Raw genomic sequence first — 207961 nt, 5'->3', positions numbered from 1 at the left:
CGCCGGAACGAAGAGCATCCACACGTGGCGTGGATCATGATCGGATCCGTGTGCATACCGCCCGAACAATGACCCGCGACGTAAAAAATCCCGTAGATCCACGCCATGCGTGGATACCGCGCGCAGCGCGGCAATGCCCGCCGAAGCCGGGGCGACCACGGCGCAACCGCACCGCCCGACGTTCAATCCCGGCCGAAGAAGGACGTTCAATCCCGGCCGAAGAAGACCGTCCGGAGGCTCATGACGCCGGAACGAAGAGCATCCACGCATGGCGTGGATCTACTTCAGGTTGGCGAGCATCCAGTCGACGGTGGCGTGGATCTGCGCCTCGGTGAGCGCGGGGTTGCCGCCCTTGGGCGGCATGATCCCGCCGTCCGGCCCGGTGTAGCCCTCCACGGCATGCTTGTAGAGGGTGTCCTTGCCTTGGGCGATGCGCGCGTCCCAATGGCCGTGGTCCAACGTCGGCGCATTGCCCACGCCGTTGGTGTGGCAGGCGGTGCAGAGGTTGTCGAAGATGACCTTGCCGTCGGTGGTGCCGCCATAGGCCACCTGCGAGGCGGCCTTGGCCAGCGCGGCGGCCTTGGCAGCCGCCTGGGCGGCGGCACCGGTGCCACCGGCATACACCGCGCCCGCCGGGGCGATGCGCTGTTCAGTGCGCTTGGCGGCCAACGGGGAGACTTCCGGGGGAATGCTGGTGTGCAGGTAGGCAGCGAACAGGATCAGGCCGAGCGTGATGGCCATCAGCAGCGCGATGACCATGGAGAAGCGTTTCAGGAACTCGAGGTCGTAATTCCGCACTCTCTATACCCCTGGCTGGTAGTCGTTGGACCACGGCTTGTCGCCCGAGTATGACCAGCGTCAGCGGGGCTCTGCAAGCCGCCACGTTCTATCGCATTGCAGCATGACCGGCGCTCAGGCGCCGGCGGCCCGCAGGCAGAAAACGCAGATCGACTCCACCAGCTGGTCTTCGTCGCCGTGCGCGTCGCGGCTGGGGGCGGTCGGGCCGACCAGCGCCTCGGTGAAGGCACCGACGATGCAGGCCGCCGCCACGTGGGTGTCCTGCGGCGGGAAGGTGCCGGCCTCGATGCCGTCGGCGACGATCCGCCGGAACACCTCGCCGAACAGCCGGCGGCAGCGGATGCGCTCGGCTTCCACTTCCGGGTCGACCGGCTCGGCGATGAAGGCGTAGGCCAGGCCGGGGCCGGCCAGCGCGCGCCGGACGAATGCGGTGATCGCCCGGCGCAGGCGCTCGGGCGCCGGCAGCGGCTCGGCCGCGATCGCCTCGAAGATGCGCAGTTCGTGCTCCACCGCGGCGGTGAGCACCTCCACGAACAACTCGGCCTTGGACGGGAAGTGGCGGTAGATCAGCCCGGTGGAGACCCCCGCCTCGGCCGCCACGGCGGTCACCGGGGCGTTGCGGTAGCCGCCGGCGGCCACCAGCGCGCGGGTCGCCAGCAGGATCCGTTCGCGGGCGCCGGCGAGGCGTTCTTCCATCAGTGCGGAGCGTTTGTAGGCCATTTGTTGATTCTATGTTCAATTTTTGAATTTGTGTTCACTTCTTCTGCGAACCCCGCTACGCTGGGCCAAATCGCCCGTGGGACGGCCCTGACCGTCCACCCCAACCGGCGCGTCCCTTCCAGCTGTCGCGGAGCCGCCCCATGCACGTCCCCACCATGAACTTCCACCTCGGCGAGGAAATCGACCTGCTCCGCGAGAGCGTGGCCCATTTTGCCTCCGCGCAGATCGCCCCGCTGGCCGCCCAGGCCGATGAGGAGAACCTGTTCCCGAATGCACTGTGGCGCAAGCTCGGCGAGCAGGGCCTGCTCGGCCTGACCGTGGAGGAAGCGTACGGCGGCAGCGGCATGGGCTACCTGGCCCACGTGGTGGCGATGGAAGAGATTTCGCGCGCCTCCGGCGGCATCGGCCTGTCCTACGGCGCGCACTCCAACCTGTGCGTGAACCAGCTGCGCAAGAACGGCACCGAAGACCAGAAGCAGCGCTTCCTGCCCGGCCTGTGCAGCGGCGAGAAGGTCGGCGCGCTGGCGATGAGCGAACCCGGCGCCGGCTCGGACGTGGTCTCGATGAAGCTGCGGGCGGACAAGCGCGGCGACCGCTACGTGCTCAACGGCAACAAGATGTGGATCACCAACGGCCCCGACGCGGACGTGCTGGTGGTCTACGCCAAGACCGACCTGGACGCGGGCGCCAAGGGCATCACCGCGTTCCTGGTCGAGAAGGGCATGAAGGGCTTCTCCACCGCGCAGAAGCTGGACAAGCTGGGCATGCGCGGCTCCAACACCTGCGAGCTGGTGTTCGAGGACTGCGAGGTGCCCGAAGAGAACGTGCTGGGCGCGGTCGGCGGTGGCGTCAACGTGCTGATGTCCGGGCTGGATTTCGAACGCGTGGTGCTGTCCGGCGGTCCGCTGGGGCTGATGGCCGCGGCCATGGACGTGGTGATGCCCTACGTGCACGAGCGCAAGCAGTTCGGCCAGGCCATCGGCACCTTCCAGCTGATGCAGGCCAAGCTGGCCGACATGTACGTGGGCCTCAACGCGTGCCGCGCGTATGTGTATGCGGTGGCGCGCGCCTGCGACCATGGCCGCACCACCCGCCAGGATGCCGCCGGTGCGATCCTGTACTCGGCCGAGAAGGCCACCTGGCTGACCGGCCAGGCGATCCAGGTGCTGGGCGGCAACGGCTACATCAACGACTACCCCACCGGGCGTCTGTGGCGCGATGCCAAGCTGTACGAGATCGGCGCGGGCACCTCGGAGATCCGCCGCATGCTGATCGGCCGCGAACTGTTCCAGCGCACCAAGTAAGGGACGGCCATGAGCGTATTGAGCACCCAGCTGCAACCGGGCAGCGATCTTTTCGAAGCCAACCGCGCTGCGCTGCAGGCGGTGGTCGATGACCTGCGCAGCACCTTGGCGCAGACCGCGCTGGGTGGCAGCGAGGCGGCCCGCGCCAAGCACACCGCACGCGGCAAGCTGCTGGTGCGCGACCGCATCGATGCCCTGCTCGACCCGGGCAGCGCCTTCCTGGAGATCGCGCCGCTGGCCGCGCACGGCATGTATGGCGATCCCATCCCCAGTGCCGGCGTGGTGGCCGGCATCGGCCGGGTCTCCGGCGTTGAATGCGTGATCGTGGCCAACGATGCCACCGTCAAGGGCGGTACCTACTACCCGATGACGGTGAAGAAGCACCTGCGTGCGCAGGAAGTGGCCGAGCAGAACCGCCTGCCGTGCATCTACCTGGTCGACTCGGGCGGCGCGTTCCTGCCGCTGCAGGACGAAGTCTTCCCGGACCGCGATCATTTCGGCCGGATCTTCTACAACCAGGCCAACCTGTCCGCGCAGGGCATCCCGCAGATCGCCTGCGTGATGGGCAGCTGCACCGCCGGCGGCGCCTACGTGCCGGCGATGAGCGATGAAACGGTGATCGTGCGCGAGCAGGGCACCATCTTCCTCGGCGGCCCGCCGCTGGTGAAGGCGGCCACCGGTGAAGTGGTCAGCGCCGAAGAACTCGGTGGTGCCGACGTGCACACGCGCATTTCCGGCGTGGCCGACCACATGGCCGACAACGACCTGCAGGCGCTGGCGCGGGTCCGCGCGATCATCGCCCAGCTCAACTGGCGCAAGCCCGAGCCCGCGCTGGCCGTGCAGGCGCCGGTCGAGCCGCGCTACCCGGCCAGTGAGCTGTATGGCGTGATCCCCGCCGACACCCGCAAGCCCTACGACGTACGCGAAGTAATCATGCGCATCGTCGACGACTCGCGTTTCGACGAGTTCAAGCCGCGCTATGGCGCCACCCTGGTCACCGGCTTCGCCCACCTGCACGGTTATCCGGTGGGCATCATCGCCAACAACGGCATCCTGTTCTCCGAGTCCGCGCTCAAGGGCGCGCACTTCATCGAACTGTGCACCCAGCGCGGCATCCCGCTGGTGTTCCTGCAGAACATCACCGGCTTCATGGTCGGCCGCAAGTACGAACACGGCGGCATCGCCAAGGACGGCGCGAAGCTGGTGATGGCCGTGGCCTGCGCCAAGGTGCCCAAGTTCACCGTGGTGATCGGCGGCTCCTTCGGCGCCGGCAATTACGGCATGTGCGGCCGCGCCTATTCGCCCAACTTCCTGTGGATGTGGCCGAACGCGCGTATCGGCGTGATGGGCGGCGAACAGGCCGCCAGCGTGCTGGCCACGGTCAAGCGCGACGGCATCGAGGCCAAGGGCGGGCAGTGGTCGGCGGAGGAAGAGGACGGCTTCAAGTCGCCGATCCGCGACCAGTTCGAAACCCAGGGCCATCCCTACTACGCCAGCGCGCGCCTGTGGGATGACGGGGTGATCGACCCGGCCGACACGCGCCGCGTGCTGGCCCTGGCCTTGTCGGCCAGCCTCAACGCGCCGGCGAAGAAGACCGGGTTCGGTGTGTTCCGCATGTAAGGCACGCGCGGCACCGCGAGGTGCCGCCCCCTGCTCCGCCATTGGCCCGCGCCACGAGACCTCCATGTTCACCAAGATCCTGATTGCCAACCGCGGCGAAATCGCCTGCCGTGTCATCGCCACCTGCCAGCGCCTGGGCATCGCCACCGTGGCGGTGTATTCCGACGCCGACCGCAACGCGCGTCACGTGCGCCTGGCCGACGAGGCCATCGCGATCGGCCCGGCGCCGGCACGCGAGAGCTACCTGCGCGGCGACGCCATCCTGGACGCGGCCCGCCGCACCGGCGCGCAGGCGATCCACCCCGGCTACGGCTTCCTGTCCGAGAACGCCGGCTTCGCCCAGGCCTGCGCCGAGGCCGGCATCGTGTTCATCGGCCCCTCCGCCGCGGCGATCCGCGCGATGGGCGACAAGAGCGCGGCCAAGGCACTGATGCAGCAGGCCGGCGTGCCGCTCACGCCCGGCTACCACGGCGACGAGCAGGCGCCGGAGTTCCTGCGCGCCCAGGCCGATGCGATCGGCTACCCGGTCCTGATCAAGGCCAGCGCCGGTGGCGGTGGCAAGGGCATGCGCTGCGTGGACGCCAGTGCCGACTTCATCGACGCGCTGGCCAGTTGCCAGCGCGAAGCGCAGTCGGCCTTCGCCAATGCCCACGTGCTGGTGGAAAAGTACGTCGAGCGCCCGCGCCACATCGAGATCCAGGTGTTCGGCGACAGCCACGGCAACGTGGTGTACCTGTTCGAGCGCGACTGCTCGGTGCAGCGCCGCCACCAGAAAGTGCTGGAAGAAGCCCCGGCGCCAGGCATGACCGCCGAGCGCCGCGCCGCGATGGGCAAGGCTGCCGTGGATGCGGCGCGCGCGGTCGATTACGTTGGTGCGGGCACGGTGGAGTTCATCGCCGCGCCGAACGGCGATTTCTTCTTCATGGAAATGAACACCCGCCTGCAGGTCGAACACCCGGTCACCGAGTGCATCACCGGTACCGACCTGGTCGAATGGCAGCTGCGCGTGGCCAGCGGTGAACCGCTGCCGCTGCAGCAGGACCAGTTGCAGATCCGCGGCCATGCGCTGGAAGCGCGCCTGTACGCCGAAGACGCCGACCGCGGCTTCCTGCCGTCCACCGGCACGCTGCAGCACCTGCGCCTGCCGTCGGGCAGCGCGCATGTGCGCGTGGACGCCGGCGTGGAGCAGGGCGATGCGATCACCCCGTTCTACGACCCGATGATCGCCAAGCTGATCGTCTGGGACGTGGACCGCGATGCCGCGCTGCGCCGCATGCAGCAGGCCCTGGCCGAGTGCGAAGTGGTCGGCGTGACCACCAATGCCGCGTTCCTGCGCCGACTGGTGATGACCGAGTCGTTCGCCACCGCCAACCTGGATACCGCGCTGATCGAGCGCGAGCAGGCCGCGCTCGCGCCGAACGCGGACGACAGCGATCCTGCCCTGTGGGCGATGGCCGCCATGGCCGCCATCGGCAGCCAGGATGCAGCCCGCATCGACGCACGCGACCCGCACTCGCCCTGGCAGCAGCAGGACGGCTGGCGGCTGGGCGCGCGCGCACCGCGCACGCTGACGCTGGAGCACCGCGGCACCCAGCAGCCGGTGACGGTGCAGCAGCAGGACGGGGCATGGTCGGTGACTGTCGGCGATGCCCGCGTGGTCGCCCACGGCGGCCTCGACGGCGATGCGCTGCGCATGCAGAGCGGCGATGCGCTGCACCGCGCCCGCGTGGTGCGTGAGGGCGATGCGCTGTATCTGTTCGGCAGCGAAGGCGCGCAACGTTTCACGCTGCACGATCCGGTCAGCGAAGCGGACCAGGGCGTGGCCGACGCCGGCAGCCTGCTCGCGCCGATGCCCGGCCGCATCGTCGCCACCTCGGTGGCGCCGGGCACCGCCGTCAAGCGCGGCGCGCCGCTGCTGGTGCTGGAAGCGATGAAGATGGAGCACACCCTGCAGGCCCCGGCCGATGGCGTGGTGCAGGGGTACCGGGTCAAGGCCGGCGACCAGGTGGGCGATGGCGCCGTGCTGGTGGACTTCGAGGCGGACGGGGCCTGAGCCCCGCCCCCATCGCAACGCCGGTTACACCGCCGCCGGGTGCCAGATCATCCCGGCGGGATCCAGTTCGGTCGTGGTCATCTGCGCAGCGCGCCAGCCAAAGCCGCAGACCGCCAGCACCCCCTCGGCGATGGTGTCGAGCTGCAACGCGCGCTCGATGTGCTTTTCATTGATGGCACCGGTGATGAACGCGCCCAGCCCGGCATCGGTGGCGGCCAGGTAGAGCGTCTGCGACAGGTGCCCCGCCTCCATCGCCACCACGCGATAGCTCTTGGCATGCTGTCGGTACTTCCAGAACGTGCGCTCGAACCGCGGGGCCAGCACGACCAGGACGTGGGCATCGGCGAACCAGTGCTGCTGGCCCACCATCTCCATGACGAACGCGCGATCCACCGTGACCTCGGTGGCCACGCGCTCCAGCTCATGGGAGTCGCCGCGATAGTGGTATAGCCCCGGCGCGAGCCCGGCCACGTTCTGGACCACCAGGTAGGCCTCGATCGGATGCAGGCCACCGCCGGAGGGCACGCTTTTCTTGAGGAACACCAGGTCCTGCCCGACCTGGAAACGGCAGCGGCTGCCGAAGGTGCGTTGCAGCAGCTGGGCGAACACCGCCAGCGGCAAGGGCCGGTCGGGATCGAAGTTGCGGCAGGTGACGCGGCGCGCGAGCAGCTGGTCGAACGCGTTGCCGTCCACGTCCGGCAGCGCCAGGCGGGGGCCGGCGCCGGCCAGCTGCGGTGCTTCGCGCGGCGGCTCGCCCAGGGTCTGGCGCATCTGCTCGGCGGTCTCGGTCTCCGAGGCCTGCATGTTGTACACGGCATCCACGCCGTCCCAGCGCGAGAACGCATGCATCACGGCAGCCAGCGGATGCCAGTGCACCCCGCGCAGGCGCGCATCGCGCGCGGCCGCTACGCCGTCCCCGTCCTCGGCGATCAACAGGCCGGCCGCCAGCAGCGCCTGCGCCATCGGCATCTCGGCGGCGTCGGCGGCCAGCTCGGTCCAGGCGCTCGGGCTGAGCGTGCCGAGCCAGGCCTGCGCCTGCGCGGACAGCGCCACGGGCTGCTCCAGGTGCGGGGCCAGCGCCACCCAGCCGAGCGACCGCACGCGGCCGTCGCCGCCGTCCAGCAGCGCTTCGAACTGGAATGCCACCGTTTCCCGCGGCTCAAGCAGCAACATTGCACATCGCCTCAGGCGCACAACCCCTCCACCGCGTCTATGAGCACAAGAAAGGATATCGTTCCGGATGCCGACAACTTGACCCTGTTATGGCCCGGACCCTCAAGAACCCTGCGCCCGGGCCGACACCAGCTCATTGCGTCCATCCACAGAGAGCCCCGCCATGCCCACCCTGAAGCTTGAAGCTGCCTCCGCCAAACGCCTTGTCGAGCTGCTGTCCACCGACGATGCCTTCCGCGAGCGGTTCGTCACCGACACCGCGCAGGCCATCCTGGATACCGGCCACGTGCCGGAAAGCGACGCGGCCCTGCACGACTTCGTCAAGCAGTGCTGCAGCAACATCAGGCTGGCCGACAAGGACAGCATCGCCAAGGCGCAGAAGGAAATCTTCGCCATGCTCACCTCCGGTACCGGCTACAACGTGCCGATGCTGGAGCACGGCAAGGGCGCGCCGCGCACGCTGCGCTGAGGGCAGGCGCTACGGGGCCGACACCCGCGTCGGCCCCGCACCCGTGGGGCGCTGGCCGGTGACCGCGCGCACATCCAGGATGTTGAGCGCCTGCAGGCAGAAGCTGCACTCGATTTCCGCGTAGGCCATGCCGGCGCGCTGCTGCAGCCAGCCGGCATGCTGGGCCGCGATCTTCTCCATGCCGGCATCCCGCGCGGCATGCATGGCCGCCACGCGCGTCTGCACGCGCGATTCGGGACTGATGAACGGCGCCAGCGTCTGCAGCGCTTCGCGCGGCTTGCCCTGGACGCGCTGCTGCTCGGCCTGCAACACCGCGCTGAACTCGTCCACCACCCGGCTCTTGGGCAGGTTCTTCAGTGCGGCGATCCGCTCCGGCAGTGTCTTGGCCAGGCTGCCATCGCCCAGCCGCCTGGCCACGATGCCGGCAGCCAGCGCCGACACCACCCGATCGATCGCATCCACGCTCGGCGCGCTGTCGATGCCGGCGAAGGCACGCGTGACCGCGTCATGGGTGAGCGCCAGCGCGCGTTGGCGCTGGCCGGACTGCATGTAGGCCACGGCCAGCGGTACGTGGTAGTTGAGCTGGTCGGCACCGGGCTTGTCGCGACTGCCGGCCAGGCCACGCTCGGCATGCCGGAGCGCGCCGGCCACGTCGCCACGGTCCAGGGCGACGGTGGTCTTGACCAGGTCTCCGTGGTAGTTGGCCGCATCCAGCGCGTCGAGCAATGTGCCGGCGCGGCTGAAATCGCGGCGGGCGGCGGCCACGCTGGCCTGCCGCATCAGCGCCCCGTTCCAGCCGATCGACACCGCTTTGCCCAGGGCCGCGTCGGCGTCGTCGTAACGGCCCAGCGCGAGCAGGATGCGTCCGTACTGGTCCAGGCCGATGCTGTGCAGGTCCACGGTGCTTTCGGCCACGCGCTTGGCCAGTGGCAGCGCGTCGAGGAAGCGGTTTTCGTTGTACAGGTTCATCGCCGCGTTGTTCGCGGCCGGCACGTAGTCCGGATACAACTCGGACATGCGCAGCCAGCCGTCGCCGGCACGGTCCGGGTCGAACACCTGCAGGGTCCAGTTCTTGACGTACATCGCTTCGCGCGTGGGCAGGTGCGCGGTGAGTGCCTGGGCGCGCCGCAGCGCGTCGGCCGCCGAGCCGAAGTCGACCTGCGCGAAATGGCAGCGCGCCTGCCCCAGCCACGCCAGCGCGAAGTCGCCGTCGATCTCCGTGGCCTGCTGGTAGAAGCCCAGCGCGGCGCGGTAGTCGCCCTTGAGGTAGCGCTTCTGGCCCAGCGCGAAGGCGCGCAGTGCATCCATGTTGGCGGTGGTGACCTCCGGCAGCGGCATGGCATCGCGCTGGATCATGGCGGCCTCTTCGCCCAGCTCGTCGCGCAGCTCCAGCGAGACCTTGTCCACCGCCGCCAGTACGGCGCCCCGGTCGGCGAAGGAGGTACTCACCGCCAGCGTGTGCTGGGTGCGCGGGTCCATCACCTCCACCGAGAACCGCACCCGTCCACCCACATCGGTCACCGCCGGCATCAGCACCAGGTTGGCGCCGGTGCGAAGCGCGACCACGGCGGCATTGCTGCGGTCCAGCGCGCCACCGCCCACGTCCTTGCGCATCATCTTCAGGGTGCGTTCGATGCGGTCCTGGCTGACCACGTTGACGTGCCGGGACTGTTCCAGGCTGATCCGGAAGGCCTGGTCCAGCGTGTCGTCCAGGATGGGGTTGTCGGTGAGGTTGCGCAGGTCGCCGATGACCACCCAGTCGCGCTCGGCGAAGGCGATCGCCGGCGCCGGCCGCAACAGCATCCAGCCGCCGGCCATCAGCATCGCCATCACCGCCAGCTCCGCGACCAGGGCCGCCGGTTGCCGCCACAGCGGGATATCGCGCCGGGCCTTGGCGTTGCCGCTCGGCATGCGCAGTGGGGCGAAGCCGATCTCGCCCACCTCGAACACTTCCTGGCGGGTGGGCACGCCCTTGAAGCGCCAACGGCCATGCGATTTCCACAGCAGGCGCGTGGCGCGGTCGCCGAGCTCGCCGCTGGCGCGATGGGTCAGCGATTCGGCCACCGCCGACATCAGGATCTGGCCCGGCCGGGCCAGGGCCATCAGCCGGGCGGCCATCGGCTTGGCCAGGCCCTCGACCTCCAGCGACTTGGCACCCACCCTGATCGCTTCGGGGCTGTTCTCCCAGGTCAGCACTTCACCCACGTGCAGGCCGGCGCGGGCGCGCAGCACGATGCCGCGCTCCTCGCCCAGCCGCTTCAGCCCGCGCTGGTAATCCAGTGCGAAACCCAGCGCGTCGATCGCGCGTTCGAACAGCAGGAACAGGCCATCGGAGCGGTCGATCTGGTGCCCGTTCCATTGCTGCTGCAGCGTCAACACCAGTCGATCGTGCTGCTGGAACAGCTCGGCCGCAGCCGTATCACCGATGCGTTCGACCAGGATCAACGAATCGCACAGATCGGTGAACAACAACGCCCGCATCTGTGGGGCCTGGGTCGACGTTCCGATGTCGCCGTACATGCCGATCTTCCCCCGCTCAGGGTGTGGCGGTCGCGGCACGCGACCAGTGCAGCCGGTTGCCGCCCAGGCGCTTGGCCTGGTACAGCGCGTTGTCGGCGCGAGCGTACCACTCGCTCCAGTCGGTGTGGGGCTCGAGCAGGCGCACGCCGATGCTGACCGGGCAGACGTGGGGCACGCCGTGGGCGCGGTCCATCAGGCCGTGCACGGCGCTGAGGATGAATTCGGCGGCATGCTGCAGGCTGTCGGCGGTAGCCGTGCGCAGCAGGAGGCAGAACTCGTCACCGCCGAGCCGGCAGGCCAGGTCGGTCTCGGTCGCGACCGAGCGCAGGATGTTGGCCATGCTCTGCAGCACGCGGTCGCCGGCCTGGTGGCCGTGCTCGTCGTTGACCTTCTTGAAGTGGTCGCAGTCGATCAGCAGCAGGCCCTGCGGCGGGCCTTCGGGCTGGGTGCGGCAGTCCTGCAGGTACAGGGCCAGGCCGCGCCGGTTGTGCAGGCCGGTCAGCTCGTCGGTCCGCACCAGCTCGCGGGTGTGGGTGAGCTGGTGGGTGGTGATGTACAGGTTGTCGAGCGCGGTCTCCAGGTCGTGGTTGCGCCGGCGCAGCTGGCGGATCAGGACCTGTTCGTTGCTCACCACGCGCATGATCGTGCGGCGCAGGAAATAGGCGATCAGCCCCGGATCGTGGTCGACCAGGCGCTGGAAGTCGGCGTTGCCCAGTTCCAGCACGACGCTGTCGGTGATCGCGCGCGCCTCCGCGCTGCGCGGATGGTCGCCGATCAGCAGGCCGAGCTCGCCGAAGAATTCATTGGGCCCCAGCGACTTGACCAGCAGGTCTTCGCCAAAATCCAGCTCGATGCCGCCGCTGACGACCACGTACATCGTGTCGCCGGCTTGACCGCGGTGGAACAGCTGGTCACCCTTGGCCAGGTGCTGCTGCCGGCCGAACTGGGCGAACAGCGCGAACTCGCTGCTGCTCAATACGGCATGCACGATCTCAGCCATCGCAGTCTGGGCGATGCCTGGTTCCTGTTCGCACACAATCGCCGCAACCTTGCCGGTCATCCCGTGCACCCGCTTCCCAGCGTTCCCCCGGTGAGCCGAGGAGAATAGCACCCCTAAAAAGTGTGCGCCTCATCCCATTTCAGCGCCCGGGCGCCCCATTTTCGGGCGGCCGCGGCACATCCCCCTTTCATACGCAGCCCGGGTCCGCCAGCGGCCACCCGGCCGACGGGACGGACCGGCCGCCGAGCGGCCCCATGCAGCGACGGGCGGTCCCCCGACCGCCCGTCGCCCCGGCCTTCCCTGGCCGCCCTTGGGGATCGGTCAGGCCGCGCGTTCGGCGTTGAACTGCTCCTCCTCGGTCGACCCGCTCAGGGCCGTGGTCGAGGACTGGCCCTGCTGGATGGCCTGGGTGACCGCGTCGAAGTAGCCGGTGCCGACCTCGCGCTGGTGCTTGACCGCGGTGAAGCCCCGGTCGGCCGCGGCGAACTCGGCCTCCTGCAGCTCCACGAAGGCGCTCATCTGGCGGCGCGCGTAGCCGTGGGCCAGGTTGAACATGGAGTAGTTCAGGGCGTGGAAGCCGGCCAGGGTGATGAACTGGAACTTGTACCCGTATTTGGCGATTTCCTTCTGGAAGCTGGCGATGGTGGCGTCGTCCAGGTTCTTCTTCCAGTTGAAGCTGGGCGAGCAGTTGTAGGCCAGCAGCTTGCCCGGGAACCTGGCGTGGATCGCCTCGGCGAACTTGCGGGCGAACTCCAGGTCCGGCTTGCCGGTCTCGCACCAGATCAGGTCGGCATAGGGCGCATAGGCCAGGCCGCGGCTGATCGCCTGGTCGAGGCCGTTGCGGGTCTTGTAGAAGCCTTCCACGGTGCGCTCGCCGGTGGTGAACGGCTGGTCGTTGCCATCCACGTCGCTGGTCAGCAGGTCGGCGGCCTCGGCATCGGTGCGCGCCACCAGCAGGGTCGGCACGCCCATCACATCGGCCGCCAGGCGCGCGGCGTTGAGCTTTTCGATGGCCTCGCGGGTGGGCACCAGCACCTTGCCGCCCATGTGCCCGCACTTCTTCACCGAGGCCAGCTGGTCCTCGAAGTGCACGCCGGCGGCGCCGGCCTCGATCATCGCCTTCATCAGCTCGAAGGCGTTGAGCACGCCCCCGAACCCGGCCTCGGCATCGGCCACGATCGGCTGCAGGAAGTCGATCTCATCCTTGCCTTCGGCATGGTGCAGCTGGTCGGCGCGCAGCAGGGTGTTGTTGATCCGCTTGACCACCGCCGGCACCGAGTCGGCCGGATACAGCGACTGGTCCGGATACATCTGGCCGGCCAGGTTGGCGTCGGCGGCCACCTGCCAGCCGGACAGGTAGATGGCGTTCAAGCCCGCCTTCACCTGCTGCATGGCCTGGTTGCCGGTCAGCGCGCCGAGCGCGTTGACGAAGTCCTTTTCCTGCAGGTAGGTCCACAGCTTCTGCGCACCCAGCCGGGCCAGCGAATGCTCCACGTGCACGGTGCCGCGCAGGCGCACCACGTCGGCGGCAGTGTAGTTGCGCTGGATGCCCGCCCAACGCGGGTCGGTGTTCCATTCGTGCTGGATCTGTTCGGCGGTCGGCAGCGTGCTCATGGTGTTTCTCCAGGGGGGAAGACGGTGAATGGATGAAGCGGTGCGGAAGGCGGGCGGTACAGGTCAGTCGAGGCGGTCGTAAGCGGGCAGGGTCAGGAAGTCGGTGAGTGCGTCGCGGCGGCTCAGCTCGCCCAGCAGCGCGATGGCCTCGTCGATGCGGGCGCCGCCGGGCAGCGCGGCGCGGTCGCCCAGGCGCGCCGGCAGCTGCGCCAGGGTGGCGTCGAGCAGGGCCAGGTCGATGGCGGTGCCGTCGTCCAGGTACTGGCCAGGGGTGTGCAGCCACTGCCACAGCTGGCTGCGGCTGATCTCGGCGGTGGCCGCGTCCTCCATCAGGTGGTGGATGGGCACGCAGCCGTTGCCGTCCAGCCAGGCGGCCAGGTAGCGCACGCAGACCTCGACATTGCCCTCGAAACCGCCGCGGGTGATGGTGCCGGTGGGTGCGGCGATCAGATCGTCGCGGCCCACCTGCACGTCGTTGCGCAGCACGCCGTGCTGGTTTGGCCCGGGCATGTGCGCGTCGAAGATCGCCTGCGCCACCGGGATCAACGCCGGATGCGCCACCCAGGTGCCGTCATGGCCGGCGGTCACTTCGCGCAGCTTGTCCGCGCGCACCCGCGCCATCGCCTGCTCGTTGGCGGCGGCATCGTGGTTGATCGGGATCTGCGCGGCCATGCCCCCCATCGCGTGCGCACCGCGGCGATGGCAGGTGCGGATCAGCAGTTCCGAATAGGCCTTCAGGAACGGCTGGGTCATGGTCACCTGGCCACGCTCGGGCAGCACCTTGTCGGCGTGGCGGCGGAAGGTCTTGATGTAGGAAAAAATGTAATCCCACCGCCCGCAGTTCAGGCCGACGATGCGGTCGCGCAGCGCATGCAGGATCTCGTCCATCTCGAACACCGCCGGCAGCGTTTCGATCAGCACCGTGACCTTGATCTGCCCATGCGGCAGGCCAAGCATGCCCTCGATGTGCGACAGCGCGGTCTCCCACAGCGCCGCCTCTTCCATGCTCTGCAGCTTGGGCAGGTAGAAGTACGGGCCACGCTGCTTGCACATCAGGGTGCGCGCGTTGTGGAAGGCGAACACCGCCGCGTCGAACAGGCCGCCGGCGATCGGCTGGCCATCGATGCGCACGTGCTTTTCATCCAGGTGCCAGCCGCGCGGGCGCACGATCAGCACCGCCTGTTCGTTGAACGGGCGCAGGGTGTATTGCTTGCCCGGCTTCCCATCGACGGATGGCCCGGTGTGGGTCAGATCGCCACGCACCGCGCCGATCAGCGCCTGCTGGCCGGCCAGCAGGTTGCGCCAGGCCGGGGCGGTGGAATCCTCGAAGTCGGCCATGAACACCTTGGCCCCGGAGTTCAGCGCGTTGATGACCATCTTCGGGTCGGTCGGGCCGGTGATCTCCACGCGGCGATCCTGCAGTGCGTCCGGCAGCGGGGCCACGCGCCAGTCGCCGTCCCGGATCTCGGCGGTGTCCGCGCGGAAGTCCGGCAGGCCGCCGCCGTCGAAGAACGCCTGGCGCGCCACCCGGGCCTGCAGCCGGCGCTGGCGCTCGGGCTCCACCGCACGGTGCAGCGACACCAGCAGCGCCAATACCCCCGCCGGCAGCAGCGCGGACTGGCCGGCGAACTGGGTGGTGAGGGCGATGCCGGGCGTGGCCGGGGCATCGGCGGGGGTGGGCTGGGCAGTGGCGAAAGCGGCGACGGCGGACATGGCGGGCTCCTGCAGTGCGGTAGGGCCCCACCGTGCGCTGCCGTACCGTATTTGACAAAACAGTTATCGCAATGCTCACCATAAGGTGTGCTTATACTCGTAACGCCATGCCCACACCGCGCCCGCCAAGCCCCCGTTTTTCCTACAAATCCGACCGGCTCAAGCCGCTTCGGGCGTTCTGTCAGACGGTCCGCCTGGGCTCAGTCTCACGGGCAGCTGAGGCGCTTTTCGTCAGCCAGCCGGCCATCAGCCAGCAGTTGCAGGCGCTGGAACGCGAGCTGGGGGTGAGCCTGTTCGAGCGCAGCGGGCGCCGGCTGGTGCCCAGCCGCGAGGGCCAGCTGCTGTTCGAGATGGCCCAGCCGCTGGTGGAGAACCTGGACGGGCTGGAAGCCAGCTTCCGCGACAAGGTGAAGGGGCTGGACGCCGGCGAGCTCAACATCGCCGCCAACAGCTCGACCATCCTGTACCTGCTGCCGCGCATCGTGGAGCGCTTCCGCCAGCGCCACCCGGACGTGCGCCTGACCCTGCACAACGCGATCAGCGCCGATGGCACCGACCTGCTGCGCAGCGACGCGGCCGACCTGGCCGTGGGCTCGATGACCGACGTACCGGCCGACCTCAGCTACGCGCCCGCCTATCGCTTCGAGCAGGTCCTGATCGCGCCGCCGGGGCATCCGCTGGCGCGCGGCGAGCTCAGCCTGGAGGCGATCTCGCAGCATCCGCTGGTGCTGCCACCCAAGCGCCAGATCACCTACCGGCTGGTCGACCAGGTGTTCCAGCGGCACCGCTTGCCCTACACCGTGGCGCTGGAAGTGGGCGGCTGGGAGGTGATCAAGCAGTACGTGGCCATGGGCATGGGCATCTCGATCGTGCCGGCGCTGTGCCTCAACGATGGCGACCGCGAGAAGCTGGTGACGCGCTCGATGAGCGCATGGTTCCCCGAGCGCAGCTACGGGGTGATCGTGCGCCGCGGCCGGTTCCTGTCGCCGCAGGCGCGCGCCTTCATCGAGCTGATCCAGCCGGACCTGTTCAGTCCGCGCAGCTATGATGAAAGCGGGCATTCCGAGCGCTGACCCGGGCATCTTCCATGTCGATCGAACTACGCCACCTGCGTTACTTCCTGGCCGTCGCCGATACCCTGCACTTCGGCCGCGCCGCCGAACGCATGGGCATGTCCCAGCCCCCGCTCAGCCAACAGATCCGCCAGCTGGAAACCCTGCTCGGCGCGCGCCTGTTCGTGCGCGCCAACCGCCGGGTGGAACTCACCGATGCCGGGCGCGTGCTGCAGGAGCAGGCGCGCGAGGTGCTGGCGCGGGTGGATACCGCAGTCGACCTGACCCAGCGCGCGCAGCGCGGCGAAACCGGCGAACTGCGCATCGGGCTGACCCGGGCCACGCCGCTGTCCACGCAGATTCCACGCGCGATCTTTGCCTACCGGCAGCAGTTCCCGCACGTGCAGTTGAAGCTGCGCGAGATGAACACCCTGCAGCAGATCGATGCGCTGATGGCCGGCGAGCTGGACGTCGGCCTGATCCGCAAACGTGCGCTCCCGGCGCCGCTGGTGTCACGCAAATTGTTCAGTGATCCGCTGGCGCTGGTGGTGCACGACCAGCACCCCCTGGTGCGGGGCCTGCCCGCCGATGCGCCGCTGGCGCTGCGGCAGTTCGCGCATGAGCCGTTCGTGGGCTTCCTGCGCGAGGTGGGCGCAGGCATCCACGATCATTTCATCGCGCTGTGCCGCAGCGCGGGCTTCACCCCGCGCATCGTGCAGGAGGCGGGCGAAGCCTCGACGCTGATCAGCCTCGCCGCCTCGGGCCTGGGCGTCACCGTGCTGCCGGCTTCGTGCAGCCATATCCAGGTCGATGGGGCGCGCTTCGTCGCACTCAGCGACCGCGCCGCCAGTTCGGAAGTGCACGTGGCCTGCCGGCGCGGCGCGGCGTCGCCCCTGATCGGGCACTTCACCCGGCTGCTGCAGGGCGTCAGCGGCTGAGCGCGAGCGCCGCGGCGGCGGCCGGTTGCACGCGTCGCCGCAGCCGCCAGGCAATGCCGGCGCCGGCCACGGTCAGCACGCCGACGAAGCCGCACACGCCCAGCCAGTCCCAGTGCGTGTAGAACACCCCACCGATCACTCCGGCCACGCTGGAGCCCAGGTAGTAGGCGAACAGGTACAGGGCCGACGCTTCGGCGCGCATGCTGCCGGCGCGGCTGCCGACCCAGCTGCTGGCCACCGAATGGCCGCCGAAGAAACCAAAGGTGACCAGCGCGATGCCCGCCGCCATGCAGCCCAGCCACGGTAGCGCCAGCAGCACGATGCCCAGCGCGATCAGCCCGTAGCAGATCGCCAGCACGCGGCTGCGGCCGTGGCGGTTGGCCTGCTGCCCCATCCACGCCGAACTGAAGGTGCCGACCAGGTAGACGCTGAAGATCAACCCGACCACGGTCTGGCTCAGGCCATAGGGCGGGGCCAGCAGGTGGTAGCCGAGGTAGTTGTACAGCGTGACGAACACGCCCATCAGCACGAAGGCGGTGGCAAACAACCAGGGCAGGCCGGGGTCGGCGAACAGGCTGCGCCAACGTGCGGGCAGTTCTCGCAGGCCGCCGCGGCGGCTCTGGAAGTGGCGTGAGGGCGGCAGCTGGAACCACAGCAGCACGGTGCTCAGCAGCGCGATCACCGAGACCACGCCAATACCCCAGCGCCAGCCCCAGTGGTCGGCCACGATGCCGGCGATGAGGCGGCCACTCATGCCCCCGATCGCGTTGCCGCCGATGTACAGGCCCATCGCCAGGCCCAGCGCGCGGCTGTCCATCTCTTCGGCCAGGTAGGTCATGCCCACCGCCGGCACCCCGCTCAGCGCGATGCCCAGCAGCGTGCGCAGCACCAGCAGGGTGGACCAGTCGTCGACCAGCGCGGTGGCCACCGACAAGACGCTGGAGGCCAGCAGCGCAGCGACCATCACCCCGCGCCGGCCGATGCGGTCGGAGATCAGCCCGGCGATCAGCATCGAGACCGCCAGCAGGCCGGTGCTCAGCGACAGGGTCAGCGCGCTGTTGGCGGCCGATACGCCGAAGTGGCGGCTGAACTCGGGCAGCAGCGGCTGCACCGTGTAGAGCAGGCCGAAGGTGGAGAAGCCGGCCAGGAACAGCGCCGCCGCCGTGCGCCGGAATGCCGGGGTGCCCTGCTGGATGTGGTCTGTGGCCCCCGCAGCCGTGGGGGGTGCGGAGCTGCGGGCCGGGCCCGCTGCGGTGTCGCCATTCATGCCGGTAGGGCCCGCGTGGACGGGCCGGAGCGAAGAGTCAGCGCTCAGGATAGGCAGCGCCGACAAGTCGATCCATAACCTCCAATGTCTGAATCGAGACGCCGTGGATATCGATTCAGATCGGGCCCGGGGTTACAGCGCCTGCCAGGTCAGGCCCTCGCCGCGCCGGTAGTAGACGTGCGACGCCTTGCCGTACAGCGAACTGGCCTGGACCAGGCCGAAGAAACGCCCATCGGCGCTGTTGCCGCGATGATCGCCGAGCATCAGCACTTCGCCCGCCGGCACGGTGAGGCCGCTGATGTCCGGGCCGCCGCCCTGGCCGAGGTCGAGCCGGGCCAGGTGCTGGCCAAAGTCCTCGATCTCGCCCGCGCCGGCTTCTGCCAGGGGCTGGCCGTTGATGCTCAGGTGGCCCTGGTGCAGCTCCACCCGGTCACCGCCCACGGCGGCGATGCGCTTGATCAGGCGGATGCCGTCCACCGGTGAATCGAACACCGCCACGTCGCCGCGCTGCGGCTGGCCGGTGTGCAGTAGTTGCACCGAGGTGAACGGCAGGCGCAGGCCATAGGCGCGCATGTCCACCACCACCCGGTCGCCCGGCATCAGGGTGTGCTGCATCGAACCGCTGGGCACCTGGTAGTGGTTGGCCAGCGAATCACGCGCGGCCAGCAGCAGGCCCAGCATCACCGCCACCGGGAGGGCTTCCTTCTTCAGCCAGTGCAGCATCCGGTTGGGGGCGGCGGTGGCGGCGGGACGGTCCATGGCGGGGCTCTCTCAAGGGGTGACGGTGTGACCCGGCGGCGCAGGCCGAGTTCCCGGCGGCGCAGACAGAAGCTACGCGATGTTTACGCGCCACGGCAGGCGCCGGCATGGCGGTTTTACGGGCCGCGGTCGCATCGTGGCGTCACCGCGCCGCAGGGCGCTTGTTCGAGGTGTTCCATGACCATCCTGATGATCCGGCACACGCCGCCTGGCGCGGCGCCGGATGCCGCCCCGCTGCCGGCCCGGGTTGCCGGGCACCGCCTGGCCTGTCGCGACTGCGACTCGCTGCCGGCCCTGCTGCGCTGCCTGCAGCGCGCCCAGCGCAGCCGGCCGGCGCTGGTGCTGATCGCCACCGCCGCGGTCGACGCACCGCAGTGGGCGCGTTACGGCCAGGCACTGCGCAGCGCGCTGGAGGCGCTGCCGGCGCCGTACATCGAGATGGCCAGCAACGATGACGACGCGCTGGACGCGCACCTGCACCCGCAGCACGGGCCGACGGCGCGGGTGGTGTGCAGCAGCGGCCGCGCCGATGCCTGCCGGCTGTCGCTGGCGATCGCCGCGCGTCGCCTGCAGGCCGTGCCGGAGGGGGCCTGAGCCATGTCGATCTTCATCATCCGCGGGCCGGAAGCCAGCGGCGCGCTGATCCGTACCGCCGCGCCGCTGCCGCCTCTCCTGCTGAAGGCGCTGGTGCATCGCGCGATCGACGCCGGCACCACGCTGGCGATCCGCGCCTGCGGCTCGGAACAGGAACTGCTGGATGCGCTGCGCGTGGCCGACCACAGTCGCGGCGAGGTAACGTTGCTGGACCCGGGCGCCTGCGTGGACAGCGTGCGCCTGCAGCGGTTGCTGCCGCATCTGCACAATGTCTACGTGGAGGTGCACGACGACGATACCCGTGCCCCGGAGGCATGCCTGCCGGCGGATGTGGGCCAGCGTATCGGGGTCGCGCATGGCTACTGCGCGCAGAGTTACATGCATGCACTGGAGATCGCGCTGGACCATCTTGGGTGCAGCGAGATCGTGGAAGGCGTGCACGTGGGGACGTGAGGGACGCTGCCGCCGCGGAGCGTGTCTGCGCGCGGCGGGCGGTGGGTTTGGCGCTGGGCCCACTACCCTTTCCGGCGATGCCTCCGGTGTCCGCCTGCGGCCGCTCCCCTCTTCTATTTCGCCTCAAGCGGGAGTCGGTGGGTTCGGCGCTGGGCCCCCATGCCCTTTCCGGCGAATGTCCTCCGGCCGCGGAGCGGCCTCCCCCTTTATTTCGCCTCCAAGGGCATGGGGGCCCAGCGCCCAACCCACCGACCCGCCTGGCTTTTACCTGCTTACCGCAGCCGAGCCCCGTAGCGGCCGGTAGGCTCCTGGGCAAAATAAAGGAGGAGGCCGCCCCGCGGCCGGGGGACATTTGCACCAGGGGCCTACCGACCGCTACGGGGCCCTCGCGCTCGCGCAAGGCCCCAGCGGAACCGCCACCACCCTAAAGAAAACGGCAGGGTTTCCCCTCCTGTTTTCGTTCTCAGCCTGCCGCCGCCCCCTCCCCCTTTATTTCGCCTCCAAGGGCATGAGGGCCCAGCGCCAAACCCACCGACCCGCCTGGCTTTTACCTGCTTACCGCAGCCGAGCCCCGTAGCGGCCGGTAGGCTCCTGGGCAAAATAAAGGAGGAGGCCGCCCCGCGGCCGGGGGACATTTGCACCAGGGGCCTACCGGCCGCTACGGGGCCCTCGAGCTCGCGCAAGGCCCCAGCGGAACCGCCACCCCAAAGAAAACGGCAGGATTTCCCCTCCTGTTTTCGTTCTCAGCCTGCCGCCGCCCCCTTCCCCTTTATTTCGCCTCCAAGGCGATGAGTGCCCCAGCGCCCGACCCACCGACCAGCGCCAGGAGCCTGGCTTCCACCTTCCCGCAAGCCGAGCCCCGTAGCGGCCGGTAGGCTCCTGGGCAAAATAAAGGAGGAGGCCGCTCTGCGGCCGGGGGACATTTGCACCAGGGGCCTACCGGCCGCTACGGGGCCCTCGAGCTCGCAGAAGACCCCGGCGAAGCCGCCACCCCCCAAAAAAACGGCAGGGTTTCCCCTGCCGTTTTCGTTTTCGGCGTGCACCGGTGGAGGCTCCGACTCACGGTCGGCCCCCCAAGGTTCGCGCGGTTACTTCAGCCCGCGATTGACCAGCAGCGGTTCCACCGACGGATCCTTGCCGCGGAACTCGCGGTACAGATCCGCCAGCTCCACGCTGTTGCCGCGCGAGAGGATCTTGTCGCGGAACACCTGACCGTTCTCCGGCGTCAGGCCGCCATGTTCCTTGAACCACTCGAAGGCATCATGGTCGAGCACTTCGGCCCAGAAGTAGGCGTAGTAACCGGCCGAATAGCCGCCGCCCCAGATGTGGTCGAAGTACGTGGTGCGGTAACGCGGCGGCACCTGCGCCAGGTCCACCTTGAACTTCTTCAACGCAGCCGCCTCAAACGGTGCCACGTCCTGCAGCGGCGCATCGGCCGGCTGGGTGTGCCAGGCCAGGTCCAGCAGCGCCGCCGACAGGTACTCGGTGGTCGCATACCCCTGGTTGAAAGTGCGTGCCTTGAGGATCTTGTCGACCAGTGCCTGCGGCATCGGTTCGCCGGTCTTGTAGTTCTTGGCGTAGTTGGCGAAGACCTTCGGGTCCAGCGCCCAATGTTCGTTGAACTGCGACGGGAACTCCACGAAATCGCGCGAGGTGCTCGTGCCCGCGATCGACGGGTACTTCACCTTCGAGAACATGCCGTGCAGCGCGTGGCCGAACTCATGGAACATCGTGGTCACGTCATCGAAGCTGAGCAGCGCGGGCTGGCCGGCGGCGGGCTTGGTGAAGTTGCACACGTTGTAGACCACCGGCTTGGCACCGGTCAGGCCGTCCTGCTCGACGAACACGTCCATCCAGGCGCCACCGGACTTGCTGTCACGCTTGAAGTAGTCGGTGTAGAACAGCGCCAGCGAGGTGCCGTCCTTGTCGAACACTTCGTAGACCTTCATGTCCGGGTGGTAGGTCGGGATGTCGGTGCGCGGCTTGAACGTGATCCCGTACAGCTGGGTGGCGGCGTAGAAGACGCCGTTCTGCAGCACGTTGTCCATCTCGAAGTACGGCTTGATCTGCGACTCGTCCAGGTCGTACTGCGCCTTGCGCACCTGCTCGGCGTAGAAGTCCCAGTCGGACGCGGCGAGCTTGAAACCGCCCTTCTGTGCGTCGATCACCTTCTGCATTTCGCCGATCTCGCCACGCGCCTTCGCGGTGGCCGCCGGCACGGTGTCGGTCAGCAGCTTGAGCGCGGCGGCCGGGGTCTTGGCCATCTGGTCGGCCAGGCTGTAGGCGGCGTAGTTGTCGAAGCCAAGCAGCTTGGCCTTCTGCGCACGCAGCTGGGCCAGGCGCTGCACGGTCTGCCGGGTGTCGTTGGCATCGCCCTTCTCGGCGCGGGTTTCCGACGCCTTGAGCACCGCGGCGCGCTGGTCGCGGTCGCTCAGCGAAGCCAGCACCGGCTGCTGGGTGGTGTTCTGCAGCGGCAGCACGTACTTGCCGTCCAGCTTGCGGTCCTTGGCGTCGGCGGCGGCGGTGTTGATCGCATCCTCGTCCAGGCCGGCCAGCTTGGCCTTGTCGTCGACCACCACCGCACCGGCGGCCGTGGCGGCGACCAGTCGGGTGTGGAACTGGGTGGCCAGCGTGGTTTCTTCCACGTTGAGCTTGCGCAGCGCGGCCTTGTCGGCATCGTTGAGCTGCGCGCCGGCGCGCACGAATTCCTGGTAGTCACGCTCGACCAGGCGCAGCTGCACCGGGTCCAGGCCCAGCGACTGGCGCTGGTCGTACACACTCTTGATGCGGGCAAACAGCTTCGGGTCGAGGTTGATCTCGTCCTGGTGGTCGGCCAGCTTCGGCGCGACCTCTTCCTGGATCTTCTGGCGCGCATCGTTGGTATCGGCCTGGACCAGGCCGAAGAAGATGCGCGACACGCGGGTCAGGGTCTCGCCGCTGCGCTCGAGCGCTTCAATGGTGTTGTCGAAGGTGGCCGGCTCGGGGTTGTCGGCGATCTTGCGGACTTCGGCCAGGTGCTGCTTCATGCCTTCATTGAAGGCCGGCAGGTAGTCACTGTCCTTGATCTTGTCGAACGGCGGCGCCTGGAACGGCAGCGTGCTGGCGCTCAACAGGGGGTTGGTGGAGGCATCGGCCGGCTGCTGCGCGGCGGGGGTCTGGGTGTCGGACACGGGGGTGGACTCCTTGCCGGAACAGGCCGCCAGCGCCAGGCTGATGGCAGCGGCCAAAACTACGGTACGCGACATGAAACAGGCTCCTTGGAATGGGATGCGGCTGCGGAAAACCGCAGCCGATCACCCTACTCCGATTGCCCGCAGGCGGCATGTGCCGGACGTGGCGCATGGCTGTGCGGGCCCCGGCGCCAGCGCGGGCGGGGCCTGGCCCGGCTCACACGGTGCCGCGGTTCTTGCCCTGCCAAGGCCGGTAGTAGGCGCGGATGGCGGCCATGTCGGCGGCATCATCGCCACTGGAGTGGAACAGCGGGCCGATCCCGATGGTCTTCTCCGGGTAGTGGAAGTACGCCGCCAGCACCGGCACGTCGGCCATCCGCGCGATCTTCAGGAAGCCGGCCTTCCAGTGGGTGACCGCCTTGCGGGTGCCCTCGGGGGTGATGGCGTACCACATGCGCTCGGAATTGCGGATCAGGCTGACCGCCTGTTCCACGGTGCCCTGCGGCGAACTGCGGTCCAGCGGGATCACCCCCAGCGCGCGCAGCAACGGCGACAGCGGCCACCAGAACAGCGAGGCCTTGCCCAGCACCTTGACCTGCATGCCCAGCGCGATCTTGGCCGCCATGCCCCAGAACCCGTCCCAGTTGGACGAATGCGGGGCAACGATGAACACCAGCTTGGGCACGTCCGGGAAGGTGCCCACCACCTTCCAGCCGCCCAGGCGCAGGGTGCAGCGGGCCAGCCAGCGCAGGAAACGGTTGGGTTTGACCTGCGGCATGTTGGGCGGCACGGCCGGCAGCAGCGGACTTCGGTTGTTCAAGCAATCACTCCCAATTGCGTGTGGTGCGTCCGCGCTTGATCTGCGCGCGGCCCTTTTTCTCGTCCAGGCGGCGCAGCTTGGCCCCGTACGAGGGCTTGGTGGCCACGCGTGGCTTGGGCACGCTCAGGCTCTCCTGGATGAACGCGGCCAGGCGCTCGCGGGCGTCGTCGCGGTTGCGGTCCTGGGTGCGGAACCGCTGGGCGTCGATGACCAGCACGCCGTCGCCGGTCATGCGCCGGTCGCGCCGGGCCAGCAGGCGCGAGCGCAGCGGCTCGGGCAGCGACGGCGAGCCGGCCACGTCGAACCGCAGCTCCACGGCGGTGGACACCTTGTTCACGTTCTGGCCACCGGCACCGCTGGCGCGCACGAAGCGTTCGACCAGTTCCGCATCGGGAATGGACAGGTGTGCGCTGATGGTGACGGGTCCGAGAGCCATGGGCGGCATTGTAAAGGCAGGACCGCTGTCGAGGGTGAGCGCAAGATCCCCGATGACGCCGATAACGTCCGTCATATGCGGTCCGATGACGTCTTCGCGGGTATCCTCGTGCTTCCATGCAACGCAGGATGCCCCGCACATGCTTTCGATTCGTCCCCTGGCCCGGCTCGGCCTGATCCTCGCCCTCGGCCTGGCCGCCGCCGCGCCCGCACTGGCCACGCCGCCCTCCGATGCCGACGTCAACCGGTTGCTGGCCGCCTCGCGTGCGCAGAGCCTGCTGGACGGCATGCTGCCGCAGCTGGAAGCGATGCAGCGCCAGCAGTTCGAACAGATTGCCCAGCGCCGACCGCTGGATGCCGGCCAGATCGAGCAGCTCAAGCGGATGGAGCAACGCACCAACGCCACCATCCGCAAGGCGCTGTCGTGGCAGGAGCTGCGGCCGATGTATGTGGACCTCTACAAGAAGAGCTTCAGCAAGGAAGACGTGCTGGCGATGGCCGAGTTCTACGAGAGTGCGGCCGGGCAGAGCCTGCTCGACAAGACCCCGGTGCTGATGCAGAACGTCATGGTGGCCATCCGCCAACGGATGGACCCGCTGTTGGCTGATCTGGAAAAGGACATGCAGGCGATCGTGAATGAACGGTCGCTCCCGGCCAACAACGGGAACCCGCCGGTGGTCGACGTGCCCGAACCGCGCAGGTAAGGCCACTCTCGGCGGGCCGCGCAGCTTTTCAGCCGACCAACGGTCGGCTCTACGGGGTCGGCGCGGTCACACCACGTCCCAGCCGAACAGATCCATCGCCTTGCGGAACTCGCCGTCCACCGGCGCGCTGACGTCCATCGCGGTGCCGTCCGGGTGCGGAAAGCGCAGCCGCTCGGCGTGCAGCAGCATGCGGTGGATGCCCTGCATGCGGAAACTGCGGTTGTGGCGGCCATCGCCGTGGCTGGTGTCGCCGATGAGGTGGTGGGACAGGTGCTTGAGGTGGCGGCGGATCTGGCGGAAGCGGCCGGTCTGCGGCTGGCAGCGCAGCAGCGCGTAGCGCGAGGTTTCGAACTCGCCCACCGGGACGGCGATCTCGCCCACCGCCACGCGCTGGAAATGGGTGATGGCCTGCTTCTTCACCGGCTTGCCGGGGCCGCCATCGAGGTCATGGTCGACGGTGAAGATTTCTTCGGCGGGCCAGCCACGGCAGATCGCCAGGTAGTCCTTGGTCACGTCGCCGCCCATCAGCGCCTTGCCCAGCACGCTGGCGCTGTCGCGATCGAAGGCCAGCAGCAGGCAGCCGCTGGTGGCGCGGTCGAGCCGGTGTACCAGGAAGATCGGCTTGCCGAGCTGGTCGCGCAGGCGATCGGCGAGGAAGTCGTCTTCGCCACGCGCCAGCTTGCTGTCATGGACCATCAGCCCGGCGGGCTTGTTGACCACGGCCAGGCGGTCGTCCAGGTGCAGCAACTGCAGGGGGGCCACGGCGGGCGCGGGAAGGGTTGCGGTGTCGGTATCGATGTCGTTCACCGACCGATTATCCCCGCCCGCCGCAGGCAGCGCCATCAAGCGCGATTCAGGCGACGTCGCGCACCGCGATCAGTTCGCCGTTGCCGATCGGCACCCGCACGCAATGGAATTGCGGATCGCCGCGCACCTGCGCCTCGAAGGCAGCCATCTGGTCGGCATGCGAGACAGCGTTGTCGACCACCAGCAGGCCACCGGGACGCAGCACGCGACGCAGGTCCGGCCACCAGCCCAGGTACTGGCTGCGTTCGGAATCCAGGAACAGCAGGTCGATACTGGCCTCGGCCGCTGCGCGCAGCCACGCGCCGGCATCGATGTGGACCAGCTCGATCTGCGCAGCCAGGCCGCTGCGCGCGAAGGTGTCCCTCGCCAGGGCGATCTTGTCGGCGGCGTACTCCAGCGTGGTGACCTGCCCGCCGATGGCAGCGCATGCTTCGGCCAGCCACAGCGTGGAATAGCCGTTGGAGGTGCCGATCTCCAGCACCCGCCGCGCGTCGGTGGCTCGCACCAGCACACCCAGCAACTCGCCGGTGTCCGGGGTGATGTTGAGCATGCGCTGGGCGCGCTCGGGATGGGTGGCGTCGTTGTCGGCGCCGAAGCGGGCCAGTTCGTCCTTGAGCGCCTGCAGCGTCATCTCAGCGGCGCCACCAGGCGCTGGCCAGCGAGAACAGGCCGGCCACGCCGCTCACCCAGCTCCACACCGGCGCATCACCGAAATACCAGCCGCCCGGCTGCATGCCGTACAGCACCGCCGCGACAATCAGCAGGCCGACGCCGGCGATCGCCGCCACCGCGCGCTTCTGCAGTTTCTGCAGGTTGGTATTGAGCGCGACCAGGTCCTGCGAGCGCATCGACAGCTCGTGCCCGCCATCCACCTGCTGCTTCAGCCAGGCGTGCACCAGGCGCGGCATGTCCGGGGTGTGGGTCATGATTTCCGGCAGCCGCTTGCGCAGCTCCTTCAGCACCCGGCGCGGGCTGTAGCGCTCGCGCAGGATGCGCTCGAGGACCGGCCGCGCCACCGCCCAGATGTCCAGTTCCGGATCGAGCTGGCGGCCCACGCCTTCGATGTTGAGCAGGGTCTTCTGCAGCAGGATCAGCTGCGGCTGCAGGGTCAGCTCGTAGCGCTGGGCCACGCGGAACAGCTTGATCAGCACTTCGGCCAGCGAAATCTGCGACAGCGGCCGGGTGAAGTAGGGCTCGCACACCGAACGCGCCGCCGCTTCCAGCTCGTCGATGCGCACGTTGTTGGGCATCCAGCCGGCCTCGACATGGAGCTCGGCCATGCGCCGGTAGTCCTTGTTGAAGATGGCCATGAAATTCTCGGCCAGGTAGTACTGATCTTCCTGCGAGAGCTGGCCCATGATGCCGAAGTCCAGCGCGATGAAGCGCGGGTTGTCGCGGCGCGCCGGATCGATATCGACCCAGATGTTGCCGGCGTGCGCATCGGCGTGGAAGAAGTTGTCGCGGAACACCTGGGTGTAGAACACCCGCACGCCCTTGGCGGCCAGCGCCTTGCGATCGATGCCGGCCTTGTCCAGCGCAGCGATGTCGTCGGACGGAATGCCCCACACCCGCTCCAGGGTCAGCGCGCGTTCGGCGGTGTGGCTCCAGATCACTTCCGGCACGTACAGATCGTCAGAATCGACCCAGTTGCGGCGCAGTACGCTGGCATTGGCGCCTTCGCGCTGCAGGTCCAGCTCGGCGGCGAGGGTGTTCTCGACCTCGGCCACCACTTCGCGCGGGCGGATCTTGTCGGCGCGCGGATGGGCGCGCTCGACCAGCGCGGCGGCCGAGGTGAGCAGCGCGATGTCGGCGTCGATCTGCCGTTCGATGTCCGGGCGCAGCACCTTGACCACCACCTGGCGGCCGTCGGCCAGCGTGGCCGCATGCACCTGGGCGATCGAGGCCGAGGCCAGCGGCTGCAGGTCGAAGCTGGCGAACGCCTCGCTGACCGGGCGGCCGAGCGCCTGCTCGACGATGCGCTGGGCGGTCGCGCCGTCGAACGGCTTGACCCGGTCCTGCAGCAGGGTGAGTTCATTGGCCACGTCGGCCGGGATCAGGTCGCGGCGGGTGGACAGGATCTGCCCGAACTTGACGAAGATCGGGCCGAGGTCCTGCAGCGCCAGACGCAGCCGGGCGCCGCGCGACTGCGCGGCGATATCGGCCGAGGCGCGTGGCACGAACGGCTTGGCCAGGCGCAGCCAGCGCTCGAGCGGGGTGCCCTGCAGCAGGTCGTCCAGGCGGTAGCGCAGGATCACGCGGCCGATGCGGGTGGCGCGGAACATCGCCTTCATGCGCGCACCTGGCGCAGGCGCTGCACGCGCGCGGCGATGCGTTCCACATCGTCGCGCATCACGTCCACGTCGTCGTGGAAGGCTTCCAGTTCTGCTCGCGGTACCACGTCGCGCGACTCCTCGGTGACATATTCGGCGGCGCTGTGCGCCAGGTCGGACGCGCCGCGGCGCGCATGCTGCAGGGCCGAGCGCAGGCTGTTGGCGACCTGCACCCCCAGCACCTCGCCGAACACGCGCACGAACGGCTGCTGCCAGTCCGGATCGAACCGGGTGGCCAACTGCTGCAGGCGCCGGGCCAGCTCGGCATCGCCGGAGACCTTGACCCGCCCGGCCGGCGCATCGCCGCCGCGGCGGGCGTTGGCCAGGAACGGCAACTGCGCCAGTACCCCGCCCAGCGTGCTGCGTACGGCCAGGTCCGGCTCCTGCTGCGGGTCGACCGGGCCCACGGTCAGCCGCTCGCCGTCCACCCCGATCCGCATCGCCAGCGCTGGCGATTCCAGGGTCAGGGCGATGTGGCGGCCATCCAGCGCGCCCAGCGCGGCACGGGTGTCCGGGTCCAGTGCCAGCGCGCGGTTGAGCGCCAGTTGCAGCGCATTGCCGGCCAGCGGCTTGAGGGAACTGAGGAGGGAACGGGCCATCGCTGCATTCTACTCGGCCCATGGCAGCGGCGGACCCCGCGCGCGCGTCGAGGCTGACGCGATCATGAAGGCCGGTTGCGCCGCCGGCCGCTGACCGGTTCATGCTATGCGGCCCACATCAGGCACAGGAGCGGCAACAGCATGGGCAAGACCCGGGTAGGCATCATCTTCGGTGGCCGTTCGGCCGAGCATGAGGTTTCGCTGCAGTCGGCGAAGAACATCGTGGACGCCTTGGACACGACACGCTTCGACGTGACCCTGATCGGCATCGACAAGCAGGGCCAATGGCATGTCAGCGACCCGCAGGCGTTCCTGCTGCACGCCGAGGATCCGGCCCGGATCGCGCTGAACCCATCGGGCAACGCCTTGGCTGTGCGCCCCGGGCTGGAGCACCAGCAACTGGTGCCCACCGACCCGGCCACGGCACTGGAACAGATCGACGTGGTGTTCCCGATCGTGCACGGCACGCTGGGCGAGGACGGTTCCCTGCAGGGCCTGCTGCGCATGGCCAACCTGCCCTTCGTCGGCTCCGGCGTGCTCGGCTCGGCGGTGGCGATGGACAAGGACGTGGCCAAGCGCCTGCTGCGCGACGCCGGCCTGGCCGTGGCGCCGTTCGCCTGCTTCAACCGGGCCAGCGCGGCCGACGCCGACTACGCCGCGCTGGTGGCGCAACTGGGCTCGCCGCTGTTCGTCAAACCGGCCAACCAGGGCTCATCGGTGGGCGTGAGCAAGGTGCACGACGCGCGGGAATTCCACGAGGCCCTCGCGCTGGCACTGTCCTACGACCACAAGGCGCTGGTGGAAACGGCGATCGAGGGACGCGAGATCGAATGCGCCGTCCTCGGCAACGAGCACCCCGAAGCCAGCGTGTGCGGCGAGGTGGTGGTGCACGACGCGTTCTATTCCTACGCCACCAAGTACATCAGCGAGACCGGCGCCGACGTGGTGGTGCCGGCGGCCATCAGCGACGCCGACCAGCAGCGCATCCGCGACATCGCCGTGCGGGCCTACCAGGCGCTGGACTGCGCCGGGCTGGCGCGGGTGGATGTGTTCCTCGGCCGCGACGGTGAGGTGGTGATCAACGAGATCAACACCCTGCCCGGCTTCACCCGGATCAGCATGTACCCCAAGTTGTGGGCCGCCAGCGGCCTGGGCTACACCGCGCTGATCACCCGGCTGCTGGAACTGGCCCTGCAGCGGCATGCGCGCGAACGCGCATTGCGCAGCTCGATCATGGCCTGATACGACGACGGCCCGACGCGCTTTCGCACGCCAGGCCGTCGCAAGGCACTGCCTGGGCAACCCGCGCTGGAGAGAGGTAGCGCGGGTTGCCCGGCAGACTAACCTCGCTTGCGGAACATCGACACCACCGCCAGGATCAGGAAGACCACGAACAGGATCCAGGCGATGTTGCTGGCGGCACCGGCGATGCCGGAGAAACCAAGCACCGCCGCGATGATGGCGATGACGAAAAAGATAACGGCGTAATGCAGCATGTCGATCCTCGCGTAATGCGTGCCGGATTGGCGTGCTGCCATGGTGGCCAGAAGCCGGTGTTCAGGAAGTGACGGCATCCTGTGCATGCGATGAAGACTTCAGCCTCGTGAGGCCTTCGTCAATGCTGACCTGCGGCACGTAGCCGAAGTCCCGACGCGCCGGCTCCATGCTGTACCAGTGCGGGGTGCACAGCTGTTCGGCGAGGAAGCGGGTCATCGGCGGCTCGCCACGCAGGCGCAGCAGCGGCCATAGGCGCTCGGCCACCGCACCGATGCGGTAGGCGGTCTTGAAGCTGATCGACCGGTGCACCGCCGGTGCGCCCACCGCGGCCAGCAGCTTGTTGAGCAGCTCGCGCATCGGCAGCGGTTCGCCGTTGGAGATGAAGTACGCCTTGCCCGCGCATGCCGCGCCCGGGGCGAGGTGCTCGAAGGCCAGGAAATGCGCCAGCGCGGCGTTGTCGATGTAGGTGGTGTCGACCAGGTTGCTGCCGTCGCCGACGAAGCGCAGCCGGCCGGCACGCGCGCGCTCGGCCAGGCGCGGGACCAGTTGCTGGTCGCCCGGCCCCCAGATCAACCGCGGGCGCAGCGCCACGGTGGCGAGGCGGGCGTCGTTGGCGGCCAGCACGCGCTGCTCTGCGATGGTCTTGGTGGCCGCATACGGGGCCTGGAAGTTTTCGCCATACGGAACCTCGTCCGCGCCGAGGCCTTCCACCGGATGGGTGGCGCGATGGGTCACGCTGGGCGTGGAGGTATAGACCAGCCTGCCCACGCCATGCGCGCGGCAGGCGGCGATGACGTTGTCGGTGCCGACCACGTTGGCCTGGTGATAGCTCTCGTAGCTGCCCCACGCACCGGCCTTGGCCCCGTTGTGGAACACCGCATCGACGCCGGCCACCGCGTGGCGCACGGCATCGGCGTCGGCCAGGTCGCCACGGATCTGGCCCACGCCGAGCGTGGCCAGCGGCGGGTAGTCGCCGCGGTTGAAGCTGAGCACCTGGTGGCCACGCTGCACCAGCCCACGGCACAGCGCCTGCCCGAGGAAGCCACCACCGCCAGTCACCAGGATCTTCATGCGCGCGTGTCCACTTGGGTTGCGGCCCAGACGGTCAGCTTTTCGCGGCCGATCTTGGCGTTGTGGCGGATATCCACCGGGAAGGAGGGATGCCTCAGGAACTGCGTGATGCGGGAGGTGTGCGGGTGGGTGTCGGCTTCGCGGCGCAGGCGTTCGCGCAGTGCCGGGGTATCGCTGCAGCCGGGCTGCAGCTCCACGCACAGCACCGGTCGCTGCTGGCCGGCCGCGCCGACGCCCACCAGCGCGGTGCGGGCGATGCCGTCGAGCGCATTGAACACCGGCTCCACCTGCTCGGTGTACATCGGCCCATGCGCCGTTTGCAGGCGCTGGGTCTTGCGCCCGCAGAACCACAACCGGCCCTGCGCGTCGAAGTAGCCCACATCGCCCATGCGGTGCACCACGCGCGTGCTGCCGTCGGCCAGCACCTCGTGGACCTTGGCCGCGGCGGTGGCCTGTGGGCGGTTGAAGTAGCTGTCGGTGGCGGTCGGCCCGGCCACGGTGATTTCCCCGACCTCGCCGGTGGCCAGTTCGCGCACCTGCGACCAGTCGGCCAGCGGCGCGTCATCGATGGCGATGATGCGCACCTGGTTGGGCGCGACCACGCGGCCCACGCAGGTCCCGGCGCCGGCCTCGGTGGCCTGGCGGGTGCTCTCCAGCTCGCGGCCCTCGATCACCGCCACCGGCAGGCACTCGGTGGCCCCGTAGGGCGTCCAGAACTCGGCATCGGCCGGCAACAGGCGGCGGATCCGGGCGACCACGTCCGGCGGCACCGGCGCACCGGCCGAGGTCACCCGGCGCACGCCGGCCAGCGGCTGGCCATGGTCGGCCAGCACCCGCATCAGCGCCGGCGAGCCGAACAGCTGGGTGACGCCGAAGCGGGCGATCGCATCGTGCAGCTTGCGCGGATCGGCCTTGGCCGGGCGCGTGGGGTCCATGTCCGGGATCACCGAGGTCAGCCCCAGCGCCGGGTCGAACAGCGCGAACGGCGGGAAGGTGGGCAGATCCACGCCACCGGGTTCCATGCCGAAGGCCGCACGCAGCAGCTCGACCTGGCCCACGAAGTGGCGGTGGCGGTAGACCACGCCCTTGGGCACGCCGGTGGAGCCGCTGGTGAACAGGATCGCGGCGACGTCCTCGCCATCGGTGGCGGCCATCGGCTGCGGCGCGCGCGCGCCCTCGGCCTCGACCCGGGCCAGCGTGGTGCCGCCCCAACCCCAGCGCCGGCCCACCGTGACCAGGGTCTTCACCCCCGGGCACCAGCGCAGCACCAGCCGCGCCACGTGGGCCAGGCCGATGCCGATGAAGGCCTGCGGCTGCGCCTCGTCCAAGCACTGTTTGAGCGCGCGCTTGTCGATGCCGGGGTCGACAAGCACCGGCACCGCGCCGTTCTTGAACAGCGCGAACATCAGCAGAAAGAACTCCGGCGAGGGCCGCACCATCACCACCGCGCGCACGCCGCGGCCGATGCCGTGGGTGGCCAGGCCGGCGGCCATGGCGTCGCTGCGCGCGTTGAGGGTGCGGTAGTCCAGGGTGACGTCATAGGCGGCCATCCCGCCCGCACCGGGCTTTCCGGGGCAGCGGATGGCGATCTGGTCGGGGCGTTCACGGGCCAGCTCGGGCAGGCGCGCGGCAATGTTGGTGGCGGCGTTCATCCGTTCATTGTCGCCGCTGCAGAAAAATCTTGCGCGGGCGGCCACGGCATGGAAAATTCGCGGCCTTCCCTCCTGCTCGATTGCCGCCCAAGGCCGGTCCCCCATGTCCCATCCCTGCCTCACCTGCGGCGCCTGCTGCACCCAGTACCGTGTGGCGTTCCACTGGATGGAATCGGACGAGGTCACCCCCGGCGGCGTGCCGCACGAACTGACCCAGGTGCTGGACCCGCACCGCCTGTGCATGCGCGGCACCCTGTCCAAGCCGGTCTACTGCGTGGCGCTGGATGCCGAGATCGGAGTGTATTCGCGCTGCAGCATCCATCCCAACCGGCCGAGCGTGTGCCGCGAGGTCGATGCCTCGTGGGAATACGGCAAGGCCAGCCCGCAGTGCGACAAGGCGCGCGTGGCGCACGGCATGCCGGCGCTGACCCTGGCCGATTGGGGCTGGCGGGACGAGGCGGGCAATGACGACGACCATCCCGATGACAACGGCAATTCGCCAGCCCCGCAGGCGCCGATCGCGGCGTGAAGGTGCGGGTCCGGGGGTTGATGGCCCGGCGCGAAGAGCAGCCGACCAACGGTCGGCTCTACGGGTGGGGGTCCCGACCCGATCAAATGTCAGTGCCCTGTGACCGGTTTCGATCCGACCCAACGTCCTACCCACCGGTTGCCGGGTAGGTGACGACCGTTGGTCGGCACCCCGGTCAAATCGGGTTTGCGTCCAAAAACGCGCGGATCTTCGGCACCAGCACCTCGTGCTTGTCTTCCAGCACGTAGTGCCCGGCATCCTCGAAGGCATGCACCTCGGCCTGCGGCAGCGCGGCCTGGAAGCCGGCCAGGAAGTGATGGTCGAACACGAAGTCGCGCAGGCCCCAGCCAATGAAGGCCGGGCGGTCGGCGTAGGTGGGCAGCGTCTGGCCCGAACGCTCCAGCAGCGACCACGCCTTGTCGGCCGGCGACAGCGGGATGTCCTGCATGAAGCGGATGGTGCTGATGCGGTTGGCGTAGCTGTTGTACGGCGACACGTAGGCGCGGCGTACATCCGCCGGCATCTTCCGTTCCACGCCCAGCCACGAGGCACCGGCGGAGAAGGCGTTGAAGGTGCGGATGATCCACTCGCCGATCTTCCAGTGACGGCCCAGCGCGATCTGCCACGGCATTTTCTTCGCGGCCGGCATCGGGAATGCCGCCGTATTGAGCACCACCAGGCGCTTGACCTGCGCGTGGTGCGACAGCGCCCAGCCAAAGCCGATCATGCCGCCCCAGTCGTGCACGGCCAGGGTCACCGGGCCGGTGATGCCCAGGTGCGCGAGCAGCGCGTCCAGGTCGTCCACGCGCGACTGCAGCGTGTAGTCGTAGTGCGCGTCATCGGGCTTGTCCGACAGGCCCATGCCGATGTGGTCGGGCACGATGCAGCGGTATTTGTCCGACAGCCCGGCCACCAGCGTGCGCCAGTAATAGCTCCACGACGGGTTGCCGTGGACCATCACCACCACCTCGCCCTCGCGCGGGCCTTCGTCGAGATAGTTCATCGACAGGCCGGGGCGCACCTCGAAGCGGTGCGGATGAGCGGGGTAACCGGGAAGCTGGGGCATGCAATCGCACCTGTAAAAAGGGCCGGTAGTACCGGCCCTTGGATTCAACGTACTGGTCTGCTTACCAGACCACTTCAGCCATCGAGCAGTTCAGGCCCGAGCCGATGCCGAGCAGCGCGATGCGATCGCCCTTCTTCAGGCGGCCCAGCTCCTTGAGCTTGCTCAGCACGATCGGCACCGAGGCCGGGCCGATGTTGCCGTGCTCGCCGAAGATGGTCATGACCTTCTTCGGGTCGATGCCGAAGTTCTTGATGAACGCGGCGGTGTGCGGCTGGCTGACCTGGTGGATGACGAACTGGTCCAGCTCGTCCACCGCCCAGCCCAGCGCTTCGCGCGCGGCGACGAAGGTCTTCTGGGCCAGCTTGATGCCTTCGATCAGCAGCATGCGGGTATCGGTGACCATGCGGTCCAGGTTGCCCCGGCACAGCTGGTTCCACTCGGTGGCCGAACGGGTCACGCCACCGCGGTAACGCGGCGCGTCGGGCACCAGTTCGGTCCGCGCCATGACCATGGCGGCGGCACCGCAGCCCAGGGTCAGCGCGGCCATCTCGTTGCGGAAGTCATCGGCGGTCACGCCCGGCAGGGCCATGCGCTCGAGGGTCTTCTCGTAGACCAGGTTGGCGGTTTCGCCATCGACGATCAGCGCGTAGTCGATCTCACCGCGCTCGAGCATGCGCGCGGCGATGTCCATGCCGTTGATGAAGGCCAGGCAGGCATTGGCGACGTCGAAGGTCATGCACTCATCGCCCACGCCCAGGTTGCCCGAGACGATACTGGCGGTGGACGGTTCCAGGTAGTCGCGGCTGACCGAGGTATTGACCAGCAGGCCGATCTTGTCGGCGCCGATGCCGGCGTCTTCCAGTGCCTTGCGCCCGGCCAGGGTGGCGGCGTCGGAGGCCAGCATGTCCGCATCCCACAGGCGGCGGGCATGGATGCCGGCGATATCGCCGAGCACGTCGGTACGGATGCCCAGACGATCCAGCGTCGGCTGCAGACGTTCGTTGATTTCCTTGGACGTCAGCGTGTGCGGCGCGTCGATGTGCGCCAGGCCGGCGATAGAGACATTCTTGAAGAGCATCAGTTAGCGCCAAGGCTCAGGCAAAGGGGGCGCTATTGTAAGCCGGCGCTGCCTTCACCGCACCTTTACGAATTCACGCCCGGGCGTATGGTCGGTCCGGGCGCCTGAAGGGTTCAGCGCGGCGGGCACTGGAAGGCCAGGAAACGCTGGCTGCCATCGGCCGGCTGGCCTGCGGCCTGGACCGCATTGGCCCCGGCGCTGGGCGCTTCGTTGCGCGCCAGGGTTTCCAGCTCTTCCTGCACGCGCAGGGGGTTGCGGTTGTAGAAGGCGACCTTGCTCTTGACCGTCACCACCACCTCGCCCTTGGTCTGGCAGCCGCTCGGCACCTGGCCGGCGGGCAACACGCGTACGGTCTTGCCGGTCGGTTCGATCGGCACCCAGGTGCAGGCAGTGGCGCTGAGGGTAAGCAGGGAAAGCAGGAGAAGGCGCATGCGTTGGACCTGGCTGGGTAACAGAGGGGGAGTGTGCGGACAACAGCTGAATCGCGGGTGATGGGTGCCGGGCAGTGTGCCCGGCACCGTTCCATCGACGGCTCGGCGCCGATGCGGGGCTGCGGCCGGCACCCTCCCGGGATCGGGTGGCGCCGGCCAGCAGCGGGCCTTACCGGGCGGCGGGGGACGGCGCCACCGGCTTGCCATCGGCATCGATCACGTGGACCTCGCCCAGGTTCAGCGCGCGGACTTCCTTCTCGGTCTGCTTCAGGTCACCCACCACCACCCAGGTAAGGGTCTTCGGGTCCAGCGTGGCCGCGGCCTGCTGCACCTGCTCCGGGGTCATCGCCTCGATCTCGGCCTTGCGCTTGAACACGTAGTCGTCCGGGCGCTGGTAACGCACGATGCCGCTGATGGTGCCCAGCACGGCGCTGGCGGTTTCATAGGCGCCGGGCAGGCTCAGCGTCTGGATGTTGCGGATGCGCGCCACTTCGGCCGCGGTCGCCGGCTTGACCCCGCTGGCGAACTCGCTGATCTCCTTCTGCATTTCCTGCATCGACTCGGCGGTCTTGTCGATCTGCACCGGCGCGCGGGCGCCCCACGGGCGCTGGCCCAGGGTGTTGCTGGCACTGCTGCCGGCACCGTAGGACCAGTGCTTCTGCTCACGCAGGTTCATGTTCAGGCGCGAGGTGAAGTCGCCGCCGAGCACGCCGTTGGCGATATCGAAGCGGGTGCTGCCCGGGTCCATCGCCGAGGGCACCACCTGGCTGGCGAACAGGTTGGCCTGCACCGCACCCGGCTGGTCGATCAGGTACACGCGGGTGTGGGTCGGGCGGGCCACGTCGACCGGGGCCTTGACCTGCGGTGCGGTGCCCTGGCCATTCCAGTCACCGAACTGGCGCTCCAGCAGCGGCACGATGTCCTTCAGGGTGGTGTCGCCGACCACGATCAGGGTGCCCTGTTCGGGGCGCAGCGCATCGCGGTGGAAGGCCACCAGGTCCTCGCGGGTGAGCGACTGGATATCCGCTTCGTTGCCGCTGCCGGTGAACGGAATGGCATACGGATGGCCGGCGCCGTACAGCAGGGTCGGCATGACCCGCATCGCCGCGGCGCTGGGGTTGACCTTTTCCTGCTGGATGCCGGCGATCCAGGTCGCCTTGACCCGGTCGATCTCGGCCTGGTCGAAGCGCGGCTGGCGCAGCATGTCGGCATACAGGGCCAGCGACGGGGCCAGGTTTTCCTTCAGGGCGGACAGGTAGACGCTGGCGCTGTCCAGCGAGGCCGAGGCGCCCAGGGTGGCGCCGAGCGCGTCGGCGGCATTGGCGAACGGCAGCGCGCCGAGCTTGCCGGCGCCCTCGCCCATCAGGTCCATGGTGAAGTTGGCGGTGCCCTGCTTGCGGCCCTGGTCGGCGGTGAAGCCGCCCGGGAACTCATAGCTGAACTGCACCACCGGGATGTCGTGGCGCTCGGCCAGGATCACCTTGGTGCCGTTCTTCAGCGTGGCGCGGTGCAGCTGCGGGAACTTCAGTTCGGGGAAGCTCTTGGTCTGCGGCACCCCGGTGCTGCGATCCACCTGGCTGGGCAGGGTGGTGTACCTGGCATCCACGGCCGGCACGGTGAACGGCTTGGGCGAGGCCGACGGCAGCTCGGGCAGCGCCACGCGGGCGCCCGGCTCGACCACGATGGTGTGGTCGCCCACGCCCAGCCACTTGGCCCCCACCGCACGCACGTCGGCGGCGCTGGCCGCATCGATGGTGGCCAGCGATTTGCGGAAGCAGCCCGGGTCGCCTTCGAAGACGGTGCACTCGGCCAGCGCGTCGGCCTTGCCGCCGAAGCCGCCGATGCGCTCGATGCCGCGGATGAAGCCGGCGCGGAAGGCGGTCTTGCCACGGCTCAGTTCGTCGGCGGTCGGGCCGTCCTTGGCCAGGCGCTTGATCTCTTCATCGATGATCGCCTCGACCTTGGCCGGGTCCACGCCCTGCTTCACCGTGGCCATCACCACGAAGTTGGAGCCCAGCTGCGAGCTGTAGGCGCCGGCGCTGATGTTGTCCACCAGCTTGTCCTGGTGCAGCAGGCGCTGGTCCAGGCGCGAGGACTTGGCGCCGCCGAGGACCTGGGCGAACAGCTGCAGCTGGTCGATGTCGGTGGTGCCGACCTCGGCCACGTTCCAGGCGCGGTAGATGCGCGCCTGCGGCACCTTGTCGGTCATCACTTCACGCGTGCTCTTCTCACGCTTGGCCACGTCCACCTTGGGCTGGGCCATGCTCGGGCCGGCCGGGATATCGCCGAAGTAGCGGGCGACCTTCTCCTTGGCCGTGGCCACGTCGATGTCGCCGGCCAGCACCAGCACCGCGTTGTTGGGGCCGTACCAGGTGCGGAACCAGGTCTTGACGTCCTCCAGCGAGGCGGCGTTGAGATCGTTCATCGAGCCGATCACGCCGTGGTGGTACGGGTGGCCTTCCGGGTACATCGCGCGGGTCAGCTTGTCCCACACCTGGCCATAGGGCTGGTTCTCGCCCTGGCGCTTTTCGTTCTGGACCACGCCGCGCTGCTCGTCGAGTGCGGCCTGGTCGATCGCGCCGACCAGGTGGCCCATGCGGTCGGACTCCATCCACAGCGCCATGTCCAGCGCGGTGGTGGGCACGTTCTCGAAGTAGTTGGTGCGGTCGGTATTGGTGGTGCCGTTCTGGCCGGTCACGCCGACCTGCTTGAAGGGCTCGAAATACTCGCCGTTGTGGTTTTCGCTGCCCTGGAACATCAGGTGTTCGAACAGGTGCGCGAACCCGGTGCGGCCAGCGGGCTCGTCCTTGCTGCCGACGTGGTACCAGACGTTGACCGCCACGATCGGCGCCTTGCGATCGGTATGCACGACCACGCGCAGCCCGTTGGGAAGGGTGAACTGCTCGAACGGAATGTCGACCTTGGCCGGCGTGGCGGGCTTGGCCAGCACCGGGGACGGCACCACGCTGCCCAGGGCGGCGGAAAGCGCTACAGCCAGCAGCGCGGCACGCGGTCGAAGATGAACGGTCATTCCGGTTCCTTGGTCATGAAAGTGAAGGCCGATGCTATCGCGTGGCGAGGGCCTGCGGCATCCGCCAACAGTCACTGCCTGGATCGGGGAACTTCCAGCGTCCGGCCCTTTGTGATGGGCCCCCCCAGGCCCGCCAGAAGACCAGCACCCGGACACCCTGACGGTCTGCGCGGACACGTGTCCGGACAGCGGACACCGCCCTATCCATTGAAAACCCTTTCAAATCAACGCATTAAAGTTGGCACGGCACCTGCTTGGTACTGGCCGGGGCACGTTCGCAAACAGAATGAAACTGACTGGACGCTGAACAAAAGCAAGAAAAGGCAAATTGTTCTTGCAAGCCCCGAATCGGTGTACTACCTTACTACCACACCACTGCCCACCAACACTAAACAGGCCCCGTCATGAACACCAAGACCCTCGCCATTGCCATTGCCCTCGCCGCCGGCACCGCGTTTGCTTCGAACGTGCAGGCCGCCTCCATCGTCACCCTGGACACCGTGCAGGTTCGCCCCTCGGCCGACCAGATCGCCCAGGCCGAGGTCGAGCGCAGCAGCGCCATCCCGACCCTGGCCCTGGTCGAAGTCCGGCCGACTGCCGGCCTGATCGCCGACTACCGCGCCGAACTGGCCGGCAGCCGCCGCGTCACCACGCTGGCCGCCGTCGAAGTGCGCCCGACCGCCGAGCAGTACCAGGCCCTGGCCGCCGAGCAGGTGACCCACCGCGATTACGTGGCCACCCTGACCGCCGCCGCCACCGCCGTCGCCCGCGACGTGATCGTCAACCTGCCGGCCCTGCAGGTGCGTCCGTCGGCTGCCGACCTGCAGGCCCTGGCGCTCGACACCGCTGCCCAGGTGCTGGTCCGCCCGTAACCGGTTGCTGCGGTAACGCGCAGCAGCCGCGTAAACTGCGGCGATGACCGCGCCCACGTTCCACGTCATCCTGTTCCAACCCGAGATCCCGCCGAACACCGGCAATGTGATCCGCCTCTGCGCCAACACCGGCGCGCGGCTGCATTTGATCGAGCCGCTCGGTTTCGACCTGAGCGACAAGCAGCTCAAGCGCGCCGGCCTGGACTATCACGAATACGCTCGACTGCAGGTGCATCCTGACCTGGATACTGCCCTGCAGGCCATCGCACCCAAGCGTCTGTTCGCCCTCAGTACCCGCGGTAGCGTGCGTTACGACACCCAGCAGTTCGACGACGGCGATGCCTTCCTGTTCGGCCCGGAAACCCGCGGCCTGCCCCAGGACCTGCTCGACGCCTTGCCCGACGGCCGACGCCTGCGCCTGCCGATGCAGCCGGACAACCGCAGCCTCAACCTGTCCAACACGGTGGCCGTGGTGATGTACGAGGCATGGCGCCAGAACGGTTTCGCCGGCGGGGCCTGAGCACGCGTACCGACCCGCGGTCGGTACCTGCCGGAGTGCGTAGCCCCTGGCCGTTGCTCAGGAGGCCTTCAAAACGCGTTGATCCCGGTCAGCTCGCGCCCGATCACCAACTGGTGCACGGTCTCGGTGCCTTCATAGGTGATCACCGATTCCAGGTTCAGGGCGTGCCGGATCGCCATGTGCTCGGTGGTGATGCCGGCGCCACCGAGCAGGTCGCGGCATTCGCGCGCGATGTCGATGGCCATGCGGCAGTTGTTCCACTTGGCCAGACTGACCTGCTGCGGCTGCAACTGCCCGGCGTCCTTCAACCGGCCCAGCTGCAGCGCCAGCAACTGCGCGGTGGTGATCCGCCGCGCCATGTCGGCCAGCTTGATCTGCGCGCTCTGCGTGGCCGCCACCGGGCGACCGAACAGCACCCGTTCCTTGGTGTAGTTCAACGCTTCGTCCAGGCAGGCCACCGCCGCACCGATCGGGCCCCAGCTGATGCCATAGCGGGCCTGGTTCAAGCAGCCCAGCGGCCCCTTCAGGCCCTGCACGTTGGGCAGGCGGTTGCGCTCGGGCACGCGCACGTTGTCGAAGAACAGCGCGCCGGTCAGCGACGCGCGCAGGCTCATCTTGTGCTTGATTTCCTGGGTGGTGAAGCCGGGCATGCCTTTTTCCAGCACGAACCCCTGGATGCCGTCCTCGGTGTGCGCCCAGACGATGGCGATGTCGGCCACCGGGCCGCTGGTGATCCACATCTTGCTGCCGTTGACCACCCAGTCGCCGCCGTCGCGCACCGCGCGGGTCTTCATCGCCGCGGGGTCCGAGCCACCATGCGCTTCGGTCAGGCCGAAGCAGCCGATCACCTTGCCGGCGGCCATGTCCGGCAGCCAGCGCGTGCGCTGCTCCTCGCTGCCGTAGGCGAAGATCGGGTACATGCACAGCGAGCTCTGCACCGACACGAAACTGCGCAGGCCTGAATCGCCGCGTTCCAGCTCCTGGCAGATCAGGCCGTAGCTGACCGCGTTGAGCCCGCCACCGCCGTACTGCTCGGGCAGGCTGGAGCCGAGCAGACCGAGGGCGGCGATTTCCGGGATCAACTCGTCGGGAAAGCGGCCCTGGTCGAACGCATCGCCGATGATCGGCAGCACGCGTGCGTCGGTGAAGCGCGCCACCGTGTCCTGCACGGCACGCTCCTCATCGGTGAGCAGGGAGCGGACATCAAACAGGTCGTACGGATTCAGTGACATGGCTACCCGGGCGTGAAGGCGATCAAACAGGCCGCCATTGTGGGCGCTGCACCGTGTCCGGCCAAGGCACGCCGCAGCACGGTCGAGGTGGCGACGCGACCGCAGATGCCACCGGCCCGCACAGGTAGCGCCACGCCATGCGTGGCTGGCGGACACCAGCAACGCCAGACGCCGCAGCAGCCACGCATGGCGTGGCGCTACCCGCGCTCGGGTCACGGGCGCATTGGATTGCTGCGTCGCACCATCGCCGCGCGTGAAGCATGCACTCACGTGACGTCAACGTCGGCGATCTAGGCGGAAACGCCGCGTCCGGCTACCCTGCATACCTGATCCAGTAGTTGCGCCGTCTGCCGCGCGCGCGATTCCCAGGCAACCGCCATCGGCTTGACCGACGGCACTACCCAAGAGTTACGCATCCCCATGAGCGAAGAGACCCCCGCCCTGCCCCCGCGTGAAGCCATGGAGTTCGACGTGGTGATCGTCGGTGCCGGCCCCGCCGGCCTGGCAACCGCCATCCGTCTGCGCCAGCGCGCGATCGAGGCCGGCCGCGAGCTGTCCGTGTGCATCCTGGAGAAGGGCTCCGAACCCGGCGCGCACATCCTGTCCGGCGCGATCATGGACCCGCGCGCGCTGACCGAGCTGTTCCCGGACTGGGCCGAACGCGGCGCACCGCTGAAGCAGAAGGTCACCCGCGACGAGTTCCTGTTCCTCAGCGAGACCGGCGCGCGCGGCACCCCGCATGCGCTGCTGCCGGAGTGCTTCCACAACGACGGCAACTACATCGTTAGCCTCGGCGAGGTCACCCGCTGGCTGGCCCAGCAGGCCGAGGCGCTGGAAGTCTCGATCTTCCCCGGCTTCCCCGCCGCCGAAGTCCTGTACAGCGCCGACGGCGCGGTGATGGGCGTGGCTACCGGCGACATGGGCATCGAGAAGAATGGCCAGCCCGGCCCGAATTTCGAACGCGGCATGGAACTGCATGCCAAGTACACGATCTTCGCCGAAGGCTCGCGCGGCCACCTCGGCCGCCAGTTGATCGCGCGCTACCAGCTCGATGCCGGCAAGGACCCGCAGGCCTACGGCATCGGCATCAAGGAGCTGTGGCAGATCGACCCGGCCAAGCACGAGCCCGGCCTGGTGGTGCATGCCGCCGGCTGGCCGCTGGACAACGCCACCTACGGCGGCGCGTTCCTGTACCACGCCGACGGCGGCAAGGTGTCGATCGGCTATGTGGTCGGCCTGGATTACAAGAACCCGTGGCTGAGCCCGTTCGAGGAGTTCCAGCGCTTCAAGACCCATCCGTCCATCCGCAAGCACCTGGAAGGCGGCAAGCGCATCGGCTACGGCGCCCGCGCGATCACCGCCGGCGGCCTGATGTCGCTGCCCAAGACCGTGTTCCCCGGTGGCGCGCTGGTCGGCTGCGAAGCCGGCTTCCTCAACGTCAGCCGCATCAAGGGCAGCCACGCGGCGATCAAGACCGGCATGCTGGCCGCCGATGCCGCGTTCGATGCGCTCGCCGCCGATCGTCAGCACGACGAGCTGAGCGCCTACCCGGCCGCGTTCGAGGCGAGCTGGCTGCATGACGAACTCAAGCAGTCCCGGAATTTCAAGCAGTGGTTCAAGAAGGGCCAGACCGTGGCCACGCTGATGACCGGCATCGAGCAGTGGCTGCTGCCCAAGCTGGGCATCCGCAACCCGCCGTGGACCCTGCGCCACAGCACGCCGGACCATGCCTGCCTGGAGCCGGCGGACAAGCACGCCAGGATCGTCTATCCCAAGCCCGATGGCGTGCTCACCTTCGACCGGCTCAGCTCGGTGTTCCTGAGCAGCACCAACCACGCCGAGGACCAGCCCAGCCACCTCACGCTCAAGGATGCCAGCGTGCCGGTGCGGATCAACCTGGCCGAATACGCCGGCCCGGAAGCGCGCTACTGCCCGGCCGGGGTCTACGAATTCGTCGGTGCCCAGGGCAGCGAGCAGCTGCAGATCAACGCGCAGAACTGCGTGCACTGCAAGACCTGCGACATCAAGGATCCCACCCAGAACATCGTCTGGGTAACCCCGCAGGGCGGTGGCGGCCCCAACTACACGGGCATGTGAAACACGCGCCTGCGGCCGATGGTCGCAGGCCGATCCCGGCGGCAGTCGGCGCGGCTGGCTATCATCTGCGCCTGTACCGCCGCTACCGGAATGCCCATGTCGTTGCGCCTGATTTGCCTGGTGTCGGCCTGCCTCTGGCTGGCGGCGTGCGCACGTACGCCGCAGACGCCGGCGCAACGGCACGAGCAGCAACTGCAGCGCGCGTTCGCGATCTGTGCCGGTTGCCACACACGCCACGCCGGTGGCGTGCACCGCTTCGGCCCGAACCTGCACGGCGTGATCGGGCGCCGCGCCGGCAGCCTCGCCGACTACCCGTATTCGCCGGCGATGCGCCAGGCGCAGATCACCTGGGATGCACAGACGCTGGACGCCTTCCTGCGCTCGCCCGACAGCGTGGTGCCCGGCTCGCGCATGCGCAATGCCACGGCCGATCCGGAACGGCGGCGGCAGGTGATCGAGTACCTGCAGCAGTCGCGCTGAGCCGCGGCCCGCCTGCTCAGCCGGCCTGCAACGATGCCAGGTAGGCGCGCAGCGCCTGCTCGAAGCCCTCGATGGCGTCGCGGCACGCAGGCACGCCCTCGCGTTCGACCTGCTCCATCAACGTGCGTGCCTGCACGGCCAGCGTGCCGGCCCCGAGCGCGCCCAGCCCCCCTGCCATGCGGTGCAGCGCCTCCGCCGCGGCATGGCTGTCGTCGGCGTCCAGGGCGCTCCGGCTGTGGCGCAGGTCGTCCTCGGTGGCACTGCGCATGCTGTCGATCATGACGTTGGCGACATGCTCGGACCCGAAGCGTTGCACGATCGCGCTGCGGCTTGGCGCCCCGGCCGCAGGCGTGGCGACGGCGGCATCGGCCGCGTGGCGCGGGTCGTGCGCTGCCGCGTCGGCATCCAACCAGCGCAGCAGCGCCTGGCGCAACGTGGCCAGCGCCACCGGTTTGGCCAGCAGGTCATCCATGCCGGCCTCGCGGCAGCGCTGCAGGTCTTCGGCCAGCGCACTGGCCGACAGCGCGATCACCGGCATGCGCGGCCGCCCCTGCGCGCGCTCGTCCTCGCGCATGCGCTTGGTCATCGCGTAGCCATCGAGCACCGGCATGCGGCAATCGGTGATGACCAGGTCGTACGTTCCCTGCTTGAGTAGTTCCAACGCCTCCTGGCCATCGGCGGCCAGCGCGTAGGACAGTCCCAACTGCTGCAGCCGCCAGCGCATCAGCGCCTGGTTGGTGGGATGGTCTTCCACCACCAGCACGCGACGTCGCTGCAGTGCCTCCGGCAACGTCGGCACGCCATCGCCGCCGGTCAGCGCCGCCTCCCCGGGCTCCATCGCCGGCACCACCGGCAACACCAGCCGCACCACCACCTCGGTGCCTTCGCCGGGGACGCTGTGCAGGTCCAGGGCACCGCCCATCAGCGCCACCAGGCGCTGGCAGATGCTCAAGCCCAGGCCGGTGCCGCCGTACTGGCGCGAGGTGGCCACATCGGCCTGGGCGAACGGCATGAACAGGCGCTCGCGTTGTTCCGGGGAAATGCCGATGCCGGTGTCGGCCACGCTCAGGCGCAGCCGTTGCGCGCCCTCGTCGTCCTGTTCCAGCGCCAGCGCGATGGAGACCCTGCCGTGCGCGGTGAACTTGATTGCATTGCTGAGCAGGTTGAACACGATCTGGCGCAGGCGCAGGCCGTCACCCAGGTGCCACGGCGCCACGTCCGCGTCGACCTGCAACTGCAGCTGCAGGCCCTTGGCGGCCGCCTGCGGCGCCAGCAGCTGCTGTACGTTGTCGAGCAGGCTGCGCAGCGCCAGTGGCTGCAGTTCCAGCTGCAGCGCGCCGGCGTCGATGCGCGAGTAGTCCAGGATGTCATCGAGGATGTGCCGCAGCATCTGCGCGGAATCTTCGATCACCGCGATGATGCGCCGCTGCTCGTCGTCCAGCGGCGTATGCGCCAGCACCTCGACCATGCCCAGCACGCCACTCATGGGCGTGCGGATCTCATGGCTCATCGTGGCCAGGAACGCGGACTTGGCCTGCGCGGCCTGCTCGGCGGCGGCCTTGGCCGCGACCAGGGCGTCCGCCTGGGCACGCGCTTCGGTGACATCCACCCAGTAGCCGCTCCACAGCATCTGGCCCTCCTCGGCCGCATAGGGCGTGGCGCGCGACCGCACCCAGCGCGTGCTGCCGTGCGGACGGGTGCGGAACTCCATGTCGAGCACGTCGAAGTCGCGTGCGGCCTGGTCCAGTGCCGCGCGCACGCGCGCGCGGTCCTGGGCCTCGACCCGCTCCATGACCTGCCCCCCATCGGCCATCGCCTCGGCCGCGCTGAGGCCGAACAGCGCCTCCATGTCGCCGGCGATGTAGGGGAAGGAGAACTGCCCGCTGGCATCGCGGCGCGCCTGGTAGACCGTGGCCGGCAGGTTGTCGGTGACCTCGGCGAGGCGCTGCTCCAACCGTCGTCGCATCGACACTTCATTGCGCAGCCGCCAATAGCCCCAGCCGTGCACCAGGAAGGCGGTCAGCAGCACCAGCGCCAGCGGCACGGCCCACCGCGCGATCGAGCGCCAGTCCAGCCCGCTGCGGTATTCGGCGGAGAGCCAGTCGCCGCGGATGGCTTCGTGCTCGCGCGTGCCGAGATTGACCAGCACGCGGTCGAAGGTGGTCGCCAGCGGGGCGTACTCGCGCTTGACGGCCAGCGACAGCCGATCGTTGAGGCCGGCGGGCGCGGTCACGTGCAACTGCGTGGGGTAGGACTCGCGCACGATGCGATCGGCCGTGGCCAGGTTGCCGACGTAGGCGTCGGCATCGCCGCGCGCGAGCCGTGCCAGCGCCTGCTCGCCGCTGCGCGCCGGCACGATGCGTGCGTTGGGCGCGTGCTGCAGGATGAAACCGCGCAGGCGATCGGGATCGGAGACCAGGATGCTGTGCCCGTTGAGGTCGGCCAGGCTCAGTACCGGCGGGCTCTGGCTGCCGACCACGATCACGTTGGGAACGGTGATGAAGGGTTGGCTGAACACCCAGCCCGGCCCCAGGTACGTGGAGTCGTTGGGGATGCCCATGATCGCGTCGACCTCGCCCTTGCGCAGCTGCTCGCGCACCTCGAACCAGTCGTGTGCGGGCACCCGTGTCAGGTGCGCCCCAGCCAGGCTCAACTGGCGCAGGTAGTCGCCGGCCACGCCGCTGGGCTGGCCATCGGCGTCGATGAACGCCAGCGGGGCGGCCTGCGGCGCGAAGCCGAGGCGAAGCGGTTGCGCGAGCACGCGCTTTTCCGCGTTGCCCAGGATCAGCTGCGACCTGCGCGACCACTGCAACGGCTGCAGCCAGCGATCGGCGATCGCCTCACGCTCGGCGCTGGTGAGCCGGGCCAGTGCGCCGTCCAGGGCCTCGGCCAGCGGCTGGCTCGCGTTGGTCACGCCGAAGTGCAGGCGCTCCTGCGGCAGGTCGCTGGGCCGCAGCAGGGAGACCCGCTGCAGCGCCTTGGCGCCGATCAACGTACTGGCCACGTAGGCATTGCCGATATACACATCGGCCTCGTCGCGGCCGACCATGCCCAGCGCTGCCAGGGTATCGGCGGCGTTGATCCGCACCGCCCGCGGAAACCGCGCGCGCACCTGGTCGCTGGTGACGAACTCCCCCTCGGTCACCACGCGCAGGCCCTGCAGGTCCGGGTCGGTCGAGGTGCGGGTGTCGTCCGGGCGCCCGACCACCGCCAACGGTGCCTCGATGTAGGGCTGGGTGTAGACCATGCAGCGGGTACGGTCGGCGGTCAGGGTGACGTTCATCACCACGTCCACCTCGCCCCGGCAGGCCGCGTCGAGCACGGCGGTCCAGCTGGGGTAGGTGCGGACCTCCACGCGCAGCCCCAACCGCGTCGCCAGCAGGCTCAGGTAGTCGTAGCCCAGGCCTTGGGGACGGCCGTTCTGGATGGATTCAAAGGGCGGCCAACCGCTGTCGTAAATGCCCAGGATGATGGTAGGGTGCCGTCCAAGCCATTCACTTTGGCGGGGCGAAAGCGACGCGGTGGTCGCGGGCACATCGGCGCCCATCGCCCACATCGGCATGAATGCAAGGATCAGCAGAACCAGCCAGCGGACAACCGGGGTACGCATGCGGTCTGATCTCCGTAGAATGATGTTTCCACCACGGCACGACCCATGCGGCGTCCGCCTCGGCGACCATACTAATCCATGACCTTGCGCATCATCATCGCCGACGATCATCCGGTGGTCCGTATCGGCACCAAGGCCGTGATCGAATCCAGCGGGGTCGGCACGGTGGTGGCCGAAGCCAGCAGCGCCGACGAACTGTTCGCCGCGCTCGCCCAGCACCCGTGCGACGTACTGGTGACCGACTACTCGATGCCCGGCAGCCAGCAGGCCGACGGGTTCACCATGATCGGCATGATCCGGCGGCGTTTCCCGGACCTGCCGGTCCTGATGCTGAGCGTCTCCAACAACCTGGCGATCCTGCGCATGGTGGTCTCCACCGGCGTGCTGGGCCTGGTCGACAAGACCTCCTCGATGGAAGAGCTGCCCCTGGCCATCCAGACCGTGCAGCACGGCGTGCCGTATATGAGCCGCACCCTGAAGGAACGCATCAATGCCATTGGCACCCACAACGTGGGTGACGTGGGCACCAAGCCGCTGTCACCGCGCGAAGTGGAAGTGCTGCGCCTGCTCGGCAGTGGGCAGACGGTGAAGGAGATCGCCCTGCAGCTGCACAAGAGCGTGAGCACGATCAGCCGCCAGAAGGGCGATGCGATGCTGAAGCTTGGGCTGAAGGGCGATGCCGAGTTGTTCGACTACCTGCGCGACGGCGAAATCTGACGCCCGTCAGCGCATGTACCGGCGCCGGATTCATGCGCAGGTCAGGCTTTTTTCAGCGCCGCTTCATGCGTCCTGCCGCTAGATGAATACGCACGCTGAGCGGTCCACCGGGGTAATGTTCCGGCAATGTCCGGCCCCCAGCGTGGTAGCCAAGGCCGGTGGGCAGGCAGTCGCCACACCTCCCGACCGTGGCAAGCACCTGACAGGAGAACCGAACATGCTCAACATTTCCGCACTCAGCCTTCGTGGACTGGCCATGGCCCTGGCCCTGACCGCCGGCCTGGCCACCATCAGCGACGCCAGCGCCATGTCCCGCAAGGACAAGCGCACCGTGGTGGGCGCGGTGGTGGGCGGCGTGGCCGGCCACCTGATTTCCAACGGCGACCCGACCGCCACCGTGGGCGGTGCCGTCGCCGGCGGCGCGATCGGCAACCTGACCACCCGCGATCGCCATGACAACCGGTATGACCGTCGCTACGACAACCGTCGTTACGATGACCGCCGCCATGACCGTCGCTATGGCTACGACCGCGACCGTCGCCATGACCGCGGCCACCGCGACTGGGATCGCCGACACGGCCGCGGCTGGTAATACCGCCAGCGGTGCCGATGCAGCCGTAGCAGCAGCGGGCGGGTCGATGATCCGCCCGTTCTGCGTTCCGGGCCCCGGCGGTATCGCGCTACCCTAGGCGCCCGGCAGCAGCACCGCCCCCGTCGCACGTCCCGATGAACAACGCTCCCCACCTCGTCCAGGGCCTCAACAACGATGCCGTGGACGCCGACTGGCCGGCGCTCGACGAGGCCGAGATCGGTTGGCTGGCCGGGCAGTACCCGCAGTGGCACGGCCAGGCGCGCCTGCGCTGGCACAGCCCGCGACCGCTGTCGGCGGCCGCCCTGGTGGACACCGGCGCGGGGCAGGTGTTCGTCAAGCGCCACCACGGCAGCGTGCGCAGCGCGGCGACGCTGGCCGAGGAACACCGCTTCATCGCCCACCTCGGTGCAGCGGGCCTGCCGGTGGTGCAGGTGCTGCGCGCGGCCGACGGCAGCACCGCGCTGGCGCACGACGGCTGGACCTACGAAGTGCATACCCTGGGCCGGGGCGAGGACGTGTACCGCGATGCGCCGTCGTGGACGCCGTTGACCGCGATCGCCCAGGCCCACGAGGCCGGCCGCATGCTCGCACGCCTGCACCAGGCGGCCGCCGATTATCACGCGCCCCAACGCGACACCCACCTTCTCGTCGCGCGCGACGACCTGATACGTGCCCGCGACCCGCTGGCCATGATCGCCCACGACCTCGACCAGCGTCCCGGCCTGGCAGCGTATCTCGGCCGGCGCGATTGGCGCGCGGACCTGCAGCGCGCGGTGCTGCCCTGGCATGCCGGCCTGGCCGGCCACCTGCAGGCCGAACCGCGCCTGTGGGCGCACAACGACTGGCACGTCTCCAACCTGCTGTGGCGCGCCGACGGCGAGACGATGGCCGTGGCGAGCGTGCTCGACTTCGGGCTGGCCTCGCCCACCAGTGCCCTGTTCGACCTGGCCACCGCGATCGAGCGCAATGCCATTGCCTGGCTGGAGATCGACCGGCCGGCCCCGGCCGCGCGGCCGGGGATCGCGCTGGCCCTGCTGGCCGGCTATCGCGAGGTGCTGCCCCTGTCGGCCGCGCGCGTGCACCTGCTGGCCGACCTGCTGCCGATCGTGCACCTGGATTTTGCCCTGTCCGAAGTGGAGTACTTCGAGGGCGTCACCGGGTCGCCGGCCAACGCGGACGTGGCCTACCACACCTTCCTGCTCGGCCATGCGGCCTGGTTCCAGGGCCACGACGGGCAGGCCCTTCTCGCGGCGCTGCACGCGGCCGCCTGAACGCCGGCGGGCAGCGCCGCGGCGTTTGTGGTGAAATAGCCCTTGAAGCGGGGGTGCCTGGCGAAGCCAGGCTGAGAGAGTCCCTTGGAACCTGATCCGGTTGATACCGGCGTAGGGAGCTTTGTGCAGTGGGCGCAACGACCGGATGGGTCGGTGCGTGCGCGCCGTCGCTTCGTCTCTTCTGGCTGATGACGAATCGAATGAACCGCTGCTACCGCCCTGCCCTGCTGACCGTCGCCCTGTGTGCCGCCCTGCCGCTGCACGCCCGCGATGCCGCCCCCGACGCCGCCGAACGCTCCCCGACCGACCTTGCCGCCGTGCGCGTGCAGGCCCGGCAACCGGTGGCCGATACCGTCCAGACCAGCAGCTTCGGCAGCGGCGACTGGAAGGACACGCCGGCGTCGCTGACGGTGCTGGACCGCATGCTGCTGGACAGCCGCCAGGTGCGCACGCTGTCCGAACTGGCCAGCAACGATGCTTCGCTGGGCGACAGCTACGCGCCGGTGGGCTACTACCAGAACATCGCGATCCGCGGCTTCCCGCTGGATACCGGCACCGGCTACCGCTTCAACGGCCTGAGCACCACCGGCGAGCAGCGCCTGGCGTTGGAGAACATCCAGCAGGTGGAGATTCTCAAGGGCGAGGCCGGCCTTGCCGCCGGCGTGATGGCGCCCGGCGGCATCATCAACTACGTGGGCAAGCGTCCGGCCGAGGTGCGCACGGTCACCCTGGGCACCGACTCGGAAGGCTCGCGCTATGCGGCGCTGGATGCCGGGCATTGGCTGACCCCGCGCGTCGGCGTGCGCGTGAATGCGGCCTGGGATGGCAGCGAATCGTATATCGAGCACGCCGAGGGCCGTCGCAATTTCTACTCGCTGGCCACCGACTGGCTGATCAGCGACCGCAGCAAGCTCGAGGTGGATGCCAACTACCAGACCAGCGCGCAGCGCTCGGCCTCCGGCTACCAGCTGCTCGGCGCCCGCACCTTGCCGCGCGGCGTGGACCGCGAGCACATGCTGGGCTACCAGCCCTGGCAGCGGCCGGTAGGCATCGACAGCACCAACATCACCGCACTGCATACCTACCAGTTCAATGCGCAGTGGCAGTCGCGGGTGTCGGCCGGCTACAGCCGGTCGGTGATCGATGACAGCGTGGCCTTCGCCTATGGCTGCTACTACGCCGCGCAGTGCGCCGATGGCAGCGTGCCGGGCAACTACTTCGCGCCCGATGGCGACTACGACGTCTACGACTACCGCAGCCCCGACGACACCCGTCGCAACCTGGAAGCACGCGCCGAACTGCGCGGGCGCATCGACACCGGGCGCGTGGGCCACGACCTCAGCATCGGCGCCGATCGTTTCGAGCGCACCATCGACAAGCGCCGCAACGTCAACGAGTACGTCGGCACCGCCAACATCGGCGATGCGCAGATGCCGGTGTTCGCGCCGTCGCCGCTGCAGCCGGGCCCGTCGGTGCGGCGCCTGGACAGCGCACAGACCGCGCTGTTCGCCATGGACCGCATGCAGTTCGGCGAGGACTGGCAATGGCTGGCCGGTGGCCGCTTCGTGCGCCTGGACGAGCGCGCCTTCGACAAGCGCGGCGCGCCGGAACGCCGCAGCCGGCTGTCGCGCTTCCTGCCGCAGACCGCGCTGATCTGGAACGCCACCGACGAAGTGAATGTGTACGCCAGCTACGTGCGCGGCATTTCGCTCGGCCAGGAAGCCCCGTTCTGGACCTCCAACGACGGCGCGTTCCTGGCCCCGGTGCTGTCGCGCCAGACCGAAGTGGGCGTCAAGTACGCCGCGGCCGACGCACTCACCCTGGGCGCGGCCGTGTTCCGCACCTCGCAGCCGTTCCAGTACGCCAGGCCCGACGCCAGCGACGCCGGCTATACCTTCGTCGCCGAAGGCCAGCAGACCCACACCGGCCTGGAGCTGACCGCCAATGGCCGGCTCGCCGAGGGCCTGGTGCTCACTGCCAGCGTCAGCGCGCTGCAGGCGCGCGCGCGCAGCACCGGCACCGCGCTGTATGAGGGCCACCAGCTGGTCAACGTACCCAAGCTGCGCGCCAGCGTGCATGCCGACTACGCGCTGCCCTTCGCCTCCGGTCTGGCGATCACCGGCGGCTGGCGCTACGCGTCTGCGAACGCGGCCACGGTGGACGGCAGCGTGCGCGCGCCGGCCTACCACGTGGTCGACCTCGGCCTGCGCTTCAAGCACGCGCTGGGCGAGCATCCGGTCACCTGGAACCTGTCGGTGGACAACGTGTTCGACCGCTTCTACTGGCGGGATACCGGCAGCAGCGCCGGTGACTATTACCTGTTCGCCGGTGCGCCGCGCCAGGCACGGCTGTCGGTCACGTTCGGGCTATGAACGCCGCGGCGATCCTGGAATGGTCGGCGGTCGTGGCCAGCCTGCTGGGCGTGTGGCTGATGGCACGCCGGCGCATGCTGGCGTGGCCGGTCGGGCTGGTGGCGGTGGCCCTGTACGGGGGCGTGTTCGCCGAGGCCCGGTTGTACTCGGACACCCTGCTGCAGGTCGTGTTCGGCGGCTTCCTGGTGTACGGCTGGCTCAGCTGGCACCGGCACGCGCAGGAGGACGGTGCGATCGTGATCGCACCACTGGCACGGCGCACGCTGCTGCGTGACCTGGCCATCGGCATCGCGTTCGGGCTCGTGCTCGGCGCGGCGATGCATAGCTGGACCGACGCCGCGCTCCCGTGGCTGGATGCGATGCTGGCCGCGCTGAGCCTGGTGGCGCAGTGGTGGCAGGCACGCCGGCACATCGCCACGTGGTGGTTGTGGATCATCGTCGACGTGATCTACGTGGGCATGTACCTGGTCAAGTCGCTGGACGTCACCGCCGGGCTGTACCTGGTGTTCGTCGGGCTGGCGGTGATGGGGCTGCGGGCGTGGACGGCGGCAGGCGCGGGCCAGGCGATGCCCGCCGGTAGCCACCACGGCTGAGGCCGGCCTTTCGGGCGCGCCTGCCCCGCGTTGCTCAGTCGGCCAGCCAGCGCATCGGCTCGGCGCCCATCGCCGGGTCGGTGCTGCCCGGCTGGCCATCTTCCACCCGCCCGGCCAGACGCTGGGACGCACCCGGCTGCTCGACGTGCAGGTCGTACCAGCCGCCGCTGGGCGTGGCATCCCAGGCGATGTCGACGGTGGCGCCCGGGTCGATCCGCAGCTGCCGGTGCGGGGCGGCCTCGACGTAGGCACCGGCGCGCACGGCGACCGCCAGCGGCATCGCGCCGGGGTTGTGCAGCCACAGGCGCAGGCGGCCAGCGTCGCGGTCGATGCGGGACTGCAGCGGTGCCTGGGTGCCTGGCTGGCCGCGATAGTGCCGATGGAAACCGTTCGGGCCGAGCAGCCACAGGTCGTAGCCGCGTGCGTCATCGATGGCCCAGCGCGCCTGCTGCGGCAGGCCCGGGGCAAGCGTGTAGCGGCGCGGGATCGCGCCCAGATGCAGACGGTCGTAGACATGCAGCACCGCCGCCGCGCCATCGCAGGCCAGGTCCAGCCGCACGTGGTCGTCAGCCAGCACGATGCTCGCCTGCGGCCGATACGGCAGCGCGCGCGCCGGGCGCACCCCGGGCGCCTGCCGCGCCGGCGCGAGGCCCTCGGGCACGACCGGCACGGTACGGCCCGGCAACGCGGCCGCACGCGCGGCGGTGGCGGCGGTGGCTGGCAGCGACGCGACGAAGGGCCGCGCGTCGCCACGCGAAAAGTCGAATGCGCCGGTCAGGTCGCCGCAGACCGCGCGACGCCATGGCGACAGCGCCGGTGCAGCCACGCCGAAGCGGCGCTCGATCAGCCGGATCACCGAGGTATGGTCGTAGACCTGCGAATCGACCCAGCCACCGCGGCTCCACGGCGAGATGACATACAGCGGCACGCGCGGGCCGAGGCCATAGGGGCGGCCACGCAGGTCGAGAGGATCGGCCTTCTCGTTGCCCGGTGACGGATGCCGGTGATACTCGCCCTCGGTCGAGACCGACGACGCGCCTGCCCAGCCGCCGGCCACGCTGGGGTCGGGCGACGGCGGTGCGGGCGGCGGCATGTGGTCGAAGAAACCATCGTTCTCATCGAACATCAGCAGCAGCGCGGTACGGGCCCACACCTGGGGATCGGCGGTGAGCGCATCCAGCACGCGCGCGGTGTACGCCGCGCCCTGGGCGGGGCTGGAGGGGCCGGGATGTTCGCTGCCGGCGGCATCGGCGATGATGAAACTGACCTGCGGCAGCTGCCCCTTCAGCACGTCTTCGCGCAGCTGGGCCAACCCGCGCGTGCTGACCCCGCGTTCGCGCAGGGCCGCATCGTGGCCGGGCGCGCCGCGCCAGGCCTGGCGGAACGTCTCGAAGCCGGCCAGCGGGTTGTCGGTGAAGTTGTCGGCCATGTCCTGGTAGATGCGCCAGTCCACGCCTGCGTTCTGCAGGTGCTCCACGTAGGTGGTCCACGTGTAGGCCTGCGGGTTGCCGCCCAGCTCGGGGAAGTTGTCGTGCGAGTTGGCCACGGCCGGGCCACCGCCGCGTGCATGCGGATCGTTGTGGCCGGTCCACAGGAACAGGCGATTCGGATTGGTGCCGGCCTGCATTGCGCAGTGGTAGGCATCGCACACGGTGAACGCCTCGGCCAGCGCGAACTGGAACGGCATGTCGGCGCGCTGGAAGTAGCTCATCGCATGGTCCTGCTTGGCCGCCGGCCACTGCGCCATGCGCCCGTGGTCCCATGCACGCTGTGCGTCGGGCCAGGTATGCGGGGTACCTTCCACGCGCATCACCCCGAACTGCGCGGCGGTATCCAGCGGAAACGGTGCGATGGCCCGCGTACCGGCCGCATTGGGCTGCAGCCATACAGTGCGCGGCGGCTGGCCCGCGGCCAGCGGCGCGGCCGGGATGACAAAACGATCGCCGAACCCGCGCACCCCCGGAAGGGTGCCGAAGTAATGGTCGAACGAACGGTTCTCCTGCATGAACACCACGATGTGCTGCACATCCTCCAGGCTGCCGCTGCGCGCATGCGGGGCGATCGCCGCCGCACGGGCGATGCTGGGCAACAGGGCCGCCAGCCCGGCGCCGACGCCGCCCTGCAGCAGGCGGCGGCGACCGATGTCCGGCGCGGGGGTGTCGCGTCGGGTCACAGGTCGACCCGGACCGAGACGCCGACCGTGCGCGGGGCACCGATGAAGGCGGAATCGCTGCCATCCACGCCGGCCAGGTAGCGGCGGTCGGTGAGGTTGCTCACCACCAGGCTGGCACCCACGCCCTTCAGCTTCGGCGACAGGCCCTGCAGGTCGAACCCGATGTTGGCGTTGAACACGGTGGCCGACGGCAGCTTGTTGATGTTGGAGGCATCCAGGTAACGCTCGCCGAGGTAGCGACCGGAGATGCCGGCATTCCAGCGCTCGCCCTGCCAGTCGGCCGAGACCACCAGCACGTGCTTGGGCTGGCCGATCACCTGCGCACCATCGACGATGCCCAGTTCGGTGTCGCGCGCCAGGTTGCCGCTGCCCAGGTATTTGGACCGGTTATAGGTGTAGGCCCCGTTGACCCGCCAGCCACTGTCCCAGCCGTAGCCGAGCGCGGCTTCCAGACCGGTGCTTTCCACGCCACCAAAGTTCTCGTAGACGCCATCGGTCTCGTCCAGGTAGTCGATGCCATCGGCCAACCGCGCCGGCAGGTAGACGATGCGGTTGTCGAACCTGATGGTGTACAGGGTCAGCGAACCGGTCAAGGGCCAACGGCTCACGCGCAGGCCAAGCTCGATGTTGTCGGCGGTTTCCGGCTCGACCCGGGCGAAGCGCTGCGCATCGGTTTCGCCGAGCACGCCGGAGGGGATCGCCGCGAAGTTCTGCGAGTAGCCACCGAACAGCTCCAGCCCTTCCACGGGCAGGGTCCAGGTGCCACCGGCGGAGAGCAGCGGATCGGACCTGGAGTCCGACCGCACGTTCTCGGCGTTGCCGATCACCCGGTTGCGCTTCTGGTCGACGAAGAACTGCTTGACGCCCACGCGCGCACTGAACGGGCCGACGCGGGCCACGTCTTCCACGTAGTACATATGCTCGCTGGTTTTGTAGCGGTCTTCGAACTGCACCCAGTACGGCTGGTGATCAAAACCGATGTCGGTGCCGACGTTGAGCAGGCGGTGCCAGTCGCGGCGCACGCTGCGATCGTACTGCTCCACCCACACACCGCCACGCACGGTGTTGTCCACGCTGCCCAGGGTCTGCTTCCACTCCACGTCGGCGGTGGCACCGGCGCGGTCGTTGTCGTAGTGCGAGTGGCGGTAGGACTGCACGCCCTGCACGCCAGCGGCGTAACAGTTGGGGTCGTATTCCGCGCTGAAACCGGCGCGCGGTACGCAGCCGGCGCGCATCTGCGCGGCGCTTCCATCCGGGTTGACGAAGTAGAACTGGCCCAGCGCGCTGCCGCCATACACCGTGCCGCCACCGAGGTATTCCGATTCCGGCTGGCCGACGCCATCGTTGCGCGCCTGCACCAGGTACGGCGGCAACCAGTCCCCGCGGCCCTCCATCCTGTGCGCGTAGCCGGTCAACGTGGCCTTGACGCCATTGCCGCCGTCGAACGCACCGCGCAGGTAGCCGAAGGTGTTCTCGCGCAGCGCGCGCGATCCTGACCGGTAGTTCTGGTCCAGGTAGGGAATACCGGTGAGTGTGCCGGTCAGGCCATCGCGGTCCGGGTGGGTGGCGAACGCGGCCGGGCTCACGCTGGTGTATTCGGGCTCGTCGGCATCGTTGTAGGAGGCGTAGCCGCTGAGGGTCCAGCGCTCCAGCTCGGTGACGAACCGGGCCGCGATGTGGTCGTTGCTGACATGGCCGCTGCCGTCGATCCAGTCGTTGACGCGCGAAGACGACGCACTGACCCAGGCGCGGGTGTGACCTCCGAGCAGGCCGGTGTCGTAGCGCACGTAGTACTTGCGTGCATCGTTGTCGCCGCCGCCCACCACCATGCGCAGGCGCTGCTCGGCCAGCGGATCGCTGGTGAGGAAGTTGAGCGTGCCGCCCAGGGCCTCGTTGGAGCGCGAGGAGATGTCGGCGGTGCCCTGGCTGACTTCGATGGTCTCCAGGTCGAGCGTGTCGATGTAGCGGTTGGCCAGCGAGCCGCCGCCATAGCCCGAGCCACCGTTGGGCAGGCCATCGATGGTGGTACCGATCTGCTGCGTGTCGCGGTTGGTGACGAAGCCGCGCATGCTGATCTGCGTGCCCCACACCGACGAGCCGGTGGCATCGGCTTCGCTGACCACCACGCCCGGCAGCTCGTTGAGCGCAGTGTTGACGCTGCTCAGGATCTGCTGGCGGTTGAGGGTTTCCTGGCTGACGGTGGTCTTGGCGTAGCTGGTGGCCTGGCCGATGACCTGCACCTGGTCGAGCGTGCGGGCCTCATCGGCGGGCGCGGGCTCGGCCGCCATGGTCTGCACGGCGGAAGAAAGCAACAGGGCGAGCAGCGAGATTCGAGGGCAGTGGCCAGAGGCGCGCATCGGGTCGGTGGGGGTAGTGGGCGACCGGCGGAGTATTGGCAGCGCCGGTGACTTCCCCATGACATTGCGCTTGCATTACGCGCACGTGGTGCTGCGTTTGACGTGGCTGGCCAGCTGCGCGACCGCCACCGCATCCCCAGCCAGCGGCGCGACGCCGAGCAGTGTTTCCTCTGCTGCCGATGCGCTGGAACACGCGGTCGACAGGGCATACCGGCACATCAGGACGACGCTACGGTCGAGCATGGCGGCGCTTCGCGGGACGAGTGCCGAGTGTATCGGGGTGGTCGTGGCAGGCGCCCTGTGCCTGCCACGGGATTTCATGCCTGGCCCAGGACTGCCTTGTCGCTGGCGTGCGCGCCTACTCCGCGCCTCCAGCCACCGGGTGCGACGGGCGCCGATGGAACTTGCGCGACAGCCAGTTGCCCAGGTCATCCATCACGGTGAACGCCGCCGGGATCACGATCAGGCTCAGCAGCGTGGAGGTGATCAGGCCACCGATCACCGCGATCGCCATCGGTGCGCGGAAGCTGGAATCGCCGGCGAAGCCCAGCGCGATCGGCATCATGCCCGCGCCCATCGCCAGGGTGGTCATGATGATCGGCTGGGCGCGCTTGCGGCACGCATCGATCAGCGCGTCGTGCTGGCTCATGCCGTGCTCGTCCTCGGCCATCACCGCGTAATCCACCAACAGAATGGAGTTCTTGGTGGCGATGCCGATCAGCATCAACAGGCCGATCAGCGCCGGCAGCGAGAGCATGTTCTGGGTGATCAGCAGCGCACCGAATGCACCGCCGGCACACAACGGCACCGCCGCGAGGATGGTCACCGGCATCAGCGCGTGGTTGAACAGCAGCAACAGCACCATGTAGATGCAGATCAGGCCGGCGGCCATCGCCAACAGGAAGCCGATGAACAGCTCGACGAACACTTCGGCATCACCGGTGTTGAGGAAGGTCACCCCGGGTGGCAGCTGTTTGACGCTGGGCAATGCCTGCACTTCGGTCATCACATCGCCGAGCGGGCGGCCGTTGAGCTCGGCGGTGAGCGTGACGTTGCGCTGGCGCTGGTAGCGCGAGATCTGCGAGGGCCCGCTGCCCTGCTGGATATCGGCCACCGCGGCCAGCGGCACCGGACCGTTGCGGCCGGGCACGCGCAACTGGCCGATCAGGGCCGGGTTGGCCAGCGTAGCCTCGGCGAAGCCAACCCGGATCGGCACCTGGCGATCGGGCAGGTTGAGCTTGGCGAGGCGCTGCTCGTAGTCGCCGGCGGTGGCGATGCGCGCCGCCTCGGCGATGTCCGCGGTGGCCACGCCCATGTCGGCCGCGCGTGCGGCGTTGGGCACGATCTGCACTTCCGGGCGCAGCAGCGAGGCGGTCGACGTCACGCTGCCCAGGCCCTGGATGCCGCGCAGGTCGCGCTCCAGCGCCGTGGAGGCGTCCTGCAGGCGTTGCGGATCGTCGCCGGACAGCACCAGCTGCAGCAGGTTGCCGGGCTCGGAGCTGACATAGCTCACGCGCACGCCGGGCAGGTTGGCCAGCTTCTGCCGGGCCTCGCGTTCCAGCGCGCGCTGGTCGCGGTCACGCGTGTTGGCGGTGCCCCAGTCCAGTACCAGCGTGGCTTTGCGTGCCTCGCCCACACCGGTGGCACTGGGGTCGCCCAGGTCCAGCACGCTGCCCACGGCGGTGTACACCTGCTTCAGTTCGGGCATGTCCTTGAGCAGCGCGCGCGCCTGCTCGGCCACGCCCACCGTCTCCTGCAGCCGGGTGCCTGGCGGCAGTTCCAGGCTGAGGTTGCTGCGGCCCAGGTCGGATTGCGGGATGAAGGTGGCCGGGATGAACGGCACCAGCGCCAGCGAGGCCACGAACAACCCGGTGGCCAGCCACAGCGTGCGCCCGCGGTGGCGCAGCGCGGCGTCCACCCAGCCCAGGTACCAGACCATCAGCCTCGAATCGGGCTTCTCCTCGCCATGCGGCTTGAGCAGGTAGGCGGCCATCATCGGCGTGAGCAGGCGTGCCACCAGCAGCGAGAACAGCACCGCGGTGGCCGCGGTCCAGCCGAACTCGCGGAAGAACTTGCCGGCGATGCCGGGCATGAAGGCGACCGGCACGAACACCGCCGCCAGGGTCAGCGAGGTGGCGATCACCGCGTTGCCGATCTCGCCGGCCGCCTCGCGCGCGGCCTCCAGCGGCGGCTTGCCCATGCGCAGGTGGCGCACGATGTTCTCGATCTCCACGATCGCATCGTCGACCAGGATGCCGACCACCACCGACAGCGCCAGCAGGGTGATCATGTTCAGCGTGAAGCCGAAGAAGTACATCACCGCGAAGGTGGGGATGATCGACAACGGCAGGGCCAGCGCCGCCACCCAGGTCGCGCGCCAGTCGCGCAGGAACAGCCACACCACCAGCAACGCCAGCAGCGCGCCCTCGTACAGCATCGTCATCGACGAGTCGTAGGAGCGGTGGGTTTCGTCGATGGCGGTGGTGACCAGGCGGAAATCGATGCCCGGATGTTCGGCCTTGATCGTGTCCAGCGCGGCGTGCACGCCGGCTTCCACCTTGACCTCGCTGGAACCACGCGTGCGCGACATCGAGAACGCCACCACGTCGCCGCCGTCCAGCAACGCCGCTTCGGTCGGGTCGGCGGCGGCATCGGTGACCGTGGCCAGGGTGGACAACCGCACCGCGCGCCCGTCCGGCAGGGCGATGGAGTAGTCGCGCAACGATTGGGCATCGCCCACCGTGCCCAGCGTGCGGATGGTCTGCTGCGCGCCCTCGATCTCGGCCTTGCCACCGGCACGCTCGACCTGGATCCGCGCCAGCTGCTGGGACACGTCCCCGGCGGTGATGCCCATGGCGATCAGCGCGTTGGGGTCCAGGTCCACGCGGACCTGGCGTTGCACGCCCCCCACCCGGGTGACCCGGGCCACGCCGGGCACGCCGTACATGGCGCGCGCGATGTCGCGGTCGACGAACCAGCTGGCTTCGTCGGGCGTCATGTGCGGGGCGACCAACGCGTAGGTCATCAGCGAGCCGCCGATATCCACCTTGGAGATCACCGGCTCCTGGATGTCCTGCGGCAGGTCGGTGCGGATGCGGGTGACCGCATCGCGGGTGTCGTCCAGCGCGGTGGCCAGGTCGGCCTCCAGCTGGAACTCGATGGTGGTGGTGCTCACGCCTTCGCTGACCGAGGAGATCACGCGCTTGACGTTGTTGACCGTGGCCACCGAGTCCTCGACCTTGCGGGTGACCTCGGCTTCGAGCTGGCTCGGCGACGCGCCGGGCTGGGTCACCGTGACCGTGGTCATCGGGAAGGCAATGTCCGGGAAGCGCGCCACCGGCAGCTGATGGAAGCCCCACAGACCGGCCACGCACAGCACGAAGAAGATCAGCAGCGCAGGCAGCGGGCGTTTGATCGCCCAGGCGGAGATGTTCATCGCGCGGCAGCCCTGGTCGCGGCCACCACGCGCACGCGGTCGCCCTCACCGAGGAAGCCGGCGCCGTCCACCACCACCTTGTCGCCGGCCTTGAGTCCTTCCAGGATCGCGGTCTGGCCGTTGACGGCCTGGCCGGTACGCACGCGGTGGCGGGCGGCCTGCTGCTTGTCGTTGACGCTGAACACATAGCTGTGGCCATCGCGCTGCACGATCGCCGCCGTGGGGATGGTCAGCGCCTGGCCGTCGCCGGTGACGATGCGGCCTTCCACGTACATGCCCGGCTTGAGCGGGTCGGGCGTGGGCAGGTCGGCGTAGATCGTGCCGGTCCGGGTCTGCGCATCCACCCCGGGGGTGACCGCACGGATACGTCCGCTGACCACCTGGCCGGCGTAGGGCAGTTCGACGGGGTTGCCCACGGCCACGTCGGCCAACTGGTTCTCCGGCAACTCCGCGCGCCATTCCAGGCGGCCGTCGCGGATCAGGCGCAGCAGCTCGGTGCCGGCCGACACCACCTGGCCCGGCTGCACCAGCCGCTTGGAGATCAAGCCATCGGCCGGCGCGCGCAGGTCGGCAAAATCACGGCGCAGCTTGGCCGCGTCACGTGCCGCACGGGCGGTGGAGGTCTGCGCTTCCGCATTGATGCGCGCTGCGCGCAGTTCGTCCAGGCTGCTGGCGCTGATCAGTTGCTGGGCCTCCAGCTTGGCGCTGCGTTCGTAGTTCATCCGCGCCAGCTCCTGCGAGGCCTGCGCCTGGCGCAGCGACGCGTCGGCCTGGGCCAGCTCGCTGTCCAGGGTGCGGTGGTCCAACTGCAGCAGCACCTGGCCCTGCTTCACCCACTGGCCCACGTCCACCGGCAACGCGGTCACGCGCTGGCCGGTGATCTCCACGCCGAGCTGCATTTCCTCATAGGCGGTGACCGGCCCGGACACCAGCACCGTGCGCGCCATCGGCTGCAACTGCGCGGTGGCCAGCGAGACCGGCAACGCCGCGCTTGCGCTGGCGGCCTCGGCCGAGGCCGCCTCGTCTTTGCCGCCACAGGCCGACAACAGCGCGGCGATCAGGATCAGGGAAGAACAGCGGAGGAGTCGGTCACGCATCGGTGGGGCTTCCGTGTCGGAGCAGCGGTAACGGGAGGGGAACATCAGGGGGTGGCGGCCAGACGCCGTTCGATGCCATCGAGCATCAGGCCCAGCCCCTGCTCGAAGCGCGTGTCGAAGTCGACCTCGCTCCAGACATCACGGGCCTGCCAGCAGTGCGGGAAACGCTCCTCGGCCAGGGCCATGAACGTTTCACCGAGCGCCTCCATGCTGCCGTCGCCCGGCCACGATTGTTCTTCGATCACAAAGCCCATCGTGTAGTACACCAGGTCCATCGAGGCGGTCGCGGCGAAGCGGATCGGGGCGCCGGCGCCGGCCAGCGCGGCCATGCTCGCCTCGCCTACCCGCAACACGTTCTCGGTGGCCAGGAACGTACCGGCGTAGACGCGCGCACCGTCACGCCGGGCCTTGAACGCCAGCCGGAATTCACGGGCGATCTGCAGCAGCGTCTGCCGCCACGGCTGGCCGGCCGGGATCGCGCGGGCGACGTCGCAGATCATCGCGTCGGCCATGGCGTCGATCAGCGCCTGCTTGCTCTTGAAATGCCAGTACAGCGAGGGCGCACGGATGCCCAGCGAACAGGCCACCTTGCGCAGGGTCACCCCTTCCAGCCCCGCCTCATCCAGGATCCGGAAGGCCGCCTCGACGATGTTTTCCCGCCCGATCGGCTGACGCACCTGCTGGCCCTTGCCTAACGATGTTAGGGGCGCGAATCTAACAGCGTTAGGCAGGTGCGCGCAAGGAGGCGACCGCGGCCAGCGCTGGCGACCGGGTGGACGGGGCAATACCATGCCGGTCAGGGCCTGGCGCCCAAGGGAGAGAGCAGGATGCGCTGGAAGAACGGGACGATCGCGCTGGCAGTGTGGTTCGCCAGCGTGGGCGCAGGTGCGCACGCCGGACCCATGGACGGCGAGGGCGCCGCGATTCCCTACGCGTCCCCGGACGCCGCGCTCGTCGCGCTGCGCGCGTCCCCCCACGTCAGCGAGCGACTGGAGAACGACTGGTTCGCGCTCCAGGATCACCAAGGGCACGTGCTGTGGTCGATTACCGCACCGGGCAACGCAATGCACCCCTCGATGGTCAAGCGCACCCTGGTCCAGCGCGATGGCGGGGTCGAGATCGGGATGTCGATCAAGTGCGGCGCATCCAGACAGGCCTGTGACACGCTGGTGCAGACATTCCAGGCCAGCAACGATCGCCTTCGCCAACGCCTGCGTGACACGACCACCGCGGCGCCGCCGTCCGCGACGGCTCAGCCCACGCCGACCGGTGCAGCCGACCCGCAACGCTAGCCGAGGCCGCCATGTTCCCGAGAAAACCCCTTGCCTGGGTGTGCGCCACCCTGCTGCTGATGCCTTCCATCGGCCACGCCCTGCAGCTGTCGCTCTACGACATCCGTGGGTACGCCGTTGCCTACCTGGACACCGACCAGCAGATGACCGTCTACCTGTGGGATGGGCAGCCGGTGGCCTACGTGGATGGGCAGTCCCTCTATGGCTTCAACGGCAGGCACCTGGGGTGGCTCAAGAACCGCGTCGTCGTGGACCATGACGGTTACGCGGTTGGATTCACTGAAAGCGTGATCAGGCGGCGCACGCGCGTGGAGCGCATCAAGGGCCTTCAACAGCTCACCCCGCTGAAAGCACTGCCGCAGCTGGAACCGATGGAACCACTGCAGGCCGGCGGTTGGTCGGATGTCCCGCTGGATGTGTTCCTGTCGATGGGACGGAACTAGACCGCATCGCGTGGCGGAGGGTGTGCCAGGCATCCACGTCCACGTGGATCAACACGCTTCGTCAGGGTCACGTGCCGCGCTCCGCGCGGGAGCATGTGGCGGCTGAGCGCCTGGCGCGCCTTCCACCGCCGCGAGCATGGCGTACCCATTCGGAACAGGCCCCCACGGTGGCAACCAGCATCGTCGACCTCTCACTTACCGGTTTGCCCCCTTATTGCGCACCGCGTCCCCGGCGAAGTCGTCAGGACTGACCACCACGGAGCCATCAGCTTCCAACCAGACGTCCTTGTAAACATCGGGAGGTGGAATAGTGTTGATGTCCGCCCCCAGGGGGAGAAGTTGCCAGCCAACCACATCACCACAGACCGTCCTGCCAATGAGCCTGCGACTATCCAATCCGCGCGCGCGCAGCCCATCCACCACTACCGCGGGAGGATGGCGATCAAACCCCTTGTAGAAAGGGCATTGCGCTCCATTCCTGCCCAACGGATAGCTCACGCCGACAGGATCTTCGCTGCACCCCGGCAGCAGGGCCAGGAGCACACTGCTCACCAGAACACGCGACAGTCCCATTGATGACGCTCCTCTGCTTGCGTTGGTATTCCCGCGCCCAAGGGCGAGGTTGCATGCGCCGTGTGGAAGACCTTGCCGCACCCATGCGTTGCAGCCATCCAAACGGCGAGGACGGGCGACCTCAGTGGCATGCCTGACCAGTTGTTTGGGCATTTCGGGCCCTCGCACACTGCTGGCGAGGCCGTTCTGAATGTAGCGCTCTTGCGGTTCGGAGGTGCGTGAAGAATCCCTGGCGTTACAGCTGGCGGTAACGTGCAAACGTGGTCGGCAACGTCCTGCAGCTCTGTGCGCGGCGACTGGTTCTATACCCCAGAACTCCGCTGGATCACCTCCATAGCGTCGCGATGTTCTTGTGCCACCGAACAGTGGCTTGGGATGGTCAAATCAACGAACCTTGAGAACCGCTCCATTTCGGCCTTGGCATCTTCATAGTTCCGCAATCGCATAAGCGCCCAAACGAGACCAGACGAAGCAAGAGCGTCACTTGGACGCAGACCTGCCAGGGCGCGGAAGGCTTTAGCGCCCAGCTCAGCGTCATCCGTGCGCGTAGATATACCCGATAGAAGCAGCCAGCCAGCTTCGCTGGCCGGCTCATTCGATAGAAGCTCAAGCAAACAGGCACGCGCAGAGGCGATATCCCCTGCGGTAAGTAGCTCTGTGATCGCGTCAATGTCCATTCATATCCTTCGGCCCTACATTGTCCATACAACGCCAAGAGACACAGCCAAGCAGGCACTGCGCGTAATCCATAGCGCACCTTTACTCGCGTTCTACCACCTGACTGAATCAATTGTCGGAGAACCATCTGTGGAGGTCGGACGCACAATGATGCTCCGACCATCCTCCAAGGTACCGACCCTGACTCCGCCGCCCTTATCCGAAACATTTCCCGGCCAAAGAGCATCAAAGTCGCCATTAGCGACATCGAACCCACCAACCTTATTCTCTATTCGAGTATTTCCCTTCGTTTTTCTATCCGGTGTTGTTCAGGATATTGGACAGCTATCTTTTCCATTAGAGAATTGCCCGATAATTCCGCTCCACCCGTCCGGCGATGCAACCAAGCTCATCATGCCCGCCATTGCCACAGTTGTCAGTATGCCTGGGCCCGGGACAAACGAAGGTCTACTCCAGGGAGAAAACCCAGGATAGTGGGTTGCGTATCTACCTTCGTGGATTTGAAATCCGTCGGCGGCATTAGTCGGGGCAACATTCGCAAACGATCTAGCTGCTTGCGTCGCAGCCCGCTGCTGCATGCCTTCCGGATCAAGGCTAGAGAGGGGATCTCCGCTGACATATCCGAAGGCGCTAATGCCACCCAGCAACCCAATCGGATCACTCTGCGAATACCTGCCCACCGCCGGATCGTAATCCCGCTGGTAGTTGTAAAACATCCCACTAGCGTACGTCGCCTGCTGGCCCGGGAAGCGCAACACCAACTCGAAGCCAACACCGTCCCCATCTGCATCCGCGTTCGGCACCTGGTTACCAAACACCTCGCTCTTGCTGCTCCACTCCCAGATCGCCACATCACGGACGGGATCGATCACCACCCGCGGGGTGCCCAGGTGGTCCGGCTGCACGTAGGCCACTTCCGGCACGCCAGCCCTCGGTGCATTGATCAACGCAACCGGATAGTTGTCGAGCCAGATGGCCTGCTGCAGCGGCTGACCCGCCGCACCATAGTTGCCGATCCATTGCCCCGCCTCGTCATACACCGTGACCTGTGCGTCAGCCGAGACAGGCGCGCGCAACACACGCTCACCCCGATGGTTGTAGGTGTAGCTCTCGACGACGACTGAGGCGGGTTTGGGGATGAAACTGGCCGCACCAAGCTACGTTGGGCGCCAGGTGCGGTAGCGGGGCGAAGCGGGGCGCAAATATAACCCGGCGAGCACCAAAGCCTGATGGCGACCTCGACGGATTTTATTTTACAGCCCCCATAGGCTGCGCCGGAGTTGAATGTCTGCGCTAACGCGGCATGGAGATAGAAACCAGTCGACCTGACTCGTCAAAGCCAAACCTCGCCACCAATTCCTTCTGACCTGTATTGGGACCAGTACGGACTCTAATTGACAAAACGTCGTCATCTTCGTAGACGCCCACAGAATTTACCATCGTCTGCATCCACTTGACATCCTCCGCTACCGGTCGCCGCCCGGAGATCCCTGAATACCCCATGATCTCGACACCTAAAATCTCATCATCACTCAGGTCAACGACTACCGCGCCATCCACCATCGTCGCACAGACGGAGGAGCTATCACTGAAGCTCAGTACTTTCATCATTCCACCCTATATGCGGTAACAACCCCATTGACTCCCATCACAACCTTCACCTTATTTACCGGATCATAGTAAACCGCGGTGCCAGCCCTAGACGGCCTTCCAGGAAGAGTGTTGATAATCGAATCTATCAGCGAGACCGGAATATTCCTATCCACTCTTTCGGTTGAATAATGACGAGATAACGGAATACCACCCGGGGTACGGCCATAATTTATATTGGCCGGACAACTTTGCCATCTGCGCGCCTCATGCTGCCTTACTATCCCGTTTAGAAATTCAACGTCCTGTCGATTATACCTGTACCCGGAAGGACCTACGGTCTGGTATTGGAAAGATGGCTCGTAGCGCTGAATCTCCCTGATCAGCTGTGGAACCTGGGATCTCGCCAGGACTTCTGAGATTGTTGGGGGTGCACTGAGAGTACCTCGACGTCGCTGCAGACCCTCTGCATCGGACGAGGCAGCTGGATCACTCTCGACGTAGGAATACGTACTAATGCCAGCAGTTAGACCAATAGGATCACTTTGAGAATAGCGCCCCGTCACGGAATCGTAGTCTCGATTATAGTTATAGAACATTCCGCTCGCATCCGTTGCCTGCTGCCCGGGGAAGCGCAGCGCCAACTCGAAGCCAACACCGTCCCCGTCTGCATCGACGTTCGGCACCTGATTACCAAATACCTCGCCCTTGTTGCTCCACTCCCAGATGGCCACATCGCGCACAGGGTCAATTACTACCCGCGGTGTGCCCAAGTGGTCCGGCTGAATGTAGGCAACTTCTGGCACGCCAGCACTCGGTGCGCTGATGAGAGCAACCGGATAGTTGTCCAACCAGATGGCCTGCTGCTGCGGCTGCCCTGTCGCACCGTAGTTGCCGATCCATTGCCCCGCTTCGTCATACACCGTGACCTGTGCGTCAGCCGAGACAGGCGCGCGCAACACACGCTCACCCCGATGGTTGTAGGTGTAGCTCTCGACGACAGCCCCTGCCTGCTTCACCGCGCTCATGCGGTTGGCATCGCTGTAGCTGAACGCCTTGCCGCCAATGCTGATGGTGTTGCCTGCCGCGTCGTGATCGCGCGCCTCGCCATCGACGGCGAGCAGGCGGTGGCTGTCCATCGGATAGGTGTAGCTGGCGGTGCCTGCCGCCGTGGTCAGCGCGGTGCGATTGCCGGTGGCGTCGTAGGCATACGCCTCGATCGCCACGTCGGTGGCGCCGTCCTTGGTCTGGGTCAGTCGACCCAGTGTGTCGTAGCCGTACTTGGCCAGGACACTGGTGCCTGCGCCGCTCCTCAGTTCGGTGATCGCACCGACCGGGTCGTAGCCGTAGCTCAGCGAAAGTCCGCCTGACGCCGGGTCATGCACGGCCTGCGGTCGATAGTCGAGATCGAGTGGGCGCTGCAGCTGGCGACCGTTACCGTAGGTCCAGCCGGTGGGCGGCCCGAACGCAGCATGGGTCACCTGGCTGATCACCACCTCACGCTCCAGCCCGGAACGAGTGAGGCCGATCTGGCTGGTGCGGCCTTGGCCGTCACGCACGTAGTCGGCGACGCTGCCATCCGGGTAGGTCAGCGACGCCAGTCGCCCCGCCTTGGTGTAAGAATAACGCAGCGTCGTGGTCACACCGTTGACGGTCTGCACCTTGCGGGTGAGCTGGCCAAAGCGGTCGTGGCAGTAGGCGGTGCTACCGCCTGCGTGAAGGACGGTGCCGATACGCCCCTTTGCAAAGCGCTCGTCGGCGGCACAGACACTCGGCGCGATGTCGTAGCTGTAGCCAACGTCCAGGTTGGGGTCGGGATAGGCAACGCCAGTGAGACGATTGAGCGCATCGTAGTGATAGGTGGCAGTCACGCCACGCGCATCCGTGCGCGTCTTGCGGTTACCGGCAGCGTCCACGGTAAAGACGGTGGTCCCGGTATCCGGACTCACCAGCGTGGTCTGATCACCAAAGCCGTTATAGGCGTAGGTGGTGTGCAGCCCCTTGGGATCGGTGACCTGGGTGACCTGGTCGAACGCGTTGTAGCGGGTGCGTATCTCGGCCTCGATACCGCCGACATCCTGCAGGGTGCGCGCCAGGCGATTGAGCGGGTCGTGCTCCCGGGCCGTCACCCGCTGCAGCGCGTCATCATTGAGCGACGCGTTTGAGTCGTGACATCGAGCTCCAGCTTGGAACTCCACGCCGCGCTGAAGCGAGCGCACCTCGGAAGCATAGTGATTGCTGAAATGATTGATAAAGCGAGCATGCTTCGGGCGTTAACACAGAAGGATCGTTTCTCGTCTTGTGGAGTTCCGGACAGACCGGCGCTATAGATAGAGGCGCCGTGAAGCAACCGGACTACGCATCATGCACACCTGCCGGTGGCTCATTTGATCCGCCATCTACGTGAAAAGGCATCATCGCCTCCCAGCCAAACTCCCTCTCCATCGCCTGCCTTACCAAGCCGACGATTGCATACCATGATGTATTGGAATGCGCATCGATACCTCTACGGTCGAATTGACTCAATAAATGTAACGTCTCGACACGCGACATTTTCGTTCGCTCCTCGTCAAGAATGGATCGCCTGTGTTTCTTCAGCAGACGCCTGAATCGCTTGACCGTTGTTATTCCGAACGCCTCGAGCTCTGGCATCAGTTCACCGAGGTCGAAATTGCCGTAATCATGCTTTCGCCGAAACAGAGACAGCACCAACCTCCTGATTCTCTCAGGATTAATCTTCTCATTGTCCAGCCTCGCCCGCGCGCGCTGCGGCCTCATGTCAAGTTACCTCGCAATACTGTTGATTATAAATAACCAAGGAAATTTATATTTCTTGCCAAGATCCAATGACGCACACAAAACACAAGACGCATCAGAAGCACACTGAAAATTCATTTCAAAATACCCGAGTACCGGCCATTTGGGCCGGGCACGCAGCAAAGTTTGGATCTGTTAACGCATCATCTTGACACACCCCGGGGAACAGCGAGCACAGCTCCCTGCAAGAATTCGCATCTCCATTCTCGCAGGCGATTTGGAGCGCGACGCGAAGGGCCAGTAGCGGGCCAATCGCCCTTGGCGGGCTCAAGCTTGGCGGCCTTTTTTTGTACGTGGATTTTCCTGTATTTGAATCCTTTTCCCAGCCCCAACCAAAGCGCTTTGGATCATCTTTCCATTTCTTACCTGGGTTGTTGGTTCCGGCCGCTGAGCGCGCCTGATTTCGCTCACCCCTGCGCCCTGACATCAGGCCGAACTGATCAACCTCGGATAGCGGATCACTCTCCACATAGGAATAGGTCGTGATCCCACCCTCTAACCCGACCGGGTCACTTTGAGTGTATCTACCTACGGTGGGCTCGTACTCTCGCTGATGGTTGTAGAACATCTCGCTCGCATCCGTTGCCTGCTGCCCGGGGAAGCGGAGTGCAAGATCGAACGTCACGCCATCGCCATCCGGATCGCTGGCCGGTGCTTGATACCCGAACGTCTCACCCTTGTTGCTCCACTCCCAGATGGCCACATCGCGCACAGGGTCAATTACTACCCGCGGTGTGCCCAGGTGGTCCGGCTGAATGTAGGCAACTTCTGGCACGCCAGCACTCGGTGCGCTGATTAGAGCAATCGGATAGTCATCCAGCCAGATAGCCTGCTGTTGCCGCAGTCCTGCAGCGCTGTAGTTGCCGATCCACTGCCCGGCTTCATCGTAAATCGTTAGCTGTGCCTCGCCTGATACCGGCGCGCGTCGGACGCGCTCACCTAGATGGTTGTAACTGTAGCGTTCCACCACTGCACCCACCTGCTTCACCGCGCTCATGCGGTTCGCATCGCTATAGGCAAAGTCCTTGTCCGCGACGCTGACCGTGTTGCCCGCCGCATCGTAGCTTCGCGCTTGGCCGTCAACTGCAGCGAGGTGGTGGCTATCCATCGGATAGGTGTAAATGGAAGTGCCGGCCGCGGTCGTCAGCCCGGTGCGATTGCCGGTGGCGTCGTAGGCATAAGTCTCGATTGGCGTTCCGGTGAGGCCATCCTGGGTCTGGGTCAAACGGCCGAGCGGGTCATAGGCGTACTTGGCCAGGACTGAAGTACCTGCGCCGTTCTCGAGCTCGGTGATTGACCCCGCAGGGTCGTAGCCGTAGCTCAGCGAGAGACCGCCCACTGCCGGGTCATGCACGGCCTGCGGACGATAGTCGAGGTCGAGTGGGCGCTGCAGCTGGCGACCGTTACCGTAGGTCCAGCCGGTGGGCGGCCCGAACGCAGCATGGGTCACCTGGCTGATCACCACCTCACGCTCCAGCCCGGAACGAGTGAGGCCGATCTGGCTGATGCGGCCTTGGCTGTCGCGAACGTAGTCGGCGACGCTGCCATCCGGGTAGGTCAGCGACGCCAGTCGCCCCGCCTTGGTGTACGCATAGCGCAGCGTGCTGGCCACTCCGTTGACGGTCTGAACCTTGCGGGTGACCTGGCCAAAGCGGTCGTGGCAGTAGGCGGTGCTGCCTCCTGCGTGTGCGACCGTGCCGATGCGCCCCTTTGCGAAGCGCTCGTCGGCTGCACAGACACTCGGCGCGATGTCGTAGCTGTAGCCAACGTCCAGGTTGGGGTCGGGATAGGCGATGCCAGTGAGACGATTGAGCGCATCGTAGTGATAGTTAGCAGTCACGCCGCGCGCGTCTGTGCGGGTCGTGCGGTTACCGGCAGCGTCCACGGTAAAGACGGTGGTCCCGGTATCCGGGCTCACCAGCGTGGTCAGATCACCAAAACCGTTATATGCGTAGGTAGTGTGCAGCCCTTTGGGATCGGTAACCTCAGTGACCTGATCCAGCGCGTTGTAGCGGGTGCGGATCTCGGCTTCGATACCGCCGACATCCTGCAGGGTGCGCGCCAGGCGATTGAGCGGGTCGTGCTCCCGGGCCGTCACCCGCTGCAGCGCGTCGGTGATCGATTGTGCATTGCCATTGACGTCGTAGACGAAGCCGGTGGCGTGGTTGCCCGCATCCTTGAGCGTGATCAACTGGCCCAGCGTGTTGTACACCCTGGCGAGCGTGCGGCGCAGCGTACCGCCTGCGTCCACGGTGTGTTCCTTGAGGCGATTACCCGCGTTGTCGAGCGTGTAATGGATGGTATTGCCCGCATCATCGGCGATGTCGGTCAGGCGCTGGGCGGCGTCATAGACATAGCTCACGCTGCTGCCGTCCGGTGCGGTGACCTGCTGGACCAGGCCGGTGGGCCAGTAGCTCATCTGGGTGCTGCGGTCATCGGCTGCGGTCGCACCACGCACGGTAGCCGTCGCCAGCCAGCCGCGTGGGTGATAGGTGTAGTCGGTGACCACGCCGTTGGCGTCCTTGACCGAAACCGGGCGACCTGCGCTGTCGTAGGCCAGCGTCTCGACGCTGTGTCCCAGGGCATTGGTGATGCTGCGCAGATCTCCCTTGCGGTAAGCACATGTCGCGGGCGAAGCCGCGCATGCGGCGTCATCCACCGCAAAGTAGGTGTAGGTGGTTACATCGGCGGCGTCCAGGCGCGGCCCGTCGACGGCCTTCGGTAGTCCTTCGATGGGACACGCGCCACCCGACAGCGCGGCGTCTGCCGCCTCGCAGTAGGTGAAGGTGGTGGTGCGTGTGTCGCCGGCGGCCAGGTCCTTGATGACCATGCTCGCCGGCTGCAGCCGCGTGTTGTACGCGTAGCGCGTCTCACGGTTGCCCACGGTAGTGGCCAGCAGCACGTTGGTCGCCTGATCGCGTACTGTCTGCGTGATGCGCTGCTCCGGCAGACCCACCGCCTCTGTCACCGTGTGACGGCTGGCCGGCTGGCCCGTCACCACATCGGTGATGTCCGCGTACGCGTGGCTGGTCTGGACGTCGTCACGGTCGGTCAGCGTGGCAAGGCGCTGACGGAAATCCGCGGCGACCGCGTAATAGGTGCGCGCAACCACGCCACGGGTATCGGCCAGCGCGGTCACCTTGCGCGGCGGCGCCGTTTGCCCACCGGGAGTAAGGGCGTAGTTGGTCTGATGGCCCAATGCATCGGTAACCAGGGCGCCACCGCTGCTGCTGCTGTAATCGAGGGTCACACCATCGGCACCGCCCGCATGCTGGCTGGAAATGACCCGTCCGAGCGCGTCATAGGTGAAGATGCTGTAGCGCCGGCCGTCTTCGGCCGTGATGCCGGTGAGGTGATGTGGGAAACGCGCATCCTCGTAGTGGTAGGTCCGGATACTGCCATCAGCATAGGTGACGTTGGCTACCTGCCCTGCGGCGGTATAGGCGTAGGTTGCCATGGGCACACCCTCCACCTGCACCGACGCGATATGGGCCTCGTAGGCATCGCTGGCATAGGTGAACTCCAGCACCCTGCCACTGCTGTGCCCCACTGCAACCAGTCGATCCCTGTCGTCATACAAATAGGTAAGCGAAGTGCCGTCCAGGCTGCGGATGGCGAGGACGCGACCAGCCGCGTCGAAGGTTGTGGTCTGGTGCCCGGTGTAGAGCGTCCAGTTGCCGTTTTGGACCAGTCGATCGCCGCTGCCGTCGGTGGCCTCGAAGGCGGTGCCGACCTTCTTGAACGGTCGCTGGTAACCCTTTCCCTCGATGAGGCCCGCGCTTTCTGCACCATCAGTTACCAGCCGGATGCCGAGCGAGTGTGTCCAACCATGCCCGAACCCACCCAGCGTGGTGGACACGCCGGAATGGTAGAAGCGCGTCAGCGCGATCCAGCCGAGGTCGAAGTCTGGCGCGATCTCGTACTTCTCGCCGGTCTTGACGTTGCACGGGTTGCCGACGTTGCCATCACACGCGCCGTCGATTTTTTGCGCGGGTGAAGACGCGAAGCAGCTTCCCGCGCCACCGTTGCCCTCGCACACGTCGGAGGTGGATGTGATGGTGGCGAGGAAGTCTTCGTTTACACAGGCCTCTTCTTTGTTCGACCACTGTGCGTAGCGGACGGGACAATCGAGCCTGCGCGTGCGCGTGAATGTGTATTCGATCGTGAAGTACTCGCACGGATAGTCGATGGAATTGTCACCCTCGGCGACAACCCTCTCGTAAGTGCGATTCTCAAAACCTTCAAAGCCGGGGAATGCCGGGGTCCATGCGCCGGATGGTGCGACTGTTTCACCCGCGCAGAACGGATTCGGCTGCCAGGTGGCGTTGTATGCCGTAACCATCTGGTCTTCCGAGGCGTACTTCTGGGTCCCGTAGCTGACCATGTAGCCCCACTCGGGATCCGACGGCTGCGCTTTGCCCATCCAATACGTAATGTCGGTCTTGCCATCGAAGGTGATGCGCTGGCTCTTGATCTTGTCCACGGCGTTCCAGCCATCCCGCGCCTCAGGCGGAACACCAGGAGGTGCCGGCAGGCCCTTGATAGCGGCGACCGCCTCCTGCTGCGTGCTGTAGGCCGTGGACTGCCCACCAGGACTGGAGATTCGCCACTCTTTGCGGCTTTCCTGGGCCGATGCCGGCGCGATGACGCAGCAACCGATAACCAACGTGCAGACCAGGGAGCACGGGGCACGCATACCAGCATGTCCATTTGCCATGGATAAGTTCATCCTGAACCTCTTAGTGAATTTTGGTCGGCAAGGCCGAAAATTCCCCGTGTTGCCACGTGTGGAATCACAGCATCGCAGAAGACGTTGCGTGGCAATTTTTTGCTTGAATCAAGTACGCGTCAATTGACTGCGATCACATTCACGCCATAGGAATATCGTCAAGCCCTCCCGACAGCGGGCGGTCTTATAGGCCCCCCACCGGGGGCGTCCTCAGGTGAAGCCACGTCAAAGCGCATTCAAAGCGCCTCCGCTAGACTCCGGCTTTCCATCCATGAAGGTGCGTTCATGCCAAGCCGCATTCGTCTTTCCCTTCTTTCCGTGGCCACTGCGCTGGTCCTTGCCGGCTGCGGCGCAGGCACTGAGTCGGCACCGGCCGCCGCCACGCCGGCAGCGCCTGCACCCGCCGCGGCAGCAGCCCCCACCGCTGCCACGGAGCAGCCCGCAGCGCAGCCCACTACCGCACCGGCCCCCAGCGCTGAAAGCGTGTTGACCGCGATCAGCGATATCGACGGCGGTGGCGCATTGAGTTACGACGTGGAAAACGGAAGCAAGATCCATTATTGGCATGGCCTGGAATTCCAGGCCGATGGCAAGCGCTACTACACCGGCTTTGCCTGGTTCACCCCCACTCGGTACGGCGCCGACCGCCAGAGTGGCCGCGTCGATCCCGCCGCCAAGGTGACCCTCGCCCATGCCACCTTCGTGGCCGATGGCAACAACGCCTGGACGCTGCAGGGCAGCGAGCCGTACATCGGCGAGTTCGGCCAGGCCGAGCAGGGCAACGCGATCGACACGGCACGCAAGCCGCAGACCTTCACCACAGCCTCCGGGCGCGTGTTGCTGGCACTGCCCACCCGTGCAGGCGCAGGCGATGCCGCCGGCCCCGCGTTCGAGATGCTGGTGTTCAAGCCGCACGAACTGCAGGGCACCAAGGAGCGCAAGTGGACCTACCTCGGCACCGTCCCGGCCGCCGCGGCAGCGCCGTTGGAGCTGGTGCCGGTCGACGGCTCGGACCTGCCGGCCCTGCGCGTGAAGACGGCGGGGGGTGACAACGCGACCGAGTACCGTTACGATCCCGGCCATAACACCTACCGGCCGATCTCCCGGTAGCGGACCCAAGGATGTGGTCCGGATCGGCCAATACGTGGCAGCGCTTGCGCTGCCGCGTGGCACGCATGGAGATCGCGATGCATACGGACACTACCCGGGTCGGTCCGCGGAAGACATTTCTTCACTCCGCACTCACCCTTTTCGATCGTCTGGCCGTCCCCGGCCAGCACCGCCCAGCGAACGTCAGTCATGACGGCGCCGTTTTGTCGTTTCCGTTGTCCTGCGCGCCCATCGTGCGCGGACCGGACGTGGCAGGCAGGCACGGCGCCGGGCGCTTCTTTTCCTCATCGGCCGCGGCCGATTTTCCCTGAGACGACACCATGCATACCGCCCTTGAACAGCAGGCTGTGATTTCCGTTGCGCGTTCCACCCGCGCCCTTCCCGCGCGCCACGCCCTGTGGCTGGGCGTTTGCCTGGTGGCCGGCCTGACCGCCTGCAAGGCGCAGGCGCCTGCAGGCGAACCGTCGACCGCGCCCGCGGCGGCGGCGGCCACCGCACCGGCTACTGCCGCCGCGGCCACGCCCACCGCCGCCGCACCGGTCGCGCTCAGCGCCGAGCAGCTGCAGGCCGTGGTCGATGGGATGCTGCGCAAGGCGTACGGCGAAAAGGCCTTCAACGCCGCCACCGGCTGCTGGTCGCACAGCTTCGAAGGCGCCAACGACACGCTGGACTACTGCATGAAGCCGGACACGCCCAAGGTCGTGGCCGCCGCCTCCGGTACCCAGGTGTACTTCCAGACCTACAGCGATCCCAACGCGGACACCTACTCGCTGGTGGATCCGGGGCTGCGCGGCGCGTTCGCCGCCACCGTCACCGCCGATGGCAAGTGGACGCCGCTGGCCGCCACCGCGGCCATCGACCAGGGCCAGGCCGGCGACTGTGGCTGCCGCGACGCGCAGCTGGTGCAGGTCGGCCCGGATCGGCATGGCTGGCTGGGCACCGCCGGCGGTACCTGGCAGGGCGTGACCGTCACCCAGTACACGTTGCTGGTGCCGGTCGCCGGTGTGTTCCGCGATGTCTCGCGCATCGCGCAGAGCAGCGAAGACTCGCCGAGCGAAGTCGTGCAGATCCAGATCGACCCGACCGGCACGCCGGTCGATGGTTTCTATCCCATCAAGGCGACCCGCCAGGGGGATGGTGCAGCGGCGGCGACGTCGGTGATTGCCTTCGACCCCAAGCAGCAGGTCTACCCCGGGGCGCCGTAACGCCTCATTTCGATGTTCAGCTGAATCACTAAAAGGAACCTTACTATGTCAAATCGGGACGAACGCTGGGCAGCGCACCGGCAGGAACTGGAAGCGGCGGCCAAGACGGCCGGGATCGACGTGGACGTGATGGTGAAGATCGCCGGCTTCGAGTCGGGCTTCAATCCGAATGCGCGGCCGATCTCCACCTCCAAGCCGGAGCTCAACACGGTCACGCAGTACGACGGCACCAAGGCCATTTCCTCGGCGCATGGCTACGGCCAGTTCCTCAATGGCACCTGGCACGACATGGTGCAGAAGTACGGCGAGAAGTACGGCGTGGCCAATGCCGCCGACATGACCAAGGAGCAGACCAACTCGCCCAAGCTGCGCGAGAACACCAAGCTGCAGGCGGGCATGCTGGCCGAGTTCACCCGCGAGAACATCGAGCGCGCCTCGCAGTACGGCGGCAAGGACGTGGACGCCAATGTCTACGCCATGCACAACCTGGGCTCGACCGATGCGGTCAGCTTCCTGTCCAAGCTGCGCGACAACCCCAATGCGCGCGTGGACAGCGTGCTGAGCAGCAAAGTGATCTCCGGCAACCCGGCGCTGTACGGCGATGGCAGCATCTCGCTGCAGAGCGCCTACGCCAAGATGGGCGACCACATGGATCGCTACCAGGGGTATGCCGACGAGGCCACGCGCGGCCTGCCGAGCGGCACGCTCAGCCACACCGCCGCTGCGCCGTCGCGCGCCGCGCGTGATCCGATGGCCGACGGCATGCTCTCGCCGAACGAACGCGGTGCACCGGTCGAGCAGCTGCAGCAGCAGCTCAACGCGCTCGGCTACACCGACCGCAACGGCAAGGCGCTGGGCACCGACGGGTCCTACGGCGACAACACCCGCCACGCAGTGGAGAACTTCCAGCGCGACCACGGTCTGACCGTGGACGGCGTGGCCGGTCGTGACACCCTGCAGGCGCTGCGTTCGCAGGCGCCCGGCCATGCGCAGGCCGCTCCGGCGCAGGCACCGGCGGCAGCCGCCGTGGCTGCAGGCGCTGCTGCCGTGGCGGGCACCGCCGCTGTTGCGGCCACCGCTGCACCGGCCAAGGCTGCGGCCGAGCCCGTCGCGCCCGCGCAGCCGGCCGCACCGGCCACCGGTGGTGAAGGCATCGAGCTCAACCGTGCCTACGAACTGACCAAGCAGTTCGACCACGTCAAGTACGGTTTCGGCGACAAGAAGCCCGAGTCCGGTGCAGTGGACTGCTCCGGCTGGGTGGTGCGCCTGGCCAACCAGAGCATGGCCGAGATCAACGAAAAGGCCGGTCGCGATGTGTTCACCAAGGCCGACCAGTTCAGCCCGGGCTTCGACCATGCGGCCGGGATCATCCAGAAGGCCTCCGAGCGTTCGGGCACCCTGATGTCCGGCAAGGAGATCACCGCCAACTCGCTGCGCGAGGGCATGATCATCGGCGAGGACAACGGCGCCAAGGGCTGGGATCGGGGCCGCTTCAACGGCATCGACCACATCACCATGGTCGTGCGTGATCCCACCGACGGCCAGCTCAAGGTGAGCCAGTCGCGCAGTGGCGAAGGCGTGGAGATGATCCCGCTGCAGGGCTACCTGGACCGCAAGCACGCGCGCGGCGTGGAGCTGTTCGCCACCGATCCGCTGGCCAATGGCCGCGACCTGATCAAGGACGGCGGCGGCCGCGCCACTGCGGGCGAACGCGCGCCTGCGGCGAACGCTGCACCGGGCAAGGCCGAGTCGACCGCGCAGTCGCACCCGACCCTGCGCGAAGACAGCCGCGGCAGCAGCGTGCATGCCCTGCAGGAATCGCTCAACAAGCTCGGCTACACCGACCGCAACGGCAAGCCGCTGGACGTGGACAGCAAGTTCGGCGCGCACACCGAAGAAGCGGTCAAGGCGTTCCAGCGCGACAAGGGCCTGAGCGCCGATGGCGTGGTGGGTCCCAAGACCCATGCCGCGCTGGACCAGGCACGTGAGCAGACCAAGGCGCCGCAGGCCGAGAAGGAAGGCAACAGCGTGCTCTCTTCGCTGTTCAATGCCGCGCGCGAAGGCAACGCCGACGGCATGCGCAACGCGCTGGCCGGGCTGGCCGAGACCCCGGCGGGTCGCGCCTTCACTGAAATGCGCGACAACCTGCAGCAGCAGTTGAACGCACGCCAGGCCGAACCGGCGGCGCAGGCACCGGCTGCACAGAGCCAGCCGCCCGCCGAGCGCTGAGGCCGCCGCAACACGCGTAGGGGCGCCATCGCCGAGGACCAGGATGTCCTCGGCGGTGGCTTTTTTGCATTCAGGGGCGCGCGCGCCGCATCGATCGCGCCGCTGCTGGCAAGGGGCTCACCTGTGCACCGCTCTGCGTCATGACGCCGCGTTCGGTGCCATGCCCGCGCACTGGCGCACCTGCGCTTCTTCCTCGCTGCCCTGGAAGCTGTCCGGGTAACGAATCTTGCTGCCGCCATTGCCGTCATTGAAGATGTACCAGCCCATGTCACCACCCCCCGGGGTCTGCGGTCGGAAGATCTGGTACAGCCAAGGCGCAGTGCGGCGCATGCGGTAGTCGCCGCCCAGGGCGTTCAACGCACACGCCGACACCCGGTCGGCGTGCACGCCGCTGTCGAACCCCACGCGCGTGATCGGCGGTGGCGGGGGTGTGCGGGGGCTCGTGGCGCAGCCGGCCACCATCAGGATGGCCAGGGCCGCAATCCGTACTCGCATGCTCGCGTCCTTTTGAGATGCCGTGTTGGCGGATGAAGTTTACCCACGTCCAATCGCGGTCGCCGAGGCTGCCCGCGGAGATCCGCTAGGGGGCGGCGTCCGCCCCAAGCTTGGTGGACGGCGACAGTGTCGGCGCCACGATGGCGAAGTCGTAGCCGCGGATGAGCTCGCGCCATTCGGGGGTGAGGGCGTCCATATCCTTGCTGCGCAAACGGCGCAGATCCACCAGGATCCAGTCGCCCGGTGCCGTGTCCGCGGGACGCGCCGACATCACATCCTTGCGCCAGTCGCTGCCCTTGCCCGTGGTCGCGTCGAAGTCGTACACCTTCATCGGGCGACTGACCCCGTTGTACCCGGCCTCCACGCCTTTCGCGCCGACCACGATCATGTTCACGGCCTGCACGCCCTCGCCGTCGGCATGTTCAGCGACAAAGTTACCCACGTCGCGCTGGCCGAGGGGGTTGTAGCCCTTGTAGAGGTGATAGGCACCGAACTTCATCAGCACGCGCGCCTGCGGCGCCTCGGCGAGATGGGCCGCCAGCGTTCGCTTCATCAGCCGCGCCCGGCGTCCGTTCGGATCGCCACGGCCAGATTGCGAGGCCTGGTAGATGGCGCGTGTTTCGCGCAAGGCTGCAAACAGCGCTTTTGCCCGCTCGCCACCGTCCTTGTCGATGGCCGTCCCCGCCGCGTCCAGCGTCGCATCGGTGGCCGTCAACAGGAACAGGTCCATGGGCGAACCGGAGGCGAGCGCGGCCTGCACGGCCGTCCTTTCCTGTCTGGCCAACGCCTCGATCTGGGCGCGGGCGTGCGGCCCTGGATTGGCGGCCAGCATCTGTTCGAACAGATAGCCACTGACGCCCAGGAACTCCTGATCCAGTCCCCACAGCCTGAAGTCCTGCCCGGCGACGGCGGCGCAATCGGCCGCCGTCTGGCCTTCGGCGCGGCTGTTGAGAAACGCCATGACGTCCGGATGGGCGGTGAGGAAGTCCGCAATCTGCTGTTCCCGGTCCGGCGCTCTCAGCCGTGCATTGACCGCTACCGCGGCCTCCGGCCCGGTCTCGACGGCCATGGCGGTCAGGCCGCCGGGCGCCATCAACCGACAGACGTTGGTGGTGAAGGCCGGGATCTCCCGCGAGAAATGGCTCTCGCCGATGAGCACGTACCGGCTGGCGTTGACCGCGTCCGCCAGGATCGCAGCGCCCGGACCCGAGAAGCCCTCCGGCCGGACGGTCAGCGACGACCGCGCTTGCGCCAGGCGATCCGCGAAGGCGAGCGGCGCAGCGTTTTCTGCATGGGCGGACACCGCGCACATGGTGGTGAGCGACAGTGCCGCCGCAATCGACTTCAGACTCATATCGCTTATCCCCGTTGGATGAATCGGCTTTGCGGATATCGCTGGAAAACGCGGGTAGATCGCGGTCACGGTCGCCTTCGCTGCCGCGCCCCCATTCAATGGGGCAAGGACGCGAGGAGGACGGACGGCGGGCCAGTGTAGAGCAGGCGCTCGCGGCTTTTCCACAGGCGTTGATGCATTCCCGGCGAGGTCGAACGACGCTGGACGGTCCGGCGTCTGGGCATGGGCTTACGCGCTTCTGTCCCTCATCCGGCAGGGCGAATCATGCAGCCGCGGTCCAGTGCATGGACGGGCGTGATACAGGTACGGGTCTGGATCGGCGCTCCTGCGCCAATGATGTTGCGCTCGCCTTTCCAGCGTGATGCCTGCTTCCGACCAGGAACGGACAGTGGCGATGCCTTGAGCGGCGCCAGCTTGTATTGCCCACTGCATGCGCGGGATCAGGACGGTACCGCGTCGAGGTGTAGGGCAGGACTTCCCTCATGAGCGCTTCAAGAAAACACGTGTTTTCCAGTGCCAAAAATACGCTGCTTGTTCTTCTCACTCCCTCGTCGAAATCCTTTCGAACCTCGCTCAAAAACGAGTGGAGGAATCAGACTCCGACCGCAATCGGCACCGTCGTTCGACATGCGTCGGCAACCCTGGTACGAGGGCACGGACTAAACAGCCAGCGCCGGCTGGAGGCAGGTCAGTCCTCGAATGTTTCCTGTAGATCGTCAGCTTCAGACTGGCGCAGGAAGCGTGAGATGACGCGACTGACATGTACGGTTTGCGGGGGCCCAACGCCGACGCAAGACCACGTCGAAACCCGGCGTCGCGCTCAAGATCCGTGTTCGGAAGTCGCCTCGTCGGTGCAGGAGTCGGTACGCGCATGGGCGCGGCTATATCTCACCCCGTAGTTCCCTGAACCCGCGCTTCATTCATGTACCGGTCAGTTCAATATTCAGGAGCGATTGGGACGGCAAATGAATAATTAACACCTGTCGACCGCCCCTCTCTCCCCTCCCCCGGGGGGCGGCCGACGAAACCAAAATAATTAAAGGTGTGTCCCGATATGAAGACTTCTTTGCTTGCCCTGGGTCTGCTCGCTGCACTGCCGTTCGCTGCTTCGGCAACCGACGGTCTGTCGTACAACTATGTTGAAGGCGGCTACGTGAACACCGATGCCAAGGGTGGCGACGCGGATGGTTGGGCCGTGAAGGGCTCGGTCGCGGTGGCGCCGAACTTCCATGTCTTCGGTGACTACAACGCGCAGGAAACCAAGCGCGGCAGCAATGATGTGGACCAGTGGAAGGTGGGTGTCGGCTACAACTACGGCATCGCCCCGACCACCGACCTGGTCGCCCGCGTGGCTTACCAGAAGTTCGATCCGAAGCGCGGCCTGGACTTCAACGGCTACTCAACCGAAGTCGGCGTGCGCAGCGCGTTCACCCCGAACTTCGAAGGCTACGTGATGGCCGGTTACGAGGACTACAGCAAGAAGCACGGCATCAACCCGGACGGCGAGTTCTACGGCCGCGTCGGCGCCCAGGCCAAGCTCAACCAGAACTGGGGTCTGGCCGGCGAAGTGAAGCTGGCCAAGGGTGGCGACAAGGAATACTTCGTCGGCCCGCGCTTCACCTGGTAAGACCGCCACACCGCAGTACGTTGTTGGATGGCGCGTGACCTCTCTCCCGCGCGTCATGAAGCCCGGCCTGGCCGGGCTTCACTTATGCAAGGCCGGCGCGTCTTCCACGCGCATGGCCGCCGACCACCGGTCGGCACCCCTGGTTGCTACCTCGTCGGTAAGCCACGAACACACCCGGCCTCGTGCCGGGTGTGTTCGTTTCCGGGGCCGTGTTTTGGGCAGTGTTTGCGGCTACAAAAAAACCCCGGCGATGGCCGGGGTTTTTCGTGGATCACTTGAACAGCGTGTCCGGGTATTCCGGTTTCTGTTCGCGTGCCAACAACGCACGCAGGCCTTCTTCCGGCGTCTGCTCGCCGTGCAGCACGGCGCGGACCCGATCGGAGATGGGCAGGTCGATGCCGTGGCGACGCGCCTGGCGCATGACTTCGTCGGCGGTCTGCACCGACTCCACCACCTGGCCGATTTCACGCACCGCGTCCTGCAGGGTCTGGCCACGCCCCAGCGCCAGGCCGAGGCGACGGTTGCGCGACAGGTCGCCGGTGCAGGTGAGCACCAGGTCGCCAAGCCCGGCCAGGCCCATGAGGGTTTCCGGCTTGGCCCCGATCGCCGCGGCCAGCCGCAGCATCTCGTTGAGGCCACGGGTGATCAGGCCGGCACGCGCGTTGAGGCCGAGCTGCATGCCATCGGCAACGCCGGTGGCCACGGCCAGCACGTTCTTCATCGCACCGCCGAGTTCGGCGCCGACCATGTCATCGCCGGTGTAGGCGCGGAAGGCCGGGCCATGCATCGCATCGGCCACCTGCTGGGCGAACTCCGGCGCATCACCGTGGACGGTGATGGCGGTGGGCAGGCCCTGGGTGACTTCCTTGGCGAACGACGGACCGGTCACCACCGCCAGCGGTACGTCCGGTCCGAGGACCTCGCGCGCCACTTCGTGCAGGAACCGCCCCGAACCGGGCTCGAAGCCCTTGGTCGCCCAGGCCACGCCGGCATCGGCCGGACGCAGCGGCGCCAGCGCGCGCACGGTTTCACCGAAGGCGTGCGACGGCACCACCACCAGGATCCAGGTGGCGTCGCGGACCGCGGCGGCCAGGTCGGTGGTGGCGCGCAGCGTGTCCGGCAAGGGAATGCCGGGCAGGTAACGGGTGTTCTCGTGGCGCTGGTCGATGGCCTCGACCATGGCCGCGTCACGCCCCCACAGCACGGTCGAATGACCGTGCCGGGCAAGCAGACTGGCCAGCGCCGTGCCCCAGGAACCGGCGCCGAGGACCGCGATCTTTTCTGCGTGGGTGCTCATCGAAACGAACGCAGCGCCGATCAGGCGTTGCCGGCCGGCTCGGAGTCGGCCAGCGAGGTTTCACCCTGCTCCTGGCGCTGACGCAGGGTTTCGGCGTACAGGCCTTCGAAGTTGATCGGCTGCAGGAAGAACGGCGGGAAGCCGCCGGCCTGAATCAGCTCGCTGACCAGCGAACGCACGTACGGGAACAGGATGTTCGGGCACTGGGTGCCGAGCAGCACGTCGATCGACTGCGGGTCCAGGCCGACCAGGCCGAACACGCCGGCCTGCTGCACTTCGGCAACGTAGGCGGTCTTCTCGCCGGCCTTGCAGGTCAGGGTGACGGCCAGCACGACTTCAAAGGCGTTCTCGCCCAGGCGCTGCACGCGCTGGTTGAGGTTGAGCTGCAGTTCCGGCTGGACGGCGTCGTTGAACACGGCCGGCGCGTTGGGCGACTCGAAGGAAACGTCCTTGACGTAGATCTTCTCGACGGTGAACGCGGGGCCGGTGACGGCGTCGGCCGGCGCGACGGCGCCGTTGGTGTTCTCTTCGGACATTTCCTGTAGCTCCAGAAATTAAGTGCAATAAGGCGGATTGTTACATGCCCTGCGATGGGGGCGTGTGGCGCCGCGCACAAGGCGTGCGGCGCGATCCAGGTCAAATCAGTTGCGGCCCTTGACCAGCGGCAGCTCGGCCTGCTGCCAGGCGGGAATGCCGCCGTCGAGCACGTGGACCTGCTCGAAACCGGCCTTCTTCAACGCCTTGGCGGCGGTTTCGGACGCATTGCCGGTACGGCATACCAGCACCACCGGGCTCTGCTTGGCGTTGGCCACCAGCTTGTGCTCCGGGCCGAACGCGGTCGGCTGCACGTTGCGACTGCCGGCGATATGGCCCTTTTCGAAATCGCTGCTGGAGGACAGGTCCACCACGATCGCGCCACCGGCATTCATGAGGTGGGTCAGTTCGGCCGGCTTGAGCGACTTGAAGCCGCGGAACAGACGGCGGACTTCGGTGACGATGATGGCCACGGTCAGGCCGACCAGGGCCATCGACAACATCGGGTTTCGGCCGGCAAAGGCCAGCAACTCTTCGTAATTCACTCAGATCACGGGTCGATAAGCGGGGGCCGATTGTCGCACATGCGGGCGAATCGGCGTCCAGCCCCGGCCGGCGCCCGGATTCAGGATTCCGGCCACAGGTCCGGCAGGCCGCTGGCCTGCCACCAGCGCTTGCCCTCGGCGTCCCAGCGCCACACTTCCCGCACCAGCACCAGGCGCTCGGCCTGGGTGTTGACGTTGATCACCCCGATCTCGACTCGGCGCTCCACGCTGCCGTCGGGCATGGCACCGGTGCTGCGCTCGCGGTAGGAGGAAACCCGGATCTGGCTGTAACGGCGCAGCTCCAGCTCGGTCAGCGGGTGCGCCTTGCGGTAGTCCGGGTCCAGGTAGCCGATGGCATCCTCGGCACTGCCCCAGCGGATGGTGGCGCCGTAGGCGTTCTGGGCTTCCTCGAGCAGGTTGCGCTGCTTGCGGCTCAGCCCGGCGGCAAGCGCCGCCACGCTGGCCAGCATCAAGGTGGTCAGCAGCAGGATCTGAAGCGTACGGCGCATGCGAATTCCCCCATCGGCAAGGCGCCCATCCTACCGCCTTGGGAAGGCAACGAAACGGCCGGTCAGTTCCGCGGCGGGCTTGCCGTCGGTGCCCGGCTGGCGGGCGAGCACGCCGATGCGGGCCTTGCCGCGCTGGGCGAACGTGGCCAGGAAGCCTTCCCAGTCGGCCTCGTCGGCGGCCTGTGCCTGGGCGTGCAGGTCCGCGTAGACCGGGGCGAGGTAGCGCACGTGGCTGTCGGCCACGTAGACATCGGCATCGAATCCGGCCAGGCGCAGGCGCAAGGTCACCAGCGCCCAGCCGGACAGGGTCAGGGCCGAGGCCAGGCTGCCGCCGAACGCATTGCCCTTGTCGTTGACATTGGCCGCCAGCGGCGCGCGCAGGTCCAGCATGCCATCGGCATAGGAGACGACCTGGATCTGCATCGCCGCCACCGGCGGCATCCGGTCCAGGACGTGCTGCAGTTCGGCCAGTTGGGCGGGCAGGGAAAGAGGAGTGGACATCGACACGACAACACAACGGCAAAGGGCTCGCATAATGCCCGCAATGAACAGTGATGCACATGTGCCGGAGTGGACCCTGATTTCACTGCGCCCGCGCGGCCAGCACGCGCCGTTGCGGCGCGCCGCGCAGGCCGCCGGTGCGCGCGTGCTGGCGCTGTCGCCGTGGGCACTGCAGGTGCGCGCCGATGCGGCCACCCGCGCGCAGCTGAGCCGTGCGCTGGCCGCGCAGCGGGTGGTGTTCAGCAGCCCGGCGGCGGTCCACGCGGCCGCGCGCCTGCAGCCGCTGGCGGGCGCCCACCCGGGCACCTGGCTGGCGGTGGGCGCCGGTACCGCCGCAGCGCTGCGCATGCACGGGGCCGAGGAGGTACAGGCCCCCGCACGGATGGACAGCGAAGGCCTGCTGGCCCTGCCGGCACTGGCCGACCTGCGCGGCCTGGAGGCCGGGCTGGTCACTGCCCCGGGCGGGCGCGGGATCATCGCAACCACGCTGGTCGAGCGCGGCGCGCACCTGCATCGCGCCGACGTATACCAGCGCGTGCCGCTGGCACTGCCGGCGCGCACCCTGCAACGGCTGCGGCACAGCGCGCCGCCCTGGGTGCTGGCCCTGAGCAGTGGCGAGGCGTTGGCGCTGCTGCTGGCCGCGTTGCCGCAGGACCTGCAGGCGCCGCTGCGGGAGGCGGTGGTGGTGGCCGCCAGCGCACGCCTGGCCGAGCAGGCCCGGGCCGCCGGCTTCGCACGGGTACGGCTGGCCGAGGGGCCCCTACCACGCCAGCTGGCGCAGGCCGCACACGCTGCGATCATCACTACCGCAACTTCCTGAACAGGCGACGCAGTCGGCCTTGCAGGCCGCGCGGGCGGCGGGCGATGCTGTGCACCACATCGCTCGCCAGCTTGTGGATGCCCCGGCGCGATCGATAAGGATGCCGCCCGCATGAACGACCCCGTTTTGCCCCCGTCCCCCTCCCCCTCCGTGCGCTGGATCGCCCCGCTTGCGGTGCTGCTGGTGATCGGCGCGGGCGCGGGCGTGGCCTGGGGCTGGACCCGCTGGCAGGCCGAGCAGGCCCGCGAGTTGCAGCGCCAGGCCGATACCGGGCTGCAGCTGCAGGGGTTGGTGGACAGCGTGGAGGCGCTGCGCCGCGACCAGCGCTCGACCTCGCAGCGCGTGCAGGATGCCGCCGCCACCAACCGCGTGCTGCGCGATGAAATGCTGGGCCTGAGCCAGCGCAGCGCGCTGCTGGAAGACAACCTGGCCAAGCTCGCCGACAGCACCCGGCATGGCGCGCAGGCATTGCAGCTGGAAGAGACCGAACTGCTGCTGGGCCAGGCCGCCCAGCGCCTGGCATATGCGGATGACGTGGAGGGCGCCAAGCGCCTGTATGCACTGGCCGCCAGCACCCTGGCCGACGTCCCGGGCAACGACTACCTCAATGTGCGCCAGGCGTTGATGCAGGAGCGCAACGCGGTGGATGCACTCGGCCCCGGCGTGCGGGTCAGCACCGCCGCGCAGCTGGCCGCGTTCTCCAAGGCGCTGGAGCGGCTGCCGCAGCAGGTGGATGCGGTGCCCGGCGCGGAGGCGGCCACGCCGTGGTGGCACCAGGTGCTGGCGCCGTTCGTGACCATTACCCCCACCCACACGCAGGGCCCGCTGACCGACGCCGAACGGGTGACCGGCTGGGACGCACTGCAGCTGGAACTGACCCTGGCACGCGCGGCGGTGGAACGCGGCGACCAGCCGGGGTTCACCCATGCGGTGGACCGCGTTGCCCTGTGGCTGCCGCGGCTGTGGCCGGATTCACCCGCCCTGCGCGAGCGTCGTGCTGAACTGCAGCAACTGCGCATGCGCGTGCTGCAGCCCGCGCTGCCCGAACTGGGCAGCACCCTGCAGCAACTGCGCTCGATGCGCGATGGAGATGATCGATGAAGCCCTTCCAATCCCTAGTAGTGCTGTTGCTGGCCGTGGCCCTGGGCGTGATCGCCTCGCAATTCCTGGGCACCGAGCAACTGCGCCAGTTTGGCGAAGTGATCTACCGCTACGGCGGCAACGACTACCGTTCCACCGTGCCGCAGGTGGCATTGATGGTGCTGGTGGGCCTGCTGGTGCTGTGGCTGCTGTGGAGCCTGCTGGCCTCGCCGTTCCGGGCCTGGGGCCGCTACCGCCGCAAGCAGGGCCGCGCCCGCCTGATCGAAGGCATCCAGGCGCACGAACAGGGCCAGTGGCAGCGCGCCGAGAAGCTGCTGGCGACCGCCGCCGAAGACAAGGAAGTGAGCGCGGTGGCGATGGTGACCGCCGTGCGCAGCGCCGAAGCGCGCGATGACCAGGCTGCGGTCAACCAGTACCTGCAGCGCCTGGCGGGCGAGGACGCCACCCTGCACGCGCTGCTGCAGGCCGAGCGCCTGCTGCAGCAGGAGCGCCCGGTGGACGCGATCAACCTGCTGGATACCGCGACCATCCAGCCGCTGCCACCGCGCGGCCTGTGGCTGCGCACCGAAGCACTGGCACGTGCCGAACGCGCGCACGAGGCCTACGGCCAGCTGGGCGCGCTGCGCAAGCAGAAGGTGCTGCCGGACGAGGCCGTGGCCGAACTGGAAACCCGCCTGGCCGCGCAGTCGCTGCTGGAAGCGGGCGACGTGAACGCGCTGGCCGCGCAATGGGAAGCCACGCCGAAGGCACTGCGCAGCGATCCGGACGTGGTCTCGGCCTACGCGCTGCGTGCGGTGGCGCTGGAGTGGGACGAGCCGGCGCTGCTCAACCTGGAACAGGCGCTGGACACGCGCTGGGACGAATCGCTGGTGACGTTGTACGGGCAGATGCCGGTGGACAAGCTGGCCACCCGCCAGGCCAACCTGCAGCGCTGGCTGGGCAACCAGCCGGCCAGCCCGGCGCTGCTGCTGGCCCTGGGCCGCGTCGCTGCGCGCCAGCGCCAGCACACCCAGGCCGAGGACTACCTGCACCGCGCGATAGCCGCAGGCGCCGGGCCGGCCGCGTGGGAAGCGCTGGGGCAGGTGTTCCTTGATCGTGGTGAGCCGGCGCTGGCCTCGCAGTGCTTCGCCAACGCGCTGCGCCAGCAGCGTGGCGATGACAGCATCGCGCTGGCGCGCGCGAGTGCGCCGCTGGCGGCACCGCTGGATGCGGTGATTCCCGAACGCGCCACGGTGGAGGAACAGTCGTTGATGAGTGAACCGGCGCCGCTGGTGGTGCACGACCGCGTGGGCGACGAGCGCGACGCATTCGGCAACCCGCGCCTGCCGTAAGGCGCGCCGACACGGGGGCGCCGCCGTGCGCCCCTCGTGGTGGATCACATCCGTTGCGTTGCTACGCCGCTTTCGGCGGTCGCGCCTCCGAGGCGCGGTTGCCCTGCGCGGCCAGGCCAGCGAAAACGTCCATGGACCGATTCCGGCGCGCTCAGCCGGGCCCGCTTCGGACCAAGATCAAGGCCGCCAGAGGCGGCCTTTTCCGTGTGCGCGGCGCCGTCGCGCCGCCGGCTCAGCGGTCCTTGTCGGGAAGGCGCGCAGGGCGGCGGTTGCCCGCCTCGATCAGGCGCAGCTGCTCGGCGACCACGTCCAAGCGCATCTGCTGCTCATCGGCCTCGTCCAGCGGCTGGGCGCGCAATTGCGGCCCCAGGCGCTGGAAACGCACACGCGCGGCGTCCATGCGCCCCAGGCGTCGTTCCAGTTCGCCGCGGATCATCTGACAGAACTGCCATGGGCCAGGGCCGGGCGCGGCATCCGGGCAGGTCTGCTCGTACAACGCCAGCGCGCGGCCGGCATAGCGCGGATACTGGGCCGGGGATGCCTCCCAGCTGGCCTGCAGCATCACCCAGGCCTGGTTGGCCACCGGTGCATCAAGGAACTGCATCATCTGCGCGACCAGGAAGTAAGGCGTCTCGGTGGTGCGCCACTGCTGGTACTGCTTGCCGAGCACGAACGGGGTGAGCTTGCGCACGCTGGCCGCATCCAGGTCCGGATCGTAGATGATCATCCCATTGCCGGGGCATTGCGGCAGCCGCCACGGCGAGGAGATCGGTCCGAAGGGGCGGGCATCGAACTCACTGCCGAACGAGGTGCCCGAGCTCGGCGTGGTCTGCTCGAAGCGCTCGCCGCCGATCGGGCACTCGAAGGCCTGTTTCATGAAGGTCAACGCGCTGGCCGGTGCGGCCAGCGACAGTGCGGCCAGGACAATCAGGCCGCGGTATGGCATGTGGCGTGTGTGCATTCCCTGCTCCTTGGCGCCTTTCCATGGGGAGGCGCGCATTGCGCGCCGGGTGTTCAACGTTCGACGATCGCCACCACGCCCATGCCGCCGGCGGTGCAGATGGACACCAGCGCGCGGCCACCGCCACGTTCGGCCAGCTGCTTGGCGGCCGTGGCGATCACCCGCGCGCCGGTGGCGGCAAACGGATGACCGGTGGCCAGCGAGGAGCCCAGCGGGTTGATCTTGGCCGGATCGATGCGGCCCAGCGGGGCGTCGAGGCCAAGACGGTTGCGGCAGTAATCTTCGCTTTCCCACGCGCGCAGGGTGCACAGCACCTGGGCGGCGAAGGCTTCGTGTATCTCGTAGATGTCGAAGTCCTGGAGGGTCAGGCCGTTGCGCTTGAGCATCTCCGGCACGGCGATGGTGGGGGCCATCAGCAGGCCCTCGCCATGCACGAAATCGACCGCGGCCACCTGCGAATCGCGGAGGTAGGCCAGCGGCTCGTGGCCGTGCGCACGCGCCCATTCCTCGCTGGCCAGCAGCACCGCCGAGGCGCCATCGGTGAGCGGGGTGGAGTTGGCGGCGGTCAGCGTGCCGCGGCCGGAGACCTTGTCGAAGGCCGGCTTGAGCGTGGCCAGCTTCTCCAGCGAGGTGTCCGCGCGCAGGATGTTGTCGCGCTCCACCCCACGGAACGGGGCGATCAGGTCGTTGAAGAAACCGCGCTCATAGGCGGCGGCCAGCTTCTTGTGCGAAGACACCGCCCACTCGTCCTGCGAGTCGCGCGAGATGTTCCATTCCTTGGCCATGTCCTCGCAGTGGTCGCCCATGCTCTTGCCGGTGCGCGGCTCGGCCACGCCGGGGAACTCGGGCTTGAGCTCGCTGAGCTTGAAACCGCGGGTGAGCGCCTTGAGCTTGTCGCCGGTGGACTTGGCGCGATTGGCCGCCAGCAGGCGCGCGCGCAGCTTCTTGCCGTACACGATCGGCACGTCGGAGGTGGTGTCCGAACCGCCACCGATGCCCGATTCGATCTGCCCCAGCGCGATCTTGTTGGCCACCGCGATGATCGTGTCCAGCGAGGTGCCGCAGGCACGCTGCATGGTGATGCCCGGGGTGAGCGGGGACAGGCCCGAGGACAGCGTGGCTTCGCGGCCGAGGTTCCAGTCGCTGGAATGCTTGATCACCGCGCCCATCGCCACTTCGCCGAGCTGCTGGCCGTGCAGGCCGAAGCGCTCGACCAGCGCACCCAGCGTGCGTACCGACATGCCGAGGTTGCCGACATCCGAATAGGCCGTGTTCTGGCGGCAGAACGGGATGCGGACGCCACCGAGGATGGCGACGGGACGGGCGTTGGGCATGGAGATACCTGGCATGGGAGGGGTGTCTGCAACATGGCCTGCACGAAGGAGCAGGCATAATGGGGGCAAGTGTAGCTGCCGCCCTGTGATGGGCCAACCGTGAAACCATGAGCAAACCCGACCCCGGCATGAATGCCCTAGGCGTACTGGCATTGGAACTGGCCGGCGGCGACGCGCCGCGCCATGCCGCGCTGTCCTCCGAACAGGCTGGCGAACTGGCCGAACGCGTGGGCCGCGACCTGGCCAAACTGGTCCCCGGCGTGAGCGGGCTGGACTTCGTGTTCGCCGGCGCGCATTTCGATCCTGCTGAAGTGCTGCGGCCCGGCTGGCCGGTGCACCGCCGCCTGGAAGAACTGCAGATGCGCGCCCCGGGCCGCAACCAGGGCCCACGCATGCTGGCCTTTGGCGCGGGTGCCGACGGCGACGTGCCGTTGCCGTTCCAGGCCGATGCCGCCCTCACCGGCGGTGGCCTGCGCGTGGTGCCGTTCCTGTTGACCGGCACCGAGGTGGCCCAGACCCAGGCCGTGGCCGAGGCGCTGGAAGACGTGCTGCTGGCCCAGGGCATGGCCCAGCCCGACACCGCGCTGCAGGCGCAGACCGCCTTCGGCGCGCAGATCGAGCATGCGCGCTACTTCACGGTGAACGACCTCGCCGCGATGATGTCCATGCAGTACGACAACCAGGGCCTGGCCGCGCTGTGGCCGTTGATCGAGACGGCGCTGATGGCGCCGCAGGATGCGCAGTGGCTGGACAGCATGCCGGAGCCGCTGCTTCGATACGCCGATGGCGAAGTGCGGATGGCGCTGTTCGATCCGGCCGGCTGGTGTGCGTTCTACAACCACGGCACCGGCGATTGCGATCGCCTGCAGGGCATCTACGAGCAGTACCTGATGCGTCAGCGGCAGATGGCCGCGGTGCTGGAAGCGCACGGGTTGCCGGTGCTGTTCGTGCATTGCGAAGCCGGGCAGGATGCGCGCGCGTTGTTGACGAAGTGACGTGCTGCCGGCAGTTGGCCGGCGCCCCGCGGAGGGGATGGGCGGCCGTCGCAGCCACGCATGGCGCGGCTCCACCCGCACAAAAAAAACGCCGGCTTGCGCCGGCGTTTTTCTTCATGCGCTGCGTCGGTTTACGGCGCGGCGTTGATGACCGCGCAGGCCAGGCGGGCGCCAGCGTTGCCGGTCGGCTGGGTCTTGTAGTCGTCCGCGTCGGCGTGGACGATCAGGCCGCGACCGATGATGTCGAAATCGTCGCCCTTGCCGATGTTGACGTTGCTGGACACGTCGGCATCGACCACGGCATTGCCCTGGGCGTCGGCCTTGATGTTGGGGATGTCACCGCCATGGTGCGGGGTGGCGCTGACATTGCCGTGGTCTTCCTTGGACGGGTTGAAGTGGCCGCCGGCGCTGGCGCCGTCCGGCGCGCTGCAGTCGCCCTTCTCGTGGATGTGGAAGCCATGCTCGGAGTTCGGCTTCAGGCCGCTGACCTGGCCCTTCACGTGGACCTTGCCGTCGACCACGCTGAAGGTCACGTTGCCCTTGGCGGTGCTGTCCTTGGTCGGGGCCAGTTCGGCGACGGCGCCGTGGTTGGCGTGCGCTTCGCTGGTCATGGCCGGCGGGGCGTCGGTGGTGGCTTCGGCGGTCGGCTGCGCGGCAGTGGCTTCGGCGGCCGGGGTGGCCTCCGGGGTGGTGTCGGCCGGCTTGTTGCAGGCGGTCAGGCCGAGCGCGGCGATGGCGACGAACAGCGAGGTGTGGATAAGACGCATGTGGATCTCCTTGCGGGTAGCGATGGAAGAAGCGACGTCGGTGGGGTGCGCGTTCAGCGCATGACCCGGATGACGCCGCAGGCGATTCGGGCGCCGGCATTGCCGGCCGGCTGGCTGCGGTAATCGTCGGCATTGGCGTGCACGACCAGTGCACGTCCTGCGATGTCGGTGGCTGCGCCGCCGCCCAGGGTAACCGCTGGCAGGCGCACATCCACGTTGACCCGGCCCTGCGCATCGGCGCGCAGGTTGTCCATGTCGCCGGCGTGGTGGATGCCGCCGTTGTTGCGACCATGCGGCTGCAGGGTCGGATTGAAATGCGCGCCCGCGCTGCTGGCATCCACGGCGCTGCAGTCACCGCGCTCGTGCACGTGGAAGGCGGCCACCTGCAGTGGCTGCAGGCCACCGATCATGCCGGTGATGTGCACGCCCTGCGCATCGGGCACCAGCGCCAACCGGCCGCTGACCAGGCTGGCCGACGCTGGCGCCAGGTTGGCTTCGGCCATGCGCGCGGTGCTCACCAGCGGCACTGCCGGCGGAGCGGTCGGACGCGTCGGCGGCGTGCTGCCACAGGCGGCGAGACCGAGCGTGGCCAGGGCAACGAGGGCGATACGGGAACTGCGCATGGAAAACTCCTTGGTTGCAAACTAGCGGCGTGCGCGTCCACGCACCATGAAAGCAGCGCGGACACCGCGCACACGCGGTGTGGACAGGGGGTTCATCCGCCGCGACGGCGACCGGCGCCGAGCTTGCGGGTCAGTGTGTTGCGGCCCATGCCCAGGCGGGCGGCCGCCTCGGCACGACGCCCGTGGGTGATCTGCAGGGCCGCTTCGAGCAGGGCCTGGTCGACCCGTTCGCGCACCTGCGCATGCAGGCCTTCGGCGCCCTCGGCCAGGCGCTGCCGCGCCCAGGTGGAAAGCAGGGTTTCCCACTGGCCCGGGTCGCCGCCAGCGCGCGTGCTGCGCGCACCACCGCCGCGGTGCAGCGCGCTGTCCACGTCGGCCACGCCGATGGTGTCCGAGGCGGCCAGCGCGGCCATTCGCCAGCACACGTTTTCCAGCTCGCGCACGTTGCCGGGCCAGTCGTGTTCGCGCATGGCCTGCAGGGCGGCGGCAGTGAGCCGCTTGGGGGAGGTGTCGAGCTTGCGCGCGGCGGCCGCCAGAAAGGTATCGGCGAGCTGGGCGATGTCGTCGCGGCGCTCGCGCAATGGCGGCAGGCGCAGCCGCACCACGTCCAGGCGGTGCAGCAGGTCGGCGCGGAAGCGGCCCTGCGCGACCAGCGACTCCAGGTCCTGGTGGGTGGCGGCAATCACCCGCACGTCGACGCGGATCAGTTCGCGCCCGCCGACGCGGAAGAACTCGCCTTCGGCCAGCACGCGCAGCAGGCGCGTCTGCAAGGGCAGCGGCATGTCGCCGATTTCATCGAGGAACAGCGTGCCGCCGTTGGCCTGCTCGAAGCGGCCGACATGGCGACGCTGCGCGCCGGTGAACGCACCGGCCTCGTGCCCGAACAGTTCGCTTTCCAGCAGCTCGGCGGGAATGGCGGCGGTGTTGAGCGCCACGAACGGCCCCTGCACGCGCGGCGACTCATGGTGCAGCGCGTGCGCGACCAGTTCCTTGCCGGTGCCGGTTTCGCCGTTGATCAGCACCGACAGCGGCGCCTGCGCCAGGCGACCGATGGCGCGGAACAGCGCGCGCATGGCCGGGGTATCGCCGACCAGCTGCGGGCGCTGGTCGGCGCCGGGTTCGGCAGCGGTGGGCAGGGGCGCGGACGCCAGGGCATCCGGCTCGGGCAGCACGCGCTGCGCCAGCGCGACCGCGTCATCGAGGTCGAACGGCTTGGACAGGAATTCCTGCGCACCGCCGCGGAACGCGCCCGCAGTGCTAGCCACGTCGGTGTAGGCCGACATCACGATCACCGGCAGGTGCGGGTGCGCGGCCTTGAGCTTGTCCAGCAACACCAGGCCATCGTCGCCGGGCATGCGCACGTCGGTGAACAGCAGGTCCGGCGGCGGCTGGGTATCGAGCATGGCCAGCGCCGAGGCGGCGCCGTCGAAGCCCTCGACCCGGTAGCCGGCATCGCGCAGGGCGGTGCACAGCACGAAGCGCACGGCGCGGTCGTCGTCCACCACCCAGACGCGCTGGGCGGCGCGGTCGGTGTCATCCGCCATGGGCGGCCTCCTCGGTGGGCGTGCCGTGCCCGATCGGCACCAGCACGGTGAATACGGTATGCCCCGGACGCGAGCGGTAGGTGAGCGTGCCACGGTGTTCGCGCGCGACCTGCTGGGCCAGTGCCAGGCCCAGCCCAGTGCCTTCGGCACGGCCGCTGACCAGCGGCAGGAAAAGGTGCTCGGCCAACTGCTCGGGCACGCCGCGGCCGTCGTCGGCAATCTCCAGGCGCAGCGCCAACGGGTGCAGCTGGTCGCCGATGCGCACGCCGTGCTCGACGCGGGTCCGCAGCGTCACGCTGCCCGCGCCCGCCTGGATCGCATTGCGCACCAGGTTCCACACCGCCTGGGTGAGGCGGTCGGCGTCGCCGTGGAACTCGGGGATGCTGGGGTCGTAGTCGCGCTGCAGGCGCACCGCCCAGCCACCTTCGCTCTCGGCCAGGCGCAGCACGCGCTCCAGCGAGGCGTGGATGTTGAGCGGCGCATGCGGCGCGGCCGGTGCCGGCGACAGCAGTTGTTCGAGCAGGCCGTTGAGGCGCTCGATTTCCGAGCCGATCAGCTCGATCAGCTCGCGCTCGGCGGGGTCGCGCTCATCGGCGGCGCGCTGCGCGTTGCGCCTGGCCAGCAACTGGGCCGCGCCCTTCAACCCGGCCAGCGGGTTGCGCAGCTCGTGGGCCAGGCCCTTGAGCGCGGCGCTCAGTGCGCTGGGCAGGGCCTGGGTCGGGTCGAGCCCGGGGAATTCATCGACCGGGTGCGCTTCCAGCAACCAGCCGCCCGCGTCCCAGCGGCTCAGCCAGCCTTCGGCAAAGCGCGGGGCGTCGCCCGGCAGGGCCAGTGCGAGACGGTGCAGGCGCAGGGTGTCGCGCTCGTCGCGGGCCAGGAAGTGCGCCAGCGCCTCGCCCTGCACTTCCAGCGACGCGAGCGGCTGGCCAAGCAGACGGCGCACGCTGACGCCCAGCCAACGGGCAAAAGCGGGGTTGCAGCCGACCACGCGCCCGGCGGCGTCGGCCCAGGCGACCGGAGTGCCGAGGACGTCGAGGGCGGGAGGCGGGAGCGTCGGGGTCATTGCACCAATGTAGTGCAAAACGGCCCGGCCTGGGCCCGATCAGAATGACGTGGACGGGTTGATTCTGCCTCCACCCGACCTGGATCCGCGCACCGCCAGCGACATTGCGCGCGAGCGGGCCAATCCACGTCGCCCATGGCAATCAACGCGTTCCGGACGATTTCCTCGCCGAGTTCCATGCGTCCTCGAACTCGCCTGCGCTGATCTCATCGACGGCGTCCAGCTCGAGGACTGAAATCGGTTGGTCGGCCAGCATGAATCGGTCATCGCTCTGGCCGCTCTCGTCGCACCAGATTCGGTGCGGGCCATAGATTTCGACCTGGCGGACAACCCATTCCCCTTTCAACTCCATCAGCGCCACGCCCTCGCCAAGGACCGATTCTGCCCAGTGCCTGAAATATCGCGGAGCGGGGGTAATGGCGATGCGGATGCTCTCCTGCATGTGCTGGTGGTGCCACGTACCGGGGCCGCGCAGGTGGGCCGTGGCCAGTATGGCCGTCCTTGCCGGATCCGCCCAAGTCAGCACGGTCTCGAGTTCGACCGGCTCACCACCGATCACCAGGGATCGCGTGGTGTGTGGCTGGTCCACGCGCGCGAGGAGGTCTGCGACCGAGGCCGAGCGCAGCGCCTCCAGGGCGTTGACAAGTTCTACGTACGCATCTGTCGGTTGCATGGAAGAATTCCGGTTGAAGGCGGATCGGACGTCTGCACATGCGTCCGTCCCCAGCATGCTTATCAAGCAAGCCGCTGGCTTTTTCAACCCGTCCCCGGCCGATGGATCGTCCTCGACGCGGCCCGCAGCGCGCCGCTTGACTACAAATGTAGTCAAGGTTACAACAGCATCCGACTCCGCTTCGTAGCCCGACGTATGCGCCTTGTTGCATGTGTGTGCGGTGTTGCAGTGCTGCTGTGCAGTTTCCTGGCCGGGGCCAAGGCCCCCGACACCGCCGGGCAGCTGCGCGACCTGGTCGACAGCTATGCCGACCGCCGCGGCTTCAACGGCACCGTGCTGGTCGCCCGGGAGGGCAAGGTGCCGTTGCTGGCCGCGCATGGCAGCCTCGGCGAGGCCTACCGCGCCTCCGGGCGACGCGCGGATGCCCGCCAGCACTACCAGACCGCGTTGCGGCTGGATCCGACGAGCAGGAGCGCCAGCGAAGCCCTGGCCGCCCTGCAGGTCGACCTGCCACCGCACTGAGCATGTCATCGGCGCAGATGCATGCCGATCCATCCTTCGCAACATGACCCAAGGAGCGTCACCTTGTCAGCACAGCAATGCCTGCGTGCCCTGTTCACTGCCATAGTGCTGTCGACGCCACTGCTTTGCACCGCAGCCAGCACGTGGGAGACATCCAACGCGATGGCCCGGCAATCGATACAGCGGACGATGAAGGAGGCGCGCATGCCCGGCCTGCAGATCGCCGTCGTCAAGGACGGCCACGTCGTGCTGTTGGAGCACTATGGCCTGGCCAACGTGGAGAACCGCATTCCGGTGACCGCGGCCACGCTGTTCCCGATCAATTCCGCCACCAAATCGTTCACCGGCGTCGCGCTGATGCAGCTCGCCGAGGCCGGACAGGTGGCGCTGGATGCGCCCATCTCCCGCTACCTCGACGGCCTTCCCGACACGTGGCGTGGCATCCGCGTGCGTCAGCTGCTGGCCCATACCTCGGGGCTTCCCAACATCGTCGACCGGCAGGGCCTGATCGGCGGTGGAACCGAGCAGCAGGCGTGGGCCGCGGTAGCGGCGCTGCCGATGGATGCGCCCACCGGCGACACGTTCGCCTACAACCAGACCAACTACGCGCTGTTGGCCAGGCTCATCACCCGACAGGCCAGCATGCCTTACCCGCAGTACGTCGCCGAACACCAGTTCAAGGTGGCCGGCATGCGCACATCGGTGTTCGGCGACAGCTACGACCTGGTTCCCAACGCGGCGACCATCTACAGCTACTCACGACGCCGGCCACTGGTGGAGGGGGACGATGATCGCCTGGCCCATTGGATCGACGATCTGCCCCCGGGGCTGCGTACAGGTGGAGGGATCCAGACCACGGCAGGACAACTGGCGGACTGGATCATCGCACTCACCGATGGCCGCCTGATCACTCCCGCCAGTGTCCAGGCCATGTGGACACCGGAGAAGCTCAACAGCGGGGCCGACGGGCGCTGGGCGGCCGGGTGGCCCGTGCTCGGCGCGTCGCCGGAAGACCCGCAGGTGGGTGGCATCGGTGGGGGGCGCGCTGCGTTCATCGTCTACCCGAAGGAGCGCCTGGCGGTGATTGTGCTGACCAACCTGGTGGGTGCCAGCCCGGAAGGTTTCATTCCCGACATCGCGGCGCTCTACAGGTCCGCACCGGTGGTGAAGGAATAACGCGGGCGGCGCAGACCCGCGCCAGCCGCCGTGGGGCGACGCTACTCGCTCAGTCCAGCAGGCCCACCAGCGAATGATGCACGGCCACGCCGGCCAGCGCGCCCTCGCCGACCGACAGCGCGATGTTGCCGGCCATGCGGGCCGCATCGCCGCAGGCGAACACGCCCTCCACGGTGGTCTGCTTGGCCGAATCGGCGGTGATGCAGCCGGCGTCCTGCAGCCCGCAGCCCAGTTGCTCGGCCAGGTCGCAGGACAGGCGCGAGACGGGGGCGACGAACAACGCATCGGTGACGATACGGCGACCATCGGCAAGCACGGCGGTGGCGGTGTCGTCCACGCGCAGCAACGGCGTTGTTTCGATGACCACCCCGCAGGCGTCCAGCCGCGCCTTCTGTGCCGGATCGATCCGCGCCGCATCGCGGCAGAACAGGGTGACATTGCCCCAGTCGCATAGCAGCAACGCTTGCCCCGCACCGCCATCGTCGGAGCAGCCGACCACGCCGATGCGGCCTTCCTGAAGTTCATAGCCATGGCAGTACGGGCAGTGCAGCACGCTCCTGCCCCAGCGCTCGGCGAGGCCGTCGATGGCGGGCAGTGCGTCGGTGACGCCGTAGGCCAGGATGAGCCGGCGCGCCGAAAAGCCCTGGCCCGCCTCGCACTGGATCTGGAAGCGCTTGCCGCCGTCCACGCGCTCTGCACGGACCGCGCGACCGGTGAGCCAGGCCAGGGTGGGATAGCGCATCAGTTCGGCACGCGACTGCGCGGCGATATCCGACGGCGCCATGCCTTCGCGCCCGAGGAAGCCGTGGGCGGCCAATGCGTTGCGATTGCGCGGCGTGCCGGCGTCGATGACCAGGACGCTGCGGCGCGCGCGGAGCAGTTGCAGCGCGGCCGACATGCCGGCGTAGCTGCCGCCCACGATGATGACGTCGAAAAGCTCGGGGTGTGCGCTCATGGGACCGGGTTACCTTGCCAAGGGCATCCGGAAGGAATGCCAGCGGCGAGCATAGGGCCGCAGCGTGAAGCGGGCCTCACGCCGCAGCGTGGCCACGCCGGCATGGCCACGCTGCGGCGCACGCGCCCACCGCACGAGGGCGGATAGCGCTTACGGTGCCTTCGGCAACGCCGCGCCCTTCGGCCACAGCATCCAGATGCTGCCCTTCTGCTTCATGTCGCCGGCCAGCTTGCCGGCGGCGTCGCCGGTGCCCCAGAACAGGTCGGCGCGCACTTCGCCGGCGATCGCGCCGCCGGTGTCCTGCGCGGCCACCGGGCGTACCACCGGGGTGCCGTCCGGGCGGGTGGTGGACAGCCACAGCAGGCTGCCTAGCGGCACCACGGTGCGGTCCACCGCGACGCTGTAGCCGGCGGTGAGCGGCACGTTCAAGGAGCCGCGCGGGCCGTCGTCGCCGTCCGGGCCCTTGGTAAAGAACACGTAGCTGGGGTTGCTGGCGAGCAGCTCGGGCACGCGTGCCGGATGGGCAACCGCCCAGGCGCGGATCGCGTCCATGGTGACGTCCTCCTTCTTCAGCTCGCCCTGCTCCACCAGCCAGCGCCCGATCGGCCGGTAGGGGTGGCCATTCTGGTCGGCGTAGGCGATGCGCAGGTGGCGGCCATCCGGCAGGACGATACGGCCCGAACCCTGGATCTGCAGGAACTGCAGGTCCATCGGGTGGGTGAGCCAGGCCAGCACCGGCGCCTTGGCGCCATGGGTGGCAATCGTGGCGGCATCGTCGTAGGGCGTAAGTACGCGCCCCTCGACGCGACCACGCAGGCGCTTGCCCTTGAGCTCGGGGTAGAGGCTGTCGAGCTGCACGCTGACCATGTCCGTGGGCACGCCGTACACCGGCACCGTCGCCTTGGCGGTACGAACGAGGCTGCCGGGATAGATGGGCTCGTAGTAGCCGGTGATCAGGCCGTCGGCGCGGTTGCCGGCCGCGCGCAGGGCGTAGACGTCCAGGCGTTCCTGCAGGAACTGGCGGATGGCCGCGGGCGTGCCGTCGAGGTGGGTGGCCGCAGCACAGGTGGACGCCCAGGCGGCATCGGTCTTCAGGCGCGGGCAACTGCTGCGCCACGCCGCGAAACCCGCCTGCAGGTCGGCATCGGAGACGGCCGGCAGGGCCTTCCAGTCGGCCTTGAGGTAGGGGGTGGCGGGCACGCTGGGACGCTGCGGGGCGACGGCGCAGCTGGTGAGCAGGGCCAGCCACAGGATGAGCAGCGCGGGGCGTTTGCAAGCATCGGAGATGCGCGTGGTCGTCATGAGCGAAGGTCCTGAGATGGTAGAGCCGACCGTTGGTCGGCTGGCGCGGGAACCGCGCGATGGGTCGATGCGACGTGCAGCCGACCAACGGTCGGCTCTACGGGGTGGCGTGGGGTCAATGTTACGTGCAGCCGACCAACGGTCGGCTCTACGGGGCGGCGCGGGGGCAAGGTTACGTGCAGCCGACCAACGGTCGGCTCTACGGGGCGGCGTGGGGGCAAGGTTACGTGCAGTCGACCAACGGTCGGCTCTACGGGGCGGCGCGGGGGCAAGGTTACGTGCAGCCGACCAACGGTCGGCTCTACGGGGCGGCGTGGGGTCGATGTTACGTGTAGCCGACCAACGGTCGGCTCTACGGGGTGGCGTGGGGTCAAATTTACGTGCAGCCGACCAACGGTCGGCTCTACGGGGTGGCGTGGGGTCAATGTTACGTGCAGCCGACCAACGGTCGGCTCTACGGGGCGGCGTGGGGTCAAGGCGACTGCTGCAGCAGCGAGTGCAGGATGCGGGCGTCGTCGGCATCCAGCGTGGCGGGCAGGTCATCGCGGCCGCGGAAGCGGCGATGGAACGCGCCGACGGCGGCATCGCGATCGTCCAGCGGATAGCCGAACGCCTGCAGCGCCAGCCACGGATCGAAACCGGGCGGGGCCGGGCCGTCGCTGTCGCGTGGCCATACGCCGAAACCGGCCTGGGCCAGTTGCTGCCACGGGAAGAAGCGGCTCGGGTCCTGTTTGCGCGCAGGGGCGAGGTCGGCATGGCCGATCACCTGCGTACGCGGGATGCGCAGGCGCGTGCACAGGTCGTCGAGCAGGCGGATCAACGCATCGATCTGCGCAGGCGCGAACGGGGTGTCGCCGTCGTTGTCGATCTCGATGCCGATGGATGCCGAGTTCAGATCGGTGATCGCGCCCCAACGGCCGGGGCCGGCGTGCCACGCGCGGCGGTCATCCCCCACGAGCTGGTAGAGATGGCCGTCGGCACCGACCAGGTAATGCGAACTGACCTTGCCGCCGCTGTTGGCGCTGCGCAGGGTGTCCAGGCTCTGTTGCACCGAGTGCTGGTCGGTGTGGTGCAGCACGATGATGACCGGGCCACGCGCGTTGTGATTGGGCGATGCCACCCAGGTGGCAAGCGGGCTGCGGATGCCGGTGCTGGCGCAGGCGGCGAGCAGCAGGCAGGCGAACAGTGACAGCAGGGGTCGGATCTGGCGCATGCGCGCATTGTGCGCGATTCGGCGCGAGGTTGCCGGGCGTCGACTCCGTCGAGGGCGGCGCGCAACAGCCGTGGCGCCACACCATACGTGGCGACTGTTGGCGATGCGCCCAAACAAAAAAGCCGGCGACCCGAAGGCCGCCGGCGAAAGTACAACGTCTCTCTCTCGTTTCTTGTTTCTGTCGGTGCCGGGCAACGCCCGGCACCAAGCGGTGGCGGCGATCAGGCCTCGTAGGCCGATTCGCCATGCGAGGTGACATCCAGGCCGGTGCGTTCCGCTTCTTCGGTGACGCGCAGGCCGAACACCATGCGCACCACCAGCAGGATCACCGCGGTGACCACGGCGCACCAGACGATGGTGAAGCCGACGCTGACCAGCTGCACCCAGACCTGGTGGCCGATGTCCAGGTCGGCCTTGGTGCCGCCCAGCGACTGTGCGCTGAACACACCGGTGAGCAGCGCGCCGACGATGCCGCCGATGCCATGCACGCCGAACACGTCGGCGGTGTCGTCCACGCGCAGCAGGCGCTTGAGGCCGGTCACGCCCCACACGCAGACCACGCCGGCCACCAGGCCGATCACGATCGCGCCGAGCGGGCCGACGGTGCCGCAGGCCGGGGTGATGCCGACCAGGCCGGCGACGGCGCCGGATGCCGCGCCCAGGGCCGAGGGCTTGCCCTTGCTGACCGCTTCGACCAGGGTCCAGCCCAGCACTGCGGCGGCAGTGGCGAGGATGGTGTTGATGAAGGCCAGCGAGGCGACGGTGTCGGCGGCGGCGGCCGAGCCGGCGTTGAAGCCGAACCAGCCCACCCACAGCAGCATCGCGCCGATGTAGGTGAACGGCACGTTGTGCGGCTTCAGCGCGGTCTGGCCATAACCAATCCGCTTGCCGACGAAGTACGCGCCGACCAGACCGGCCACGCCCGCGTTGATGTGCACGACGGTGCCACCGGCGAAATCGATCGCCCCCATCTCACCCAGGTAGCCGCCGCCCCACACGATGTGGGCCATCGGGATGTAGCTCAGGGTGAACCACAGCGCCGAGAACAGCAGGACCGCCTTGAACTTGATGCGCTCGGCGAATGCACCGACGATCAGCGCGGTGGTGATGCCGGCGAAGGTGGACTGGAAGGCGACGAACAGGTAGTCGGGCAGGCCCTTGATCGGCGTGTTGCCGACCGAATCCGGGCTGAAGCCCTTGAGGAAGGCGAACTCGGTGAATGAACCGAAGAAGGCGTTGCCTTCGCTGAACACCGCGCTGTAGCCGTAGGCCACCCACAGGATCAGGATCAGCGAGAACACCACCAGGATCTGGCTGAGGATGGACAGCACGTTCTTGGAGCGCACCAGGCCGCCGTAGAACAGGGCCAGGCCCGGCACCACCATCAGCAGCACCAGCAGGGTGGAGGTGAGCATCCAGGCCACGTCGCCGTGGTCGAAGGTGGGTGCGGCTGCGGCGGCTTCAACGGCCGCCGCCGGTGCCGGGGTAGCGGCGGGCAGCGGCTCGACGGCGACGGTTTCCGACGGCGCCGGGGTGACCTGGGCCTGGGCGTGCGCGCTGCCGGAGAACGCGCCAACGGCCAGCGCGCTGATCAGCATCATCAGGCACACGGCATGGAACCGGGCTTGCCACCCGGTGAACAAAGAGGTCTTCATTGTGGGCTCCGAGTGGGGTTAGAGCGCGTCAGCGCCGATTTCGCCGGTGCGGATGCGAACGACCTGTTCGACCGCGGTCACGAAGATCTTGCCGTCACCGATCTTGCCGGTGCCGGCCGCGTTCTGGATCGCTTCGACCACCGCGTCCAGGCGGTCGTCGGTGACCACGGTTTCGATCTTGATCTTCGGCAGGAAATCCACGACGTACTCCGCGCCGCGATACAACTCGGTGTGGCCCTTCTGGCGGCCGAAGCCTTTCACTTCGGTCACGGTGATGCCCGACACGCCCGCATCGGAGAGGGCCTCGCGGACCTCGTCGAGCTTGAACGGTCGGATGATGGCGGAGATCAATTTCATGCGCATGTCCCGATGGTGGATGGAACCGGCGATCGCTTGCTGGCCGGTGTCAGGTCAGCGGGCGGCCACTTGCACATGGCCGCCCACTGGTGCGCCGAACGTTGCATGGGCCTCGCCAATGCCGCCGCCCCGTGGGCGGTGGCGCTGGTGACGCGGGAGGGAGGATGGGCCCATGGCACGCGTCCGGTCTCTCTTGCCCCTGGTGGTGCAGCGGACCAACGGTCCGCTTTTTTTTCCACGCAGCGGACCAACGGTCCGCTCTACGCATGGTTGCCTTGCCGGCTCCCCAGCCGACAAAGCGGCGACGATGACGAAGGTGGGAGGGAGGTCCTTCGTCATCGTCGCCTGTTGCTCAGTTGGCGTAGTACATCTGGTACTCGAGGGGGTGGGTGGCGGCGCGGAAGCGGGTCACTTCCTGCATCTTCAGCGCGATGTAGCCATCGATGAAGTCGTCGCTCATCACGCCACCGGCCTTGAGGAACTCGCGGTCCTTGTCCAGCGCTTCCAGGGCCTGGTCCAGCGAGGAGCAGACCTGCGGGATCAGCTTCTCTTCTTCCGGCGGCAGGTCGTACAGGTCCTTGTCGCTCGGCGCGCCCGGATCGATCTGGTTCTTGATGCCGTCCAGGCCGGCCATCATCAGCACGGTGAAGGTGAGGTAGCCGGACTGGATCGGATCGGGGAAGCGCATTTCGATGCGGCGTGCCTTCGGGTTGGACACCCACGGAATGCGGCACGAGGCCGAGCGGTTGCGGGCCGAGTAGGCCAGCATGACCGGGGCTTCAAAGCCCGGGACCAGGCGCTTGTAGCTGTTGGTGCCGGAGTTGGCGAAGGCGTTGATGGCCTTGGCGTGCTTGAAGATGCCGCCGATGTACCACAGCGCCAGCTGGCTCAGGCCGCCGTAGCCGTCGCCGGAGAACAGGTTGGTGCCGCCCTTGGACAGCGACTGGTGCACGTGCATGCCGCTGCCGTTGTCGCCGACGATCGGCTTGGGCATGAAGGTGGCGGTCTTGCCGTTGCGGTGGGCGACGTTCTTGATGACGTGCTTCATGCGCAGCAGTTCGTCGGCCTTCTGCACCAGGGTGCTGAACTTGGTGCCGATCTCGCACTGGCCGGCGGTGGCCACTTCGTGGTGCTGCACTTCGACTTCGATGCCGACCTGTTCCAGTGTCTTGCACATTTCAGCGCGCAGGTCGTGCAGCGAGTCGGTCGGCGGGACCGGGAAATAGCCGCCCTTCACGGCCGGGCGATAGCCGCTGTTGGCGCCGTCGAACTTGTCGCCGGTGCTCCAGGCCGCTTCTTCGGAATCGATCTTGAAGAAGGTGTTGCCCATGTCGTTGGCGAAGCGGACCGAGTCGAAGATGAAGAACTCCGGCTCCGGGCCGAAGAAGGCCTGTTCGGCGATGCCGGAGGACTTCAGGTAGGCCTCGGCGCGCTTGGCGATGCCGCGCGGGCAGCGGCCGTACGGCTGCATGGTGGCCGGGTCGAGGATGTCGCAGCTGATGACCAGGGTCGGGTCGGCGTAGAACGGGTCGATGTAGGCGCTGGCCGGGTCCGGGAGCAGGACCATGTCCGATTCGTTGATGCCCTTCCAACCGGCGATGGAGCTGCCATCGAACATCTTGCCTTCTTCGAACAGGGACGGCTCGACGATGCTCACCGGGAAGGTGACGTGCTGTTCGATACCGCGCATGTCGACGAAACGCAGGTCGATGAACTCGATCTGGTTGTCCTTGATCAGCTTCTCAACGTTTTCCACGGACATCGGTGAAACCCTCGGATGGATGATTGCGTGGAATAGATAGAGCAATCGCCGTGCCAACTTTTGAGGCCTCACAAGTCGTTGATTTCACTGCACGTGCACTGCACTGGGGCCTGAACGGTGCGCACCACGATGGTGCAACGGCCGCGCCACGCACACATTTGGTGCGGCGTTTGATGTTTTATGCTCTACGCCGATTTCACCCATTCCGAGCCCCAACCACCGATGTCCGACCTGCTCTCCGCCCTCCTGCTGGGCATCCTCGAAGGCCTCACCGAATTCCTGCCGATCTCCAGCACCGGCCACCTGCTGATCGCCCAGCACTGGCTGGGCGCGCGCTCGGACTTCTTCAACATCGTGATCCAGGCCGGCGCGATCCTGGCCATCACCCTGGTGTTCCGCCAGCGCCTGTGGTCATTGGCCACCGGCCTGCACGAGCGCGCCAACCGCGACTACGTGATGAAGCTGGGCACCGCCTTCCTGGTCACCGCGGTCGTCGGCCTGCCGGTGCGCCTGGCCGGCTGGGAACTGCCCGAGACGGTCACGCCGGTGGCGTGGGCGCTGATCATCGGCGGCCTCTGGATGATCCTGGTGGAGACCTACAGCGCGCGCCTGCCCGACCGCGACGAAGTGACCTGGAAGGTGGCGATCCTGGTCGGCCTGGCGCAGGTGGTGGCGGGCGTGTTCCCCGGCACCTCGCGCTCGGCGGCGGCGATCTTCATCGCGATGCTGTTCGGCCTGAGCCGGCGCGCGGCGGCCACCGAGTTCGTGTTCCTGGTCGGCATCCCGACCATGTTCGCCGCCAGCGCCTATGCGTTCCTGGAACTGGCCAAGGACGGCAACCTGGCCAGCGAGAACTGGACCGACGTGGGCGTGGCCTTCGTTGCCGCGGTCATCACCGGGTTCGTCGTAGTGAAGTGGCTGCTGGGCTACATCAAGTCGCACCGGTTCACCGCGTTTGCGTTCTATCGCATCGCGCTCGGTGCGGCCCTGCTGCTGTGGTTGCCTGCTGGCAACTGAACGCGACCGGCGCGCGCCAACCCCGTTTCACGTTGCACCCCGTTTTCCACGGGTTCCCAAGGAGATGTCCATGAAACGCACCCGCACCCTGATGCTGATCCTGCCGCTGGCCCTGATGGCCGCCTGCAGCAACCCCTCCACCCCGGCCCCCGCCGGTACCGGTGGCGATGACCTGGCGCCGGCCCCGACCGCCGCCGCCGACGCCAAGGCCGTGGAGAAGCTGGACATGCAGCGCCTGCAGGGCAACCACTGGCTGCTGGACAGCGCCACCGATGCCAGCGGCAAGCGCGTGGATGCGCTGTTCGCGCGCGCCGACAAGCCGGTCACGCTGGACTTCAAGGACGGCCGCCTGTCGGTGGGCAACACCTGCAACCGCATGGGCGGCGGCTACACGCTGGCCGATGGCACGCTGACCGTCACGCCGATGGCCTCGACCATGATGGCCTGCACCGACAAGGCGCTGATGGCGCTGGACCAGGCCGTGGGCTCGCGGCTGGAGGGCGCGCTCAAGGCCGAACTGGCCGGCCAGGGCCAGCTGACCCTGCGCACCGCCACCGGCGACGTGCTGGTGTTCACCCCCGAGCCGACCGCCGAAACCCGCTACGGCGGTGAAGGTGAGACGGTATTCCTGGAGGTGGCCGCGCAGACCAAGCCGTGCTCGCACCCGATGATCCCGAACATGCAGTGCCTGCAGACCCGCGAAGTGAAATTCGACGACAAGGGCCTCAAGCAGGGCACGCCGGGCGCGTTCGAGAATTTCTACGGCACGATCGAGGGCTACACCCACGAAGATGGCGTGCGCAACGTGGTGCGCGTGAAGCGCTACACGATCGCCAACCCGCCGGCCGATGGGTCGTCGCTGGCGTATGTGCTGGACATGGTGGTCGAATCGGAACAGAAGTAACCACGGAGTACCGGCCGTTGGCCGGTCCGCGGCCGGGGCGGCACGCACGCGCCGCAGACGACGAAGGGCGGCCCATGGGCCGCCCTTCTTCATGACCGGGTAGTGCCGGCAGACCGGCCTGCACCGGCGTCTGCCGGATCGCCGATCAGGCCAGCGCCGGGTTCAGCGTGTAGGTGCCGTGCAACGTCGCTTCGGCCAGTACGTGGCCGTGCATCGCACGGTGCACGTCGGCCGCGGTGAACGGCGTGGGCAGGTCCAGCTGCGCTACGTCGAGGGCGAACACGCGGAAGAAATAGCGGTGCACGCGTTCGTCGTTGAACGGCGGGTACGGGCCGTCATAGCCGAGGTACTGGCCGGCCATGTCCGGATTGCCGGCGAACCAGCCGGTGAAGTCGTTCAGGCCCTGGCGCGCGCCCGCCGGTCCGGCCGGTGCGGTTTTGCCCTTGACCGTGAAGCCTTCGCTGCAGCTGCCCGCGGCGATGGCATGGACGCTGGCCGGGATATCGGCCATCGCCCAGTGGACGAAATCCGCGCGCGGCTGGTCGCGCGGTACGCTGCAATCGTGGCGACCGACCGTGTCCGGCACGGTCGGCACGTCCGGATCGACGCACAGCAGGACGAACGAACGGGTGCCCTCGGGCACCTCGCTCCAGGCCAGCTGCGGGTTGCGGTTGGCGGCGAAGCCGTTGGCGTCGCCGGCGGCGAACTCGGCCGCGATCGGCTGGCCGGCGTGGATGCTGGTGCTGCTCAGGCGCATGGGGGGTCCTTACTGTTCGGGATAGCCAAGACGGACGGCGACGGGGGTCAGCAGCGCGAACGCCGGTGCCATCAGCTCGCGATACTGGCGCCATTCCCCGCTGGGCATGCGTGGCGGCCCCAGCGAGGGCGCCGGCGGGAAGCGCGTGCCGAACAGGTGGCCGAGGTGCGCGGCCATTACTGCCGGGTCGTTGCCGATGTCATCGATGCGCACCAGCGCGTGCGGGTACAGATCCTGTTCGTGCAGCGTGGCCACCTGGGCCAGCGAACGTGCCAGCCATTCGGCGGCCTCGTCGATGGAGGTGACCGCCAGCGGGGCAGGCGCGCCGTTGGCCAGCCAGTGCAGCAGCATGTCGCGCGGGTCGCGCAGCACCACCAGCAGGCGCCCTTCGGGCAACTGCGGGCGCAGCGCCCACAGCAGCGCGTTGTCCCACCACAGCAGCCAGTCGATCAGGTTGGCGTCGGCCAGGCCACGCGCCGGCAACTGCTCGCGCCACTGCTCCACCAGCCGTTCGGGGCTGAGCTTGCCGGTCGAGAGGTCCTGCAGGGTGTGGTAGCTCTGGAAGGCATCGTCGGGCGGGTTGGGGCCGAAGCGGTCGCCACGCAGCACCGGGCTGGCCGCCGCGATCGCGGCGATCACCCGTTCCACGCCGGAGCCGGGAGCGCCCCAGACGAACATCGGGCGGGCGGTATTGGCCTCGCTGATGCTGCCCAGGTCGGGCCAGGTCAGCGGTGCCTTGGCCTGCGGCGGCAGCGGCAGGCGCTGGCCGGCCTCGGCCACGTGCAGGCCGACCCAGCTGCGCAGGGCGTCGGCGTGCTGGCCGGCTTCGTGCTGCACCGAGCCCAGCCACGCACGCAGGGTGCCCTTGGCGTCGTCATGCGCGGCGTCATGGATGGCCTGCACATGCGCCACCGCCGCGGCGGGATCACGCGCCAGCAGGGCATCGACAATGCGGGTCTCGCCACTGGCGCGGCCCGGCTCGATCGCCACGATGCGGCGTGCCACGGCTTCGGCGGCGTCGTTCTCGCCGGCCATGTCGTGCAGGCGCATGCGGGTTTCCATCGCCGGCAGGTGCGCGGGCATGGCCTGCAGCCAACGCTCGGCCACCGCCACCGCGTCGGCACTGCCCACCGTTTCGATGGACAGGCGCGCCAGCCACAGGTCGTGCAGCTGCGGGTGGGTCTCCAGCACCGCATCGAGGGTGTCGCGGGCCTGCTGCTCGCGGCCCAGGCGCTGCCAGGCCATCAGCAGCAGCTGCAGGGTCTGGCGGTCGGCGGGGCTCTGCTCCAGCAGCGGCAGCAGGTGTTCCAGGGCCTGCAACGGCTGCCCGGACTGCAATTCCAGCTCGCCGGCCAGGCGGCGCATCGCCGGGGTGTCCCCCTCGGCAGAGGCCAGGATCTGGCGCATGGTCGCCGCCGCGCCGTCGATGTTGCCCTGGCGCACCTGCAACTGGACCAGCAGGCCAAACAGCGAGGTCAGCGCCGGATTGAGGTCGAGCACGCGGCGGAACGCCTGCTCGGCGAAGGCCAGCATCTCCTTGCCCAGGTAGGCAAAGCCCAGTGCGTACAGCACGCGCGCGTCGTTGGGCAGCGCCTGTGCGGCCGCCGACAACAGCGCCACCGCACGGTCGCCCTCGCCACGGCGCAGCGCGATCATGCCGTTGAGGGCGGCCAGCTCGGGGTGGTCCGGCTCGACCCGGCTGGCGGTGCGGGTGACCCGCTCGGCCTCGTCCACGTCGTTGCGGGCCAGCGCCATGTGCGCCTGCATCAGGTAAGCGGCCAACGCGTTGGGGTTCAGCGTGGCGGTGCGGTCCAGCGCCGAGTCGGCGGCGTCGAACTGGCGCAGGGCCAGCAGCAGGCCGGCATGCTGCAGGTGCAGGTCCGGGTTTTCCGGGGCCAGTGCCAGCGCCTGCTGGAGGCTGTCCAGGGCCGCATCGAACTGGCCCTGCTGCTGCAGCGAGAGGGCCAGCCAGCGGTGCGCCTGCGGCTGCTCCGGCTCGGCCTGGATCCACTCGCGGGCCAGCTGCGCGGCGTCGTCGGCCGCGTTGCGGCGCAGGGCTTGGAGAATCTTGTCTTGCATGACGGTCCAGCGTGGGGTCAAACCCCGATTGTAGAACACGCCTACGGCGATCACCCGTGCGCCGCGCCGCGCCCGGCGGGCCGCCGCCGGGCCGGCTCAGCGCAGGGCTTCGATGCGCAGCCGCTGGGCCACCCAGCGCTCGGAGAAACCGTCGCCGCGCCAGTTTTCCAGGAAGCCGCAATGGCCGCCCCACGGGGCGATCTCCAGGTGGGCGTGGGCCGGCAGCCCCCAGCCGTTGAAGGTGGCGAAGGGAATCACCGGGTCGTCCTTGGCCATCAGGATGTCCGCCGGCACGGCCAGCTCGGCCAGGCGGTCGCCGGCGATGGAATAGCCGTCGAAGTACGCCTGCAGCGAGCCGAAGTCGGTGTGGTGTTCGACCAGCCAGGCGGTCAGCGCGCGGATGTCCAGCTTGAGCACGCGGTCGTCCCAGTCGCTCAGCTCGGGGAACAGGTCGCGCTTGCGGCGCAGCGAGCCGGCCCACTTGCGGCGGAAGTACCAGTCGTACATCGCCGGACCGTTCTCGATGCTCTCCATGGTGATGGCCGGATCGAGCACCGGGCACACCGAGGCGACCCGGCGCAGCGGCACCCCGGCCGAGGGCGCCCGCAATGCCAGGCGCAGCACGAAGTTGCCGCCCAGCGAGTAACCGGCCGCCACCAGCGGCAGTTGCGGCCAGCGCAGGGCGATGTCGCTGGCGGCGTGCACCACTTCATCGATGCGATTGGAATGGAAGATGCCGGGATTGAGGTGATGGGTATTGCCGTGGTCGCGGAAATTCAGCCGCACCACGTCGAAGCCTTCCTCGAGCATGCGCGCGGCGGTCATGCGCATGTAGCTGGACTCGGCACTGCCTTCCCAGCCATGCAGCAGCAGCGCCATGCCGATCGGCTCGCGGCCTTCCACGTGGCTGTGCCAGCCCTGCAGGCGCACGCCCTGGCCACCGTCCAGGATCAGTTCCTCGGTGACCGCGCCGGTGGCGGCAAGCAGCATCAGCCCACGCTGCATGCGCATGCGGCTGGAGCTGAGCATCGACTGCAGGTGCGGATTGCGCAGCCAACGCGGGGGTTGATAGTCGGCAGCGGTCAACATGGGCGGCAGACTGCTCCCGATGGCGACGCCGGCGCGTGAAGGGCCGCCATGCACTATTCGGCGGACATCGCCGCCAGGATGCGCGCGCGCGAGGTTTCGGCGATGCGGCGACGGCCTTCCAGGTCATGGGTCCCGATCGGCGCCAGGAAATGCACCTCGGCGCGACGCGCCGGTTCTCCCAGCAGGCGCAGGAAGTTGGCGAAGAAACTCTCCTTCGGACCAAAGGCGACGATGGTCTGGGCGTCACCGCGCCAGCCGTAGCGCAGCGCCACCGGCTGCACCGGGACCTGGGCTTCGACAGCGGCCTGGAAGATGCGCGCATGGAACGGGCCGACGTCGTGGCCGCCGCGGGTGCGTCCTTCCGGGAACACGCCCACGGCCTTGCCCTCGCGCAGGCGCACGACCATTTCCTGCATCACCCCACCGAGCGATTCGGTGCTGCCGCGCTGGTGGAAGATGGTCTGGCCGCGCGCGGCCAACCAGCCCACCACGGGCCAGCCGGCGATTTCGCGCTTGGCGACGAAGCCCATCATGCGCTGGCTGTGCAGCACCGAGATGTCCACCCAGCTGACGTGATTGGCCACGAACAGCACGGCACCCGGCAGCGGCGTGCCGATCCGCTGCAGGCGGAAGCCGAAGATCCACATCAGCCCGCCGGACCATGCGTTGACCGCGGCATGCTCGAACAGGCGCGTGCCCACGCGCATGCGTCCCCATGGCGGGAGCATGGCGATCAGCAGCATCGGCAGGAACAGCAACAGGTGGACCAGCAGCAGCGGTACGCGGTACAGATAACGGCACACACGCGCCACGCCGCCACGTGAGGCCGGGGTGGGGGAATTCATCCGCGAACGATACCGGAGCGCCGCGGGGTCTGCCAGCGCGAACCGGACAAATCGATGGCGCGGGCGGGCCAGCCACCGCAGGGGGTCAAGCCACTGCCCGTGCCTGGCACAGCGCGTCAGCCGACTGTGCGCCGGCGCACTGTGCCGACCGGCGCAACACAGCATCCGCGGCGTAGTGCGCTCAGGCCGGGGCGACCGCCGGCACGACCGCCAGGGTCAGCCGCGAGGTGCACACCAGGCGGCCACCCTCATCTTCGATGCGGATGTCCCAGACGTGGGTGCTGCGGCCCACGTGGATGGCACGCGCCGTGCCGGTGACCACGCCGCCGCGCACCGCGCGGATGTGGTTGGCGTTGATTTCCAGGCCCACGCAGACCTGCCGGGTGGTGTCCACGCACAGGTTGCCGGCACTGCTGCCGAGGGTTTCGGCCAGCACCACCGAGGCGCCGCCATGCAGGATGCCGTAGGGCTGGCGGGTGCGTTCGTCGACCGGCATGGTCGCGCTGACCCAGTCCTCGCCGGCCGCGGTGAAGACGATGCCCAGATGGTCGATCAGGGTGGTGCGGCTGAGTGCGTTGAGTGCCTCGATCGACACCGCTTCGCGGAATACCTGGGTCATGCGGCGTCTCCGTGCGACGAAAGGAATTACAGGATCGGCACCAGGCCGGCGCCGAAGGCGGTGAGCATGCGCACCAGCAGCCACTTCGGGCCGACGTTGACCTCGGGGAAGTCACCGACCGAGACGTAGCAGGTGTGGAAGTCCTTGTCCTGGCGACGCAACGGCTCGGGGCAGTTCGGCCCGGGCTGGAACTCGTAATCGGTGGCGTAACGCCACGGCCAGAAATCCAGCACCGGCAATGCTTCGGAGGCCTTGCCGACGCTGTAGTTCAGGCCCGACAGCACCGGCGGCTTGGTGCGCGGGGCCACCGTCCAGGAGTTCTGCGGGTGGATGTCGCGCAGGATGCTCTGGGCCAGCGCCTCGGCGAAGACCGGGTCGTCGATGATCACCGCGCCTTCGGTGTTGTAGTTCTCGCTGCGCGGGTCGAAGTTGTGCGTGCCGATCACGCCGATCCGCCGATCGACCACCATCGACTTGGCGTGCAGCCCCATGCGCGCGCCGGTGCGGGTGACCGGCAGCGGCTTGTTGACGGCCTTGGTGCCCAGGAACGAGGGCCGGGTTTCGGCACGCAGCACGCGCCGTTCGACCACGCTGCCATCGGTGCGGCGGCGTGCGGCCGGGCCCGGCGTGGGCTGGCGCCGGGGCGGGTCGGCGGCGGTATCGGTATCGGCATCGACGCTGGCCGGCCGCATCGCGGCGCCGGCATCGGCACTGCGACGGCTGCCGCCACTGGCGCTGCCGCGTGCATTGCTGCCGGCCGCGCTCCCGCCGATCAGGCTGTTGCGCTTGCCGTCCGGGGGCGGTGCGTCGCCGAGCGGCGCCGGCAGCAGGTTGCGATAGTCGACCGGCGCATCCAGCGGGAACGGCTTGAACTCGTACAGGTTGAAGCCAAGCTCGCGCATGTTGCGGCGCTTGTACTTGTAGGACAGCGCGTAGACGATCGGGTTGTCGGTGGCCGCCAGGCTGTTGGTGGACACCACGATGCGCGGCGCCTGTTCGCGCTTGCGCAGGTCGCCGAACAGCTTGCGCGCCGGCTTGGACAGCACCAGGTACGGGGTCTGCAGCAGCACTTCGCTCTGCGCGCTGGCGATCAGCGCATCCAGCTGCGGCTCGGTCACGTGCTGGCCATTGGCCGGCTGGCTGGCGCGCTCGCGCCGGTGCTTGCGCGGCAGGTCGGCCACGTAGCGCACCGAGGCCACCGGCATGGCGGTGTCGACGAAGGCGCGGGTGATGTAGGCCGGATCGCTGGCCTCCGCGCTGACCCGCTCCACCCGTTCGGGATGGCGGTAGGCGGTGGCGGGCATCTGCGGGGCGCCCTGGTCCAGCAGGGTGCGGCCGACATCGTTGAGGCGTTCGGCCGGGACGCTGCGCGGGGCACGCCAGAACGCGTCGAAGTTGGTGGCCATCTCGCGCACTTCCGGGCCAGCCACCAGCACGTCGCGGTCGCGGAAGTTGTACTCGCTGTCCCAGTCGTAATAGTCGTCCTGGTAGTTGCGCCCGCCGACCACGCCCAGCGCGTCGTCGATCACCAGCAGCTTGTTGTGCATGCGCTGGTTGAAGCGGCGGAAGCAGCAGAGCACGCTGCCGGCGTAATCGAAATAGTTCAGCCGCGCCTTGCCGAAGGTCGGGTTGTACACGCGCAGTTCGAAGTTCTGGTGGCTGCTGGCCAGCGCGCCGAGGATCTGCAGGTCGGAGATGGCCGAGAGCTGGTCGATCAGCACGCGCACCTTGACCCCGCGCCGGGCGGCCGCGAGCAGTTCGTCCAGCACCAGCCGGGCGCTGTCGTCCTTATCGAAGATGTAGGTCTGCAGGTCGATGCTGCGGGTGGCGCTGCGGATCAGGTTGAGCCGGGCGACCAGCGACACCTCGCCCTCATCGATGATGGTGGCGTAGTGGCGCGGGGCGGCCTCGGTCGATTCGGAGAAGGCCTTGCCGCCGAGCGCGCGCAGCGGCGAGTCCAGGGCGCAGCGGTCCGGCTGGGTGCAGTCGACCACGCTCGAGCGTGCCTGCACGGCGATGCCGGCGGCACGGTCGCGCTGTGCATTGGACAGCGACGCACAGCCGCCGACCAGCAACAGCGTTGCCAGCATCACCACACGCATCAATGGGGTCACGGTTTGGGCGCCTCGCTCAGACGCGCTCGCAGTACAAAGGTCACTCGATCACTCAATGCTAGTTGCCAGCTGTCCATTCCATACCGGCCACGCTGCACGGTACCGCGGCTGACGACGTCGCAATCATACCCGGCCCGGGGGCACTCCGCCGGCTCCACCCGCAGGGTCTCGGGGTGGCTGACGCCGCGCAGGATCAACCGGCCCTGGACCCCGCCGCCCTTGTCCACCACCTCGGGCAGATAGGGAACCGAGTCGAACTCGACCACCGGGTAGCGGGCCGAATCGAAGAATTCCTCCCCGCGCATCCAGCCGGTGTAGCGGTTCTTGCCGGGGATCTCGACGTAGCGGGTGAACATCCGCAGGTGGACCTGGTGGCGGCCATCGGACAGCACCTCGATGCGTCCCTCGAAACGCGGGAACACCCCTTCGATGCGTTGCCCGAGCCGGGTGCGGATCTCGAAACCGAAGCGCGAACGCGCGGTATCGAACTCCAGCACCTGGCGCGGGACCCCAGCCGGGGCCGGGGCCGGGGCCGGCGGTTCAGCGCAGGCCGCGTAGGACGCCAGCGCCAGCAGGCCGCCCAGCAGCGCGCGCACTACCGTCATGGGCTACGGCCACCAGAAGGCGGTCAGGCTGGCCACGCCGGGTTCGATGCTGGCCTCGCGGTCAAAGGCCAGCACGGCGATGCCACCAGGCGGCATGCCGCGGTAGTCGCTGCTGGTGCCTTCGCTCAGCAGCGCCACCAGCTGTTCCAGGCCCGGGTTGTGCCCGACCACCAGCAGCCGGTCGACATCGCTCCGGGCCTCGATCAGGCCCATCAAGGTGCCCGGGGTGGCGTCGTAGACGCCATCTTCCAGGCGCTTTTCGACGAAGCCGGTGATGCCCAGCACGGCCTCCAGGGTTTCGCGGGTCCGCCGCGACGGCGAACACAGCACGCAGTCGGGCAGCAGGTTGTTCTCCTTCAGCCAGCGGCCGGCCGCTTCCGCTTCGGCCAGGCCGATCGGGGACAGCGGGCGGTCAAGGTCAGCCTGGCCGGTACCGGCGGCTTCGGCGTGGGCATGGCGCAGCAGGATCAGTTCTCGCATAAAGGCTCTCTTCTGGATCAGGCTTTCTTCAGCCACTTCAACAGTGGCTCCCAGTCACTCTGGTGCTCGCGCACCTGCGCGGAGCGGTAATCGAACAGGCTGCGTCCCAGCCCGACCATCACCACGTAACTCTGGCTGTCGCGCAGTTGGGCGACAACGTCATAGGGCCATTCGGCCAGCATCTGGATGGCCTGCTGGGAGGTCTGGGTCCAGGGCTTGGTGCGGTTGAGCACCAGCCCGACCGGCAGCGCGCGGCGGTGCACGCGGGGCACCTTGGACAGGCTGTTGAGGAAGCCGACGATGGCTTCGATATCCAGCGCCGACGGCAGCACGGGCACCACCACGGCATCGGCAACATCGAGGAAGTGGCCCAGATCGTCGGCCAATGCGCCTGCGGGGGCGTCGATGATGACCTCGTCGGTACCATCGGGAATCAGCTTCTCCCAGGCTTTCTTGCGGTACACGTCGATCGGCAGCACGGCGCTTTCCAGCATCGAGCGGCGCTGCGCCCAGCGGGTGCTGGAGCCCTGCGGATCGGCGTCGGCCAGTACGGTCCGTTTGCCGTCCAATGCGGCATGCGCCGCCAGGTGGGTGGCGACGGTGGTCTTGCCCACCCCACCCTTGGAACCGGCTACCAGGATCGTCTTCATGCCAGCCTCGCTTCCGGGGAACGTCATCGCAGCGTACACCGCCGTCCGTGACGGAGATAGTCGCGCTGCTGAACCCCTGTGCGGGCCGTCGCTTTGCTATCGTGCGCGATCCAAAGGATTGCAAGCCGGCATGAGCGAGTTACAGGACCTGAGTGCGCTGATTCGCGCCAATACCCCGCTGATCATCATCGAGACCCAGGACGAGGGTCGCATCGTGGAGCTGTTCCGGCAGACCCTGATGCATGTCTGGCGCGCCCTGCACCGCTGGTCGATCACCGAAGGCCTGCGCCGCATCGACATGGACCGCGAGGATGACGCGGTCGGCCCGCCCGATGCCAGCGCGGCGCTGCAGATGATCCGCCAGGCCGAGCAGCGCGGCATCTACCTGCTGCTCGATTTCCACCCTTACCTGGGCTATGCCAGCCACCAGCGCGCGCTGCGCGACCTGATCCAGCGCCGCCACTGCCAGGCCCACGTGCTGGTGCTGATCGGGGCCAAGGTGGAACTGCCGGCCGAGCTGGAGGCGCTGGCCACCCGCTTCAACCCGCGCCTGCCCGACCTCAACGCGCTGCTGAAGATGCTGCGCGAGGAGGCCGAGGCCTACGCCCGCGAGAACGGCGGGCGCCGGGTCGAGGTGGACAACGAAGCGGTCCAGAAGATCCTGCACAACCTGCGCGGCCTGAGCATGGTCGACGCACGGCGGATCGGCCGCCAGCTGATCTTCGCCGATGGCGCGCTCAGCCAGGACGACCTGCCGCAGCTGGCCCGGCTCAAGTTCGAGCTGCTCAACCGCGCCGGCCACCTGCATTACGAGTACGACACCACCCGCTTTGCCGACGTGGCCGGCGCCAACCGCCTCAAGCGCTGGGTCAACCAGCGCCGGCCGATCTTCCTCGGCGGCCAGGGCCCGGCCGGGCTGGACCCGCCCAAGGGCATGCTGCTGCTGGGCGTGCAGGGCTGCGGCAAATCGATGCTGGCCAAGGCCACCGCGGCCGGGTTCGGGGTGCCGCTGCTGCGGCTGGACTTCGGCAGCCTGTATGACAAGTACCACGGCGAGACCGAGAAGAACCTGCGCGAGGCCCTGGCCTCGGCCGAGCAGCTGGCCCCGTGCGTGCTGTGGATCGACGAGATCGAGAAGGGCCTGGCCAGCGGGGGCGAGGACGGCGGGGTGTCGCGGCGCGTGCTGGGCCACCTGCTGACCTGGCTGGCCGAGCGCAAGGGCACGGTGTTCATCGTGGCCACCGCCAACCAGGTGCACGAACTGCCGGCCGAACTGCTGCGCAAAGGCCGTTTCGACGAGATCTTCTTCATCGACCTGCCCGACGCCAATACCCGGGTGGAACTGCTGCGCCTGCACCTGGGCCGGCGCCAGCTCAATGCCGACGACTTCGCGCTGCCGGCGCTGGCCGCGGCCAGCGAGGGCTTCTCCGGCGCGGAGATCGAACAGGCGGTGGTGGCCGGGCTGTACGCGGCGCACGCCGAGACGCGGGTGCTGGATACCGAGCTGCTGATGACCGAGATCCGCAGCAGCCGGCCGTTGTCCGTGCTGATGGCCGAGCAGGTCAACGCGCTGCGCGACTGGGCCCGTGGGCGCACGGTCAGCGCCGACGAGTAACGCCGATCGCCGGCGCGTAGAGCCGACCGTTGGTCGGCTGCTTCGTGGGTCGGCGGTGTCGGTGGCCCTGGRTAGAGCAGCCGACCAACGGTCGGCTCTACCGGTTCTTGTGCGGTGTCGGTGGCCCTGCATAGAGCAGCCGACCAACGGTCGGCTCTACCGGTTCTTGTGCGCTGTCGGTGGCCCTGGATAGAGCAGCCGACCAACGGTCGGCTCTACCGGTTCTTGTGCGCTGTCGGTGGCCCTGGGTAGAGCAGCCGACCAACGGTCGGCTCTACCGGTTCTTGTGCGGTGTCGGTGGCCCTGGRTAGAGCAGCCGACCAACGGTCGGCTCTACCGGTGCCTATCCAAGGTGCTGCAGCACCCACGCCCACGCTGGCAGCGTCACCAGCGAAAGCACGATGCCATAGCCCACCATCGCCGCGGCCAGCCGCGGCGCCAACTGGTGCGAGATCGCCAGCGCGGCGGCGGTGATCATGGTCGGCATCGCCGATTCGAGCACATTGACCTGCAGCAGCGTGCCCTGCAGCCCGAACAGCCAGGCCAGCGGCAACGCCAGCGCCGGCATGACCAGCAGCTTGAGCAGCAGGCCGACGCCCAGCGGGGTCAGTTCGGCGCGCGACAGCCGCAGCCGGATCGACAGGCCCACCGCCAGCATCACCAGCGGCAGCATCGCATCGGCCAGTTGCCTGAGCGCCGTGCCGATCCACTGCGGCGGCTGGGCCGGCATCAGCACCAGCGCGAACAGCAGCGCCCAGACCGGCGGGAAGCGCGCGATGCGGGCCAGCACCTGGCGCGCGGACGGGGGCCGATCACCGCTGTACCGGGCGATCACGTACAGGCCGAAGGTGGACAGCAGCACGAACGTGCCGAACTGGTCGTAGACCACCGCGTAAGGCAAGGCCGCGTCGCCGAGCAGCGCGCGCACCATCGGGTAGCCGATGAAGCTGGAGTTGGCCAGGGCGACGCAGATCAACAGCACCGCGTGCACGTCACGGGCGAAACCGAGACTGCGCGTGGCCAGCGTTACCAGCGCCCAACTGGCCAGCATCAACAGCCAGGGCGTGGCCATCAGCCCGACCAGGCCCAGGTCCAGCTGCAGGCGCGGCACGTAGGTGAGCACCGCCGCAGGCAGGCACACGTACAGGACCACGCGGTTGAGGACCTCGGCACTGTTGTCGGGCAGCGCGCGCAGGCGCGCGAACAGCATGCCCAGGCCGAGCATGGCCAGGATCAGCGCGAAGGCATCCACCGCCATCGGACCGGCCTAGCCCAGGCGCACGCGGCGCCGGCGGCGACCTGGGTCGACGCCGGTGCTCACCGCGCGAGGCAACCCGCCACGTGGGCGCCGCACTGGACGGCCCGCCCGCGGATCAGGGCCAGGCCGGCGGCTGCGCCGCCCAGGCCTGCTGCACCTCGGCCAGGGTGGCGCGCTCGCTGTCGCGCCAGCTCGGCAGCAGCGTGGCGTAGTGGCTGCTGTCGCTCCACTGCTGCGGCTCGGTGCGTACCGCGGCGGCATACCAGCGCACCGCCTCGTCCTTGCGGCCGAGCGTCCACAGCGCCAGTGCGTAGGTGGGCGGCACCCAGGCGGCATTGCCGCGCATCCCGGCCTGGGCGCTGTTCCATTGCGCCAGCGCGGGCTCGACCTCACCCAGCCGGAACAGGTCCCAGCCGTAATTCCAGCGCACCGTGCGCCCGGTGGCCGTGGTGGCGGCGGCACTGCCGAGGGCTTCCTCGTACAGGCTGCGGCCCAGCTCCGGGCGGCCCTGGGCGATCGCCACGCCGGCCAGCTGCACGGTGGCATCGAGCGCCTTGCGGCCGCGCTCGCGTTGCTTCATCAGTTGTTCCACCAGGTCGGCGCCGTTGCCGGGCACCACCACCACCGGCACCGCGGCCGCGTCCTGGTCGAAGTAGAACTCCTGCAGTGCCGGCAGCGGTTGCGCCGCCATCCCCATGTCCACCTGCCCCACCATCAATCCAGCCGCCAGCATCACGCCGGCCAGCCTGTGTCTTGCCACTGCCATGCAAACTCCCCCGGGTTGTCACAACAACCTCCCGGTCCGATCCTAACCCCAGCGTGCGCCCGGGCGCGAGTGCCCAGGGCCATTTCGGCACCACTGTTACAATCCGCGCCTTTCCGGTCGTGTTCGCTGCGGCCGTGCCAGCCGACTTCCCGGGCCAGCCATGACCAGTACCGCCGAACTCACCTCGCCCTCCTCCGCCAACCGGCCCGATGCCGGCGGCCTGGACGCCAGCTACACGCTGGACCACAAGTACACCCGTACCGATGGCCGCATCTACCTGAGCGGGGTGCAGGCGCTGGTGCGGCTGCCGTTGATGCAGCGGCTGCGCGACGAGGCGGCCGGGCTGGACACCGCCGGCTTCATCAGTGGCTACCGTGGCAGCCCGCTGGGCGGCTTCGACCTGGAACTGTGGCGGGCGCGCCAGCATCTGGAGGCGGCGCGGGTGAAGTTCACCCCCGGCCTCAACGAGGACCTGGGCGCGACCATGGTCTGGGGCACCCAGCAGACCAACCTGTTCCCGGGCGCGAAGGTCCAGGGCGTGTATGGCATGTGGTACGGCAAGGGCCCCGGCGTGGACCGCTGCGGCGACGTGTTCAAGCATGCCAATGCCGCGGGCACCTCGGTGCACGGCGGCGCGCTGGCGCTGGCCGCCGACGACCACGCCTGCCGCAGCTCGACCCTGCCACACGGCAGCGAAGACGAGTTCGTCAGCGCGATGATGCCGGTGCTGAACCCGGCCGGCGTGCAGGACATCCTGGACATGGGCCTGCTCGGCTGGGCGATGAGCCGGTACACCGGGCGCTGGATCGGCTTCAAGACCATTGCCGAGACCGTGGAGTCCTCGGCCTCGGTGCAGGTCGACCCGTTCGCGCGGAAGATCGTGCTGCCCGAGGACTTCGAGATGCCGGCCGGCGGCCTCAACATCCGCTGGCCGGACCCGCCGCTGGACCAGGAGATGCGCCTGCACCGCTACGCGGTCAAGGCCGCGCAGGCATTCGCGCGCGCCAACGGCATCGACCGGGTGGTGATGGATTCGCCGCGCGCGCGACTGGGCATCGTCACCACCGGCAAGAGCTACCTGGACGTGCTGCAGGCGCTGGAATACCTGGGCCTGGACGAGCAGGCCTGCGCCGACATCGGCATCCGCGTCTACAAGGTCGGCATGACCTGGCCGCTGGAGCCGGTGGGCATCGCGCGCTTCGCCCAGGGCCTGGAAGACATCGTGGTGGTCGAGGAGAAGCGCGCCTTCATCGAGCGCCAGATGAAGGAGCAGTTCTACAACTGGCCAGCCAGTGCCGGCCCGCGTCCGTCGATCGTCGGCAAGTACGACGAGGCGGGCACGTGGATCCTGCCCTCCACCAACGAACTCACCCCGGCCACCATCGCCGGGGTGATCGGCCGCCGCATCCAGCGCCTGCTTCACGCCAGCGGGGTCAGCAATGAATCCATCGAACAGCGCCTGCGCTGGATGGATGAGAAGGAAGCCGAGCTGGCCCTGCCGCGCGCCAGTTTCCCGCGCGTGCCGCATTACTGCTCCGGCTGCCCGCACAACACCTCCACCCGCGTGCCGGAAGGCTCGCGCGCGCTGGGCGGGATCGGGTGCCATTACATGGTCACCTGGATGGACCGCAGCACCGACACCTTCACCCACATGGGGGGCGAAGGTGTCACCTGGGCCGGGCAGGCCGCCTTCACCGAGACCGAGCACGTATTCCAGAACCTCGGCGATGGCACCTACTTCCACAGTGGCTCGCTGGCGATCCGCCAGGCGATCGCCGCCGGGGTCAACATCACCTACAAGATCCTCTACAACGACGCGGTGGCGATGACCGGCGGGCAGCCGGTGGACGGCACCCTGAGCGTGCCGCAGATCGCCCACCAGATGCGCGCCGAGGGCGTGCAGACGATCGTGCTGGTGAGCGATGAGATCGGCAAGTGGAACAAGCGCGAGCTGTTCCCGGAGGGCGTGGAGTTCCATGACCGTGCCGAGCTGGACGCGGTGCAGAAGCAGCTGCGCGAGGTGAAGGGCACCAGCATCCTGATCTACGAACAGACCTGCGCCACCGAGAAGCGGCGCCGCCGCAAGCGCGGCAAGCTGGTCGATCCGCCCAAGCGGGTGGTGGTCAACTCGCTGGTCTGCGAAGGCTGCGGCGACTGCGGGCAGAAGAGCTTCTGCGTGTCGGTGCTGCCGAAGGAAACCGAGTTCGGGCGCAAGCGCGACATCGACCAGTCCAACTGCAACAAGGATTTCAGCTGCACCACCGGCTTCTGCCCCAGCTTTGTGACCGTGCACGGCGGCAAGCCGCGCAAGGGCGAGCGCAGTGCGAAGACTGCGCTGCTGGACAACCTGCCGGCGCCGACCTTCCGCAGCACGCTCGAGCAGCCCTGGAACATCCTGATCACCGGCGTCGGCGGTACCGGCGTGGTCACCATCGGCGCATTGCTGGGCATGGCCGGCCACCTGGAAGGCAAGGGCGCCAGCGTGCTCGACCAGACCGGCCTGGCCCAGAAGGGCGGCGCGGTCACCACCCACATCCGCATCGCGCGTACGCCCGAGGACATCCACGCCGTGCGCATCGCCGCGGGCGAAGCCGACCTGGTGGTGGGCTGCGACATGGTGGTGGTCAACGACTACTGGGCACTGTCCAAGGTGCGCGCCGAGCGCTCGCAGGTGGTGCTCAACACCTATGAAGCGATGCCCGGTACGTTCACCACCCGCCCGGACATGCAGTTCCCGGCGGCGGACATCATCGCCGGCATCCGCGTGGCGCTGGGCGGCCGCGAGCCGATGCTGCTGGACGCCACCCAGCTGGCCACCGCGCTGCTGGGCGATGCGATCGCCGCCAACCTGTTCATCCTCGGCTACGCCTGGCAGCAGGGGCTGGTGCCGATCTCCTTCGAGGCGCTGATGCGCGCGATCGAGCTCAACGGCGCGGCGGTGGCGATGAACCAGCAGGCCTTCGCCTGGGGCCGCCTGGCGGCGGTCGACCCGCAGGCGGTGCAGCAGGCCGCCGGCCTGGTCCGCAACAGCCACACCGATGCCGAACGCACGCCCGGCCCGCTGCACGACCTGCCCCCGGGCGAGTGGGAAGGCAACGAATGGGGCGCCAACGCGGCACCGCGCGATACGGGCGACGAGCGCGAGCTGCGCGGCCTGCCCGGCCATGGCGTGGGCGAGGACGTGGCGTTCCTGCCGCTGGATGACGAGCGCCTGTCGCGCTCGCTGGACGAGCTGATCGAGCGCCGCGTGCGTTTCCTCACCGATTACCAGGACAGCGCCTACGCCGCGCGTTACCGCGCGCTGGTGGACAAGGTGCGGGCGGCCGAGTGGGACGCCGTGGGCAGCACCGCGCTCACCGAAACCGTCGCCCGCTATTACTTCAAGCTGCTGGCCTACAAGGACGAGTACGAAGTGGCGCGGCTGTACACCAGCGGCGAGTTCCAGCGTCGCCTGCAGCAGCAGTTCGAAGGCGATTTCCAGGTGCGCTTCCACCTGGCCCCGCCGCTGTTCGCGAAGAAGGATGACCAGGGACGCCTGATCAAGCAGGAATACGGCCCGTGGATGCTCAAGGCGTTCGGCCTGCTGGCGAAGCTGAAGTTCCTGCGCGGTGGCCGCTTCGATGTCTTCGGCCGCACCGCCGAACGCCGTGGCGAACGCCAGCTGATCGCCGACTACGAACAGACCGTGGCCCTGCTGCTGGACGGGCTGAGCGATGACCGCGTGGCCCTGGCGGTGGAGATCGCCAGCATCCCCGAACACATCCGCGGCTACGGCCACGTCAAGGAAGCGCACCTGCACAAAGCCAAGGCGCGCGAGGCGACGTTGCTGGCGCAGTGGAAGAACCCGCGCGCGCTGCATATCGTGCAGGTGGCATGACAGCGACGCCAGCAGCCGGTAGAGCCGACCGTTGGTCGGCTACGCGCAAACCCAACCGCAGGCCCTCACCGTAGAGCCGACCGTTGGTCGGCTACCCGCAAACCCAACCGCAGGCCCCCACCGCAGAGCCGACCGTTGGTCGGCTACCCGTAAACCCAACCGCAGGCCCCCACCGTAGAGCCGACCGTTGGTCGGCTACCCGTAAACCCAACCGCAGGCCCCACCGTAGAGCCGACCGTTGGTCGGCTACCGGTAAACCCGCCCCGTCACTCGCCCACCCCACCCCAAACACCCCAGCCGAACCCCACCACCAGCCGGCTCCCCACCGCGCAACTCATCACCGCCCTCCACGCCGCCACACCCGCAACCGGTTGTTGGCCGGCATCGCCACGTCGTCGATCAGCCGCATCCCCTGCGCGGCCGCCAGCGCATCCACCGCCTCCGCGTCGCGGATGCCCGCAGCAGGATCGCGCGCCTTCAGCCACGCATCGAACTGCCGGTTGCTGTCGCTGCTGAAATCGCCGTGGTCATTGAACGGCCCGTAGATGCACAGCAGCGCGTCGTCCGCCATCACCGCGGGCAACCCGGCGAACAATGCCTGCACGTGCGCCCAGCTCATGATGTGCAGGGTGTTGGCGCTGAACACCGCATCGAAGGCAGGCACGGCATCGGGTAGCGGTGCCAGGCCCGGCTGCGGCGACAGCACCGCCTGCAACGGCCACGGTGCCGGTGCGTTGGCCAGCGCGGCGGCGGCCAGGCGCTCGGCGATGCCAGGCAGATGGTCCGGATGGTCGCTGGCCTGCCAGTGCAGGTGCGGCAGCGCCGCAGCGAAATATTCGGCGTGCTGGCCGGTGCCACTGCCGATCTCAAGCACCGCATGGCGGTCATGCAGTTGACGGCGCAGCACCGCCAGGATCGGGTCGCGGTTGCGTTCGCAGGCTTCGGACCACCGCTGCTGGCTCATGGACGGCTCAAGATGAATTCGACAGCCTCCATCCAACCATGACCGCAGTCACTTGTGCCACTGCCGGCGGCCACCGAAAGTCGAGGACTTGTCCACTGTCGCCGGCGACCTGCCGCCGACCGTACCCGGGGAATCGCAAGCTGTGCAACGCCGTGAGTTTCTGACGCTGTCTGGCATGGGCCTGGCGGGCCTGATGCTGCCGCATTCCCGCCTGATCGCCGCCGAGCAGCTGCTCGAGCCCGGTGACGCGGGCCGCAACAAGGCCCTGGCCGAGGCCGCGCTGGCCGCGGCCAGGCGCGCTGGCGCCAGCTACTGCGACGTGCGCATCGGCCGCTACCTCAACCAGGCGGTGATCACCCGCGAGGCGCAGGTGCAGAACATCACCAACAGCGAGTCCTCGGGCATCGGCATCCGGGTGATCGTCAACGGTGCCTGGGGCTTTGCCGCCACCCACCAGAAGACCCCGGCCGCGGTGCTGGCCACGGTCGAGCAGGCCGCCGCCATCGCCCGTGCCAATGCCACCGTCCAGAGCAGGCCGGTGCAGCTGGCGCCGGTACGCGGGGTGGGCGACGTGAGCTGGAAGACCCCCATCCGCAAGAACGCGATGGCCGTGCCGATCCAGGACAAGGTGGACCTGCTGCTGAGCCTGAATGCCGCCGCGCTCAATGCCGGCGCCAACTTCATCAACTCCACCCTGTTCCTGGTCAACGAGCAGAAGTACTTCGCCTCCAGCGACGGCTCGTTCATCGACCAGGACGTGCACCGGATCTGGCTGCCGTTCACCGCGACCGCCATCGACAAGGCCACCGGCAAGTTCCGCACCCGCGCCGGGCTGTCCTCGCCGATGGGGATGGGCTACGAATTCCTGGATGGCGAGGCCAGCGGCAAGATCGCCCTGCCCGGCGGCATCACCGCCTACCGCGACTCCTACGACCCGGTCGAAGATGCCATCGCCGCCGCCCGGCATGCGCGCGAGAAGCTCAAGGCGCCGTCGGTCAAACCGGGCAAGTACGATCTGGTGCTGGACCCCTCCAACCTGTTCCTGACCATCCACGAGAACGTCGGCCATCCGCTGGAGCTGGATCGCGTGCTGGGCTACGAGGCCAACTACGCCGGTACCAGCTTCGCCACCCTGGACAAGCGCGCCGCCGGCTACCGCTGGGGCAGCGAGCGGGTCAACTTCTTCGCCGACAAGACCGCCCCCGGCAGCCTGGGCGCGGTGGGCTACGACGATGAAGGGGTCAAAACCCGGCGCTGGGACCTGGTCAAGGACGGCATCCTGGTGAATTACCAGGCCACCCGCGATGAGGTGCACCTCCTTGGCGAAACCGAATCGCATGGCTGCAGCTACGCCGACTCGTGGTCCAGCGTGCAGTTCCAGCGCATGGCCAATGTGTCGCTGGCGCCGGGCAAGGCGCCGCTGAGCGTGGCGGAGATGATCAAGGACGTGGAAAACGGGATCTACATCCACGGCCGCGGCTCGTACTCGATCGACCAGCAGCGCTTCAACGCCCAGTTCGGCGGCCAGCTGTACTACCAGATCCGCAACGGCGAGATCACCGGCATGGTCGAAGATGCCGCCTACCAGATCCGCACGCCGGAGTTCTGGAATGCCTGCAGCGCGATCTGCGACGAACGCGATTTCCGCTTCGGCGGCTCGTTCTTCGACGGCAAGGGCCAGCCGGGCCAGGTCTCGGCGGTCTCGCACGGTTCGTCCACCACCCGCTTCAACGGCATCAACATCATCAACACCGCGCGCAGCCTGGGATGAACCTGTCCCGGGCCGTCGCCGTTTCCCCGCCCCCCCACACCAACGTGGAGAGCTGCCTTGCAAAGACGTGACTTCCTTGCCCTGACCGGGCTTACCGCAGGCGGCCTGATCGTGCCGTCGTTCTTCGGCAAGGTGATCGCCGCCGAACAGCTGCACAGCACCCTCGACCTGGGGCTGAAGAAGCGCCTGGCCGATGCGGCGCTGGCGGCTGCGCGCCAGGCCGGCGCCACCTACTGCGACGTGCGCATCGGGCGCTACCTGCGCCAGTTCGTGATCACCCGCGAGGACAAGGTGCAGAACGTGGTCAACACCGAATCGACCGGTGTGGGCATCCGCGTGATCGTCAACGGCGCCTGGGGCTTTGCCGCCACCAATCAGCTCGGCACCGCCGACGTGGCGCGTGCCGCGCAGCAGGCCGCCGCGATCGCCAAGGCCAACGCCGGCGTGCAGACCGCGCCGGTGCAGCTGGCCGCCGCGCCGGGCGTGGGCGAGGTGAGCTGGAAGACGCCGATCCGCAAGAACGCCATGGACGTGCCGATCAAGGAGAAGGTGGACCTGCTGCTGGACGTCAACGCCGCCGCGTTGGCCGCCGGCGCCAGCTTCGTCAACTCGATGCTGTTCCTGGTCAACGAGCAGAAGTACTTCGCCTCCACCGATGGCTCCTACATCGACCAGGACGTGCACCGCATCTGGGCCCCGATGACGATCACCGCCATCGACAAGGCCAGCGGCAAGTTCCGCACCCGCGAAGGCCTGTCCTCGCCGATGGGCATGGGCTACGAGTACCTGGACGGTGCCGCCGCCGGCAAGGTGCTCACCCCGAACGGGGTGGTCAACTACAGCGCGTCCTACGACATGAAGGAAGACGCCATCGCCGCAGCCAAGCAGGCGCAGGAAAAGTTGAAGGCACCGTCGGTGAAGCCGGGCAAGTACGACCTGGTCCTGGACCCGTCGCACACCTGGCTGACCATCCATGAGTCGATCGGCCATCCGCTGGAACTGGATCGCGTGCTCGGCTACGAAGCCAACTATGCCGGCACCAGCTTCGCCACCCTGGACAAGCGCGAGCAGCACTTCCAGTACGGCAGCGACAAGGTCAACATCTTCGCCGACAAGACCCAGCCGGGCAGCCTCGGCGCGGTCGCCTACGACGACGAGGGCGTCAAGACCAAGCGCTGGGACCTGATCAGCGAGGGCAAGCTGGTGGATTACCAGACCATCCGCGACCAGGCCCACATCCTCGGCAAGACCGCCTCCGACGGCTGCTGCTACGCCGACTCCTGGTCCAGCGTGCAGTTCCAGCGCATGGCCAACGTCTCGATGGCGCCGGGCAAGACCCCGCTGAGCGTGGCGGACATGGTCAAGGACGTGGAAAACGGGATCTACATCATCGGCGACGGCTCGTTCTCGATCGACCAGCAGCGCTACAACGCCCAGTTCGGCGGCCAGCTGTTCTACGAGATCAAGAACGGCAAGATCACCCGCATGCTCGAGGACGTGGCCTACCAGATCCGCACGCCGGAGTTCTGGAACGCCTGCAGCGCCGTGGCCGATGAGCGCGACTACCGCCTGGGCGGCTCGTTCTTCGACGGCAAGGGCCAGCCGGGCCAGGTCTCGGCGGTCTCGCACGGCTCGTCCACCGCGCGCTTCAACGGCATCAACGTCATCAACACCGCGCGCAGCCTCGGCTGACCGGTCAGGAGCCTACGAATCATGAGTATCTTCACCGAAGCCCAGGCCAAGGCCATCCTCGACAAGGTCATCGGGCTGTCCAAGGCCGATGAGTGCACCGCCGTGCTGGCCGGCTCGATCAACGGCAACATCCGTTTCGCGCTCAACAACGTCTCCACCAGCGGCATCGTGGACAACACCGAGCTGGCCGTCACCGTAGCCTTCGGCAAGCGCGTGGGCACCGCCTCGATCAACGAGTTCGACGATGCCGCGCTGGAGCGCGTGGTGCGCCGCGCCGAAGACCTGGCCCGCCTGGCCCCGGAGAACCCGGAGTTCATGCCGGCCATCGGCAAGCAGACCTACACCCCCAGCCCGACCTTCAGCGCCTCCACCGCCGCCATCGATCCGGCCTTCCGTGCCAAGGTCGCCGCCGATTCGATCGCGCCGTGCCGTGGTCACGGCCTGATCGCCGCTGGTTTCCTGGAAGACGGCCAGGGCTTCTACGCCACCGCCAACAGCAACGGCAACTTCGGCTACCAGCGCAGCACCAACTTCGATTACACCTGCACCGTGCGCACCGAAGACGGCCGCGGCTCGGGCTGGGTCGGCCGCAACCTCAAGGATGCCGCCGACTTCAAGGCCGACCAGGACATCCAGATCGCCATGCGCAAGGCTACCGAGTCCCAGGAAGCCAAGGCGCTGGAACCGGGCAAGTACACGGTGATCCTGGAGCCGGCCGCGGCCGCCGGCCTGATCAGCTTCATGATGAACTTCTTCAGCGCACGCTCGGCTGACGAAGGGCGCAGCTTCCTGTCCAGGAAGGGCGGCGGCAACAAGCTCGGCGAGCAGGTCTACGACCCGCGCGTGAACATGCACGCCGATCCGTGGCACCCGGATGCGCCGGTGCTGCCGTGGGACGGCGAAGGCATGCCACGCACCAAGCTGCCGATCATCGAGAACGGCAAGGTCGCCAACCTGGAGTACTCGCGGTTCTGGGCGCAGAAGCAGGGCAAGACCGCCAATGCCAGCCCGGGCAACCTGCTGATGAGCGGAGGCGACAAGAGCACCGCCGAGTTGGTCCGCGGCACCCAGAAGGGCATCCTGGTCACCCGCACCTGGTACATCCGCATGGTCGATCCGCAGACCGTGCTGCTCACCGGCCTCACCCGCGACGGCACCTTCTACATCGAGAACGGCCAGATCAAGTACCCGGTCAAGAACTTCCGCTTCAACGAGTCGCCGGTGATCATGCTCAACAACATCGAAGAACTGGGCAAGCCGGTGCGCGTGGCCGGTGACGAGTCGAACTTTGTGATGATGATTCCGCCGATGAAGCTGCGCGATTTCACCTTCACCTCGCTCTCCGACGCGGTCTGATGCACGGATGAACCGCGCGCAGTTCCTGCGCCTGATGCTGGGCAGCGCCGCGTTCGCGGCGTTGCCCTCACTGGCGCGCGCCCAGGCCGGTCGCTACGACTTCTGGTTCACCCGCCTCAAGTACGACTCCGGCGACTGGGACGTGGATGCGCGCATGCCGTCCAACGTGATCACCTCGCTGATCGATTACACCTCCCTGCGCGTGGACCCGACCGAGCATGTCATCGCCCTGTCCGACCCGCGCATGCTGGACGCCCCGTTCTGCTACCTGGCCGGGCACAAGCTGGTGGAGTTCAACGCGGCCGAACGGCAGAACTTCGTGCGCTATGTACGCAACGGCGGTTTCGTGTTCGTGGATGACTGCAACCACGACATCGACGGCCTGTTTGCGAAATCGTTCGAGGCGCAGATGGCCAGGCTGTTCGGCCCCAAGGCGCTGAACAAACTGCCCAACAACCATGCGCTGTACCGCAGTTTCTTCCGCTTCCCCGAGGGCCCACCGGCCACCGGGTTCGAACTCAATGGCTGGGGCGACGACCTGGTCCATGACTACCTCAAGGGCATCGAGGTGGATGGCCGCCTGGGCGTGCTCTACAGCAACAAGGACTATGGCTGCGAGTGGGACTATGACTGGCGCAACAAGCGTTTCCTGGCCGAGGACAACACCCGTTTCGCGGTCAACATCGTGATGTACGCGTTGAGCAGCTAGCTGCCTTGCTGCATTTTCAGCCACGCATGGCGTGGCTCTACACCGTTTTTCTGCGAGTGCCTTATGACCAACGACCGCCTTGATGCCCTTCTTCCCAAGCTGCAGCAGCTGCGCACCGCGCTCGGCCAGGCCGTGGTCGGCCAGCATGCGGTGGTGGAGCAGCTGCTGATCGGCCTGCTCGCCGGTGGCCACTGCCTGCTGGAAGGCGCGCCGGGGCTGGGCAAGACACTGCTGGTGCGCTCGTTGGGGCAGGCGCTGGAGCTGCAGTTCCGGCGCGTGCAGTTCACCCCGGACCTGATGCCCAGCGACATCCTCGGCACCGAACTGCTGGAGGAAGACCACGGCACCGGGCATCGCCATTTCCGCTTCCAGCAGGGCCCGATCTTCACCCACCTGCTGCTGGCCGACGAGCTCAACCGCACCCCGCCCAAGACCCAGGCCGCCCTGCTGGAAGCGATGCAGGAGCGCACGGTGAGCTATGCCGGCACCACCTACACGCTGCCGGCGCCGTTCTTCGTGCTGGCCACGCAGAACCCGATCGAACAGGCCGGCACCTATCCGCTGCCCGAAGCCCAGCTGGACCGCTTCCTGCTGCACGTGCGGGTGGATTACCCGAGCGAGCAGGAAGAGCGCGACATCCTGCTGCAGACCACCGGCAGCGCCAGCGGCACGGTCCCCAAGGTGATGAATGCCGAGGACGTGCTGGCCCTGCAGGCGGCGGTACGCCAGGTGCATGTGAGCGACGACGTGCTCACCTGGATCACCCGGCTGGTGCGCGCCAGTCGCCCGGGTCCCACCGCGCCGCAGGCGATCAACCACTGGATCAAATGGGGCGCCGGCCCGCGTGCCGGGCAGTCGCTGGTGCTGGCCGCCAAGGCCCGCGCCCTGCTGCAGGGCCGCTTCGCCGCCACCCGCGAGGATGTGCAGGCGCTGCTCGCCCCGGTGTTGCGCCACCGCCTGCTGCTGTCCTTCGCTGCGGAAGCCGAGCAGAAAGGCGCTGACGATGTGATCGCCGCCTTGTTGCAGGCCGTGCCGTTCCCGACCTGAGCCTGCGCATGCCCCCGCACGCCCCGATCGCCATCCCCGCCGATGTGCGCAGCCGCCTGAAGGCGCTGCGGCTGCTGCCGCGGCGTGCGCGCGGCGCGCACGGCATCGGCCAGCACGCCAGCCGCAGCCGCGGTGCGGGGCTGGAGTTCGCGCAGTACCGCGCCTACGAGCCCGGCGATGAACTGCGTCAGATCGACTGGAAGCTGTATGCACGCTCGGATCGCTTCTTCGTGCGCGAGTCCGAGCGCGAAAGCCCGATCACCACCTGGGTGCTGATCGATGCCACCGCATCGGCCGCGCAGCATGATCGCGCGCGGCCTTCGTGGTCGCGCCTGGACCAGGCCTGCGCCACCGCCGCGTGCCTGGTCGAACTGGCGCTGCAGCAGGGCGACCGCTTTGGCGTGATCGCGGTCAACGGCGACGGCGTGCAACTGGTGCCGGCCGGCAGCGGCCCACGCCAGCGCGACCGCGTCCACCTGCTGTTGCGCCAGCTGCAGGCGCAGGGCAGCTGGCCGGCGGTCGACGTGCTGCGCCCGGTCTGGGAGCGCGTGCAGGCCGGTGACCTGCTGGTGGCACTCGGCGATGGCTTCGACGAGGCCGGCACCGTGCTGCTGGAACGCCTGGCCGCCGCCCGCCGCGAGGTGCTGCAGCTGCAACTGCTGAGTGCCGACGAACGCGATTTTCCGTTCACCGACGGCCATCGCTTCCGCGATCCGGAAACCGGTGAGGAGCTGCTCGGCGATGGCCGCGCGCTCCGCGCCGACTACCTGGCGCGCTTCGGCCAGGCACAGCACGCGCTGCAGGCGCGGCTGCACGCCAGCGGCATTGCGCATGCGGTCGGCTACATGGACCAGCCGCTGGATGCACCGCTGCGGCTGTTGTTCGGCCCGGGCAGCGGCGCATGAACCTGGCGCTGCTGTTCCCGCTGGGTCTGCTGGCGTTGGCCGCGTGGCTGGTGCCGCTGCTGGTGCACCTGGCGCGCCGCCAGCAGTACGCGCCGCTGGAGTTCGCCGCGCTGCGCTGGCTGCGCGCCAGGGTACGGCCGCGCCAGCGCGTCCGTTTCGACGAATGGCCGCTCCTGCTGCTGCGACTGCTGTTGCTGGCTGCGCTGGCCCTGCTGCTGGCGGCGCCGGTGCTGCAGGGCAGCGCGCCGGATACCCGCGCGGTGATCGCCGTGGCGCCCGCGCTGGATGCCGCCGCATTGCGCGCGCAGCAACCGGAGGCGGACTGGCGCTGGCTGGCCCCCGGGTTTGCCTCGACAGATACGCCGGCACCCCCGGCCGCGCAGCCGCTGACCAGCCTGCTGCGGGAACTCGACCAGACCCTGCCGGCTGGCGCGCCGCTGACCGTCTACGTGCCTGATCCGCTGACAGGCGCCGATGCGCAGCGCCCGCGCCTGTCGCGCCCGGTGCAGTGGCGCCCCATCGCACGCACGGCGCCAGCCGCGCCGGACGCATCCAGCAGTGCGCCGCGACTGCGCCTTGGCGGAGCGGCCGATGCACCGGCCCGGCGCGTCCTCGATGCGGTGCAGCGGGCGTGGTCCGGCCAACCCCTGGCTGCCGCCACGGACGCAGCGCCGGTGCAGGGCGAGATCGGCGTGTGGGTGTCCGCCGCGCCGCTGCCGCCAACGTGGCAGGCATGGCTGGAAGGGGGCGGTACGGTGCTGGTCACGCAGGCCGGAACGCGCGCGCCTGCCGAAACGGTGGTGCTGCGCGATGCGCAGGGACAGGCGGCCATCAGCGAGCGCCGCGTCGGCCAGGGTCGCCTCCTGCGCGTCCATGGCGCGCTGACCCCTTCTGCGGTGCCGCTCCTGGAGGACCCCGCCTTCCCACGGCAGCTGCTCACCCTTGCACGCCCCCCCGCCGCGCCGCAGTGGGTGGCCGCCGCGACCCATGCACCGTTGACCGGCGCTGATGCACCCCCGCCGCAGCCGCTGGACCTCGTGCCGTGGCTGCTCGGCCTGATCGTGCTGCTGTTCGCGCTGGAACGCTGGCTGGCGACGTCGGCACGCCGCGGGGCGCAGGCATGAACCCCGTGCTGCAGCGCGGCTGGCAGCGCGCGCGACGGCGCCAGTGGTGGGCCACGCTGCTGGTCGCGCTGCCGCTGGCCCTGGCCGCCACCGCGCTGGCCTTGCGCCTGGGCGGCGCCGATATCGCCACGGTGACGCTGCTGCTCACCCTGCTGGCCAGCGTGGCGCCCGCCACCCGGCGCGGACGCCGCCTGGACCGGCAGTGGCTGGTGCACCAGCTCGATACCCATCGCGTCGTCCAGGACAGCGCGGACCTGCTTTTCGCCGATACGGCCACGCTCAATGCGTTGCAGCAGCGCCAGCAGGCGCGGGTCACTGCCGCACTGCAGGCATGCATGCCCGACCTGCGGCCACGCTGGCCACGTCGCTGGGTGGCGCTGGCGTGGCTGCTGGGACTGGCGGTGATCGCACTGGCGCTGGGCTGGCCGCGCAACGGCGGTGGCAGCGTGATGCCCTCCTTGTCATCGCGTCTCCCCGCTACGGCCACGCTGCCGCCGCACCTGCACTCGGCGCGCCTGACGATCACCGCCCCGGCCTACACCGGCCAGTCGTCCCGCGTGCAGGGCACGCTGGATGCCAAGGTCGCACAGGGCAGCCGGCTGCAGTGGTCGCTGCGCTTTTCCGCGCAGCCCACGCAGGTCGCCCTGCAGTTCCACGATGGCCGGCGCCTGGCGCTGGTGCGCAACGGCGAGGAATGGACCGGCACCGGGAACGCCGACCGCGCCGCGCTGTACCGTGTGGTCACCGAGCCGGCGCTGCGCGGACAACGCCTGTACCGTCTGGATGTACTGCCCGACCAGCCACCGAACGTGCGCGTGATTGTGCCGGACCGCACGCTGGTGCCGGGCGCGCCGGGCCAGCGCCAGTGGGCCCTGCAGTTCGAGGCCAGTGACGACTACGGCGTCGCCAGCGAGGCCCAGCTGAAGATCACCTTGGCCCAGGGCAGCGGCGAGAACGTCACCTTCCGCGAACAGTCCGTGACCCTGGCCGGCAACGGCACGGCCACCCTGCGCCGCTTCGCGCGCACGCTGGACCTGGCCGCGCTCGGTGCCGAGCCCGGCAACGATGTGATCGCGCAGTTGCAGGTGCGCGACAACCACGCCCCCGCCCCGCAGACCGCGCAGAGCAGCAGCCTGATCCTGCGCCTGCCCAGCGCCGAGCAGGTGCAGGGGGCCGAACTGGAGGGCATGGTCAAGAAAACCCTGCCGACGTACTTCCGCAGCCAGCGCCAGATCATCATCGACGCCGAAGCGCTGATCAAACTGCGCCGGCAATTGCCGCCGGAAGACTTCATCAAGCGCGCCGACGCGATCGGCGTGGACCAGCGCATCCTGCGCCTGCGCTACGGCCAGTTCCTCGGCGAGGAAAGCGAGGGCGGTGCGAAGCCACCGCCGACCAGTGATGCGCTGCCCACCAGCGAAACGCCGGCCGACGATCACCACGACCACGCCTCTACCGGCGCGGCCGATCACGCGCAGGCCGGCCACGACGCGCATGACCACGGCAACACGCCGGCCGAGGGCCCCGCGCTGTTCGGCAGCGCCACCGACGTGCTGTCCGAGTATGGCCATACCCATGACCACGCCGAAGCCGCCACGCTGCTCGACCCGCAGACCCGCGCCACGCTGAAGGCCGCGCTGGACCAGATGTGGTCTTCCGAAGGCGAGCTGCGCCAGGGCCGCCCCGAGGCCGCGCTGCCCTATGCCAACAAGGCGCTGGCCTTCATCAAGCAGGTGCAGCAGGCCGAGCGCATCTACCTGGCGCGCGTCGGCCCGGAGTTGCCTCCGATCGACGAAGGACGACGCATGCGCGGCGACCGCGCCGACCTGGCCAGCCGCACGCTGCCGATCCGTGCCATGGACGCACCGGATACCGCCATCGTGGCGGTATGGCAGCAACTGGGCGCAACCGACGCGGTGCCCGATCTGGATGCACTGACCCAATGGCTGGGCCGCAATGAAACGCGCCTGCCCGACCCGCTGAGCCTGGCCGCGGCGATCGAGGAACTGCGCATCGCCCCGGACTGCGGCGCGTGCCGACAGACCTTGCGTGCGCAGCTGTGGCGCGCATTGCTGCGTCCCTCCCCGCAGGTGCTGCGGCGTACCGCGCCGGATCGGATGGGGCAGTCGTATCTGGATGCACTGGAGGGGGCGCGATGATCGAGCCACGCTGGATCGCGCTGGCCCTGCTGGCCATCACGGTGATCGGCAGCGCGCGCCTGCTCTGGCAGCAATGGCGTGGGCCGCGCCGCAAGGGCCTGCACCTGGCCGCACTGCTGGTGCTGCAGTGCGCGGCCAGCGTGCTGCTGTACGTGACCCTGGCGCCGCCGCTCACGCAGGCGCGCGCCAACCGGCTGACCGTGCTGACCCCTGCGGCGGACAAGGTGCAGTGGTCGCCTGCCCGCGGCGACACCCTCGTCGCCCTGCCGGAGGCCGCGCCGTCCACCGCGACGGTCGTCCCCGACCTCGCCACCGCGCTGCGCCTGCATCCGGGCACGCAGTCGCTGCGCATCATCGGCGATGGCCTGCCGGCGCGCGACCGCGACACCGCCTTGCCCGGGCAGGTGCAGCTGCTGCAGCCGGCGCCACCGCGCGGCTGGCGTGCGTTGCAGGCGCCGCCCATCACCGCGCCGGGCAGCGTATTCCACGTGCATGCCCGCGCGCAGGGCGTTGCCGGCGCCAGCGCCGAGCTGCTCGATCCGGCCGGGGTCGTGGTCGATCGCGGTGCGCTCGGCAGCGACGGCAGCATCGCCCTGGAAGGTGTGGCGCGTGCCAGCGGCCGCAGCACCTTCACCCTGCGCCTGCTCGATGCCAGCCGCCGCGCGGTGGACAGCGTGCCGGTGCCGCTGCAGACGCTCGACCAACCCGCCCCGCGCGTGCTCATCCTCGCCGGCGCCCCCGGCCCGGAGCTGAAGTACCTGCGCCGCTGGGCGGTGGATACCGGGCTGGACGTGCAGGCCCAGGCCAGCGTTGGCGGCGGCCTCTCGCTCGGCGACGCGCCCGTGGCACTCACCGCCGCGCGGCTGGCGGCCACCGATGTGCTGATCCTCGACGAACGCAGCCTGCCCGCCCTCGGTGCCGCCCAGCGCAGCGCGGTGCAGCACGCGCTGCGCGATGGCCTGGGTGTGCTGGTACGCACCGGTGGGCCGCTCGGCGACGGTGCACGCAAGGCGCTGCGCGGCTGGGGGCTGACCGTCGTCGGTAACAGCCAGAGCGCACCGCTGCACCTGGCAGCCGATGCCGATGCGGCGCTGCTGCAAGCGCGCCGGGGGCCGCAGCGTCCGGCGACGCAGACCACGACGTACATCGATGAGGCCGATGCTGCCTCGCACAGCGCCGCCGTGCCGGTGCTGGAGCAGTTCCCACTGCGCGCCACCGATGCCTCCGCGCTGCTGCACGACGGCAGGGGCCAACCGGTCGGGAGCTGGCGCGGCGCAGGCAAGGGTCGGCTGGCGCTGCTGCCGGTCACCGACAGCTACCGGCTGGTGCTGTCCGGCCGCGATGACCGCCATGCCGAACTGTGGAGCGGTGTGCTGGCCAGCGTGGCACGACCGCTGCCCAACGCCGCCCAGGTGCGTATCGATGCACCCACGCCGTGGGCGGGGGAGCGTGTGGCACTGTGCAATGTCCCGGCCGCTGCACAGGTGCGTGGTCCGAGCGGCATCGCGGTGCCGCTGCATATCGATCCCGCCACCGGCACCGACCGCTGCGCCGGCTACTGGCCGCAGCAGGCCGGCTGGCACCAGGTGCAGCAGGGCGACATCACGCAGGCGTTCTACGTATTCGATCCGGCCGGTGCATCGGCGCTGTACCGCCAGCAGCAACGCGAGGCGAATGCCCTGCTGGTGCGCGATGCGACGGACAGTGCGGTATCGGGCACCGTGACCGCCCCCGGCCCGCGCTGGCCCTGGCTGCTGACGTTCGTGCTGGTGGCCGGGCTGCTGTGGTGGCTGGAGCGCTGGCGGCCGCGCGCGTCCGCCGTTGCACCGTGAGCGCGACGGCAATGATCAGTGCTTGTCGCCGTCGCGGCGGTACACACCATTGAAGCGCACGTTCATGCCGCCACATTCGCTGTTGTCCGAGACGATCAGGTAGTCGCCCAGCCACCGCGCCTGGAGCGTGCAGCCGGCATCGTCGCTGTCGGTGAAGTCCACCGTCGCCCCCCTCGGGCGGGCGACCGCATCGATCTGGCCCAGGTTCGGGCCGTAGGGCCGCTGTGGCGTGGGTCGGGCCGACGGCCAGAAGGCTTCGCCGGTGGCCACCAGCGCACCATCACGCACACGCAGGTGCAGTGTGTTGTCCCCATCGGTCCAGTCGCCGGCCCAGTCGCGCAGGGCAGGTGTGGTGGAGGTCGGCACGACCTGCAGACGATCAGCGTCGACCCAGCCGGCGCTGCCGCCCACCTTGTTCGGGAAGAACGCGCAGCGATACGCCCCGTGCATGCGGCCCGTGACCAACGTATCGCCGCCCACCACGTAGCTGCGCTGGCGACACGCCGGTTCGCCCTGGGTCGGGCAGCCCTCCAGATCGCCCAGCAGGTACAGCCGCCCCTTGCCGCCCACCCGGGCCAGGGCGAAATCGCCTTGCTCGGTGGGGAAAGCGCCGTTGCGGCAGGAACCGTCGTCAGCGGTGGCGGTGGCGGTGGCGCCGGCGAAGGCGGACAGGGGCAGCATCGAAAGCAGCAGGCATGGCAGGCGCGAGAGCATGGGCGGGTGGCCGCGACGAAGGGGAACGCAGGATAGTCGAGTGGGTGCCGGTAGGACGGGCTTGCCTGCCTGTCCGCGCTCGCCGATACGTGGATTGCAACATGTTTCATTGTCAGCACGTGCCTGGCCTGCAAGGCTGCACCGTTTGACGGGCAGGCACGATGGTGAACAACGAACTCGCCACCCCACCACCACGCTGGCAGCATCCGCACGCGGGTCAGGGCCAATGAATGTCGCCGGCGTCGGACTCGTGCTGCTGATGCTGGTCCCGCTGATGTTCCATTGGCGGCAGCGCCGCGACGCGCGCTACTTTCTCGGCCGGTTGGCCGGACAGCCGCCGGTGCGCACGCTGACCGACGACGAACAGGCTGCACTGCAGCCCCTGCGGGCCTGTCTCGGCATCGGTAACGACCGCCAGGTGCGCACCTTGAGCGGTGCTCATGCCCGACACGTATTACAGATCCATGCGACCCGGATGGAACAGGACACGATCGGCGATGTGAACGTGGTGCTGCCTTACGACGCGTTCGATCACCTGGCCGCGCACAACGATGCCGAGGTGGTGCTTGGGCCCGGCGTTGCGGTCGTCGTAAGACTCAATGAATTCCACATCGGCAGCGCTGCACGCGCATGGCGCACGCCGACGCAGGTCTGTGGCGAGCGCCTGGAAACCAACGAAGAGCGCACACTGCGCCGCCAGCCAGGCGTGCCTTGGGCGGCGGCCGCGCTGGCATTGCTGGCCACGTTCTGCGCGGCCGCAACGCAATGGGACGTGGGCGCGTCTACGTGGGCGGTGTTCGGTCTGGGCCTGCTGCTGGCAGCACTGTCGGCGGCGCTGTCACTGCGCCGACAGGTCGGCCCTGCCGCACTGCAGACCATCGTGCATGTGCGTGGCCGCCTGAACCGGCTGCAGATCAACGCGCCGACCAACGCCGCCATCGAGGGTCACTACCTGTTGGTCGGCAACGACCAACGGGTCGAGCCGCCGCACGCGTGGCGCGCGGCGACGTGCCTGGCGCCCGGGACGTGGATCGACGCGGAGATCTACCGGCACAGCCGGGCGTTGCTGACGCTTGGTCCCGGCTGGTCGGTACTGGATGAGCAGCGACGCTTCGCGGCAATCCCGGTTGCACGCCATGCGGTGATGTTTGCCGTTGCGCTGCTGTCGCTTGGCTGCGTGGCACAGGTCACCGATGGCCCGGGGCGTGAGTGGCAACGTGCCAGGCAGGTGTTCTCGTCATGGACGCTGCACAGCAACCGCGACCCGGTCCGATGGCGCGATCCGGCCTTGGCCGTTGGCGATGGTCTGCACGTGCACGGTTACGCCACCTGTGAGCTGGTACCCAGCGAGCGGTTGGGACGCACCTTGGCCAGCGCCGACTGCAGCCGCCTGCGCTGGGGCGCCCCGGCCACGGCGGTGCAACCGCTACCGTTGCCTGACGCGGTTCAGCGACTGGATTCCAGCCAGCGGGCGCTACGCGTGCATGGCCCGTCGTTTCTGGGACGTCCGCTGCAACGCCAGCAGGTTGCGGGGCTGTCCGGGTTGCTGGAGGCTGTAGAAGACACCTGTGCGCACGGGCTGGAAGGCTGCCCGGCACTGCAGGCGGCGTTGCTGGATGCGCTGTCTGCCACGATGGAAAATGATCGCGCCGGCGTCCCGGACTGGTCCGCACTGCGGCGCGCGGTACACGCGGTCGAGGCCGCCGGCGAGGGAATCATGCTGTCCCGCGCGGCCATCGAGGCCGTCCGGGAAGCCTTTGATCAGCAGGTACTGGACGTTTGGGCCGCCCAGACGCCGGCCCTGCTCACCGCGCAGCACGGCGGCACGGTGCTGGTGGAGCGCTCTTCACGCCCACTGCGCGAGGGCGGCAACACCGGCTACGGCGCGGCCTACGATGAATGGCAGCGCATGCGGATGGCGGCAACGATCGCCCAACCAACCGCGGTGTCCGGCGCGGTCACCGCACGCAACGAGGATGGCCGAACGCTCTGGCTCCAGGTCGATTCAGGCCAGCCCTCCAATGGACCCATCAGCGGACTGGCCAGTTGTCTGTGGATGCTGGCAGCGCTGGTGCTGGCGCTGTTCCAGGGCGCCATGCTGCTGCGTCGACTGCCCCGCGCGATCGCCCGCGACCAAGCGCTGGCTGCCGAAATCGGGCAGCGCCCACCGCCGCCGACATCATCGACGTGGTGATTGCAGCGGGCATCACCTGCCCGGTACGGCCACGTGCGTTTCCGGCGCTGCGGCACACGCATCCTGCGCCGCGCAGAACTGCAGCGCGCGGCGCCGCTGTTCCTCGGTCAGTTCCGGTGGCGGACGCGCAACAGCCGACTGGATCTGGTCCGGCCCGCCGGTGAGCTTGTGCAGGCCCTGCGCGGCTTTGCCCAGCCCGTAGTTGATGCCCATCATCAGGTAGCCACCGCTCATGCTCACCTGCTCGGGGCTGGGCGGTTCGCTCCACGAGCGGCTGAAGCGGTTCGATTCAACCTTCACCGGGCTCCTATAGCGGTACAGGTCCAGCGGGGTGTCGTCTTCAGGCTTGAGTGCGCGCACCTCACCCAGCGTGGTCACGCTGTCCTGCGGCGGTGGGACGGCCACGTCGGCCGATGCGGCAGTCGCGGGCGATACGCTCGGCGCAGCCTGTTGCGCATGCGCGATGCCAGCCAGCAGCATGCTGGCCAGAAGTGCTCCCTGCGGTCCACGTCGTGACACGGCGCTCTACCATTTTCCGGTGTGTTCGTCGGCGAGGATACGGTGCCGGGATTCAGATTTCGTTGAGCTGCGCATGCGATGTTCAGCCCGCGTATCGTGCGCCCGGTCCTGTTTTTTGTGCCCCGGAGCGGCCGAGGCCACGCCGACCGCACAAGCGCAAGCCAAATTGCAACCTGTTGCATTGCCGTCGAGCACGGCAACGGCGAGGCTGTGCGGCTCATCCGTGCCTGAAACCCGCCCGTGCCCACTTTCATGGTGTTCGCCGAGATCCAGCTGCTGTCGCGGCTGGGCGCGGTCGTCTACGCCGCGCAACGCCGCAATGGTCGGCATGCATTGAAGGCGCTGGGCAAGTCGCCAGTGGTGCGCGGCCTGGATGAAGCGGAGTTCGCCGCGCTGGAAACTTTCCGGTTGACCGGGCAACTGGATCAATCGCACGAGGTCCGAGACCTGGTCGGTCCCTACAGCCTCGCGCATGACGAGGCGCAGCTCCTCCACGAGCGGTTGGGCGAGGTGGAGGTGCCGCTGCGCTACGACGCGCGCCGGTTCATCTCGGCGCACACTCCGGCCGAGGTAGTGCTCGCCATTCGCAGGCGATTGTCGTGCGCATGAACGGGTCCAAAAGCGTCGCCGGCCTGGCGCACGAGCAGCTCGAACACGCGCAGCAGCGCGCGTGGAAGGGCGACGACAACACGCGCCCTTCCCTCCCGGCAGAGGGCAGCGCCGATGACGCTGCGGCCGGGCTTACCCCTTTGATCGATGGCGCCAGCGCATGCGTGCTCGGCCAGCGCGAGGAGACCCCCGAGGAACGCGCCCTGCGCCAGCCTCCCTGGCTGGGCTGGCCGAGCGCCGGATGCTTCCTGCTCGCCAGCCTGCTGTTCTGGCTGGGAACCCTGCGCGACCTCGGGCTGCCGTGGCCGATGCTGATTGCCGGGCTCATCAGCGCGGTGGTCGGCGTGGTGCTCACCCGCGCCCGCAAGCGACCGTTGCCCGCCGCGGGAACGGTCAACATCGTGCAGGGCCTCCTTGAGGGTCCGCGTCTGCAGGCCAACGGGCACATCGATTCCGATGCCCCGGTGCTGGTGATCGCGGGGATGGCGGTCACCGCGCCGCGCCAGTGGTGCACCCATCCCGCACTGCCGGTCGGGCAACGCGTGGTGGCTTATGTCCGCATCGAGGATCGTCACCTGCTGTCGCTTTCCTGCGGCGATTCACAGCTCGCCAAGGCGTATCCATGGCCGCCGCTGAACTGGGGGCGTCACCTGGTCTGGGCCGGCACGTCGATACTGGCCCTGCTGTGGTCACTGTCTGCCGGGAACGGGGTGCTGGACGACCTGGAGCGGGCCCGCCTGGCGCTGCAGGTGCCGGTCCTGCGCAGCGATGCCACGCCCGCAACGCTGCTGGCCGCACCACCGCGGCCGGGTGACCGGGTGCTCCTGCGGGGCAACGGCACCTGCGGCATCGGGCCGTTGCAGGTGGGCGGCCACACGCTGGCACAGCCCGATTGCAGACAGACACGGTGGGGAGGCCCGGCGATCGTCCTGCCCACGGTGGCGCTGCCTGAGCCGCTGGCCCTGCTCGATCGCGACGAGGCGATGTCGGTGTGGCTCAATCCAGATGCGCTGGACGCGCTGGTGTCGCCATTCCCCCGCCCGTGGGCCGCCGACAATCGCACCCACGTCACCGGGGTGGCCACGCTGGTGGAGACACTTGATCTGGCCTGCCGTGAGGGCATCGCCGCCTGCGATGCGCTGCGCCGACGCCTGCTTGAGGCATTGCTGCCGGTGCCTCAGGGGTCGGTCGTGGACAGCGGCGACATCCTCCGCGCTCGCCTTGCCGGTGCCGTTCGGCAGGACAGGCAGATACAGCAGGACGTCCTGTATCTGCCCAGGCCGAGCAGCCTGGCGTTGTACGAGATCCAGGTGGCGCTGGTGCACGCCTTCACCCGCAAGACGCTGGCCGACGCCAGCGTCGGCGTGCTGGCCGCGACGCCGGGAGGCCTGGTGTTGATCGACAGCCACGCCCCTGCCGGTGTGCGTCCTTCGCTGCTGGACGCGCCGCTGGACCACTGGCAGCACACCCGCGACAAGGTGAGCTTGCCGCAGCCCTTCACGATGAGTGGCTGGGTGACCGGATTCGAGCACGATGCCAGCGGGCTACGCCTCCATATCGACACCGGTGCGAGCGCCTCGCCGTTCGCGACAGCGCTCGTCCACAGTACCTGGCGCGCACTTGCCCTGCTGCTCCTCGCAGTGCAGTGGTTGCTGCTGTGGCGCTGTGGGCGCAACGCACACCTCCGGCATGCGGCCCTGACTGCGGCCCTCGTCACGCCAGCGGTGCGCTGAATCATTCATGCCGCCGCCGCGGCGTGTCTCAAACGTTGAGACCCGTCTGTGATTCCATAGCGTCCTTTGCAGACCGTTGTCCCCATGGCCTACGAACTCGCCAAGCGCACCGAAGACGCCGAGCGCCGCCTGTCCACCACCGACGGCCTGCCCTCGCGCAACGGCGCGCTGCTCACCGCGCGCCTGCAGCAGCGCTATGCCGACCGCATCACCGGCAGCTTCACGATTCCCGCTCGCGAGGGCCGTTATGCACCGATTCCCGCCGATGTACCGGCCGCGTTGACCGCGGCGCTGCAGGCGCGCGGGATCGAGCAGTTGTACAGCCACCAGGCCGAGGCCTGGGAGGCCACCCAGCGCGGCGAGCACGTGGCCATCGTCACCCCCACCGCCAGCGGCAAATCACTGTGCTACACCCTGCCCGTGGTCAGCGCGGCGATGCAGGGCAAGGCCAAGGCGCTGTACCTGTTCCCGACCAAGGCGCTGGCCCAGGACCAGGTGGCCGAACTGCTCGAGCTCAACCGCGCCGGCGACCTCGGGGTCAAGGCCTTCACCTTCGACGGCGACACCCCGGGCGATGCGCGCCAGGCCATCCGCCTGCACGGCGACATCGTGGTCTCCAACCCGGACATGCTGCACCAGGCGATCCTGCCGCATCACACCAAGTGGGCGCAGTTCTTCGAGAACCTGCGCTATGTGGTGATCGATGAGGTGCACACCTACCGCGGCGTGTTCGGCAGCCACGTCACCAACGTGCTGCGCCGGCTCAAGCGGATCTGCGCGTTCTACGGGGTGGAGCCGCAGTTCATCCTGTGCTCGGCGACCATCGGCAATCCGCAGGCGCATGCCGAGGCACTGATCGAAGCCCCGGTCACCGCGATCACCGAATCCGGTGCGCCCAGCGGGCCCAAGCACGTGCTGCTGTGGAACCCGCCGGTGGTCAACGCCGATCTCGGCCTGCGCGCGTCTGCCCGCTCGCAGAGCAACCGCATCGCCCGCATCGCGATCAAGTCCGGCCTGAAGACGCTGATCTTCGCGCAGAGCCGGCTGATGGTCGAAGTGCTCACCAAGTACCTCAAGGACATCTTCGACCACGACCCGCGCAAGCCCGCGCGGATCCGCGCCTACCGCGGCGGCTACCTGCCCACCGAGCGCCGCGAGACCGAGCGCGCCATGCGTGCCGGGCTGATCGACGGCATCGTCAGCACGTCGGCGCTGGAGCTGGGCGTGGATATCGGCAGCCTCGACGTGGTCGTGTTGAACGGCTACCCCGGCAGCGTGGCCGCCACCTGGCAGCGCTTCGGTCGTGCCGGACGCCGCCAGCAGCCGGCGCTGGGCGTGATGGTGGCCAGTTCGCAGCCGCTGGACCAGTACGTGGTGCGCCATCCGGACTTCTTCGCCGAGGCCTCGCCCGAACATGCCCGCACCGCCCCGGACCAGCCGCTGATCCTGTTCGACCACATCCGCTGCGCGGCCTTCGAGCTGCCGTTCCTGGCCGGCGACCCGTTCGGCCCGATCGATCCGCTGGTGTTCCTGGAAGCACTGGCCGAAACCGAGGTGATCCACCGCGAAGGCGACCGCTGGGAGTGGATCGCCGACAGCTACCCGGCCAATGCCGTCAGCCTGCGCTCGGTGGCCGACGGCAACTTCGTGGTGGTCGACCGCAGCGACGGCAAGCAGCAGATCATCGCCGAGGTGGACTATTCCGCTGCCGCGCTCACCCTGTACGAAGGCGCCATCCACATGGTGCAGTCCACCCCTTACCAGGTGGAGCGGCTGGACTGGGACGGCCGCAAGGCCTACGTCACCCGCACCCACGTGGATTACTACACCGACAGCATCGACTTCACCAAGCTCAAGGTGCTCGACCGCTTCGACGGCTGCATCGCCGGTCGGGGCGATTCCCACCACGGCGAAGTGCACGTGGTGCGGCGCGTGGCCGGCTACAAGAAGATCCGCTATTACACCCACGAGAACATCGGCTACGGCCCGGTCAACCTGCCGGACCAGGAACTGCACACCACCGCAGTGTGGTGGCAGTTGCCGCAGGCGCTGCTGCTGACCGCGTTCGACAGCAAGCAGGAAGCGCTGGACGGCTTCCTCGGCGCCGCCTACGCGCTGCACATCGTCGCCACGGTGGCGGTGATGGCCGATGCGCGCGACCTGCAGAAGGCCGTCGGCAATGGCGATGGTGCGTGGTTCGCAGTGGCCGACCAGAGCGGACGCGGGCAGCTGCGGGGCGCCGAGTTCGATGCCAGCGCGATCGAGCTGCAGCAGCAGTTCGTGCCGACGGTGTATCTGTACGACAACTTCCCCGGCGGTGTGGGCCTGAGCGAACCACTGTGGCTGCGCCAGGCCGAGCTGCTGCTGCGCGCGCGCGAGCTGGTGCAGGGCTGTGACTGCAAGGCCGGCTGCCCGGCCTGCGTGGGCCCGGTGCTGGCCGGCCAGGAAGACGATGCCACCACGCCCCGCGCGCTGGCCCTGAAGGTGCTGGACCTGTTCGACGCACACGCCTTGCCGGCGGCGGGCACGCCTGCGCGCACGCAGGCCGAGGTGGTGCCGCAGTGAGCCTGAGCCTGGACAAGCTGCGCCTGCTGCGCCGGCAGGCGGGCGATGCCACGCCCGCGCCTGCCCGTGACCCGGCAGCGGCGACCGCTGGCCCGGTGGCGGCCACGGCCGTCGCCGAGCGTGGGTCGGCAGGCCCCGGCCCATCCACCGGGTCGCTTCCCCCCGCCGCCAACGACGCCCGCGCCCGCACGCCCGCGCCGTCCTCGGTGTTTGCCTGGGTCGAGCAGGAAATCCGCCACAAACCCACCGGTGGGGCCGCCCCGGTTACCGCAGCGACGGCGCCCGCACCGGCCCTGCGCAGACCCGACGTGGGCGGCCTGCATCGGCTGCTCGGCCTGCGCGAGCGCGGCGCCGCGGCCGCGCCGGCCAAGCCGCGCGCCAACGCGCAGGACCGCCACGTCCCCGGCGAGGAAATCGCCCCGGGCCTGTTCCTGATCGAGTCCTTCCTGCCGCAGCCGGTGCCTACCCAGGCGCTGTCGCTGGCCTTCGCCAGGCGCGAAGGCGAACAGGTGCACCCGCGCGACCTGCTGTTCTTCGACACCGAAACCACCGGCCTGGCCGGTGGCACCGGCACCCGCGCCTTCATGATCGGCGCGGCCGACTGGCACGCCCATCCCGAACAGGGCGACGGCCTGCGCATCCGCCAACTGCTGATGACCACCATGGCGGCCGAGGCCGCGATGCTGCGCGAGTTCGCCGGGTGGCTGCAGCCAGGCACGGTGTTCTCCAGCTACAACGGCCGCTGCTATGACGCTCCGCTGCTCAAGACGCGCTATCGGCTGGCCCGGCAGCGCTGCCCGATCACCCCGCTGGACCACGTGGACCTGCTGTTCCCCACACGCCGCCGTTACCGCGGCACCTGGGAGAACTGCCGCCTGGCCACCATCGAACGCCAGCTGCTGCAGATCGTGCGCGAGGACGACCTGCCCGGCGCCGAAGCACCCGCGGCGTGGCTGAACTACCTGCGTGGCGGCAGCGCGGTGAACCTGCGCCGCGTGGCCGAGCACAACCACCAGGACGTGGTGACGTTGTCGCTGCTGATGCTGCGGCTGGTGGAAGAGGAGCGGCGTGAAAGGGAGACGCTGGCGCTGGCGGGTGATTGACCCGGCGCCCGCGCGTTGACGCTGCGTAACGCCTGCGGTCGCCACACTGGTGCCACTGATCCCGGGAGGACCACCGCATGCGCCTGAATCTTCTGCTTGTCCTTGGTTGTGCGTTGCCGCTGGCTGCCTGCAGCCAGCCACCGAAGAGCAACGCCCCGACCTCCGAGCCGATGGCCGCCGGCGCCGACAGCGCGGCCCGTTGCACTACCGACGCCCTGAACGGCCTGGTCGGGCAGACCGCCAGCGAGGCGGTGGTTGCCAAGGCAGTGAAAGACAGCGGCGCCAAGCATGCGCGCGTGCTCAAACCGGGCATGGCCATGACCATGGATTTCCGCGAAGACCGCCTCAGCCTCGAGGTGGATGAGCAGAACAGGATCGTGCGCGCCAACTGCGGCTGATCGGCCTGCCCTGTAGACGTCGACGGCCTGCGTTGCGCAGGCCGCCGTTGCCGCCCGCTCAGTCGCGCAGGCGCTCGGCCTTGCCGCTGGACAATGCCTGATCGATCGCCGCACGCACCTGGCGTGCGGCGCGGGCCGAAGCCACGCTCTGCTGCTGTGCCAGGCGCGCCTGCTCGCGACCCAGTTCGGCCTGCTCACGGGCCACCCGGGCCATCTGCTGCGCATCCACTGCCCGCGCCGTTGCCGTCCGCGCCTGGCGCGCGGCCTGGTTGGCTTCGGCGGCAGCATCCATGGTGGCCTGTCGTCCGGCCGCCTGGGTGATGCCGGCCACATCCACATCGGCCATGACGTCGGCGGTGACCTGCATGCTCAGCTTGGCCATCTGTTCGCCGAACGCCGATTGGCGGTCCCCTAGTTCTGCCTGGGCATTGCCGAGCGCGGCCACCTCGGCCTGGGAGCGCGCCAATGCGCCGATCACGGCCGGGTCGCGGATCAGGTACCGGGCCTGCCCGCGCCGTACCCACAGGGCCCGTTCGCCGTTGCCGGCATCGCGGCGCGCCTGTTTCAGATCGGCGACCGAGGCGTCGACGAGGTTGTCGTCCCCGTCCATCAACACGAAGGCCTCGGCCGGCCGTTGCCGCGACAGGTTGATCTGGCCGTGGGTAACGAACGACAGATCCTCCCGCAGGGGCTGCAGCGGTTCCGGCGCGCGCGGAGCGACCGGGGCGACCGGGGCCGCAGGCGCCGGGGCAATCGGCGCGGTCGGTGCCAGGGCCGGCCGTGGTGACCGCGTTGACGACGGCGCGGGGGCCGGCGGCGGTGGCGGCGGCGGTTCGCTGGGTGCCACCGGTGGCGACGGCGGCGGCGGTGGGGCCGCGGCGGCCACCAACCGCAGCGGCGCAACGCCCACCAGGACGAAGATCGCGGTGATGGCCACGGCAGCCACGCGCGGGAAGCGCCGGGTCTGCTGCAGGCTCAACAGCCGCCGCTTGAGGCTGCGGAAATTCGGCGATGCGCTGGCCACGCCCACCGCCGGGCGCGGTGCCACGCCCAGCTGCACCAGCAGGCGGCCATAGTCGTGGCGGCAATGGCCGTGCCCGGCCACCACCGCGCCATCGCAGGCTTCCTCGCGGGCCAGCGCATATTCGCGCGCGGCCAGGTGGACCAGCGGATGGAAGAAGAACAGGTGTTGCGCCAGGGCCGGCAGCAAGCCCCACCACAGGTCGCGGCGCTGCAGGTGGATCAGCTCGTGGGTGAGCGCCATGTCCAGGTCATCGGCAGCCATGCGCGGCAGTTCGCGCGCCGGCAGCAGCAGCACCGGTCGCCACGGTCCGATCAGCTGCGGCGAGCGGATCTGCGCGGACAGCTTCAGCCGCGGCGCGCGGCGCAGGCCGTGCGCATCGGCGGCCAGCTGCAGCGCCTGCTGCAGCGAGGCATCGGTGCAATCCATCGCCGCATCGACCAGGGCGCGGCTGGCGCGATACCCGCGCAGGCTGTGCAGCAGCATCACCGCGACGCCTGCGGCCCAAGCCGCCAGCAGCAACATCGACCACGACCACGTCGCCGCCTGCGGCGCAGCCATGGCCGCCGTGTCCAGCGCGCCCGGCAGCAGGCGCATCGTGGATTCCGCAACGGGTGCGGCCAGCGCGGGTAGCACCGGCGCGGCGGCCGGCGCCGGCAACACGGCCAGCTCAAGCGGGCTGTTCCACACCAGGCCCAGCACGGCCTGTGCGGCGACCAGCCACCACAACCGGCAGCGCGTGGCCGCCGGCAGCGTCGGCAGCAGCCGGCACGCGCCCCAGACCAGGGTTGTCAGCACCACGCTCTGCACGCTGGTCCAGCCGAGTCGCATCAGGAGGTCGGTGATCAGGGTGTCCATGGCTCAGCTCTCCCGCTTGCGTGATTGCAGCTGCGCGACCAGCGCTTCCAGCTCGGCCAGTTCCTGGTCGCTGACCTCGGCCTTGTGCGACATGAAGGCCACGAACGGCGACACCGAGCCCTGCAGCGTCTTCTCCACGAAGCTGGCCACCGCGCCCTGCACCACGCTGTCCTGGCCACTGGTGGCGGCGTAGCGGTACACGCCCTGCACCTGTTTGCGCTGCAGGTAAGCCTTGCCGCGCAGGCGCTCCATCATGGTCAGCACCGTCGAACGCGCCAACCCGCGCTCCTCGCCAAACCCGGCCGCGACCTCGCCCACGGTCGCGCCCCCCTGTTCCGAAACGTACTGCAACAGGGCCAGCTCCTGGTCCCCGATGGTCTTGCCGCGCATGGCACACTCCGATGACTACACGTGTCGCTAACGTGCCAGTGACTACACCTGTCGTCAAGTGCCGGAGGGCGTCCGCCGACGAACGGTCGCGGGCGGGGCGCTTAAACCTTCTGGTCCTCGACCGCATCCAAGCCTGCGAGCCCGGACTGTCCCCGCTCCACCGGCGCCCAACGTCCGGCGTACCCGCCCAAGGAAAGCTGCATGCGTTCCCGCACCCTCCGCGCCACCGTCCTGGCCGCACTCGTCGTGCCCTTGGCGTGCTTTGCCGCCCCGTCCACCGCCTGGGACCAGGCCAACGCGCAGACCCGCCAGTTCGTGCAGGACACGATGCAGGCCAGGCGCATCCCCGGCCTGCAGATCGCGGTGGTCAAGGACGACCAGCTGGTGCTGTCGGAGGCCTACGGCATGGCCAACGTCGAGAATGCCATCCCCACCACCCGCAACACGCGCTTTCCCCTCAACTCGGCCACCAAGTCCTTCACCGGCGTGGCGATGGCCCAGCTCGCCCAGGCCGGGCGCGTGGACCTGCATGCCCCCGTGTCGCGCTACCTCGATGACCTGCCGCCAGCGTGGGGCAAGGTGCGGGTACGCCAGCTGCTCGCCCACACCTCCGGCCTGCCGGACATCCTCGACGCGCAGGGCCTGCTCGGCGGCGGAACCGAACAGGAGGCGTGGAAACAAGTGACCGCCCTGCCAGTGGAGGCCGCGCCCGGCGAGCGGCACCGCTACAACCAGACCAACTATGTGCTGCTCGCGCGGATCATCGCCAACCAATCGGGCATGCCGTACGCGCAGTACATGGTCACCCATCAGTTCGACGTGGTGGGCATGCCGCGCACCACCTTCGGCGACAGCTACGGTCTGGTCGCTACTGCCGCCACCATCTACAGCTGGTTCCCGCGCAAGACCGACGCACCCGATGCGCCGGCGCGGCTGTCGCACTGGTTCTACGACCTCTCACCGGACCTGTGGGCCGGCGCCGGCATGCTCACCACCGCCGACGAAGTGGGTCGTTGGATGATCGCGTTGTCCAAGGGCCAGCTGCTCAGCCATGACGGCGTGCGCCGCATGTGGGCACCGGAGGTCCTGAACGACGGGACCCCCGGCGCCTGGTCGGCCGGCTGGCCGGTCATGGGCACCACGCCGGACCTGCAGGTCGGCGGCATGGGCGGTGCGCGCGCGGCCTTCATCGTGTATCCCGACCGCAAGCTGGCGGTGATCGTGCTGACCAATCTGGTCGGCGCCAACCCGCAGGACTTCATCGCCCCGATCGCATCGTTCTACACCGCGCCGGCAATGCTCAACCGCGCGGCCCGCCCATCACCGGCAGGATCACCCCGCTGATGTAGCTGGCGGTAATCGGCGAGGCCAGGAAGACGTACGCCGGGGACAGTTCTTCCGGCTGCGCCGGGCGGCCCATGTCGCTGTCCTTGCCAAACTCGGCCACGTCGGCGGCCTGCTTGTCGGCCGGGTTCAACGGCGTCCAGACCGGCCCCGGCGCCACCGCGTTGACGCGGATGCCGCGTGGCAGCAGCTGGCTGGCCAGCGCCTTGGTGAAGGCATGGATGGCGCCCTTGGTAGCCGAGTAATCGATCAGCGCCTTGCTGCCGAACAGGCCGGTTTCCGACCCGCTGTTGATGATGCAGTCGCCTTCCTGCAGGTGCGGCAACACCGCACGCGCCATCTGGATGTAGCCGCCGATGTTGGTCTGCAGGGTTTCCTGCAGGTGCGCGTCCTCCAGGTCTTCCAGGCGCTCGCAATGCAGCTGGAACGCGGCGTTGTTGACCAGGATGTCGATCCCGCCGAATGCCTTGGCGACCTGCTTGACCGCCTTGTTGCAGAACGCCGGGTCGCGCACGTCGCCGGCGATCACCACGCAGCGGCCGCCTTCGGCCTCCACATGCTGGCGGGTCACCTTCGCATCGGCCGCCTCGTCCAGGTGCAGCACGGCCACGTCGGCGCCTTCGCGGGCAAACAGCACCGCCACCGCGCGGCCGATGCCGGAATCGGCACCGGTGATGATCGCGCGCTTGCCTTTCAGCTTGCCACTGCCGCGATAGTCCGGGGCGAGGAAGCGCGGCGCCAGCTGCAGTTCGTGCTCGTTGCCGGGCTTGGGCAACTGCTGCGCCGGCATGCTCTCCGGCTGTTTGCGGGCGCCGGCCTGGGTGGCCTTTTTCGTGGCCTTTTTAGCCGCGACCTTCTTCGCCGCCTGCTTGGCCACGCGGGCGTCCTTGGCCTTCTCCTGATCCTGCAGGCGACGCTGGCGCGCGGCCACGCGCGCGGCGCGTGGATCCTTCGCGGCGGCCTTGCGGGTGGCTGTCTTCACTACCGGCGTGCGTTCGGCCTGCGGCGTGGCGGCCTGTTCGGCGGCGGCGGGGACGGGGCGTTTGCGGGTCGTGCGGGTGGCCATCGGGGGCTCCTTTGCGAAAGCATTCAAGTGCACAGGCAGTGTGGGCACCCCGGCGATCACGCAAAGTGAGCGCGATGTGGGCGTGCCGTGCAGGCTTCATCCGCCGCATACGCGTGCAGCGGCACGCTGCAGGCCTGAAAACCTGCTGGAGTCCCCCATGTACCGCACCCTGATCGCCTTCGCCGCCCTCGCCACCCTGTCCGCCTGCAGCAGCACCCCGATCGCGCAGGTGCAGCCGATCGACGGCGTCATTTCCGGCCAGTGCCATGTCGACAAGGTGCGCGGTGCCGTCGGTCTGGCGGCCTCGGCCGCCACCGTCGAACGCGCCCGCGTGGACAGCGACAGCCTGCAGGTCAACGTGGTGCGCGGCCAGCGCGGCGAAAGCGGCCCCACCGCCAGCGGCGCGGCCAACGCCACCCCGGGCGCGGAGACGGGCGGGGAGCGCCTCACCATCGAAACCGGCGGCACCAACAACATCACCGCGCTCTACTGCGGCTGATCGCCCCGTTCAGGCCGCCCGCGCGCGCTTGACCGTGCGCCGTGCGGCCTTGAGCACCTTCAAGGTCGCCTGCTCCCATTGCCGCTCGCCGCGCAGCCCTGCCAGCGCCTTCAGCGAGCCGGCGCGCCAGCCATCGAACACGCACGGGTCGATGTAGGACTTCCTGCACACCGACGGCGTATTGCCCAGCAGGGTCGCCACCTCGCACACCACCTGCTTCTGCAACGCCGCCAGCGCACGTTCGCTGGAGGGTTCGGGCAGCTCGGTGACGGCCAGCTGGCGGATGGCTTCCAGCGTCCCGCCCCAGGTACGGAAGTCCTTGGCGCTGAAATCCTCGCCCATCGCGTCGTGCAGGTAGTCGTTGACCATGCTCGAATCCACCGGCTGCACCGCACCCTCATCATCGCGATACTGGAACAGCGCCTGCCCGGGCAGCTGCTGGCAACCGCGGATCAGCGCCACCAGGCGGCGATCATCCACGTCCACCTCATGCGCCTGTCCGGACTTGCCGCGGAAACGCATCTGCGCACGCCCGCCCTTGACCAGCGCCAGGTGCCGGTTGCGCAGCGTGGTCAGTCCGTAGGACCGGTTGTCGCGGGCGTATACCTCATTGCCCACGCGCACCAGCGTCTGCGCCAGCAGGGCGACCACGATGGCCAGGACCTTGTCGCGCGGGAAGCCGGGCAGCTTGAGGTCGCGGCGCAGGCGCCGGCGCAGCGCGGGCAGTGCCGTGCCGAAGGCGATGATCCGGTCGAACTTGCCATCGCCGCGTACCCGCGCCCAGTCGGCGTGGTAGCGGTACTGCTTGCGCCCGCGCGCGTCGCGACCGGTGGCCTGCAGGTGGCCGTTGGGCAGTGCGCAGATCCACACGTCGGTGTAGGCCGGCGGGATCGCCAGCGCGCGGATCCGCGCCAGCGTGGCCGCGTCCCGCACCGCCGCGCCGTCGGCATCGCGGTAGCTGAAGCCCTTGCCGGCGCGGCGGCGCTGCAGGCCCGGCATCTCGTCGCTGACGTAACGCAGGCCGGCCTCGCGGGCGGCGGCGGCTTCGGGGGTGGCAGGGGAACGGCTCGGGCTCATCGGCGGCGGCAACGGACAGGGCAGGCAGTGATACCGGTTATCGGTGCGAGGCGGCGTCAATAACGCAACACGAACACCTCACGCCCCGCTTGGCGATATCCTCCAAGGTTTCCCTGGTTCGATGTCCGGAGTCTCGATGCCGTCCTTGTCGTTCCGCCGCCTGCGGCGTTCCATCGGCCTTGTCGCCGTGTTCCCCACCCTGCTGGCCCTGGCCGCCTGCCAGGCACCGCCCATGGACGAGCAGGAAGCCGTCGCCACCCATGCGCAGAAGGCTGCCGAAGCCGCCGCCGCGCCCACCGATGAAGCAGGCAAGGCGCTGGAAGCGCCCCCGGTCGGCGAGTGCGACGCCACCCAGGTGCAGAGCCTGGTCGGCCAGGCCTATTCCGACGCCGTGGGCAACCAGGCCCAGCAGGACGCCAGCGCCAAGCAGCTGCGCGTGCTCAAGCCCACCGATGCCACCACGATGGAATTCGTCGGTGAGCGGCTGAACATCGAAGTCGATGAGAAGGGCGCGATCAGCGGCCTGCGCTGTGGCTGAACAGGGCCGCCTGGAAGGTGATTCCAGGCGGTAATTAAAGGGGTTTGGTTGCGCCTGCAACCGTGTATTGCGGCGTTGCAGCAACTGTGATCTAGTCGAGTCATCCGGTGCCTCCAGATGCGCTCAACGGAGTGAGCGGGGACGAGTGTCGCCGCTCACCCGACTTTGAGGCAGAGATGGCCCCCCGCAACCGCCAAGGGCTTTACGACCCGCAAGATGAGCGCGATGCCTGTGGTTTCGGCATGGTCGCCCAGCTCGATGACCAGCCGTCCCGACTGCTGGTGGATACCGCCATTGCCGCGCTGTCGCGCATGACCCACCGCGGCGGTGTCGCCGCCGATGGTGTCACCGGCGACGGCTGCGGCCTGCTGCTGCGCCGCCCGGACGTGTTCCTCAAGGCGCTCGCCGCCGAGGCCGGGCTCACCCTGGGGGCGCGATTCGCCGCCGGCGTGGTGTTCCTGCCGCACGACGACGACGCCGCACAGGCCTGTCGCGACACCCTGGAACAGCAGCTGCGCGCTGCCGGCTGCCAGCCCGTCGGCTGGCGCCTGGTGCCGACCGACCCCAGCGTCTGCGGCCAACTGGCGCGTGACACCCTGCCGCGGATCGAGCAGGTCTTCGTCGATGCCGGTGCCGCGCAGGACGAGGCCGCCTTCACCCTGGCCCTGTTCCTGGCCCGCCGCCGCAGCGAGCAACAGCTGCGCGACCACGCCGACTACTACGTCACCACGCTCAGCCCCAATGCGATCAGCTACAAGGGCATGGTGCTGCCGGACAAGCTGAGCCGCTTCTACGTGGACCTGCAGCGCAACGACCTGGCCTCCAGCGCCATCGTGTTCCACCAGCGCTTCTCCACCAATACCCTGCCGCGCTGGCCGCTGGCGCACCCGTTCCGGATGCTCGCCCACAACGGCGAGATCAACACGATCGAAGGCAACCGCCGCTGGGCGCAGGCGCGCAGCAAGGTGTGGCAGACGCCGCGCTTCGACATCGGCGAGTTCAACCCGGTCATCTCCATGCACGGCTCGGATTCGCAGAGCCTGGACAACATGCTCGAGCTGATGGTCAGCGCCGGCATGGAGCTGATCCAGGCGCTGCGCATCCTGGTGCCGCCGGCCACCCAGTCGCTGGAGTTCAAGGACCCCGACCTGGCCGCGTTCTACGAGTTCTACGGCCTCAACAGCGAGCCGTGGGACGGCCCGGCCGGCATCGTCGCCTGCGACGGCCGCTATGCCGCCTGCACGCTGGACCGCAACGGGCTGCGCCCGGCGCGTTGGATGCTGACCTCCGACCGCCACTTCCTGGTCGCCTCCGAGGCGGGCGTGTGGGAAGTGCCGGCCGAGCGCGTGGTGCGCAAGGGCAAGCTGGGCCCGGGCGAGATGATGGCCATCGACCTCAAGCGCGGCGACCTGCTCGACTCGGACGCCATCGACCGCATCAACCGCGGCCGCGCCCCGTACAAGCAGTGGCTGCAGCAGGGCGTGACCTACCTGCAGACCGAGCTGATCGATCCGTCGCTGGTCGAGGAACCCTTCGACGAGCGCACCCTGCGCAGCTACCACAAGCTGTTCCAGCTCAGCAGCGAGGAAGTGGAGCAGATCCTGCGCCCGCTGGCCGAGACCGAGCAGGAGGCCACCGGCTCGATGGGCGATGACACGCCCATGGCGGTGCTCAGCCAGCACAGCCGCCCGCTCTACGACTACTTCCGCCAGGCGTTCGCGCAGGTCACCAACCCGCCGATCGATCCGCTGCGCGAAGACTGCGTCATGTCGCTGTCCACCCAGCTCGGCAAGGAGACCAACATCTTCCACGCCGGTGCGGAGACGGTGAACCACGTCATCCTCAATTCGCCCGTGCTCAGCCAGCGCAAGCTGCGCCAGCTGATCAAGATGGAGCAGTACGTCGAGAAGAACCGGCTGATCGACCTGTCCTACAGCCTGGAGGAAGGCCTCAAGGCCGGCATCGAGCGGATCTGCGCCGAGGCCGAGGCGGCCGCGCGCGAGGGCATCGTGATGCTGCTGCTGAGCGACCGCTACCCGGTCGCCGACCGCCCGATGGTGCATGCCCTGCTGGCCACCAGCGCGGTGCACCACCACCTGTCCAACGCCGGGCTGCGCTGCGACGTCAACCTGATCCTGGAAACCGGCACCGCCCGCGATGCGCACCACATGGCCTGCCTGCTCGGCTTCGGTGCCACCGCGGTGTACCCGTACCTGGCCTACCAGACCCTGTTCGACCTGGGCCGGCGCGGCATCCTGCAGCTGAGCAAGGGCGGCGAGCAGTCGCAGATCGGTCGCCGCTACCGCAAGGGCATCTACAAGGGCCTGTCCAAGATCATCTCCAAGATGGGCATCTGTACCGTGGCCAGTTACCGCGGCGCGCAGCTGTTCGAGATCGTCGGGCTGGATGACGAGGTGGTCGACCTGTGCTTCCCGGACACCGCCTCGCGCGTGGCCGGCGTCGGCTTCGCCCGCCTGGACGACGAAGCCCGCGAACTCACCGTGCGCGCCTGGAACGACCTGCTGCGCCCCGACGTGGGCGGCGTGCTCAAGTACGTGCACGGCGGCGAATACCACATGTACAACCCGGACGTGGTCATGACCCTGCAGCGCGCCGCGCGCAGCGGCGAGGCCGCGGACTGGCAGCGTTACTGCGAGGCCGTGCATGGCCGGCCGGTGTCGGCGCTGCGCGACCTGCTGCAGCTCAAGGCCGCGCCCACGCCCACCCCGCTGGACGAGGTGGCCCCGGCCGAAGACCTGTTCCGCCGCTTCGACACCGCCGCCATCAGCCTGGGCGCGCTGTCGCCCGAGGCGCATGAAGCGCTGGCGATCGCGATGAATCGCCTCGGCGGGCGCAGCAACTCCGGCGAAGGCGGCGAAGACCCGGTGCGCTACGGCACCGAGAAGCGCAGCAAGATCAAGCAGGTGGCGTCGGGCCGCTTCGGCGTCACCGCCGAGTATCTGGTCAACGCCGAAGTGCTGCAGATCAAGGTCGCCCAGGGCGCCAAGCCCGGCGAAGGCGGCCAGTTGCCCGGGCACAAGGTCAATGAACTGATCGCACGGCTGCGCTATGCCAAGCCGGGTATCGGCCTGATCTCGCCGCCGCCGCACCACGACATCTACTCCATCGAGGACCTGGCCCAGCTCATCTACGACCTCAAGCAGGTCAACCCGACCGCGCTGGTCTCGGTGAAGCTGGTCAGCCATGCCGGCGTGGGCACGATCGCCGCCGGCGTGGTCAAGGCCGGCGCCGACCTGATCACCGTGTCCGGCCATGACGGCGGCACCGGCGCCAGCCCGGTCAGCTCGATCCGCTATGCGGGCGTGCCGTGGGAACTGGGCGTGGCCGAGTCGCACCAGGCGCTGGTGGCCAACGACCTGCGCGGGCGCACCCTGCTGCAGACCGACGGCGGCCTGAAGACCGGGCTGGACGTGATCAAGGCCGCACTGCTGGGCGCGGACAGCTTCGGCTTCGGCACCGCGCCGATGATCGTGCTGGGCTGCAAGTACCTGCGCATCTGCCACCTCAACAACTGCGCCACCGGCGTGGCCACCCAGGACGAGCGCCTGCGCGCGCAGTACTTCACCGGCCTGCCCGAGCGCGTGGAGAACTTCTTCCGCCTGCTGGCCGAGGAAGTGCGTGGCTGGCTGTCCTACCTGGGCGTGCGCTCGCTGGACGAGATCGTCGGCCGCACCGACCTGCTGCAGCAGCTGGAGGTCTGGCCGCGCCCGGGGGTCAGGGTGGACCTGTCGCGCCTGCTCAACCCGGCCGAATACGCCGGCAGCCACTGCGCCGCGCAGCGCCTGTACGAATCGCCGGACAGCCTGGCCACGCAGATGGACGGCCTGCTCGCGCCGGCCATCGCCGGCAAGCTCGGCGGTGAGCACCGCTTCCTGATCCACAACACCGACCGCTCGATTGGCACCCGCCTGTCCGGCGAGATCGCGCGCACGCACGGCAACCAGGGCATGAGCGATGCCCCGCTCACGCTGCGCTTCCGCGGTACCGCCGGGCAGAGCTTCGGCGCGTTCAACGTCGGCGGCCTGCAGCTGGAGGTCGAAGGCGAAGCCAACGATTACGTCGGCAAGGGCATGGCCGGCGGCCGCCTGGTGGTGCGCCCGCCGCGCGGCGCACGCTTCGAGGCGCGCAACACCGCGATCATCGGCAACACCTGCCTCTATGGCGCCACCGGTGGCGAGCTGTTCGCCGCGGGCCGGGCCGGCGAGCGCTTCGGCGTGCGCAACTCCGGCGCGCTGGCGGTGATCGAAGGCGCCGGCGACCACTGCTGCGAGTACATGACCGACGGTATCGTGCTGGTGCTGGGCAAGGTCGGGCTGAACTTCGGCGCCGGGTTCACCGGCGGCCTGGCCTACGTGCTGGATATCGACCGTGACTTCGTGGACCGCTACAACCACGAACTGATCGACATCCACCGCATCTCGGCCGAGGGCTTCGAGAACCATCGCCAGCACCTGCATACGCTGATCAGCCGCCACCGCGAACTGACCGGCAGCATCTGGGCGCAGCAGATCCTCGATGAATTCCGCGATTACGTCGGCAAGTTCTGGCTGGTCAAACCCAAGGCCGCCAGCATCGAATCGCTCACCGACTCGCTGCGCCGCGCTGCCTGACCGGGGTCGAGGCGCCGGCCACCACGCCGGCGCCGCACATCCCACCGCTGCAATGCCGGCCGCTGGCCGGCGACGCCACCCAACACAGAGCAAGCCATGAGCCGCAAGCAAGCTTTCCAGTTCCTCGATCTGCCCCGGACGATGCCGCAGCGCATCCCGGTCGAACTGCGCACCTCCGGCGACTGGGGCGAGCTGTACGGCAAGTTCGGCAAGGAAGACGCGCAGTTCCAGGCCGGGCGCTGCCTGGATTGCGGCAACCCGTACTGCAGCTGGAAGTGCCCGGTGCACAACGCGATCCCGCAGTGGCTGCAGCTGGTGCAGGAAAACCGCATCCATGAAGCGGCCACGCTGTGCCATTCGACCAACCCGCTGCCGGAAGTGTGCGGCCGGGTGTGCCCGCAGGACCGCCTGTGCGAGGGCAGCTGCACGCTGGAGGAATTCGGCGCGGTCACCATCGGGGCGGTCGAGAAGTACATCGTGGACACCGCGCTGGCCACCGGCTGGCGCCCGGACATGACCGCCGTGGAGCCCACCGGCAAGCGCGTGGCGGTGATCGGTGCCGGTCCGGCCGGGCTGGCCTGCGCCGACAAGCTGGCCCACGCCGGCATCCAGGCGGTGGTGTACGACCGCTATGAACAGATCGGCGGGCTGCTGCAGTTCGGCATCCCCAGCTTCAAGCTGGACAAGGCGGTGATCAGCCGCCGCCGCAACGTGCTCGAAGGCATGGGCGTGCAGTTCCGGCTCGGGGTGGAGATCGGCCGCGACGTCGGCATGGACGAGCTGCTGGCCGAGTACGACGCCGTGTTCGTCGGCACCGGCGCCTACCGCTACACCGATGGCGGCCTGCTCGGCCAGGACCTCAAGGGCGTGCTGCCGGCCCTACCGTTCCTGGTCCAGAACAGCCGCATCGTCAGTGGCAGCGACGCCCACGGCCGGCCGATCGCCGGCTGGGAAGACCAGATCGCGCTGCCGGACCTGGAGGGCAAGCGCGTGGTGGTGCTGGGCGGTGGCGACACCGGCATGGACTGCGTGCGCAGCGCGATCCGCTTGGGCGCGGCCAAGGTCACCTGCGCCTACCGCCGCGACGAGGCCAACATGCCCGGCTCGGCGCGCGAAGTGGCCAACGCCCGCGAGGAAGGCGTGCGCTTCCTGTTCAACCGCCAGCCGCTGTCGATCGAAGCCGGCGCCGATGACGAGGTGATCGGGGTGATGGTGGTGGAGACCCAGCTCGGTGAACCCGATGCACAGGGTCGCCGCAACGCAGTGCCGATCGAAGGCAGCGAATCGCTGCTCGAAGCGGACGTGGTGATCATCGCGTTCGGTTTTTCGCCGACCGCACCGGGCTGGCTGACCGCCTTGGGCGTGGAGGCCGGCAACAACGGCCGCATCATCGTCGGCGGCCGCGACCGGTTGCCGTTCCAGACCGCCCACCCGCGCCTGTTCGCCGGTGGCGACGCGGTGCGCGGTGCCGACCTGGTGGTGACCGCCGTGGCCGAGGGCCGTGACGCGGCAGCCAGCATCGCGCAGCTGCTGTCGGTATAGCGCGGCGGGTTTGACCGGGGCGCGCTGTGCGCGGTTGGCGGGCGTGGCCCGGTATTACCGGCTTCGTGGCGGTGGGTCGTGGTTGCCGGGCATGGCCCGGCATTACCGGCTTCGTGGCGCTTGGTCGTGGTTGCCGGGCATGGCCCGGCACTACCGGCTTCGTTGCGGTGGGTCGTGGTTGCCGGGCATGGCCCGGCACTACCGGCTTCGTTGCGGTGGGTCGTGGTTGCCGGGCATGGCCCCGGCATTACCGGCTTCGTTGCGGTGGGTCGTGGTTGCCGGGCATGGCCCGGCACTACGGGCTTCGTTGCGGTGGGTCGTGGTTGCCGGGCATGGCCCGGCATTACCGGCTTCGCGGCGCTTGGTCGTGGTTGCCGGGCATGGCCCGGCACTACCGGCGCGGGGGTAGAGCCGGGCCATGCCCGGCTGCTCCTCAGGCCGCCTTCGACAGCGGCGCGGCCGCGCGCACGCCGGCACGCTCGATCTCCAAGGCCAGCAGCAGCTCGATCTCATCGAGCTGGTCGCGGATGCGTCCGTTGCTGGCACCATCGGCGCGTTCATTGCCGATATGGGCGTCCAGCATGCGCGCCAGGCCGGCCAGCAGCACGTCCGCGTCGCCGCTGGCTGCGTGCCGCAGCAAGCGGCCCAAGGCGCGGATGCGGGCGCTGCGGTCGGTGACCGAGGGATTGACCGATACGGAGTAGTTGGCTTTGACGGGGGTCATGACAGGACTTCCTGATTGACTGACGACCGCCACTGTCGGTTATGGCCCGCCTTCGAACCATGCAACTAATACGAAAACGCGTGAAGGCCCGTGATGGTCATCCCCCTTTCGGCCGACTGGAAGCGACATAGAATGCCGTCTCCCCGTACCGGATCCCGTCCCATGCGCATCGGCCTGGCCGCCAACCGCCTGCACCACCACGACAAGCACGCCGCCCTGTTCCGCTGGTTGCGCGCCTGCGACGGCGGACTGCGCGAACTGGGCGTGGAACTGCACGCCGTCGGACGCACCTTCGATGCGATCCAGCGCCTGGGCTTCCTGCCGGAGTTCGCCCCGCTGCAACGCTACCCCAACGGCCGCCAGGGCGGCCTGATGAAGCTGGTCGCCGAAGTGGTCGGGATGGGCTCCCCGGAACGCACCCTGGACGGGGCGATCTACCTGATGGACCCGGTCGACCCATCCTCGATCTTCCCCGAAGCCACCGCACTCAAGCGCCAGTGCGTGATCCACGGCAAGCCCTTCATCTCCACCGTGGCCACCGCCCGCGACTGGGTGGAGGTGGAGCGCGTGCATGCCGGGCTGGCGGCCGATCCCGGCGCGGACGATCTGCACGCGTTCGAGCACCAGACCCTGGCCCTGATCGCGCACGATGCGATGAAGCCGGCGATCCTGGCCTTCGCCGACACGCACTTCGACCTGCTGTCGCGGTTCCGCCACCGGGTGGGCACCGGCACCACCGGCCAGCGCCTCAACGAACTGGCCTGGAGCCGCGGCTGGCCCCAGGACCAGGCGTGGGTGCAGCGTTACCAGAGCGGCCCGATGGGCGGTGATGCGCAGATCGCCGACCGGGTGCTGGAAGGCGACTGCCAGCGCGCGATCTTCTTCGAGGACCCGCACGTGGCGCGCCAGCACGAAGCCGACATCCAGCTGCTGGAGCGCGCGGTCACCACCGTCACCGACCAGGCCGTGTGCATCACCGCCCCCCGCGTGGCCGAGCGCTGGGCGCAGGCGGCCACCACCCGCGCACAGCGATAGGAGCGCAAGAAACCGCGCCGGCCCTGGCCAACGCCGCACAGCCCCACCGAAGCCGATCGCCCCCGTAGCTCCACGCCATGCGTGGAGACCGCGCGCCAGCGCGGCCGCGCATCCGCAGCCACCGTATCGCGTGGCCTGCCGACGCACCCGCAATGACACCCGCGGACGCCGACCTCGGATGTGCATGCATCACCGCAAAGAGCCGCCACGCCGGCCCTCGCCAACTCCCCCAGCCCCACCGAAGCCGATAGCCACCCCGTAGCTCCACGCCATGCGTGGAGACCGCGCGCCAGCGCGGCCGCGCATCCGCGCATCCGCAGCCACCGTATCGCGTGGCCTGCCGACGCACCCGCAATGACACCCGCGGACGCCGACCACGGATGTGCATGCACCACCGCAAACACCCGCCACGCCGGCCCTCGCCAACGCCGCACAGCCCTACCGAAACCGATCGCCACCCCGTAGCTCCACGCCATGCGTGGAGACCGCGCGCCAGCGCGGCCGGGCATCCGCAGCCACCGTCTCGCGTTGCCTGCCGACGCACCCACGATGACACCCACCTACGCCGACCGCGGGGGCGCATGCACCGCCGCCAACAGCCGCCACGCATGGCGTGGCGCTACGCTGCCGGGGTCAGCAGCTGCCGCAGCATCGCTTTCAGGCGCCGGCCTTCGAGCTGGAAGTAATCCCGCTCGGCATGCCAGTCCGGAAAGCGCTGGCTCACCTCGGCCCAGAACGCCGGCGAGTGGTTGGCCTGGATCAGGTGGCAGAGCTCATGCACCAGCACGTACTCGAACGCCGACGGCCGCCCCAGCACCAGCGCCAGGTCCAGCGCCATGCTGCCGTCCGGGGCCAGCGAGCCCCACTGCGAGGACATCACCTTCAGCCGCAGGCGCGCCGGTGCGCGCGGCAGGCCGGGCAGGTAGCGCGGCAGCCACCGGCCCACGTCGGCGCGGGTCTGTGCCTCATAGAATTCGCGCAGGGTGCGGCGCAGCGTGGCATCGGTGCCACGTGCCGGCCAGTGCAGGCACGCGCCATCGGCGTCCACCTGCAGGTGCGCGTAGCGGCCGCTTTCCCAGCGCAGGGGCAGCAGCTCGCCGCGCAACGGCAGCTGCCCGGGTTCGCCGATCACCAGCGGTGCCGGCAGGTTCTGCGCCTGGTAGCTGCGCAGCTGGGTTGAGAGCCAGTCGCGGTGTTGTTCCAGGAACCGCTCACCCATCACCAGGCTCGCCCGTGGCGGCAAGGTCAGGCGCACGCCGCGCTCGTCCACGCTGAGCTTGATCCGGCGCGCACGCGGGTCGCGCACGCGCAGCACATCGATCTCGGCGTCTTCCAGGCGCAGTCGTACCGTGTCGCGCTGCAGGGTGGGGGCAGCCGGCGAAATAAGGCGGCGGAGGAATCCGGACATGGGTACAGCATAGCGCCGGTGGTGGCCGGCGCATGACTGCGCGCTGTTCAGGCGCCGCCCGGGGGGCGGCGCCCGTGCGTCAGTCGGCCTTGCTCAGCTTGAAGGCCTCTTCCAGCAACAGGAACAGGCGCCGCACTTCGCCGCTCTGCAGGGCGAAACGGGCGTCCAGTTCGGCGCGGCGGCCATCGTCGTCGGCGTGTTCGAGCTGGTCCAGTGCACCGTCCAGGAACTTCAGCTTGCGCACGATCAGGTCATCGCCCAGCACGAAGGACAGGTTGTCCTCGAACACCAGCGCCAGCTTGGTCACCTGCTTGCCGGCGTCCAGGTGCTTGTCGATCTCGTCGCAGCGCAGTTCCTGGTGCTGGCACTTGACCACCGCCCCGCCCTCGGCCGGGTCCTTCATCTCGCACTCTTCGCCCAGGCTCAGCCCGGTCGGCAGCGCTTCACCGGCGATCCAGCCGGTCAGGATCGAGCGCGGCGCTACTTCGGCGTTGAGCGGCATCGCCGGGAAGCTGCCGAGCAGGCCGCGGATGTCGGACATGACGTTCTCGCCGGTCTTGCGGCTGGAACTGTCCACCGCCACGTAGCCGTGGGTCAGGTCGATCAGCGCGTCGGTGCGCGAGCTCTTCACGAACGCACGCGGCATCAGTTCGTGCAGCAGGTCGTCCTTGAGCCGCTTGCGCTCGCGGCCGCCGGGCTTGCGCCCTTCCTTTTCCTCGATTTCCTCGAGCTTGCGCGCCAGCAGGTCGTTGACCACCGCGCCCGGCAGGATCTTGTCCTCACCGCCCACGGTCAGCCACAGCGCATCGCCGATGCGGTGCGAGAACACGGTCTTTTCCTCGCGGCCGAACGGGGAGATGAAACCACGGGAGTTCATTTCGAGCGGGCCGACCGGCTTGAGCAGCACCTGCGGCAGCAGCGTATCTACCTCGGAGAAATCGGTGGCGGTCGGGAAGCGGAACAGCGTCAGGTTGCGAAAGAACATGGAAGTCCGGAATAGAGGTGAAGGGAAGGCGGGGTGTTGGCCGGCTCAGGACAGCCCGGACGCGCCGCCGCTGTCGGCGGGCGCACCGTCGGTCCAGGCCGACGGCACAGGCGGCGTTGCGGCGTCGACACGCCCCAGCGCCATGAAATCGAACAGCGTGGGATCGGCCAGCTGCGAAGGCTCCACGGTGCCCAGCGCGCGGGCGATCTGGTCGATGCGGCCGGGGTGCTGCTGCTCCCACTGCTGCAGCATCTGCCCGACCTGGCGGCGTTGCAGCGTGTCCTGGCTGCCACACAGATTGCACGGGATGATCGGGAACGCGCGCGCCTGCGCATACGCGCGGATATCGTCTTCGGCCACGTAGGCCAGCGGGCGGATCACCACGTGGCGGCCGTCGTCGCTGCGCAGCTTGGGCGGCATCGCCGACAGCTTGGCGTGGTGGAACAGGTTGAGGAAGAACGTGGCCACGCTGTCATCGCGGTGGTGGCCGAGGGCGATCTTGCTGAAGCCGTTTTCCGCCGCATGGCGGTACAGCGCGCCGCGGCGCAGGCGCGAGCACAGCGAACACATCGTGCGGCCTTCGGGGATCACCCGGCTGACCACCGAATAGGTGTCCTGCTCGATGATCTGGTACGCCACGCCGATCGACGCCAGGTACGCGGGCAGCACGTGCGCGGGGAAGTCCGGCTGCTTCTGGTCCAGGTTCACCGCGACCAGCTCGAAGCGCACGGGCGCCTTTTTCTGCAGCTGCAGCAGCACGTCCAGCAGGGTGTAACTGTCCTTGCCGCCGGACAGGCACACCATCACCTTGTCGCCGTCCTCGATCATGCCGAAATCGGCGATGGCCTGGCCGACCTGGCGGCGCAGGCGCCGCGCCAGCTTGTCCTGCACGGCGTCGGCCGCGCGCGGATCGCGGGCGCGCGGGACGGGATCGGGCAGGGCAAGGACGACACTCATGGCCTTCATTCTACCGGCTCGCGCCGACCGCCACGGCCGCCAGGAAGTGACTGCGTTCACTCCCGGGCATCATCGCGGATGTGTATGCTCGAGACCGTGGATACCCTGACACCCGAGCAGATCAGCGCCCGCCTTGCCGAGCTCCGGCAGGAGCACCGCATGCTGGACGAACAGATCCAGCGCATGGCCGCCAACGGCGATGACGAGCTGGAGGCCAAGCGCCTGAAACGGCGCAAACTGCAGTTGAAGGACTGCATCGCCCGGCTGGCGGACATGTTGATCCCCGACGAACCCGCGTAGAGCCGACCGTTGGTCGGCTGCCGTCAGCCCCGCTCCCCACCGATGTTCCGAAGCGTAGAGCCGACCGTTGGTCGGCTGCCGTCCGCCCCGCTCCCCACCGATGTTCCAGAGCGTAGAGCCGACCGTTGGTCGGCTGCCGTCAGCCCCCGCTCCCCGCCGATGTTCCGAAGCGTAGAGCCGACCGTTGGTCGGCTGCCGTCAGCCCCGGCGGCATGAACCTTGGCATGCAGCTTCGGACGGTGGTCAGCGTCGGTCAGACGGTGCACGCCGCGTTGCTTGGTCTCCGGGCGCGTGTGCCGCGCTTGCGCGCGGGTACCGACCAACGGTCGGTACCTACGAATTGCTGGCGAACGCAATAAGATTTGGATACGTCGAAATCCGGATACGTCGAGATCCGGATACGTCAAGATCCGGATACGTCCGGATACGCCTCGGCGCATCCGCGTCCGTCAATCCGTGCTGACCGGTTCTTCCGGCTTGGCCGCTTCCGGGCTCACCCGTTCGATGGTGTGGCGCAGTTCGCGGCCCAGGATGAACTTGGCATCCTTGGCCCAGGCATCCAGGCGCGCGTCGAACAGCAGCTTGCTGTTCTCGTCCGGCCACACCAGGCGCAGCTCGCGCAGCTTCTGGATGAAGCCGCGGAACAAGGTGCGGTCGAAGAATTCCGGCGCGGCGGGTGCGTAGAGCAGGCTCAGGCGCTGCGCGGCCTGCTGGCACAGGCTTTCCAGTTCCGCCGCGCCCAGCGTGCCGGGGCCGTTCTTCACCAGCACCGAAATGGCGATGTAATAGCGCTCGAAGGCCTGCTGCAACGAGTGGCCGATCGCGCGCAGGCGGAACACCTCGTCGGTCTGCCCGGTGTTGCGGGCCAGGATGCCGCCGTCGTCGTCGTTGATGTTCTGCAGCAGCCCTTCGCGCACGAACACGTTGATGGTCTGCTCGATACGCTGGGCAAACTCGTCCTCGGTCCACGGCAGGAACAGCTCGGCCTGCAGGAACGGATACACCGTGCGGCCCAACTGGACCAGGCCGGTGCGGCTCATGCGGCGGTTGTTCTGGAAGCAGCAGGCCACCCACGACGACGCCGTGAACAGGTGGATGACGTTGTTGCGGAAGTAGCTGAGCAGCACCGCGGTGTCGCCACTGACACTGAGCACGTCGCCGAGCGGGTGCTTGATGCGGGTGAGCACGTTGATTTCTTCGGCGTGGGCGATGATCCGCTCCGGCGAGTGCGGGGTCACCGTCACCCGGTCCGAATACGGCATCTCCACCAGCAGCGTCTTGCACAGTTCGATCTGCGCGATCAGGTCGGCCTCGCCCATCGCGTGCTTGGGCGTGGACAGCAGCGCCAGCGCCAGCAGGTTGATCGGGTTGACGTCGGCGGCGCCGTTGATGTGCACCTGGATGCGCTCGGCCAGGTGGTCGACCGTGCCCGACAGCCACGACGGCTTCTCGTCCTCGCCCACCGGCTGCCCGTTCCACTCCGGCGCCTGCCGGGCCAGCACGTCGTTGAGCGCGATCGGCTCGCCGAAGTTCACCACCACCTGCCCGTAGTTCTGCTTGAGCACCTTGGGGATGGACCACAGCAGCGACCAGATCGATTCCTTTTCCTTGGGCCGCCCGGACAGTTCGTCCAGGTAGCTGCCGCCTTCCATCAGCTTTTCATAGCCGATGTAGACCGGCTGGAACAGCACCGGCTTGCGCGGCTGGCGCAGGAACGCGCGCAGCGTCATCGAGATCATGCCGCCCTTGGGCTGCAGCAGGCGCCCGGTGCGCGAGCGGCCGCCTTCGACGAAGTATTCGATCGAGTAACCACCGGCCACCAGCTGCGCCACGTATTCGCTGAGCACCGCCGAGTACAGCGCGTTGCCGCGGATGGAGCGCCGGATGAAGAACGCCCCGCCCTTGCGCAGCAAGGTGCCGACCACCGGCAGGTTGAGGTTGATGCCGGCCACGATGTGCGGCGGCACGATGCCCCGGTCGTACAGCAGGTAGGACAGCAGCAGGTAGTCCATGTGGCTGCGGTGGCTGGGCACGTAAACCACTTCGTGCCCGGGCGCGGCCGCCTTGAACTTGTCCAGGTGGTGGACCAGTACGCCGGCGTAGATGCGGTTCCAGACATGGCTGAGCATGAAGCTGGCCGACCGCACCGCCGGGCTGGAGTAGTCCGCGGCGATCTCCCAGGCGTAGGCGTGGGCTTTCTTCCACGCATCGGCCGGCTTGGAGTTGTCGCGCTTGGCCTGCGAGGCGATCGCCTCGCGCACGGTGTCCGCGTCCAGCACCTTGTCCACCAGCAGGCGGCGGGTGGACAGGTCCGGCCCGATCACCGACTCACGGATGCGGCGGAAGTGGGTGCGCAGCACGCGCTGGAGCTTGCGCACGGTGCGCTCGGGGTCCAGCCCCTCGTTGATCGTGCTGCGCAGCGAGATCGGCGGGGCAAACCGCACGATGGTGCTGCGGCCATTGAGCAGCACCGCCAGCAGGCGACGGAAACGGCCCACCAACGCCCAGTTTTCCGAGAACAGCACGGCGAACCAGCCGCTCTGCTTGTCCGGCGCGCGGCCGACGAAGATCGATACCGGGACCAGGTGCACGTCCAGCTCATCGCGTGCGCGATGGGCCTGGAGCACCTTGGCCAGCGAATCGGAGTGGGTCTTGGCACCGCGCTGCTCGGGGATCAGCGAGTTGCTGCTGCTCCGGCGCGACAACGCCACGTAGGCGCGCTTGCGCCCGGTCGGATCACCGGCGATGGGCACCAGCGGCGAGGGCAGGCCGGCCTCACGGCAGGCCTTGTCCAGGATCAGCGCATTGGACAGGCCGTAGTCTTCCAGCACGTAGACCACCGGGCGGCCGTCGTTGTACTGGCCGGGCTGTTCCGGTTCGATCTTCAGCGACAGCCACGGCTCGACCAGCCGGCCGAGCAGGCGTGCCCACCACGGGCGGCGGCCCACCGGGGCACGGGTACCGGGCACGATGGCGGCCGGCGCGACCGCGCCCGGCTCGGCCTCGGCAGGCACGGCGGCGGCAGCGGCGCTCGCCTGGCCGGGGTCGGCCGGGGCGCCGGTGGCGGCCACGCTGTCGGGCGACGCGGACGAAGCGTCCGGCGTCTTGGGCGGCTCTTCGCCGGGGAAAGGCAGGGGATTCTGGTTCGGCATCGGCTTCATTATGGCTTAGCCGGTGCAGAAGCACCGTCCTTGACCTGCGCGGCGGCCTCTGCTTCAGCCGACTGCGGGTCATCATGTTCAGCTTGTTGGGCCTGTGCGGCCTGCAGCAGCGCCTGCGCGTCCTCCAGGGTGCGGCTCACATACCAGTGGCCATCGCGGCGGGTCATCCGCACCTGCGCTTCGATCTGTTCGCCGGCCAGCGGGTACTGCACGCGGACCACGGCATCATCGCCCAATTCCGACACGACCTCGCCGCGCAGGCCGGTAAGCGCCCCGTCCAGCGACAACCCATAGCTGGCCAGCGCGGTCTTGAAGGCTTTGAAGAACGGGCCCAGGCGGCGCAGCGATGCCTCCATGCCGGCGGCCTGCAACTGTTCGTCGGTGGACAGCCCGGTGGTCCGCGCGGTGGCAGTCAACAGCGTGATGGTGGTTTTGGCGCGTTGCTTGTCGGTCAGCGGCGCAGCGGCGGCCCATTTGCTCAGCGCGTTCACCACCTGGCTGTAGTGGGCGCGCTGGGCATCGGTGTAGTCGGTCTGGTTGCGCAGGTACTCCACCCCGAACAGGCCCATGGAATGCGCCGCCTGGCGCATCCCGGTGGCCTGGCCGGCAATCTGTGCGTCGAACGAGCGCTGGAGGCGCTGTGGGGCGTCCGGCGCCGACAGCGCGGCCAGCATCGGCAGCAGTTGCCCATCCAGCGGCAGTTCGGTCAGTGGCCAACGGCTGTGCCCCTGTGCCCAGGCCACCTGCAGGCGGGCGTAGTCGGCGGGCGGCACCGAGGCGCGCGCGTAGCCGAGCAGGTCGTTGTCGGCCACCTGCCGGGCCAGCTGTTGCAGGGCCGCGACCGGCTCGGCCGCGGGTGTGTCCGGATCGATCCGATCGCCCTTGCAGGCACTGAGCAGCACCACCCCGCACAGGGCCAGCGCCAACGCATGCCCCCGGTACTGCCACGACTTCAACGACATGGACATGAATTCGGACTCCCCGGACCGGTCCGCATCTTGCGGCCTGCGCCCCCGCAGCGGCAAGCCGGGCCCCGCCGGGATGCGGGCCGGCGGGTCCAAGTTATTGAACCCTATCGTTATTTCATTCTGGTGTGGGCAACGTGGCCAGGCGTGGGTGGACGCAGTCGCTGGCAGGGCGCCCCAGCCTGGCCCGAGCCGGTGAAGTCTGCGCACGACGCCCGGCGTGCGCGTGACGGCGAACGTCCCTGCGCCGCCAGCGGCGGTGCACCCGCAGGGTCGTCCGCCGCGTCCAACGGGCGGGCTTTACCGGCCGTCAGTCACCGGTCCAGGTGGCCGTGATGAAGTCGCGCACGTAGCCATCGGCCAGCCGGGCATACACGCCCGGATAGCCCGCCTGGGCGCAGCCCTGGCCCCAGCTGACCACGCCCAGCACCGTCCAGGCGCCGCGCCGCTGCACCAGCAGCGGGCCACCGGAATCGCCCTGGCAACTGTCGATGCCCTCGGTGCCGGCGCAGATCGACGTGCCGGCCTGCAGGCTCGGGTACGCCTGCTGGCACGTCTTGAAGGGGACGAACGGGGTCTTCACTGTCTGCAGCACGGTGGGCGAGCCGGCCGCGCCCTCCAGCCCGGTATCGCCCCAACCGATCACGTCGAACATGCGGCCGGTCCGCAGATAGCCGCTGTCGCTGCCCTCCAGCATCAGGGCCGGGGCGAGGCCCTCGACCGGCTTGCGCAGCTGGATCAACGCCACGTCATTGGCCAGCGTGGTGCTGTTGAAGGCCGGATGGACGTGGATCGCACGGATGTTGGACGTGCGTTTGCGCGCGGTGGTGTCCAACGCTGTGGCCCCTGCCAGCGCCGCGTAGCCGGCAGGCTTGGCCCCCTGCACGCAGTGGGCGGCGGTGAGTACCCAGGACGGGGAGATCAGCGTGGCGCCGCACCAGTGGCGGGTATGGTCCGAATCGCCGAAGTCCAGCCGTTGCAGGCTGACCATGAAGGGATACTGGCCAGGCGACGCATCCACCCCGCCGATGATCAATGGCCGCAGGGGCGCGCCATTGAGCGGTGCGGGAGCCGCCTGCGCGGCGAGGGAAAGACCGAGGACGCCGGTGGCCAGGGCCAGTCGGGTAAACACATGCATGCAGCACCTCCATTGCAATGATGGGATCGCCAGGCAACGTCGTGCCGGCAGGATTCATTCCATCGCAGGAGGGGCGCGGCGAACTGCGGCGCGCTGCACTGTTGGCGGGCGACGCGGGGTTTCCCGAGGTAGACGCGCGGCGATTACGAGGGGCGCGCCTGACTGTGCAGGTCGCGCCCGTGTCGAGCGCCGGACAAGTACCGGGCAAGTGCCGGCCATCGGCGGGGAGCGCCCTACCACGCAATGACGTTCATCGCTGGACGGCCGATGCGGCTGCCGGGGCAGGCCGCACGCGGATCCGGATGCGGCCGGGGCTGCCTCAGCCCTGGCGGGTGCGCCAGGCGCTGGCGATTTCCTGCTGGATCGCCTCGGCGGCCGCACGCGGATCGTTGGCCAGCCGGATCGGCCGCCCGACCACGATCGCATCGGCACCGTCGGCGAACGCCTGGGCCACGCCAACGGTGCGCTTCTGGTCATCGCCGACCGGGCCGCCGGGGCGGATGCCCGGGCACACGATCGAGAAGCCCGCGCCGGTGGCCGCGCGGATCGGGCCGGCTTCCTGGCCCGAGGCGATCACCCCGTCGATGCCGGCAGCCTGGGCGGCCAGCGCGCGTTCGACCACCACGTCCACCGGTTCGCGGTCGATGCCCATCCCGGCCAGGTCGCTGCGGCCCATCGAGGTCAGCACGGTCACCGCCAGCAGGCGCATGTCGCTGCCGTTGGCGGCCGCGCAGGCCTCCATCATGGCCGGGTGCCAGCCGTGGATGGTGGCGTAGCTGACCGGCCACTGCGACAGCCGCTTGATCACCGCCGCGGCGGTGGCCGGGATGTCGAAGAACTTGAGATCGACGAACACGCGTTTGTCGCGCGCGGCCAGGGCCTCGAGCACGTCGAAGTACTCGCCGGAGGCGAGCAGCTCCATGCCGATCTTGTAAAACGAGACCGCGTCGCCGAGCCGGTCCACCCACGCCAGCGCCTCGTCGCGGCCCGGCACGTCGAGCGCGAAGATCAGGCGCTGATCGTCACGCAGCGGCAGCGGGGCGCGGCTCACGGCGCGTAGTCCAGCGCGGCGCGCTTGGCATCATGGCGGGCCTCGCGCGACTGGCTGTAGTCATTGTTGAACTGGGCCGGCTCGAAGCCGCCGTAAGTCGGGTTGGGCAGCATCCACCAGCGCTCGCCGAACCAGTCGTGGTACTGCTGCAGCAGCGCGTCGCGGCCGTCGTTGGTGTTGGCGGTGACTTCCACGAAGTCGCCCAGCTGGTCGCCGAACTGCATCAGCACGCGGTACTGCTGGCCGGCCAGGCGGCGGCGGCAGTTCTTCTCGCTGCCGGCCTGTTCGCAGTCCTTCACCACCGTGCCCAGGCCCAGGAACACGCTGTCATCGGCGACCGGCAGGCCTTCGGCACGCAGGTTGGCCAGGGTGGCCTCCTTGAGGTGCACGGCGCGGTTGGAGATGTACAGCAGGGTCACGCCCTTGGCGTTGGCGGCCTTGGCGAAATCGACCACACCCGGGATCGCCTTGGCCTTCTTCTCGGCCACCCACTGGTCCCAGCTGAGTTCGTCGTATTCCTTGCCGTCGCGCACCAGGCGCGCCTGGTAGGGCGAGTTGTCCAGCACGGTCTCGTCCACGTCCAGCACCACCGCCGGCTTCAGGCCCTTGGCGGCGTTGCCGCGTTCCTCCGGTACCAGCGCGTCCCAGTTGGCTTCCTTCAGCGCCTTGTCCAGGTGGTCGGCGGCGGCGCGGTAGGTCTGCTCGGTGATCGCCTTGTACTCCTGCGCGCGCTGCATCCACAGCACCGCGTTGAGGTTGTCGTTGGCGGACACCGCGGCGTCACCGGTGGCGGCGGGCGCGGCAGCAGCGGCAACCGCTGCCGGGGCGGCCTCGGCGGGGGCTTCGGTGCGCTTGCAGGCACTGAGCGCCATCACGGCGCAGGCAAGCACGGACAGGGAAACAGCAGCAGTACGACGCATCGGGGTCACCAGCAACAGAGTCGCGCCAGTTTACCGGCTTGTCCGGCGGCAATCATGTGCGGTGCGGGCCTCGGCTATGCTGCACGCCCCTGAAACACCCCGGAGCGCGCCATGACCGACGACACCCAGACCCCCGCCCTGCCCGTGCTGAGCCCGGCCCAGGCCCGCGCCCTGGGCTGCCTGATCGAGAAGGAGGCGACCACCCCGGACGCCTACCCGCTCACGGTCAACGCCGCGCAGGTGGCCGCCAACCAGAAGACCGCACGCGAGCCGGTGATGGCCCTGTCCGCTGGCGATGTTCACCACGCGCTGCGCCAGTTGGAGTCGATGGGGCTGGCCCGCCAGCAGTTCTCCTCGCGCGCCGAGCGCTACGAGCACCGCGCCGGCAGCGCGCTGGACCTCACCCGCCAGCAGCTGGCGATCGTGGGCCTGCTGCTGCTGCGCGGCCCGCAGACGGTGAACGAGTTGCTGACCCGCAGCGAGCGCCTGTTCCAGTTCCAGGACGCCGAGGAGCTGCGCCACCACATCGAGCGCATGATCCAGCGCGGCCTGGCGGTGCAGCTGCCGCGGGCCAGCGGCCAGCGCGAAGACCGCTACATGCATCTGCTGGGTGGCCCGGTGGATGGACAGGCGCTGGCCGAGCAGTACAAGGCGGCATCGTCCAGCGGTGGCGGTAGCGGCGCCGGCAACCCGGCACTGGAGGCGCGCGTGCAGCAGCTGGAAGCCACCGTAGCCGAGCTGCAGGAACAACTGGCCGAGCTGCGCGCGCAGTTGGGCGGTTGAAAGGCAGCCGAGCATGGCTCGGCTCTACCCATGACCAACCGCCGGTAGAGCCGAGCCATGCTCGGCTACGCGGCCCGGCGTTCCCCATGACCAACCAGCGGTAGAGCCGAGCCATGCTCGGCTACGCGGCCCGGTGTACCCATGGCCAACCGCCGGTAGAGCCGAGCCATGCTCGGCTGCGCGGCCCGGTGTACCCATGGCCAACCGCCGGTAGAGCCGAGCCATGCTCGGCTGCGCGGCCCGGCGTTACCCATGACCAACCGCCGGCAGAGCCGAGCCATGCTCGGCTACGCGGCCCGGCGTTCCCCATGACCAACCGGCGGTAGAGCCGAGCCATGCTCGGCTGCGCGGCCCGGTGTACCCATGACCAACCGCCGGTAGAGCCGGGCCATGCTCGGCTATGCGGCCCGGTGTTACCCATGCCCAACCGCCGGTAGAGCCGAGCCATGCTCGGCTGCGCGGCCCGGCGTTACCCTTGACCAACCGCCGGCAGAGCCGAGCCATGCTCGGCTGCACGGCCCGGCGTTCCCCATGACCAACCGGCGGCAGAGCCGAGCCATGCTCGGCTGCGAGGCCCGGTGTTACCCATTACCAATCGGCGGTAGAGCCGAGCCATGCTCGGCTACGCGGCGCGGCGTTACCCATTCCCAACCGCCGGTAGAGCCGAGCCATGCTCGGCTGCGCGACCCGGCGTTACCCATGCCCAACCGCCGGTAGAGCCGAGCCATGCTCGGCTACGCGGAGTCAGGAAGCCGGCGCGCCCGGCGTAGCGAACAGCAGCACGACATCCCCGCCATGCGGCGGCGGCAACAGCAGGTCGCCGCGATCCTCCGTGCCCCGCTTGCGCAGCAGTTGGGCGGTTGAGAGGCAGCCGAGCATGGCTCGGCTCTACCCATCTCTCGCCGTGGTAGAGCCGAGCCATGCTCGGCTACGCGGGATCAAGGAGCCGGCGCGCCCGGCGTGGCGAACAGCAGCACGACATCCCCGCCGTGCGGCGGCGGCAACAGCAGGTCGCCGCGGTCTTCCATGCCCAGCTTGCGCAGCAACGCGGCCGAGCGCAGGTTGTCCGGGGAAACGATGCCGTACAGGTCGGTGTAACCGAGCACATCGCGGGCGTAGTGCATCACTCCGCGCGCGGCTTCGAACGCGTAGCCGTTGCCTTCGTACTCCGACAGCAATGCATAGCCGATATCCGGCGCCGGCAGGCCATCGCGGCGCACCAGCCCGGCATTGCCCAGCCACGCGCCGTCGCTGCGGCGGATGATGGCGTACATGCCAAAGCCGTTGAGCGTGTAGCTGCCAAGCACGCGCTCGGCGGTGTAGTCGCGGGCCTGCGCCAGCGTACGCACGCCGCGGTCGGCAATGTTGCGGATGAACCCCGGCTCGTTGAGCAGGGCCAGCATGTCGGCCGCATCGTGGTCGGGATCGATCAGGCGCAGGTGCAGGCGGTCGGTCTGGATAACAGCGGACATGCGGGTCACTGCAAGGGACGATGCCCCGATTGTGCAGTGCGCGCCGCGAACACGGTAGAGCCGACCGTTGGTCGGCTGCTCCTGGAGCGGGCACACGGCAGCCGACGCGTCTCGGGAACGGCAGCCGAGCAACGGTCGGCTCTACCGGGCGTTGGGTCAGTCGAACAATGCCTGGATCGCCGCCAATCCGGCGCTGGCGCGTTCCTTCTTGCGCGCAGCATCGGCGACGGGATCGGCGCCGTCGCGCTGCATTTCCTCGGCCGGGATCTCATCGAAGAAGCGGCTCGGCTTGAGCCGTACGTGCTCGCCGAACTTGCGGGTGAGCTTGCTGTAACTCATCCACAGCTGCACCTTGGCGCGGGTGATCCCCACGTACAGCAGGCGGCGCTCTTCCTGCAGGTTGCCTTCATCCAGGCTGACCTGGTGCGGCAGCACGCCGTCTTCGCAGCCGATGATGAACACATACGGGAATTCCAGGCCCTTGGAGGCATGCATGGTCATCATGCGGACCTGGTTGCCGCCATCGTCCTTGTCGTTGCGCGAGAGCAGCGCCAGCTGCGCGGCCAGGTCGGCGGTGGTGGCACCGCGCGGGCCGCCCTCGAACCACTGCGCCAACTCCTCCAGGTTGCCGAGGCGGCGCTGGTAGACCGATTCTTCCTTGCATGCACTGCGCAGGTCCGAGACCAGGCCGGACTCCTTCACCAGCTTGCGCACCAGGTCGCCGGAACTGAGCTTGGGCATCTCCGCGCGCAGGTCGCGCAGGATGTCGGTGAAACGGCTCAGGCCATTGGCCGCGCGTGGAGGGAGCTGCGACAGCGCACCGATCGCCTCGGCGGCGTGCGCCATCGGCAGGTCCTTTTCCGAAGCCAGCTCGGCCAGCTTGGCCAGCGTGCCGGCGCCGACTTCGCGCTTGGGCGACTGCACCGCACGCATGAACGCCGTATCGTCATCGGGGTTCACCAGCAGGCGCAGCCAGGACAGCGTGTCCTTGACCTCCTGGCGTTCAAGGAACGCGGTGCCGCCGGTGATGTGGTACGGCACGCGCACCAGCTGCAACGCTTTTTCCAGCGGCCGCGACTGGAAGTTGCCGCGGAACAGGATGCAGAAATCGCTCCACGGGATCTTCTTGGACGTGGCCAGGAACGCGATCTCCGCCGCGACCTTCTCCGCCTCGTGTTCGCTGTTGCGGCACTCCCACACCCGGATGCGCTCGCCGTCGGCCTGGTCGCTCCACAGCTTCTTCAGGTGCTCGTGCGGGTTGTTGGCGATCAGCGCATTGGCCGCGCGCAGCACGCGGTTGGAGCAGCGGTAGTTCTGCTCCAGCTTGATGATTTCCAGCGCGGGGTAATCGCGCGCCATCTGCTGCAGGTTTTCCGGGTTGGCACCGCGCCAGGCATAGATCGACTGGTCATCGTCGCCCACGCAGGTGAAGTTGCCCTTGCTGCCGGCCAGCTGCTTGAGCAGCCGGTACTGCGCATCGTTGGTGTCCTGGCATTCGTCCACCAGCAGGTAGCCGATGCGCTCGCGCCAGGCCAGCGCGATCTCCGGGTTTTCTTCCAGCACCTGCACCGGCAGGCGGATCAGGTCGTCGAAGTCGACCGCGTTGAACGCGGTCAGGCGCAGCTGGTAGCGCTCGTAGACGCTGGCTGCTTCCTTCTCGCGGTTGCTGCGCGCCGCCGCCATTGCCTGCTCGGGCGAGAGGCCGGCGTTCTTGGCGCGCGAGATCAGGTTCTTCACGTCCTCGATATCGTCCGGCTTGGCCCCGTACATCAGGTCCTTGACCTGCGAGGTGGCATCGTCCGCATCGAAGATCGAGAAGCCGCGCTTGAGCCCCACCGCCGCGTGCTCGATCTGCAGGAACTTGAGCCCCAGCGCATGGAAGGTGCAGATGGTGACGTCCTCGGCATCCCCGCCGTGCAGGCGCTTGGCCACGCGCTCGCGCATTTCCTTGGCCGACTTGTTGGTGAAGGTGATCGCCGCGATCCGCCGCGCCGGGTAGCGCTTGCTGGCGATCAGCTGGGCGATCTTTTCCACGATGACGCGCGTCTTGCCGCTGCCGGCGCCCGCGAGCACCAGCAGAGGACCTTCGCAGTGCATGACTGCCGCGCGTTGGGGGGGATTGAGACCGTGCATGCCATCTCCGGGGGAGGGGCATTGTACCGGGCCGCCCGGCCTGGGCGGGACCGTCACCGCGGGCGGACGAAAGCGTCCGCCGGCGTGGGCGGGCGGCGACGCCGGCCGGCCAGGCGTCTAGAATTGGCCGATGGCCAAGCTCTATTTCTATTATTCGGCGATGAACGCCGGCAAGACCACCACCCTGCTGCAGTCGGCGCACAACTACCACGAGCGCGGCATGCGCGTGGCCATCCTGACCCCCCGCCTGGACGACCGGGCCGGGCGCGGCGTGGTCGCCTCGCGGATCGGGCTGAAGGCCGACGGCGTGGCCTTCGACCGCGACACCGACCTGCAGCAGCTGATCGCGGAGGACCTGGAGGTCCACGGCAAGCTCGGCTGCGTGCTGGTGGATGAGGCCCAGTTCCTCAGCCGCAGCCAGGTCTGGCAGCTCAGCGAGGTGGTGGACCAGCTGCGCATCCCGGTGCTCTGCTACGGGCTGCGCACCGATTTCCGCGGCGAGTTGTTCGAGGGCAGCCAGTACCTGCTGGCCTGGGCCGACGAGATGCAGGAGATCAAGACCATCTGCCACAGCGGCAAGAAGGCCACCATGACCGTGCGCGTGGACGAACACGGCCACGCGGTGCAGGACGGCCCGCAGGTGGAGATCGGTGGCAACGAGCGCTATGTGTCGGTGAGCCGTGCGGAGTTCAAGAAGATCACGCGCGGCGAAGCCAAGATCGACCCGGCGCAGGCCAAGCTGCCGATCTGACCGCCTACTGGCGGTGGCGCGTGGCGGTGATTGCGGCGGCAGGAGCAGCCGAGCATGGCTCGGCTCTACCTGGGGATCGGTGCGCTGCCTTGGGCTGATCAGGGTGGCGGTGATCTGTGCGCCAAGAGCAGCCGAGCGTGGCTCGGCTCTACCCGGGATCGGTGCGCTGCCTGGGGCTGATCAGGGTGGCGGTGATCTGTGCGCCAGGAGCAGCCGAGCGTGGCTCGGCTCTACCTGGGGATCGGTGCGCTGCCTTGGGCTGATCAGGGTGGCGGTGATCTGTGCGCCAAGAGCAGCCGAGCGTGGCTCGGCTCTACCCGGGGATCGGCGCGCTGCCTGGGGCTGATCAGGGTGGCGGTGATCTGTGCGCCAAGAGCAGCCGAGCGTGGCTCGGCTCTACCTGGGGATCGGTGCGCTGCCTTGGGCGGATCAGGGTGGCGGCGATCTGTGCGCCAAGAGCAGCCGAGCGTGGCTCGGCTCTACCCGGGGATCGGCGCGCTGCCTGGGGCCGGTCAGTACAACGTGCGTTCCGGCGCGCCCTTTGGCGGCGGGCTGTACTGGTACAGCCAGGTTTCGGTCAGGGTCTTGCCGGCGCTGCGCAGGTACAGGCGGATGTCGATCTGGTCGGTGGAATCGTCCGGCGGGACCAGGTCGAACATGGCGCGGTAGCCCTTGATCTCGCGCAGCGGCCGCGCGGAGACGATCTCCACGCGGCCACGGCTGGCCTGGACCACTGCTTCGACCTCGCCCTTGTCGATCAGTGCAGCCAGTTCGCCGCCCTCGAAATCGACCGCGAAGCGCCACGAGAAGTACGCGCGCTTCTTGCCGATCACACCGCCCAGGCCGGTACGGCTGGCCACGCAGTGCGCCAGCGGCGGGCGCGCCGGCGGTTCGGCGCCCCAGTACAGCCGGTAGCCGAGCAGCAGCTCCTGGCCGGGCTGCGGCTTGGCCTCGGGGTTCCAGAACGCCACGATGTTGTCGAAGGTTTCATCGACGGTGGGGATCTCGACCAGCTGCACCGAGCCCTTGCCCCACTGCCCCTTCGGTTCCACCCACAGGCACGGGCGCTTCTCGTAGAAGACGCCGTCGTCCTGGTAGTGGTCGAAGTTGCGGTCGCGCTGCAGCAGGCCGAAGCCGCGCGGGTTGTTGTCCACGAACATGTTGAAGCGCAGGTTGTGCGGGTTGCACAGCGGGCGCCAGATCCACTCGCCGCTGCCGGTCCACATCGACAGGCCGTCGGTGTCGTGGATTTCCGGGCGCCAGTCCCAGTCCATGCGGCGGTCGTTCTCGCCGACCTGGTACATGCTCGTGCACGGGGCGATGCCGAGGCGCTCGATCGCCTTGCGCGGGTACAGGGCGCAGTCGATGTCCATCAGCAGCACGTCGCCATTGGTGATCGCGAAACGGTACGCACCGGCCACGCTCGGTGAATCCAGCAGCGCATAGACCACCAGCGTGTTGGAGTCGGCTGCCGGTTGTTCCAGGTAGTAGGCGATGAAATCCGGGAATTCCTCCGGCTTGCCCATGCCGGTGTCGATTGCCAGGCCACGCGCGGACTGGCCGTACTGGCCTTCCTTGCCGACCGCACGGAAGTAGCTGGCGCCGAGGAACGCGGCGAAGTCGCGGTCGGTGTCCTGGCGGGTGTTGAGGCGGAAGCCGGCAAAGCCGAGGTCGGCCGGCAGGTGGCTGCCCTTCAAGCCGCTCTTGCCGTAATTGAACGCGGCCGGGTCGTAGGCCAGTTGCTGCGCGGTGCCATCGACCACGTCGTACATGCGCACCGGCGAATGGAAGTACAGGCCCAGGTGGAAGAACTTGGCCTGGTACTTGCCGGGCTTGTCCGCCCACAGGGCGTGGTCCTGGCGGTAGCTGATGGACTGGTACTGATCCCAGTCCAGCGCCTCCAGCGGACCGGGCAGGGTGCGCTTGTGGCTCTGGTAGGCGGCCTGCGACAGCGCGCGCGCCTGGCCCTTGAGGGTGGCGAAATCGAACGGCTGCGGCTGGCCGAGCCGGCGCAGCCCAAGCTGGTTGCCTTGCGCGGCACACGCCGGCAACGCCGGGAAGCCGATCGCGGCCAGGGCCAGGGAAGCATTGCGGATGAAGTCGCGACGTTGCATGCAGGCAGCGTTGGCAGGAAAGGGCCGGCCATCATAGGCAGGCGAACGTTAATTCGCCGAGGTGGTCGCGGCACGGCGTTCAGCCAGCCGGCACGCTCAGCGTCGGCTGGCCAGCGTGGCGCTGGCGCACGCCTGCAGGGCCTGCTCGATGCCGCGGCCGACCGCGCCGCCCTGCGGACGCCGGGCCTGCACCTCATCGCGCAGCTGCAGCAGGGCCTCGCGGCCGCGCAGCGGCGACACGCCGCATTGCAGTGCGGCCAGGCTGGTGCGCGCCTGCCAGCGCAACTCGACGCTGGCCGGGTCGGACGCGCGCGCGTCGGCCAGCGGCTGCAGCGCGCGCCGTGCCTCGACGTCCTGGCCCATCCGCAGCAGCGTGCGCCCCCACGCAAGTTGCAGGGCCTGCTGCTGCGCGGCGGCCTCCGGCCCGCCTTGGGCGCTGCGCCGCATCAGCTGCACCAGGCGTTCGCCGGCCTGGCGGGGGTCGCCGTAAGTACCGGTGATCTCGGCCATCAGCCGATCAGCCCGCTGCACCGACGGATCCTGGTCGCCACGCTGCGCGGCCTGCCACTGGCGGCCTTCATGCAGCGCCACCAGCGCGGCCTGCCAGCGGCCGGCCTGGGCCAGGGCGTCGCCATAGTCGTACAGGCCCTGTGGCAACAGGCCGATACAGTCCGGTTGCCGCCAGATCGCCACGGCGCGCTCGAAATCGGCGACCGCTTCGTCGCTGTCGCCACGCTCCAGCGCCAGCCGGCCCAGCGCATGCCAGCTCAGCCCGGTGTCGCGGTGCTGTTCGCCCAGCGCCAGGCGGGTGAGCCGGTGCACCTGCTGCAACGTCGCCGCCGCCTCCTGCAGCTCACCGCGCTGCATCGCCAGCACGGCGCGCAGGCGTCGGATCGACAGGGTCTCGGGGTGGTCGGGACCGTACAGGCTGACCGCGTCCGACCAGGCGATGTGCAGGGTCTGCTCGGCCGCCTCCAGGTCGCCCTGCGCGGCCAGTGTTTCGCCGAGATGGCGACGCAGCGTGATCAGTTGCGGATGGCGCTCGCTGGCCCGCAACTGCAGCAGTTGCAGCGCATGCTGGTAGCCGGCGAGGGCGGCCTGCGGGCGGCCATCATCGCTGTCCAGCGCCGCCAGATCGGCCAGGCTTTCGGCGGTGCCGCCGATGTCGTGCAGGACGTCGCGACGCAGGCCGAGGGCGCCGTTGAACGCCACGCGCGCTTCATCGCGGTAGCCCAGCAGCTGCTGGCAGCGGCCGAGCTGGGCGTGGTACTCCGCCACCAGGCTGGGCAGCGCATCGCGCTGGGCGCTGGCCAGCGCCTGCATCGGCATCATGTGGGTCACGCACTCGCGCGAGCGGCCGAGCATGCGCAGGGCACGGCCGCGCTGGGTCACCGCCTCCAGCTGCAACGGCGGCGGCACCTGGTCGACCTGTTCGAGCAGGGCGCGTTGGCGATCCAGGGTCTGCAGGGCCAGCTGGTAGTCGCCCATGCCGATCCGAAGGCGCCCGATCACGCCCTCCAGGTCGGCCAGCGACAGCGGCTGGTCGGCGAGTTCGGCCTCTCCGCGCTGTTGCCCGGTGGCCAGCAACTGGCGTACGTCGAAGCTGCCGTGGCGCACGCCGGCGGCACGGTCGAACAGGCCCACGGTGAATTCCTGCATGGCCTGGGCGCGGGCCATCTCGCGCCGCGCCTGCTGCATCTGCCAGAGCGCGGTGACCGCCAGCCCGACCAGCGCCAGCGCGGCCAGCGCGCCCAACGCCACGCCCCAGCGGTGCCGGCCGATGTACTTCTGCAGGCGGTACAGGGTGCGCTGCGGGCGCGCATGGATCGGGCGGCCTTGGAGGAAGCGGCGCAGGTCCTCCGCCAGCGCCTCCACCGAAGCGTAGCGCTGCGCCGGCTCCTTCTGCAGGGCCCTGAGCAGGATCGTGTCGAGGTCGCCGCGCAGGCGCCTGGCCAGCCGCCGCGCCGCCGGGTCCGGGGTGGCCGCGGTATCGCTGCGCAGCAGCATCGCCGAGGCGCGCGGGGGGGTGACCTCCAGGATCGAGCGCTCCCATTCGGCATCGCTATGCCGGCGCAGCCGGTACGGCTTGCGGCCGGTGATGACCTCGAACAGCACCACGCCCAGCGAGTACACATCGGTCAGCGTGGTCACCGGTTCGCCCCGCACCTGCTCGGGCGCGGCGTAGTGCAGGGTGAACGCGCGCGCCTCGGTCGGCGGATGCACGGCGGCGGCGCGCGCGCCCTCGTCATCGATCAGTTTGGCGATGCCGAAGTCGAGCAGCTTCACTTCGCCGTCGGTGGTGACCAGGATGTTGGACGGCTTGAGATCGCGGTGCACGATCAGGTTGGCGTGGGCGTGGCTGACCACCGCGCACACCTGCAACATCAGGTGCAGGCGGCGCTCCAGCGGCAACTGCAGGCGCTGGCAGCAGGCGGTGATCGGCTCGCCCTCCACGTAGGCCAGCGCCAGGTAGGGCTGTCCCTGCAGGTCCACCCCGGCATCCAGCAACTGGGCCAGGTTGGGGTGCTGCAGGCGGGCGAGGATCTCGCGCTCGCGGCTGAAGCGCTGGCGCAGGCCGGAGTCGGCGTAGCCGCTGCGCAACAGCTTCAGCGCCACTTGGCGTTGGTATAGCCCGTCGGCGCGCTCGGCCAGCCAGACTTCGCCCATGCCCCCTTCGCCTAGCGGACGCAGCAGGCGGTAGGGTCCAACCAGGCTGCCGGCACGGCTGGCCTCGGGCGCGGCGGTCCACAGCGGCTGGGCCATGAATTCCTGGCTGTCGCGTTCATGCGCGAGCAGCCGCTCCAGGTCGTCGGCCAGCGTCGGATCGGAGGCACGCAGGTGCGCCAGGCGCAGCTCGCGCTGCGCCGTGGGCAGTTCCAGCAATTGATCCAGCAGCGAGGACACCTGCCGCCAGCGCAACGCTTCCATCGATCCGCTCCCCGAACGATGCACCTCCGCCCACGCCGCCACGCGGGGCCGTGTTGCCGCCGATCAGTCCTCGCGCACGGACGCCAGCAGGAACATGCGCGCCTTCTGCCAGTCGCGGCGGATGCTGCGCTCCGAACGCTGGCACAGGTCGGCGATTTCCTGTTCGGACAGCCCGGCGAAATAGCGCAGTTCCACCACCTTGGCCAGGTGGCGGTCCACCGCCTGCAGCCGCGCCAGCGCCACGTCCAGCGCCAACAGGTCCTCGTCCAGCCGCACCCCGCTGCTGCTGTTCTCGGGAATCTCGGCCACCCGCTTGAGGTCGCCGCCGCGCTTGCGCGCCAACCGGTTGCGGGCGTAGTCGACCACCACGCTGCGCATCGCCGAGGCGGCGTAGGCGAAGAAGTGCGCGCGGTCCTCGAAGCGGGCGCCCCCGCGGGCACCCAGCAGCTTCAGGTAGGACTCGTGGACCAGCGAGGTGGCGTCCAGGGTGCGCCCCTGCTGCCCAGCCAGTTGACGCCGGGCCATGCTGTGCAGCTCGTGGTACAGCAGGGTGAGGACCCGGTCAAGCGCGTCGCGGTCGCCCGCGCGGGCTGAATCCAGCCATACGGTGATATCCGGGCCCTCGTCCATCGCACACCCCCGCCGGTGACGTTGGGCGGACTATACCGCCGGCAGGGCGACGGGCGCGCGAGGGTTCAGCGCTGGCAGTGGCTGCACCAGACGCTGGCGCGCTGGCCGATGGTGGCGTGCCGCAACGGCCGCCCGCACTGCCGGCAGGGCTGGTCTTCACGCCCGTAGACCAGCAGCTCCTGCTCGAAGTACCCCGGCGCACCGTCGGGATTGATGAAATCGCGCAACGTGGTGCCGCCGCGGGTGATGGCATGGCCCAGGATCTGCTTCACCGCCGTGGCCAGCCGCTGGTAGCGCTCGCGGGAAATCCGGCCGGCCTCGCGCAACGGGCTGATCCCGGCCATGAACAGGCTCTCGGCGGCGTAGATGTTGCCCACCCCCACCACGATGCCCTGGTCCATCAGGAAGGTCTTGACCGGCGCCGTGCGGCCGCGGCTGCGCTCGAACAGGTAGTCGCCGTCGAAGGCAGCGTCCAGCGGCTCCGGGCCCAGCCCGGCCAGCAGGGTGTGGGTTTCGCCGGCCGGTTGCCACAGCAGGCTGCCGAACCGGCGGGGGTCGTTGAAGCGCAGCAGGCGTCCGTTGTCCAGGCTGATGTCCACGTGGTCGTGCGCCCGCACGGGGGTATCACCGGGCAGCACGCGCAGGCTGCCGGACATGCCCAGGTGCAGCACGGCGCTGCCGATGGCGGTATCCAGCAGCAGGTACTTGGCGCGGCGGCGCACGCCGTCGATCGCCTGGCCGGGCAGCAGCGCGCCGATCTCCTCGGGAATCGGCCAGCGCAGATCCGGCCGGCGCAGGATCACCCCGTGCACGCGACGGCCTTCCAGGTGCGGGGCCAGGCCTCGGCGGGTGGTTTCGACTTCGGGAAGTTCGGGCATGGGGCAATTCTAGCGAGCCGGCGATGGACCGGGCGCGGGCCGGTCAGCGCGGCGGCGCGGCCAGTTCCTTGGCGCTCAGGTAGCCATCGCCGTTGGCATCCTGCTTGCGGAAGCGCTGGATCAGCGTCTGCCGCTGCTGTTCGCGGGTGATCGGGCTGCCCTTGCCGCCGGGCAATTCATCGGCACCGAGCACGCCATCGCCGTTGCGGTCCATGCGCTCGAAGGCGTACATCATCCACTGCACGTATTCCTCGACGCTGACCCGACCATCGCCGTCGCTGTCCATGCGCTGCAGGTAGCTGCCGGTGTCGGCCACCTGCGCCTGCGCGACGCTGGCGCCGAGCACCAGGAGCGCGCAGGAAAAACGCCGCGCGAGGCGGCGTTTTCCCGAGGCGGGCATGTGCGTGCGGGGCACCCGTCAGTGCGCCGTCAGTGCGTAGCCCTTCAGCCGGGCGGCATAGGCCTGCAACGCCGCGATCCCACTGGCTTCGGCCTCGTGGCACCAGGCCTGCAACAGCTTGAGGCGCTCGGCCGCGTCGTTGCCGCGGGCTTCGAGCAGGGCGGCCAGGCGCGCGCGGTGTTCCACCAGCACACGGATGCGCGGGCGCTGCTCGACCCAACTGCTGAGCTGGGCGCGGCAGTCCGGCTTGAGCCAGCGGCCATCGTTGACCAGGCCACGGCGCATGCGGCGCGGCAGCAGCTTGCGCAGCTTGGCCCCGGCCATGGCCGCTTCTTCGCGCAGGGCCGGCACGAACACGTTGCGCTGGTAGTCGGTCATGGCCTGGAAGCGATGCGACAGCAGCGCCTTGAGGGTTTCGGCATCGGGCACGGCGATGTTCGGGCGCACGTCCATGGACGGGGCCACGCGCAGCACCTTGGCCAGGCGCAGCGCCTGCAGGCCGCGGATGGCCGCCCAGCCGATGTCGAACTCCCAGCGGCGCATGGAGAAACGCGCCGAACTGGGGAAGGCGTGGTGATTGTTGTGCAGCTCTTCGCCGCCGATCCAGAACGCCCACGGGGTGAGGTTGGTCGAGGTATCGGCCGACTCGAAGTTGCGGTAGCCCCACCAATGACCCAGGCCGTTGACCACGCCGGCGGCCCAGAACGGGATCCACGCCATCTGGATGGCCCACAGGGCCACGCCGGGCAAGCCGAACAGGAGGCTGTTGATGGCCAGCAGCGCGACCGGGCCGAGGTTGGCGTGGGGGGTGTAGAGCTTGCGCTCGATCCAGTCGTCCGGTGCGCCACGGCCGTACTGCTCGATGTCCGCGCGCATCGCGCGGGCTTCGCGATACAGCTCCACGCCGCGCCAGAACACCATGCCGATACCCTTGGTGACCGGGCTGTGCGGGTCTTCGTCGGTTTCCACCTTCGCGTGGTGCTTGCGATGGATCGCCACCCACTCCTTGGTGATCATGGAGGTGGTGAGCCAGGTCCAGAAGCGGAAGAAGTGCGCGATGACCGGATGGAAATCGACGCCGCGGTGCGCCTGGCTGCGATGCAGGTACAGGGTGACGGCGAAGATGGTCAGCTGGGTGAACACCAGCAGCACCAGCGCCATGCCCCACCAGCCGAGGCCGACGACGCCGCCGGTCAGGAAGTTGAGGAGCGTATCGAGCATCGCAGGACTCCAGGCCTTGGGCGGCCAGCAAGGAAACGGGTACACCTTCGGACATCATGGGGCCTGCGCTTGCAAACTTCATCCGTCTGGTGCGATTTTTGCGCAGTTATTCAGTTGATTTCCTCCTTCGTGAGCATGCCCGCGCATTCATGACAGTCGCAGCCTCCCCGGCGGCCCTGGCCGCCTCCGCCCCCCTGATCGAGCTGGACCGCGCCTGCGTGATCCGCGGCCAGGTCCGGGTCCTGCACGACCTCAGCCTGCGCATCGCGCAGGGCCAGCACACCGCGCTGCTGGGCCCCAACGGCTGCGGCAAGTCGTCCTTCATCAAGCTGATCACCCGCGAGCTGTACCCACTGGCGCATGCCGATGGCAGCGTGGCGGTGCGGGTGCTCGGGCAGAACCGCTGGCAGGTGGACCGGTTGCGCTCGCAGCTGGGCATCGTCACCGGCGACCTCAGCAGCAACCTGGCCGACATGCCCGGGCTGACCGTGGAGGAGGCCGTGCTGTCGGGCTTCTTCGCCAGCTTCGTGGTGCCCGCCTTCCGCGAGGTCACCGACGACATGCGCCAGCGCGTGCGCCAGACCCTGGCCCTGGCCGGCGCGCTGCCGCTGCTGCAGCGTGGCTATGCCGAACTGTCGGCCGGTGAAACCCGGCGCGTGCTGATCGCCCGGGCGCTGGTCAACCGGCCGCAGGCGCTGCTGCTGGACGAGCCGTCGACCGGGCTGGACCTGATCGCGCGCCAGCAGTTGATCGCCACCATGCGCGCGCTGGCCGCCGAGGGCATCACTCTGGTGCTGGTCACCCACCATATCGAGGAAATCATCCCCGAGATCGAACGCGTGGTGCTGCTGCGCGGTGGCCGGATCGTGGCCGATGGCAGCCGCGCCGAGCTGTTGCGCGACGGTCCGCTGTCGGAGGTGTTCGGCGGGCCGATCCAGGTGATCGAACACGACGGCCGCCTGAGCGCGTTCGCTGGCTGAACGCGGCGGCTGGGGGTTGACCCCCCGGCCTGCGTGGCGGACTGGGCGCCGGACGACTCCCAGCCACGCGTGCCGTCACGCCAGCATGGGAGACGGAGGCCATCGCCTCCGCCTCCCGCTTGCCTAGAACGTCACCGCCACCGCCCGCGATTCGATCGGGGCCATCCGGCCCTGGTCCTGCAGCTGCAGGTCGCGCAGTTCGAACGGGGCGGCGTAGCCGCGCGGCAGTGGCACGCTGGCGAACGGCAGCTGCAGTTCGGCGCTGCCGGCCGCCTCGAACCAGGCCGCGCTGTGCGCCTGCGCGACCGGCCGCAACTGGCCGTCCGGACCGGTGGCGTACAACGTGCCACGGGCCTCGTAACGCCCGGGCGCGCCGATCTGCAGCGGCAAGGTCACCGCGCGGCGGGCGCTGTCCACCTCGACCTGGCCACTGAACCGGGCGGTCGGCTGGGCCACGGCGAAGGCGACCTTGGCATCGCGCTGCACCCCGTTGGCGCTGACGAAGGCCTGCAGCTCCCACAGCCCCTGCACCTGGCCGATATCCTGCGGGATCGCCACGCGCGCGCTGAGCCCCTGCTTGTCGGCGACCAGCGGCACCGGCCAGCTGCGCCCGTCCGGCGCCACCAGCAGCGCTTCACCGCCGGCCGGCAATGTCCGCCCGGCCACCTTGCCGGTGGCCAGTGCCGCCGTACCACCGTCATCGAGCAGCCGCGCGCTCAACGTCACGCTGCCACCGGCCAGCACCTGCTGGCGGTTGGCCTGCAGGTGCAGCGCCACGCGGCTGTTGGGTTCCAGCACCTGTACGACGTAGCGGCCCTGCGCCTGCGCGCTCTGCAGCCGATAGGTGCCGGCGGCGGCACTGCGCCCGGTGCGCACCATCGCCGTGCCCTGGCCCACGCTCATGCCCGCAGCCTGCAGCTGCTGCGCATCCACCACCTTGTCCACCGCCAGCGCACCGGCCGGGTCGCGGACCTGCCATTGCCCGGGCGCCAGGGCACGCGCGCCCTGCACCGGGCTGACCTGGATCACCGCATCCGGGGCGGTCAGCGGCAGGTCCAGGCCGCGCTGCAGGGTGGCCGCGTCCACCATTTCCCAGTAGCTGCGGCTGGTGGCCACGAACGGGGCCGGCGCGCTCAACGCCTGGGACGGGTCCAGCGCCCAGGCGAAACTCACCGGGGCGCGCTCGATGCCGGCAGCGGGACGCGTGGCGCTCTCCACGCGCGGGGCGACCTGGTCGGTGCTGCGTGCCGGCAGGAGCGGTTGTGCGGCCTGCAGCGGCAGCGCCACCATCGCGGCGGCCACGGCGGCGGCGATCGTCAGTCTTGAAGTCATCGGGTGCTCCTCACAGGGTCAGGTCGTTGCGCAGGATCGTGCCGAGGCCGAAGCACTCGCGTCGGCTCTGGTTGTGGCTCAGCGGTTCGGCGCCGTTGGTGCGCGCCTTGTCGGTGAACCAGAGGGTGCCGGCCGCCTTCTGGCTGCTGCACTCCAGGAACCCGTCCGAGCAGCTGTTCAACCAGTTCTGGGTGAACTCCAGGCCGACGTTCTGCGCATAGCCGCCGCAGTAGCTGTTGCTGTCCCACACCGCCGACTCCACGTCCGAGCCGACCACCGCGCGGAACGCCTTGGGAAGCGCCGGCCGCCCTGCCGTGCCGTACAGGTTCTGCGCGTTGTAGGTGGCCATGTGGCCCACCTGCTGCTGGCGCACGGCGTCGCTCTTGTAGCCCAGCAGCCAGCCCACCGAGGATTCGAAGACATTGCCGTTGAGTGCGGCATCGGCCAGCGGGGTGCCGGCCGACGACGGCGCCAGCGCGGTCACCTTGCTGATGGTCTGGATGATCCTGGGGTAGCGGGCGTCGTAGGTGGGGTTGGACAGGATCCAGCGCACCACGTTGCCGCCGTTGGAATGGGTGATCACCACCAGTTTGGTGATGCCCTTGCTGTTGATGAAGGTGGTCAGCTGCCCGGCCAGGCAACCGGCCGCTTCGGGCTTCCACATGTACTGTTCGAAATCGCAGTTCACCACCGTGTAGTTGCTGCTGTTGGGCAGCCCCTGGCGCACGGTGTCGATGATCGCCGGTTGCCAGTAATCCGTGCGTGCATCGGTCTGCTTGCCGGTGCCGTGTACGAACGCCACCCCCACCACATCGGCGGCGTGCACATTGCCGCACGCCAGCATCAACCCCAGGGCGAGTCCACCGCCCAGCCTTCCCGCGTTGCTTCGCATCCGCTGTCTCCTTGCAGGTGATCCCCCTGATGACCGGCGCTACCGCATTGCCATGCCGTGCATCTATCCATGGATATATGACGAGTAGTGGCGCCTTGGGCGAAGCTATGTCGCGCGTCTATTGAAATCCGTGAACCAGTAGCGGGTTTCCATCATCCGATGCCCGGGCATGCCGGATCTGGCTGCATGACCAACGGCGGCTGTCCACGCCAGGTGAAGCTGCGATCATGCCGACTCGTTCGTACCGAGACCTGCCGATGTCGCTCCCCACCGCGCCTGCCCTGCGCCCCGTGCTGACCGCCGCCCTGCTTGCCGTCCTGGCCGGCTGCTCCACCACCGGGGCACCAGGCTCGACACCGGTGGAAGCGTCGGTGACCACCAAGGCGGTAGGTTATCTGTCCGCCGATGCGGTCCCGGCCAGCCTGGACCTGGTACCGGCACCGCCCGCCGCGGGTTCGGCCGGTTTTGCGCTGGACGAACAGGTCAGCCGCGAGGCCCGCGCCCTGCGTGGCAGCCCGCGCTTCGAGCAGGCGCATCGCGACGCCGAACTCGGCTTCCCGGCCGGCGCCAACCAGTTCTCCTGCGCCATCGACGTGGACGTGGATGCGGTGAAGACCCCGGCGCTGTATCGCCTGCTGGAACGCAGCCGGATCGACGCCAGCGCCGCCACCCGCACCGCCAAGAAGCACTACCAGCGCGCACGTCCGTTCATGGTCAACAACGAGCCGACCTGCTCGCCGGAAGACGAGCAGGACCTGCGTGGCAATGGTTCCTATCCTTCCGGCCACACGTCGATCGGCTGGACCTGGGCGCTGATCCTGTCCGAGATCGTTCCTGATCGCGCCGACGCCATCCAGGCCCGCGGACGCAACTATGGCGAGAGCCGTCTGGTGTGCAACGTGCACTGGCAGAGCGACATCCTCGAAGGCCGGTTCATGGGCGCCGCCGCCGTGGCACGCCTGCACGACAACGCCGCGTTCAACAAGGACCTGCTGGCCGCACGCAAGGAGATCGCCGCCGCGCGCAGGGCCGGGCTGCATTCCACGCGCGATTGCGCGGCCGAGGAAGCGGTGTTGAAGGTGCGGCCGGCGAGCGCGCTGTGAGTCGACGCCAGGCGGCCGTGTCCGACGGCGACGCTATGCCGCCGTGCCCGGGTGCGCGTTGGATGGCGGCATTGGCACGGCGCGGCGCAACGTCGTCATCTTGAGCAGTTCGACGAGCACCAGCAGGCTGCCGACCACCATCGCGGTGGCGGCCGGGCTGGCGTCCAGTCTCTGAACCAGAGCAAGGGCCAAGGGCACCGACGGCATCACGAGCAACAGTCGGAACGGGATCTGTACGTAGGCAACGTACAGCCCCCATCGGCTGCGCCGTAACAGGAGCGCACACGAGACGAACAGGCTGGCCTGCAGCATCCAGCCCGGCAGCAGCACCATCAACGCCTGCACGCCGTAGGTCTCCACCACGGCACGCGATCCGATGACATCCTCGACATAGGGCACCTGTCCACGCCCCAGCGCGGCCAGCGTGTAGATCAGGATCTGCATCGCGTCCATGCCGCCCCAGATGCGGAATGCGCGCCCGGGCGTTGAACCATCGTTACCCGTAGTTGCCATCGTTCCAAGGATGTTTGTAGCGCCACCGCGGTCTGTACGCGGACGGGCGGAGCGGCGCGTGACGTGCAGTATGGGCAGGCTCGGTGGCGAGAGGAATGCAAGACATTGCAGATCGGCACGGCCCTGCGCGGCGCTGACGCGGAAACGAACACGGCGCGGATTTCTCCGCGCCGTGTTCGTTTGTGCCGCAATCGTCCGTTGCCTCAGAACTTCGCGGTGAACTCCACGCCAAACGTACGCGGCTCGTTGAGGAAGCCGGTGAGGTTGTTGAAGTCGATCGCGCCAACCACGCGTACCTGGTCGGTCAGGTTGCGACCGTACACGGCCACGTCGTACTGGCCGTAATCCCAGTTGTAGCCCAGGCGCAGGCCACCTTCCAGCGAGGAGCGGCTGCGGAACTCCGGCGACTCGTACAGGAAGAAGTTGACCGGGCTGCGGTAGGCCCAGTCGGTGTACACGTACAGCTCGCTGGCGTCGTTGATCGGGAAACCGGCACGCAGGGTCAGGTTGTGGATCCACTTGGGCGCCTGCGGCAACGGGTTGCCGTTGACCAGCGCGTAGGTGGCACCGTCGATGACCGTGGTCGGGTCGGTGATGGTGCAGCCGCCACCGCAGATCGCCACCGCCAGGTCGCGGTCCTTGATCTCGGTATCGTTGTAGCTGCTGCCCAGCGTCAACAGGACGTGGTCGGTGAGGTAGGCCTCGAAGTCCAGCTCGGCGCCCTGGCCGATGGTCTTGTCCGCATTGAGCAGGGTGGCGGTGTTGTTGCTGCCGCCCACCGCGATCAACTGCTGTCCATCGACGTTGTAGCGGAACACATTGAAGCCCAGGCGCGCGCGACGGTCGAACAGGTCGGCCTTGATGCCGGCCTCGTACGAGATCACCTTCTCCGAGTCGGCCTGCGAGACGCCACCGAAGGCCAGGCGGCCCTGGATCGACGGCGCACGGAAGCCCTTGGCAACGCGCGCATACGCGTTGAGGTTGTCGGTGATCTGGTAGACGCCGCTCAGGTCCCAGCTGACGTCGTTGACGTCGGTCCTGGCGATGTACGGACCGCTGACCGGGGTGCCGAACGGCACGGCCTGCAGCACGCTGGCGCTGAAGTCCTTCTTGTCCTGCGTGTAACGCACGCCACCGCGCAGCTTGAAGCGCTCGGTCACGTCGACATCGCCGGAGGCGAAGGCGGCCCACGCCTTGTTGCGCTGCTGCTGCACGGCATGGCCAGTCTGCGGATTGCCCGGGGTCAGCGAGTCGTAGTTGAAGCTGTCGATGGTGACGTCTTCATCGAAGTAGAACACGCCGGCCTGCCAGTCGAAGCGGCCCCACTCGTTGGATTCCACGCGGAATTCCTGGGTCCACTGGCGATGGTGCGGCAGGCCGTCGGCCGACTCGGACGCGAACGGGATGTTGCCCGGGCCATAGTTGCCGGCACCGAGGAAGCTGGCACCGTAGCCGCCGTCGATGTCGCCATGGTTCAGCGATTCGGCGGTCTCGTAACCGGTGATCGAGTGCAGCGTCACCCGGCCCAGGTCCCACTTCAGGCGCGCACTGCCGCCCCAGGTTTCCAGGTCGGAGAAGTTCTGGCCATCGGTGGAGACGTCATCGCGGTCGAAGTTCTCGACCAGCTGGTTGGTGCCCGGCTTGATGATGTTGGCGCGGAACAGACGCGCGGTGCCGTTGAGCTTGCGCTTGTGCAGGTTGAACAGCGCTTCGACGTCGTCGCCTTCGTACAGGAACTGCACGCGGGCAGCGGCTTCGTCATAGCCCTCGAAGCCCTGCGCCGGCGCGTTGGCGCGGGTGTTGGTCACCCAGTCGTCGCGGCGCTGGTACAACGCCGACACGCGGGCCGACCACCGGTCGGTCAGCGGACCACCGTAAGCGCCCTGCGTGTTCCAGGTGTTGTAGCTGCCGTAGGCAACCTTGATGTACCCATCGGCATCCTGCGACGGACGCGCCGAATCGAACTTGACCACACCGGCCGGCGTGTTGCGGCCGAACAGCGTGCCCTGCGGACCGCGCAGCACTTCCACACCCGCCAGGTCGAACAGCGGGAAACCCTTCAGCAGCGGGCTTTCCTGCACCACGTCGTCATACACCAGCGACACCGGCTGCGAGGCATTGAGGTCGAAGTCGGTATTGCCCAGGCCGCGGATGTAGAAGCGCGGGAAGGCACGACCGTACGACGATTCGATGTTCAGGCTGGGCACGCGCGCGGACAGGAAGCGGATGTCGTCGCCGGCCGAGCCGAGCACATCGAGCTTCTCGCCCTGGATGGCCGAGATCGAGACCGGCACGTCCTTGGCGTTTTCGACGCGGCGCTGGGCCGTTACCTGCAAGGTATCCAGGGCGACCGGATCCTTGCTGGCGGGGGCATCCTGGGCTGCGGCCGTGAAGGGCAGCAGGGCGGTCAGAGCGAGGACGAGCGGGTGCACGGACGGAAACCGGCCGTGGGCAGTGCGGTTCGGGAACATGGCGATTAGGCTGTGTTGGGAGGGGTGGTGGACCGGCGCTACCAGACAATTGTTGCAGTACAGCAACAGCGTCGCAAATTCCGGTCATTCATTACCAAGATCCGGCCAGGCAGATGTGAAGGCCGGCTGCGTCTTTCGACCGCGGTCACGACTTCCGGCCCACTCCGTCCCGAACGGGCCCGTTCTAGACTGGGCGCCCTCTTTCCTGCCAGGTACGTCGCCATGACCCAGTGGTACTTCCACACCGCCGGCCAAGCCGGCCGCGTTGGCCCGCTCGATGACGCGGCCGCCCGCCAGTTCGCCCAGTCCAACCCGCGTGCGCTGGTGTGGTGCGAGGGGATGAGCGGCTGGATGGCCATCGCCGAGGTCCCCGAACTGCTGGCCGGCAGCACCGGGCCGCAGGGTGCGCCGCCGCCGCTGCCCGGCACCGCCGCGCGCGGCCAGCGCGCCGATGACATCGACTTCCGCATCGTCGGCCATGAAATGCAGTTCGTGGAGATCGAGCTCGATCCGGGCGAAAGCGCCATTGCCGAAGCCGGCGCCCTGATGTTCAAGGATGCCGCGGTGCAGATGGACACCGTGTTCGGCGATGGCTCGCACAGCGGCCAGGGCGGCGGTTTCATGGACAAGCTGATGAGCGCGGGCAAGCGCGTGCTCACCGGCGAGAGCCTGTTCGCCACCCTCTACACCCACACCGGCCAGGGCAAGGCCAAGGTCGCCTTTGCCGCGCCCTACCCCGGCACCGTGCTGCCGATGAAGCTGGACGAGCACGGTGGCCGCCTGATCTGCCAGAAGGACAGCTTCCTGGCTGGCGCGCGCGGGGTGCAGATCGGGGTGCAGTTCCAGCGCAAGGTGATGACCGGCCTGTTCGGCGGCGAGGGTTTCATCATGCAGAAGCTGGAGGGCGACGGCTGGGTGTTCGTGCATGCCGGCGGCTGCGTGGTCGAGCGCGAGCTGGCGGCCGGCGAGCGCCTGGACGTGGACACCGGCTGCGTGGTGGCTTACCACGCCACCGTGGACATGGACGTGCGCCGCGTGGCCGGCGTCAAAAGCATGGTGTTTGGCGGTGAAGGCGTGTTCCTGGCCACCCTCACCGGCCCGGGCAAGGTCTGGCTGCAGTCGCTGCCGTTCTCGCGCCTGGCCGGCCGGATGTGGATGGCCGCCCCGCAGACCGGTGGCCAGAGCCGCGGCGAGGGCTCGGTGCTGGGCGGGATCGGCCGCATCCTGGACGGCGACAACCGGTTCTGATCCTGGCACTGCCCGCGCGGCAACCGGATATGACTGGCCGTCCCGATCGGGCCGGCCAGCGGCCGGCAGTCCGGGTATGCTGGCGCCCTTGATGCCCATTCACTTTCTGCGACCCCGATGAAATCACTGCCCCGCATTCGTCTCACGCTGTCCGTTGCCCTGCTCGGCCTGCTGGCCGGCTGCGGCGGTGACCCGGTCCGCCCCACCCCGCCACCGGTAGCCACTCCGGTGGCGCAGGCCAAGCCGGTCAAGATCGGGATCGCGCTCGGCGGCGGTGCAGCCAAGGGCTTTGCGCACATCGGCGTGATCAAGATGCTGGAAGCCAATGGCTTCGAGCCGGTGGTGGTGTCCGGCACCAGCGCCGGCAGCGTAGTGGGCGCGCTGTACGCCAGCGGCATGGACGCGTTCCAGATGCAGTCCAAGGCCGTGGCCCTGGATGAAGCCAGCATCCGCGACATGCGCTTGTTCTCCGGCGGTTTGGTCCAGGGCCAGAAGCTGCAGGACTATGTGAACACCCAGGTGGAGAACCGCCCCGCCGAGAAGCTGCAGAAGCCCTTCGCCGCGGTGGCCACCAACCTGGACACCGGCGAGCGCGCCGTGTTCGTGCGCGGCAACGTCGGCCAGGCGGTGCGCGCCTCCAGCAGCATCCCCGGCGTGTTCGAGCCGGTGAAGATCGGCAAGAACAGCTTCGTCGACGGCGGCGTGGTCAGCCCCGTACCGGTGGATGCCGCGCGCCAGCTTGGCGCCGACTTCGTCATCGCCGTGGATATCTCCAGCAAGGCCAGCGGCAAGTCGCCGACCGGCATGCTCGGCATCGTCAACCAGTCCATCGCGATCATGGGCCAGCGCCTGGGCGAGCAGGAACTGGCGCGTGCGGACATCATCATCCGCCCCAAGGTACTGGACATCGGTGCGGCCGATTTCAGCCAGCGCGGCTACGCGATCCTGGAAGGCGAGAAGGCGGCGATGGCAGCGATGCCGCAGATCCGCGCGAAGGTGCAGCAGCTGCAGCGCGCCCGCGCCGCGGCGCTGGCCCCGCCGCCGCCCAAGCCCAAGTGCGAGGAACCCTCGCGCGTGGGCAGGCTGATGGGCCGCAAGGAGAAGTGCGAGGGCTGAGCCCGCAGGTCCCGCCGGGCAGGCCCTGCCCGCCCGGCCCCGGGACGGTCGCGCGTGATGCCCTCCCGGAGCAGCGCGTCACGCCCCGCATTCCACCTGGTCGCATTCTCGGCCGATCTAGCGTGGCACGCCTTGTGCGGGGCGCTCCGTTGTCACCTGGCTCTGCAGAAAGATCGCCGTTGCGCGCGCTTCGAGGCGCTGCCATTGGGGCAGCAGATCCCGCAGGTACGAAACGGAGACGAGGACGTCCCGGTCTGGAATCACGAACATGTGCTCGCATCGTGCCATCCCGATCGTTGAATTCTTGACCGGCACATCGCCTCGCCAGTCATACCCCGGGTCCTTCATTTCCCGCGATGCGCAGCTGACCAACCGTTCGACCCGTCCAGCAACGTCAAACGAAACGTACCAGTCGTCATTCGACTCCGACTGGATCAGCGGCGTGTCTTTGCTTGCGCCTTTTCCGAGGTAGTGCGCGCGTACGCGCGCCATGTCTACGTAGTAAGGCATCAGCCCGTGCACCTCCTCGCCCTTGATCCTGTCCTTGAATGAGCGACTGGGGCTGTCTGGCTCATATTCCGGGAGCGTGGACATCCGCTCCAGTATCTCCAGTGGCGTGTAGCCATCGGAGTAGCCGTACCGGATGCGGACGGTGCGCAGCGATTTGGCAACCGGCAGATCTATGCGCTCCCCTGGCTTGAACGGCTCCAGCGACGGGTACTCCAGCGCCAACGCAAAGCTGCCGTCATGCTCGGTGCCGATCTGGTTATCGAAGTAGTTCTGCGGCAGCGCCAACAGATACGGACCCGCGCAGGCCTCCTTCAGTGGCGCCGGATCGGCGTAGGGGTCCTGCGGGCCCACGCTGCGCTGCCGCGTGCAGCCCTGCTCGTTGGTCTGGGTGAGCTCCACCGGCTGCTGCGCCGGCGGTCGCGCGCATGCTGCCAGCGGCAGCAGTGCGACAAGAAGCAGCAGGCGATTGACGAGGGATGTCATGTGGAGCGCACCCTCCCCTGATGCCGGTGCGACGATGTCCGCCGCATCAGATCTGCATTGCCGCAAACGCTCGCGCCGGATCGGTCTGCGCGTGCTCGACCCGCATTGCAGGTGCGCGGGCACGCTCCTGCTAGAGCGCGGCTCCCCTGCGTTGCTCTATGGCGCCTGTCAACAACCCGTTGGCGTGCGTTTCGAATTCTTGCCAACGTGCGAGTCCCTCGCGCGGATACTCGATGCGAACCAGTGTGTTCAGCGCGGCGACCATGAATGTATGCTTGCAAACCGCGTATCCATAGTCTCTGCTTTTGACCAGCTTTCCATCACGGTAGGCCACGCCGGAGACGGTTATCTCTCGCGGCGTGCATTTGATTACCGTGGCAACTTCGCCTGCTGCGTCTTTGGCCAGGAACCAGTCAGTGTGCCGGTCGGCCTTCATGACGGAAGCGGTGTCCTTGAATCCCTTCGCTCGATAGTGCTCACGCACAACGGCCATATCGACGTAATAGGGACTCAGTCCGTACAGTAAATCACCCCGGATGCGATTCTCCAGCGACGCCTCTGGATCGTCCGCCTCGTACTCCATTGGCGTGTAGCTTCGTCGCATTGCTTCATGGATACCGATTTGATCGATGTAGTCGTACTCCACGCTCATTGTGCGAGCCGACACATCGGCGGTCAGGCCCATTCGCTCGCCGGGCTTGAATGGCTGCAGCGAGGGATACTCCAGCGCCAGCGAGTAGCTGCCATCATGCTCGGTGCCGATCTGGTTGTAGAAGTAATCCTGCGGAAACGCGAGCAGGTACGGTCCCAGGCAGGCCTGCTTCAATGGCGCCGGATCGGCATAGGGGTCCTGCGGACCCACGCTGCGCTGTCGCGTGCAGCCCTGCTGGTTGGTCTGGGTGAGCTCCACCGGCGTCTGTGCCGGCGACCGTGCACATGCTGCAAGTGGCAGCAGCGCGGCGAGGAGCAACGCGCGTACTACGCGGGACGTCATATTGATTACATCCTCCCTGGATGCGGGTGGAGCGCTGGCCGCTCCGTCAGCGCTGCGGCCGGGATGGGCGACGTCAGGTCGTCCAGGGCGTGGTCTTCGCGCAGCATGAACTCAACACCAAACGCCCGCCATTCGTCGTCGTTCGCGATCACACCATCGACGCGCGCCTGCCTGTCTGTGAAAGAGCTCGCCGTTGCGGCGGGCGCGCGTCAACGTTACGCGCAACGCCCAGTGCGAGCTGGCCATATCCGTTGTTGCCTTCCTTCTTTGCAGGAAAGTTGGAGTACAGCCCGCGATTCCCAACGTACGCGTAACGCATCAGCGCCTTCATATCCTGTTCGTTCACGCCTGCCATGGCCCGGCGTCCTGCTGTTCATTCTACTTTTTACTGATACTTCCGACGAGCAGTTCACCCGCTCGCTGTTCGATCCGGTGCCAGTCCTTCAGCGCTGCGCGGACATAGGTAACCCTGGCGCGAATGCGGTATTCCGGGAGAATGAAAAAGTGATCGCACTCAGGCAACTCGCTCTCCTCACTCCTGATCATCCGCCCTTCGCTGAAGCGGACGCCGGATTCAGTCACCCCGCGGGATGTGCATTTGACGATGGTCTGGATGTCGCCGTTCCGATCACGGGCCACGTACCAATCCCGATGTGAGCGGTCCTGCATGCCCGGTGCGTCGTCTGCCAAGCCGCGCGCACGCAGGTACGCACGTATTCGTTCCATGTCAGCGTAATAGGGAACCAGGCCATGGACTTCCTGCCCCTGCAGCCTGAGCTTCAGCGATGCTGCGGGGTCATCCCGTTCAAAAGCCATCGGCGTGTATGCATTCCGTAGCGATTGGCGGACGTCAATCCGATCAACATAGCTGTAGTTGATGCTGAGTGTCCGCGCGAAAACGTCCTTGTTGAACGATTTTCGCTCCCCCGGCTTGAACGGCTGCAACGACGGATACTCCAACGCCAGGGCAAAACTTCCGTCGTGTTCCGTCCCGATCTGGTTATCGAAGTAGTTTTGCGGCAGCTCCAGCAGATACGGGCCTACGCAAGCCTGCTTCAAGGGCGCCGGATCGGCATAGGCATCCTGCGGCCCTACGCTGCGCTGTCGCGTGCAGCCCTGCTCGTTGGTCTGGGTGCGCTCCACTGGCGTCTGCTCCGGCTGTCGCGCACAGGCTGCCAGCAGCAGCAGCGCGGCCAGGACCAGCGTGCGTAATGCATGACACGTCATCCCACTGCATCCTCCATTGATGCGCATATGCCGACGAATGTACCCGACTACGGCGGTCGCCGTCCGGGATCACTCCAGCTGCGACAACGGCAATGCGCGGAAATCCTTCACCGTGCGCAGCACGAAACTGGAATTGACGTCGGCCACGCCGGCAGCGTTGAGCAGCTTGTCCAGCAGGAAACTGGAGAAATGCTCCAGGTCGCGTACGTAGATGTGCAGCAGGTAGTCCATGTCGCCCGTGAGCGCGTGGCACGCCACTACTTCGTCCCACTCCAGCACGCTGTCGGCGAACACGCCGATGGCGTGCTGGTCGTGCTTCTCCAGCTGCACGCGCACGAAGGCCTGCAGGCCCAGGCCGATCTGGCGTGGCTCCAGCCGCGCGCCGTAGCCGGCGATCACGCCTTCGCTCTCCAGCCGCTGCACGCGACGCAGGCAGGCCGACGGGGACAGGTTCACCCGGGCGGCGAGTTCGGCATTGGTGGCGCGGCCGTGCTGCTGGATTTCAGCCAGCAGGCGCAGATCCGTGCGGTCGAACTGAGGTTCCCCGGCCATTGCTGCTCCGCAACATGAGATGTACGCAAGGATATTGCGCCAAACGGGCAGATCCGTGCAACTTTGCAACCCCCTTGCGTGCCCCCTGCCCTAGCATCGTCAGATGACTTCCCAGGAGACCACCACGATGGAAACCGCCACCACCCCGCGCCGCGTCGAACACCAGCAGACCGACAAGGGCTACGTGCCGGTCTATACCACCGCCGTGGTTGAACAGCCCTGGGACACCTACACCGCCGACGACCACGCGACCTGGAGCACCCTGTACAAGCGCCAGCGCGAGCTGCTCGAGGGCCGTGCCAGCAAGGAGTTCCTGCACGCGCAGGACGAGATGGGCATGAGCGCGCACATGATTCCGCGCTTCGACCAGCTCAACGAGGTGCTGGGCGCGGCGACGGGCTGGACCCTCGTAGGCGTGGAAGGGCTGTTGCCGGAGCTGGACTTCTTCGACCACCTGGCCAACCGGCGTTTCCCGGTGACCTGGTGGATCCGCCGCCCGGACCAGATCGACTACATCGCCGAGCCGGACATGTTCCACGACCTGTTCGGCCACGTACCGCTGCTGATGAACCCGGTGTTTGCCGACTACATGGCCGCCTATGGCCGCGGCGGCGTGAAGGCGCATGCGATCGGCCCCGAGGCGCTGCAGCATCTCACCCGGCTGTACTGGTACACGGTGGAGTTCGGCCTGATCAACACCGACGAGGGCCTGCGCATCTACGGTGCCGGCATCGTCTCGTCCAAGGGCGAGTCGCTGTACTCGCTGGAATCGGCGGCACCGAACCGCATCGGCTTCGACCTGGAGCGGATCATGCGCACCCGCTACCGCATCGACACCTTCCAGAAGACCTACTTCGTCATCGACAGTTTCGAGCAGTTGATGGAAGCGACGGCGCCGGACTTCACGCCGATCTACGCGGCGCTGGAAGCCAGGGATCATCTGCCCGCCGGTGAGGTGCAGGACGGCGACCGCGTGTTCCAGAAGGGCACCGGCGAAGGCTGGGAAGACGGCGGCGACGTGTGAGCCAGGATGCGGGTCCGCTATCCTGACCCGCATGACCGACATTTTCGCTTCCCTGCGCGTTACCGCTGTCGATTTCGACGATGACGTTGTTCTGCTGTCGCTCGCCGACGGCCGCCGGACCCGGCAGCCGTTGCGGTGGGCACCTGCGCTGCACGAGGCCGACGCCCTGCAGCGCGCGGGCTGGGTACTCACCGCCGACGGCCTGGGTGTGAACTGGCCGACCCTGCTTCCGGTGCAGGACCACGGCGTGGTCGATGTGCCCAACCAGGTGTGGGATGACCGTTACGAGGCGGCGCTGGCACGGCTGCAGTCGGCCGCATGGTCGATGGATGCACTGTCCGACCAGGACCAGCAACTGGTCGCGCTGTGGCGCATGGAGGCGGACATCAACAACGGCGGCTTCATGCAGTTCCTGTGCAACTGGGGCGATCCCACCTGCCAGCTCGCATTGCGTGCGCTGCAGGCGATGGGCGCGGTGAAGACGCACGCGATCCTGGCCGGCATGCGCGGGCTGCTGGACCGCCTGGAGGACGATCCGGCGATCCAGGAACTGCAGGACCTGTATGGCGCGATGAGCGAGGACGAACAGCAGGCGCTGGACGACTTCGACGCGGCCTACTTCGAGCGGCCGGAGGACCTGGCGCGGCTGGGCCTGCTGCACTTCGGGCCCGAGCCGCTGGCGTAGCGCCGGGCACGGGCGCGGCATGGCCGGTCAGCGCGGATAGGCCAGCAGCAGCACCAGGTCATCGTCGCCCACCTGCTGCAGCGCGTGCAGGCTGCCGGTGCGGGTCAGCAGTGCATTTCCCGCGCCTACGTCGTACTGCTTGCCGTCCAGCACGTAGCTGCCCTGCCCGCTGACGATGTAGTAGATCTCGTCCTTGTGCTGCGGGTGCAGGCCGATGCCGGCGCCCTTGTGCAGCACGCGCTTGCGCAGCACGAACGGCAGCTCATCGGCGGCGAAGAACGGGTAGGCGGTGGTCGGGCCGGCGCCACCATGGGGGCCAGGCTGGGTGATCGCGATGTCGCGTTCGTGTACCACGCGCGAGGGTTTCGACGCATCTGCGCCCTGCCCCGCACTGCGCACGTCGCAATCGATGTCGCGTGTCAGCGCAGCCTTCAGCGCAGGCTGCAGCCCAACCCAGTCGCGCACGACCAGGCAGGCGACGGCGTTCGCACCGGCGGTACTGAAATGCGTGCCGTCGGCCTTGTTCTGTTCGGGCACGAACAGGAAGTACGGCTTGGCGCCCTGCTCGCCCAGCGCGCGGATCCAGCGCGTGGAGCTGTCGTTGAGATCGATCAGCGCGACCTGCTCGCGGGCGGCCAGCTGCTTCATGGCCTGGGTGTACAGCGCGTGCGTATCCAGCAGCGAGCCGAAGTCGTAGAGCAGCCGCGCCACCGGGGTGATCAGCACGGGCGTGGCGCCTTTGTCGCGGGCCAGCTGCACGTAGCGCATCAGGAACTGCGGGTACGCCGTGGCAGGATCGGTATAACGGGTGGGATCTTCGACCTTGGCATCGTTGTGCCCGAACTGGATCAGCAGCACGTCACCGCGCTGGAGTTCGGCGGCGATCGCGTCCAGGCGTTTCTCGTCGATGAAGCTGCGCGTGCTGAGGCCGCCCTTGGCATGGTTGCGCACCTCCCACACGGCCGGATCGAGATAGCTCTGCAGGGCCTGGCCCCAGCCGGCCTGCGGCGCACGCTCGGGGCCGTATTCGGCGGCGGTGGAGTCGCCGGCAATGAAGACGCGGTGCGGGGCGCACAGCGCGCTGGACGCGGCGAGCAGCAGCGACAGGGACAGGGACAGCATCAAACGCAACATGGTCATGCTCCTGGAGAGCGGCTGGCCAACGGCCGGCACCACCGGCGTGCATCTGGGGGAAAGCCCCCTGCGTCAGGGGACGACCGCGAAGCGGTGGGGAATCGGAAGTAACGTCGCGCGGGGCCCACGGTCTGCAGCGCAGACCGTGGGCGCGCCAGCGCGCAGCGACGGCGTTACCGCGCGAGCCAGCCGCCATCCACCGGCAGCACCGCGCCGTTGACGTAATCCGAGGCGCTGGACGCCAGGAACACGGCGGTGCCGCCGAGGTCTTCCGGCGTGCCCCAGCGCGCGGCCGGGATGCGGTCGAGGATGGACTTGTTGCGGTCCTGGTCGGCGCGCAGCGCGGCGGTGTTGTCGGTGGCCATGTAGCCCGGGGCGATCGCGTTGACGTTGATGCCCTTGCTGGCCCACTCGTTGGCCAGCAGGCGGGTGATGCCGGCGATGCCGCTCTTGCTGGCGGTGTAGGACGGCACCCGGATGCCGCCCTGGAAGGACAGCATGGAGGCGATGTTGATGATCTTGCCGCGGCCCTGGGCGATGAAGTGCCTGCCGGCGGCCTGCGAGATGAAGAACGCGGACTTGATGTTGACGTTCATGACGTCATCCCAGTCCTGCTCGCTGAAGTCCACCGCGTCGGCGCGGCGGATCAGGCCGGCGTTGTTGACCAGGATATCCAGGCCACCGAGGCCCTCGATGGTCTCGCGGATGACCCGCTCCACCGGCTCGATGCTGATCAGGTTGGCTTCGATCGCCAGGCAGCGGCGGCCCAGCGCGGTGATGGCGGCGATGGTCTCGGTGGGCGGCTGGATGCCCGCCACGGCGACGTCGGCACCGGCCTGCGCCAGTGCCACCGCGATGCCCTGCCCCAGGCCGGTGTTGCCACCGGTGACCAGGGCGACCTTGCCTTCCAGACTGAACGGATTAGCCATTGCGTATGCGGTCCTTTTCCAATGCGGCACAGGCGCCGCCCGCACGCTGCGGGCGGCGCATCGGGGTCACTTGAGCTGGCAGATGTCCAGCACGTGCATGTCGGTGTAATCCAGGTTCTCGCCACCCATCGCCCAGATGAAGGCGTAGTTGCTGGTGCCGGCGCCCATGTGGATCGACCACGGCGGGGACACCACCGCTTCATTGTTCTGGATGACGATGTGGCGCTGCGCCTCCGGCTCGCCCATGAAGTGGTAGACGCGGTCGTTCTGGCCCAGGTCGAAGTAGAAATAGACCTCGCTGCGGCGGTCATGCAGGTGCGGCGGCATGGTGTTCCAGACGCTGCCCGGCTTGAGCACGGTCAGGCCCAGCAGCAGCTGCGAGGACTGGCAGGTGGCCGGCACGATGTACTGGTAGATGGTGCGCTCGTTGCTGGTTTCCAGCGCGCCGCGATCCAGCGCGACGGCATCCTTGATCGACAGCTGCTTGGTCTCGAAGCGCGCATGCGCCGGGGTGGAGGCCAGGTAGAACTGCGCCGGGGTGGCGGCGTCGTCGGAGGCGAACACGACCTCTTCGCTGCCCATGGCCACGTACAGGCCGTCCTTCGGCCCCAGCGTGAACACGGTGCCATCGACGGTGACGGTGCCGCTGCCGGCGCCGACGTTGATGATGCCCAGTTCGCGGCGCTCCAGGAACGCGTGGCCAGCGGCGGAGGCCGGCTCGGTCTGCTTGGGCAGCGACAGCGGGCCCTTGACCGGGGCGGCACCGCCGAGCACGAAGCGCTCGTAGTGGGTGTACTTCAGCGTCACCGCATCGGCATTGAACAGGCCGTCGAGCAGGTACAGCTCGCGCAGGTCGTCGTTGCTGGCGCCCTTGATGGCGTCGGGATGGGTGGCGTAGTGGGTCTTGCAGTACATGGCGTCTCCAGAGCAGGGGTGGGCCGACGGGTCGGCCCCGGCGCGATTTCCGGTCATTCTAGCCAGATGGGAAACCGGTGTCATTTTGCATTGCGGCAGTGGGGCTGTGCGCCCCACGATGGTTCGGTACAGCGGTGCGATCGGCAACCGGTTACCCCGGCGCGTGGCGACGCGTTCGTCTTGACCCCGCGGTGTCGCCGCCGCGGCGCGGGCTAATCCTCCGGCGGCTGGCAGGAATCGCGCACGATCAGGTGCGGGCGCACGCTGGCGATCTGCAGCGCGGCCTGGCCGTCGGGCTGGATCAGCATCGCGGCCGCGGTGCGCCCGGTGTCACGGGTGTGGCGGCGCACCGAGGTGAGCGACGGCCACAGGCGCGAGGCCAGCGGGCTGTCGTCGTAGCCGATGATCGACAGCTGCCGCGGGATGTTGATGCCCGCGCGCAGCGCGACCTTGTAGATACCCGCGGCCATTTCGTCGTTGCCGGTGAAGATCGCGGTCGGGCGCTGCTTGCCCAGCAGCAGCTTCTCGGCGGCGGCCACGCCGGATTCGAAGGTGTAGCCGGCCTCGACGATGCGCGCTGGCGGCAGCTCGATGCCGCGTTGGGCCAGGGCGTCGATGAAGCCGGCGGTACGTTCGTGTGCCGATCGGTAGGCACTGGGGCCGGTGACCAGCGCGATGTCGCGGTGGCCCAGCGAGAGCAGGTAATCGGCGGCTTCGGCCGCGCCGTCGCGGTCGTGGGTGACCACCATCTGCGAGGTGTCGTCCAGCGGCAGCGAGGCGATGCGGGTGAAGCGGCAGCCGATCTCGTCGAGCATGTCCACCAGCGCCTGGTCCTCGGACGCGCGCGGGACCAGGATCACGCCATGCAGCTTCTGCTGCTGCACGAAGCGGCGCACGCCGTCGATGTAGCCCGGACTGCGCGAGTCGCAGGGATGCACCACCAGCTCGAAGCTGGAGCCGCGCAGCGCATCCAGGGCGCCGTACTGCATGTCCACGATGTACTGCGCGGTGGGGTTGTCGTAGACCATGCCGATCAGGAACGAGCGTCGGAACGCCAGGCCACGCGCCAGCGGATCGGGCGCGTAGCCGACCTCGCGCATCAGCGCCTCGACCTTTTCACGGGTGTCTTTGCGCACCAGCGGCGAGTTGTTGATGATGCGCGAGACGGTCTTCTTGGATACCCCGGACAGGCGCGCGATGTCATTGATCGTGGCGGCCTTGCCCTTGGTCAATCCGTGCGGCGGCATCGGATCGGTTTTGCTGCGCAATGACATGTCGTTCAAACCGGGGATGAGTCAGGGGATTCTAGCGGGCCGTTCAATCCAGGGCCCGGTAGCGGAAATGGCGGAACCGCACCTTGCCCTCACCGGCGGCGTACAGGGCCGGCTTCAGGGCGAGGAACTTCCCGGCCACATTGTGATGGTAGCCGGAGACTTCCATCTGAACCGGGTACTTCTGCCAGGTCTGGCCGTCGGCGCTGGTATGGATGGTGACGATGTGGCGGTTGTTGGTCACCCGCAGCCAGAGCCTGCCGCCCTTGGCGCTGGGCGCCAGCCGGGTGGGGCGCTCCTCGCCGTAGCGGTGCATGACGAAGGCCTCGCCGTTGCTGCCCACGCCGGCGTACAGGCGGTCGCTGTAGAAGAGCAGGGCACCGCCCACCGCGCCGGGACCGACCTCCATCTCCACCTCGAACTGGTAGGCCGGATCGCCGGCGATGGCGGTCAGCGGGGAGGCGTCCCGCGGGGTCAGGCCCTTGCCCTGCAGCAGCAGGCCGTCGCCGCTGAAGTCCAGGCGCCGGTACTCGTCCTGGGCGGGGTTGAAGAACGACCACTGCGCGCCGAGGGCAGGGCCCTTGAAGTCATCCGACAGCGCCATGCCATGCGCGCCCACCGAGGCACCCGCCGGCTTGCGCAGCGGCTGGCCCAGATCACCGCCCTTGGCCACGAACCAGCCGTCGGCGGTCCATTCGATCGGCTCCAGCAGGGCCTGGCGGCCGAGCGTCCAGTACCCGTTCTCGTAACCGTGGTACATCATCCACCAGCGCCCGTCGGTGCCTTCGATGACGGTGGCGTGGCCACGCGACCACCAGGGCTCCGACGCCGACTGGGTACGCATGATCGGGTTGTTGGGCGCGTTCACCCACGGCCCATGGATGGAGCGCGAGCGGGCCGTGATCACCATGTGCCCGGTGGGCGGGCCGGCGGTGCCACCCACGGCGGTGGTCATGTAGTACCAGCCATCGCGGAAATTGATCTTCGGCCCTTCCTGCGCATAGGCCTCCACGTCCCAGCTTTCCGGGTATTTCCAGCCGTCGTAGACGTGCCTGGGCGTGCCGACCACGCTCAGGCCATCATCGGCCAGCTGCACGTAGGCGCCGCCGCTGAGGAACAGGTAGCGCTTGCCGTCTTCGCCCACCGCGTGGCCGGGATCGATATAGCCGCCCAGCCCGATGTCGATCGGCTCGCTCCACGGGCCCTTGATGTGGTCGGCCCAGAC

Annotated in this window: 171 protein-coding genes, 2 pseudogenes and 1 riboswitch (1 of these 174 cut by a window edge); of the genes and pseudogenes, 66 read left to right on the top strand and 107 right to left on the bottom strand. The window is 68.5% G+C overall.

The features are described 5' to 3' along the window. Positions 1 to 279: 279 nt before the first annotated feature. Both AC1DGC_RS06525 and AC1DGC_RS06520 read right to left on the bottom strand, forming a co-directional pair. On the bottom strand, positions 280 to 798 hold the full coding sequence (locus tag AC1DGC_RS06525; protein WP_259206787.1) for a c-type cytochrome: 519 nt from the start codon (positions 796 to 798) through the stop codon (positions 280 to 282). A gap of 114 nt (positions 799 to 912) precedes the next feature. Next, complete coding sequence (locus AC1DGC_RS06520) at positions 913 to 1518, bottom strand: TetR/AcrR family transcriptional regulator (protein WP_259206790.1); 606 nt, start codon at positions 1516 to 1518, stop codon at positions 913 to 915. Between the two features lie 140 nt (positions 1519 to 1658). Here AC1DGC_RS06520 and AC1DGC_RS06515 point away from each other — a divergent pair, with 140 nt between their 5' ends. The 3 genes from AC1DGC_RS06515 (at position 1659) to AC1DGC_RS06505 (ending at position 6495) form a co-directional block, all read left to right on the top strand. After that, entirely contained in the window at positions 1659 to 2822 is a 1164-nt protein-coding gene (locus tag AC1DGC_RS06515) for an isovaleryl-CoA dehydrogenase (protein ID WP_259206792.1), read from the top strand. A 9-nt stretch (positions 2823 to 2831) separates the two neighbouring features. Then, complete coding sequence (locus AC1DGC_RS06510) at positions 2832 to 4442, top strand: carboxyl transferase domain-containing protein (RefSeq protein WP_394162818.1); 1611 nt, start codon at positions 2832 to 2834, stop codon at positions 4440 to 4442. A 64-nt stretch (positions 4443 to 4506) separates the two neighbouring features. Beyond that, a complete protein-coding gene (locus tag AC1DGC_RS06505; RefSeq protein ID WP_478047461.1) occupies positions 4507 to 6495 on the top strand; it encodes an acetyl/propionyl/methylcrotonyl-CoA carboxylase subunit alpha in 1989 nt (662 codons plus the stop codon). A gap of 24 nt (positions 6496 to 6519) precedes the next feature. Here the strand turns inward: AC1DGC_RS06505 and AC1DGC_RS06500 are convergent, their stop codons facing one another. Then, on the bottom strand, positions 6520 to 7689 hold the full coding sequence (locus tag AC1DGC_RS06500; RefSeq protein ID WP_478047460.1) for a putative peptide maturation dehydrogenase: 1170 nt from the start codon (positions 7687 to 7689) through the stop codon (positions 6520 to 6522). Positions 7690 to 7831: 142 nt separating this feature from the next. Between AC1DGC_RS06500 and AC1DGC_RS06495 the strand changes: the two genes are divergently transcribed. Continuing rightward, entirely contained in the window at positions 7832 to 8137 is a 306-nt protein-coding gene (locus AC1DGC_RS06495) for an NHLP-related RiPP peptide (RefSeq protein WP_259206798.1), read from the top strand. Between the two features lie 9 nt (positions 8138 to 8146). Here the strand turns inward: AC1DGC_RS06495 and AC1DGC_RS06490 are convergent, their stop codons facing one another. The 4 genes from AC1DGC_RS06490 to aceB all read right to left on the bottom strand — a co-directional run bounded on the left by AC1DGC_RS06490 (position 8147) and on the right by aceB (position 14984). Beyond that, complete coding sequence (locus AC1DGC_RS06490) at positions 8147 to 10657, bottom strand: putative peptide modification system cyclase (RefSeq protein ID WP_478047459.1); 2511 nt, start codon at positions 10655 to 10657, stop codon at positions 8147 to 8149. A gap of 16 nt (positions 10658 to 10673) precedes the next feature. After that, positions 10674 to 11717, bottom strand: a complete 1044-nt coding sequence (locus AC1DGC_RS06485) for a GGDEF domain-containing protein (RefSeq protein ID WP_259206800.1) — start codon at positions 11715 to 11717, stop codon at positions 10674 to 10676. A gap of 261 nt (positions 11718 to 11978) precedes the next feature. Continuing rightward, a complete protein-coding gene (gene aceA / locus AC1DGC_RS06480; RefSeq protein WP_259206801.1) occupies positions 11979 to 13271 on the bottom strand; it encodes an isocitrate lyase in 1293 nt (430 codons plus the stop codon). 63 nt (positions 13272 to 13334) lie between these two features. After that, positions 13335 to 14984 carry a malate synthase A gene (gene aceB, locus AC1DGC_RS06475; protein ID WP_478047458.1) on the bottom strand — a complete coding sequence of 550 codons (1650 nt, stop codon included), beginning with the start codon at positions 14982 to 14984 and terminating at the stop codon, positions 13335 to 13337. Between the two features lie 107 nt (positions 14985 to 15091). Between aceB and AC1DGC_RS06470 the strand changes: the two genes are divergently transcribed. Both AC1DGC_RS06470 and AC1DGC_RS06465 read left to right on the top strand, forming a co-directional pair. Next, the gene (locus tag AC1DGC_RS06470) at positions 15092 to 16057 is read left to right on the top strand and encodes a LysR family transcriptional regulator (protein WP_259206803.1); all 966 of its coding nucleotides are present in this window, start codon (positions 15092 to 15094) and stop codon (positions 16055 to 16057) included. A gap of 14 nt (positions 16058 to 16071) precedes the next feature. Continuing rightward, on the top strand, positions 16072 to 16974 hold the full coding sequence (locus AC1DGC_RS06465) for a LysR substrate-binding domain-containing protein (protein WP_478047457.1): 903 nt from the start codon (positions 16072 to 16074) through the stop codon (positions 16972 to 16974). Here the strand turns inward: AC1DGC_RS06465 and AC1DGC_RS06460 are convergent. Both AC1DGC_RS06460 and lepB read right to left on the bottom strand, forming a co-directional pair. Continuing rightward, the gene (locus tag AC1DGC_RS06460; RefSeq protein ID WP_478047456.1) at positions 16964 to 18241 is read right to left on the bottom strand and encodes an MFS transporter; all 1278 of its coding nucleotides are present in this window, start codon (positions 18239 to 18241) and stop codon (positions 16964 to 16966) included. The two genes, AC1DGC_RS06465 and AC1DGC_RS06460, sit on opposite strands and share 11 nt — an antisense overlap. A gap of 132 nt (positions 18242 to 18373) precedes the next feature. Beyond that, the gene (gene lepB, locus AC1DGC_RS06455; RefSeq protein ID WP_259206807.1) at positions 18374 to 19000 is read right to left on the bottom strand and encodes a signal peptidase I; all 627 of its coding nucleotides are present in this window, start codon (positions 18998 to 19000) and stop codon (positions 18374 to 18376) included. A gap of 177 nt (positions 19001 to 19177) precedes the next feature. Between lepB and AC1DGC_RS06450 the strand changes: the two genes are divergently transcribed. Both AC1DGC_RS06450 and AC1DGC_RS06445 read left to right on the top strand, forming a co-directional pair. Continuing rightward, on the top strand, positions 19178 to 19594 hold the full coding sequence (locus AC1DGC_RS06450) for a hypothetical protein (RefSeq protein WP_259206810.1): 417 nt from the start codon (positions 19178 to 19180) through the stop codon (positions 19592 to 19594). 3 nt (positions 19595 to 19597) lie between these two features. Further along, the gene (locus tag AC1DGC_RS06445; RefSeq protein WP_259206811.1) at positions 19598 to 20047 is read left to right on the top strand and encodes a 3-dehydroquinate dehydratase; all 450 of its coding nucleotides are present in this window, start codon (positions 19598 to 19600) and stop codon (positions 20045 to 20047) included. Positions 20048 to 21135: 1088 nt separating this feature from the next. Here AC1DGC_RS06445 and dcp read toward each other — a convergent pair. The 3 genes from dcp to arfB form a co-directional block, all read right to left on the bottom strand. Next, a complete protein-coding gene (dcp, locus tag AC1DGC_RS06440; protein ID WP_259206813.1) occupies positions 21136 to 23292 on the bottom strand; it encodes a peptidyl-dipeptidase Dcp in 2157 nt (718 codons plus the stop codon). A 142-nt stretch (positions 23293 to 23434) separates the two neighbouring features. Further along, positions 23435 to 24037: a lysophospholipid acyltransferase family protein gene (locus AC1DGC_RS06435; RefSeq protein WP_310439806.1), complete on the bottom strand. Its 603-nt coding sequence runs from the start codon at positions 24035 to 24037 to the stop codon at positions 23435 to 23437. A gap of 4 nt (positions 24038 to 24041) precedes the next feature. Next, complete coding sequence (gene arfB, locus AC1DGC_RS06430) at positions 24042 to 24473, bottom strand: alternative ribosome rescue aminoacyl-tRNA hydrolase ArfB (protein WP_259206814.1); 432 nt, start codon at positions 24471 to 24473, stop codon at positions 24042 to 24044. Positions 24474 to 24612: 139 nt separating this feature from the next. On the opposite strand from arfB, the gene AC1DGC_RS06425 reads away from it, so the two are divergent. After that, positions 24613 to 25176 carry a DUF2059 domain-containing protein gene (locus tag AC1DGC_RS06425; RefSeq protein ID WP_310439809.1) on the top strand — a complete coding sequence of 188 codons (564 nt, stop codon included), beginning with the start codon at positions 24613 to 24615 and terminating at the stop codon, positions 25174 to 25176. A 66-nt stretch (positions 25177 to 25242) separates the two neighbouring features. On the opposite strand, the gene AC1DGC_RS06420 is transcribed toward AC1DGC_RS06425, so the two are convergent. From AC1DGC_RS06420 to AC1DGC_RS06405, 4 genes are read right to left on the bottom strand one after another with little or no spacing between them, the layout of a single operon-like run. Then, on the bottom strand, positions 25243 to 25983 hold the full coding sequence (locus AC1DGC_RS06420; RefSeq protein WP_478047455.1) for a pseudouridine synthase: 741 nt from the start codon (positions 25981 to 25983) through the stop codon (positions 25243 to 25245). A gap of 46 nt (positions 25984 to 26029) precedes the next feature. After that, complete coding sequence (locus tag AC1DGC_RS06415) at positions 26030 to 26614, bottom strand: O-methyltransferase (RefSeq protein ID WP_449335142.1); 585 nt, start codon at positions 26612 to 26614, stop codon at positions 26030 to 26032. A 1-nt stretch (position 26615) separates the two neighbouring features. After that, positions 26616 to 28274: a ubiquinone biosynthesis regulatory protein kinase UbiB gene (gene ubiB / locus AC1DGC_RS06410; RefSeq protein ID WP_259206817.1), complete on the bottom strand. Its 1659-nt coding sequence runs from the start codon at positions 28272 to 28274 to the stop codon at positions 26616 to 26618. Then, positions 28271 to 28912, bottom strand: a complete 642-nt coding sequence (locus AC1DGC_RS06405) for a ubiquinone biosynthesis accessory factor UbiJ (protein WP_394162797.1) — start codon at positions 28910 to 28912, stop codon at positions 28271 to 28273. Before AC1DGC_RS06405 ends, ubiB begins: the two co-directional genes overlap by 4 nt. A 141-nt stretch (positions 28913 to 29053) precedes the next feature. Here AC1DGC_RS06405 and ddlA point away from each other — a divergent pair, with 141 nt between their 5' ends. After that, a complete protein-coding gene (ddlA, locus tag AC1DGC_RS06400; protein ID WP_449335144.1) occupies positions 29054 to 30154 on the top strand; it encodes a D-alanine--D-alanine ligase in 1101 nt (366 codons plus the stop codon). 98 nt (positions 30155 to 30252) lie between these two features. On the opposite strand, the gene AC1DGC_RS06395 is transcribed toward ddlA, so the two are convergent. The 3 genes from AC1DGC_RS06395 to oleC form a co-directional block, all read right to left on the bottom strand. Beyond that, positions 30253 to 30408, bottom strand: coding sequence for a DUF1328 domain-containing protein (locus AC1DGC_RS06395; protein ID WP_038691201.1), 156 nt, complete (start codon positions 30406 to 30408; stop codon positions 30253 to 30255). A gap of 61 nt (positions 30409 to 30469) precedes the next feature. Beyond that, complete coding sequence (gene oleD, locus AC1DGC_RS06390; RefSeq protein ID WP_394162795.1) at positions 30470 to 31480, bottom strand: 2-alkyl-3-oxoalkanoate reductase; 1011 nt, start codon at positions 31478 to 31480, stop codon at positions 30470 to 30472. After that, positions 31477 to 33132 carry an olefin beta-lactone synthetase gene (gene oleC / locus AC1DGC_RS06385; RefSeq protein ID WP_478047454.1) on the bottom strand — a complete coding sequence of 552 codons (1656 nt, stop codon included), beginning with the start codon at positions 33130 to 33132 and terminating at the stop codon, positions 31477 to 31479. The genes oleD and oleC overlap by 4 nt, the downstream gene beginning before the upstream one ends. Before the next feature lie 103 nt (positions 33133 to 33235). Between oleC and AC1DGC_RS06380 the strand changes: the two genes are divergently transcribed. After that, entirely contained in the window at positions 33236 to 33661 is a 426-nt protein-coding gene (locus AC1DGC_RS06380; RefSeq protein WP_259206824.1) for a YkgJ family cysteine cluster protein, read from the top strand. Between the two features lie 175 nt (positions 33662 to 33836). Here the strand turns inward: AC1DGC_RS06380 and AC1DGC_RS06375 are convergent, their stop codons facing one another. The 4 genes from AC1DGC_RS06375 to AC1DGC_RS06360 form a co-directional block, all read right to left on the bottom strand. Then, on the bottom strand, positions 33837 to 34727 hold the full coding sequence (locus tag AC1DGC_RS06375; protein ID WP_478047453.1) for an alpha/beta fold hydrolase: 891 nt from the start codon (positions 34725 to 34727) through the stop codon (positions 33837 to 33839). A 61-nt stretch (positions 34728 to 34788) separates the two neighbouring features. Beyond that, positions 34789 to 35805, bottom strand: a complete 1017-nt coding sequence (locus AC1DGC_RS06370) for a 3-oxoacyl-ACP synthase III (RefSeq protein WP_259206829.1) — start codon at positions 35803 to 35805, stop codon at positions 34789 to 34791. Positions 35806 to 35918: 113 nt separating this feature from the next. Next, complete coding sequence (locus tag AC1DGC_RS06365) at positions 35919 to 36236, bottom strand: DUF4156 domain-containing protein (protein WP_259206831.1); 318 nt, start codon at positions 36234 to 36236, stop codon at positions 35919 to 35921. 169 nt (positions 36237 to 36405) lie between these two features. Next, complete coding sequence (locus AC1DGC_RS06360) at positions 36406 to 39267, bottom strand: M16 family metallopeptidase (protein ID WP_478047452.1); 2862 nt, start codon at positions 39265 to 39267, stop codon at positions 36406 to 36408. 404 nt (positions 39268 to 39671) lie between these two features. On the opposite strand from AC1DGC_RS06360, the gene AC1DGC_RS06355 reads away from it, so the two are divergent. Together AC1DGC_RS06355 and trmL are read left to right on the top strand one after the other, a co-directional pair. Continuing rightward, entirely contained in the window at positions 39672 to 40139 is a 468-nt protein-coding gene (locus AC1DGC_RS06355; RefSeq protein WP_259206835.1) for an XAC0231 family protein, read from the top strand. A 43-nt stretch (positions 40140 to 40182) separates the two neighbouring features. Next, positions 40183 to 40659, top strand: coding sequence for a tRNA (uridine(34)/cytosine(34)/5-carboxymethylaminomethyluridine(34)-2'-O)-methyltransferase TrmL (trmL, locus tag AC1DGC_RS06350; protein WP_259206837.1), 477 nt, complete (start codon positions 40183 to 40185; stop codon positions 40657 to 40659). Between the two features lie 68 nt (positions 40660 to 40727). Here the strand turns inward: trmL and AC1DGC_RS06345 are convergent, their stop codons facing one another. Then, on the bottom strand, positions 40728 to 41891 hold the full coding sequence (locus AC1DGC_RS06345) for an acyl-CoA dehydrogenase family protein (protein WP_259206838.1): 1164 nt from the start codon (positions 41889 to 41891) through the stop codon (positions 40728 to 40730). A gap of 420 nt (positions 41892 to 42311) precedes the next feature. On the opposite strand from AC1DGC_RS06345, the gene AC1DGC_RS06340 reads away from it, so the two are divergent. After that, positions 42312 to 43988: an electron transfer flavoprotein-ubiquinone oxidoreductase gene (locus AC1DGC_RS06340; protein WP_259206839.1), complete on the top strand. Its 1677-nt coding sequence runs from the start codon at positions 42312 to 42314 to the stop codon at positions 43986 to 43988. Positions 43989 to 44084: 96 nt separating this feature from the next. Then, complete coding sequence (locus AC1DGC_RS06335) at positions 44085 to 44468, top strand: c-type cytochrome (RefSeq protein ID WP_259206840.1); 384 nt, start codon at positions 44085 to 44087, stop codon at positions 44466 to 44468. 16 nt (positions 44469 to 44484) lie between these two features. Here the strand turns inward: AC1DGC_RS06335 and AC1DGC_RS06330 are convergent, their stop codons facing one another. After that, the gene (locus AC1DGC_RS06330) at positions 44485 to 48078 is read right to left on the bottom strand and encodes an ATP-binding protein (RefSeq protein WP_478047451.1); all 3594 of its coding nucleotides are present in this window, start codon (positions 48076 to 48078) and stop codon (positions 44485 to 44487) included. Positions 48079 to 48156: 78 nt separating this feature from the next. On the opposite strand from AC1DGC_RS06330, the gene AC1DGC_RS06325 reads away from it, so the two are divergent. The 5 genes from AC1DGC_RS06325 to pnuC all read left to right on the top strand — a co-directional run bounded on the left by AC1DGC_RS06325 (position 48157) and on the right by pnuC (position 53623). Next, positions 48157 to 48795 carry a response regulator gene (locus AC1DGC_RS06325; RefSeq protein WP_478047450.1) on the top strand — a complete coding sequence of 213 codons (639 nt, stop codon included), beginning with the start codon at positions 48157 to 48159 and terminating at the stop codon, positions 48793 to 48795. Between the two features lie 217 nt (positions 48796 to 49012). After that, positions 49013 to 49387 carry a glycine zipper 2TM domain-containing protein gene (locus AC1DGC_RS06320; protein WP_259206844.1) on the top strand — a complete coding sequence of 125 codons (375 nt, stop codon included), beginning with the start codon at positions 49013 to 49015 and terminating at the stop codon, positions 49385 to 49387. Between the two features lie 134 nt (positions 49388 to 49521). After that, entirely contained in the window at positions 49522 to 50658 is a 1137-nt protein-coding gene (locus AC1DGC_RS06315) for a phosphotransferase enzyme family protein (RefSeq protein ID WP_478047449.1), read from the top strand. A gap of 39 nt (positions 50659 to 50697) precedes the next feature. Next, positions 50698 to 50793, top strand: a riboswitch (TPP riboswitch). A gap of 65 nt (positions 50794 to 50858) precedes the next feature. Continuing rightward, a complete protein-coding gene (locus AC1DGC_RS06310) occupies positions 50859 to 53030 on the top strand; it encodes a TonB-dependent siderophore receptor (RefSeq protein WP_478047448.1) in 2172 nt (723 codons plus the stop codon). Continuing rightward, entirely contained in the window at positions 53027 to 53623 is a 597-nt protein-coding gene (gene pnuC / locus AC1DGC_RS06305) for a nicotinamide riboside transporter PnuC (RefSeq protein WP_478047447.1), read from the top strand. The genes AC1DGC_RS06310 and pnuC overlap by 4 nt, the downstream gene beginning before the upstream one ends. 34 nt (positions 53624 to 53657) lie before the next feature. On the opposite strand, the gene AC1DGC_RS06300 is transcribed toward pnuC, so the two are convergent. The 6 genes from AC1DGC_RS06300 to AC1DGC_RS06275 form a co-directional block, all read right to left on the bottom strand. After that, the gene (locus AC1DGC_RS06300) at positions 53658 to 55796 is read right to left on the bottom strand and encodes a phosphocholine-specific phospholipase C (RefSeq protein ID WP_478047446.1); all 2139 of its coding nucleotides are present in this window, start codon (positions 55794 to 55796) and stop codon (positions 53658 to 53660) included. Next, positions 55793 to 58153 (bottom strand): TonB-dependent receptor, encoded by a 2361-nt coding sequence (locus AC1DGC_RS06295; protein WP_478047445.1) that lies wholly within the window; start codon positions 58151 to 58153, stop codon positions 55793 to 55795. Before AC1DGC_RS06295 ends, AC1DGC_RS06300 begins: the two co-directional genes overlap by 4 nt. Positions 58154 to 58228: 75 nt before the next feature. Then, positions 58229 to 58396 carry a hypothetical protein gene (locus AC1DGC_RS06290; RefSeq protein WP_394162770.1) on the bottom strand — a complete coding sequence of 56 codons (168 nt, stop codon included), beginning with the start codon at positions 58394 to 58396 and terminating at the stop codon, positions 58229 to 58231. A 115-nt stretch (positions 58397 to 58511) separates the two neighbouring features. Continuing rightward, positions 58512 to 61589, bottom strand: a complete 3078-nt coding sequence (locus tag AC1DGC_RS06285; protein WP_394162768.1) for an efflux RND transporter permease subunit — start codon at positions 61587 to 61589, stop codon at positions 58512 to 58514. Then, entirely contained in the window at positions 61586 to 62686 is a 1101-nt protein-coding gene (locus tag AC1DGC_RS06280; RefSeq protein ID WP_394162766.1) for an efflux RND transporter periplasmic adaptor subunit, read from the bottom strand. The genes AC1DGC_RS06285 and AC1DGC_RS06280 overlap by 4 nt, the downstream gene beginning before the upstream one ends. A 44-nt stretch (positions 62687 to 62730) precedes the next feature. Beyond that, the gene (locus AC1DGC_RS06275) at positions 62731 to 63363 is read right to left on the bottom strand and encodes a TetR/AcrR family transcriptional regulator C-terminal domain-containing protein (RefSeq protein ID WP_259206853.1); all 633 of its coding nucleotides are present in this window, start codon (positions 63361 to 63363) and stop codon (positions 62731 to 62733) included. A 150-nt stretch (positions 63364 to 63513) separates the two neighbouring features. Here AC1DGC_RS06275 and AC1DGC_RS06270 point away from each other — a divergent pair, with 150 nt between their 5' ends. Beyond that, positions 63514 to 63978, top strand: a complete 465-nt coding sequence (locus tag AC1DGC_RS06270) for a hypothetical protein (protein ID WP_478047444.1) — start codon at positions 63514 to 63516, stop codon at positions 63976 to 63978. Positions 63979 to 63989: 11 nt separating this feature from the next. After that, positions 63990 to 64421 carry a 4-fold beta flower protein gene (locus AC1DGC_RS06265; RefSeq protein ID WP_449335155.1) on the top strand — a complete coding sequence of 144 codons (432 nt, stop codon included), beginning with the start codon at positions 63990 to 63992 and terminating at the stop codon, positions 64419 to 64421. Positions 64422 to 64616: 195 nt separating this feature from the next. Here AC1DGC_RS06265 and AC1DGC_RS06260 read toward each other — a convergent pair whose 3' ends face one another. From AC1DGC_RS06260 to AC1DGC_RS06235, 6 genes and pseudogenes are all read right to left on the bottom strand, one after another. Further along, positions 64617 to 64994, bottom strand: a complete 378-nt coding sequence (locus tag AC1DGC_RS06260) for a hypothetical protein (RefSeq protein WP_478047443.1) — start codon at positions 64992 to 64994, stop codon at positions 64617 to 64619. A 1250-nt stretch (positions 64995 to 66244) separates the two neighbouring features. After that, positions 66245 to 66790, bottom strand: a pseudogene (locus tag AC1DGC_RS06255) (RHS repeat-associated core domain-containing protein); the annotation flags it as partial. Between the two features lie 175 nt (positions 66791 to 66965). Then, positions 66966 to 67280 (bottom strand): hypothetical protein, encoded by a 315-nt coding sequence (locus AC1DGC_RS06250; RefSeq protein ID WP_394162750.1) that lies wholly within the window; start codon positions 67278 to 67280, stop codon positions 66966 to 66968. A 440-nt stretch (positions 67281 to 67720) separates the two neighbouring features. Next, positions 67721 to 69409 (bottom strand): annotated as a pseudogene (locus AC1DGC_RS06245) (RHS repeat-associated core domain-containing protein); the annotation flags it as partial. 208 nt (positions 69410 to 69617) lie between these two features. Next, positions 69618 to 69971 (bottom strand): hypothetical protein, encoded by a 354-nt coding sequence (locus AC1DGC_RS06240; protein WP_394162756.1) that lies wholly within the window; start codon positions 69969 to 69971, stop codon positions 69618 to 69620. A gap of 187 nt (positions 69972 to 70158) precedes the next feature. After that, positions 70159 to 74808: an RHS repeat-associated core domain-containing protein gene (locus tag AC1DGC_RS06235; protein ID WP_478047442.1), complete on the bottom strand. Its 4650-nt coding sequence runs from the start codon at positions 74806 to 74808 to the stop codon at positions 70159 to 70161. A gap of 483 nt (positions 74809 to 75291) precedes the next feature. Between AC1DGC_RS06235 and AC1DGC_RS06230 the strand changes: the two genes are divergently transcribed. From AC1DGC_RS06230 to AC1DGC_RS06220, 3 genes are all read left to right on the top strand, one after another. After that, positions 75292 to 75918: a hypothetical protein gene (locus AC1DGC_RS06230; RefSeq protein ID WP_478047441.1), complete on the top strand. Its 627-nt coding sequence runs from the start codon at positions 75292 to 75294 to the stop codon at positions 75916 to 75918. Between the two features lie 320 nt (positions 75919 to 76238). Continuing rightward, positions 76239 to 77123, top strand: a complete 885-nt coding sequence (locus AC1DGC_RS06225; RefSeq protein WP_478047440.1) for a hypothetical protein — start codon at positions 76239 to 76241, stop codon at positions 77121 to 77123. A gap of 45 nt (positions 77124 to 77168) precedes the next feature. Continuing rightward, positions 77169 to 79352, top strand: coding sequence for a peptidoglycan-binding domain-containing protein (locus AC1DGC_RS06220; RefSeq protein ID WP_259206860.1), 2184 nt, complete (start codon positions 77169 to 77171; stop codon positions 79350 to 79352). A 138-nt stretch (positions 79353 to 79490) separates the two neighbouring features. Here the strand turns inward: AC1DGC_RS06220 and AC1DGC_RS06215 are convergent, their stop codons facing one another. Beyond that, positions 79491 to 79847: a hypothetical protein gene (locus tag AC1DGC_RS06215; RefSeq protein WP_478047439.1), complete on the bottom strand. Its 357-nt coding sequence runs from the start codon at positions 79845 to 79847 to the stop codon at positions 79491 to 79493. Between the two features lie 85 nt (positions 79848 to 79932). Continuing rightward, positions 79933 to 81201 (bottom strand): TraB/GumN family protein, encoded by a 1269-nt coding sequence (locus tag AC1DGC_RS06210; protein ID WP_478047438.1) that lies wholly within the window; start codon positions 81199 to 81201, stop codon positions 79933 to 79935. A 1054-nt stretch (positions 81202 to 82255) separates the two neighbouring features. Between AC1DGC_RS06210 and AC1DGC_RS06205 the strand changes: the two genes are divergently transcribed. Next, the gene (locus AC1DGC_RS06205) at positions 82256 to 82828 is read left to right on the top strand and encodes an OmpO family porin (RefSeq protein ID WP_259206863.1); all 573 of its coding nucleotides are present in this window, start codon (positions 82256 to 82258) and stop codon (positions 82826 to 82828) included. 271 nt (positions 82829 to 83099) lie between these two features. Here the strand turns inward: AC1DGC_RS06205 and AC1DGC_RS06200 are convergent, their stop codons facing one another. The 5 genes from AC1DGC_RS06200 to AC1DGC_RS06180 form a co-directional block, all read right to left on the bottom strand. Then, complete coding sequence (locus AC1DGC_RS06200; protein ID WP_259206864.1) at positions 83100 to 84125, bottom strand: NAD(P)H-dependent glycerol-3-phosphate dehydrogenase; 1026 nt, start codon at positions 84123 to 84125, stop codon at positions 83100 to 83102. 20 nt (positions 84126 to 84145) lie between these two features. After that, positions 84146 to 84661 carry a protein-export chaperone SecB gene (secB, locus tag AC1DGC_RS06195; protein ID WP_259206865.1) on the bottom strand — a complete coding sequence of 172 codons (516 nt, stop codon included), beginning with the start codon at positions 84659 to 84661 and terminating at the stop codon, positions 84146 to 84148. A gap of 105 nt (positions 84662 to 84766) precedes the next feature. After that, positions 84767 to 85204 carry a rhodanese-like domain-containing protein gene (locus AC1DGC_RS06190; protein ID WP_259206866.1) on the bottom strand — a complete coding sequence of 146 codons (438 nt, stop codon included), beginning with the start codon at positions 85202 to 85204 and terminating at the stop codon, positions 84767 to 84769. An 80-nt stretch (positions 85205 to 85284) separates the two neighbouring features. Beyond that, positions 85285 to 85713, bottom strand: coding sequence for a hypothetical protein (locus AC1DGC_RS06185; RefSeq protein WP_259206867.1), 429 nt, complete (start codon positions 85711 to 85713; stop codon positions 85285 to 85287). Positions 85714 to 85743: 30 nt separating this feature from the next. After that, entirely contained in the window at positions 85744 to 86214 is a 471-nt protein-coding gene (locus AC1DGC_RS06180; RefSeq protein ID WP_259206869.1) for a YiiD C-terminal domain-containing protein, read from the bottom strand. A 43-nt stretch (positions 86215 to 86257) separates the two neighbouring features. Between AC1DGC_RS06180 and AC1DGC_RS06175 the strand changes: the two genes are divergently transcribed. From AC1DGC_RS06175 to AC1DGC_RS06165, 3 genes are all read left to right on the top strand, one after another. After that, positions 86258 to 87034 carry a uroporphyrinogen-III synthase gene (locus tag AC1DGC_RS06175; RefSeq protein WP_478047437.1) on the top strand — a complete coding sequence of 259 codons (777 nt, stop codon included), beginning with the start codon at positions 86258 to 86260 and terminating at the stop codon, positions 87032 to 87034. A gap of 111 nt (positions 87035 to 87145) precedes the next feature. Further along, entirely contained in the window at positions 87146 to 88135 is a 990-nt protein-coding gene (locus tag AC1DGC_RS06170; RefSeq protein WP_478047436.1) for a uroporphyrinogen-III C-methyltransferase, read from the top strand. Then, the gene (locus AC1DGC_RS06165; protein WP_478047435.1) at positions 88132 to 89466 is read left to right on the top strand and encodes a heme biosynthesis HemY N-terminal domain-containing protein; all 1335 of its coding nucleotides are present in this window, start codon (positions 88132 to 88134) and stop codon (positions 89464 to 89466) included. The genes AC1DGC_RS06170 and AC1DGC_RS06165 overlap by 4 nt, the downstream gene beginning before the upstream one ends. Positions 89467 to 89698: 232 nt before the next feature. Here the strand turns inward: AC1DGC_RS06165 and AC1DGC_RS06160 are convergent, their stop codons facing one another. After that, the gene (locus AC1DGC_RS06160; RefSeq protein ID WP_478047434.1) at positions 89699 to 90427 is read right to left on the bottom strand and encodes a hypothetical protein; all 729 of its coding nucleotides are present in this window, start codon (positions 90425 to 90427) and stop codon (positions 89699 to 89701) included. A gap of 53 nt (positions 90428 to 90480) precedes the next feature. Beyond that, the gene (locus AC1DGC_RS06155) at positions 90481 to 91776 is read right to left on the bottom strand and encodes an acetyl-CoA C-acetyltransferase (RefSeq protein WP_449335169.1); all 1296 of its coding nucleotides are present in this window, start codon (positions 91774 to 91776) and stop codon (positions 90481 to 90483) included. A 92-nt stretch (positions 91777 to 91868) separates the two neighbouring features. On the opposite strand from AC1DGC_RS06155, the gene AC1DGC_RS06150 reads away from it, so the two are divergent. Further along, on the top strand, positions 91869 to 92756 hold the full coding sequence (locus AC1DGC_RS06150) for a hypothetical protein (protein WP_478047433.1): 888 nt from the start codon (positions 91869 to 91871) through the stop codon (positions 92754 to 92756). Between the two features lie 131 nt (positions 92757 to 92887). On the opposite strand, the gene AC1DGC_RS06145 is transcribed toward AC1DGC_RS06150, so the two are convergent. The 5 genes from AC1DGC_RS06145 to AC1DGC_RS06125 form a co-directional block, all read right to left on the bottom strand. Beyond that, complete coding sequence (locus AC1DGC_RS06145) at positions 92888 to 93523, bottom strand: superoxide dismutase family protein (protein ID WP_259206883.1); 636 nt, start codon at positions 93521 to 93523, stop codon at positions 92888 to 92890. 53 nt (positions 93524 to 93576) lie between these two features. Further along, positions 93577 to 94146, bottom strand: a complete 570-nt coding sequence (locus AC1DGC_RS06140) for a superoxide dismutase family protein (RefSeq protein WP_259206884.1) — start codon at positions 94144 to 94146, stop codon at positions 93577 to 93579. A 92-nt stretch (positions 94147 to 94238) separates the two neighbouring features. Next, positions 94239 to 95690: a nitrogen regulation protein NR(I) gene (ntrC, locus tag AC1DGC_RS06135; RefSeq protein WP_478047432.1), complete on the bottom strand. Its 1452-nt coding sequence runs from the start codon at positions 95688 to 95690 to the stop codon at positions 94239 to 94241. Further along, a complete protein-coding gene (locus AC1DGC_RS06130; RefSeq protein WP_259206886.1) occupies positions 95680 to 96753 on the bottom strand; it encodes a two-component system sensor histidine kinase NtrB in 1074 nt (357 codons plus the stop codon). The genes ntrC and AC1DGC_RS06130 overlap by 11 nt, the downstream gene beginning before the upstream one ends. A gap of 142 nt (positions 96754 to 96895) precedes the next feature. Then, the gene (locus tag AC1DGC_RS06125; protein WP_478047431.1) at positions 96896 to 97426 is read right to left on the bottom strand and encodes a hypothetical protein; all 531 of its coding nucleotides are present in this window, start codon (positions 97424 to 97426) and stop codon (positions 96896 to 96898) included. A gap of 228 nt (positions 97427 to 97654) precedes the next feature. On the opposite strand from AC1DGC_RS06125, the gene AC1DGC_RS06120 reads away from it, so the two are divergent. Both AC1DGC_RS06120 and AC1DGC_RS06115 read left to right on the top strand, forming a co-directional pair. Continuing rightward, positions 97655 to 97948, top strand: coding sequence for a tetratricopeptide repeat protein (locus AC1DGC_RS06120; protein WP_478047430.1), 294 nt, complete (start codon positions 97655 to 97657; stop codon positions 97946 to 97948). A 63-nt stretch (positions 97949 to 98011) separates the two neighbouring features. Continuing rightward, a complete protein-coding gene (locus AC1DGC_RS06115; RefSeq protein WP_478047429.1) occupies positions 98012 to 99124 on the top strand; it encodes a serine hydrolase domain-containing protein in 1113 nt (370 codons plus the stop codon). Positions 99125 to 99173: 49 nt separating this feature from the next. Here AC1DGC_RS06115 and AC1DGC_RS06110 read toward each other — a convergent pair whose 3' ends face one another. The 6 genes from AC1DGC_RS06110 to glnA all read right to left on the bottom strand — a co-directional run bounded on the left by AC1DGC_RS06110 (position 99174) and on the right by glnA (position 106368). Further along, on the bottom strand, positions 99174 to 100079 hold the full coding sequence (locus tag AC1DGC_RS06110; RefSeq protein ID WP_259206890.1) for an NAD(P)/FAD-dependent oxidoreductase: 906 nt from the start codon (positions 100077 to 100079) through the stop codon (positions 99174 to 99176). A 150-nt stretch (positions 100080 to 100229) separates the two neighbouring features. Then, positions 100230 to 101381, bottom strand: coding sequence for a murein transglycosylase A (mltA, locus tag AC1DGC_RS06105; RefSeq protein ID WP_478047428.1), 1152 nt, complete (start codon positions 101379 to 101381; stop codon positions 100230 to 100232). 472 nt (positions 101382 to 101853) lie between these two features. Next, positions 101854 to 102594, bottom strand: coding sequence for an N-acetylmuramoyl-L-alanine amidase (locus tag AC1DGC_RS06100; RefSeq protein ID WP_259206893.1), 741 nt, complete (start codon positions 102592 to 102594; stop codon positions 101854 to 101856). A gap of 221 nt (positions 102595 to 102815) precedes the next feature. Continuing rightward, positions 102816 to 104249: an ammonium transporter gene (locus AC1DGC_RS06095; RefSeq protein ID WP_259206894.1), complete on the bottom strand. Its 1434-nt coding sequence runs from the start codon at positions 104247 to 104249 to the stop codon at positions 102816 to 102818. A gap of 18 nt (positions 104250 to 104267) precedes the next feature. Beyond that, positions 104268 to 104606 (bottom strand): P-II family nitrogen regulator, encoded by a 339-nt coding sequence (locus tag AC1DGC_RS06090; RefSeq protein ID WP_026070924.1) that lies wholly within the window; start codon positions 104604 to 104606, stop codon positions 104268 to 104270. Between the two features lie 352 nt (positions 104607 to 104958). Next, positions 104959 to 106368, bottom strand: a complete 1410-nt coding sequence (gene glnA, locus AC1DGC_RS06085; RefSeq protein ID WP_259206899.1) for a type I glutamate--ammonia ligase — start codon at positions 106366 to 106368, stop codon at positions 104959 to 104961. 222 nt (positions 106369 to 106590) lie between these two features. On the opposite strand from glnA, the gene AC1DGC_RS06080 reads away from it, so the two are divergent. Continuing rightward, positions 106591 to 107385 carry an undecaprenyl-diphosphate phosphatase gene (locus tag AC1DGC_RS06080; protein ID WP_478047482.1) on the top strand — a complete coding sequence of 265 codons (795 nt, stop codon included), beginning with the start codon at positions 106591 to 106593 and terminating at the stop codon, positions 107383 to 107385. 70 nt (positions 107386 to 107455) lie between these two features. Continuing rightward, the gene (locus AC1DGC_RS06075; RefSeq protein ID WP_259206903.1) at positions 107456 to 108289 is read left to right on the top strand and encodes an META and DUF4377 domain-containing protein; all 834 of its coding nucleotides are present in this window, start codon (positions 107456 to 107458) and stop codon (positions 108287 to 108289) included. A gap of 145 nt (positions 108290 to 108434) precedes the next feature. Here the strand turns inward: AC1DGC_RS06075 and AC1DGC_RS06070 are convergent, their stop codons facing one another. The 9 genes from AC1DGC_RS06070 to AC1DGC_RS06030 all read right to left on the bottom strand — a co-directional run bounded on the left by AC1DGC_RS06070 (position 108435) and on the right by AC1DGC_RS06030 (position 117527). Further along, the gene (locus AC1DGC_RS06070; protein WP_478047427.1) at positions 108435 to 109046 is read right to left on the bottom strand and encodes a YbhB/YbcL family Raf kinase inhibitor-like protein; all 612 of its coding nucleotides are present in this window, start codon (positions 109044 to 109046) and stop codon (positions 108435 to 108437) included. Between the two features lie 9 nt (positions 109047 to 109055). Then, on the bottom strand, positions 109056 to 111125 hold the full coding sequence (locus AC1DGC_RS06065) for a tetratricopeptide repeat protein (protein WP_259206908.1): 2070 nt from the start codon (positions 111123 to 111125) through the stop codon (positions 109056 to 109058). Between the two features lie 96 nt (positions 111126 to 111221). Next, positions 111222 to 112211, bottom strand: coding sequence for a YheT family hydrolase (locus AC1DGC_RS06060; RefSeq protein ID WP_259206946.1), 990 nt, complete (start codon positions 112209 to 112211; stop codon positions 111222 to 111224). A 56-nt stretch (positions 112212 to 112267) separates the two neighbouring features. After that, on the bottom strand, positions 112268 to 113059 hold the full coding sequence (locus tag AC1DGC_RS06055; protein ID WP_259206910.1) for a lysophospholipid acyltransferase family protein: 792 nt from the start codon (positions 113057 to 113059) through the stop codon (positions 112268 to 112270). Positions 113060 to 113240: 181 nt separating this feature from the next. Next, positions 113241 to 113678 carry a hotdog fold thioesterase gene (locus AC1DGC_RS06050; RefSeq protein WP_478047426.1) on the bottom strand — a complete coding sequence of 146 codons (438 nt, stop codon included), beginning with the start codon at positions 113676 to 113678 and terminating at the stop codon, positions 113241 to 113243. Positions 113679 to 113704: 26 nt separating this feature from the next. Beyond that, complete coding sequence (locus tag AC1DGC_RS06045) at positions 113705 to 115792, bottom strand: phospholipase D family protein (protein ID WP_394162707.1); 2088 nt, start codon at positions 115790 to 115792, stop codon at positions 113705 to 113707. Further along, positions 115789 to 116397 carry a YceI family protein gene (locus AC1DGC_RS06040; protein WP_394162705.1) on the bottom strand — a complete coding sequence of 203 codons (609 nt, stop codon included), beginning with the start codon at positions 116395 to 116397 and terminating at the stop codon, positions 115789 to 115791. Before AC1DGC_RS06040 ends, AC1DGC_RS06045 begins: the two co-directional genes overlap by 4 nt. 3 nt (positions 116398 to 116400) lie before the next feature. Continuing rightward, positions 116401 to 116877, bottom strand: a complete 477-nt coding sequence (locus tag AC1DGC_RS06035) for a SixA phosphatase family protein (protein WP_259206917.1) — start codon at positions 116875 to 116877, stop codon at positions 116401 to 116403. A gap of 17 nt (positions 116878 to 116894) precedes the next feature. Then, on the bottom strand, positions 116895 to 117527 hold the full coding sequence (locus tag AC1DGC_RS06030; RefSeq protein WP_259206919.1) for a ParA family protein: 633 nt from the start codon (positions 117525 to 117527) through the stop codon (positions 116895 to 116897). A 130-nt stretch (positions 117528 to 117657) separates the two neighbouring features. On the opposite strand from AC1DGC_RS06030, the gene AC1DGC_RS06025 reads away from it, so the two are divergent. Then, a complete protein-coding gene (locus tag AC1DGC_RS06025) occupies positions 117658 to 119142 on the top strand; it encodes an AAA family ATPase (protein WP_259206921.1) in 1485 nt (494 codons plus the stop codon). 343 nt (positions 119143 to 119485) lie between these two features. Here the strand turns inward: AC1DGC_RS06025 and AC1DGC_RS06020 are convergent, their stop codons facing one another. After that, complete coding sequence (locus AC1DGC_RS06020; RefSeq protein ID WP_394164407.1) at positions 119486 to 120400, bottom strand: AEC family transporter; 915 nt, start codon at positions 120398 to 120400, stop codon at positions 119486 to 119488. 115 nt (positions 120401 to 120515) lie between these two features. After that, on the bottom strand, positions 120516 to 121166 hold the full coding sequence (locus AC1DGC_RS06015; protein WP_478047425.1) for a tetratricopeptide repeat protein: 651 nt from the start codon (positions 121164 to 121166) through the stop codon (positions 120516 to 120518). A 160-nt stretch (positions 121167 to 121326) separates the two neighbouring features. Between AC1DGC_RS06015 and AC1DGC_RS06010 the strand changes: the two genes are divergently transcribed. Beyond that, positions 121327 to 125043, top strand: coding sequence for an indolepyruvate ferredoxin oxidoreductase family protein (locus tag AC1DGC_RS06010; protein WP_478047424.1), 3717 nt, complete (start codon positions 121327 to 121329; stop codon positions 125041 to 125043). A 337-nt stretch (positions 125044 to 125380) separates the two neighbouring features. Here the strand turns inward: AC1DGC_RS06010 and AC1DGC_RS06005 are convergent, their stop codons facing one another. Continuing rightward, the gene (locus AC1DGC_RS06005) at positions 125381 to 126007 is read right to left on the bottom strand and encodes a DUF938 domain-containing protein (RefSeq protein WP_478047423.1); all 627 of its coding nucleotides are present in this window, start codon (positions 126005 to 126007) and stop codon (positions 125381 to 125383) included. A 142-nt stretch (positions 126008 to 126149) separates the two neighbouring features. Between AC1DGC_RS06005 and AC1DGC_RS06000 the strand changes: the two genes are divergently transcribed. The 9 genes from AC1DGC_RS06000 to AC1DGC_RS05960 all read left to right on the top strand — a co-directional run bounded on the left by AC1DGC_RS06000 (position 126150) and on the right by AC1DGC_RS05960 (position 138602). Further along, positions 126150 to 127778 (top strand): TldD/PmbA family protein, encoded by a 1629-nt coding sequence (locus tag AC1DGC_RS06000; protein WP_259208221.1) that lies wholly within the window; start codon positions 126150 to 126152, stop codon positions 127776 to 127778. A 57-nt stretch (positions 127779 to 127835) separates the two neighbouring features. Further along, a complete protein-coding gene (locus AC1DGC_RS05995; protein ID WP_259207834.1) occupies positions 127836 to 129470 on the top strand; it encodes a TldD/PmbA family protein in 1635 nt (544 codons plus the stop codon). A gap of 21 nt (positions 129471 to 129491) precedes the next feature. Further along, positions 129492 to 130826, top strand: a complete 1335-nt coding sequence (locus tag AC1DGC_RS05990; RefSeq protein WP_259207836.1) for a TldD/PmbA family protein — start codon at positions 129492 to 129494, stop codon at positions 130824 to 130826. 7 nt (positions 130827 to 130833) lie between these two features. Further along, entirely contained in the window at positions 130834 to 131535 is a 702-nt protein-coding gene (locus tag AC1DGC_RS05985; RefSeq protein ID WP_259207839.1) for a DUF4159 domain-containing protein, read from the top strand. A gap of 63 nt (positions 131536 to 131598) precedes the next feature. Next, positions 131599 to 132582: an AAA family ATPase gene (locus tag AC1DGC_RS05980; protein ID WP_478047422.1), complete on the top strand. Its 984-nt coding sequence runs from the start codon at positions 131599 to 131601 to the stop codon at positions 132580 to 132582. Between the two features lie 8 nt (positions 132583 to 132590). Next, positions 132591 to 133487, top strand: a complete 897-nt coding sequence (locus AC1DGC_RS05975) for a DUF58 domain-containing protein (protein WP_478047421.1) — start codon at positions 132591 to 132593, stop codon at positions 133485 to 133487. Between the two features lie 2 nt (positions 133488 to 133489). Next, positions 133490 to 134611: a BatA domain-containing protein gene (locus AC1DGC_RS05970; protein WP_478047481.1), complete on the top strand. Its 1122-nt coding sequence runs from the start codon at positions 133490 to 133492 to the stop codon at positions 134609 to 134611. Further along, positions 134608 to 136770, top strand: a complete 2163-nt coding sequence (locus AC1DGC_RS05965; RefSeq protein WP_478047420.1) for a hypothetical protein — start codon at positions 134608 to 134610, stop codon at positions 136768 to 136770. Before AC1DGC_RS05970 ends, AC1DGC_RS05965 begins: the two co-directional genes overlap by 4 nt. Beyond that, positions 136767 to 138602 (top strand): hypothetical protein, encoded by a 1836-nt coding sequence (locus AC1DGC_RS05960; RefSeq protein ID WP_478047419.1) that lies wholly within the window; start codon positions 136767 to 136769, stop codon positions 138600 to 138602. Before AC1DGC_RS05965 ends, AC1DGC_RS05960 begins: the two co-directional genes overlap by 4 nt. Positions 138603 to 138617: 15 nt before the next feature. On the opposite strand, the gene AC1DGC_RS05955 is transcribed toward AC1DGC_RS05960, so the two are convergent. After that, entirely contained in the window at positions 138618 to 139316 is a 699-nt protein-coding gene (locus AC1DGC_RS05955) for a hypothetical protein (RefSeq protein ID WP_478047418.1), read from the bottom strand. Positions 139317 to 139542: 226 nt separating this feature from the next. On the opposite strand from AC1DGC_RS05955, the gene AC1DGC_RS05950 reads away from it, so the two are divergent. Beyond that, positions 139543 to 141510 (top strand): hypothetical protein, encoded by a 1968-nt coding sequence (locus AC1DGC_RS05950; protein WP_478047417.1) that lies wholly within the window; start codon positions 139543 to 139545, stop codon positions 141508 to 141510. A gap of 12 nt (positions 141511 to 141522) precedes the next feature. Here AC1DGC_RS05950 and AC1DGC_RS05945 read toward each other — a convergent pair whose 3' ends face one another. Further along, the gene (locus AC1DGC_RS05945; protein WP_478047416.1) at positions 141523 to 141990 is read right to left on the bottom strand and encodes a hypothetical protein; all 468 of its coding nucleotides are present in this window, start codon (positions 141988 to 141990) and stop codon (positions 141523 to 141525) included. Positions 141991 to 142269: 279 nt separating this feature from the next. On the opposite strand from AC1DGC_RS05945, the gene AC1DGC_RS05940 reads away from it, so the two are divergent. From AC1DGC_RS05940 to AC1DGC_RS05920, 5 genes are all read left to right on the top strand, one after another. Further along, positions 142270 to 142638: a hypothetical protein gene (locus AC1DGC_RS05940; protein WP_478047415.1), complete on the top strand. Its 369-nt coding sequence runs from the start codon at positions 142270 to 142272 to the stop codon at positions 142636 to 142638. Continuing rightward, the gene (locus tag AC1DGC_RS05935) at positions 142629 to 144371 is read left to right on the top strand and encodes a hypothetical protein (RefSeq protein ID WP_478047414.1); all 1743 of its coding nucleotides are present in this window, start codon (positions 142629 to 142631) and stop codon (positions 144369 to 144371) included. Before AC1DGC_RS05940 ends, AC1DGC_RS05935 begins: the two co-directional genes overlap by 10 nt. Positions 144372 to 144455: 84 nt before the next feature. Continuing rightward, positions 144456 to 146936 carry a DEAD/DEAH box helicase gene (locus AC1DGC_RS05930; protein ID WP_478047413.1) on the top strand — a complete coding sequence of 827 codons (2481 nt, stop codon included), beginning with the start codon at positions 144456 to 144458 and terminating at the stop codon, positions 146934 to 146936. Continuing rightward, positions 146933 to 148039, top strand: coding sequence for a ribonuclease H-like domain-containing protein (locus AC1DGC_RS05925; protein WP_449335991.1), 1107 nt, complete (start codon positions 146933 to 146935; stop codon positions 148037 to 148039). The genes AC1DGC_RS05930 and AC1DGC_RS05925 overlap by 4 nt, the downstream gene beginning before the upstream one ends. Before the next feature lie 77 nt (positions 148040 to 148116). Beyond that, positions 148117 to 148437 carry an I78 family peptidase inhibitor gene (locus AC1DGC_RS05920; RefSeq protein ID WP_394164395.1) on the top strand — a complete coding sequence of 107 codons (321 nt, stop codon included), beginning with the start codon at positions 148117 to 148119 and terminating at the stop codon, positions 148435 to 148437. A 58-nt stretch (positions 148438 to 148495) separates the two neighbouring features. Here the strand turns inward: AC1DGC_RS05920 and AC1DGC_RS05915 are convergent, their stop codons facing one another. Both AC1DGC_RS05915 and AC1DGC_RS05910 read right to left on the bottom strand, forming a co-directional pair. Continuing rightward, positions 148496 to 150316 (bottom strand): M56 family metallopeptidase, encoded by a 1821-nt coding sequence (locus AC1DGC_RS05915; RefSeq protein ID WP_478047412.1) that lies wholly within the window; start codon positions 150314 to 150316, stop codon positions 148496 to 148498. A 3-nt stretch (positions 150317 to 150319) separates the two neighbouring features. Then, positions 150320 to 150706, bottom strand: a complete 387-nt coding sequence (locus AC1DGC_RS05910; protein WP_259207868.1) for a BlaI/MecI/CopY family transcriptional regulator — start codon at positions 150704 to 150706, stop codon at positions 150320 to 150322. A gap of 201 nt (positions 150707 to 150907) precedes the next feature. On the opposite strand from AC1DGC_RS05910, the gene AC1DGC_RS05905 reads away from it, so the two are divergent. Next, positions 150908 to 152050 (top strand): serine hydrolase domain-containing protein, encoded by a 1143-nt coding sequence (locus AC1DGC_RS05905; protein WP_478047411.1) that lies wholly within the window; start codon positions 150908 to 150910, stop codon positions 152048 to 152050. On the opposite strand, the gene AC1DGC_RS05900 is transcribed toward AC1DGC_RS05905, so the two are convergent. After that, complete coding sequence (locus tag AC1DGC_RS05900; RefSeq protein WP_259207872.1) at positions 152007 to 153116, bottom strand: SDR family oxidoreductase; 1110 nt, start codon at positions 153114 to 153116, stop codon at positions 152007 to 152009. The two genes, AC1DGC_RS05905 and AC1DGC_RS05900, sit on opposite strands and share 44 nt — an antisense overlap. A gap of 157 nt (positions 153117 to 153273) precedes the next feature. Between AC1DGC_RS05900 and AC1DGC_RS05895 the strand changes: the two genes are divergently transcribed. Continuing rightward, complete coding sequence (locus AC1DGC_RS05895; RefSeq protein ID WP_259207874.1) at positions 153274 to 153615, top strand: putative periplasmic lipoprotein; 342 nt, start codon at positions 153274 to 153276, stop codon at positions 153613 to 153615. Between the two features lie 9 nt (positions 153616 to 153624). On the opposite strand, the gene AC1DGC_RS05890 is transcribed toward AC1DGC_RS05895, so the two are convergent. Beyond that, complete coding sequence (locus AC1DGC_RS05890; protein ID WP_478047410.1) at positions 153625 to 154692, bottom strand: DNA topoisomerase IB; 1068 nt, start codon at positions 154690 to 154692, stop codon at positions 153625 to 153627. Between the two features lie 136 nt (positions 154693 to 154828). Between AC1DGC_RS05890 and AC1DGC_RS05885 the strand changes: the two genes are divergently transcribed. The 3 genes from AC1DGC_RS05885 to AC1DGC_RS05875 all read left to right on the top strand — a co-directional run bounded on the left by AC1DGC_RS05885 (position 154829) and on the right by AC1DGC_RS05875 (position 161403). Then, positions 154829 to 155230, top strand: coding sequence for an I78 family peptidase inhibitor (locus AC1DGC_RS05885; protein WP_259207878.1), 402 nt, complete (start codon positions 154829 to 154831; stop codon positions 155228 to 155230). A gap of 176 nt (positions 155231 to 155406) precedes the next feature. Further along, positions 155407 to 159861 (top strand): glutamate synthase large subunit, encoded by a 4455-nt coding sequence (gene gltB, locus AC1DGC_RS05880; protein ID WP_478047409.1) that lies wholly within the window; start codon positions 155407 to 155409, stop codon positions 159859 to 159861. A 96-nt stretch (positions 159862 to 159957) separates the two neighbouring features. Beyond that, a complete protein-coding gene (locus AC1DGC_RS05875) occupies positions 159958 to 161403 on the top strand; it encodes an FAD-dependent oxidoreductase (protein ID WP_478047408.1) in 1446 nt (481 codons plus the stop codon). Positions 161404 to 161836: 433 nt separating this feature from the next. On the opposite strand, the gene AC1DGC_RS05870 is transcribed toward AC1DGC_RS05875, so the two are convergent. Next, on the bottom strand, positions 161837 to 162127 hold the full coding sequence (locus AC1DGC_RS05870) for a hypothetical protein (protein WP_394164388.1): 291 nt from the start codon (positions 162125 to 162127) through the stop codon (positions 161837 to 161839). A 162-nt stretch (positions 162128 to 162289) separates the two neighbouring features. Between AC1DGC_RS05870 and AC1DGC_RS05865 the strand changes: the two genes are divergently transcribed. Next, positions 162290 to 163162, top strand: a complete 873-nt coding sequence (locus AC1DGC_RS05865) for a methylglyoxal synthase (RefSeq protein ID WP_259207884.1) — start codon at positions 162290 to 162292, stop codon at positions 163160 to 163162. A gap of 619 nt (positions 163163 to 163781) precedes the next feature. On the opposite strand, the gene AC1DGC_RS05860 is transcribed toward AC1DGC_RS05865, so the two are convergent. The 3 genes from AC1DGC_RS05860 to ttcA all read right to left on the bottom strand — a co-directional run bounded on the left by AC1DGC_RS05860 (position 163782) and on the right by ttcA (position 166521). After that, positions 163782 to 164570, bottom strand: coding sequence for a M48 family metallopeptidase (locus AC1DGC_RS05860; RefSeq protein ID WP_259207886.1), 789 nt, complete (start codon positions 164568 to 164570; stop codon positions 163782 to 163784). A gap of 79 nt (positions 164571 to 164649) precedes the next feature. Next, positions 164650 to 165555, bottom strand: coding sequence for a recombination-associated protein RdgC (locus tag AC1DGC_RS05855; RefSeq protein ID WP_259207887.1), 906 nt, complete (start codon positions 165553 to 165555; stop codon positions 164650 to 164652). A 45-nt stretch (positions 165556 to 165600) separates the two neighbouring features. Continuing rightward, positions 165601 to 166521: a tRNA 2-thiocytidine(32) synthetase TtcA gene (gene ttcA, locus AC1DGC_RS05850; protein WP_478047407.1), complete on the bottom strand. Its 921-nt coding sequence runs from the start codon at positions 166519 to 166521 to the stop codon at positions 165601 to 165603. Positions 166522 to 166596: 75 nt separating this feature from the next. Here ttcA and AC1DGC_RS05845 point away from each other — a divergent pair, with 75 nt between their 5' ends. Continuing rightward, a complete protein-coding gene (locus tag AC1DGC_RS05845; RefSeq protein WP_394164386.1) occupies positions 166597 to 166812 on the top strand; it encodes a YdcH family protein in 216 nt (71 codons plus the stop codon). A 449-nt stretch (positions 166813 to 167261) separates the two neighbouring features. On the opposite strand, the gene plsB is transcribed toward AC1DGC_RS05845, so the two are convergent. The 5 genes from plsB to AC1DGC_RS05820 form a co-directional block, all read right to left on the bottom strand. After that, positions 167262 to 169973, bottom strand: a complete 2712-nt coding sequence (gene plsB, locus AC1DGC_RS05840; protein ID WP_394164385.1) for a glycerol-3-phosphate 1-O-acyltransferase PlsB — start codon at positions 169971 to 169973, stop codon at positions 167262 to 167264. After that, positions 169973 to 170941 (bottom strand): hypothetical protein, encoded by a 969-nt coding sequence (locus tag AC1DGC_RS05835; RefSeq protein WP_478047406.1) that lies wholly within the window; start codon positions 170939 to 170941, stop codon positions 169973 to 169975. Before AC1DGC_RS05835 ends, plsB begins: the two co-directional genes overlap by 1 nt. Positions 170942 to 171248: 307 nt before the next feature. Continuing rightward, on the bottom strand, positions 171249 to 172076 hold the full coding sequence (locus AC1DGC_RS05830) for a S1 family peptidase (RefSeq protein ID WP_449336421.1): 828 nt from the start codon (positions 172074 to 172076) through the stop codon (positions 171249 to 171251). 319 nt (positions 172077 to 172395) lie between these two features. After that, positions 172396 to 173127, bottom strand: a complete 732-nt coding sequence (pyrF, locus tag AC1DGC_RS05825) for an orotidine-5'-phosphate decarboxylase (protein WP_394164382.1) — start codon at positions 173125 to 173127, stop codon at positions 172396 to 172398. Beyond that, the gene (locus AC1DGC_RS05820) at positions 173124 to 174047 is read right to left on the bottom strand and encodes a 5'-nucleotidase, lipoprotein e(P4) family (RefSeq protein WP_478047405.1); all 924 of its coding nucleotides are present in this window, start codon (positions 174045 to 174047) and stop codon (positions 173124 to 173126) included. The genes pyrF and AC1DGC_RS05820 overlap by 4 nt, the downstream gene beginning before the upstream one ends. A gap of 111 nt (positions 174048 to 174158) precedes the next feature. Here AC1DGC_RS05820 and AC1DGC_RS05815 point away from each other — a divergent pair, with 111 nt between their 5' ends. After that, positions 174159 to 174830, top strand: a complete 672-nt coding sequence (locus AC1DGC_RS05815; RefSeq protein WP_259207902.1) for a YceH family protein — start codon at positions 174159 to 174161, stop codon at positions 174828 to 174830. A gap of 744 nt (positions 174831 to 175574) precedes the next feature. On the opposite strand, the gene AC1DGC_RS05810 is transcribed toward AC1DGC_RS05815, so the two are convergent. The 3 genes from AC1DGC_RS05810 to AC1DGC_RS05800 form a co-directional block, all read right to left on the bottom strand. Next, positions 175575 to 175709 carry a hypothetical protein gene (locus tag AC1DGC_RS05810; RefSeq protein ID WP_478047404.1) on the bottom strand — a complete coding sequence of 45 codons (135 nt, stop codon included), beginning with the start codon at positions 175707 to 175709 and terminating at the stop codon, positions 175575 to 175577. A gap of 59 nt (positions 175710 to 175768) precedes the next feature. Then, complete coding sequence (locus AC1DGC_RS05805; protein WP_259207904.1) at positions 175769 to 176302, bottom strand: GNAT family N-acetyltransferase; 534 nt, start codon at positions 176300 to 176302, stop codon at positions 175769 to 175771. A gap of 156 nt (positions 176303 to 176458) precedes the next feature. Further along, on the bottom strand, positions 176459 to 178435 hold the full coding sequence (locus AC1DGC_RS05800; protein ID WP_259207905.1) for a UvrD-helicase domain-containing protein: 1977 nt from the start codon (positions 178433 to 178435) through the stop codon (positions 176459 to 176461). Positions 178436 to 178565: 130 nt separating this feature from the next. Here AC1DGC_RS05800 and AC1DGC_RS05795 point away from each other — a divergent pair, with 130 nt between their 5' ends. Further along, positions 178566 to 179186, top strand: coding sequence for a thymidine kinase (locus tag AC1DGC_RS05795; protein ID WP_259207906.1), 621 nt, complete (start codon positions 178566 to 178568; stop codon positions 179184 to 179186). Between the two features lie 512 nt (positions 179187 to 179698). Here the strand turns inward: AC1DGC_RS05795 and AC1DGC_RS05790 are convergent. From AC1DGC_RS05790 to AC1DGC_RS05765, 6 genes are all read right to left on the bottom strand, one after another. Continuing rightward, positions 179699 to 181300: an OpgD/OpgG family glucan biosynthesis protein gene (locus AC1DGC_RS05790; RefSeq protein ID WP_478047403.1), complete on the bottom strand. Its 1602-nt coding sequence runs from the start codon at positions 181298 to 181300 to the stop codon at positions 179699 to 179701. Positions 181301 to 181396: 96 nt separating this feature from the next. Then, complete coding sequence (locus tag AC1DGC_RS05785; RefSeq protein WP_478047402.1) at positions 181397 to 184228, bottom strand: serine/threonine-protein kinase; 2832 nt, start codon at positions 184226 to 184228, stop codon at positions 181397 to 181399. 63 nt (positions 184229 to 184291) lie between these two features. Continuing rightward, on the bottom strand, positions 184292 to 184858 hold the full coding sequence (locus AC1DGC_RS05780; protein ID WP_478047401.1) for an ECF-type sigma factor: 567 nt from the start codon (positions 184856 to 184858) through the stop codon (positions 184292 to 184294). Between the two features lie 65 nt (positions 184859 to 184923). Next, entirely contained in the window at positions 184924 to 185736 is an 813-nt protein-coding gene (gene mutM / locus AC1DGC_RS05775) for a bifunctional DNA-formamidopyrimidine glycosylase/DNA-(apurinic or apyrimidinic site) lyase (protein WP_394164378.1), read from the bottom strand. A 43-nt stretch (positions 185737 to 185779) separates the two neighbouring features. After that, positions 185780 to 186136 carry an EF-hand domain-containing protein gene (locus AC1DGC_RS05770; protein ID WP_345780467.1) on the bottom strand — a complete coding sequence of 119 codons (357 nt, stop codon included), beginning with the start codon at positions 186134 to 186136 and terminating at the stop codon, positions 185780 to 185782. Between the two features lie 18 nt (positions 186137 to 186154). Then, positions 186155 to 187357, bottom strand: a complete 1203-nt coding sequence (locus AC1DGC_RS05765; RefSeq protein ID WP_259207917.1) for a DesA family fatty acid desaturase — start codon at positions 187355 to 187357, stop codon at positions 186155 to 186157. 149 nt (positions 187358 to 187506) lie between these two features. Between AC1DGC_RS05765 and AC1DGC_RS05760 the strand changes: the two genes are divergently transcribed. Continuing rightward, the gene (locus AC1DGC_RS05760) at positions 187507 to 188337 is read left to right on the top strand and encodes an ABC transporter ATP-binding protein (protein WP_259207919.1); all 831 of its coding nucleotides are present in this window, start codon (positions 187507 to 187509) and stop codon (positions 188335 to 188337) included. Between the two features lie 123 nt (positions 188338 to 188460). On the opposite strand, the gene AC1DGC_RS05755 is transcribed toward AC1DGC_RS05760, so the two are convergent. Next, positions 188461 to 189669, bottom strand: a complete 1209-nt coding sequence (locus AC1DGC_RS05755; RefSeq protein ID WP_478047400.1) for a DUF4785 domain-containing protein — start codon at positions 189667 to 189669, stop codon at positions 188461 to 188463. A 10-nt stretch (positions 189670 to 189679) separates the two neighbouring features. Then, positions 189680 to 190561, bottom strand: coding sequence for a lipase family protein (locus AC1DGC_RS05750; RefSeq protein WP_394164377.1), 882 nt, complete (start codon positions 190559 to 190561; stop codon positions 189680 to 189682). Positions 190562 to 190818: 257 nt separating this feature from the next. Between AC1DGC_RS05750 and AC1DGC_RS05745 the strand changes: the two genes are divergently transcribed. Next, complete coding sequence (locus AC1DGC_RS05745) at positions 190819 to 191664, top strand: acid phosphatase (protein WP_259208233.1); 846 nt, start codon at positions 190819 to 190821, stop codon at positions 191662 to 191664. Between the two features lie 33 nt (positions 191665 to 191697). On the opposite strand, the gene AC1DGC_RS05740 is transcribed toward AC1DGC_RS05745, so the two are convergent. Both AC1DGC_RS05740 and AC1DGC_RS05735 read right to left on the bottom strand, forming a co-directional pair. After that, entirely contained in the window at positions 191698 to 192108 is a 411-nt protein-coding gene (locus AC1DGC_RS05740; RefSeq protein ID WP_478047399.1) for a hypothetical protein, read from the bottom strand. A 272-nt stretch (positions 192109 to 192380) separates the two neighbouring features. Beyond that, positions 192381 to 194648, bottom strand: a complete 2268-nt coding sequence (locus AC1DGC_RS05735) for a TonB-dependent receptor (RefSeq protein WP_259207926.1) — start codon at positions 194646 to 194648, stop codon at positions 192381 to 192383. Positions 194649 to 194870: 222 nt separating this feature from the next. Here AC1DGC_RS05735 and AC1DGC_RS05730 point away from each other — a divergent pair, with 222 nt between their 5' ends. Both AC1DGC_RS05730 and AC1DGC_RS05725 read left to right on the top strand, forming a co-directional pair. Beyond that, positions 194871 to 195896, top strand: a complete 1026-nt coding sequence (locus AC1DGC_RS05730; protein WP_259207928.1) for a TIGR00266 family protein — start codon at positions 194871 to 194873, stop codon at positions 195894 to 195896. 117 nt (positions 195897 to 196013) lie between these two features. After that, a complete protein-coding gene (locus AC1DGC_RS05725; protein ID WP_394164374.1) occupies positions 196014 to 197012 on the top strand; it encodes a patatin-like phospholipase family protein in 999 nt (332 codons plus the stop codon). 117 nt (positions 197013 to 197129) lie between these two features. On the opposite strand, the gene AC1DGC_RS05720 is transcribed toward AC1DGC_RS05725, so the two are convergent. From AC1DGC_RS05720 to AC1DGC_RS05700, 5 genes are all read right to left on the bottom strand, one after another. Continuing rightward, complete coding sequence (locus AC1DGC_RS05720) at positions 197130 to 198005, bottom strand: hypothetical protein (protein ID WP_478047398.1); 876 nt, start codon at positions 198003 to 198005, stop codon at positions 197130 to 197132. A 130-nt stretch (positions 198006 to 198135) separates the two neighbouring features. Then, entirely contained in the window at positions 198136 to 198999 is an 864-nt protein-coding gene (locus AC1DGC_RS05715; RefSeq protein ID WP_478047397.1) for a hypothetical protein, read from the bottom strand. 148 nt (positions 199000 to 199147) lie between these two features. Then, positions 199148 to 199354, bottom strand: a complete 207-nt coding sequence (locus tag AC1DGC_RS05710; protein ID WP_478047396.1) for a hypothetical protein — start codon at positions 199352 to 199354, stop codon at positions 199148 to 199150. A 23-nt stretch (positions 199355 to 199377) separates the two neighbouring features. After that, positions 199378 to 200226: a hypothetical protein gene (locus AC1DGC_RS05705; protein ID WP_478047395.1), complete on the bottom strand. Its 849-nt coding sequence runs from the start codon at positions 200224 to 200226 to the stop codon at positions 199378 to 199380. A gap of 69 nt (positions 200227 to 200295) precedes the next feature. After that, positions 200296 to 200778, bottom strand: coding sequence for an Lrp/AsnC family transcriptional regulator (locus AC1DGC_RS05700; RefSeq protein ID WP_259207946.1), 483 nt, complete (start codon positions 200776 to 200778; stop codon positions 200296 to 200298). 127 nt (positions 200779 to 200905) lie between these two features. On the opposite strand from AC1DGC_RS05700, the gene phhA reads away from it, so the two are divergent. Together phhA and AC1DGC_RS05690 are read left to right on the top strand one after the other, a co-directional pair. Beyond that, positions 200906 to 201802, top strand: a complete 897-nt coding sequence (gene phhA, locus AC1DGC_RS05695; protein WP_478047480.1) for a phenylalanine 4-monooxygenase — start codon at positions 200906 to 200908, stop codon at positions 201800 to 201802. A gap of 31 nt (positions 201803 to 201833) precedes the next feature. Further along, positions 201834 to 202487: a DMP19 family protein gene (locus AC1DGC_RS05690; protein ID WP_478047394.1), complete on the top strand. Its 654-nt coding sequence runs from the start codon at positions 201834 to 201836 to the stop codon at positions 202485 to 202487. A 27-nt stretch (positions 202488 to 202514) separates the two neighbouring features. Here the strand turns inward: AC1DGC_RS05690 and AC1DGC_RS05685 are convergent, their stop codons facing one another. The 5 genes from AC1DGC_RS05685 to AC1DGC_RS05665 form a co-directional block, all read right to left on the bottom strand. Next, positions 202515 to 203621, bottom strand: coding sequence for a GDSL-type esterase/lipase family protein (locus tag AC1DGC_RS05685; RefSeq protein ID WP_478047393.1), 1107 nt, complete (start codon positions 203619 to 203621; stop codon positions 202515 to 202517). A gap of 173 nt (positions 203622 to 203794) precedes the next feature. Further along, positions 203795 to 204550 carry a 2-dehydro-3-deoxy-D-gluconate 5-dehydrogenase KduD gene (gene kduD, locus AC1DGC_RS05680; RefSeq protein WP_259207953.1) on the bottom strand — a complete coding sequence of 252 codons (756 nt, stop codon included), beginning with the start codon at positions 204548 to 204550 and terminating at the stop codon, positions 203795 to 203797. Positions 204551 to 204616: 66 nt separating this feature from the next. After that, on the bottom strand, positions 204617 to 205465 hold the full coding sequence (gene kduI, locus AC1DGC_RS05675) for a 5-dehydro-4-deoxy-D-glucuronate isomerase (RefSeq protein WP_259207955.1): 849 nt from the start codon (positions 205463 to 205465) through the stop codon (positions 204617 to 204619). A 212-nt stretch (positions 205466 to 205677) separates the two neighbouring features. Next, positions 205678 to 206739, bottom strand: coding sequence for a LacI family DNA-binding transcriptional regulator (locus tag AC1DGC_RS05670; protein WP_394164365.1), 1062 nt, complete (start codon positions 206737 to 206739; stop codon positions 205678 to 205680). Between the two features lie 43 nt (positions 206740 to 206782). Then, on the bottom strand, positions 206783 to 207961 hold the 3' portion of the coding sequence (locus AC1DGC_RS05665) for a family 43 glycosylhydrolase (protein ID WP_478047392.1). Its footprint extends 399 nt past the window's final position; the window shows 1179 of its 1578 coding nt (coding positions 400–1578); its start codon lies off the right edge, out of view; the stop codon is at positions 206783 to 206785.

This window comes from Stenotrophomonas sp. 05N37, from assembly GCF_056397365.1.
This window is presented reverse-complemented; position numbering and strand designations above follow the sequence as displayed.

What these genes read in the sequence shown, in the direction of transcription:
- AC1DGC_RS06520 (WP_259206790.1), bottom strand. Translation starts at nt 1,518, where the DNA reads ATGGCCTACAAACGCTCCGCACTGATGGAAGAACGCCTCGCCGGCGCC.
- AC1DGC_RS06515 (WP_259206792.1), top strand. Translation starts at nt 1,659, where the DNA reads ATGCACGTCCCCACCATGAACTTCCACCTCGGCGAGGAAATCGACCTG.
- AC1DGC_RS06510 (WP_394162818.1), top strand. Translation starts at nt 2,832, where the DNA reads ATGAGCGTATTGAGCACCCAGCTGCAACCGGGCAGCGATCTTTTCGAA.
- AC1DGC_RS06505 (WP_478047461.1), top strand. Translation starts at nt 4,507, where the DNA reads ATGTTCACCAAGATCCTGATTGCCAACCGCGGCGAAATCGCCTGCCGT.
- AC1DGC_RS06495 (WP_259206798.1), top strand. Translation starts at nt 7,832, where the DNA reads ATGCCCACCCTGAAGCTTGAAGCTGCCTCCGCCAAACGCCTTGTCGAG.
- AC1DGC_RS06490 (WP_478047459.1), bottom strand. Translation starts at nt 10,657, where the DNA reads ATGTACGGCGACATCGGAACGTCGACCCAGGCCCCACAGATGCGGGCG.
- AC1DGC_RS06485 (WP_259206800.1), bottom strand. Translation starts at nt 11,717, where the DNA reads ATGACCGGCAAGGTTGCGGCGATTGTGTGCGAACAGGAACCAGGCATC.
- aceA (WP_259206801.1), bottom strand. Translation starts at nt 13,271, where the DNA reads ATGAGCACGCTGCCGACCGCCGAACAGATCCAGCACGAATGGAACACC.
- aceB (WP_478047458.1), bottom strand. Translation starts at nt 14,984, where the DNA reads ATGTCCGCCGTCGCCGCTTTCGCCACTGCCCAGCCCACCCCCGCCGAT.
- AC1DGC_RS06470 (WP_259206803.1), top strand. Translation starts at nt 15,092, where the DNA reads ATGCCCACACCGCGCCCGCCAAGCCCCCGTTTTTCCTACAAATCCGAC.
- AC1DGC_RS06465 (WP_478047457.1), top strand. Translation starts at nt 16,072, where the DNA reads ATGTCGATCGAACTACGCCACCTGCGTTACTTCCTGGCCGTCGCCGAT.
- AC1DGC_RS06460 (WP_478047456.1), bottom strand. Translation starts at nt 18,241, where the DNA reads ATGAATGGCGACACCGCAGCGGGCCCGGCCCGCAGCTCCGCACCCCCC.
- lepB (WP_259206807.1), bottom strand. Translation starts at nt 19,000, where the DNA reads ATGGACCGTCCCGCCGCCACCGCCGCCCCCAACCGGATGCTGCACTGG.
- AC1DGC_RS06450 (WP_259206810.1), top strand. Translation starts at nt 19,178, where the DNA reads ATGACCATCCTGATGATCCGGCACACGCCGCCTGGCGCGGCGCCGGAT.
- AC1DGC_RS06445 (WP_259206811.1), top strand. Translation starts at nt 19,598, where the DNA reads ATGTCGATCTTCATCATCCGCGGGCCGGAAGCCAGCGGCGCGCTGATC.
- dcp (WP_259206813.1), bottom strand. Translation starts at nt 23,292, where the DNA reads ATGTCGCGTACCGTAGTTTTGGCCGCTGCCATCAGCCTGGCGCTGGCG.
- arfB (WP_259206814.1), bottom strand. Translation starts at nt 24,473, where the DNA reads ATGGCTCTCGGACCCGTCACCATCAGCGCACACCTGTCCATTCCCGAT.
- AC1DGC_RS06425 (WP_310439809.1), top strand. Translation starts at nt 24,613, where the DNA reads ATGCTTTCGATTCGTCCCCTGGCCCGGCTCGGCCTGATCCTCGCCCTC.
- AC1DGC_RS06415 (WP_449335142.1), bottom strand. Translation starts at nt 26,614, where the DNA reads ATGACGCTGCAGGCGCTCAAGGACGAACTGGCCCGCTTCGGCGCCGAC.
- ubiB (WP_259206817.1), bottom strand. Translation starts at nt 28,274, where the DNA reads ATGAAGGCGATGTTCCGCGCCACCCGCATCGGCCGCGTGATCCTGCGC.
- AC1DGC_RS06405 (WP_394162797.1), bottom strand. Translation starts at nt 28,912, where the DNA reads ATGGCCCGTTCCCTCCTCAGTTCCCTCAAGCCGCTGGCCGGCAATGCG.
- ddlA (WP_449335144.1), top strand. Translation starts at nt 29,054, where the DNA reads ATGGGCAAGACCCGGGTAGGCATCATCTTCGGTGGCCGTTCGGCCGAG.
- AC1DGC_RS06395 (WP_038691201.1), bottom strand. Translation starts at nt 30,408, where the DNA reads ATGCTGCATTACGCCGTTATCTTTTTCGTCATCGCCATCATCGCGGCG.
- oleD (WP_394162795.1), bottom strand. Translation starts at nt 31,480, where the DNA reads ATGAAGATCCTGGTGACTGGCGGTGGTGGCTTCCTCGGGCAGGCGCTG.
- oleC (WP_478047454.1), bottom strand. Translation starts at nt 33,132, where the DNA reads ATGAACGCCGCCACCAACATTGCCGCGCGCCTGCCCGAGCTGGCCCGT.
- AC1DGC_RS06380 (WP_259206824.1), top strand. Translation starts at nt 33,236, where the DNA reads ATGTCCCATCCCTGCCTCACCTGCGGCGCCTGCTGCACCCAGTACCGT.
- AC1DGC_RS06375 (WP_478047453.1), bottom strand. Translation starts at nt 34,727, where the DNA reads ATGCCCCAGCTTCCCGGTTACCCCGCTCATCCGCACCGCTTCGAGGTG.
- AC1DGC_RS06370 (WP_259206829.1), bottom strand. Translation starts at nt 35,805, where the DNA reads ATGCTCTTCAAGAATGTCTCTATCGCCGGCCTGGCGCACATCGACGCG.
- AC1DGC_RS06365 (WP_259206831.1), bottom strand. Translation starts at nt 36,236, where the DNA reads ATGCGCCTTCTCCTGCTTTCCCTGCTTACCCTCAGCGCCACTGCCTGC.
- AC1DGC_RS06360 (WP_478047452.1), bottom strand. Translation starts at nt 39,267, where the DNA reads ATGACCGTTCATCTTCGACCGCGTGCCGCGCTGCTGGCTGTAGCGCTT.
- AC1DGC_RS06355 (WP_259206835.1), top strand. Translation starts at nt 39,672, where the DNA reads ATGAACACCAAGACCCTCGCCATTGCCATTGCCCTCGCCGCCGGCACC.
- trmL (WP_259206837.1), top strand. Translation starts at nt 40,183, where the DNA reads ATGACCGCGCCCACGTTCCACGTCATCCTGTTCCAACCCGAGATCCCG.
- AC1DGC_RS06345 (WP_259206838.1), bottom strand. Translation starts at nt 41,891, where the DNA reads ATGTCACTGAATCCGTACGACCTGTTTGATGTCCGCTCCCTGCTCACC.
- AC1DGC_RS06340 (WP_259206839.1), top strand. Translation starts at nt 42,312, where the DNA reads ATGAGCGAAGAGACCCCCGCCCTGCCCCCGCGTGAAGCCATGGAGTTC.
- AC1DGC_RS06335 (WP_259206840.1), top strand. Translation starts at nt 44,085, where the DNA reads ATGTCGTTGCGCCTGATTTGCCTGGTGTCGGCCTGCCTCTGGCTGGCG.
- AC1DGC_RS06330 (WP_478047451.1), bottom strand. Translation starts at nt 48,078, where the DNA reads ATGCGTACCCCGGTTGTCCGCTGGCTGGTTCTGCTGATCCTTGCATTC.
- AC1DGC_RS06325 (WP_478047450.1), top strand. Translation starts at nt 48,157, where the DNA reads ATGACCTTGCGCATCATCATCGCCGACGATCATCCGGTGGTCCGTATC.
- AC1DGC_RS06320 (WP_259206844.1), top strand. Translation starts at nt 49,013, where the DNA reads ATGCTCAACATTTCCGCACTCAGCCTTCGTGGACTGGCCATGGCCCTG.
- AC1DGC_RS06315 (WP_478047449.1), top strand. Translation starts at nt 49,522, where the DNA reads ATGAACAACGCTCCCCACCTCGTCCAGGGCCTCAACAACGATGCCGTG.
- AC1DGC_RS06310 (WP_478047448.1), top strand. Translation starts at nt 50,859, where the DNA reads ATGAACCGCTGCTACCGCCCTGCCCTGCTGACCGTCGCCCTGTGTGCC.
- pnuC (WP_478047447.1), top strand. Translation starts at nt 53,027, where the DNA reads ATGAACGCCGCGGCGATCCTGGAATGGTCGGCGGTCGTGGCCAGCCTG.
- AC1DGC_RS06295 (WP_478047445.1), bottom strand. Translation starts at nt 58,153, where the DNA reads ATGCGCGCCTCTGGCCACTGCCCTCGAATCTCGCTGCTCGCCCTGTTG.
- AC1DGC_RS06290 (WP_394162770.1), bottom strand. Translation starts at nt 58,396, where the DNA reads ATGCTCGACCGTAGCGTCGTCCTGATGTGCCGGTATGCCCTGTCGACC.
- AC1DGC_RS06285 (WP_394162768.1), bottom strand. Translation starts at nt 61,589, where the DNA reads ATGAACATCTCCGCCTGGGCGATCAAACGCCCGCTGCCTGCGCTGCTG.
- AC1DGC_RS06280 (WP_394162766.1), bottom strand. Translation starts at nt 62,686, where the DNA reads ATGCGTGACCGACTCCTCCGCTGTTCTTCCCTGATCCTGATCGCCGCG.
- AC1DGC_RS06270 (WP_478047444.1), top strand. Translation starts at nt 63,514, where the DNA reads ATGCGCTGGAAGAACGGGACGATCGCGCTGGCAGTGTGGTTCGCCAGC.
- AC1DGC_RS06265 (WP_449335155.1), top strand. Translation starts at nt 63,990, where the DNA reads ATGTTCCCGAGAAAACCCCTTGCCTGGGTGTGCGCCACCCTGCTGCTG.
- AC1DGC_RS06260 (WP_478047443.1), bottom strand. Translation starts at nt 64,994, where the DNA reads ATGGGACTGTCGCGTGTTCTGGTGAGCAGTGTGCTCCTGGCCCTGCTG.
- AC1DGC_RS06250 (WP_394162750.1), bottom strand. Translation starts at nt 67,280, where the DNA reads ATGAAAGTACTGAGCTTCAGTGATAGCTCCTCCGTCTGTGCGACGATG.
- AC1DGC_RS06235 (WP_478047442.1), bottom strand. Translation starts at nt 74,808, where the DNA reads ATGAACTTATCCATGGCAAATGGACATGCTGGTATGCGTGCCCCGTGC.
- AC1DGC_RS06225 (WP_478047440.1), top strand. Translation starts at nt 76,239, where the DNA reads ATGCATACCGCCCTTGAACAGCAGGCTGTGATTTCCGTTGCGCGTTCC.
- AC1DGC_RS06220 (WP_259206860.1), top strand. Translation starts at nt 77,169, where the DNA reads ATGTCAAATCGGGACGAACGCTGGGCAGCGCACCGGCAGGAACTGGAA.
- AC1DGC_RS06215 (WP_478047439.1), bottom strand. Translation starts at nt 79,847, where the DNA reads ATGCGAGTACGGATTGCGGCCCTGGCCATCCTGATGGTGGCCGGCTGC.
- AC1DGC_RS06210 (WP_478047438.1), bottom strand. Translation starts at nt 81,201, where the DNA reads ATGAGTCTGAAGTCGATTGCGGCGGCACTGTCGCTCACCACCATGTGC.
- AC1DGC_RS06205 (WP_259206863.1), top strand. Translation starts at nt 82,256, where the DNA reads ATGAAGACTTCTTTGCTTGCCCTGGGTCTGCTCGCTGCACTGCCGTTC.
- AC1DGC_RS06200 (WP_259206864.1), bottom strand. Translation starts at nt 84,125, where the DNA reads ATGAGCACCCACGCAGAAAAGATCGCGGTCCTCGGCGCCGGTTCCTGG.
- secB (WP_259206865.1), bottom strand. Translation starts at nt 84,661, where the DNA reads ATGTCCGAAGAGAACACCAACGGCGCCGTCGCGCCGGCCGACGCCGTC.
- AC1DGC_RS06185 (WP_259206867.1), bottom strand. Translation starts at nt 85,713, where the DNA reads ATGCGCCGTACGCTTCAGATCCTGCTGCTGACCACCTTGATGCTGGCC.
- AC1DGC_RS06180 (WP_259206869.1), bottom strand. Translation starts at nt 86,214, where the DNA reads ATGTCCACTCCTCTTTCCCTGCCCGCCCAACTGGCCGAACTGCAGCAC.
- AC1DGC_RS06175 (WP_478047437.1), top strand. Translation starts at nt 86,258, where the DNA reads ATGAACAGTGATGCACATGTGCCGGAGTGGACCCTGATTTCACTGCGC.
- AC1DGC_RS06170 (WP_478047436.1), top strand. Translation starts at nt 87,146, where the DNA reads ATGAACGACCCCGTTTTGCCCCCGTCCCCCTCCCCCTCCGTGCGCTGG.
- AC1DGC_RS06165 (WP_478047435.1), top strand. Translation starts at nt 88,132, where the DNA reads ATGAAGCCCTTCCAATCCCTAGTAGTGCTGTTGCTGGCCGTGGCCCTG.
- AC1DGC_RS06160 (WP_478047434.1), bottom strand. Translation starts at nt 90,427, where the DNA reads ATGCACACACGCCACATGCCATACCGCGGCCTGATTGTCCTGGCCGCA.
- AC1DGC_RS06155 (WP_449335169.1), bottom strand. Translation starts at nt 91,776, where the DNA reads ATGCCAGGTATCTCCATGCCCAACGCCCGTCCCGTCGCCATCCTCGGT.
- AC1DGC_RS06150 (WP_478047433.1), top strand. Translation starts at nt 91,869, where the DNA reads ATGAGCAAACCCGACCCCGGCATGAATGCCCTAGGCGTACTGGCATTG.
- AC1DGC_RS06145 (WP_259206883.1), bottom strand. Translation starts at nt 93,523, where the DNA reads ATGCGTCTTATCCACACCTCGCTGTTCGTCGCCATCGCCGCGCTCGGC.
- AC1DGC_RS06140 (WP_259206884.1), bottom strand. Translation starts at nt 94,146, where the DNA reads ATGCGCAGTTCCCGTATCGCCCTCGTTGCCCTGGCCACGCTCGGTCTC.
- ntrC (WP_478047432.1), bottom strand. Translation starts at nt 95,690, where the DNA reads ATGGCGGATGACACCGACCGCGCCGCCCAGCGCGTCTGGGTGGTGGAC.
- AC1DGC_RS06130 (WP_259206886.1), bottom strand. Translation starts at nt 96,753, where the DNA reads ATGACCCCGACGCTCCCGCCTCCCGCCCTCGACGTCCTCGGCACTCCG.
- AC1DGC_RS06125 (WP_478047431.1), bottom strand. Translation starts at nt 97,426, where the DNA reads ATGCAACCGACAGATGCGTACGTAGAACTTGTCAACGCCCTGGAGGCG.
- AC1DGC_RS06110 (WP_259206890.1), bottom strand. Translation starts at nt 100,079, where the DNA reads ATGAGCGCACACCCCGAGCTTTTCGACGTCATCATCGTGGGCGGCAGC.
- mltA (WP_478047428.1), bottom strand. Translation starts at nt 101,381, where the DNA reads ATGACGACCACGCGCATCTCCGATGCTTGCAAACGCCCCGCGCTGCTC.
- AC1DGC_RS06100 (WP_259206893.1), bottom strand. Translation starts at nt 102,594, where the DNA reads ATGCGCCAGATCCGACCCCTGCTGTCACTGTTCGCCTGCCTGCTGCTC.
- AC1DGC_RS06095 (WP_259206894.1), bottom strand. Translation starts at nt 104,249, where the DNA reads ATGAAGACCTCTTTGTTCACCGGGTGGCAAGCCCGGTTCCATGCCGTG.
- AC1DGC_RS06090 (WP_026070924.1), bottom strand. Translation starts at nt 104,606, where the DNA reads ATGAAATTGATCTCCGCCATCATCCGACCGTTCAAGCTCGACGAGGTC.
- glnA (WP_259206899.1), bottom strand. Translation starts at nt 106,368, where the DNA reads ATGTCCGTGGAAAACGTTGAGAAGCTGATCAAGGACAACCAGATCGAG.
- AC1DGC_RS06080 (WP_478047482.1), top strand. Translation starts at nt 106,591, where the DNA reads ATGTCCGACCTGCTCTCCGCCCTCCTGCTGGGCATCCTCGAAGGCCTC.
- AC1DGC_RS06075 (WP_259206903.1), top strand. Translation starts at nt 107,456, where the DNA reads ATGAAACGCACCCGCACCCTGATGCTGATCCTGCCGCTGGCCCTGATG.
- AC1DGC_RS06070 (WP_478047427.1), bottom strand. Translation starts at nt 109,046, where the DNA reads ATGCGCCTGAGCAGCACCAGCATCCACGCCGGCCAGCCGATCGCGGCC.
- AC1DGC_RS06065 (WP_259206908.1), bottom strand. Translation starts at nt 111,125, where the DNA reads ATGCAAGACAAGATTCTCCAAGCCCTGCGCCGCAACGCGGCCGACGAC.
- AC1DGC_RS06055 (WP_259206910.1), bottom strand. Translation starts at nt 113,059, where the DNA reads ATGAATTCCCCCACCCCGGCCTCACGTGGCGGCGTGGCGCGTGTGTGC.
- AC1DGC_RS06050 (WP_478047426.1), bottom strand. Translation starts at nt 113,678, where the DNA reads ATGACCCAGGTATTCCGCGAAGCGGTGTCGATCGAGGCACTCAACGCA.
- AC1DGC_RS06040 (WP_394162705.1), bottom strand. Translation starts at nt 116,397, where the DNA reads ATGACGGTAGTGCGCGCGCTGCTGGGCGGCCTGCTGGCGCTGGCGTCC.
- AC1DGC_RS06035 (WP_259206917.1), bottom strand. Translation starts at nt 116,877, where the DNA reads ATGCGAGAACTGATCCTGCTGCGCCATGCCCACGCCGAAGCCGCCGGT.
- AC1DGC_RS06030 (WP_259206919.1), bottom strand. Translation starts at nt 117,527, where the DNA reads ATGAAGACGATCCTGGTAGCCGGTTCCAAGGGTGGGGTGGGCAAGACC.
- AC1DGC_RS06025 (WP_259206921.1), top strand. Translation starts at nt 117,658, where the DNA reads ATGAGCGAGTTACAGGACCTGAGTGCGCTGATTCGCGCCAATACCCCG.
- AC1DGC_RS06020 (WP_394164407.1), bottom strand. Translation starts at nt 120,400, where the DNA reads ATGGCGGTGGATGCCTTCGCGCTGATCCTGGCCATGCTCGGCCTGGGC.
- AC1DGC_RS06015 (WP_478047425.1), bottom strand. Translation starts at nt 121,166, where the DNA reads ATGGCAGTGGCAAGACACAGGCTGGCCGGCGTGATGCTGGCGGCTGGA.
- AC1DGC_RS06010 (WP_478047424.1), top strand. Translation starts at nt 121,327, where the DNA reads ATGACCAGTACCGCCGAACTCACCTCGCCCTCCTCCGCCAACCGGCCC.
- AC1DGC_RS06005 (WP_478047423.1), bottom strand. Translation starts at nt 126,007, where the DNA reads ATGAGCCAGCAGCGGTGGTCCGAAGCCTGCGAACGCAACCGCGACCCG.
- AC1DGC_RS05990 (WP_259207836.1), top strand. Translation starts at nt 129,492, where the DNA reads ATGAGTATCTTCACCGAAGCCCAGGCCAAGGCCATCCTCGACAAGGTC.
- AC1DGC_RS05985 (WP_259207839.1), top strand. Translation starts at nt 130,834, where the DNA reads ATGAACCGCGCGCAGTTCCTGCGCCTGATGCTGGGCAGCGCCGCGTTC.
- AC1DGC_RS05980 (WP_478047422.1), top strand. Translation starts at nt 131,599, where the DNA reads ATGACCAACGACCGCCTTGATGCCCTTCTTCCCAAGCTGCAGCAGCTG.
- AC1DGC_RS05975 (WP_478047421.1), top strand. Translation starts at nt 132,591, where the DNA reads ATGCCCCCGCACGCCCCGATCGCCATCCCCGCCGATGTGCGCAGCCGC.
- AC1DGC_RS05965 (WP_478047420.1), top strand. Translation starts at nt 134,608, where the DNA reads ATGAACCCCGTGCTGCAGCGCGGCTGGCAGCGCGCGCGACGGCGCCAG.
- AC1DGC_RS05960 (WP_478047419.1), top strand. Translation starts at nt 136,767, where the DNA reads ATGATCGAGCCACGCTGGATCGCGCTGGCCCTGCTGGCCATCACGGTG.
- AC1DGC_RS05955 (WP_478047418.1), bottom strand. Translation starts at nt 139,316, where the DNA reads ATGCTCTCGCGCCTGCCATGCCTGCTGCTTTCGATGCTGCCCCTGTCC.
- AC1DGC_RS05950 (WP_478047417.1), top strand. Translation starts at nt 139,543, where the DNA reads ATGAATGTCGCCGGCGTCGGACTCGTGCTGCTGATGCTGGTCCCGCTG.
- AC1DGC_RS05945 (WP_478047416.1), bottom strand. Translation starts at nt 141,990, where the DNA reads ATGCTGCTGGCTGGCATCGCGCATGCGCAACAGGCTGCGCCGAGCGTA.
- AC1DGC_RS05930 (WP_478047413.1), top strand. Translation starts at nt 144,456, where the DNA reads ATGGCCTACGAACTCGCCAAGCGCACCGAAGACGCCGAGCGCCGCCTG.
- AC1DGC_RS05920 (WP_394164395.1), top strand. Translation starts at nt 148,117, where the DNA reads ATGCGCCTGAATCTTCTGCTTGTCCTTGGTTGTGCGTTGCCGCTGGCT.
- AC1DGC_RS05915 (WP_478047412.1), bottom strand. Translation starts at nt 150,316, where the DNA reads ATGGACACCCTGATCACCGACCTCCTGATGCGACTCGGCTGGACCAGC.
- AC1DGC_RS05910 (WP_259207868.1), bottom strand. Translation starts at nt 150,706, where the DNA reads ATGCGCGGCAAGACCATCGGGGACCAGGAGCTGGCCCTGTTGCAGTAC.
- AC1DGC_RS05905 (WP_478047411.1), top strand. Translation starts at nt 150,908, where the DNA reads ATGCGTTCCCGCACCCTCCGCGCCACCGTCCTGGCCGCACTCGTCGTG.
- AC1DGC_RS05900 (WP_259207872.1), bottom strand. Translation starts at nt 153,116, where the DNA reads ATGGCCACCCGCACGACCCGCAAACGCCCCGTCCCCGCCGCCGCCGAA.
- AC1DGC_RS05895 (WP_259207874.1), top strand. Translation starts at nt 153,274, where the DNA reads ATGTACCGCACCCTGATCGCCTTCGCCGCCCTCGCCACCCTGTCCGCC.
- AC1DGC_RS05890 (WP_478047410.1), bottom strand. Translation starts at nt 154,692, where the DNA reads ATGAGCCCGAGCCGTTCCCCTGCCACCCCCGAAGCCGCCGCCGCCCGC.
- AC1DGC_RS05885 (WP_259207878.1), top strand. Translation starts at nt 154,829, where the DNA reads ATGCCGTCCTTGTCGTTCCGCCGCCTGCGGCGTTCCATCGGCCTTGTC.
- gltB (WP_478047409.1), top strand. Translation starts at nt 155,407, where the DNA reads ATGGCCCCCCGCAACCGCCAAGGGCTTTACGACCCGCAAGATGAGCGC.
- AC1DGC_RS05875 (WP_478047408.1), top strand. Translation starts at nt 159,958, where the DNA reads ATGAGCCGCAAGCAAGCTTTCCAGTTCCTCGATCTGCCCCGGACGATG.
- AC1DGC_RS05870 (WP_394164388.1), bottom strand. Translation starts at nt 162,127, where the DNA reads ATGACCCCCGTCAAAGCCAACTACTCCGTATCGGTCAATCCCTCGGTC.
- AC1DGC_RS05865 (WP_259207884.1), top strand. Translation starts at nt 162,290, where the DNA reads ATGCGCATCGGCCTGGCCGCCAACCGCCTGCACCACCACGACAAGCAC.
- AC1DGC_RS05860 (WP_259207886.1), bottom strand. Translation starts at nt 164,570, where the DNA reads ATGTCCGGATTCCTCCGCCGCCTTATTTCGCCGGCTGCCCCCACCCTG.
- AC1DGC_RS05855 (WP_259207887.1), bottom strand. Translation starts at nt 165,555, where the DNA reads ATGTTCTTTCGCAACCTGACGCTGTTCCGCTTCCCGACCGCCACCGAT.
- ttcA (WP_478047407.1), bottom strand. Translation starts at nt 166,521, where the DNA reads ATGAAGGCCATGAGTGTCGTCCTTGCCCTGCCCGATCCCGTCCCGCGC.
- AC1DGC_RS05845 (WP_394164386.1), top strand. Translation starts at nt 166,597, where the DNA reads ATGCTCGAGACCGTGGATACCCTGACACCCGAGCAGATCAGCGCCCGC.
- plsB (WP_394164385.1), bottom strand. Translation starts at nt 169,973, where the DNA reads ATGAAGCCGATGCCGAACCAGAATCCCCTGCCTTTCCCCGGCGAAGAG.
- AC1DGC_RS05835 (WP_478047406.1), bottom strand. Translation starts at nt 170,941, where the DNA reads ATGTCCATGTCGTTGAAGTCGTGGCAGTACCGGGGGCATGCGTTGGCG.
- AC1DGC_RS05830 (WP_449336421.1), bottom strand. Translation starts at nt 172,076, where the DNA reads ATGCATGTGTTTACCCGACTGGCCCTGGCCACCGGCGTCCTCGGTCTT.
- AC1DGC_RS05820 (WP_478047405.1), bottom strand. Translation starts at nt 174,047, where the DNA reads ATGCGTCGTACTGCTGCTGTTTCCCTGTCCGTGCTTGCCTGCGCCGTG.
- AC1DGC_RS05815 (WP_259207902.1), top strand. Translation starts at nt 174,159, where the DNA reads ATGACCGACGACACCCAGACCCCCGCCCTGCCCGTGCTGAGCCCGGCC.
- AC1DGC_RS05810 (WP_478047404.1), bottom strand. Translation starts at nt 175,709, where the DNA reads ATGCTCGGCTGCCTCTCAACCGCCCAACTGCTGCGCAAGCGGGGCACG.
- AC1DGC_RS05805 (WP_259207904.1), bottom strand. Translation starts at nt 176,302, where the DNA reads ATGTCCGCTGTTATCCAGACCGACCGCCTGCACCTGCGCCTGATCGAT.
- AC1DGC_RS05800 (WP_259207905.1), bottom strand. Translation starts at nt 178,435, where the DNA reads ATGCACGGTCTCAATCCCCCCCAACGCGCGGCAGTCATGCACTGCGAA.
- AC1DGC_RS05795 (WP_259207906.1), top strand. Translation starts at nt 178,566, where the DNA reads ATGGCCAAGCTCTATTTCTATTATTCGGCGATGAACGCCGGCAAGACC.
- AC1DGC_RS05790 (WP_478047403.1), bottom strand. Translation starts at nt 181,300, where the DNA reads ATGCAACGTCGCGACTTCATCCGCAATGCTTCCCTGGCCCTGGCCGCG.
- AC1DGC_RS05785 (WP_478047402.1), bottom strand. Translation starts at nt 184,228, where the DNA reads ATGGAAGCGTTGCGCTGGCGGCAGGTGTCCTCGCTGCTGGATCAATTG.
- AC1DGC_RS05780 (WP_478047401.1), bottom strand. Translation starts at nt 184,858, where the DNA reads ATGGACGAGGGCCCGGATATCACCGTATGGCTGGATTCAGCCCGCGCG.
- mutM (WP_394164378.1), bottom strand. Translation starts at nt 185,736, where the DNA reads ATGCCCGAACTTCCCGAAGTCGAAACCACCCGCCGAGGCCTGGCCCCG.
- AC1DGC_RS05770 (WP_345780467.1), bottom strand. Translation starts at nt 186,136, where the DNA reads ATGCCCGCCTCGGGAAAACGCCGCCTCGCGCGGCGTTTTTCCTGCGCG.
- AC1DGC_RS05765 (WP_259207917.1), bottom strand. Translation starts at nt 187,357, where the DNA reads ATGCTCGATACGCTCCTCAACTTCCTGACCGGCGGCGTCGTCGGCCTC.
- AC1DGC_RS05760 (WP_259207919.1), top strand. Translation starts at nt 187,507, where the DNA reads ATGACAGTCGCAGCCTCCCCGGCGGCCCTGGCCGCCTCCGCCCCCCTG.
- AC1DGC_RS05755 (WP_478047400.1), bottom strand. Translation starts at nt 189,669, where the DNA reads ATGACTTCAAGACTGACGATCGCCGCCGCCGTGGCCGCCGCGATGGTG.
- AC1DGC_RS05750 (WP_394164377.1), bottom strand. Translation starts at nt 190,561, where the DNA reads ATGCGAAGCAACGCGGGAAGGCTGGGCGGTGGACTCGCCCTGGGGTTG.
- AC1DGC_RS05745 (WP_259208233.1), top strand. Translation starts at nt 190,819, where the DNA reads ATGTCGCTCCCCACCGCGCCTGCCCTGCGCCCCGTGCTGACCGCCGCC.
- AC1DGC_RS05740 (WP_478047399.1), bottom strand. Translation starts at nt 192,108, where the DNA reads ATGCAGATCCTGATCTACACGCTGGCCGCGCTGGGGCGTGGACAGGTG.
- AC1DGC_RS05735 (WP_259207926.1), bottom strand. Translation starts at nt 194,648, where the DNA reads ATGTTCCCGAACCGCACTGCCCACGGCCGGTTTCCGTCCGTGCACCCG.
- AC1DGC_RS05730 (WP_259207928.1), top strand. Translation starts at nt 194,871, where the DNA reads ATGACCCAGTGGTACTTCCACACCGCCGGCCAAGCCGGCCGCGTTGGC.
- AC1DGC_RS05725 (WP_394164374.1), top strand. Translation starts at nt 196,014, where the DNA reads ATGAAATCACTGCCCCGCATTCGTCTCACGCTGTCCGTTGCCCTGCTC.
- AC1DGC_RS05720 (WP_478047398.1), bottom strand. Translation starts at nt 198,005, where the DNA reads ATGACATCCCTCGTCAATCGCCTGCTGCTTCTTGTCGCACTGCTGCCG.
- AC1DGC_RS05715 (WP_478047397.1), bottom strand. Translation starts at nt 198,999, where the DNA reads ATGACGTCCCGCGTAGTACGCGCGTTGCTCCTCGCCGCGCTGCTGCCA.
- AC1DGC_RS05710 (WP_478047396.1), bottom strand. Translation starts at nt 199,354, where the DNA reads ATGGCAGGCGTGAACGAACAGGATATGAAGGCGCTGATGCGTTACGCG.
- AC1DGC_RS05705 (WP_478047395.1), bottom strand. Translation starts at nt 200,226, where the DNA reads ATGACGTGTCATGCATTACGCACGCTGGTCCTGGCCGCGCTGCTGCTG.
- AC1DGC_RS05700 (WP_259207946.1), bottom strand. Translation starts at nt 200,778, where the DNA reads ATGGCCGGGGAACCTCAGTTCGACCGCACGGATCTGCGCCTGCTGGCT.
- phhA (WP_478047480.1), top strand. Translation starts at nt 200,906, where the DNA reads ATGGAAACCGCCACCACCCCGCGCCGCGTCGAACACCAGCAGACCGAC.
- AC1DGC_RS05690 (WP_478047394.1), top strand. Translation starts at nt 201,834, where the DNA reads ATGACCGACATTTTCGCTTCCCTGCGCGTTACCGCTGTCGATTTCGAC.
- AC1DGC_RS05685 (WP_478047393.1), bottom strand. Translation starts at nt 203,621, where the DNA reads ATGTTGCGTTTGATGCTGTCCCTGTCCCTGTCGCTGCTGCTCGCCGCG.
- kduD (WP_259207953.1), bottom strand. Translation starts at nt 204,550, where the DNA reads ATGGCTAATCCGTTCAGTCTGGAAGGCAAGGTCGCCCTGGTCACCGGT.
- kduI (WP_259207955.1), bottom strand. Translation starts at nt 205,465, where the DNA reads ATGTACTGCAAGACCCACTACGCCACCCATCCCGACGCCATCAAGGGC.
- AC1DGC_RS05670 (WP_394164365.1), bottom strand. Translation starts at nt 206,739, where the DNA reads ATGTCATTGCGCAGCAAAACCGATCCGATGCCGCCGCACGGATTGACC.